This is a genomic window from Pantoea nemavictus (assembly GCF_037479095.1).
Taxonomy (GTDB): domain Bacteria; phylum Pseudomonadota; class Gammaproteobacteria; order Enterobacterales; family Enterobacteriaceae; genus Pantoea; species Pantoea nemavictus.
On sequence record NZ_JBBGZW010000001.1, the window covers coordinates 1 to 230,686 of the forward strand.

General features: G+C 53.6%; 215 protein-coding genes, 2 tRNA genes, 1 other RNA gene, 5 pseudogenes and 1 other annotated feature (1 of these 224 cut by a window edge). Of the genes and pseudogenes, 110 read left to right on the forward strand and 113 right to left on the reverse strand.

The window, feature by feature from the left end:
• The first annotated feature begins 55 nt into the window (after positions 1–55).
• Positions 56–1,404, forward strand: a protein-coding gene (locus WH298_RS00005) for an IS3 family transposase (protein WP_180821890.1) whose coding sequence is annotated in 2 segments (ribosomal slippage) — positions 56–512 and positions 512–1,404 — 1,350 coding nt in all. Because the reading frame shifts where the segments join, the coding sequence is not laid out codon by codon here.
• Positions 1,405–1,693: 289 nt separating this feature from the next.
• On the opposite strand, the gene WH298_RS00010 is transcribed toward WH298_RS00005, so the two are convergent.
• Together WH298_RS00010 and WH298_RS00015 are read right to left on the reverse strand one after the other, a co-directional pair.
• Positions 1,694–2,656: an IS110 family RNA-guided transposase gene (locus tag WH298_RS00010; RefSeq protein ID WP_180821891.1), complete on the reverse strand. Its 963-nt coding sequence runs from the start codon at positions 2,654–2,656 to the stop codon at positions 1,694–1,696.
• A 329-nt stretch (positions 2,657–2,985) separates the two neighbouring features.
• Complete coding sequence (locus tag WH298_RS00015; RefSeq protein WP_152929131.1) at positions 2,986–3,234, reverse strand: hypothetical protein; 249 nt, start codon at positions 3,232–3,234, stop codon at positions 2,986–2,988.
• A gap of 170 nt (positions 3,235–3,404) precedes the next feature.
• Between WH298_RS00015 and sapA the strand changes: the two genes are divergently transcribed.
• The 7 genes from sapA to WH298_RS00050 all read left to right on the forward strand — a co-directional run bounded on the left by sapA (position 3,405) and on the right by WH298_RS00050 (position 10,920).
• Complete coding sequence (gene sapA, locus WH298_RS00020; RefSeq protein ID WP_049852207.1) at positions 3,405–5,027, forward strand: ABC transporter substrate-binding protein SapA; 1,623 nt, start codon at positions 3,405–3,407, stop codon at positions 5,025–5,027.
• Between the two features lie 2 nt (positions 5,028–5,029).
• On the forward strand, positions 5,030–5,995 hold the full coding sequence (sapB, locus tag WH298_RS00025; protein ID WP_007888087.1) for a putrescine export ABC transporter permease SapB: 966 nt from the start codon (positions 5,030–5,032) through the stop codon (positions 5,993–5,995).
• Entirely contained in the window at positions 5,982–6,872 is an 891-nt protein-coding gene (gene sapC / locus WH298_RS00030; protein ID WP_007892460.1) for a putrescine export ABC transporter permease SapC, read from the forward strand. Before sapB ends, sapC begins: the two co-directional genes overlap by 14 nt.
• Entirely contained in the window at positions 6,872–7,867 is a 996-nt protein-coding gene (gene sapD, locus WH298_RS00035; RefSeq protein WP_007892458.1) for a putrescine export ABC transporter ATP-binding protein SapD, read from the forward strand. Before sapC ends, sapD begins: the two co-directional genes overlap by 1 nt.
• 2 nt (positions 7,868–7,869) lie before the next feature.
• Positions 7,870–8,673, forward strand: coding sequence for a putrescine export ABC transporter ATP-binding protein SapF (gene sapF / locus WH298_RS00040; RefSeq protein WP_007892457.1), 804 nt, complete (start codon positions 7,870–7,872; stop codon positions 8,671–8,673).
• A gap of 139 nt (positions 8,674–8,812) precedes the next feature.
• Positions 8,813–9,601 carry an enoyl-ACP reductase FabI gene (gene fabI / locus WH298_RS00045; RefSeq protein WP_007892455.1) on the forward strand — a complete coding sequence of 263 codons (789 nt, stop codon included), beginning with the start codon at positions 8,813–8,815 and terminating at the stop codon, positions 9,599–9,601.
• A 197-nt stretch (positions 9,602–9,798) separates the two neighbouring features.
• Positions 9,799–10,920 (forward strand): CMD domain-containing protein, encoded by a 1,122-nt coding sequence (locus tag WH298_RS00050; RefSeq protein ID WP_180821892.1) that lies wholly within the window; start codon positions 9,799–9,801, stop codon positions 10,918–10,920.
• Here WH298_RS00050 and WH298_RS00055 read toward each other — a convergent pair.
• Positions 10,917–11,813, reverse strand: coding sequence for a LysR family transcriptional regulator (locus WH298_RS00055; protein WP_007892450.1), 897 nt, complete (start codon positions 11,811–11,813; stop codon positions 10,917–10,919). The genes WH298_RS00050 and WH298_RS00055 overlap by 4 nt on opposite strands.
• A gap of 79 nt (positions 11,814–11,892) precedes the next feature.
• Entirely contained in the window at positions 11,893–13,482 is a 1,590-nt protein-coding gene (locus tag WH298_RS00060) for a PTS transporter subunit EIIC (RefSeq protein ID WP_180821893.1), read from the reverse strand.
• A 244-nt stretch (positions 13,483–13,726) separates the two neighbouring features.
• On the opposite strand from WH298_RS00060, the gene WH298_RS00065 reads away from it, so the two are divergent.
• The 5 genes from WH298_RS00065 (at position 13,727) to pdeR (ending at position 22,775) form a co-directional block, all read left to right on the forward strand.
• Positions 13,727–16,033: an FdhF/YdeP family oxidoreductase gene (locus WH298_RS00065; protein ID WP_180821894.1), complete on the forward strand. Its 2,307-nt coding sequence runs from the start codon at positions 13,727–13,729 to the stop codon at positions 16,031–16,033.
• A gap of 124 nt (positions 16,034–16,157) precedes the next feature.
• On the forward strand, positions 16,158–18,092 hold the full coding sequence (locus WH298_RS00070; RefSeq protein ID WP_049852203.1) for an exoribonuclease II: 1,935 nt from the start codon (positions 16,158–16,160) through the stop codon (positions 18,090–18,092).
• A gap of 184 nt (positions 18,093–18,276) precedes the next feature.
• Positions 18,277–20,343 carry a carbon starvation CstA family protein gene (locus tag WH298_RS00075; RefSeq protein ID WP_049852202.1) on the forward strand — a complete coding sequence of 689 codons (2,067 nt, stop codon included), beginning with the start codon at positions 18,277–18,279 and terminating at the stop codon, positions 20,341–20,343.
• Positions 20,336–20,632, forward strand: coding sequence for a YbdD/YjiX family protein (locus tag WH298_RS00080; protein WP_180821895.1), 297 nt, complete (start codon positions 20,336–20,338; stop codon positions 20,630–20,632). The genes WH298_RS00075 and WH298_RS00080 overlap by 8 nt, the downstream gene beginning before the upstream one ends.
• A gap of 157 nt (positions 20,633–20,789) precedes the next feature.
• Complete coding sequence (gene pdeR, locus WH298_RS00085) at positions 20,790–22,775, forward strand: cyclic di-GMP phosphodiesterase (protein ID WP_180821896.1); 1,986 nt, start codon at positions 20,790–20,792, stop codon at positions 22,773–22,775.
• 15 nt (positions 22,776–22,790) lie between these two features.
• Here the strand turns inward: pdeR and WH298_RS00090 are convergent, their stop codons facing one another.
• From WH298_RS00090 to araD, 3 genes are all read right to left on the reverse strand, one after another.
• Positions 22,791–23,657, reverse strand: coding sequence for a crotonase/enoyl-CoA hydratase family protein (locus WH298_RS00090; protein WP_007892438.1), 867 nt, complete (start codon positions 23,655–23,657; stop codon positions 22,791–22,793).
• A gap of 145 nt (positions 23,658–23,802) precedes the next feature.
• Positions 23,803–24,786 carry a 2-keto-3-deoxygluconate transporter gene (kdgT, locus tag WH298_RS00095; RefSeq protein ID WP_007892437.1) on the reverse strand — a complete coding sequence of 328 codons (984 nt, stop codon included), beginning with the start codon at positions 24,784–24,786 and terminating at the stop codon, positions 23,803–23,805.
• A gap of 230 nt (positions 24,787–25,016) precedes the next feature.
• Positions 25,017–25,715 carry an L-ribulose-5-phosphate 4-epimerase gene (araD, locus tag WH298_RS00100; RefSeq protein ID WP_049852201.1) on the reverse strand — a complete coding sequence of 233 codons (699 nt, stop codon included), beginning with the start codon at positions 25,713–25,715 and terminating at the stop codon, positions 25,017–25,019.
• 246 nt (positions 25,716–25,961) lie between these two features.
• On the opposite strand from araD, the gene osmB reads away from it, so the two are divergent.
• A complete protein-coding gene (gene osmB, locus WH298_RS00105) occupies positions 25,962–26,180 on the forward strand; it encodes an osmotically-inducible lipoprotein OsmB (protein ID WP_049852200.1) in 219 nt (72 codons plus the stop codon).
• Between the two features lie 69 nt (positions 26,181–26,249).
• Here osmB and yciH read toward each other — a convergent pair whose 3' ends face one another.
• From yciH to pgpB, 5 genes are all read right to left on the reverse strand, one after another.
• Positions 26,250–26,573, reverse strand: a complete 324-nt coding sequence (yciH, locus tag WH298_RS00110) for a stress response translation initiation inhibitor YciH (RefSeq protein WP_007892432.1) — start codon at positions 26,571–26,573, stop codon at positions 26,250–26,252.
• Positions 26,573–27,280: an orotidine-5'-phosphate decarboxylase gene (gene pyrF, locus WH298_RS00115; RefSeq protein ID WP_049852199.1), complete on the reverse strand. Its 708-nt coding sequence runs from the start codon at positions 27,278–27,280 to the stop codon at positions 26,573–26,575. The genes yciH and pyrF overlap by 1 nt, the downstream gene beginning before the upstream one ends.
• A gap of 207 nt (positions 27,281–27,487) precedes the next feature.
• Positions 27,488–28,657 (reverse strand): lipopolysaccharide assembly protein LapB, encoded by a 1,170-nt coding sequence (gene lapB, locus WH298_RS00120; protein WP_007892430.1) that lies wholly within the window; start codon positions 28,655–28,657, stop codon positions 27,488–27,490.
• 6 nt (positions 28,658–28,663) lie between these two features.
• Positions 28,664–28,969, reverse strand: coding sequence for a LapA family protein (locus tag WH298_RS00125; RefSeq protein WP_007892429.1), 306 nt, complete (start codon positions 28,967–28,969; stop codon positions 28,664–28,666).
• A 127-nt stretch (positions 28,970–29,096) separates the two neighbouring features.
• The gene (gene pgpB, locus WH298_RS00130; RefSeq protein WP_049852198.1) at positions 29,097–29,861 is read right to left on the reverse strand and encodes a phosphatidylglycerophosphatase B; all 765 of its coding nucleotides are present in this window, start codon (positions 29,859–29,861) and stop codon (positions 29,097–29,099) included.
• Between the two features lie 229 nt (positions 29,862–30,090).
• On the opposite strand from pgpB, the gene ribA reads away from it, so the two are divergent.
• On the forward strand, positions 30,091–30,684 hold the full coding sequence (ribA, locus tag WH298_RS00135) for a GTP cyclohydrolase II (RefSeq protein WP_180821897.1): 594 nt from the start codon (positions 30,091–30,093) through the stop codon (positions 30,682–30,684).
• Between the two features lie 45 nt (positions 30,685–30,729).
• Here ribA and acnA read toward each other — a convergent pair whose 3' ends face one another.
• The 4 genes from acnA to topA all read right to left on the reverse strand — a co-directional run bounded on the left by acnA (position 30,730) and on the right by topA (position 38,456).
• Positions 30,730–33,411: an aconitate hydratase AcnA gene (gene acnA, locus WH298_RS00140; RefSeq protein ID WP_180821898.1), complete on the reverse strand. Its 2,682-nt coding sequence runs from the start codon at positions 33,409–33,411 to the stop codon at positions 30,730–30,732.
• A gap of 628 nt (positions 33,412–34,039) precedes the next feature.
• A complete protein-coding gene (locus WH298_RS00145; protein ID WP_071531079.1) occupies positions 34,040–34,198 on the reverse strand; it encodes a YmiA family putative membrane protein in 159 nt (52 codons plus the stop codon).
• Positions 34,199–34,691: 493 nt separating this feature from the next.
• A complete protein-coding gene (gene cysB / locus WH298_RS00150) occupies positions 34,692–35,666 on the reverse strand; it encodes an HTH-type transcriptional regulator CysB (RefSeq protein ID WP_007892425.1) in 975 nt (324 codons plus the stop codon).
• Positions 35,667–35,858: 192 nt separating this feature from the next.
• Entirely contained in the window at positions 35,859–38,456 is a 2,598-nt protein-coding gene (topA, locus tag WH298_RS00155; protein ID WP_007892424.1) for a type I DNA topoisomerase, read from the reverse strand.
• 371 nt (positions 38,457–38,827) lie between these two features.
• Between topA and WH298_RS00160 the strand changes: the two genes are divergently transcribed.
• Positions 38,828–39,076 (forward strand): DUF2498 family protein, encoded by a 249-nt coding sequence (locus WH298_RS00160; protein WP_180821899.1) that lies wholly within the window; start codon positions 38,828–38,830, stop codon positions 39,074–39,076.
• Between the two features lie 28 nt (positions 39,077–39,104).
• On the opposite strand, the gene sohB is transcribed toward WH298_RS00160, so the two are convergent.
• Positions 39,105–40,151 (reverse strand): protease SohB, encoded by a 1,047-nt coding sequence (sohB, locus tag WH298_RS00165; protein WP_180821900.1) that lies wholly within the window; start codon positions 40,149–40,151, stop codon positions 39,105–39,107.
• 173 nt (positions 40,152–40,324) lie between these two features.
• Between sohB and WH298_RS00170 the strand changes: the two genes are divergently transcribed.
• Both WH298_RS00170 and cobO read left to right on the forward strand, forming a co-directional pair.
• Positions 40,325–41,089, forward strand: coding sequence for a YciK family oxidoreductase (locus tag WH298_RS00170; protein ID WP_180821901.1), 765 nt, complete (start codon positions 40,325–40,327; stop codon positions 41,087–41,089).
• A complete protein-coding gene (gene cobO / locus WH298_RS00175) occupies positions 41,086–41,673 on the forward strand; it encodes a cob(I)yrinic acid a,c-diamide adenosyltransferase (protein ID WP_180821902.1) in 588 nt (195 codons plus the stop codon). The genes WH298_RS00170 and cobO overlap by 4 nt, the downstream gene beginning before the upstream one ends.
• 37 nt (positions 41,674–41,710) lie before the next feature.
• On the opposite strand, the gene rluB is transcribed toward cobO, so the two are convergent.
• Positions 41,711–42,586, reverse strand: coding sequence for a 23S rRNA pseudouridine(2605) synthase RluB (rluB, locus tag WH298_RS00180; RefSeq protein WP_007892419.1), 876 nt, complete (start codon positions 42,584–42,586; stop codon positions 41,711–41,713).
• Between the two features lie 817 nt (positions 42,587–43,403).
• Between rluB and WH298_RS00185 the strand changes: the two genes are divergently transcribed.
• A complete protein-coding gene (locus WH298_RS00185) occupies positions 43,404–44,060 on the forward strand; it encodes a serine protease (protein ID WP_180821903.1) in 657 nt (218 codons plus the stop codon).
• Here the strand turns inward: WH298_RS00185 and WH298_RS00190 are convergent, their stop codons facing one another.
• Entirely contained in the window at positions 44,061–44,681 is a 621-nt protein-coding gene (locus WH298_RS00190) for an L-threonylcarbamoyladenylate synthase (protein WP_007892417.1), read from the reverse strand.
• Positions 44,682–44,693: 12 nt separating this feature from the next.
• A complete protein-coding gene (gene rnm / locus WH298_RS00195; protein ID WP_180821904.1) occupies positions 44,694–45,578 on the reverse strand; it encodes an RNase RNM in 885 nt (294 codons plus the stop codon).
• A 154-nt stretch (positions 45,579–45,732) separates the two neighbouring features.
• Positions 45,733–45,837, forward strand: a sequence feature (Trp leader region).
• 23 nt (positions 45,838–45,860) lie between these two features.
• On the opposite strand from rnm, the gene WH298_RS00200 reads away from it, so the two are divergent.
• The 6 genes and pseudogenes from WH298_RS00200 (at position 45,861) to WH298_RS00225 (ending at position 52,996) form a co-directional block, all read left to right on the forward strand.
• Positions 45,861–47,423 carry an anthranilate synthase component 1 gene (locus WH298_RS00200; RefSeq protein ID WP_007892415.1) on the forward strand — a complete coding sequence of 521 codons (1,563 nt, stop codon included), beginning with the start codon at positions 45,861–45,863 and terminating at the stop codon, positions 47,421–47,423.
• Positions 47,423–49,016, forward strand: a pseudogene (trpD, locus tag WH298_RS00205) (bifunctional anthranilate synthase glutamate amidotransferase component TrpG/anthranilate phosphoribosyltransferase TrpD). The gene WH298_RS00200 and the pseudogene trpD overlap by 1 nt, the downstream one beginning before the upstream one ends.
• Before the next feature lies 1 nt (position 49,017).
• Positions 49,018–50,385 carry a bifunctional indole-3-glycerol-phosphate synthase TrpC/phosphoribosylanthranilate isomerase TrpF gene (gene trpCF, locus WH298_RS00210; protein ID WP_191322130.1) on the forward strand — a complete coding sequence of 456 codons (1,368 nt, stop codon included), beginning with the start codon at positions 49,018–49,020 and terminating at the stop codon, positions 50,383–50,385.
• A 46-nt stretch (positions 50,386–50,431) separates the two neighbouring features.
• Complete coding sequence (gene trpB / locus WH298_RS00215; protein WP_007892408.1) at positions 50,432–51,625, forward strand: tryptophan synthase subunit beta; 1,194 nt, start codon at positions 50,432–50,434, stop codon at positions 51,623–51,625.
• Complete coding sequence (trpA, locus tag WH298_RS00220) at positions 51,625–52,428, forward strand: tryptophan synthase subunit alpha (protein WP_180821905.1); 804 nt, start codon at positions 51,625–51,627, stop codon at positions 52,426–52,428. Before trpB ends, trpA begins: the two co-directional genes overlap by 1 nt.
• Positions 52,429–52,681: 253 nt before the next feature.
• On the forward strand, positions 52,682–52,996 hold the full coding sequence (locus tag WH298_RS00225; protein ID WP_007892406.1) for a BON domain-containing protein: 315 nt from the start codon (positions 52,682–52,684) through the stop codon (positions 52,994–52,996).
• A gap of 46 nt (positions 52,997–53,042) precedes the next feature.
• On the opposite strand, the gene ompW is transcribed toward WH298_RS00225, so the two are convergent.
• Positions 53,043–53,678: an outer membrane protein OmpW gene (gene ompW / locus WH298_RS00230; protein ID WP_180821906.1), complete on the reverse strand. Its 636-nt coding sequence runs from the start codon at positions 53,676–53,678 to the stop codon at positions 53,043–53,045.
• A gap of 250 nt (positions 53,679–53,928) precedes the next feature.
• Here ompW and WH298_RS00235 point away from each other — a divergent pair.
• The 4 genes and pseudogenes from WH298_RS00235 to yciA form a co-directional block, all read left to right on the forward strand.
• A pseudogene (locus tag WH298_RS00235) lies at positions 53,929–54,021 on the forward strand (YkgJ family cysteine cluster protein); the annotation flags it as partial.
• Between the two features lie 27 nt (positions 54,022–54,048).
• Positions 54,049–54,783: a YciC family protein gene (locus WH298_RS00240; RefSeq protein ID WP_049852189.1), complete on the forward strand. Its 735-nt coding sequence runs from the start codon at positions 54,049–54,051 to the stop codon at positions 54,781–54,783.
• 59 nt (positions 54,784–54,842) lie between these two features.
• Entirely contained in the window at positions 54,843–55,382 is a 540-nt protein-coding gene (locus tag WH298_RS00245; protein WP_007892400.1) for a septation protein A, read from the forward strand.
• A 54-nt stretch (positions 55,383–55,436) separates the two neighbouring features.
• On the forward strand, positions 55,437–55,856 hold the full coding sequence (gene yciA, locus WH298_RS00250; protein WP_007892397.1) for an acyl-CoA thioester hydrolase YciA: 420 nt from the start codon (positions 55,437–55,439) through the stop codon (positions 55,854–55,856).
• A 53-nt stretch (positions 55,857–55,909) separates the two neighbouring features.
• Here the strand turns inward: yciA and tonB are convergent, their stop codons facing one another.
• Positions 55,910–56,638, reverse strand: coding sequence for a TonB system transport protein TonB (gene tonB, locus WH298_RS00255; RefSeq protein WP_180821907.1), 729 nt, complete (start codon positions 56,636–56,638; stop codon positions 55,910–55,912).
• 204 nt (positions 56,639–56,842) lie between these two features.
• Here tonB and WH298_RS00260 point away from each other — a divergent pair, with 204 nt between their 5' ends.
• The gene (locus tag WH298_RS00260; protein ID WP_007892393.1) at positions 56,843–57,139 is read left to right on the forward strand and encodes a YciI family protein; all 297 of its coding nucleotides are present in this window, start codon (positions 56,843–56,845) and stop codon (positions 57,137–57,139) included.
• A gap of 193 nt (positions 57,140–57,332) precedes the next feature.
• Here the strand turns inward: WH298_RS00260 and WH298_RS00265 are convergent, their stop codons facing one another.
• Positions 57,333–57,506 (reverse strand): YciY family protein, encoded by a 174-nt coding sequence (locus tag WH298_RS00265; protein WP_007892390.1) that lies wholly within the window; start codon positions 57,504–57,506, stop codon positions 57,333–57,335.
• A gap of 162 nt (positions 57,507–57,668) precedes the next feature.
• Here WH298_RS00265 and cls point away from each other — a divergent pair, with 162 nt between their 5' ends.
• Together cls and WH298_RS00275 are read left to right on the forward strand one after the other, a co-directional pair.
• The gene (cls, locus tag WH298_RS00270) at positions 57,669–59,129 is read left to right on the forward strand and encodes a cardiolipin synthase (RefSeq protein WP_007892388.1); all 1,461 of its coding nucleotides are present in this window, start codon (positions 57,669–57,671) and stop codon (positions 59,127–59,129) included.
• Between the two features lie 37 nt (positions 59,130–59,166).
• Entirely contained in the window at positions 59,167–59,496 is a 330-nt protein-coding gene (locus WH298_RS00275; RefSeq protein ID WP_196761379.1) for an HI1450 family dsDNA-mimic protein, read from the forward strand.
• A gap of 47 nt (positions 59,497–59,543) precedes the next feature.
• On the opposite strand, the gene oppF is transcribed toward WH298_RS00275, so the two are convergent.
• From oppF to WH298_RS00310, 7 genes are all read right to left on the reverse strand, one after another.
• The gene (gene oppF / locus WH298_RS00280; protein WP_007892384.1) at positions 59,544–60,548 is read right to left on the reverse strand and encodes a murein tripeptide/oligopeptide ABC transporter ATP binding protein OppF; all 1,005 of its coding nucleotides are present in this window, start codon (positions 60,546–60,548) and stop codon (positions 59,544–59,546) included.
• Positions 60,545–61,564, reverse strand: a complete 1,020-nt coding sequence (oppD, locus tag WH298_RS00285; RefSeq protein WP_007892382.1) for an ABC transporter ATP-binding protein — start codon at positions 61,562–61,564, stop codon at positions 60,545–60,547. Before oppD ends, oppF begins: the two co-directional genes overlap by 4 nt.
• Positions 61,565–61,575: 11 nt before the next feature.
• Positions 61,576–62,484 (reverse strand): oligopeptide ABC transporter permease OppC, encoded by a 909-nt coding sequence (gene oppC / locus WH298_RS00290; protein ID WP_007892380.1) that lies wholly within the window; start codon positions 62,482–62,484, stop codon positions 61,576–61,578.
• A gap of 15 nt (positions 62,485–62,499) precedes the next feature.
• Positions 62,500–63,420: an oligopeptide ABC transporter permease OppB gene (gene oppB, locus WH298_RS00295; protein WP_007892378.1), complete on the reverse strand. Its 921-nt coding sequence runs from the start codon at positions 63,418–63,420 to the stop codon at positions 62,500–62,502.
• An 80-nt stretch (positions 63,421–63,500) separates the two neighbouring features.
• A complete protein-coding gene (gene oppA, locus WH298_RS00300) occupies positions 63,501–65,141 on the reverse strand; it encodes an oligopeptide ABC transporter substrate-binding protein OppA (RefSeq protein ID WP_007892375.1) in 1,641 nt (546 codons plus the stop codon).
• Positions 65,142–65,300: 159 nt separating this feature from the next.
• Positions 65,301–66,935, reverse strand: coding sequence for an ABC transporter substrate-binding protein (locus tag WH298_RS00305; RefSeq protein WP_180821908.1), 1,635 nt, complete (start codon positions 66,933–66,935; stop codon positions 65,301–65,303).
• A gap of 571 nt (positions 66,936–67,506) precedes the next feature.
• Positions 67,507–68,154, reverse strand: coding sequence for a YchE family NAAT transporter (locus WH298_RS00310; protein ID WP_007892371.1), 648 nt, complete (start codon positions 68,152–68,154; stop codon positions 67,507–67,509).
• A 445-nt stretch (positions 68,155–68,599) separates the two neighbouring features.
• Between WH298_RS00310 and adhE the strand changes: the two genes are divergently transcribed.
• A complete protein-coding gene (adhE, locus tag WH298_RS00315) occupies positions 68,600–71,275 on the forward strand; it encodes a bifunctional acetaldehyde-CoA/alcohol dehydrogenase (RefSeq protein ID WP_180821909.1) in 2,676 nt (891 codons plus the stop codon).
• Between the two features lie 60 nt (positions 71,276–71,335).
• On the opposite strand, the gene tdk is transcribed toward adhE, so the two are convergent.
• Positions 71,336–71,956 carry a thymidine kinase gene (tdk, locus tag WH298_RS00320; protein WP_049852185.1) on the reverse strand — a complete coding sequence of 207 codons (621 nt, stop codon included), beginning with the start codon at positions 71,954–71,956 and terminating at the stop codon, positions 71,336–71,338.
• A gap of 414 nt (positions 71,957–72,370) precedes the next feature.
• Here tdk and hns point away from each other — a divergent pair, with 414 nt between their 5' ends.
• Entirely contained in the window at positions 72,371–72,778 is a 408-nt protein-coding gene (hns, locus tag WH298_RS00325; protein WP_007892366.1) for a histone-like nucleoid-structuring protein H-NS, read from the forward strand.
• 96 nt (positions 72,779–72,874) lie between these two features.
• Here the strand turns inward: hns and WH298_RS00330 are convergent, their stop codons facing one another.
• The 5 genes from WH298_RS00330 to rssA all read right to left on the reverse strand — a co-directional run bounded on the left by WH298_RS00330 (position 72,875) and on the right by rssA (position 78,386).
• Complete coding sequence (locus tag WH298_RS00330) at positions 72,875–73,882, reverse strand: NAD-dependent epimerase (protein ID WP_049852184.1); 1,008 nt, start codon at positions 73,880–73,882, stop codon at positions 72,875–72,877.
• A gap of 10 nt (positions 73,883–73,892) precedes the next feature.
• Positions 73,893–75,236 carry a UDP-glucose dehydrogenase family protein gene (locus tag WH298_RS00335; RefSeq protein ID WP_007892363.1) on the reverse strand — a complete coding sequence of 448 codons (1,344 nt, stop codon included), beginning with the start codon at positions 75,234–75,236 and terminating at the stop codon, positions 73,893–73,895.
• A gap of 23 nt (positions 75,237–75,259) precedes the next feature.
• Positions 75,260–76,168 carry a UTP--glucose-1-phosphate uridylyltransferase GalU gene (galU, locus tag WH298_RS00340; RefSeq protein ID WP_007892362.1) on the reverse strand — a complete coding sequence of 303 codons (909 nt, stop codon included), beginning with the start codon at positions 76,166–76,168 and terminating at the stop codon, positions 75,260–75,262.
• Positions 76,169–76,361: 193 nt separating this feature from the next.
• The gene (gene rssB, locus WH298_RS00345; RefSeq protein WP_007892361.1) at positions 76,362–77,378 is read right to left on the reverse strand and encodes a two-component system response regulator RssB; all 1,017 of its coding nucleotides are present in this window, start codon (positions 77,376–77,378) and stop codon (positions 76,362–76,364) included.
• Between the two features lie 102 nt (positions 77,379–77,480).
• A complete protein-coding gene (gene rssA, locus WH298_RS00350; RefSeq protein ID WP_007892360.1) occupies positions 77,481–78,386 on the reverse strand; it encodes a patatin-like phospholipase RssA in 906 nt (301 codons plus the stop codon).
• 96 nt (positions 78,387–78,482) lie between these two features.
• On the opposite strand from rssA, the gene WH298_RS00355 reads away from it, so the two are divergent.
• The 6 genes from WH298_RS00355 (at position 78,483) to xthA (ending at position 81,285) form a co-directional block, all read left to right on the forward strand.
• A complete protein-coding gene (locus WH298_RS00355) occupies positions 78,483–78,938 on the forward strand; it encodes a YchJ family protein (RefSeq protein ID WP_180821910.1) in 456 nt (151 codons plus the stop codon).
• Positions 78,939–78,995: 57 nt separating this feature from the next.
• A complete protein-coding gene (purU, locus tag WH298_RS00360; RefSeq protein ID WP_007892358.1) occupies positions 78,996–79,844 on the forward strand; it encodes a formyltetrahydrofolate deformylase in 849 nt (282 codons plus the stop codon).
• Between the two features lie 144 nt (positions 79,845–79,988).
• A tRNA-Tyr gene (locus WH298_RS00365) sits at positions 79,989–80,073 on the forward strand.
• Between the two features lie 40 nt (positions 80,074–80,113).
• Positions 80,114–80,198, forward strand: a tRNA-Tyr gene (locus tag WH298_RS00370).
• 37 nt (positions 80,199–80,235) lie between these two features.
• Positions 80,236–80,364, forward strand: a non-coding RNA gene (locus WH298_RS00375) — RtT sRNA.
• A 114-nt stretch (positions 80,365–80,478) separates the two neighbouring features.
• Positions 80,479–81,285, forward strand: a complete 807-nt coding sequence (gene xthA, locus WH298_RS00380; protein WP_180821911.1) for an exodeoxyribonuclease III — start codon at positions 80,479–80,481, stop codon at positions 81,283–81,285.
• Between the two features lie 34 nt (positions 81,286–81,319).
• Here the strand turns inward: xthA and WH298_RS00385 are convergent, their stop codons facing one another.
• From WH298_RS00385 to WH298_RS00400, 4 genes are all read right to left on the reverse strand, one after another.
• Complete coding sequence (locus tag WH298_RS00385) at positions 81,320–81,616, reverse strand: YnjH family protein (protein ID WP_007889714.1); 297 nt, start codon at positions 81,614–81,616, stop codon at positions 81,320–81,322.
• Positions 81,616–83,538 (reverse strand): DNA topoisomerase III, encoded by a 1,923-nt coding sequence (locus tag WH298_RS00390; protein WP_180821912.1) that lies wholly within the window; start codon positions 83,536–83,538, stop codon positions 81,616–81,618. The genes WH298_RS00385 and WH298_RS00390 overlap by 1 nt, the downstream gene beginning before the upstream one ends.
• Positions 83,539–83,559: 21 nt before the next feature.
• The gene (selD, locus tag WH298_RS00395; protein WP_180821913.1) at positions 83,560–84,603 is read right to left on the reverse strand and encodes a selenide, water dikinase SelD; all 1,044 of its coding nucleotides are present in this window, start codon (positions 84,601–84,603) and stop codon (positions 83,560–83,562) included.
• A 153-nt stretch (positions 84,604–84,756) separates the two neighbouring features.
• The gene (locus WH298_RS00400; RefSeq protein WP_007889707.1) at positions 84,757–85,308 is read right to left on the reverse strand and encodes an NAD(P)H nitroreductase; all 552 of its coding nucleotides are present in this window, start codon (positions 85,306–85,308) and stop codon (positions 84,757–84,759) included.
• 169 nt (positions 85,309–85,477) lie between these two features.
• Here WH298_RS00400 and sppA point away from each other — a divergent pair, with 169 nt between their 5' ends.
• The 3 genes from sppA to pncA all read left to right on the forward strand — a co-directional run bounded on the left by sppA (position 85,478) and on the right by pncA (position 89,060).
• Complete coding sequence (gene sppA / locus WH298_RS00405) at positions 85,478–87,337, forward strand: signal peptide peptidase SppA (RefSeq protein WP_007889705.1); 1,860 nt, start codon at positions 85,478–85,480, stop codon at positions 87,335–87,337.
• An 85-nt stretch (positions 87,338–87,422) separates the two neighbouring features.
• Positions 87,423–88,436, forward strand: a complete 1,014-nt coding sequence (ansA, locus tag WH298_RS00410) for an asparaginase (RefSeq protein WP_180821914.1) — start codon at positions 87,423–87,425, stop codon at positions 88,434–88,436.
• A gap of 15 nt (positions 88,437–88,451) precedes the next feature.
• Positions 88,452–89,060, forward strand: a complete 609-nt coding sequence (gene pncA / locus WH298_RS00415; RefSeq protein WP_180821915.1) for a bifunctional nicotinamidase/pyrazinamidase — start codon at positions 88,452–88,454, stop codon at positions 89,058–89,060.
• Positions 89,061–89,094: 34 nt separating this feature from the next.
• Here the strand turns inward: pncA and WH298_RS00420 are convergent, their stop codons facing one another.
• Together WH298_RS00420 and msrB are read right to left on the reverse strand one after the other, a co-directional pair.
• Positions 89,095–89,376: a YeaC family protein gene (locus WH298_RS00420; RefSeq protein ID WP_007889700.1), complete on the reverse strand. Its 282-nt coding sequence runs from the start codon at positions 89,374–89,376 to the stop codon at positions 89,095–89,097.
• A gap of 2 nt (positions 89,377–89,378) precedes the next feature.
• Positions 89,379–89,789, reverse strand: a complete 411-nt coding sequence (gene msrB, locus WH298_RS00425) for a peptide-methionine (R)-S-oxide reductase MsrB (RefSeq protein ID WP_007889699.1) — start codon at positions 89,787–89,789, stop codon at positions 89,379–89,381.
• Positions 89,790–90,127: 338 nt separating this feature from the next.
• On the opposite strand from msrB, the gene gapA reads away from it, so the two are divergent.
• Together gapA and WH298_RS00435 are read left to right on the forward strand one after the other, a co-directional pair.
• Complete coding sequence (gene gapA, locus WH298_RS00430) at positions 90,128–91,126, forward strand: glyceraldehyde-3-phosphate dehydrogenase (RefSeq protein WP_007889697.1); 999 nt, start codon at positions 90,128–90,130, stop codon at positions 91,124–91,126.
• 74 nt (positions 91,127–91,200) lie between these two features.
• Positions 91,201–92,073 carry a D-hexose-6-phosphate mutarotase gene (locus WH298_RS00435; RefSeq protein ID WP_180821916.1) on the forward strand — a complete coding sequence of 291 codons (873 nt, stop codon included), beginning with the start codon at positions 91,201–91,203 and terminating at the stop codon, positions 92,071–92,073.
• A gap of 23 nt (positions 92,074–92,096) precedes the next feature.
• On the opposite strand, the gene WH298_RS00440 is transcribed toward WH298_RS00435, so the two are convergent.
• Both WH298_RS00440 and WH298_RS00445 read right to left on the reverse strand, forming a co-directional pair.
• Positions 92,097–92,945: an aldo/keto reductase gene (locus WH298_RS00440; RefSeq protein WP_180821917.1), complete on the reverse strand. Its 849-nt coding sequence runs from the start codon at positions 92,943–92,945 to the stop codon at positions 92,097–92,099.
• Between the two features lie 84 nt (positions 92,946–93,029).
• Positions 93,030–93,779, reverse strand: a complete 750-nt coding sequence (locus WH298_RS00445; protein WP_007889686.1) for a MipA/OmpV family protein — start codon at positions 93,777–93,779, stop codon at positions 93,030–93,032.
• Between the two features lie 407 nt (positions 93,780–94,186).
• On the opposite strand from WH298_RS00445, the gene yeaG reads away from it, so the two are divergent.
• From yeaG to WH298_RS00475, 6 genes are all read left to right on the forward strand, one after another.
• On the forward strand, positions 94,187–96,121 hold the full coding sequence (gene yeaG, locus WH298_RS00450; protein WP_007889683.1) for a protein kinase YeaG: 1,935 nt from the start codon (positions 94,187–94,189) through the stop codon (positions 96,119–96,121).
• A 91-nt stretch (positions 96,122–96,212) separates the two neighbouring features.
• Positions 96,213–97,490 (forward strand): YeaH/YhbH family protein, encoded by a 1,278-nt coding sequence (locus tag WH298_RS00455; protein ID WP_180821918.1) that lies wholly within the window; start codon positions 96,213–96,215, stop codon positions 97,488–97,490.
• 231 nt (positions 97,491–97,721) lie between these two features.
• Positions 97,722–99,449 (forward strand): potassium/proton antiporter, encoded by a 1,728-nt coding sequence (locus tag WH298_RS00460; RefSeq protein WP_007889680.1) that lies wholly within the window; start codon positions 97,722–97,724, stop codon positions 99,447–99,449.
• 77 nt (positions 99,450–99,526) lie between these two features.
• A complete protein-coding gene (locus tag WH298_RS00465; protein ID WP_007889678.1) occupies positions 99,527–99,760 on the forward strand; it encodes a DUF1480 family protein in 234 nt (77 codons plus the stop codon).
• A gap of 376 nt (positions 99,761–100,136) precedes the next feature.
• Positions 100,137–101,603 carry an undecaprenyl-phosphate galactose phosphotransferase WbaP gene (wbaP, locus tag WH298_RS00470; RefSeq protein ID WP_049852172.1) on the forward strand — a complete coding sequence of 489 codons (1,467 nt, stop codon included), beginning with the start codon at positions 100,137–100,139 and terminating at the stop codon, positions 101,601–101,603.
• Positions 101,604–101,717: 114 nt separating this feature from the next.
• A complete protein-coding gene (locus WH298_RS00475) occupies positions 101,718–102,911 on the forward strand; it encodes a multidrug effflux MFS transporter (RefSeq protein WP_007889674.1) in 1,194 nt (397 codons plus the stop codon).
• Here the strand turns inward: WH298_RS00475 and dadX are convergent.
• Together dadX and WH298_RS00485 are read right to left on the reverse strand one after the other, a co-directional pair.
• Positions 102,904–103,974 carry a catabolic alanine racemase DadX gene (gene dadX, locus WH298_RS00480; protein WP_180821919.1) on the reverse strand — a complete coding sequence of 357 codons (1,071 nt, stop codon included), beginning with the start codon at positions 103,972–103,974 and terminating at the stop codon, positions 102,904–102,906. The two genes, WH298_RS00475 and dadX, sit on opposite strands and share 8 nt — an antisense overlap.
• Before the next feature lie 21 nt (positions 103,975–103,995).
• On the reverse strand, positions 103,996–105,297 hold the full coding sequence (locus WH298_RS00485; RefSeq protein ID WP_007889671.1) for a D-amino acid dehydrogenase: 1,302 nt from the start codon (positions 105,295–105,297) through the stop codon (positions 103,996–103,998).
• A 494-nt stretch (positions 105,298–105,791) separates the two neighbouring features.
• Here WH298_RS00485 and WH298_RS00490 point away from each other — a divergent pair, with 494 nt between their 5' ends.
• Positions 105,792–107,327 carry a SpoVR family protein gene (locus WH298_RS00490; protein ID WP_007889670.1) on the forward strand — a complete coding sequence of 512 codons (1,536 nt, stop codon included), beginning with the start codon at positions 105,792–105,794 and terminating at the stop codon, positions 107,325–107,327.
• Positions 107,328–107,373: 46 nt separating this feature from the next.
• Here WH298_RS00490 and fadR read toward each other — a convergent pair whose 3' ends face one another.
• The gene (fadR, locus tag WH298_RS00495; protein ID WP_007889669.1) at positions 107,374–108,093 is read right to left on the reverse strand and encodes a fatty acid metabolism transcriptional regulator FadR; all 720 of its coding nucleotides are present in this window, start codon (positions 108,091–108,093) and stop codon (positions 107,374–107,376) included.
• Positions 108,094–108,413: 320 nt separating this feature from the next.
• Here fadR and dsbB point away from each other — a divergent pair, with 320 nt between their 5' ends.
• Positions 108,414–108,944 carry a disulfide bond formation protein DsbB gene (dsbB, locus tag WH298_RS00500; RefSeq protein ID WP_180821920.1) on the forward strand — a complete coding sequence of 177 codons (531 nt, stop codon included), beginning with the start codon at positions 108,414–108,416 and terminating at the stop codon, positions 108,942–108,944.
• A 40-nt stretch (positions 108,945–108,984) separates the two neighbouring features.
• On the opposite strand, the gene WH298_RS00505 is transcribed toward dsbB, so the two are convergent.
• The 3 genes from WH298_RS00505 to WH298_RS00515 all read right to left on the reverse strand — a co-directional run bounded on the left by WH298_RS00505 (position 108,985) and on the right by WH298_RS00515 (position 110,698).
• On the reverse strand, positions 108,985–109,431 hold the full coding sequence (locus tag WH298_RS00505; protein ID WP_049852170.1) for a YcgN family cysteine cluster protein: 447 nt from the start codon (positions 109,429–109,431) through the stop codon (positions 108,985–108,987).
• Positions 109,432–109,495: 64 nt separating this feature from the next.
• Complete coding sequence (locus tag WH298_RS00510) at positions 109,496–110,155, reverse strand: fumarylacetoacetate hydrolase family protein (RefSeq protein WP_007889666.1); 660 nt, start codon at positions 110,153–110,155, stop codon at positions 109,496–109,498.
• Positions 110,156–110,422: 267 nt separating this feature from the next.
• On the reverse strand, positions 110,423–110,698 hold the full coding sequence (locus WH298_RS00515) for a YcgL domain-containing protein (RefSeq protein ID WP_007889664.1): 276 nt from the start codon (positions 110,696–110,698) through the stop codon (positions 110,423–110,425).
• A gap of 153 nt (positions 110,699–110,851) precedes the next feature.
• Between WH298_RS00515 and minC the strand changes: the two genes are divergently transcribed.
• From minC to minE, 3 genes are read left to right on the forward strand one after another with little or no spacing between them, the layout of a single operon-like run.
• Complete coding sequence (gene minC, locus WH298_RS00520; RefSeq protein WP_007889663.1) at positions 110,852–111,562, forward strand: septum site-determining protein MinC; 711 nt, start codon at positions 110,852–110,854, stop codon at positions 111,560–111,562.
• A 33-nt stretch (positions 111,563–111,595) separates the two neighbouring features.
• Positions 111,596–112,408 (forward strand): septum site-determining protein MinD, encoded by an 813-nt coding sequence (gene minD, locus WH298_RS00525; RefSeq protein WP_007889662.1) that lies wholly within the window; start codon positions 111,596–111,598, stop codon positions 112,406–112,408.
• Between the two features lie 3 nt (positions 112,409–112,411).
• Positions 112,412–112,681 (forward strand): cell division topological specificity factor MinE, encoded by a 270-nt coding sequence (gene minE / locus WH298_RS00530; RefSeq protein WP_007889661.1) that lies wholly within the window; start codon positions 112,412–112,414, stop codon positions 112,679–112,681.
• A 55-nt stretch (positions 112,682–112,736) separates the two neighbouring features.
• Here the strand turns inward: minE and rnd are convergent, their stop codons facing one another.
• The 5 genes from rnd to WH298_RS00555 form a co-directional block, all read right to left on the reverse strand.
• Positions 112,737–113,858, reverse strand: a complete 1,122-nt coding sequence (rnd, locus tag WH298_RS00535; RefSeq protein WP_049852169.1) for a ribonuclease D — start codon at positions 113,856–113,858, stop codon at positions 112,737–112,739.
• Positions 113,859–113,956: 98 nt separating this feature from the next.
• A complete protein-coding gene (fadD, locus tag WH298_RS00540) occupies positions 113,957–115,633 on the reverse strand; it encodes a long-chain-fatty-acid--CoA ligase FadD (RefSeq protein WP_152929130.1) in 1,677 nt (558 codons plus the stop codon).
• Positions 115,634–115,841: 208 nt separating this feature from the next.
• Complete coding sequence (locus WH298_RS00545; protein WP_180821921.1) at positions 115,842–116,435, reverse strand: Slp family lipoprotein; 594 nt, start codon at positions 116,433–116,435, stop codon at positions 115,842–115,844.
• Positions 116,436–116,495: 60 nt separating this feature from the next.
• The gene (gene tsaB / locus WH298_RS00550) at positions 116,496–117,194 is read right to left on the reverse strand and encodes a tRNA (adenosine(37)-N6)-threonylcarbamoyltransferase complex dimerization subunit type 1 TsaB (protein ID WP_180821922.1); all 699 of its coding nucleotides are present in this window, start codon (positions 117,192–117,194) and stop codon (positions 116,496–116,498) included.
• A gap of 52 nt (positions 117,195–117,246) precedes the next feature.
• Entirely contained in the window at positions 117,247–119,157 is a 1,911-nt protein-coding gene (locus tag WH298_RS00555; RefSeq protein WP_180821923.1) for a DNA repair helicase YoaA, read from the reverse strand.
• Positions 119,158–119,281: 124 nt separating this feature from the next.
• On the opposite strand from WH298_RS00555, the gene WH298_RS00560 reads away from it, so the two are divergent.
• Positions 119,282–119,626, forward strand: coding sequence for a RidA family protein (locus WH298_RS00560; RefSeq protein WP_180821924.1), 345 nt, complete (start codon positions 119,282–119,284; stop codon positions 119,624–119,626).
• 13 nt (positions 119,627–119,639) lie between these two features.
• Here WH298_RS00560 and WH298_RS00565 read toward each other — a convergent pair whose 3' ends face one another.
• Positions 119,640–119,840: a YoaH family protein gene (locus WH298_RS00565; protein ID WP_007889653.1), complete on the reverse strand. Its 201-nt coding sequence runs from the start codon at positions 119,838–119,840 to the stop codon at positions 119,640–119,642.
• A 110-nt stretch (positions 119,841–119,950) separates the two neighbouring features.
• On the opposite strand from WH298_RS00565, the gene pabB reads away from it, so the two are divergent.
• The 4 genes from pabB to WH298_RS00585 all read left to right on the forward strand — a co-directional run bounded on the left by pabB (position 119,951) and on the right by WH298_RS00585 (position 125,229).
• The gene (gene pabB / locus WH298_RS00570) at positions 119,951–121,309 is read left to right on the forward strand and encodes an aminodeoxychorismate synthase component 1 (protein ID WP_180821925.1); all 1,359 of its coding nucleotides are present in this window, start codon (positions 119,951–119,953) and stop codon (positions 121,307–121,309) included.
• A 1-nt stretch (position 121,310) separates the two neighbouring features.
• Complete coding sequence (locus WH298_RS00575) at positions 121,311–121,880, forward strand: CoA pyrophosphatase (RefSeq protein WP_180821926.1); 570 nt, start codon at positions 121,311–121,313, stop codon at positions 121,878–121,880.
• A 192-nt stretch (positions 121,881–122,072) separates the two neighbouring features.
• Complete coding sequence (locus tag WH298_RS00580; protein ID WP_180821927.1) at positions 122,073–123,437, forward strand: L-serine ammonia-lyase; 1,365 nt, start codon at positions 122,073–122,075, stop codon at positions 123,435–123,437.
• Positions 123,438–123,666: 229 nt separating this feature from the next.
• Positions 123,667–125,229 (forward strand): EAL domain-containing protein, encoded by a 1,563-nt coding sequence (locus WH298_RS00585; protein ID WP_007889649.1) that lies wholly within the window; start codon positions 123,667–123,669, stop codon positions 125,227–125,229.
• Positions 125,230–125,308: 79 nt separating this feature from the next.
• On the opposite strand, the gene WH298_RS00590 is transcribed toward WH298_RS00585, so the two are convergent.
• Positions 125,309–126,874, reverse strand: a complete 1,566-nt coding sequence (locus tag WH298_RS00590) for a TerC family protein (RefSeq protein WP_007889648.1) — start codon at positions 126,872–126,874, stop codon at positions 125,309–125,311.
• A 510-nt stretch (positions 126,875–127,384) separates the two neighbouring features.
• Here WH298_RS00590 and manX point away from each other — a divergent pair.
• From manX to WH298_RS00610, 4 genes are all read left to right on the forward strand, one after another.
• A complete protein-coding gene (manX, locus tag WH298_RS00595) occupies positions 127,385–128,356 on the forward strand; it encodes a PTS mannose transporter subunit IIAB (RefSeq protein ID WP_007889647.1) in 972 nt (323 codons plus the stop codon).
• Positions 128,357–128,414: 58 nt separating this feature from the next.
• Complete coding sequence (locus WH298_RS00600; RefSeq protein ID WP_007889646.1) at positions 128,415–129,215, forward strand: PTS mannose/fructose/sorbose transporter subunit IIC; 801 nt, start codon at positions 128,415–128,417, stop codon at positions 129,213–129,215.
• Positions 129,216–129,229: 14 nt separating this feature from the next.
• Positions 129,230–130,075: a PTS mannose transporter subunit IID gene (locus WH298_RS00605; RefSeq protein WP_007889639.1), complete on the forward strand. Its 846-nt coding sequence runs from the start codon at positions 129,230–129,232 to the stop codon at positions 130,073–130,075.
• Between the two features lie 92 nt (positions 130,076–130,167).
• The gene (locus WH298_RS00610) at positions 130,168–130,626 is read left to right on the forward strand and encodes a DUF986 family protein (RefSeq protein ID WP_180821928.1); all 459 of its coding nucleotides are present in this window, start codon (positions 130,168–130,170) and stop codon (positions 130,624–130,626) included.
• On the opposite strand, the gene rlmA is transcribed toward WH298_RS00610, so the two are convergent.
• The 4 genes from rlmA to WH298_RS00630 form a co-directional block, all read right to left on the reverse strand.
• On the reverse strand, positions 130,623–131,429 hold the full coding sequence (gene rlmA / locus WH298_RS00615) for a 23S rRNA (guanine(745)-N(1))-methyltransferase (protein ID WP_180821929.1): 807 nt from the start codon (positions 131,427–131,429) through the stop codon (positions 130,623–130,625). The genes WH298_RS00610 and rlmA overlap by 4 nt on opposite strands.
• A 140-nt stretch (positions 131,430–131,569) precedes the next feature.
• Complete coding sequence (cspE, locus tag WH298_RS00620) at positions 131,570–131,779, reverse strand: transcription antiterminator/RNA stability regulator CspE (RefSeq protein ID WP_007889622.1); 210 nt, start codon at positions 131,777–131,779, stop codon at positions 131,570–131,572.
• A gap of 83 nt (positions 131,780–131,862) precedes the next feature.
• Positions 131,863–131,937 carry a DUF2627 domain-containing protein gene (locus WH298_RS00625; protein WP_110866451.1) on the reverse strand — a complete coding sequence of 25 codons (75 nt, stop codon included), beginning with the start codon at positions 131,935–131,937 and terminating at the stop codon, positions 131,863–131,865.
• Between the two features lie 683 nt (positions 131,938–132,620).
• Positions 132,621–132,896 carry a YebO family protein gene (locus WH298_RS00630; protein WP_007889620.1) on the reverse strand — a complete coding sequence of 92 codons (276 nt, stop codon included), beginning with the start codon at positions 132,894–132,896 and terminating at the stop codon, positions 132,621–132,623.
• Between the two features lie 218 nt (positions 132,897–133,114).
• Here WH298_RS00630 and WH298_RS00635 point away from each other — a divergent pair, with 218 nt between their 5' ends.
• A complete protein-coding gene (locus WH298_RS00635; protein WP_007889616.1) occupies positions 133,115–133,351 on the forward strand; it encodes a YobH family protein in 237 nt (78 codons plus the stop codon).
• A 36-nt stretch (positions 133,352–133,387) separates the two neighbouring features.
• Here the strand turns inward: WH298_RS00635 and kdgR are convergent, their stop codons facing one another.
• Positions 133,388–134,179: a DNA-binding transcriptional regulator KdgR gene (kdgR, locus tag WH298_RS00640; RefSeq protein ID WP_049852160.1), complete on the reverse strand. Its 792-nt coding sequence runs from the start codon at positions 134,177–134,179 to the stop codon at positions 133,388–133,390.
• Positions 134,180–134,372: 193 nt separating this feature from the next.
• Here kdgR and WH298_RS00645 point away from each other — a divergent pair, with 193 nt between their 5' ends.
• Entirely contained in the window at positions 134,373–135,755 is a 1,383-nt protein-coding gene (locus WH298_RS00645) for an MFS transporter (protein ID WP_180821930.1), read from the forward strand.
• A 48-nt stretch (positions 135,756–135,803) separates the two neighbouring features.
• On the opposite strand, the gene htpX is transcribed toward WH298_RS00645, so the two are convergent.
• From htpX to WH298_RS00665, 4 genes are all read right to left on the reverse strand, one after another.
• On the reverse strand, positions 135,804–136,685 hold the full coding sequence (htpX, locus tag WH298_RS00650) for a protease HtpX (RefSeq protein WP_007889611.1): 882 nt from the start codon (positions 136,683–136,685) through the stop codon (positions 135,804–135,806).
• A gap of 219 nt (positions 136,686–136,904) precedes the next feature.
• Positions 136,905–138,944 carry a carboxy terminal-processing peptidase gene (gene prc, locus WH298_RS00655; RefSeq protein ID WP_180821931.1) on the reverse strand — a complete coding sequence of 680 codons (2,040 nt, stop codon included), beginning with the start codon at positions 138,942–138,944 and terminating at the stop codon, positions 136,905–136,907.
• A gap of 19 nt (positions 138,945–138,963) precedes the next feature.
• On the reverse strand, positions 138,964–139,641 hold the full coding sequence (proQ, locus tag WH298_RS00660; protein ID WP_007889609.1) for an RNA chaperone ProQ: 678 nt from the start codon (positions 139,639–139,641) through the stop codon (positions 138,964–138,966).
• A gap of 96 nt (positions 139,642–139,737) precedes the next feature.
• A complete protein-coding gene (locus WH298_RS00665; RefSeq protein ID WP_007889607.1) occupies positions 139,738–140,238 on the reverse strand; it encodes a GAF domain-containing protein in 501 nt (166 codons plus the stop codon).
• 217 nt (positions 140,239–140,455) lie between these two features.
• Between WH298_RS00665 and yebS the strand changes: the two genes are divergently transcribed.
• The 3 genes from yebS to rsmF all read left to right on the forward strand — a co-directional run bounded on the left by yebS (position 140,456) and on the right by rsmF (position 145,805).
• Complete coding sequence (gene yebS, locus WH298_RS00670) at positions 140,456–141,700, forward strand: membrane integrity lipid transport subunit YebS (protein WP_049852156.1); 1,245 nt, start codon at positions 140,456–140,458, stop codon at positions 141,698–141,700.
• Positions 141,669–144,308 (forward strand): PqiB family protein, encoded by a 2,640-nt coding sequence (locus WH298_RS00675; protein WP_180821932.1) that lies wholly within the window; start codon positions 141,669–141,671, stop codon positions 144,306–144,308. Before yebS ends, WH298_RS00675 begins: the two co-directional genes overlap by 32 nt.
• 72 nt (positions 144,309–144,380) lie before the next feature.
• Positions 144,381–145,805 carry a 16S rRNA (cytosine(1407)-C(5))-methyltransferase RsmF gene (rsmF, locus tag WH298_RS00680; RefSeq protein ID WP_180821933.1) on the forward strand — a complete coding sequence of 475 codons (1,425 nt, stop codon included), beginning with the start codon at positions 144,381–144,383 and terminating at the stop codon, positions 145,803–145,805.
• A 3-nt stretch (positions 145,806–145,808) separates the two neighbouring features.
• Here the strand turns inward: rsmF and WH298_RS00685 are convergent, their stop codons facing one another.
• Positions 145,809–146,456, reverse strand: coding sequence for a metallophosphoesterase (locus WH298_RS00685; RefSeq protein WP_007889600.1), 648 nt, complete (start codon positions 146,454–146,456; stop codon positions 145,809–145,811).
• A 256-nt stretch (positions 146,457–146,712) separates the two neighbouring features.
• Between WH298_RS00685 and WH298_RS00690 the strand changes: the two genes are divergently transcribed.
• From WH298_RS00690 to WH298_RS00700, 3 genes are all read left to right on the forward strand, one after another.
• Positions 146,713–147,444, forward strand: a complete 732-nt coding sequence (locus tag WH298_RS00690; protein WP_180821934.1) for a class I SAM-dependent methyltransferase — start codon at positions 146,713–146,715, stop codon at positions 147,442–147,444.
• A gap of 123 nt (positions 147,445–147,567) precedes the next feature.
• Positions 147,568–148,341, forward strand: coding sequence for a hypothetical protein (locus WH298_RS00695; RefSeq protein ID WP_180821935.1), 774 nt, complete (start codon positions 147,568–147,570; stop codon positions 148,339–148,341).
• A 62-nt stretch (positions 148,342–148,403) separates the two neighbouring features.
• A complete protein-coding gene (locus WH298_RS00700) occupies positions 148,404–148,682 on the forward strand; it encodes a hypothetical protein (RefSeq protein WP_180821936.1) in 279 nt (92 codons plus the stop codon).
• Between the two features lie 48 nt (positions 148,683–148,730).
• Here the strand turns inward: WH298_RS00700 and WH298_RS00705 are convergent, their stop codons facing one another.
• The 11 genes and pseudogenes from WH298_RS00705 to WH298_RS00760 all read right to left on the reverse strand — a co-directional run bounded on the left by WH298_RS00705 (position 148,731) and on the right by WH298_RS00760 (position 153,833).
• Complete coding sequence (locus WH298_RS00705; RefSeq protein WP_162838743.1) at positions 148,731–148,898, reverse strand: hypothetical protein; 168 nt, start codon at positions 148,896–148,898, stop codon at positions 148,731–148,733.
• A gap of 120 nt (positions 148,899–149,018) precedes the next feature.
• The gene (locus WH298_RS00710) at positions 149,019–149,342 is read right to left on the reverse strand and encodes a hypothetical protein (protein ID WP_180821937.1); all 324 of its coding nucleotides are present in this window, start codon (positions 149,340–149,342) and stop codon (positions 149,019–149,021) included.
• A gap of 203 nt (positions 149,343–149,545) precedes the next feature.
• A complete protein-coding gene (gene ymcF, locus WH298_RS00715; RefSeq protein WP_101764610.1) occupies positions 149,546–149,689 on the reverse strand; it encodes a cold shock small protein YmcF in 144 nt (47 codons plus the stop codon).
• A gap of 2 nt (positions 149,690–149,691) precedes the next feature.
• Positions 149,692–149,904: a transcription antiterminator/RNA stability regulator CspE gene (gene cspE, locus WH298_RS00720; protein WP_007889586.1), complete on the reverse strand. Its 213-nt coding sequence runs from the start codon at positions 149,902–149,904 to the stop codon at positions 149,692–149,694.
• A 779-nt stretch (positions 149,905–150,683) separates the two neighbouring features.
• Positions 150,684–151,040: a hypothetical protein gene (locus WH298_RS00730; RefSeq protein WP_180821938.1), complete on the reverse strand. Its 357-nt coding sequence runs from the start codon at positions 151,038–151,040 to the stop codon at positions 150,684–150,686.
• A gap of 74 nt (positions 151,041–151,114) precedes the next feature.
• Positions 151,115–151,402 (reverse strand): hypothetical protein, encoded by a 288-nt coding sequence (locus tag WH298_RS00735; RefSeq protein WP_180821939.1) that lies wholly within the window; start codon positions 151,400–151,402, stop codon positions 151,115–151,117.
• Between the two features lie 600 nt (positions 151,403–152,002).
• Entirely contained in the window at positions 152,003–152,245 is a 243-nt protein-coding gene (locus WH298_RS00740; protein WP_180821940.1) for a DUF4282 domain-containing protein, read from the reverse strand.
• 113 nt (positions 152,246–152,358) lie between these two features.
• On the reverse strand, positions 152,359–152,583 hold the full coding sequence (locus WH298_RS00745) for a hypothetical protein (RefSeq protein WP_180821941.1): 225 nt from the start codon (positions 152,581–152,583) through the stop codon (positions 152,359–152,361).
• 75 nt (positions 152,584–152,658) lie between these two features.
• Positions 152,659–153,123 (reverse strand): annotated as a pseudogene (locus tag WH298_RS23680) (lysis protein).
• Positions 153,113–153,586: pseudogene (locus WH298_RS00755) on the reverse strand (lysozyme). The pseudogenes WH298_RS23680 and WH298_RS00755 overlap by 11 nt, the downstream one beginning before the upstream one ends.
• Before the next feature lie 4 nt (positions 153,587–153,590).
• Positions 153,591–153,833 (reverse strand): phage holin, encoded by a 243-nt coding sequence (locus WH298_RS00760; protein ID WP_180821942.1) that lies wholly within the window; start codon positions 153,831–153,833, stop codon positions 153,591–153,593.
• Between the two features lie 477 nt (positions 153,834–154,310).
• On the opposite strand from WH298_RS00760, the gene WH298_RS00765 reads away from it, so the two are divergent.
• Entirely contained in the window at positions 154,311–154,502 is a 192-nt protein-coding gene (locus WH298_RS00765) for a hypothetical protein (protein WP_180821943.1), read from the forward strand.
• 208 nt (positions 154,503–154,710) lie between these two features.
• A complete protein-coding gene (locus WH298_RS00770; RefSeq protein WP_238344403.1) occupies positions 154,711–155,172 on the forward strand; it encodes a tyrosine-type recombinase/integrase in 462 nt (153 codons plus the stop codon).
• A 247-nt stretch (positions 155,173–155,419) separates the two neighbouring features.
• On the opposite strand, the gene WH298_RS00775 is transcribed toward WH298_RS00770, so the two are convergent.
• The 3 genes from WH298_RS00775 to copC are packed head-to-tail and all read right to left on the reverse strand — an operon-like array spanning position 155,420 to position 157,063.
• Complete coding sequence (locus WH298_RS00775) at positions 155,420–155,767, reverse strand: YebY family protein (RefSeq protein ID WP_036620970.1); 348 nt, start codon at positions 155,765–155,767, stop codon at positions 155,420–155,422.
• A 33-nt stretch (positions 155,768–155,800) separates the two neighbouring features.
• Complete coding sequence (gene copD / locus WH298_RS00780; protein WP_180821944.1) at positions 155,801–156,682, reverse strand: copper homeostasis membrane protein CopD; 882 nt, start codon at positions 156,680–156,682, stop codon at positions 155,801–155,803.
• A gap of 3 nt (positions 156,683–156,685) precedes the next feature.
• Positions 156,686–157,063 (reverse strand): copper homeostasis periplasmic binding protein CopC, encoded by a 378-nt coding sequence (copC, locus tag WH298_RS00785; protein WP_007889581.1) that lies wholly within the window; start codon positions 157,061–157,063, stop codon positions 156,686–156,688.
• Between the two features lie 153 nt (positions 157,064–157,216).
• On the opposite strand from copC, the gene WH298_RS00790 reads away from it, so the two are divergent.
• Both WH298_RS00790 and exoX read left to right on the forward strand, forming a co-directional pair.
• Positions 157,217–157,447: a DNA polymerase III subunit theta gene (locus WH298_RS00790; protein ID WP_007889579.1), complete on the forward strand. Its 231-nt coding sequence runs from the start codon at positions 157,217–157,219 to the stop codon at positions 157,445–157,447.
• 3 nt (positions 157,448–157,450) lie between these two features.
• Positions 157,451–158,119, forward strand: a complete 669-nt coding sequence (exoX, locus tag WH298_RS00795) for an exodeoxyribonuclease X (RefSeq protein WP_007889578.1) — start codon at positions 157,451–157,453, stop codon at positions 158,117–158,119.
• Here exoX and WH298_RS00800 read toward each other — a convergent pair.
• Positions 158,113–160,176: a prolyl oligopeptidase family serine peptidase gene (locus WH298_RS00800; protein WP_180821945.1), complete on the reverse strand. Its 2,064-nt coding sequence runs from the start codon at positions 160,174–160,176 to the stop codon at positions 158,113–158,115. The two genes, exoX and WH298_RS00800, sit on opposite strands and share 7 nt — an antisense overlap.
• 140 nt (positions 160,177–160,316) lie before the next feature.
• A complete protein-coding gene (locus WH298_RS00805) occupies positions 160,317–160,958 on the reverse strand; it encodes a tellurite resistance TerB family protein (protein WP_180821946.1) in 642 nt (213 codons plus the stop codon).
• 161 nt (positions 160,959–161,119) lie between these two features.
• Here WH298_RS00805 and purT point away from each other — a divergent pair, with 161 nt between their 5' ends.
• Complete coding sequence (purT, locus tag WH298_RS00810; RefSeq protein ID WP_180821947.1) at positions 161,120–162,298, forward strand: formate-dependent phosphoribosylglycinamide formyltransferase; 1,179 nt, start codon at positions 161,120–161,122, stop codon at positions 162,296–162,298.
• A 71-nt stretch (positions 162,299–162,369) separates the two neighbouring features.
• On the opposite strand, the gene WH298_RS00815 is transcribed toward purT, so the two are convergent.
• Together WH298_RS00815 and zwf are read right to left on the reverse strand one after the other, a co-directional pair.
• A complete protein-coding gene (locus tag WH298_RS00815; protein ID WP_007889572.1) occupies positions 162,370–163,011 on the reverse strand; it encodes a bifunctional 4-hydroxy-2-oxoglutarate aldolase/2-dehydro-3-deoxy-phosphogluconate aldolase in 642 nt (213 codons plus the stop codon).
• Between the two features lie 187 nt (positions 163,012–163,198).
• Positions 163,199–164,674, reverse strand: a complete 1,476-nt coding sequence (gene zwf, locus WH298_RS00820; protein WP_049852074.1) for a glucose-6-phosphate dehydrogenase — start codon at positions 164,672–164,674, stop codon at positions 163,199–163,201.
• Between the two features lie 372 nt (positions 164,675–165,046).
• On the opposite strand from zwf, the gene WH298_RS00825 reads away from it, so the two are divergent.
• The 3 genes from WH298_RS00825 to WH298_RS00835 all read left to right on the forward strand — a co-directional run bounded on the left by WH298_RS00825 (position 165,047) and on the right by WH298_RS00835 (position 168,773).
• Positions 165,047–165,901 carry a MurR/RpiR family transcriptional regulator gene (locus WH298_RS00825; protein WP_049852073.1) on the forward strand — a complete coding sequence of 285 codons (855 nt, stop codon included), beginning with the start codon at positions 165,047–165,049 and terminating at the stop codon, positions 165,899–165,901.
• A gap of 107 nt (positions 165,902–166,008) precedes the next feature.
• Positions 166,009–167,451, forward strand: coding sequence for a pyruvate kinase (pyk, locus tag WH298_RS00830; RefSeq protein ID WP_007889568.1), 1,443 nt, complete (start codon positions 166,009–166,011; stop codon positions 167,449–167,451).
• Positions 167,452–167,537: 86 nt separating this feature from the next.
• Positions 167,538–168,773 (forward strand): MFS transporter, encoded by a 1,236-nt coding sequence (locus WH298_RS00835; RefSeq protein ID WP_007889567.1) that lies wholly within the window; start codon positions 167,538–167,540, stop codon positions 168,771–168,773.
• Between the two features lie 25 nt (positions 168,774–168,798).
• Here WH298_RS00835 and lpxM read toward each other — a convergent pair whose 3' ends face one another.
• The 3 genes from lpxM to znuA all read right to left on the reverse strand — a co-directional run bounded on the left by lpxM (position 168,799) and on the right by znuA (position 172,216).
• The gene (gene lpxM, locus WH298_RS00840; protein ID WP_007889566.1) at positions 168,799–169,776 is read right to left on the reverse strand and encodes a lauroyl-Kdo(2)-lipid IV(A) myristoyltransferase; all 978 of its coding nucleotides are present in this window, start codon (positions 169,774–169,776) and stop codon (positions 168,799–168,801) included.
• A 126-nt stretch (positions 169,777–169,902) separates the two neighbouring features.
• Positions 169,903–171,231, reverse strand: a complete 1,329-nt coding sequence (gene mepM / locus WH298_RS00845; protein ID WP_180821948.1) for a murein DD-endopeptidase MepM — start codon at positions 171,229–171,231, stop codon at positions 169,903–169,905.
• 13 nt (positions 171,232–171,244) lie between these two features.
• Positions 171,245–172,216 carry a zinc ABC transporter substrate-binding protein ZnuA gene (gene znuA / locus WH298_RS00850; protein WP_180821949.1) on the reverse strand — a complete coding sequence of 324 codons (972 nt, stop codon included), beginning with the start codon at positions 172,214–172,216 and terminating at the stop codon, positions 171,245–171,247.
• 76 nt (positions 172,217–172,292) lie between these two features.
• On the opposite strand from znuA, the gene znuC reads away from it, so the two are divergent.
• Together znuC and znuB are read left to right on the forward strand one after the other, a co-directional pair.
• Positions 172,293–173,048: a zinc ABC transporter ATP-binding protein ZnuC gene (gene znuC / locus WH298_RS00855; RefSeq protein WP_180821950.1), complete on the forward strand. Its 756-nt coding sequence runs from the start codon at positions 172,293–172,295 to the stop codon at positions 173,046–173,048.
• Positions 173,045–173,830 carry a zinc ABC transporter permease subunit ZnuB gene (znuB, locus tag WH298_RS00860; RefSeq protein ID WP_180821951.1) on the forward strand — a complete coding sequence of 262 codons (786 nt, stop codon included), beginning with the start codon at positions 173,045–173,047 and terminating at the stop codon, positions 173,828–173,830. The genes znuC and znuB overlap by 4 nt, the downstream gene beginning before the upstream one ends.
• A gap of 7 nt (positions 173,831–173,837) precedes the next feature.
• On the opposite strand, the gene ruvB is transcribed toward znuB, so the two are convergent.
• From ruvB to aspS, 6 genes are all read right to left on the reverse strand, one after another.
• Complete coding sequence (gene ruvB, locus WH298_RS00865; RefSeq protein WP_007889560.1) at positions 173,838–174,842, reverse strand: Holliday junction branch migration DNA helicase RuvB; 1,005 nt, start codon at positions 174,840–174,842, stop codon at positions 173,838–173,840.
• An 8-nt stretch (positions 174,843–174,850) separates the two neighbouring features.
• Positions 174,851–175,465, reverse strand: a complete 615-nt coding sequence (gene ruvA, locus WH298_RS00870; RefSeq protein ID WP_007889559.1) for a Holliday junction branch migration protein RuvA — start codon at positions 175,463–175,465, stop codon at positions 174,851–174,853.
• Positions 175,466–175,557: 92 nt separating this feature from the next.
• The gene (gene ruvC, locus WH298_RS00875) at positions 175,558–176,085 is read right to left on the reverse strand and encodes a crossover junction endodeoxyribonuclease RuvC (protein WP_007889558.1); all 528 of its coding nucleotides are present in this window, start codon (positions 176,083–176,085) and stop codon (positions 175,558–175,560) included.
• A 37-nt stretch (positions 176,086–176,122) separates the two neighbouring features.
• On the reverse strand, positions 176,123–176,866 hold the full coding sequence (locus WH298_RS00880) for a YebC/PmpR family DNA-binding transcriptional regulator (protein ID WP_007889557.1): 744 nt from the start codon (positions 176,864–176,866) through the stop codon (positions 176,123–176,125).
• A 240-nt stretch (positions 176,867–177,106) separates the two neighbouring features.
• Entirely contained in the window at positions 177,107–177,538 is a 432-nt protein-coding gene (nudB, locus tag WH298_RS00885) for a dihydroneopterin triphosphate diphosphatase (RefSeq protein WP_180821952.1), read from the reverse strand.
• Positions 177,538–179,319: an aspartate--tRNA ligase gene (aspS, locus tag WH298_RS00890; protein WP_007889555.1), complete on the reverse strand. Its 1,782-nt coding sequence runs from the start codon at positions 179,317–179,319 to the stop codon at positions 177,538–177,540. Before aspS ends, nudB begins: the two co-directional genes overlap by 1 nt.
• 232 nt (positions 179,320–179,551) lie before the next feature.
• Here aspS and WH298_RS00895 point away from each other — a divergent pair, with 232 nt between their 5' ends.
• The 3 genes from WH298_RS00895 to cmoB all read left to right on the forward strand — a co-directional run bounded on the left by WH298_RS00895 (position 179,552) and on the right by cmoB (position 182,145).
• Entirely contained in the window at positions 179,552–180,373 is an 822-nt protein-coding gene (locus WH298_RS00895; protein WP_180821953.1) for a DUF72 domain-containing protein, read from the forward strand.
• A gap of 78 nt (positions 180,374–180,451) precedes the next feature.
• On the forward strand, positions 180,452–181,180 hold the full coding sequence (gene cmoA, locus WH298_RS00900) for a carboxy-S-adenosyl-L-methionine synthase CmoA (RefSeq protein WP_007889552.1): 729 nt from the start codon (positions 180,452–180,454) through the stop codon (positions 181,178–181,180).
• Complete coding sequence (gene cmoB / locus WH298_RS00905) at positions 181,177–182,145, forward strand: tRNA 5-methoxyuridine(34)/uridine 5-oxyacetic acid(34) synthase CmoB (RefSeq protein ID WP_180821954.1); 969 nt, start codon at positions 181,177–181,179, stop codon at positions 182,143–182,145. The genes cmoA and cmoB overlap by 4 nt, the downstream gene beginning before the upstream one ends.
• A 3-nt stretch (positions 182,146–182,148) precedes the next feature.
• On the opposite strand, the gene WH298_RS00910 is transcribed toward cmoB, so the two are convergent.
• From WH298_RS00910 to cutC, 3 genes are all read right to left on the reverse strand, one after another.
• Positions 182,149–182,769 carry a LysE family translocator gene (locus tag WH298_RS00910; protein WP_180821955.1) on the reverse strand — a complete coding sequence of 207 codons (621 nt, stop codon included), beginning with the start codon at positions 182,767–182,769 and terminating at the stop codon, positions 182,149–182,151.
• 33 nt (positions 182,770–182,802) lie between these two features.
• The gene (locus WH298_RS00915) at positions 182,803–183,660 is read right to left on the reverse strand and encodes a hypothetical protein (RefSeq protein ID WP_007889548.1); all 858 of its coding nucleotides are present in this window, start codon (positions 183,658–183,660) and stop codon (positions 182,803–182,805) included.
• Positions 183,661–183,953: 293 nt separating this feature from the next.
• Positions 183,954–184,706 (reverse strand): copper homeostasis protein CutC, encoded by a 753-nt coding sequence (gene cutC / locus WH298_RS00920; RefSeq protein WP_180821956.1) that lies wholly within the window; start codon positions 184,704–184,706, stop codon positions 183,954–183,956.
• 85 nt (positions 184,707–184,791) lie between these two features.
• Between cutC and WH298_RS00925 the strand changes: the two genes are divergently transcribed.
• Positions 184,792–185,931: a MalY/PatB family protein gene (locus WH298_RS00925; RefSeq protein WP_180821957.1), complete on the forward strand. Its 1,140-nt coding sequence runs from the start codon at positions 184,792–184,794 to the stop codon at positions 185,929–185,931.
• Here WH298_RS00925 and WH298_RS00930 read toward each other — a convergent pair.
• Entirely contained in the window at positions 185,928–186,470 is a 543-nt protein-coding gene (locus WH298_RS00930) for a VOC family protein (protein ID WP_036620951.1), read from the reverse strand. The two genes, WH298_RS00925 and WH298_RS00930, sit on opposite strands and share 4 nt — an antisense overlap.
• Before the next feature lie 330 nt (positions 186,471–186,800).
• Between WH298_RS00930 and WH298_RS00935 the strand changes: the two genes are divergently transcribed.
• The 6 genes from WH298_RS00935 (at position 186,801) to aroQ (ending at position 193,193) form a co-directional block, all read left to right on the forward strand.
• Positions 186,801–186,923 carry a hypothetical protein gene (locus WH298_RS00935; protein ID WP_007889544.1) on the forward strand — a complete coding sequence of 41 codons (123 nt, stop codon included), beginning with the start codon at positions 186,801–186,803 and terminating at the stop codon, positions 186,921–186,923.
• A 170-nt stretch (positions 186,924–187,093) separates the two neighbouring features.
• Positions 187,094–188,824: an arginine--tRNA ligase gene (gene argS, locus WH298_RS00940; RefSeq protein WP_180821958.1), complete on the forward strand. Its 1,731-nt coding sequence runs from the start codon at positions 187,094–187,096 to the stop codon at positions 188,822–188,824.
• A 445-nt stretch (positions 188,825–189,269) separates the two neighbouring features.
• Positions 189,270–190,649, forward strand: coding sequence for an MFS transporter (locus WH298_RS00945; protein WP_007892813.1), 1,380 nt, complete (start codon positions 189,270–189,272; stop codon positions 190,647–190,649).
• A 17-nt stretch (positions 190,650–190,666) separates the two neighbouring features.
• A complete protein-coding gene (locus WH298_RS00950; protein WP_049852064.1) occupies positions 190,667–191,926 on the forward strand; it encodes a gallate dioxygenase in 1,260 nt (419 codons plus the stop codon).
• Positions 191,926–192,765: an amidohydrolase family protein gene (locus WH298_RS00955; RefSeq protein WP_180821959.1), complete on the forward strand. Its 840-nt coding sequence runs from the start codon at positions 191,926–191,928 to the stop codon at positions 192,763–192,765. Before WH298_RS00950 ends, WH298_RS00955 begins: the two co-directional genes overlap by 1 nt.
• The gene (aroQ, locus tag WH298_RS00960) at positions 192,762–193,193 is read left to right on the forward strand and encodes a type II 3-dehydroquinate dehydratase (RefSeq protein ID WP_049852062.1); all 432 of its coding nucleotides are present in this window, start codon (positions 192,762–192,764) and stop codon (positions 193,191–193,193) included. The genes WH298_RS00955 and aroQ overlap by 4 nt, the downstream gene beginning before the upstream one ends.
• On the opposite strand, the gene WH298_RS00965 is transcribed toward aroQ, so the two are convergent.
• Positions 193,194–194,420, reverse strand: a complete 1,227-nt coding sequence (locus tag WH298_RS00965; RefSeq protein WP_180823669.1) for a LysR family transcriptional regulator — start codon at positions 194,418–194,420, stop codon at positions 193,194–193,196.
• Between the two features lie 129 nt (positions 194,421–194,549).
• On the opposite strand from WH298_RS00965, the gene galB reads away from it, so the two are divergent.
• The 8 genes from galB to WH298_RS01005 all read left to right on the forward strand — a co-directional run bounded on the left by galB (position 194,550) and on the right by WH298_RS01005 (position 202,013).
• Positions 194,550–195,290 (forward strand): 4-oxalmesaconate hydratase, encoded by a 741-nt coding sequence (gene galB, locus WH298_RS00970; protein ID WP_180821960.1) that lies wholly within the window; start codon positions 194,550–194,552, stop codon positions 195,288–195,290.
• A complete protein-coding gene (locus WH298_RS00975) occupies positions 195,287–196,000 on the forward strand; it encodes a 4-carboxy-4-hydroxy-2-oxoadipate aldolase/oxaloacetate decarboxylase (protein ID WP_180821961.1) in 714 nt (237 codons plus the stop codon). The genes galB and WH298_RS00975 overlap by 4 nt, the downstream gene beginning before the upstream one ends.
• A gap of 3 nt (positions 196,001–196,003) precedes the next feature.
• Entirely contained in the window at positions 196,004–197,092 is a 1,089-nt protein-coding gene (locus WH298_RS00980) for a 4-oxalomesaconate tautomerase (RefSeq protein WP_180821962.1), read from the forward strand.
• Positions 197,093–197,095: 3 nt separating this feature from the next.
• The gene (locus WH298_RS00985; RefSeq protein ID WP_180821963.1) at positions 197,096–197,980 is read left to right on the forward strand and encodes an NAD(P)-dependent oxidoreductase; all 885 of its coding nucleotides are present in this window, start codon (positions 197,096–197,098) and stop codon (positions 197,978–197,980) included.
• Between the two features lie 115 nt (positions 197,981–198,095).
• Positions 198,096–198,551: a GlcG/HbpS family heme-binding protein gene (locus WH298_RS00990; RefSeq protein ID WP_180821964.1), complete on the forward strand. Its 456-nt coding sequence runs from the start codon at positions 198,096–198,098 to the stop codon at positions 198,549–198,551.
• Between the two features lie 16 nt (positions 198,552–198,567).
• Positions 198,568–199,095, forward strand: coding sequence for a sugar dehydrogenase complex small subunit (locus tag WH298_RS00995; RefSeq protein WP_180823670.1), 528 nt, complete (start codon positions 198,568–198,570; stop codon positions 199,093–199,095).
• On the forward strand, positions 199,088–200,689 hold the full coding sequence (locus WH298_RS01000; protein WP_180821965.1) for a GMC family oxidoreductase: 1,602 nt from the start codon (positions 199,088–199,090) through the stop codon (positions 200,687–200,689). Before WH298_RS00995 ends, WH298_RS01000 begins: the two co-directional genes overlap by 8 nt.
• Before the next feature lie 10 nt (positions 200,690–200,699).
• Complete coding sequence (locus WH298_RS01005; protein WP_180821966.1) at positions 200,700–202,013, forward strand: c-type cytochrome; 1,314 nt, start codon at positions 200,700–200,702, stop codon at positions 202,011–202,013.
• Positions 202,014–202,058: 45 nt separating this feature from the next.
• Here WH298_RS01005 and flhE read toward each other — a convergent pair whose 3' ends face one another.
• The 10 genes from flhE to WH298_RS01055 all read right to left on the reverse strand — a co-directional run bounded on the left by flhE (position 202,059) and on the right by WH298_RS01055 (position 217,726).
• Positions 202,059–202,466, reverse strand: coding sequence for a flagellar protein FlhE (gene flhE, locus WH298_RS01010; RefSeq protein ID WP_180821967.1), 408 nt, complete (start codon positions 202,464–202,466; stop codon positions 202,059–202,061).
• Entirely contained in the window at positions 202,466–204,553 is a 2,088-nt protein-coding gene (gene flhA, locus WH298_RS01015; RefSeq protein WP_180821968.1) for a flagellar biosynthesis protein FlhA, read from the reverse strand. Before flhA ends, flhE begins: the two co-directional genes overlap by 1 nt.
• Positions 204,546–205,697: a flagellar biosynthesis protein FlhB gene (flhB, locus tag WH298_RS01020; protein ID WP_049852051.1), complete on the reverse strand. Its 1,152-nt coding sequence runs from the start codon at positions 205,695–205,697 to the stop codon at positions 204,546–204,548. Before flhB ends, flhA begins: the two co-directional genes overlap by 8 nt.
• A gap of 87 nt (positions 205,698–205,784) precedes the next feature.
• A complete protein-coding gene (cobA, locus tag WH298_RS01025) occupies positions 205,785–206,618 on the reverse strand; it encodes a uroporphyrinogen-III C-methyltransferase (protein WP_180821969.1) in 834 nt (277 codons plus the stop codon).
• A gap of 11 nt (positions 206,619–206,629) precedes the next feature.
• Complete coding sequence (locus tag WH298_RS01030; protein WP_180821970.1) at positions 206,630–209,233, reverse strand: nitrate reductase; 2,604 nt, start codon at positions 209,231–209,233, stop codon at positions 206,630–206,632.
• Positions 209,230–213,297 (reverse strand): nitrite reductase large subunit NirB, encoded by a 4,068-nt coding sequence (nirB, locus tag WH298_RS01035; protein WP_180821971.1) that lies wholly within the window; start codon positions 213,295–213,297, stop codon positions 209,230–209,232. The genes WH298_RS01030 and nirB overlap by 4 nt, the downstream gene beginning before the upstream one ends.
• Before the next feature lie 9 nt (positions 213,298–213,306).
• Positions 213,307–214,095: an ABC transporter ATP-binding protein gene (locus WH298_RS01040; protein WP_180821972.1), complete on the reverse strand. Its 789-nt coding sequence runs from the start codon at positions 214,093–214,095 to the stop codon at positions 213,307–213,309.
• Positions 214,096–214,105: 10 nt separating this feature from the next.
• Positions 214,106–214,978: a nitrate ABC transporter permease gene (gene ntrB / locus WH298_RS01045; RefSeq protein ID WP_180821973.1), complete on the reverse strand. Its 873-nt coding sequence runs from the start codon at positions 214,976–214,978 to the stop codon at positions 214,106–214,108.
• Between the two features lie 11 nt (positions 214,979–214,989).
• A complete protein-coding gene (locus WH298_RS01050) occupies positions 214,990–216,246 on the reverse strand; it encodes a CmpA/NrtA family ABC transporter substrate-binding protein (protein WP_422616019.1) in 1,257 nt (418 codons plus the stop codon).
• A 259-nt stretch (positions 216,247–216,505) separates the two neighbouring features.
• Positions 216,506–217,726: a nitrate regulatory protein gene (locus tag WH298_RS01055; RefSeq protein ID WP_180821975.1), complete on the reverse strand. Its 1,221-nt coding sequence runs from the start codon at positions 217,724–217,726 to the stop codon at positions 216,506–216,508.
• 484 nt (positions 217,727–218,210) lie between these two features.
• Here WH298_RS01055 and WH298_RS01060 point away from each other — a divergent pair, with 484 nt between their 5' ends.
• The 8 genes from WH298_RS01060 to WH298_RS01095 all read left to right on the forward strand — a co-directional run bounded on the left by WH298_RS01060 (position 218,211) and on the right by WH298_RS01095 (position 227,183).
• Positions 218,211–218,705, forward strand: coding sequence for an SH3 domain-containing protein (locus WH298_RS01060; RefSeq protein WP_180821976.1), 495 nt, complete (start codon positions 218,211–218,213; stop codon positions 218,703–218,705).
• 72 nt (positions 218,706–218,777) lie between these two features.
• On the forward strand, positions 218,778–219,992 hold the full coding sequence (icmH, locus tag WH298_RS01065; protein ID WP_007892855.1) for a type IVB secretion system protein IcmH/DotU: 1,215 nt from the start codon (positions 218,778–218,780) through the stop codon (positions 219,990–219,992).
• Positions 219,992–222,106, forward strand: coding sequence for a type VI secretion system membrane subunit TssM (tssM, locus tag WH298_RS01070; protein WP_007892857.1), 2,115 nt, complete (start codon positions 219,992–219,994; stop codon positions 222,104–222,106). The genes icmH and tssM overlap by 1 nt, the downstream gene beginning before the upstream one ends.
• Positions 222,107–222,119: 13 nt before the next feature.
• Positions 222,120–222,818 carry a type VI secretion system-associated protein TagF gene (gene tagF / locus WH298_RS01075; RefSeq protein ID WP_007892859.1) on the forward strand — a complete coding sequence of 233 codons (699 nt, stop codon included), beginning with the start codon at positions 222,120–222,122 and terminating at the stop codon, positions 222,816–222,818.
• A 33-nt stretch (positions 222,819–222,851) separates the two neighbouring features.
• The gene (gene tagH, locus WH298_RS01080) at positions 222,852–223,964 is read left to right on the forward strand and encodes a type VI secretion system-associated FHA domain protein TagH (RefSeq protein WP_180821977.1); all 1,113 of its coding nucleotides are present in this window, start codon (positions 222,852–222,854) and stop codon (positions 223,962–223,964) included.
• Positions 223,961–224,737, forward strand: coding sequence for a PP2C family protein-serine/threonine phosphatase (locus tag WH298_RS01085; RefSeq protein ID WP_049852050.1), 777 nt, complete (start codon positions 223,961–223,963; stop codon positions 224,735–224,737). Before tagH ends, WH298_RS01085 begins: the two co-directional genes overlap by 4 nt.
• Before the next feature lie 13 nt (positions 224,738–224,750).
• Positions 224,751–225,701 (forward strand): hypothetical protein, encoded by a 951-nt coding sequence (locus tag WH298_RS01090; protein ID WP_180821978.1) that lies wholly within the window; start codon positions 224,751–224,753, stop codon positions 225,699–225,701.
• Between the two features lie 66 nt (positions 225,702–225,767).
• The gene (locus WH298_RS01095) at positions 225,768–227,183 is read left to right on the forward strand and encodes a serine/threonine protein kinase (protein ID WP_180821979.1); all 1,416 of its coding nucleotides are present in this window, start codon (positions 225,768–225,770) and stop codon (positions 227,181–227,183) included.
• 6 nt (positions 227,184–227,189) lie between these two features.
• On the opposite strand, the gene WH298_RS01100 is transcribed toward WH298_RS01095, so the two are convergent.
• Positions 227,190–227,858 carry a gamma-glutamylcyclotransferase gene (locus WH298_RS01100; RefSeq protein WP_007892873.1) on the reverse strand — a complete coding sequence of 223 codons (669 nt, stop codon included), beginning with the start codon at positions 227,856–227,858 and terminating at the stop codon, positions 227,190–227,192.
• Between the two features lie 235 nt (positions 227,859–228,093).
• A pseudogene (locus WH298_RS01105) lies at positions 228,094–228,262 on the reverse strand (ChaB family protein).
• A 368-nt stretch (positions 228,263–228,630) separates the two neighbouring features.
• On the opposite strand from WH298_RS01105, the gene chaA reads away from it, so the two are divergent.
• Positions 228,631–229,716, forward strand: coding sequence for a sodium-potassium/proton antiporter ChaA (gene chaA, locus WH298_RS01110; RefSeq protein WP_007892878.1), 1,086 nt, complete (start codon positions 228,631–228,633; stop codon positions 229,714–229,716).
• A gap of 74 nt (positions 229,717–229,790) precedes the next feature.
• Here chaA and kdsA read toward each other — a convergent pair whose 3' ends face one another.
• Both kdsA and sirB1 read right to left on the reverse strand, forming a co-directional pair.
• Positions 229,791–230,645, reverse strand: a complete 855-nt coding sequence (gene kdsA / locus WH298_RS01115; RefSeq protein ID WP_180821980.1) for a 3-deoxy-8-phosphooctulonate synthase — start codon at positions 230,643–230,645, stop codon at positions 229,791–229,793.
• 25 nt (positions 230,646–230,670) lie between these two features.
• Positions 230,671–230,686, reverse strand: the 3' end of a protein-coding gene (gene sirB1 / locus WH298_RS01120) for an invasion regulator SirB1 (protein ID WP_180821981.1). It continues 794 nt past the right edge of the window; only the last 16 of its 810 coding nucleotides appear in the window; its start codon lies beyond the right edge, outside the window; it ends in the stop codon at positions 230,671–230,673.

Sequence of the window (230,686 nt, forward strand, 5' to 3'; positions counted from 1 at the left end):
GGCTGAACTGAACCCCGGATCCTGGACTTATTATCCAGAATCCGGAGATTTAAAAATGAAGCATCCTTTTTCTGTCAGGCTTGCAGCCGTCACAGAGTATCTGTCCGGTAAATCCACTCTTGCCGAAACAGCGCTTCAGTTCAATGTTGGGCAAACACCGCTAAGACGCTGGGTACGTGCTCTCAAGCATCAGGGAGAGGAAGGACTGGTCCCCCGGCGTCCGCGTATTTATCCTCCTGAATTCAGGTTAAGCGTTGTTCGTTATGTTCTTGATAATCGATGCAGCAGCGCGGATGCTGCAGCACACTTTGGTATTCCTAATGAGACAGTGATCCAGAACTGGTTGCGTAAATACCGGGCGGGAGGCAGTGTGGCACTTACTCCATCCAGAACCGGCCCTGCCATGATGAAAAAGAGTGCTCCTGACGACAAACCCCTTACCGAAATGACGCACAAAGAGCTGCTCAAAGAGCTTGAGTACCTGCGGGCAGAGAACGCTGTTCTAAAAAAGTTGAAAGCCCTGAGAGAAGAAAAGGCGCTCGGGGCTCAGCAGAAAAAACAAAAATAGTGTGCTCATTACTGCCTGAACATAGGCTTGCCAGCCTGCTACGGGCTATCGGTCTGCCCCGCAGCTCGTACTACTACCATGTCTCAAAAGACGCTACTGAAACCGACCGGTATGCCGCTGTCATACCGGTGATGACTGCACTTCACAGAAAGCATTCCGCCCGTTACGGCTATCGGCGTATGACGATAATGCTCAGACGAGAAGGCTTCACGCTGAATCACAAAACGGTACGAAAACTCATGAAGCAACATGGGCTGACATGCCAGATTCGCCGCAGAAAATACCGCTCGTGGATGAATGATGGCAACAAATCTTCAGCCAATCTGCTTTCCCGCCACTTTGAGGCAGAAAGAAGTGGTATGAAATGGTGTACTGATGTCACTGAGTTCAGGGCTGGAGGGGAAACGCTGTATCTTTCGGTCGTTCAGGATCTGTTCAACAGGGAAATAGTGGCCTGGGAAATGTCGACAAGGCCAGCCCTTAGTCTGACGTGTAAAATGCTGGAGAAAGCGTTGAAAACAGGCCTCCAGAAAGAGGGGATAATGCTGCACAGCGACCAGGGTTGGCAGTATCGAACGCCGATGTGGCGTTCCATGCTGGCAGAAGGTCAGGTATTGCAGAGCATGTCTCGCAAAGGCAACTGTCTGGATAATGCAGTGATGGAAAACTTCTTCAGCCACCTTAAAGTGGAAATGTACCATCGTAAAAAGTATGAGTCTGGTAATGCACTGAAGCGGGATATAGACAGGTATATCCGGTATTACAACTGTGAACGCATTAATCTTAGGATGGGAATGAGCCCGGCAGAATACCGGGCAATGAAAGAAAACCAGTAAAAGGTGTCCAGGTTTTGGGGTTCAGTTCATGGCCACGCCCTCTTCACTCCCGGGCCCTGCGCCAGCCCATCCCGCCGCTACGCGGTGCCTTCACTCAATCGCGATTCCTGACGGACCGGCGGCGATTCGCTCCTGCTCAGCGCCGCCTCTCGCCGCATCCCTGCGGCTCGCCCTGGAATCCCTCACTCGCTCAGCGGGTTGGGATGTCGCCTCAACCCCCACGCTGCAGCATCAAGGCGTTTTTCTAAATCACCATCGCTATCAACGCCTGTAGATACCGTCTTGCCAGTTACCTGGCAAGACATATTTTGGTATCGAACGGACGGCCTGATTTCAGCACACCATAAGCCAGCTGGAGCAGCTTCTTCATCGCCGCGCATACCACGACTTTTCCCGTTTTCCTGCCCGCATCCAGACGGTTCTTCAGCGAGATGACCGCCGGATTCCACTTCATTGCCACTATCGCTGGCATGTACAACGCCTTACGCATCGCGCTGTTCCCCATCTTCGATAACCGGCTTTTGCCTTTCCACTCGCCGGACTCCTGCCGCATCGGGTTCAGACCCACCCACGCCACAAGCGCCTTGCTGCTTCTGAACCTCGACATATCGCCCATATACGCCAGCATCGTGCTGCTCAGCACGCCCGCGATACCCGGGATAGATTCAAGCAGCTCTTTGTTCTTTTTAAGGTCCGGGTCATTATTGATATGGTCGTTTATTGCCCGCTTTGTTTCGTCTATCTGCGCATCCAGCGCCGCAATGACCACGCGGATTGAGGGCTGCACTACCGCATCCGATATCTCCAGACGGTTCTCTTCCATCTGCCGCATTTCCTGAAGGTTCGTCAGGCGCTTCACCAGCGCTTTCAGCCTGCGCTCATTGAGTGGTGCCGGCTGCCACAGCGAGGGGCCGTGCATTTTGCAGTAGCGCGCTATCATGCGCGCGTCGTCCTTATCCGTCTTATTACGGTTCAGTTCGGCCTGGCCAAAGCGCTTAATGCGCGCCGGATTTTCCACGCTGACGTCATAGCCCTCATCGTGCAGGAAGGTGGCCAGCGGCTCGCTGTACGCGCCGGTGGCCTCCATGCAGATATGGCAGCAGCCGAACGGCCCCAGCCATTTCTTCAGGGCGCTGAAGCCTTTAGGCGTGTTGGGGAAGACTTTGGTTTTGTAAGACGTCTCGCCTTTCCAGACGGCCACATCAAACTTTTTCGAAGCAATATCAATACCGACGGGCATACGTGTTTGCATAGATTCTCCTTAACAGCATCAGGGAAACCGCCATGACCATCCTTATGGATGCGTGCTCGAAGCACAGGATACCGTCCGGTCTTGAAGGCGGGAGTTAAGTTGCCGGGGATGAATCTACTAAGCAGGCTTTGTGCCCAGGGGTCGCCCCCATCTCACCAGCAACTTCCCGATGATCAGTCGGGGATCATAGCACCCGGAGGAGAATGATCGAGATATAAGGGTCGCCATTCATGGCGACCAGGTAACCCCCGCGGAGCCAGTGCGCTGCTTAACTGACGAGCATTACGTCATAAATGGCGCCCCTACGTATTAAGTTGGTTTTTATTTTTTTAGCGAACCGCACAGTGTTTTTTTCTAACTGTTTCGAGCGGAAGCAAGGCGGCAAGTGAGGACATCCCTGGGAACATACATAAGTATGTGACCAGGGTGGACGAGCGCAGCCAACGCAGCAGCCGCTTGAAACAGGACGAAAAAAAGCCCGCAACAGAGTGCGGGCAACTAATACTGGAAGCAATGTGAGCAATGTCGTGCTCTTCTTCGGTAGAGCCACCGTCGAAGCGCAGAAGAATAATAATCATTCTTATTATCATCTGTAAAGCCCTAATTGAGAATTTTTCTCATTTCCACACTAACAATGTGATTACCCCATCGCCACTTTGACGAAAAACACAGCAGAAGTGTCGCGAATTTGGGGAGTACGAGACCTTTGCGATACACTCTCGCTATTGCCTCAGAATCGTTGAGTTCTATGCCAAAATTATTCCCTTCTCTGCTGCTTGGTCTCAGCATGATGAGTGCGTCAGCGTGGGCCGCGCCAACCGATAACATCCGCAACAGCGGTTTTGTCTATTGTGTTAACGGCACGGTCAATACCTTTAATCCTCAAATGGTGAGTAGCGGCTTAGTGGTTGATACGCTGGCGGCGCAGCTCTATGACCGCCTGCTCGACGTGGATCCTTACACCTATCGGCTGATTCCTGACCTCGCCCAGAGCTGGGAAGTGCGCGATAACGGCGCCACCTACCGTTTTCACCTGCGCAAAGATGTCGCCTTCCAGCACACCAACTGGTTTAAACCGACGCGCAAAATGAACGCCGATGATGTGGTGTTCAGCTTTGCGCGCATGTTCGACCGCAAGCATCCGTGGCATAACGTTAACGGTGGTAGCTATCCTTATTTTGACAGCCTGCAGTTCGCCGATTCGGTGCAGAGCGTCAAGAAGCTCGACAGCGATACGGTTGAGATTCGCCTCAACAGCCCGGACGCCTCCTTCCTCTGGCATATCGCCACGCATTACGCGCCGATTCTGTCACAGGAATACGCCAACAATCTCAGCGCTAAGGGCCAGCAGGAGCAGCTGGATCGTGAACCGGTCGGCACCGGCCCGTTCCAGCTGAGTGAATACCGCACCGGACAATATCTGCGGCTGGCGCGTAACCCGCAGTACTGGAAAGGCGTTCCGCGCCTGCAGCAGGTGGTGATTGATCTCGGCGTCGGCGGTACCGGACGTTTATCCAAACTGCTGACCGGCGAATGCGATGTGCTGGCCTATCCTGCCGCCAGCCAGCTGAGCATCTTGCGCGATGACCCGCGTCTGCGCATGACGCTGCGCCCCGGCATGAACATCGCCTATCTGGCGTTTAATACGCGCAAGCCGCCGCTCGATCGCCCGGAAGTGCGTCACGCGCTGGCGCTGGCGATCAATAACGAACGCCTGATGGAGTCGATCTATTACGGTACCGCAGAGACCGCCGCCTCGATTTTGCCGCGTGCCTCCTGGGCTTACGACAGCGATGCGCGCGTCACCGAATACAACCCGGCTAAAGCGCGTGAAGCACTGAAAGCGCTCGGTCTGGAGAATCTGCATTTGCGCCTGGTGGTGCCCTCATCGTCGCAGTCATGGAATCCCAGCCCGCTAAAAACCGCTGAACTGTTACAAGCCGATTTGGCTCAGGTTGGCGTGCGCGTGACTATTGCACCGGTTGAAGGCCGCTTTCAGGAAGCGCAATTAATGGAGATGAATCACGATCTCACCCTAACCGGCTGGGCCACGGACAGTAACGATCCCGACAGTTTTTTCCGGCCCCTGTTGAGCTGCGCAGCCATCCGTTCACAGACCAACTATGCGCACTGGTGCTCGCCAGCTTTTGATGAATCCCTACAACATGCGCTGTTGTCGCAGCAGCTGTCGGCGCGCATTGATAGCTACGATAAAGCGCAGCAGATTTTAGCGCAGGAGCTACCGGTATTACCGCTGGCCTCTTCGCTGCGTTTGCAGGCCTATCGCCATGATATTAAAGGCTTAGTGCTGAGCCCGTTTGGTAACGCCTCATTTGCTGGCGTCTACCGCGATGAGAGCAGCGAGGAGTAAGCATGATCATCTATATTTTGCGTCGTCTGGTGCTGCTGCTGATCACCTTGTTTTTGCTGTCGCTGGTGAGCTTTAGCCTGAGCTACTTCACGCCGAACGCGCCGCTGGAAGGTGCTTCGCTGTTTGATGCCTGGTGGTTCTGGTTTAAAGGCCTGCTGCAGTTTGATTTTGGCGTCTCTAGCACTAACGGCCAATCGATCGATATCCAGCTGCGCGAAGTGTTTCCCGCCACGCTGGAGCTGTGCGTGCTGGCATTTATGCTGGCGCTGCTGGTCGGCATTCCGCTGGGGATCTGCGCCGGTGTAATGCGTAAAAAATGGCAGGATAAAGCCATCAGTGCGCTGGCGCTGCTGGGGTTCTCAATGCCAGTGTTCTGGCTGGCTCTGCTCTTCACCCTGTTCTTCTCATTAACGCTCGGCTGGCTGCCGGTTTCCGGGCGTTTCGATCTGCTCTATCCAGTGCAAAATGTTACCGGTTTCGCCTTGATTGATGCCTGGCTGAGCCATTCGCCGTGGCGCCACGAAATGATGGTGAGCGCCTTAACGCACATGATTTTGCCAGTGGTGGTGCTGGCGGTTGCGCCTACCACCGAAATGATCCGTTTACTGCGCAGCAGCACCAGCGAAGTGATGGACAAAAATTACGTTAAAGCCGCCGCCACGCGCGGATTATCGCGTCTCACCGTGATTCGTCGGCACGTGCTGCACAATGCGCTGCCGCCGGTGATTCCGCGTCTTGGCCTGCAGTTCTCTACCATGCTGACGTTAGCGATGATCACCGAAGTGGTGTTCAACTGGCCAGGCATTGGCCGCTGGCTGATCAATGCCATTCGCCAGCAGGATTACGCGGCAATCTCCGCCGGCGTAATGGTGGTTGGTGGGCTGGTTATTCTGGTTAGCGTGTTATCGGATATTCTCGGTGCGGCGCTTAATCCGCTGAAACATAAGGAATGGTATGCCCTTAGATAATGTCTACGACGAGAAGCGGCTGCCCAGCACGCTGCGTCGCAGCTGGCAGCGCCTGTACCGCGACACCAGCGGCATGGTCGGTTTGTACGGCTTTGGCATCCTGCTGTTCCTGTGCCTGTTCGGGGGATTACTGGCGCCGTATGGTATCGATCAGCAATTCCTCGGTTATCAGTTGCTGCCGCCGTCGTGGTCGCGCTATGGCGACGTCTCCTTCTTCCTCGGTACTGACGATCTCGGGCGTGATGTCTTAAGCCGCCTGTTGAGCGGCGTGGCGCCTACCGTCGGTTCCGCGATGGTGGTGACGCTGCTGGCGGCGGTCTGCGCGCTAGTGCTGGGCGTATTTGCCGGGATCACCCACGGCGTACGTTCAGCGGTGATGAATCACGTGCTGGATACGCTGCTGTCAATTCCTTCGCTATTGCTGGCGATTATCGTGGTGGCGTTTCTTGGTCCACGGCTGGAACACGCGATGCTGGCGGTGTTTCTGGCGCTGATCCCACGTTTGGTGCGCGAGATCTATACTGCTGTGCATGATGAGATGGAAAAAGAGTATGTGGTGGCATTGCGCCTCGATGGCGCGCGCAACCTGAATATTTTATGGAACGCGGTGCTGCCCAACGTGCTGCCGCTGCTGGTGAGTGAGTTTACCCGCTCGCTGTCAATGGCGATTCTGGATATCGCCGCGCTCGGTTTCCTCGATCTTGGTGCGCAGCTGCCCTCACCCGAATGGGGAGCGATGCTGGGTGACGCGCTGGAGTTGATCTACGTCGCGCCCTGGACGGTGATGCTGCCGGGCGTGGCGCTGATGGTCAGCGTATTGATCGTTAACCTGCTGGGCGACGGTATCCGTCGCGCGGTAGAAGCGGGAGTTGAATAATGCCGCTACTGGATATCCGTAATCTGACCATTGAATTTATGACCGCAGACGGTCCGGTCAAAGCGGTCGATCGTATCAATTTAACGCTCACTGAAGGGGAAGTGCGTGGGCTGGTAGGTGAATCGGGATCGGGCAAGAGCCTGATCGCTAAAGCTATCTGTGGCGTCACCAAAGATAACTGGCGCGTCACCGCCGATCGCATGGTGTTTGACGACATCGATCTCCTGCGCCTGTCGCCGCGAGAAAGGCGACGTATTGTCGGCCATAACGTATCGATGATTTTCCAGGAGCCGCAGTCCTGTCTCGATCCTTCGGAAAGTATTGGCCGCCAACTTATGCAGGCGATTCCGCGCTGGACCCACAAAGGCCGCTGGTATCAGCGTTTGTGGTTTTGGCGTAAAGTGCGCGCCATTGAGCTGTTGCACCGCGTCGGCATTAAAGATCACAAAGACATCATGCGCAGTTTTCCGTATGAATTGACCGACGGCGAATGCCAGAAAGTGATGATCGCAATCGCGCTGGCCAATCAGCCTCGCTTGCTGATTGCCGATGAACCGACCAATGCGATGGAGCCAACGACGCAGGCGCAGATTTTCCGCCTGCTGAGCCGCCTGAATCAAAACAACAACACCACGATATTGCTGATCAGCCATGACCTGCGCACCATGAGCCAATGGGCCGACCGCATTAACGTAATGTATTGCGGACAGACGGTTGAAACCGCCCAGAGCGAAGATTTAATGGATACGCCACATCATCCTTATACCCAGGCGTTGATCCGTGCGATGCCGGATTTTGGCAGCGCGCTGCCGCATAAAAGCCGGCTGAATACGCTCTCAGGTGCTATTCCGTCGCTGGAACATCTTCCGATTGGCTGCCGCCTTGGCCCGCGCTGCCCCTATGCGCAGCGCAAATGCATCGAAACACCGCGCCTGACCGGCAACAAAGCGCATCTGTTCGCCTGTCACTTCCCGTTGAATATGGAGAGCCAGTAGCGATGGAAACCTTGCTGGAAGTGCGCAATCTGAGCAAAACCTATCGCTATCGCACCGGTTTATTCCGTCGTCAGCACGTCGAAGCGGTGAAAGGCGTGAGTTTTACCCTACGCGAGAAGCAGACGCTGGCGGTGATTGGTGAAAATGGCTCCGGAAAATCGACGCTGGCGAAAATGCTGAGCGGCATGGTGGAACCCACCGCAGGGGACATGCTGATTGACGATCATCCTTTGGAGTACGGTGACTACGGTTACCGCAGCCAGCGCATCCGCATGATTTTTCAGGATCCCTCAACGTCGCTCAACCCGCGCCAGCGCATCAGTCAGATTCTTGATTTCCCGCTGCGCCTGAATACCGAACTGGATGATGAAGCGCGAGAAAAACGCATCATCGCCACGCTGCGTCAGGTGGGCTTGCTGCGCGATCACGCCGGTTACTATCCGCATATGCTGGCGCCCGGACAGAAGCAGCGTCTGGCGCTGGCGCGAGCACTGATTTTACAGCCGAAAGTGATCGTTGCCGATGAGGCGCTCGCCTCGCTGGATATGACCATGCGTTCACAGCTGGTGAACCTGATGCTGGAACTGCAGGAGAAGCATGGCATCGCCTATATTTATGTGACGCAGCATCTCGGCATGATGAAGCACATCAGCGATCAGGTGCTGGTGATGCATCAGGGCGAAGTGGTTGAACGCGGCGGTACCGCCGATGTACTGGCCTCGCCGCTGCACGATTTGACCAAACGTCTGATCACCAGCCATTTTGGCGAAGCTTTAACCGCAGAAGCCTGGCGACGCGAACGCTGATGGCGCAGGTTACCGCGGAAAACGCGGTGCGATTTACCGCATTTATAGAGACGTGCTAGACTTCGCACGTGATTAACGTCGGTCGCCTATTTTTTAATCATCGCGACCGCCAACAACAATGACCAAAAGGATTACAGCTATGGGTTTTCTTTCCGGTAAGCGCATTCTGATTACTGGCGTTGCCAGTAAACTCTCAATCGCCTACGGTATTGCGCAGGCGATGCACAAACAGGGCGCAGAACTGGCTTTCACCTACCAGAACGACAAACTGAAAAGTCGTGTGGAAGAGTTTGCTAAAGATCTGGGTTCAGACATTGTTCTGCCTTGCGATGTAGCCGAAGACGAGAGCATCACTGCGCTGTTCACCGAACTGGCAAAAACCTGGCCGAAATTTGACGGTTTCGTTCACTCCATCGGTTTCGCGCCTGGCGATCAGCTGGATGGTGACTATGTGAACGCAGTGACCCGTGAAGGCTTCAAAATCGCTCACGACATCAGCGCCTACAGCTTTGTCGCGATGGCTAAAGAGTGCCGTGCGATGCTGAACCCTAACTCTGCCCTGCTGACCCTGTCCTACCTGGGTGCAGAGCGCGCGATCCCTAACTACAACGTTATGGGTCTGGCGAAAGCGTCTCTGGAAGCCAACGTTCGTTACATGGCGAACGCGATGGGTCCAGAAGGCACGCGCGTTAACGCCGTGTCGGCCGGTCCAATCCGTACCCTGGCGGCGTCAGGCATCAAAGACTTCCGTAAGATGCTGGCACACTGCGAAGCGGTTACCCCGATTCGTCGTACCGTGACCATCGAAGACGTGGGTAACTCTGCGGCCTTCCTGTGTTCTGACCTCGCGGGTGGTATCACCGGTGAAGTGGTACACGTTGATGGCGGCTTCAGCATCGCCGCGATGAACGAGCTGGAACTGAAATAAGATTCATCCACAGGTCGCCCTTTCTGGCGACCTGTTTAAAAACCCCCCGCCCTTATACTCCTAAGCTATTAATTATTCCCCATCATTCTTTTGCCGTGGACAGCCGTTCAGCGACGATAAGCTAGCCCTTTGTTGCACGCCTGCTTTTCAGATTCGCACGCCCTGCAGCAAGTCCGTTTTTAGCGAAAGGAATGACCATGGAACAACGCCGTTCTCCCGGCCATGACCACTGGTTTTATGAAAGCCAGACTCGCCCGAATACTACCGCTACCGCACCGCTGGTGCCCGAAGCCGCCTATATCGAAGACCGTTTTCTGCTCGGTTTGCAACAGGAAGCCACGGCGTTACAACCGCTGCTGACACGTTTTCAGCCTGCACTGTTGGCTGCGCGCGATCTGAGTCAGATCCTGTTTCCCGATACGCTGTCGACCAGTTTGACGCACACGTTAACCCTGTACGATCGCCTCAGCACCGCGTTAACGGTGGCGCAGGTCGCTGGTGTGCAGCGCTTGTGCAATCACTACTCTGCCCGGCTAAATCCGTTGCCCGGCCCGGACTCTTCACGTGAAAGCAATAATCGCCTGACGCAAATTACTCAATATGCGCGCCAGCTAGCGATGCAGCCGGAGCTGATTACCCGCAACAGCATTAGCGCGTTGGATGCGGTGGGATTAACCGAGCCCGATATCGTTACGCTCAACCAACTGGTGGGCTATGTCAGTTATCAGTCGCGCGTAGTGGCGTCGCTGCAGGCGATGATGGGCTTGCCGGTGCGCTGGATTCCGGGTGTTTCTCCGCCGCCAGATGCCAACGCCGACCTGTTTGCCCACTCCGCCGACTGGCAACCAGCGTTAAAACCGGTTGAATTGCGCTATGCCAGCGCCGAACAGCTGGCAGCCGTGACGTTCTGTCAGGGCATTGAGGGTTTGGATGAAGCAACGTGGCTGCTGGTGCAGGATGCGCAAGCGTTGTACGGCTTCGCCACTTTGAAGCAGCGGCTTAGCGAACATTTTGCGCAGGATGAAGCGCTGGCGCAGGCAGTTAGCGCGCGCGTGCTGGGGTGTCGACGCCAGTTTGATCTGCTGGCAGGTGAATGGCGCACGGCGCTAGTGCAGGATATCGAGCGCGCCGCTAACACCTCGCCGGTGATTACCCTCAGCGCCCAGTTAACTCGCCTGCCCGACCGCTTTAGCGCTGCGCACCTGCAGCCGCTGTTAAATGCTGGCTGGGGCACCGAACGCATCTTCACGCTGTTACAAGCGGTAGCCTTTGCCAGCTGGCAGGATCGCGTGCTGATGGCGCTCGGCGAAACCCGTTAATCGGGTAGATGCCGGCGCGCTTCATCAAAGAAATGCTGAGCCAGCGGCGATGCTCTGCCCGGCTCGGCAATCACCAGCGCCGCCTGACGCCCCATCGGCGCGATATCAATTGGCCGCCGCGCCAGATTCTGCATCAGCTCCGGCAACAGATGGCCGCACGGCGAAACCATCACCCCCAATCCTACCTGCGCACTTTGCAACAGCTGCATAATTGAGGCGCTTTCGACGATAACGCGTGGGATCAGACCGGTTTCTCGCAGTTGCCCGTCGAGATAGCGCCGAAAATAGCGCGTCGGTTCGGCCAGGCACAGCGGCTGGCTGGCGAGCGTAGAGAGCGTGATGGTTTCCTGCTGCAGCAACGCCGGAAAATGCGCCGGATTAAACAGGGCTTCCACGCCGGGATCTTTCAGCAGTGCCGTCTGGAAGTGCAGCTCACGCAGTGACGTCAGTTCAAAGAACCCGATACCGCCGTCCACGGTATGGCTGTTGAGCGCTTCCAGCAGTTGGTCGGCGCTCATCGCCGAAACGCGATAGTCGAGCTGCGGGTAGCGTACCTCCACCGCCTTCAACAGCGCCGGCAGCGCCACGCTGCACTGCGGCATGACGCCCAGCCGCAACGTGCCGTTGACGCCATGCTTAAGCGATTCAACTTCCAGCTTCAAACCCTGATACACCGATACAATCTCCCGCGCCCACGTCAGCACGCGTTCGCCCTCTGGCGTGAAGCCATCGAAATTATTGCTGCGGTTAATCAGCGAAAGGCCTAATTCGCGCTCAAGGTTTTTCAGACGCATCGACAGCGTCGGCTGGCTGACAAAACTGGCTTCGGCTGCACGACCAAAGTGGCGCTCGCGCTCCAGATTAGTGAGGTAGATTAATTGTTTGATGTCCATGGAAAGCAGAATTGGCTGGAAAACAACAGTGTATCATGGCGAATGCCGCTGCGCTGAAGGCCCGCGCAGCGGCATGTTGTTACGCCACGCCGAGAGCAGTTTTGACGTCGTTGGCAATCTTCTCGACCTGCGGGCCATAAATCACCTGCACATCGTGTTCGCTGACGCGATTGATACCGTTGGCACCGGTGGTCAGCAAGGTTTGATCAACCACTTCATTCATCTGTTTCACCCGCACCCGCAGTCGCGTGAAGCAGCAATCGACATCCTCTATATTGGCCTCACCACCGAGTCCGCTGATGATGACCTTAGTGCGTTCATCGGCCGCTACCAATTCAGGTTTTTGCTCTTCATCAGATTCGCGTCCCGGCGTCTCCACGCGCATGCGGGTGATGACAAAACGGAAGCCGTAGTAATAAATCGGCACATAAATCACGCCGAGGACAATCGTCCACCACCAATGGGTTTTGCTGCCGCCGAGGATGCCGAACACCACCAAATCGATCGCGCCGCCCTGCACATTGCCAATCATCAGCTGCAGCATCGACATCAGCATAAACGACAGGCCAGTTAACAGTGCATGCAGGATATACAGCACCGGCGACACGAAGATGAAACAGAACTCCAGCGGCTCGGTGATGCCGGTGGTAAATGAAGTCAGCGCGGCGGCCAGCACCAGCGCTTTGACGCGCTGTTTATGCTCGGGCCGCGCGGTGTGGTAAATCGCCAGCGCGGCAGCGGGTAAACCAAACATCATGACCGGAATCTTGCCCTGGGCAAGGAACTGCGTGGCGCCGCGTACCGTCTCATCTGGAATGGCGCCGGGATGCGTTAGCGAGGTGTTGAAGATGTTCAACGCCCCGACAATGCTTTGCCCATCGACCGTTGCCATGCCGCCAATGGGGGTAAAGCGCACGGTTTCGTTGAGGATGTGATGCAAACCGGTGGGAATCAGTAAGCGCTCGCTGGTACCCAACAGGAACGCGCCATACTGACCGCTTTTACCGATCATCAGGCCCACCCACGCAATACCTTCCCCAATGGTCGGCCAAATCAGCGCCAGCAGCACGCCAATCAGCGGCAACACCACCACGGTAACGATCGGCACAAAGCGCCGTCCGCCAAAGAAGCTGATCGCCGTAGGCAGTTGCTGAGTATAGAAACGGTTATGCAGCAACACAGTAATCAAGCCAGCAATCACGCCGCCCAGCACGCTCATGTTGTAGGTAAAAATGCCAAGCATGTCGATGTATTCAGCCGAGGTCATCATCGCCGCGGTTTGGTCCATGCCCGCTTTCTGCAGCGCTTCTGGCGTGGTGGTCGCCGCCGTCAGCCCTTTCGACGCCAGCGTGGCGCTGATGCCGACGTTCATGGCGATATAGCCAATGACGGCGGCGAATGCGGCGGTGGGCTTCTCGGCTTTTGCCAGTCCGATAGCGCTGGCTACCGCAAAGAACAGCGGCAGATTGGCGAAAAGCGCGCCCGCCACTTTGCGGATAAAGCCAATGATCAGTTGCGGCACCTGCAGATTGGCGAAGGCATCCCCGGTGATGGCAGGGTTTTGCATCGCCGCGGCTAACCCAAGGAAGATCCCTGCGGCGGCGATCACCGAGATCGGCATCATTAAGGCTTTACCGAAGGCGTGAATTTGGCTGGCCAGACTCTTCATACTGCATGCCCTTTTCAGAATGGAAAGAGCAATTATTAGTCAGTTATCTCAGCAACACGTAACCGCCGGCCGTTATCAGCCGGGAAAGTTTGATTTAGATCACGCTTTACGCGCGTGTTGCGATAAACGCCGCCTATCGCACCATTAAACCAATCAATTAGACAACTTTTAAGGAGAGTCGCACACTTCCCGCTAACAGAAGACATATTCTGATAACAACTCATAAACAAATAAGCCTGCAACTATGAAATTTAAACGTAAGATTCAACCCTATCGCGCGGCGGCGGGCGGCTGGGGTTCTTTGGAAGCCACCACCCGTTTCGTCCTTGATAGCAAAGCGGCGCTGAAAAACATGCGTAATCTGATGCGTATGAACAAAGCGCGCGGTTTCGACTGCCCAGGTTGTGCATGGGGCGATGACAACAAAAGCACCTTCAGCTTCTGTGAAAACGGCGCCAAAGCGGTGACGTGGGAAGCGACACGTCGTGTAGTTGAGCCTGAATTCTTCGCCCAGCACAGCGTAAGCACCCTGTATCAGCAAAGTGACTATTTCCTCGAATATCAGGGACGCTTGACCCACCCAATGCGCTATAACAGCGCGACCGACCATTACGAGCCGATTAGCTGGGATGATGCCTTTGCGCTCATTGCACGCCATTTGCAGGCGATGGACCATCCGAATCAGATGGAGCTGTATACCTCCGGCCGCGCCAGCAATGAAGCCTCATGGCTTTATCAACTGTTTGGTCGCGTGATGGGCAGCAATAACTTCCCTGACTGCTCCAACATGTGCCACGAAGCCAGTGGTACTGGCCTAAAGCGCAGCATCGGCGTGGGCAAAGGCACCATTCGTCTGGATGATTTCGATCACGCAGACGCGATTTTCGTCCTTGGCCAGAATCCAGGCACCAACCATCCACGTATGCTGCACAGCCTGCGTCACGCTGCCGATCACGGCGCGAAAATCGTCACCTTTAATACCTTACGTGAGCGCGGACTTGAGCGTTTTGCCGATCCGCAGAAGCCGCTGGAGATCGTCACCTCGATGGCTGGCACGATTAGTTCTGCCTATTACCAGCCCAACCTTGGCGGCGATATGGCCGCGATTCGTGGCATGGTGAAAACGCTGCTGGAAGTGCAGCGTGCGCGTTTGGCCGCCGGTGAGAAAGGTATTTTCGATCAAGCCTTTATCGATGCCAACACGCAAGGCATCGAAGAGTATCTTGCCGCGGTGGATAACACCCGCTGGGATGATATTGTGCGCCAATCGGGCCTGAGCGAAACGCAGATTCGTGAAGCAGCCGCCATTTATCAAAGTGCCGAACGCGTCATCGTCACCTGGGCAATGGGCATCACCCAGCACAAACATTCGGTCGATACCGTTCGCGAAATCACCAACCTGCAGCTGCTGTTTGGTCAACTGGGCAAAAAAGGCGCTGGCCTGTGTCCGGTACGCGGCCACAGTAACGTGCAGGGCAACCGCACCATGGGGATTGATGAGAAGCCGAGCAAGGCGTTCCTCGATGCACTGGGCGCACATTTTGATTTCGAGCCGCCACGCGAGCATGGCCACAACACCGTTGAAGCGTTGAATGCGATGCTGCGTGACGAAGTGAAAGTGCTGATTGCGCTGGGCGGTAACCTCGCTGCGGCAGCACCGGATTCACCGGTCACCGAAGAGGCGTTGCAGCACTGCGGTTTGACGGTGCACATCAGCACCAAACTGAACCGCAGCCACCTGGTGCCGGGCCATGAAGGGTTGATTCTGCCGACATTGGGCCGCACCGAGCGCGATCGACAGGCAAGCGGCAATCAATATATTACCGTCGAAGACTCCTTCAGCATGGTGCACGCCTCTGAAGGCGTGGGCATTCCGCTGGCCGAGACGCAGCGTTCCGAAACCGCGATTGTTGCGGGCATTGCGCATGCAACCTTAGGCAGCGATAAAATCGACTGGCTGGCGATGGCGGGCAACTACGATCTGATTCGCGATCACATTGCGGCGACGATTCCGGGCTTTGCCGATTTCAATAACAAATGCGACATCCCAGGCGGATTCTATCTGGGCAGCGCCGCGGCCGAACTGCGCTTCAACACGCCGAGCAAATTAGCCGAGTTCAGCGCAGCGGCACTGCCAACCTCGCTGTTTCCACAGCTCGGTGATGTTGCCGTGCCGTTCACGCTGCAAACTCTGCGCTCCCACGATCAGTACAACACCACTATTTACGGCCTCGACGATCGCTATCGCGGCGTGTACGGTCAGCGCGAGGTGGTGTTTATTCATCCGGAGGATATGGCATCGCTGGGCTTCACCGAAGGCCAGTTGGTGGATATTGAAACGCTGTGGAATGACGGTTTGACGCGTCGCGTCAGTGGTTTCAAGCTGGTGCCTTACAATATTCCGCGCGGCAACCTCGCCGCTTATTATCCGGAAACTAACCCGCTGGTGCCGCTTTCCAGCTTCGGCGACGGCAGCGGCACGCCGACCTCAAAATCGGTGCCGGTTAAGCTGGCATTAACCGCCGCCGTACCCTCGCAACGTATCGCCTGACCAAAGCGTTATCAGAAGGTAAAAAGCCGCGTAAAGCGGCTTTTTAGCCTGTTTTGGCCTTGCCGCGCGCACCCGATTCGCGTAAAACTGTCAGCCGCTCTTAGGCCACGAAACTATATAAATTATGTTCCAGGATAATCCGCTGCTCGCGCAGCTTAAAGAGAAGCTTCACGCGCAGACTCCGCGCGTCGAAGGTGTTGTTAAAGGTACGGAAAAAGGCTTTGGCTTCCTTGAAGTTGATGCCCAAAAAAGCTACTTCATTCCGCCACCGCAGATGAAGAAAGTGATGCACGGCGACCGTATTTCAGCCGTGATCCACACCGATAAAGACCGCGAGAGTGCCGAGCCGGAAACCCTGGTTGAGCCGTTCCTGACCCGCTTTGTCGGCCGCGTACAAAAGAAGGACGATCGCCTGTCGATTGTACCGGATCATCCGCTGCTTAAAGATGCGATTCAGTGTCGCGCCGATCGTAGCGTGTCCCACGATTTCCAGAACGGCGATTGGGCGGTGGCGGAAATGCGCCGTCATCCGCTGAAGGGCGATCGCGGTTTTTATGCCGAACTGACCGAATTCATTGTCACTGCGGACGATCACCTCGCGCCATGGTGGGTGACGCTGTCGCGTCACAACCTCGAACGTCAGGCACCCGACGTCGGTTTTGGTGAGATGATTGATGAGAATCTGCAGCGTGAAGATCTGACTGCCCTGAACTTCGTCACCATCGACAGCGCCAGCACCCAAGATATGGATGATGCGCTGTACGTGGAAGAGACCGCCGACGGCAATCTTTCGCTGACCATCGCTATCGCCGATCCTACCGCTTACGTGCCGGAAGGCAGTGAGCTGGATAAGCTGGCGTCAAAACGCGCCTTCACCAACTATCTGCCGGGCTTCAACATTCCGATGCTGCCGCGCGAGCTTTCTGACAACGTCTGTTCACTGCGTCCGAACGAGCGTCGTCCGGCGCTGGCGTGCCGCGTAACGGTACTGAAAGATGGCAGCCTGGCTGACGATGTGCACTTCTTCGCCGCGTGGATCGAATCGAAAGCCAAACTGGTTTATGACGAGGTCTCCGATTGGCTGGAAAATAGCGGCAGCTGGCAGCCAGAGAACGAGGCGATTGCCCAGCAGATTCGCCTGCTGCATCAGGTTTGCCTGGCGCGCAGCGAGTGGCGTCAAACCCATGCGCTGGTGTTTAAAGATCGTCCGGACTACCGCTTCGTCCTGGGCGAGAAAGGCGAAGTGCTGGATATCATCTCTGAGCCACGTCGCATCGCTAACCGCATCGTAGAAGAGTCAATGATTCTGGCTAACGTCTGTGCCGCCAACGTGCTGCAGGAGAAGCTGGGCTTCGGTATCTACAACCTGCATACCGGCTTTGATCTGGCGAATGCTGAGCAGGCCGCTGGCGTGCTGGCGGGGCACGGTATCACCGTTGATCCGCAGGCAATTACCACGCTGGAAGGCTTCCGTCAGCTGCGCCGTGAACTCGATGCGCAGCCAACGCAGTATCTTGATAGCCGCATTCGTCGCTTCCAGTCCTTTGCGGAAGTCGGCACCGAACCTGGCCCGCACTTTGGTCTCGGCCTTGACGCCTACGCGACCTGGACTTCGCCAATTCGTAAGTTTGGCGACATGATCAACCATCGTCTGCTGAAAGCGATTGTGCGCGGCGACAGCATCGCCCGTCCGCAGGATGAGCTGACGACGATCATGAGCGAACGTCGTCGTCTGAACCGTATGGCTGAACGCGATGTGGGTGATTGGCTTTACGCACGTTTCCTGTCGCCGTTTGCTGGCACCGACCGCAAATTCAGCGCCGAAGTTATCGACGTGTCGCGTGGCGGTATGCGCGTTCGTTTGCAGGAAAATGGCGCGGTTGCCTTTATCCCTGCACCATTCATCCACGCGGTGCGTGATGAACTGGTGTGCTCGCAGGAGAGCGGCACCGTGCAGATTAAAGGTGAAGTGGCTTACCGCGTTACTGACATCATTGATGTGACCATCGCCGAAGTGCGCATGGAAACACGCAGCGTGGTGGCTCGTCCCGCCGCCTGAGCATGAAAACCTGCGGGATAACAGCCGTTATCCCGCATTTCTCTTCGCCCGCTTTAGCAAATGTTAAATTTGCATTCCGCTTCACATTTCTAACGCCTTCGCCTGTCGTTAACAATTCATTACATTACTTTTAACTTGTTGTATTCGATCGCCTCTTTTCCCGGTCCCTACAAGGAGTTAACTCATGAACAACGTCAAAACCAGATTGATCTGGTTAGCGGTGGCGTTAATTGGCGCGGGCGCGTTTGCCATGCTGGCGCTCAGCCGCGGCGAACATGTCAACGCTGTCTGGCTGGTCATTGCCTCCGTCGCCTGCTACAGCATTGCCTACCGCTTCTACAGCCTGTTTATTTCAAAGCGCATCTTTGAACTGGACGATCGTCGACTTACGCCGGCGGAGCGCCTCAGTGACGGTCTCGATTACGTTCCCACCAATAAATGGGTGTTGTTCGGCCACCACTTTGCGGCGATTGCCGGTGCGGGGCCGCTGGTTGGGCCGATTCTCGCGGCACAAATGGGTTTTCTGCCCGGCACCATCTGGATTCTGGTGGGCGTCATGTTTGCCGGCGCGGTGCAGGACTTCCTGATTCTGTTTATCTCTACGCGTCGTGATGGACGTTCACTGGGTGAGATGGCGCGCCAGGAGCTCGGATCCTTCGCCGGTGTGGTTACCATGCTTGGCGCGTTGGGCGTGATGATCATCATCCTCTCCGCACTGGCGCTGGTGGTGGTAAAAGCGTTAGCAAACAGTCCGTGGGGCTTGTTCACTATTGCCGCCACCATTCCCATTGCGCTGTTTATGGGCGTGTATATGCGCTTCCTGCGACCGGGGAAAATTGCGGAAGTGTCGATCATTGGCTTCGTTCTAATGATGGCGGCGATCATTTACGGCGGCAACGTGGCAGCCGACCCTTACTGGGGCCCGCTGTTTACCCTGAAAGGCACGGAGTTGACGTGGGTGCTGGTGATCTACGGTTTTATCGCCTCTTCGCTGCCGGTGTGGTTGCTGCTGGCGCCGCGCGATTATCTCTCTACCTTCCTGAAAATCGGCGTCATCATTGGTCTGGCGATTGGTATTCTGTTTGCCATGCCTGAAATGAAGATGCCCGCCGTCACCAAATTTATTGATGGCACCGGCCCGGTATTCTCCGGCGCACTGTTCCCGTTCCTGTTTATTACCATTGCCTGTGGCGCGATTTCCGGCTTCCACGCGTTGGTCTCGAGCGGAACCACGCCGAAACTGGTGGAGCGCGAAAGTCATATTCGCTTTATCGGCTATGGCGCGATGTTGATGGAGTCGTTCGTGGCGATCATGGCGCTGATTTGCGCCTCGGTGCTCGATCCGGGCGTCTATTTTGCTATGAACTCCCCTGCCGCGCTGATTGGCACCACGGTGGAAAGCGCCTCGCAGGCGATTAACGGCTGGGGCTTTGTGGTGACGCCAGAAATGCTAAGCGGCATCGCGCGCGACGTGGGTGAAAGCACCATTCTGTCACGTGCCGGTGGCGCGCCAACCTTCGCGGTGGGCATGGCGCATATTATTACCGAAGTGTTTAACAGCCGCGCCATGATGGCGTTCTGGTATCACTTCGCCATTCTGTTTGAAGCGCTGTTTATTCTTACTGCGGTTGATGCCGGTACGCGCGCCTGCCGGTTTATGGTGCAGGATCTGGTGGGCACCGTGGTGCCGTCCATGGCCAATAACCGTTCATGGCTGGGCAACATGGCTGGCACCACTGTCGCTGTCGCTGGCTGGGGCTTCTTTGTCTATCAAGGCGTGGTCGATCCGCTCGGCGGCATTAATACGCTGTGGCCGCTGTTTGGCATCGGCAACCAGATGCTGGCGTCAATGGCGTTGATTCTCGGCACCGTGGTGCTGTTCAAGATGAAAAAGCAGCGCTACGCATGGGTAACAATTTTACCCACCGCCTGGCTGTTTATTACCTCAATGACCGCTGGCTGGCAGAAGATCTTCCATGAGAAGCCTTCGATTGGCTTCCTCGCTCAGGCCAATAAATTCCGTAAAGGCATTGATGATGGGATTGTCATTGCCCCAGCGAAAACGGTCGCTGATATGCAAACCATCGTGTTTAGCAATCAAATTAACGCGGCCCTGTGCGCCTTCTTCATGCTGGTGGCGGTCACCATGCTGGTTGCCGCCTTCTTCGTGATTCGTCGGGCACTTAACAGCGCAGTACCGACTACCCATGAATCTGAGATCTCTCTGCGTAAAGAGGTGCGAAATGTCTGAGTCCATTTTCCATTGGAGAAAACCGCGCGGCGCGTGGCACATTCAGCAATGCTTACCGATAGCATGCGCCCCGGCTGGGCAAACTCTTACGCGCTGGCAGCGACTGTGGCAGGGTTTGCAGCAGAGCTTTCGCTTAATGGTCGGCGTTCATGACTATCAAACTTATCTGAAGCATATGCGTGAACATCATCCAGACATCGCACCGATGAATGAACGGGCTTTCCACCGACACTGCCTCGATGCGCGTTTTCCCAGCCAGCCAGGCAAACTCGGCAAGTGTCCTTGCTAACGCTTTTCAGCCCCGTTTATCGGGGCTTTTTCGTGCCATTCTTTAATAAAAACAAAAATATATTCAGATTGCATCTTGTGCTGGCTCAGGAGGTTGAATACTGTAGCTAAAATAATGAGATACCGCCCGCTGAGCATTCCCCCCGGAGGAAGTTTCCATGACCGATGAACAAGGGCAAACACTGTTGTACACCTTGTTTGGCACCACCAGCCCTCATTGGCGTTTAACCTCAGATAGTGATGCTTTGCATTTTGCCGAAGATGAGAACGCGAATACCAATATGGCGGTTCCACTTACTCCCGCACAAGCCAGTTTGTTGCGTGCGATGACCGTTATAACCTCCAGTATTAACCTCACGCTGTCGCTGCATGGCGAGCCGGTACCGATGCATTTTGTTGGCCGTAAAGTTAATCAATCCACCTGGGCTGGCACCTCGTCAGCCTGGGGCGATACCTCTGCTGTCGCGCGGGATTTGACGCTCGGTTTATCGTTCGCGGAACAGGTGGTTTCGGAAGCCAATTCCGTGATTGTGATACTCGATCAACGCGGCAATATTCAGCGATTCAATCGTTTAAGCGAAGAGTACACCGGACTTAAAGAGCAGGAAGTGATTGGCCGTAATGTGTTTCAACTGTTTATGACCAAGCAGGAAGCGCAGGCGTCACGGCGTAACATCGCCGGTTTCTTCAGTGAAGGCAGTTCTTACGAGGTTGAGCGCTGGATTAAAACCCGTAAAGGCCAGCGACTGTTTCTGTTTCGTAATAAGTTTGTTCACAGCGGTAGCGGAAAAAATGAAATTTTCCTCATCTGTTCAGGAACGGACATCACCGAAGAGCGCCGGGCGCAGGAACGGCTGCGCGTCTTAGCCAATACCGATACGGTGACGGGGTTGCCTAACCGCAACGCTATTCATCAGCAGATTAGTCTGGCACTGGAGCTGGCAAATGGCAGTCAAACCGGTGTGGTTTACCTCGATTTAGACAATTTTAAGAAGGTCAATGACGCGTACGGCCATATGTTCGGCGATCAGTTGCTGCAAGCAGTGTCTCTGGCGATCCTCAGCTGCCTGAGCAAAGACCAGACGCTGGCGCGCCTCGGCGGCGATGAATTTGTCGTACTGGCGGAACATACCAGCCAGGCGGCGCTGGAGGCGATGGCGTCGCGTATTCTTGAACGTCTGCGCCAGCCCTTCCGCATCGGCCTGATTGAGGTGTATAGCGGCTGCTCGATTGGTATCGCTCTGGCTCCGCTGCACGGCGAAGATCGTGAAAGCTTGATTCGCAACGCGGATACCGCGATGTACCACGCCAAGGAGAACGGTCGCGGCAAGTTCTGCGTATTCGCAAATGAGATGAACCAGCGGGTGTTTGAGTACCTTTGGCTCGACACCAATCTGCGCAAAGCGCTCGAACTCGACCATCTGGTGGTGCATTATCAGCCGAAACTGAATGCCGATGGCGAGGTGCTAAGCGCCGAAGCACTGGTGCGCTGGAATTCACCGGAGCGCGGGTTGGTGCCACCGGGCGACTTCATCTCCTATGCTGAAGAGTCTGGTTTGATTGTGCCATTGGGTCGCTGGGTGATGCTCAATGTGCTGCAGCAGATTATTAAGTGGCGTAGCGAAGGCATCTATCTGCGTGTCGCGGTAAATGTCTCCGCTAAGCAACTGATCGACCAGAGTATTTACACTGATTTGAAACATGCGCTGACCGAAGCTGGCCTGACGGATTGCCCGATCGATATCGAATTAACGGAAAGTTGTTTGATTGAGAATGAAGCTGGCGCGCTGATGCTGATGAAGCAGTTCCAGCAACTGGGTGCGCAAATTCATCTCGATGATTTTGGTACCGGTTACTCCTCGCTTTCCCAGCTGGCGCGCATCCCTATCGATGCCATAAAACTGGACCAGAGCTTTGTGCGTAATATCAATAAGCAACCTGTCGCGCAGTCGCTGGTCCGTGCGATTGTCGCGGTTGCCAAAGCCCTTAAGCTGCAGGTGATTGCCGAGGGCATTGAAACGAAAGCCGAAGAGAAGTTTGTGATGGCCAACGGTGTCGATGGGCGTCAAGGTTATTATTATGCAAAACCAATGCCCGCAGAACAGCTCGGGCATTGGCTGGCTAAGCATCCTGCCCGCGTCTAACGCTGGTTTGCGAGATTAGCCGGCTTTGCGCAAGGATGCGCTATGACGGTTCTGCAGTTGTACCAGACGTTCCATATAAGCAATGTCTTTCGGTTCCAGCGTGAAGGCATAATCAACCCAGTCCTCCGTGATATCCATTAACTCAGCACGTGATAACTGCAGCACGCGCTGACGCGCCTTCAGCATGGCACGCACGCCGTTGAGCTTTGGACGCAACGTATCGATAAAGGTCCGCGTGGTGCGATAGCCATCGCCCGGTTGGAACACTTTATCGACCAGACCACGCGTTTCATACCACTCCGCGCTGTGTGACTCTCCTTCCATAATCAGCTCTTCGGCCAGCTTCATGCCAGAGCGACGCGCCACTAATGAGTAGCCGCCCATGCCCGGGAACAGGTTAAACGCGATCTCCGGGAAACCCATGCGTGCGCTGTTCTGCGCCAGAATGAAGTGATGCGCCAGCGCCGCCTCAAAGCCACCGCCGAGCGCACTGCCCTCAATCATCGCCAGCGTTACCGCACCCGTATCAAAACCCCGTGCTGCGGAGTGGATGCAGTCCACACAGGCGCGCGCATAGGCACGCAGCGCTTCACGGCGGTTGTTACGAATGCACTCGACAAAGAAGCGCAAATCGCCACCGGCGTTAAACATCTGCGGTACCAACGAACCCGTCACCCAGAAGTCAATCGGCAGACCGGAACGCTGGGCTGAATAGCTCAGATTCATGATCTCCTCAATTAATTCGTGGTTGAAACTTGGTCGCGGTTGCGCACGCAGCATCATCCACATAGTACGGCGCCCCTCTTCATAGTAGGCGGCGAGCTGTGTGGTTTGTCCAACTTCGGTGAACAGTCTGCATGTCGGTTGGTTAATTACTGTCATTGTCTCATCCTCTGTTTATGTTTATGTAGTGCGTTAAACGCCACATCAGCGTAATCCAGAGTGAGGCCAGACCAAATGAGAGATTGATTTATAAAGCAAAATCCAGAGATATCCCCGACCATCGGCCGGGGAAGCATTAGCGGGCTTACTTGATGGCGGCACGCTGCCCTACGGCAACATGAGAACGCTTAACGCGTCGTGAATAAACAGCGGTGATGATTGGCACGATAACAGAAGTGACGATCACCGACGTCGCGACTAAAGCCGTGGCGGCGGGTGCGACCGGTTTAAACTGGGGCAGCATCTCGGCGATTAAGACCGGAGTCGCCACAGCAGCACCGGCGGTGCTTGAGGCTGCAATGCCTGCGGTGCCATCACCGCCACCAATCAGACGGTCGGCAATAATCAGTGGAATGCCGGTGACAATGATAACGGCGACGCCCAACATGATGCCCAACAAGCCGGTCTGAGCGATGACGGTTAAATCGATGGTGTTTCCCAACGCGAAGGCAAAGAACGGAATTAAGGTGTGTACCGCTTTGCCGAAGAATTCACGCAGTTCGGGATCGAGATTGCCCAACGCAAATCCTACGATAAACGGCAGTACCGCTCCGACAAATACATGCGGTTCAAACGACGCAATACCCGCGGTTCCAAGAATCACCATCGTCATCAACGGCCCCGACTCCAGTGACATCAGGACAAATGCGCCGGCTTCCTCTTTCGACCCGTATTGCTGCATGATTGAGGCGTACAAACCGCCGTTGGTCATGTCCATTGCCGCCACTAATGCCAGCGTCGAGAGCCCGGCAAACATTCCGACCTCCACACCATTCTCTGGCATTACGCGTGAAGCGATGGCCGCAACCACCCAGGCTACAGCGATTTTAGTCAGCACCAGCGTGCCCGATTTACGCAGCACCGTGCCCGTTGCGCTGAGTTTGATGGATGCGCCCATGCAGAAGAACCATACCGCAAGAATTGGTACGGTGCCGGTCATCAAGCCATTAGTAAACGAACCGAAGTATTTGCCCGCACCAGGGGAAAAGGTATGACAGAGCGCGCCCAGAAACAGCGGGATCAGCATCATACCGCCAGGAATTTTATCGATTGCACGTTTGATATGCATAGTTTTGTCACCTTAACTGAGCCAGAGGGAGGTGTTTTATGATTTGCCGGATGGCATGGCGAGCAAGATAACGGGCTACGGGAAGGAAAAAAGTGATCGCACATCTATTTATGAAACGTTGTTTTAATTTTATTGATTGATCATTTTGCATTTATGATGCGCATCGCCATACCAGATAAAGACAAGCTAAAAGAAAGGCGCCCATAGGCGCCTAAGTCTTTTAAATCCAATCAATTTTGTCCATACCAAGCGTTCTTTCCGTGCTTACGCAGATAATGCAGGTCCAATAAGGTTTGCGAGATGGGCGGCAACTCAGTACGCAGCTGTTCCGTATGCAGCGCCATATAGGCCACCTCTTCAAGGACTACCGCGCTGTGCACCGCAGCATGTGCATCTTTACCCCAGGCAAAAGGTCCATGCGAATTCACCAGCGCGGCGGGAATGGCGGATGGCTGAATGCCGCGCTGAGCAAAGGTTTCAATAATCACCTGACCGGTATTCCACTCATACTCCTGCTCAATCTCTTCACGCTTCATCGGTCGTGTGCAGGGAATCGTGCCGTAAAAGTCGTCGGCGTGCGTGGTGCCCAAGGCGATAATTTCGCGTCCAGCCTGTGCCCATATGGTGGCATGGCGTGAATGCGTATGTACGATGCCACCAATCTCTGGCCAGGCGAGATAGAGTGCGCGATGCGTCGCGGTGTCTGATGACGGGCGCATTTTACCCTCAACCACGTTACCGCTGGCTAGTTCAACGACCACCATATCGTCGCGCTGCATCTGTTCATACTTAACACCTGACGGTTTAATTACCAGCAGGCCTTGTTCGCGATCCACAGCGCTCACATTGCCCCAGGTAAAGGTGACAAGGTTGTAACGCGGTAGATCAAGATTGGCTTCCAGTACTTGCTGCTTTAACGCTTCCAGCATGTTTATTCTCCTGCAAACTGTGATAACTGAATTGTGCGGAGCTGGCGCTAAAAGCGTTATGGAAGGATTAGCTGTAAAAGCTGCGGAAAGTGACTGAGGCTGTAAATGTGTGGCGTGGGTTGGTTTTGAGCATTAAATAAAAAGTGGGTTACAAACTCGCAGTTTAGGACCGTTTTACCCTGCCGAGTGCAATGTAACATCTATACTTAAAGAGTTACCTCGGTGTTAACAATCAAGGAGAAGTTAATGACTACAACAATGAAACGTTTTACGGCTGTCGTATTGGCTACCACTTTAGTTGTCGCGCTGAGCGGCTGTTCAAACTGGTCGAAACGCGACCGCAACACTGCAATTGGTGCGGGTGCGGGTGCCATTGGCGGCTCAGTATTGACCAATGGTAGCGGGCTGGGCACGGTAGGCGGCGCGGCCGTCGGCGGTATCATCGGCCATCAGATTAGCAAGTAAATTATAATAATCAGGCTACGCAGCGCATCTACTTAACAACGGGCCACTCACAAGGTGGCCCGAACTTTGTCAACCGCCGGCCAGCTTCACCTTCATACCTTTGGCTTCCAGCAACGTTTTAATCAGATCGCGCTTGTCACCCTGAATCTCAATCACGCCCTCTTTCACTGCCCCGCCGCAGCCACATTTTTTCTTCAGTTCGGCAGCCAGTTTTTCCAGTGCAGCATCATCAAGGTCAACGCCGGTTATCAGGCATACGCCCTTTCCTTTGCGTCCGCTGGTCTGACGCTGAATGCGCACAATGCCATCACCTTTAGGACGGGCGACTTTTTCTTCTTCTGGCGCGATGCGTCCGGTTTCAGTGGAATAAACCAGTCGATTGTCGTGAGCCATTATGCCTCCTGTAAACTTTGCAGGATCTGCTGCAGCGTAGCGGCAGGATCGGCGGATTGGGTGATCGGACGTCCAATTACCATATAGTCTACGCCGGCGAATTTTGCCTGCTGCGGCGTCATAATACGGCGCTGGTCGCCGGCATCGCTGCCTGCCGGCCGAATGCCTGGCGTCACCAGCGCGAAATCCTGGCCGATTACCTGTTTGAAGTGTGCGGCTTCCTGTGCCGAACAAACAACGCCGTGCAGACCGCAATCACGCGTTAAACGCGCCAGGCGTTCAGCCTGCTGCGCTGGAGACAGCGTAATGCCTAAGCCTTTCAGATCGTCCTCATCCATGCTGGTCAGTACGGTAACCGCAATCAGCATTGGCGCATCTTTACCAAAAGGCAGCAACGCTTCACGCGCTGCATTCATCATGCGAGCCCCGCCGCTGGCATGCACATTTACCATCCATACACCGAGATCGGCCGCTGCCGCCACTGCATGCGCAGTGGTGTTCGGGATGTCATGAAACTTGAGGTCAAGAAACACCTCAAAACCGCGTTGCTGCAATGTTTTCACCAGAGATGGACCAAACAGCGTGAACATCTCTTTACCGACTTTCAGGCGGCACTGGCTCGGATCGATGCGGTCAATAAACTGCAGCGCGCTGTTGAGATCGTGATAGTCGAGTGCCACCAGAATTGGTGAAGTGGTTGCAGGCATAACGTTTCCTCAGTGACAGGCACCCGCAGGCGCGATGGACAAACGGCAAGCATTCTACCTGCCCAGGCCGGATACAACAATCGTGGTTCCGCATCAATCAGTCTGTTGAACGGCTAAATGCACGACAGTCGAAGGTTGCAATATTACTCACGCCATATGTATGTTGTAACTAATAAGGGCGATAAAATAAAAACAACACGGCCATTGTTATTGGCCGTCGAGTCCGCGGATGGGTTTAACGGAGGACCAAGCCCGGCATGATGGGCAATGCCAGTAAAGTGCATGAGCGGTAAAGCCACATTTCTGGCAGCGATAACGGGGTTTGGTGCGAATCTGTTCACCGACCATATCGCGTAACACCATCAAGCTCTCTTTCGCGCGTCCATCTTCTGCTTCGTGCAGGTGGAAATCCATCAAACGATGAAACACACGCATGGTTGGATGACGCTGGAGTTGACGATTGATATAGAGCTGCGCGGCTTCAGGGCCCTGCTGCTGTTCGAGGATATCGGAAAGATAAAGCTCGGCTGCGGCGCCGGTATTTTCATCAACGCAACGCTGTAGAAATTGTGCCCAATTCTCAGGCTGATTCAGGCGCTGATAGCAGGTTTCCAACATGGGCAACGTCTCGCTAACTAGCTCTTTGTCCTGCTCCAGCACGCGCTGCAATCGGCTTGCAGCCTTCGCGTACTCGCCCTGCTCCATTAGGATGCGCCCCATCATGATGGAGACACGGGCGCTTTGATGATCGGCTGATTCGCCCTTCTTCAATAAGCTCATGGCACGATCAAGATCGTCGCTGCTTAACGCCTGCAATGCGAGTTCGCAATAGAAATGGGCGATTTCACCCTTCTGCTTATCTTTGCCGAGCTTGACCAGTTTTTCCGCCACTTCGATGGCTTTTTGCCAGTCACTGGTCGCCTGATGAATCAGCAACAACTGCTGCAAGGCACCGATACGAAAATCGGTTTCCTCGACCAGTTGACCAAACATATCCTCTGCGCGGTCGTATAACCCGGCGGCCATGTAGTCGCGGCCAAGCTGCTGAATCGCTAGCAGGCGCTGCTCATAACTGAGCGAGGCGCTCTCCATTAGCGATTGGTGGATGCGAATGGCGCGATCGACTTCACCACGTGAACGGAACAGATTACCCAGAGTAAGATGCGCCTCGACCGTGCCGCTATCCTCTTTCAACATGTCGAGAAACAGATCTACCGCTTTGTCCTGTTGATTAGAAAGCAGGAAGTTAACCCCCGCAACGTATTCACGTGACAGGCGATTCGCTTCGTGTTGCTTATCCTGATGCGCACTACGTCGGCCCATGTACCAGCCATACGCCGCAGCAACGGGAAGAAGCAGAAACAGCAGTTCAAGCATCGAAAATTAATCCCGACGGCCAGCAGTGGACGTCGTAGTCACCGTCGTGGCTTGTTCGTTCTGCGCCTGCATCCGCTTGAGTTTCCGCTGCGCGTTAGCAAGTGATACGCGTAAACGTAACCAGAACAGGCCGCAAATCGCCCATCCCAGAATGAACCCAGCGCCAAACAGACTGGCCAGCAATGTTGAAATCCGGAATTCGCCCTGCGCAAGCAGATAGTTAAAGGTGATGATTTGGTCGTTATGCGCTCCGAGCGTCACGGAGATGATAAAAATGACCAAAACCACGAGAAAAATAAGCAAATATTTCACAATGCGTCCTGTCGAGAGGTTATCCAGTAGAAGTATGCCAAAAAAGCGCCGTTGATGCTGCTATACCCACATCAGTTAGCGCATTTTTCTGTAAGCGCAATCAATCATATGGGGGCAAGCAGCCAAATTACAATCCATCATCACGTTGTGCGATCTCCCGATGTTCTTCTGGCGGAATGGTTAAGGGTCCGCAGAAGCGCTGGGCTAACAAGGTTGCTACCGTCACCAGCAGCCAGGAAATCAGGGTTGCCATAACCAGATCCCGCGGCCAGTGCATACCTAACACTAAGCGGCTGCCCATCACCATGGTCGCCCAAACAAACAATACCGCTACCGTAGCGATATGGCGGCGCGGCCAAAGTAAACCGATTGCCAGTAGCGCCCAGCTGGCGGCAAACATAGTGTGTCCGGAAGGGAACGCATAACCGGTCTCAAACGCCCAATGATTTTTTAACCACTGTGGCAGTTGCGTATCGTTGGCCAGTAAAGTTGAAACCATTTCGCTACGCTGCTGGCGATGCAGTTGATAGAACTCATCGCCGGTAATGCCATGACTTTTTTCCAGCCAGATGACATAAGGACGCGGTTCCTGAACATGTTCTTTTATGGAGGATTTGGTGTACTGACCGGCCAGAATTGCGCCGTTCATAATAAGGATGAGCAAAATTGCCGGCTTAAGACGAAAGCGTAAACACCACAGCACCCACGCGCTGAGGATGATACTGGTGAGAATCCCCCACGGGCTGGTTACCGTTTCGGTCATCCAGAACAGCACACGCAACAGATCGCCACTTTTCCCCGGCTGCCATTGCCAGCCCGATAACCAGACACCCAGTGGCATCAGCAATAATAAAAACGCCCCGAAGGTGGTGCGCTGAATGATTTTTAACATTCGCTTCCTTTTAGATCCGCATTAACCCGCGCGACATGCATAACTTTAGCTGAAAAAAGAATAACATACCCATTGCGGCTTGGATAATTGTGCTTTATCACTACAATCACTCTGACCGATTAACGGCGAGAGTTCGGGTTGTGGCACAATAGCGTAAGTTTCATCGGGCCACGTGGGCCCGTGCGTTATCATGATGATAGCGCATCCTCTGAAGGTTCTGGAGAGTCACATGCAGCTTAAACGGGTAGCAGAAGCCAAACTGCCCACGCCATGGGGAGATTTCCTGATGGTTGGTTTTGAAGAACTGGCAACCGGCCACGACCATGTCGCGCTGGTTTTCGGAGATATTAGCGATCACAATCCGGTATTGGCGCGCGTCCATTCTGAATGCCTGACAGGCGATGCCCTGTTCAGCCTGCGCTGCGATTGTGGTTTTCAGCTGGAAGCCGCGCTAACGGCCATTGCGGAAGAGGGTCGTGGCATTCTGATGTATCACCGTCAGGAAGGTCGTAATATCGGTTTGTTAAATAAGATCCGCGCCTATGCTCTGCAGGATAAAGGTTACGATACCGTCGAAGCGAATCATCAGCTCGGCTTTGCCGCCGATGAGCGTGATTTCACCTTGTGCGCAGATATGTTCAAACTGTTGGGCGTCAATGAAGTGCGCTTGCTGACAAACAATCCACGTAAAGTTGAGATCCTGACAGAAGCCGGCATCAATATCGTAGAACGCGTGCCGCTGGTTGTCGGGCGTAACCCGAAAAATGCTCACTATCTCGATACTAAAGCCGAAAAAATGGGTCACTTATTACCCAATTCTTAAGCGGGTGCTAACAATTAAAAAAGCCGGGAAATCCCGGCTTTTCTTTTAGTTCAGCATGTTGCGTATCACGTAGTGCAAAATACCGTCGTTCTGGTAATAGGTCAATTCATTACCGGTGTCGATACGGCAGCGTGTTTCCAACGCCTCTTTACTGCCATCTGCACGCGTCAGCGTCACAGCAACCGTGCCACCTGGCTTGAGTTGCGAGAGGTTCGCAACATCAATGAACTCTTCCCCAGTAAGCTGCAACGTTTTGCGCGTTACGCCTTGCGGAAATTCCAGTGGCAGAATCCCCATACCAATCAGGTTAGAGCGGTGAATACGCTCAAAAGATTCTGAAATGACCACACGCACCCCTTGTAAGCGCGGTCCTTTTGCCGCCCAGTCGCGGCTGGAACCTGAGCCGTACTCTTTACCGGCAATCACTGCTAACGGCACGCCTTCTTGCTGATACTTCATCGCGGCGTCGTATATCGCCAGCTGTTCGTTGCTCGGGAAGTGTTTGGTATAACCGCCTTCTACGCCCGGTACCATTTCGTTGCGGATGCGAATATTGGCAAAGGTGCCGCGCATCATCACTTCATGGTTGCCGCGACGTGAACCGTACGAGTTGAAATCGGTACGCTCAACACCGTGCGAAAGTAAATAGCGCCCAGCTGGACTTTCAGCTTTGATACTTCCTGCCGGCGAAATGTGGTCGGTGGTGACCGAATCGCCCAACATGGCCAGAATTCGCGCACCTTTAATATCCTGTACCGGCTTCGGTGTTTTCTCCATGTCGTCAAAGAACGGCGACAAGCGAATGTAAGTCGAGTCGCCATCCCAATCATAGGTTGCCGCCTCACTCACCTTAATTTGCTGCCATTCCGGCGTGCCATCAAAGACTTCGGCATACTCTTTGTGGAACATATCGCTGGTTACTTTCTGCACCGCTTCCGCAATCTCTTCCGGCGATGGCCAGATATCTTTCAAAAACACATCATTACCCTGCCGATCCTGTCCAAGCGGATCGGACTGCAGGTTGATTTTCATATTGCCCGCCAGGGCATAAGCAACGACGAGCGGTGGTGATGCTAGCCAGTTAGTTTTGATTAATGGATGTATACGTCCTTCAAAGTTACGGTTACCAGAAAGCACCGCGGCGACCGTCAAATCGCCCTCTTTAATCGCGCTTTCTATAGCATCCGGCAGCGGACCCGAGTTACCAATACAGGTGGTACAACCGTACCCGACCAGATTGAAACCCAGCTCATCCAGATAAGGTGTTAATTGCGCAACGGCCAGATAATCAGAAACGACTTTCGATCCCGGCGCCAGCGAAGCTTTGACCCATGGTTTGCGCATCAAACCGCGTTCAACCGCTTTTTTGGCCAGCAAACCGGCAGCCATCAATACGCTTGGGTTTGAAGTATTGGTGCAAGAAGTGATCGCCGAGATCACCACCGCGCCATCATCCAGCTGATAGCTATCTCCGGTTTCACTGTCGCGGTAACTGACGGTTTTATGCGGTTTTTGAGCCTGATTGACTTCCAGCTCATTGCTGGCATCAAATGCAGTCGGAACATCGCCCAGTGAAACACGGTCCTGTGGTCGTTTGGGTCCCGCAAGGCTGGATTCGACAGTACCCATATCCAGTGCCAGGGAGCTGGTGAATACCGGCTCGTCGCCTGGGTTACGCCACATGCCCTGCTGTTTAGCGTAAGCTTCAACCAATTCCACCTGCTCTGCATCGCGGCCCGTGAGCGTCATATAACTTAATGTGACGTCATCAACAGGGAAGAAGCCACAGGTTGCTCCGTATTCAGGAGCCATGTTGGCGATAGTGGCACGATCGGCAAGCGGTAAGTCAGCTAAGCCATCACCGTAGAATTCAACGAATTTGCCGACCACGCCATGTTTACGCAGCATTTGCGTGACGGTTAATACCAGATCGGTTGCGGTAATACCGGGTCGTAGTTTCCCTGTGAGTTTAAAGCCCACTACATCAGGAATCAGCATAGAAACCGGTTGGCCTAACATGGCAGCCTCGGCTTCAATACCGCCAACGCCCCACCCTAACACGCCAAGCGCATTGATCATTGTGGTATGTGAATCGGTACCAACCAGCGTATCGGGGTAGGCAACGTCTTCCCCATTTAGGGTTTCATGCCAAACTGATTTACCCAAATACTCCAGGTTGACCTGATGGCAAATCCCGGTGCCCGGCGGCACAACGCGGAAGCGATTAAAGGCTTTTTGCCCCCAGCGCAGGAAGACGTAGCGTTCGTGATTACGCTCCATCTCTAAATGAACGTTCTCACCGAAAGCTTCATTGTCACCGAAATGGTCTACGGTGACCGAGTGGTCAATAACCAAATCAACCGGGGATAATGGATTGACTTTAGCAACGTCACCACCCAGTCGTTTTACCGCTTCACGCATGGCGGCTAAGTCCACCACTGCGGGCACACCGGTAAAATCCTGCATCAATACACGCGCGGGGCGGTAGGCAATTTCGCGATCGGCATGGGCATCTTTTTGCCATGCGACCAGCGCTTCAATATCTTCAAGCGTGACAGAGTCACCATCTTGCCAGCGCAACAGGTTTTCAAGCAGGACTTTCATTGACTTGGGCAAGCGATCAATATTGCCCAATTGCTGAGCGGCTTTAGGCAGGCTGTAGTAATGATATTTTTTTGCCCGAACATCCAGCGTGTCCTGACTCTGCTCACGTAACGTTAACGACATAGCGCCTCCATGTAAGTAAATCTCTTTTTAAACCTCAGTGACTGCAAGGTTTAACTTAAAGATAGACCACATTCCCGTTAACGTTTTGATAACAACACGAAATGACACATTAAAACACAATGAAAAATGCCCCGACGTTTGTCAGGGCATTTAAATAGAACAGTTTAATTTGAGTTATGGGTTTACATCATTGCCCAAAAGGCTGCTGCCCAAAAAGCAAACGAAAAGGTATATACGCTAAACCAGGATAACGTCGTTGTATTAATGTTCATCATTCACTCCCTCCCGGATTCCGGGCAAAAAAAGTCCACCGTCTTCAGCGTTGTACTGATGACACCGTTTTTTTAATGCTGAGTGTTAAAGGACGGGCTTTTAACTTGCCCACCGGATAATCCGGCAAAAAGAGGGACTAAATATATGTATATGGTACGCAACGCAGACTGCGTTATTTCGACTTCATATCCATGAAGGATTCAATAAAATTGCGCTGATTTTCACTGAGTTCCCACGAAGTAGGAATCGTTACTTGCTGTTCAGTGGAAACAACGTCTTTCACTTTGCACGCAGGCGTTTGCGGCTGACGCGCAGATACTGGATGTTTACGACTGAGTGTATTTGCCCACATGGCTTAACCCCACATACGCCAAATCATTAACGCCACCACTACCCAGAACAGTGCTGAAGCAGCGAAGACAGTCAACCAAGCTTTGCGACGAGTATTACCAGAACGCTCAACTTTGGTGCTTTTAGTCCGGAAGGCCGGCTGTACAGTTATTCTCGTGTTCATAGTTTTTGATAATCACTCTCAATAAAACGATTGATGACAACGATTAAGATTTAGGACGAATCCTAAACTTGTTAAGACCGAAAATCCAGTTATTTTTATTGAGCACAACGATTAACGCTATTTATCAAAACACAAAAAATTGATGAGATAAATTTAATTGCCACGATAACTATTAATTAAATAGTTACATTGTAAATTTGGGTTATCGACAAATTAGATCCAATCTAAATTTGAGTTTAATTTAGTAACCCAGTAAAAAAGCCCTTATCCATCAACTCTTAACTAGAGTATGGGAATATTCCTGGCGAGCTGCAAAGTAGCATCGTAAAAATTGTGTACTGATTCGCATTTAAGAACTAACAATAGAAAAACATGTGACCCATGTTTCATTTACATAAAAATAATGATTTTTTTTGAAGTACTACTGGCGCTAAGCGCTATGGGATTCCGAAGGTGCCCACTGGACACCTTGGCAAAAGAATGAGTTAGGAATTTACTTGAAGGGTAACTTGATGTCGCGGAACATGGCTTCAATGTCTTCATTGGAGCGCAATGCAACCGCTGCATCCACAACATCACGAGTCAGATGCGGCGCAAAACGTTGTATGAAATCATACATATAGCTGCGCAGGAAGGTGCTGCGTCTAAAGCCAATTTTGGTGGTGCTATTTGTAAAGATCTCTGATGCTTCAATACGAACCAAATCGGGATCGGCAATCGGATCTACAGCCATGCTGGCAATCACACCCACACCTAAGCCTAAACGCACGTACGTCTTAATCACGTCCGCATCGGTCGCTGTAAACACAATGCGCGGTGTTAATCCCGCGCGGTTGAACGCGGTATCAAGCTCTGAGCGCCCGGTAAAGCCAAAGGTGTAAGTCACTAAGGGGAAATCAGCGAGCTCTTCAATCGTCACATTCGATTTACCCGCCAAAGGATGGTCTGGCGTTACTACAATTGCACGGTTCCAGTGATAGCACGGCAGCATGATCAGGTCGTCATAGAGGTGCAGAGCTTCCGTGGCGATGGCGAAATCAGCATTGCCCTTGGATACCGCTTCAGCAATCTGCGTGGGCGATCCCTGGTGCATATGCAGTGAAACGCGCGGGTAGCGTTCGATAAAGCCTTTAATCACGCCAGGTAAAGCATATCGCGCTTGGGTGTGCGTGGTGGCCACATAAAGCGACCCTTTATCCGGCCAGGTATGCTCACCCGCTACAGATTTAATCGCATCCACTTTTGATAACACTTCACGTGCAATACGGATTATCTCTTCACCTGCAGGCGTTACCTGTGTCAGATGTTTACCACTGCGGGCAAAGATCTGCACGCCCAACTCATCTTCCAGCATACGGACCTGCTTACTAATGCCAGGCTGCGAGGTATATAAGCCTTCGGCGGTCGACGAGACATTAAGGTTGTGATTAACCACTTCGACGATGTAACGCAACTGCTGCAATTTCATAGTTATATCTTCCTGGTAGCGACAGAGGTGCATTCCCAGCAGGCGTATTGACACCTTAATGGTATTAAAGGAGGGAAAGCGAATCAGCGAGACGAAAAGAATCTATAACCACTATATCAGTTAAAGGAAGAATGTAGAACGTTTAGCTATAAGGATGGGAAAAAGGCCAGCTGTTGCTGGCCTTAGGGAGATTTACTTCTTCGCTTCCTGCCACTTGCCGTCAATGTAGAACATTGACCAACCCGTGGCTTTGCCGTCTTTTTCTGATGAAACGTACTGCTGCTTAGTCTTACGACTGAAACGCACCAGCGTTTTGTTCCCTTCTGGATCGGCAGCAGGCGCTTCCGACAGATATTTCAGTTTTTCAGGCAAACGATCGGCAAAGCGCTGCAGCTCTTCTACCAGCGGCGCGCGGGTTTCACGCGATTTAGGGAAGGTATTAGCCGCCAGGAACACACCCGCAGCGCCGTCACGCAGCACGAAGTATGCATCCGATTTTTCACATGCCAGTTCTGGCAGCGGCACCGGATCTTCTTTCGGCGGCGCGACATCACCATTGCGCAGAATTTTACGGGTGTTTTTACATTCGTCGTTGGTACAAGCCATGTATTTACCGAAACGGCCCATTTTCAGGTGCATTTCAGAACCACATTTTTCGCACTCAACAATTGGACCGTCATAACCCTTGATACGGAACTCGCCCTGCTCGATTTCGTAGCCATCGCACTCTGGGTTATTACCGCAAACGTGCAACTTACGCTGGTTATCGATCAGATAGCTGTCCATTGCCGTACCACACTTCTGGCAGCGGCGACGGGCGCGCAACGCGTTGGTTTCAGCATCATCGCCTTCCAGCACGTTAAGCACTTCGTTTTCCGGAATCAGGTTAATGGTCTGTTTGCAGCGCTCTTTCGGCGGCAAAGCATATCCTGAGCAGCCAAGGAATACGCCAGTACTGGCTGTACGAATCCCCATTGGTCGGCTACACGTCGGACAATCGATTGACGTGATAACCATTTGGTTCGGCTGCATGCCGCCCTCTTCTGGATCCTTTTCAGCGTGATCTAACTGCTGGCTGAAATCACTGAAGAAGGAGTCGAGCACGGCTTTCCACTCGGCTTCATTATTAGCCACCTGGTCGAGGCTGTTTTCCATGCGCGCGGTGAAGTCATAGTTCATCAGCTCGCGGAAATTCGCTTCCAGACGATCGGTAACGATTTCCCCCATTTTCTCAGCGTAGAAACGGCGGTTCTCGACGCGCACGTAACCACGATCCTGAATGGTGGAAATGATCGATGCATAGGTCGATGGACGACCAATACCGCGCTTTTCCAACTCACGTACGAGCGAGGCTTCACTGAAGCGCGCCGGCGGCTTGGTAAAGTGCTGGCTGGGCATCAGCTCTTTCAAATCCAGCATGTCGCCAACATCAACGGGCGGCAGCGTAAGATCTTCATCATTTTTACGTAGCGCTGGCATTACACGCGTCCAGCCATCAAACCGCAGCGTGCGCCCTTTCGCTTTCAATTTGAATTCAGCCGCGCCCACCGTCAGCGTGGTTGAGTCGTATTGCGCCGGTACCATCTGGCAGGCAACAAACTGACGCCAAATCAGCTGATACAGTTTTTGCGCGTCAGCTTCCATATCTTTCAGCTGTTCTGCCACGACATTCACATCTGAAGGACGAATCGCTTCGTGCGCTTCCTGCGAGTTTTCTTTGCTGGCATAGGTGTTCGGCGCATCTGGCAGATATTTCTTACCAAAGCTGCTTTCAACATAGCCACGCGCCATCGCCACCGCATCCTGGCTCAGGTTGGTGGAGTCGGTACGCATATAAGTAATGTGACCGGCTTCATACAGACGCTGCGCCATCATCATGGTCTTCTTCACACCAAAGCCGAGACGCGTGCTCGCCGCCTGTTGCAAGGTAGACGTAATGAACGGGGCAGAAGGTTTGCTGCTGGTCGGTTTGTCTTCACGATCCAGCACTTCATAACGCGCTTTTTGCAGAATGGCGACCGCGGCGTGAGTTTGCTCACGATTAACCGGGCGGAACGCTTTGTCATTCTGATGCGTAACCTGCATGGCAAGATCGGCGCCTTTCGGCGTGGCGAAATCAGCATCGATTTCCCAATACTCTTCCGGCACGAAGGCTTTGATTTCGTGCTCGCGCTCAACCACCAAACGCACAGCAACCGACTGTACGCGACCGGCCGACAGACCACGGGCAATTTTCTTCCACAGCAGCGGCGAGACCATGTAACCCACAACGCGGTCCATGAAACGGCGCGCTTGCTGCGCATTAACACGTTCAATATTAAGTTCGCCCGGCTTCTCAAACGCCTGACGAATCGCATTCTTGGTGATTTCGTTAAACACCACGCGGCTAAAGCGCTTATCGTCGCCACCGATCACTTCCCGCAGGTGCCAGGCAATGGCTTCCCCTTCGCGGTCAAGGTCCGTTGCGAGATAGATGTGGTCGGCATCGGCAGCCAGGTTTTTCAGCTCAGCGACGACTTTTTCTTTGCCAGGCAGAATTTGATAATCCGCTTCCCAACCATGCCAGGGATCGACACCCATGCGGTTGACCAATGCGGCTTTCTCATCTTTCTTTACCTTTTTGCCAGTTTTCGTCTTTTCCCCGTCGGCACTTTTACGGGCAGTCGAACCGCTGGTCGGCAAATCACGGATATGACCGACGCTGGATTTCACCACGTAGTCATTACCGAGGTATTTATTGATTGTTTTGGCCTTTGCCGGGGACTCAACGATGACGAGTGCTTTACCCATATGTACCTTTACCTAAATGAAACGTCCTGATAAACGGGAGAGAATTGGAGGCCCCAAAACCCAATGGGTTCAATATTGCTGCCAGCATTTGTCATTTCAAGGCAGCAGGGATAATCTCAGGTCAGATTGCGTCGACTTCTGCAACTTTATGATTAGGAGCGAGTTTTCCATCTGACAGAACCACACATCCGGGTGTGATCTCCCTGAAAGCTGAATCGCCCACACTCTACCTGATAAAATCCGTTACGCAACTTAATTAGCATTCTGCCTAATTTTGCGCCAGTTTTATGACGCAATGCTGATTTGCTGAACGCGATGGCTCGCAAGTAATATAGAAGGAGAAAATTGGCTGTCAAAAAATGAGGTAAACAATGTCAGTGCCAACGCAATCTATTTCACGCCAGGCGTTACTGGAAATAGCTAATCAGTTAATCACGCAGCACGACAATTATTTTGTCGGATTAGAAGCCAATGATGTGATTCAGCAAGGTGATGTGTTGGTGTTTCGTGGTCCCTATTTTCTTAATGATGAAGGCTTACCTACCGCCAAAACCACTACGGTGTTTAATGTCTTCAAATACCTTGCCGTGGAACTCTCCGCTCAATATCACCTGGCATAAAAAAGCCCGGCAATTGCCGGGCTCGCGTTTACAACAGCGGCTTCTCGCCACGCTGCCACATTTTCAGAATCAACCGCTCAGCAGCCAGACTGGCGCTGTGGGTGAAGCGATCCATCATTTTACGTTTGCGGGCATAGTGCACACCCAATACGGTAAAGCGCTCCATATGCTGGATAATCAATGCGTCGCTGGTACCAATTTCATCAACAAGGCCTAAATCCAGCGCCTGAGCCCCATACCAATGCTCACCTGTCGCCACCTTATTCAAATCAAGCGAGGGGCGCATCTGGTGCACGAAGTCTTTAAATAGCTGATGGGTTTCATTAAGGTCTTCCTGAAACTTTTCGCGCCCTTCTTCGGTGTTTTCGCCAAACAGTGTCAAGGTACGTTTGTATTGCCCAGCAGTATGCAGCTCGACATCAATATTATTACGCTTCAACAATCGGTTGAAGTTGGGGATCTGCGCAACGACGCCAATCGAACCAATAATGGAAAACGGCGCGGCAACAATGCGATCCGCTACGCAGGCCATCATGTAACCGCCGCTGGCAGCAACTTTATCCACCACCGCGGTCAGCTGCAGTCCGGCATCGCGCAGACGTTGCAACTGTGAAGCCGCCAGACCGTAGCCGTGCACCACGCCGCCAGGACTTTCCAGGCGGAGCAGCACTTCATCACCCGGCGTGGCGACGGCCAATACTGCAGAGATCTCTTCACGCAACGAGGTGACTTCACTTGCATCCATGCTGCCTTTGAACTCGAGCACATAGAGCGTTGGCTTCGGCGTCTCGCTCACGCCCGCTTTGGCGTTGCGCTTATCGATCTTAGCCTTCTGCTTCTCTTCTTTTTTATGCTGCTTGAGCCATACTTTTTGCGCCTGCGGTTTCATTTTGGCGAGCTGCAAATCTTCCTTCATCTCACGATAGTCATCGTCGAGATGCGTCAGGCGCAGTTGGCCGCCGCTGTGACGTTTGCGCAGCGCGGCGTTGAGCACAATCAGAACAATAGCTGCGATCGCCACCACCACGGTGACGGCTTTAGCCAGAAATAATCCGTAACTGGAGAAAAAATCCATTCTGCCGCCTTATTAAACAGTAAATTACAACAGATTTAAGTTTACCCGCTTTAAACGTTGTCGTCGCGTGAAATGCCCGCAGGCGGCACAGAATGCGAGCCTGAGCGATTGCACCGGGCGGCAATTTAAGGCATAAAGCCAAAAACCTTCTGACCTGAGCAAAGGACATCGCTGTGCATTATCAACCGAAAAGCGATCTGCTGGAAAATCGCATTATCCTCGTCACTGGCGCTTCCGACGGCATTGGCCGTGAAGCGGCGCTGACTTATGCGCGTTATGGCGCGCGCGTCATTCTGTTGGGACGCAATCCGCAGACGCTGCAGCAAACCGAACAGGCCATTAATCAATTGAATAAGCAGCCTGCTGCCTCACTGTTATTGGATTTTGCCGACGCCACGCCTGCAAGCTGTCAGCAGTTGGCCGAACAGGTCGCTGCGTTGGTACCGCGCCTGGATGGCGTGCTGCACAATGCCGGCATTCTCGGTGAGATTGTGCCGCTGGAGGAGCTTGATCCTCAAATCTGGCGTGATGTGATGCAGATTAACCTTGATGCCACCTTCTATTTAACCCAGGCGCTGCTGCCGCTGCTGTTGAAATCGGATGCAGGTTCGCTGGTCTTTACCACGTCAAGCGTGGGTCGCACTGGACGTGCTGGCTGGGGCGCTTATGCGGTTTCAAAATTTGCGACTGAAGGCATGATGCAGGTGTTGGCCGATGAATATAAAAATCGTCATCTGCGAGTCAACTGCATTAATCCTGGCGGCACACGCACCAAAATGCGCGCCAGTGCCTTCCCGGAAGAGGATGCGAACTTGCTTAAAACACCGGCTGATTTAATGCCGTTGTATCTCTATTTAATGGGCGGCGACAGTCGTCGTAAAACGGGCACCAGCTTTGATGCGCAGCCGGGACGCAAAGCGGGGCCGGCAACCGCATGAGCGATCGCCATCAGCAGCGCCAGCAACGCCTCAAAGAACAGGTGGATGCCCGTATCGCCGCCGCCACCGAGACGCGCGGCATATTGATGGTGTTCACCGGCAACGGTAAAGGTAAAACTACCGCCGCCTTTGGCACCGCACTGCGCGCCTGCGGGCACGGTAAAAAAGTGGCGGCGGTACAGTTTATTAAAGGCGAATGGCCAAATGGAGAACGCAACTTACTGGAGCAGCACGGCGTCGAGTTTCAGGTGATGTCCACCGGGTTTACCTGGGATACGCAAAACCGCGAGACCGACACTGCCGCTTGCCAGCTGGTGTGGCAGCAGGCGCGACGCATGTTAGCGGATGAAAGCATCGATCTGGTGATCCTCGATGAAATCACCTACATGGTGAGCATGGATTATCTGGATTTAGATGAATTGGTGCAGGCGCTAGCACAACGTCCCGCGCAGCAGAGCGTGATTGTAACTGGTCGTGGTTGCCATCGTAGATTGCTGGATCTGGCGGATACTGTGACGGAAATACGTCCGGTGAAACATGCGTTTGATGCGGGAATTCAGGCACAGCAAGGAATTGATTGGTAATAGGCTGACGCCGCAGAACGCGGCGTCAGTCATCGCATCAGGAACCGCGTTTAGTAGTATTGCGACGCGGATTGTTACTCACCACACCGTGACGTTTTACCGCACGACGAATCTGGTTAGCCTTGGTGCGACGACGATCTTTCTCAACCGCCACTTTGGTCACGGTCTCTTCCGGCATACTGACTAAAGTACGCAAATAGTTTACCGCCGGTAACTCCATCTCTATCCAGCCGCCGCGTGGCAGGCCTTTCGGCAATTGGATGTCACCGTAGCGCACACGCATCAGGCGGCTCACCTGCACGCCAACCGCTTCCCACAGACGACGCACTTCGCGGTTGCGTCCTTCCGTCAGCGTCACGTTATACCACTGGTTGATACCTTCACCGCCAGCAAACTTGATCGTTTTAAAGGAAGCTGGACCATCTTCCAACTGCACGCCTTTACTCAGCTGACGGATTTTGTCGTCATCCACTTCACCAAACACACGCACCGCATATTCACGCTCAACTTCGCGGCTTGGATGCATCAGGCGATTGGCCAGTTCACCATCGGTGGTGAACAGCATCAGGCCGCAGGTATTCACATCCAGACGACCAACGGCAATCCAGCGTGAACCACGCAGACGCGGCAGACGATCAAAGACGGTTGGACGCCCTTCTGGATCGTTGCGTGTGCAGAGTTCACCCTCCGGTTTGTAATACGCCAACACGCGGCACACTTCGGTCGCCGATTCAGCGATGGAAACCAGATGACCATCAATACGGATTTTCAGTGATTTATCACTTTCGATGCGATCGCCAAGCGTCGCCAGTTTGCCGTCAACGCTAACGCGCCCGGCTGAAATCATGGTTTCGATTTCGCGACGCGAACCGTGACCGGCGCGCGCTAAAACTTTCTGTAATTTTTCGCTCATGGAGCCTCGTTGTCGCCTTCCCAGGCGTCGTGGTAAGAAGAGGTGCGATACAGGGATTACCAATTCCCATATCAGAATCTGTTACCGCTGTGCATCGCTTATGCAATCTCAGGCGGCCCGCGATTTTACACTAACGCAAGTTTTGTTAACACCTTTTCCTTTGCTGCCGATAATAGTTGGCCTGACAAAAACGCCCCTTGCCGTGCCAGTGGATGAAACATTCAGCAGATTGATAGATCTCCTCCATTGCTATCCCGCGCATCGCCGCCAAGTGTCTGAATTATTTTCATTTGCTCCTAACCTTCTGTGCCCTATAAATGCATCAATATTAGCTGCATGATACATTAGCGTCATGCAAGACTAAGTGGATAGCAGAGCTCGCCACGCTTCTGGAATACTACAAACGTTAAATCCAGATAAAAACAACAAAACAGCACAAAACTCCAAATAACAGACTTAAATGGGTTTCAATCTAATATCAAATCTAAATTTATAGCGTATTGGCTCTAAAGGTTGGATTAAGTCTGTATTTTTGTATTTATTGATTAAGATTAAATTTGATGAATTGTTCTGATAAAAAAACTGTGTAAAATTTAAGCCTGAAATCCAGTGTGTCGCATTTATAAAAAATCTTACGCTTACGAATCACCTTCGTTTTGATAACAAGTCATTAACGAACACTGTGTAATTTCACTGATAATATAAACCGGCGCGTGCGGGAATTAACGCGTTTATTCATTTATGGAATGAATTTAATTCGCATGTCGAAAGTCTTCACCAGGGATTTTAGTGACATGCTTTAATGAAGATCACTGCCATGAAAACCTCTCTGCTTTGGCCTGCGCTTGCGGCGCTGGCACTGAGCGGTTGTTCTGTGGGCCATACTGAGTACAGCCGTACTGCGATGCAACACGTTGATATGAGCGTGACAGGCATCCCGACTGTATTAGGTTTGGGCATCCTCGGCACAACCATTCCTCTGACGCCAGAATATAGTCTGACAGCGGCTCACGTAGCGAAAACCGCCGTTCAACGCGTGAAGGCTTATCACCCTTATTGCGACGTCGCGATTATCTATCATAAAAACAGTCCGGAAACGCTGGCTAAATTCCGCAGCGGCGCTGTGGGCGAACCGATTAAGATGTACGGTTATAGCTTTATTTCCGCCATGCCGGTGGAATCGAGCGGCGTTAATTTGGCGCGCACGGCTATCACCAATAAGTGGAATAAAAAACCCTGCATGGCAATGGCATCCAATGCGGGCGTAGTGCAAGGTATGTCAGGTGGTGCGGTATATAATGCTGACCAAACTATTGGTGGTGTTATTGTCGGTTACAGTCACGAAATTTCAAATGTGCGCAGTAAGAAAGTCATCTTAAAAGATGTCTCTCTGTATATTCCGTACGGAGATTTCAAAACATGGCTGCAATCAAATATCGGTCAGACGCTGAACGCCACGCCTGACCATGCATGATTACTGGAACGGGCGCGTGTCACCGACGCCTTCACGCACTACTACCGGCGCATCGCTGGTGAGATCGATCACCGTAGTCGGCTGCTGTCCTAGCGTGCCACCATCGATGATCAGATCCACCAGCTTGCCAATGCTGTATTGAATCTCTTCGGGATCGGACTCCGTAAAGTCGTTGCCCGGCAACATCAGTGAAGTCGACATCATCGGCTCATTCAAACGCTCCAGCAGCGCTAGCGCGACAGGATTTGATGGCACGCGCAGCCCGATGGTTTTACGTTTGTCATTCATCAATCGACGCGGCACCTCTTTTGTCGCCTTCAAAATGAAGGTGTAGTTGCCTGGCGTATTGTTTTTCAGGATACGAAACGCAGAGTTATCCACCTGCGCATAAGTCGACAGTTCTGACAGATCGCGACACATCAACGTAAAGTTGTGATTACCATCCAGTTGGCGAATACGACAAATGCGCTCCATGGCATTTTTCTCTTCCAGCCGACAGCCCAGCGCGTAGCCAGAATCGGTTGGATACACAATCACGCTGCCTTTGTTCAGATAATCGACCGCCTGATTAACCAGGCGCGGCTGCGGATTGTCGGGATGAATGTGAAAGTATTGACTCATAAAAACCTCATATCACCTGTCTGCAACAGCAACGCTGGGCGCCAACTCCGGGAACCGTTCCCAAACCGGCTCTACGCCACCCGGTAGCCATAATTTACGTCCCAGCTCTATCCACGGACAAGGTTGGTGAAAATCTGATCCTTGCGACCCTGCTAACTGATTATCGCGCGCATAGGTTGCCAACTGCGTGCGCTCGTTCGGCGCTTGCTGGCACTGCGCGACTTCCATCGCATCACCGCCCACTTCAGCAAAATGCGCAATCAGCCGCTTTAACCATTTCGCCGACAAGCCATAACGACCAGGGTGCGCTAAAACGGCATAGCCGCCAGAATGATGAATGGCATCAATGGCTTGTTTAATTGTACACCATTGCGGAGGCACGTAGCCGGTTTTCCCGCGCGCCAGATAATTCTTGAAGACCTGCGCCATATTGTCGGCTTTGCCGATTTCTACCAGATAACGGGCAAAATGGCCGCGAGTAATCAGGCCACCCTGCGCCAAACGCTGCGCGCCAGTCAGCGCATCGGAAATACGCGCGCGCTCAAGGCGTTCGGCAATCTGCTGTGCACGGTCGAGGCGACACTGATGCTGATGCGCAAGAAATGCTGTCAGCGCGGGGTGCTGGCAATCCACATTCAGCCCCACAATATGGATTTCGTGATTTTCCCATAAGGTGGAGGCTTCTAAACCGGCCAGCACGCGGATTGGCAGATCCTGGGTCACTGCCGCTGCCTGCGCCTCTGCTACCCCCGCCACCGTGTCGTGATCGGTAATAGCCAGCACACCGACTTTCATTTCAACCGCACGTTGCACCAGCGCGGTAGGCGTCAATAGGCCGTCTGAAGCCAACGTGTGGCTATGTAAATCGTAAAGGGGAAAACGAGCAATGTCTGACAAGAGAACTCCAGCAACGGCATAAACTGGCAGGCATGATAACGATTTTGCCTTGGGCTGAAAAAGGGTATTGACTTTTTTCGCCCGAACCAGTTAACTAGTACACAAGTTCACACGTAACGGGTATTTAATCATGGCTATTTTGGGTACGCATTTAACTGGTTGGTGGCGCGATGATCCCTTTAACGGGCGACGTCGTCGTGCACAACTTGCGTAACCGCTGTGCAGATACCTGAGCCCGCCACCGAGCGGGCTTTTTTTTGAGCGAAATTCAGAGAATCCATTATGGCTATTGCGAAACCTACATTGAAGTTGATAACCGGTACCGCGCCCTACCGCGAAGATCCGGCCGCAGTGTTTCATCAGTTATGCGGCGCACGTCCAGCAACTCTGCTGCTTGAATCTGCGGATATCGACAGCAAACAAAACCTGAAAAGTCTGCTCATCGTCGATAGCGCGCTGCGCGTCAGTGCGCTGGGCAATGTCGTTACCCTCAAAGCGTTATCCGAAAATGGTCGCGCTATCTTGCCGCTGCTGGATGAAGCGCTGCCATCTGACGTACGTATTGAAGTACGTCCTGATGGCCGCGAGCTGCATTTCACTCAGCCACAGGGTCTACAAGATGAAGATTCACGCCTGAAAGCACTCTCAGTATTTGATGCCCTGCGCCTGATTCCGCAACTGGTTAACAGCCCAGAAGAAGAGCGCGAAGCGATGTTGCTGGGTGGCCTTTTTGCCTATGACTTAGTGGCGGGATTTGAAGATCTGCCAGAACTGCGCAACGAACAGCGCTGCCCGGATTACTGCTTCTATCTGGCTGAAACCTTATTGGTGATCGACCACCAGCAGCGCAGCGCGCGCCTGCAGGCCAGTTTGTTCACTCCATCTACCAGCGAGTTCCAGCGTCTGCAAGGCCGCATTGAACAACTGCGCGGTCAAATGACCCAGGCGGCGCCCGCACTGCCCGTTCAGCGCGTGGAGCAGATGGCGCTGAGCACCAGCCAGAGCGACGAAGAGTATTGCAGCGTAGTGCGTGAGATGCAGGAAGCGATTCGCATCGGTGAAATCTTCCAGGTGGTACCTTCACGTCGCTTCTCGCTGCCGTGCCCTTCACCATTGGCCGCATATGACACGCTGAAAAACAGCAACCCGAGTCCTTACATGTTCTTTATGCAGGACCAGGATTTCGCCCTGTTTGGCGCGTCGCCGGAAAGCTCGCTGAAATATGACGCTACCTCGCGTCAGATTGAGATCTACCCGATTGCCGGTACGCGCCCTCGCGGTCGCCATGCCGATGGATCGCTGGACCGCGATCTCGACAGCCGTATCGAACTTGAAATGCGTACTGACCATAAAGAGATGGCGGAGCACCTAATGCTGGTCGATTTAGCGCGCAACGATTTGGCACGCATCTGTGTACCCGGTAGCCGCTACGTTGCTGATCTGACGAAGGTTGACCGCTACTCGTTTGTGATGCATTTGGTGTCACGCGTGGTGGGCACGCTGCGTGAAGACCTCGATGTGCTGCATGCCTATCGCGCCTGCATGAACATGGGTACGCTGAGCGGCGCGCCGAAAGTGCGCGCAATGCAGCTAATCGCCGAGAAAGAAGGCACACGTCGCGGCAGCTACGGCGGCGCCGTGGGTTACTTCACGGCCAACGGCGACCTCGATACCTGCATCGTGATCCGTTCCGCCTGGGTCGAAGACGGCGTGGCTACCGTGCAAGCCGGTGCCGGTGTGGTACTCGATTCTCAGCCTCAGGCCGAAGCGGACGAGAGCCGCAACAAAGCGCGTGCGGTATTACGTGCCATCGCAACAGCCCATCACTGCAAGGAGATTTTCTGATGGCCGATATCCTGCTGCTCGATAACATCGACTCCTTTACTTATAACCTCGTTGATCAGCTGCGTACCTTCGGCCATAACGTGGTGATTTACCGCAACAATGTGCCCGCTGACGTACTGATCGAACGCCTGCAGCAGATGGAAAATCCGATTCTGATGCTGTCGCCAGGTCCGGGCGCCCCGAAAGATGCCGGTTGCATGCCCGACCTGCTGCAAGCGCTGCGCGGTCGTCTGCCGATTATCGGTATTTGTCTCGGTCATCAGGCAATCGTTGAAGCTTATGGCGGTCATGTTGGCCAGGCTGGCGAAATCCTGCACGGAAAAGCGTCTTCTATTACTCATGACGGCGAAGGCATGTTTGCCGGACTCAGCAATCCGCTGCCAGTGGCACGCTATCACTCGCTGGTAGGCAGTAATACGCCCGCAGAGTTAACCGTTAACGCCAGCTACAACGGCATGGTGATGGCCGTACGCCATGATGCCGACCGGGTATGTGGCTTCCAGTTCCACCCCGAATCCATTCTCACCACTCAGGGCGCGCGTTTATTAGAACAGACGTTGGCCTGGGCGCTGGCGAAATAATAGGGAGATTATGATGCAAACTATTCTGGAAAAACTTTATCAATCAGAAACCCTCAGCCAGGGAGAGAGCCACCAGCTGTTTAGCGCCATTATTAAAGGCCAGTTGGAGCCGACACAGCTCGCTGCCGCGTTGATTGCCATGAAAGTGCGTGGCGAGCGTCCGGAGGAAATTGCCGGTGCCGCTTCTGCACTGCTGGAAGACGCTAAGCCGTTTCCGCGCCCGGATTACACCTTTGCCGATATCGTCGGTACCGGCGGCGACGGCAGTAATAGCATTAATATTTCCACCGCCAGCGCTTTTGTCGCGGCGACCTGCGGCTTAAAAGTGGCGAAACACGGCAACCGCAGCGTCTCGAGTAAATCGGGATCTTCCGATCTGCTGGCGGCGTTTGGCATCAATCTGGATATGCCGGCAGAGCAAGCACGCAAGGCGCTGGACGATCTCAACGTCTGCTTCCTGTTTGCACCGCAGTATCACAGCGGTTTTCGTCACGCCATGCCGGTACGTCAACAGCTGAAGACGCGCACGCTGTTTAACGTACTGGGTCCACTGATTAATCCCGCGCGTCCACCGCTGGCAGTGATTGGCGTATACAGCCCGGAATTGGTTTTACCGATTGCACAAACGCTGAAAGTGTTGGGTTACCAACGCGCGGCGGTGGTACACGGTGGCGGAATGGATGAAGTTGCATTGCACAGCCCTACTCAAGTGGCAGAGCTGCGCGATGGTGAAATCACCGGATATCAGCTGACACCCGAAGACTTTGGTTTTGGTTTCCACGATAAAGAAGCGCTGGCGGGCGGCACCCCGGAAGAAAACCGTGACATTCTGACCCGTTTACTCCAGGGTAAAGGCCAGCCCGCCCATGAGCAGGCCGTTGCGGTGAACGTCGCAATGTTGCTGAAAGTATTCGGAAATGAAGATTTGCGCGACAACGCAGAGCGTGCCATCGCTGCCATTCGCAGCGGACAGGCTTATGAGCGCGTTGTTGCTCTGGCAGCGAGAGGATGAGATGAGCATTAAGGGCACTGTTTTAGAGAAAATCGTACAAGACAAAGCCGTTTGGGTTGAAGCGCGTCAGGCTCAGCAGCCGCTGGCAACCTTCCAGAACGATTTGCAACCTGCGGCACGCCATTTTTACGATGCGTTGCGTGGCTCGCGCACCGTATTCATCCTGGAATGCAAAAAAGCCTCACCCTCTAAAGGGCTAATTCGCGAGGATTTCGATCCCGCGACCATCGCTGGGGTTTATCGTCATTACGCTTCTGCGGTTTCGGTGTTAACCGATGAAAAATACTTTCAGGGCGATTTTGCGTTCCTGCCGATCGTCAGCGCCGCTATCACTCAACCGGTACTGTGCAAAGACTTTATCATCGATCCTTATCAGATTTACTTAGCACGCCATTACCAGGCGGATGCCATTCTGCTGATGTTATCGGTACTGGACGATGAACAGTATCGTCAACTCGCCGCCGTGGCACACAGCCTGAAAATGGGCGTGCTAACCGAAGTGAGTAATGAAGAAGAGCTGGAGCGCGCCATTGCGCTGGAAGCCAAAGTAGTTGGCATTAACAACCGCGACCTGCGAGACCTGTCTATCGACCTGAACCGCACACGTCAGCTGGCGCCGCGCCTCGGCCATGGCGTCACCGTGATCAGTGAATCGGGCATTCATAACTATGCGCAAGTGCGCGAATTAAGTCATTTTGCCAATGGTTTCCTGATTGGATCCGCATTGATGGAAGAAGCTGACCTGACCGCTGGCGTGCGTCGCGTGCTGCTGGGTGATAATAAGGTTTGCGGTTTAACCCGCGCCGAAGATGCGCTTGCTGCGCACGAAGCCGGCGCCATTTACGGTGGGCTGATCTTCGCCGAAGGCTCGCCGCGTAAAATCAGCAGTCAACAGGCACAAGAGGTGCAGGCTGCCGCTCCGCTGAAGTATGTGGGTGTTTTCCGCAATAGCAGCATAAGTGACGTTGTCACCAAAGCCACGACACTAACATTGGCGGCGGTTCAGCTGCACGGCGATGAAGACCAGGCGTTCGTCGCGGAACTGCGTCAGGCATTGCCAGCAGAAATAAAAATCTGGAAAGCGTTGAGCATCAAAGATCACTTACCTGCACGCGACTGGCCACATGTTGATCGCTACGTATTAGATAACGGTCAGGGCGGTACCGGCCAGCGTTTCGATTGGTCCCTGCTGCAAGGCCAGGATTTGAGCAACGTGCTGCTGGCCGGTGGCCTAAGCGCAGATAACTGTGTCGAAGCCGCGCAGCAAGGCTGTGCCGGCCTTGATTTCAACTCCGGCGTAGAGTCTGCGCCAGGCATTAAAGATGCCAGCAAAGTCGCGGCGGTATTCCGCACGCTGCGCGCCTATTAATTTCGCTTGCCCGCCAGCGTGCGGGCCGAATAAGGAAGATGAAGAAATGACCACGTTATTGAATCCCTATTTTGGCGAGTTTGGCGGCCAATATGTGCCGCAAATCCTGATGCCAGCCCTGCGCCAGCTGGAAAACGCCTTTGTTGAAGCACAGCGCGATCCTGAATTTCAGGCCGAGTTTACTGACCTGCTGAAGAACTACGCAGGACGCCCAACTGCGTTAACGCTGTGCAGCAACCTGACCAAAGGCACTAAAACCCGCCTGTATTTGAAGCGTGAAGATCTGCTGCACGGCGGCGCGCACAAAACCAACCAGGTGCTCGGTCAGGCGCTATTGGCCAAGCGTATGGGCAAAAATGAGATTATCGCCGAAACCGGCGCAGGTCAGCACGGCGTGGCCTCGGCGTTAGCCTGCGCACTGCTCGGTATGAAATGCCGCATCTATATGGGCGCGAAAGATGTCGAACGTCAGTCACCCAACGTATTCCGTATGCGTTTGATGGGCGCAGAAGTGATTCCGGTACATAGCGGCTCCGCTACGCTGAAAGATGCCTGTAATGAAGCGTTGCGCGACTGGTCTGGCAGCTATGAAACCGCGCACTATATGCTCGGCACTGCGGCTGGCCCGCATCCGTTCCCGACCATTGTGCGTGAATTCCAGCGCATGATTGGCGAAGAGACGAAAGCGCAGATTCTGGAGCGCGAAGGTCGTCTGCCAGATGCGGTGTTAGCCTGCGTAGGCGGCGGTTCGAACGCTATCGGCATGTTTGCTGATTTTATCGAAGAAGAGAGCGTGGGTCTGATCGGCGTAGAGCCTGCTGGTCACGGCATTGAAACCGGTGAACACGGTGCGCCACTGAAACATGGTCGCGTAGGCATCTACTTCGGGATGAAAGCACCGATGATGCAGACCGAAGAGGGCCAGATTGAAGAGTCTTACTCGATTTCTGCGGGTCTGGACTTCCCATCAGTCGGTCCACAGCACGCGCATCTGAACAGCATCGGCCGCGCTGAATATGTCTCAATTACTGATGACGAAGCGCTGAGCGCCTTTAAAGAGCTGTGTCGCGCGGAAGGGATTATCCCTGCGCTCGAATCCTCACACGCGCTAGCACACGCACTGAAAATGATTCGTGAGAATCCCGAAAAAGAGCAGCTACTGGTGGTTAACCTCTCCGGTCGCGGCGACAAAGACATCTTCACCGTTCACGATATTTTGAAAGCCAAGGGAGAGATCTGATGGAGCGTTATAACCAGCTGTTTCAACGTCTGTCGGCGCAGCAAGAAGGCGCGTTTGTCCCCTTCGTCACCCTCGGCGATCCTTCACCTGAACTGTCGCTGAAAATCATTGATACCTTAGTGGCAGGTGGTGCTGATGCGTTAGAGCTCGGCATCCCGTTCTCAGATCCGCTGGCCGATGGCCCTACCATTCAGGGTGCAACGCTACGCGCCTTTGCTTCGGGCACCACCGTGGCGCAGTGTTTTGAAATCCTCGCGACCGTTCGTCAGAAATACCCCGATCTGCCAATTGGCCTGCTGATGTATGCCAATCTGGTGTTCAGCAAAGGTATTGACAACTTTTATGCACAGTGTGAAGCGGTGGGTGTCGATTCGGTGCTGGTTGCTGATGTGCCGCTGGAAGAGTCCGCGCCGTTCCGTCAGGCCGCGATGCGCCATAATGTGGCACCGATCTTTATCTGTCCGCCAAATGCCGACGATGAGCTGCTGCGTGAGATCGCTGCAAAGGGTCGCGGTTATACCTATCTGCTGTCTCGGGCCGGTGTAACCGGTTCGGAGAATCGCGCCAGTCTGCCGCTGCATCACCTGATTGAAAAGTTACGTGAGTTCAATGCTGCGCCGCCGCTGCAGGGCTTTGGCATCTCTGAACCCGGCCAGGTAAAAGAGGCGATTGCTGCAGGCGCGACCGGTGCGATTTCGGGTTCTGCGATTGTGAAGATCATTGAGCGTAACCAGAATGATCCGACCACGCTGCTTAGCGAACTGAAAGCTTTTGTTAGCAACCTGAAAGCAGCCACCCGCTAAAAATCCTTCAAGGCCTTTTTCGCCGACGCGGATAAGGCCTTTTTTATCGCCACAAACCTTTCCCTCCTCATTTTCGCTGGCACTCTCAGCCTTCCCTGCGCCGCAATCACTACGATTGGATCAATAAGTGGCAAAAATCAGAAGTTTTTCATCTTTTTCACTCACGGCGATTTGCCGATTTCGCAACGCCAGACCACAATTAACTGCGCCGCCCCATTGCGGCGAAACATCATCTAAGACAGGGAGATAATCAATGAATTTTTTTAAAGTCGTTGCAGGAATTATGATGGCTGCAGTAATGGCGCTGACACTTAGCGCATGTGCTCCAACAGCAACCAAAGAAGGCACAGGCGGATACATCGACGATACCGTTGTAACCACCAAGGTTAAGGCTCAGCTTTTGAATGACGAAGCGCTGAAATCCACCGAGATCAACGTGGAAACCTTTAAGGGTAAAGTGCAGCTGAGTGGTTTTGTAAGTTCACCGCAGATGGCTAATCGCGCAGTTTCTGTAACGCGTAGCGTGGCTGGCGTGAAATCTGTGGTCAACAACATGCAGATTAAATAACACAACGGGCGACCTTTTGGTCGCCCGCATCCTTTCTAAACGTAAGTTAGAAACGATATCCCGCGCCGAAGAAGAACACCCACGGATCGATACGTGTGTTGATGTTCTGCTGCTCACCGTTCGCTTTGAATTTCACTTCTGTATCAATGTCCATGTACCACAGCGATGCATTCAGCATCCAGTCGCGGTTGATTTGATAATCCAGCCCCACCTGTCCCGCCATGCCCCATGAATCTTTGACGCTCAGATCGCTTAAACCGGCATCCTCGCCCGTCTGATTGAATTTGGCATCATAGAAAGTGGTGTAGTTAATACCGACGCCCACATATGGACGCGCTTTGCTTTTACTGTCGAGGAAATAATACTGCGCCATTAGTGTTGGTGGCAGCTGGCGCACGGTGGCCAGATTACCGGTTGCACCGAGGCCGACTTTATGACGGAACGGCGTGGCTGCCAGCAGCTCAACGCCGATGTTGTCCGTCGCCATATAAGTAAAGGTCAACCCCAGCTGCGTATCGTTGCTGACGTTAAAGCCGCCCATACCCAGCACATTATCAGAGCCTTCGGTCGGACGTACGGTGGCGCTACCCGCGCGCATAAAAAAATCACCCGCTTCATGAGCCAGTGCCAGTTGTGGGATTGCCAGGGATATCAGCAGTGCACATTTTGCCAGTTTCATCATCACTCCTTTGCGAAAAAGTAGGGTCTCAATATTATTTGCGGCCCAAGATCTACCTCTTTTTAGCTAAAAGATCATCTGCATCATTTCAAATTAACTACTTAAAAAACAATGGATTGATTCAGATCAATTTTGGCCCTGCGCGGTGAATTTGTAATCTTGCTGTGAAGGTTTCAAACTGAAATGAGTTTGCATTTTCAGCATAGGATGAGCGCGGCATCCGTTAGCAACCCCAACATGCTGCGCATTTACTGCGTTTTTTCACCCTTCTTTACCAGAGATGACAGAAAGTTATCGCAATGCGGGTGCCAGCACGCCAGTAGAACATGTACAATCGCCGGGTTAATTAATCCGGTTCTTTCAAGGAGTTTACATGTCTATCACGGCAAGCTCGTTATACCGTGACACAGGAAATTTTTTGCGCCATCAGTTGGTTACTATTTTACTGCTGGCGCTGCTGACGTCGTTCATTACTGTGATCGTCGGCCACGCGTTAACGCCAGGTGAAGACCAGTTATCATTGTTGAGCCAGTCCGATGACAGCGCATCATCGCTGTTTGAGCTGGTACAAAATATGTCGCCGGATCAGCAACGTATTCTGCTGCGCGCTTCTGCTGCAGGCACATTTGCCGCGTTGATTGGTAACACGCTGCTGCTGGGCGGCATGCTAATGCTGATCCCGATGGTGTCAGGCGGACAACGCGTCAGCGCGCTGCGCGCTATCGGTGCTTCAGCACCCATGCTGCCAAAGCTGCTGCTGCAAACTTTCCTGATCACCCTGCTGGTGCAACTGGGCTTTATGGTGCTGATGGTGCCAGGCGTAATTCTGGCGATTCTGTTTTCGCTGGCGCCAGTGATTCTTGCTAATGAGAAGCTCGGTGTAATAGGTGCCATGCGCGCTAGCATGCGCCTCGCCTGGAAGAATATTAAGGTGATTGCGCCTGCGATTGTGTTATGGCTGCTGGCGAAGATTGTGTTGATGTTCTTCTTTTCATCGCTGACGGTACTGCCCGCTAACATCGCCTCCGTGGTATTGAATGCACTGGGTAATCTGGTCTCTGCTGTGCTGATTATTTATCTGTACCGGCTGTATATGCTGTTACGTTAATCGTTATGGCGCTCATCTGAGCGCCATAACTGTACGCTCCTGCCCTAATTGGAAACGCTATGAAGCAGTTACTCGATTTTCTTCCCCTGGTGGTTTTCTTCATCTTCTACAAGCTGTACGACATCTTTGTGGCATCCGGCGCGCTAATTGTCGCCACCGGCCTGGCGCTGGTCGTCAGTTGGGTGCTTTACCGCAAGCTGGAAAAGATGACCATTTTCACCTTTGTGCTGGTTGCGGTATTTGGCACGCTGACGTTGGTGTTCCATAACGATGAGTTCATCAAATGGAAAGTGACGGTAATTTATTCTCTGTTCGCGGTGGCGCTGCTATATAGCCAGTGGTTTATGAAGCAGCCGCTGATTCAAACCATGTTGGGTAAAGAGCTGCAGCTGCCATCAGGCGTTTGGCGTAACCTCAACGTTGCCTGGGCCATCTTCTTCCTCGCCTGCGGCCTGGCAAATATTTATGTTGCATTTTGGTTATCGCAAGAGTTTTGGGTTAACTTTAAGGTGTTCGGTCTGACCGGCCTGACTCTACTCTTCACCCTGTTAAGCGGCGTTTATATCTGGCGACAGATGCCGCAACAAGAACAAAAATAATAACACTCCGCCCGACATCGTCGGGCTTCTCTTCACCTGCAGAAGAACTGAGCAATGGACGAAAAACATAAGTCGCCGCAAGGCGAAATGGTGCTGCGTACCCTGGCAATGCCGGCGGATACCAATGCTAACGGTGACATCTTTGGTGGTTGGCTGATGTCGCAGATGGACATGGGTGGCGCGATTAAGGCCAAAGAAATTGCCGAAGGTCGGGTAGTCACCGTGCGCGTGGATGGAATGACCTTCCTGAAGCCGGTGGCGGTTGGTGATGTAGTGAGCTGTTACGCCCGCTGCATTCGCACTGGCAACAGCTCAATGACCATAAATGTAGAAGTGTGGATTAAGAAAGTCTCGTCCGAACCCATCGGTCAAACGTACTGCGCAACTGAAGCCGTGTTTGTTTACGTGGCGGTCGACAATACCGGTCAATCGCGCCCGTTGCCGCCCGGCAGAAGTAATTTGAGTGATCTATAACGCAGAAAAAGCGGTCAGTTGACCGCTTTTTTTTGCCCATTCTCTGCCTACGCTTATTCGATATTGGCGCCGCCATTGATGCGGAACACGATATTCATCGTTAAATTCTTGCCAGGACGCCCCGGTTGATAGCGCCATTTCTTCATCGCCTGCTTAACCTCCCGCTCGAACATATTGCGCGGTTCGGCAGAGAGGATCTCGACGTTATCAACACGTCCATCGCTATCCACATCAAACTGTACACGCACACGCCCTTCAACCCGGAGCGCAAACGCACGCGCTGGGTACGCAGGCTTGCTGACGTTCATTGCCTTCGGCCCATCGGAAACGCTGGGGGTAGCGGTCGGATTGGCTTTTGGCGCGGTAGTTGGGCGCGTTTGCGTGGTTGGCGCTTCCTGTTTCACCGGATTTTCCTGCGGCTTCACTTCCTGACGCGGTTTTGGCTCCGGCTTCTTCTCAACCTTTGGCTTCGGTTTAGGCTTAGGCTTCGGCTTGGGTTCCGGTTTAGGAATCGGCACCGGCTCAACCTTAGGTGGCTCAGGCGCAACTTCTGGCTCCGGCTCAGGTTCTGGCGGCGGTGGCGTCACCTCCGCTGGAGCGGGCTCGGGTTGCACTTCAGGCGCCACCAGCGAAACGCTGATGGGCTGCGATGCTTTTGGAACTTCAATTACCTGATGAAACGATGCATAGAGAATGCCAGCAATCAACGAACCGTGAAGTACCACGGATAAAATTACAGCGATGGGGGTACGTGTAGGCAAAGGCGTAGTCAACGTGGTCATATCATTCATGTTCATTGAGTGAAGCGCAGATTTTAAATGCAAATAGCAATCAGTTTCAATAAGCGATGTGCAAGCGCCGTCAGAAAGGGCTTTTTTAACGCTGATTGCGCTGAATGACAGCGTATTTATCTTTCGTTTGCACTCTGATTAACGATCACTTAACGTGTCACGCAATTTCGGCAAGTCTAACGGGAGTATCCCATCGTGCTTTACGTCATTTATGCGGAAGATACCGCTGATTCACTGGAAAAACGCAATTCGGTACGTCCCGCACATCTTGCTCGTTTAAAGCTGTTGCAAGATGAAGGTCGACTGATTGCTGCGGGCCCGCTGCCAGCGGTTGACAGTAACGATCCTGGCCCGGCGGGTTTCACCGGTTCGGTGATCATTGCCGAATTCTCGTCACTGGAAGTGGCGGAATCATGGGCCAAGGATGATCCTTATATTGCCGCAGGTGTGTATGAGAAAGTCGCGGTTAAGCCGTTCAAACGCGTCTTCTGATCTATGTGGCAGTCCGTTTTACTGCTGGTGCTTGCTTTAGCACTCATCGGCAGAGCACTTGTTGTATGGCGCCGGCATAGCTGGCGCCACGCTCGGCAGCAAATTGTCATGATGATTGTGCTGGCAGCAGCGGTACAGATGGTCAACGTCCTGCTGGTGCTACGCGCCGGCGCTTGATGGCCGCGCAGGTTAATCACACCATTTGTGAGATAAACAGGATGGAGCGGCGATGCTGCTGCGCCACCTGATGACGAATAGTATGGATGCGTTTATAACGACGCGATTGCCCTTCCAGCCAGCGAGAACGACGACGGTGTACCTGACGTAACATTCTCCAGCGCGCCACTTCATTTTTGCTGCGTCTCATCACACCCTCTCAGACCGGCTAAACTCGGCAGGCATTATAAAGATCTGTTAGCAAATGCCAAATCGAAAGCTTCATCGAAACGTCATTCACGATTAAAGGTTTCACTACCTGTGATCAGCACGTAAACTTTGCACAACAAAGCGCGAACAGGACGTCCACTTAATGACCACATTTTATACCCTTATCAGTTGGTTGCTGCTGTTTGGTTACTGGCTGCTGATTGCGGGTGTCACGCTACGAATTCTGATGAAACGTCGTGCGGTCACCTCAGCAATGGCCTGGTTGCTGATCATCTACATACTGCCGCTGGTGGGTATAATCGCGTATCTCTCATTTGGAGAGCTGCATTTGGGCAAACGACGCGCCGAACGCGCGCGAACCATGTGGCCTTCCACCGCTAAATGGCTGAACGATCTTAAACAGTGCCGCCATATTTTCGCTACTGAACACAGTGATGTCGCGCGTTCGTTATTTGATTTGTGTCGTCATCGTCAGGGCATCGCGGGTGTTAAAGGTAACCAGCTACAGCTACTGACCAACGCCGACGACGTCATGCACGCATTAATTCGTGATATCCAACTGGCTCGCCACAATATTGAGATGGTGTTCTATATCTGGCATCCCGGTGGATTAGCCGATGAGGTTGCGGAATCGCTGATGGCAGCCTCGCGCCGTGGCGTGCATTGCCGCTTAATGCTGGACTCAGCAGGCAGCGTCACCTTCTTCCGCAGTCCGTGGGTCAATATGATGCGTAATGCGGGCATTGATGTGGTTGAAGCGCTACAGGTCAGCTTGCTGCGTGTGTTCCTGCGCCGCATGGATTTACGGCAGCACCGTAAAGTGGTGTTAATTGATAATTACATCGCCTACACCGGCAGTATGAACCTGGTCGATCCGCGCTTTTTCAAACAGGAAGCGGGCGTTGGCCAATGGATTGACTTGATGGCACGCATGGAAGGTCCGGTCGCGACCACAATGGGCATTGTGTATGCCTGTGACTGGGAGATTGAAACCGGTAAACGCATTCTGCCGCCAGCACCAGATGGCAATGTGATGCCGTTCGAGCAGGAGAGCGGCCATACCATTCAGGTGATCGCATCCGGCCCCGGCTTCCCGGAAGATATGATTCATCAGGCATTGCTCACGGCGGTTTATTCGGCGCGTGAGCAGCTGATCATGACGACGCCCTACTTTGTACCGAGTGATGACCTGCTGCATGCTATCTGTACCGCTGCCTTGCGCGGGGTGGAAGTTAGCATCATTGTGCCACGCCACAATGATTCGCTGCTGGTGGGCTGGGCAAGCCGTGCCTTCTTTACCGAACTACTGGAAGCCGGCGTAAAAATCTATCAATTTGAAGATGGCTTGCTGCATACCAAGAGCGTGCTGGTTGATGGGCAACTGAGTTTGGTCGGCACCGTCAACCTGGATATGCGCAGCCTGTGGCTTAATTTTGAGATCACACTGGTGGTTGATGATGACGGCTTCGGCAGCGATCTCGCCACCGTACAAGATGATTATATCGCTCGCTCACGCTTGCTGGATGGTGCGCGCTGGGCGAAACGTGCCTGGTGGCAACGCATAGTTGAACGACTGTTTTACTTCTTTAGTCCTTTACTGTAAAACGAGCGAAAATATTACCGCCTCACGGCAAGCAGGAATGACCATGGATTTAAATAATCGCCTTACTGAAGATGAAACGCTGGAGCAGGCTTACGATATTTTTCTTGAGCTGGCTGGCGACAACCTCGATCCCGCTGACATTATTCTCTTTAATTTGCAGTTTGAAGAGCGCGGTGGCGCAGAACTGTTCGATCCTGCAGAAGACTGGCAGGAACATGTCGATTTTGATCTTAACCCTGACTTCTTCGCTGAAGTGGTGATTGGATTAGGTGAAGCTGACGGCGAGCCGATTACCGATGTGTTTGCGCGTGTTCTGCTGTGCCGTGAAAAAGATCATAAACTCTGCCATATCCTTTGGCGCGAGTAAGCGACGACTGAGAGAAAAAACGCCGGGCATTTGCCCGGCGTTTTGTTTTAGAGTGGATCGACTTTTAAGCACGATACCGCGTGGCGGAAGCTGCCTTCCAGCAGCGGTCGCGTTTTGGCGCACTCTGGTCCGGCAATCGGACAACGCGTACGGAACACACATCCCGATGGCGGATTAATCGGCGACGGCAACTCCCCTTCCAGCAGCTGAATCTGCTTGTTCTTCTCCAGATCCGGGTCGGGAATGGGCACGGCTGACATCAGCGCACGAGTATAGGGATGCTGCGGATTGTTATACACCGCATCGTAAGTACCCAGCTCAACCGCATGACCGAGATACATAACCAGCACGCGATCGGAGATGTGTTTCACCACCGCCAGGTCGTGCGCGATAAAGATCAACGACAGCCCCATTTCGCGCTGTAACTTCTGCAGCAGGTTAACCACCTGCGCCTGAATCGACACGTCCAGCGCTGATACCGGCTCATCACAGATTATTAACTTCGGTTCGAGAATCAGTGCACGCGCAATACCAATACGCTGACACTGACCGCCAGAGAACTCATGCGGATAACGGTTGATGAGGTTTGGCAGCAGCCCAACCTTCATCATCATGGTTTTCACCTTATCCTTCACGTCCTGGCGCGGCATCTTCGGATAATAGGTGCGCAGCGGTTCAGCGATGATATCGCCGATGGTCATACGCGGATTCAGCGACGCCAGCGGATCCTGGAAGATCATCTGGATGTCGCTGCGTGCCTGGCGCCACTCTTCCTGGCTTTGTCCCAGCAGATCGCGTCCTAACCAGGCAACGCGTCCTTCAGTGGCTTTCACCAGCCCAATGATAGCGCGCGCCAGCGTCGATTTACCGCAGCCCGATTCACCGACGACACCGAGCGTTTCACCTTCGTACAGACGCAGGCTGACACCATCCACCGCTTTCAGGGTGTGTGGCGGTTGCCAGAACCACTGTTTGCCATCTTTAATCTCGAAATGCACTTTGAGATCGGCGATCTCCAGCAGAACTTTTTTCTCTTCAACTACGGTGCTCATACTAATTCCTCCACCGGCTTGAAGCAGGCACGCAGACGACCTTCAGCAAAAGGCTCCAGCGGCGGTGCCTTGGAACAGATGTCCATGGCGTAGGCGCAACGAGGCTGGAACGGACAGCCTTGCGGTAAGCGCAGCAAGTTTGGCGGGTTACCTGGAATGGTGGTCAGTGACTCACCTTCTTCGGCATCCAGACGCGGTACCGCGCTTAACAGCCCAATGGAATAAGGATGCGCAGGCTGATAGAACACATCGCGTGCGCGACCGTACTCCATGGTACGACCGGCGTACATCACCAGAACTTTGTCACAGATACCCGCAACCACCCCAAGATCGTGGGTAATCATCACAATCGCAGTATTGAACTCACGCTTCAGTTCATTTAACAACGTCATGATCTGCGCCTGCACGGTGACGTCGAGCGCCGTGGTGGGTTCATCGGCAATCAACAGTTTCGGGCGACACAGCAGCGCCATGGCGATCATCACACGCTGGCGCATACCGCCGGAGAACTCGTGCGGGAACATCTTCATGCGCTTACGCGCTTCCGGCATTTTTACGGCATCCAGCATACGCACCGATTCTTCAAACGCCTGTGCGCTGTTCATCCCTTTATGCAGCTTCAGCACTTCCATTAACTGCTCGCCGACACGCATGTAAGGATTGAGCGAGGTCATCGGGTCCTGGAAAATCATCGCAATTTGCTCGGCACGCAGTTTGTTCAGCTTGCTCTCCGGCAGATTAAGGATCTCCGCGCCGTTGAACTTAGCTGAACCACCAATGCGACCATTTTTTGCCAGCAGGCCCATCAAGGCAAACGCGGTTTGTGATTTACCCGATCCGGACTCACCGACTATGCCCAGTGTTTCACCCGCATGCAGTGAAAAATTGAGGTCGTTCACAGCAGTGACATCACCGTCGTGGGTACTAAAGGTGACGCGCAGATCTTTCACATCAAGCAGCAGGTTACTGTTTCCCGCACGCGCAGCCATTGCTGGCTGAAATTCATGAATGGTCATCGGGAAACTCCTTAACGATCTTTCGGGTCGAGGGCATCACGCAGGCCATCGCCGATAAAGTTAAAACAGAACAGCGTGACCACCAGGAAACCTGCCGGGAACATCAGTAACCACGGCGACACTTCCATTGAGTTGGCGCCGTCGCTGAGCAGTGCGCCCCAGCTGCTGAGCGGTTCCTGCGTACCAAGGCCAAGGAAGCTGAGGAAGGATTCGAACAGAATCATGCTCGGCACCAGCAACGAGGCATACACCACCACCACGCCCAGCACATTAGGCACGATGTGACGCAACACGATATTGAAGGTGCTCACCCCGCCCACCTGCGCCGCTTCGATAAACTCTTTACGCTTCAGGCCTAATGTCTGACCGCGCACAATACGCGCCATATCCAGCCACGACACCATGCCAATCGCGACAAAGATCAGCAGAATGTTGCGACCGAAAAAGGTTACCAGCAGGATGACGAAGAACATGAACGGGAAGGAGTTGAGGATCTCGAGGATACGCATCATGACTGAGTCAATTTTACCGCCCAGATAACCGGCTAATGAGCCATAGAGCGTGCCCACCAGTACCGCGATCAAGGCGGAAGCGATGCCGACCATCAGTGAGATACGACCACCAATCGCGACGCGCACCAGCAGATCGCGTCCCGATGAGTCGGTACCAAACCAATGGCCAGAAACGGTATCCGGCGCGGCAGACATCATCGCCCAGTCGGTATCGTCATATTTGAACTGCGACAACATCGGTGCAAACACCACGAACAGCGTGATCACCAGTAACACCAACAGACTGATGAACGCAGCACGGTTGTGAATAAAGCGGCGACGCGCATCCTGCCATAGGCTGCGCCCTTCGACTTCCAGTTTTTCACTGAAGGCATCCAGAGCTTCGCTGTTTTTCTTACTTAACATCATGGGCGAGCTCCACAATCAGTAACGGATTTTCGGATCGATCACGGCGTACAGCACATCAACGATCGCGTTAAACAGAATGGTCAGCACGCCAACCAGAATGGTCAGACTCATCACCAGCGAATAGTCACGGTTCAGTGCCCCGTTAACGAACAGCTGGCCAATGCCCGGCAAACCATAGATGGATTCAATGACCATAGAACCGGTGATGATGCCGACAAACGCAGGTCCCATATAGGAAAGAACCGGTAGCATGGCGGGCTTGAGCGCATGACGCAGTACGATACGACGCAACGGTAAACCCTTGGCGCGTGCCGTGCGGATAAAGTTTGAGTGCATGACTTCAATCATCGAGCCGCGGGTAATACGCGCAATACTAGCGATGTAGGCCAGCGAGAGCGCGACCATCGGTAGCAGCATGTAGTTCCATTGGCCGCCGTTCCAGCCACCGCCGGGCAGCCAGCGTAAAGTGATCGCGAAGACCAGCACCAGTAAAGGTGCAACGACAAAGCTGGGGATCACCACGCCGGTCATCGCGACCCCCATCACGGCATAATCCCACAAACTGTTTTGCTTTAAGGCAGCGATGACGCCCGCCGTCACGCCCAGCACCACGGCAAGGAAGAATGCCGCCAGGCCGAGTTTGGCTGAAACCGGGAAGGCATGGCCTACCAGGTAGTTCACTGAATAATCTTTATATTTAAACGATGGACCAAAATCGCCATGCGCCAGCTGGACCAGATAGCTGAGATACTGTTTCCCAATCGGGTCATTGAGATGGTATTTCGCTTCGATATTGGCCATTACTTCAGGCGAAAGCACACGTTCGCCGGTAAATGGACTGCCGGGTGCCAGTCGCATCATAAAGAATGAGATGGTGATGAGGATAAACAGCGTCGGGATGGCTTCCAGGAGCCGACGCAGGATGAATTTTAACATTGCCGTACCTACCAGGCTGTTGCTTCACAAAGTAAAAAGGCGGTGCCGCAGCACCGCCACTATCGATAGCCTGAGTGCTATTAATGTTTAATGATATACAGATTTTTATCGACGGTTTTATCCAGCGGATCGTTACCGGTATAACCACCCACGTAAGGTTTCACCAGACGTGCGTTGACGTAGTAGTAAACTGGCACAATGGTGCTGTCTTTATCCAGAATCTGCTCAGCTTTCTGGTAATCCGCTACGCGCGCTTTGTCGTCGGCAGCTTTAACTGCATCGTGAATAACTTTATCGAAGTCAGCGCTCTTATAGTGTGAGGTGTTACTGCTGCTATCAGACAACATGATATTCAGGAACGACGTAGGTTCGTTGTAATCCGCACACCATGCTGCACGAGACACATCAAAGTTGCCCTGATGACGCGTATCCAGGAAGGTTTTCCACTCCTGGTTCTCTAGCTTGATGTTCACACCGATATTTTTCTTCCAGATGGAAGACGCGGCGATCGCAAGTTTCTTATGCAGATCGGAGGTGTTGTAGAGCAGGTTAAAGGTCAGCGGTTTATCCGCAGTATAACCCGCTTCGGCCAGCAGCTTTTTCGCCTCTTCGTTACGCTTGTTCTGATCCCACTTGAACCAATCCGGCGGCAGCAGTTCCATACCATCGGTAGCCGGCGGCGTGAAGCTGTAAGCCGGTTGCTGGCCCTGTGCCAGAACCTTGTTCACCATGATGTCGCGATCCAGACCCAGTTTCAGTGCGGTACGTACGCGTGGATCGGTGAACGGCGCTTTTTGGTTGTTGATTTCGTAGTAATAGGTGCACAGGTACGGCTTCACCATCAACTCTTTACCGTTGTCACGCTGCAGTTTTTTAAACAGCTCGATTGGCATGTTGTTGTAGGTAATATCGCTGCCATTTTCAGAGAAGTAACGGTTAACGTCGCTGACTTCAGAGTTAATTGGCAGGAAGGTGACTTTGTTTAGTACGGTATGTTCGTTATCCCAATACTGGGTGTTACGCACCAGCACAACGCGTTCGTTGATGACGTGTGATTCAAGTTTGAAGGCGCCGTTGCCCACCCAGTTCTGCGGCTGGGTCCACTGGTCGCCAAATTTATCGATTGCTGGTTTGTAAACCGGCGACATAACGGAGTTGATCAGCAGCTTATAGAAGTACGGTACCGGCTCGCTCAGCGTCACTTCCAGCGTGTGATCGTCGATGGCTTTTACACCCAGCTCGGACGTCGGTTTTTTACCGGCGATGATGTCATCGACATTCACAATGTGACCATATTGCGGATAGCTGGCATAAGGCGATGCGGTTTTCGGATCGACCAGACGCTGCCAGCTGTATACGAAATCTTGTGCCGTAACCGGCTCGCCGTTGGACCATTTGGCATTCTTACGCAGGTGGAAAGTCCAGACTTTGAAATCTTTGTTTTCCCAGCTTTCCGCCACGCCCGGTACCGGTTTACCATCGCTGTCGCTGGTGATCAGACCTTCATACAGATCACGCGCGATGTTATCTTCTGGCACACCTTCAATCTTATGTGGATCAAGCGACTGTACTTCATCGCCGTTGCCGCGAACCAGTTCCTGTTTTGCTGCCAATTCAACGCCTGCTGGCACTGTTGCTGCCAGCGCGGCATTCCCTGCCAGCGCGCCGATTGCTGCCAATACGCCTGCAGCAATCAGGCTTTTTTTCGTGATGTTGTTCATTATTACGCTCCAGTTTTATTATCTTCACCAGGTCGATTAAACGCCCGGCGTACCCCGTTTCCAGGTGAACTCCGCCTGTCTGTGCGAAGACCCTAATCACCCTTCAGGGTTTACCACGGTAAAGTGCCGCCCGACTGTAGCGCCGGATCGCCACATTACTCAATGTTTCTTTATGTAATAGTATTTCAACGCCAGCATGTCCTGCGGATCCTTACCGGTGAATCCACCCACCCAAGGTTTCACCAGCCGCACGCTTACGCGGTAGTAGACCGGCACTATCGGCGAGTCTTTATCCAGTTGAGCTTCAGCCTGTTGATAAAGCGAGGCGCGTTTAGCTTCATCCGTAGTAGAGAGCGTTTGCTTCATGAGCTGGTCAAAAGCAGAGCTTTGGTAAAATGCGGTATTAATCGATGAGCCGCTCAGCAACATGTTGAGGAAAGTTGAGGGCTCGTTGTAATCCGCGCACCAGGTGGCACGAACCACGTCGTATTGCGCCTGATGTCGCGTTTCCAGCAACGTTTTCCACTCCTGGTTCTGCAACGTCACCACCGCGCCAAGGTTTTTCTGCCACATAGATGCCGCCGCAATCGCCTGCCTTTTATTCTGTTCTGAGGTGTTATACAGCAGCGTGAATCGCAGGGGATGTTGCGCATTGAAACCGGCTTCAGCCAACAATTGTTTGGCGGCGGCATTGCGTGCTGTCTGGGTTTGTTGCGCCCAGGCGGGAGGAGAAAGTGTAATGCCCTGGGTAAATGGCGGCGTCAAACCATAGGCAGGAATCTGCCCTTGTCCCATGATCTTTTTGGCAATAATGTCGCGGTCGAGCGTTAATTTTAATGCGGTGCGCACCCGCGCATCATTGAACGGTGCTTTTTTATTATTGATTTCGTAATAGAAGGTACACAGCAGCGGGCTGATTTTGACTTCATCCCCAAGATCCTGCTGTAATTTATTAAACATTTCAGGCGGCACCGCGCTATTAGTCATATCAGTGCCGCCGCTGCGATAGCGGTTAATATCACTGTTTTCCGAAGAGATCGGTAAAAACACCCCTTCTTCAATTACTGTGTGGGCATTATCCCAATAGAATGGGTTGCGCTTAACCGTGATTTTTTCATTCACTACCCATTCATTCAGCGTAAAAGCACCATTGCCAATATAATGCTGCGGTTGCGTCCACTGCTCACCCCATTGCTCAATCGCCGGACGATAGACCGGTTTCATCGCGCTGTGCGCCAGCATGGCAACAAAATAGGGAACGGGTTCGGATAACGTGACTTGCAGATGATGATCGTCTAAGGCTTTAACGCCAAGATCAGTGGGAGCCGCTTTGCCCGATAAAATGGCATCAATATTCGCCACATGCGCCGCCTGCAAATAGCTGGCATAAGGTGAGGCTGTTTTTGCATCAGCCAGACGCTGCCAGCTATAAACGAAATCTTGTGCTGTAACAGGCTGGCCGTTACTCCAACGCGCATCGTCACGCAGCGTAAAAGTCCAGATGCGCCCTTCATCACTTTGCCATTGCTTAGCCACACCCGGCACGAGTTGTCCGTTATTATCGGTTTCAACCAACCCTTCCAGCAGATTACGCATCACATTGGACTCAGGTACACCTTCCGCTTTTTGCGGGTCCAGCGTTGCAACTTCGCTACCGTTATTGATCACCATTCGTTGTGAATCTGATAACTGCGTACCCGCTGGTACCTGTGCTGCCTGACTTTGTACCAAAACTCCCGTTAGGCACAACGCAATAAATGAACGTGCGGCCGTTTGCGCTACCATGCATTTCATCAACAAATATCAACCTTAATCATAAGCCCGATAGCCTTTAAGCAAAAAGCGTACACATTTGTCGCTATCAGATAAAAAATTTGTGATGTGCCGAAAATTATCAGAACTGATGCCCGCACGCCAAAGCTAAACTGCAAAAATGTTAGCAGATTCTCTTTTATCACGTTCAGTAGGTAAGGAGAAGTGTTAATTTTCAAGTCAAAAAATTATGCAACCTATTGATTAAAAATCACTAAATGATTTTAATGCTGCAAGTTTATTCATTATTATCTTTAGCTTATAGTTTTTACCCATTTAACTGCGAAATGAACAAAAACACGCATAAATTGCCTTTAATTAAGTAATTCGCTTTTCATGAGTTCTAATTCAACGTGATTATTCAGAGTATTAAACTGTGACAATAATCACAATAAGATGTGAGTTTTGAGATGCACAGAGGGGTGTAAGTAGTAAAAGTGATGTTATACGGAATGAGTTAAGAAACATGAATAAAATTACCAAAATGGTGCAATGAAATGTCAGAGCGCACCATTTTGGTTCAATCGCCATTTAAAATCTGAAAATAACCTGATTAATTGAGTAATCCGGGGAAGATCGATTTCATGCCGGTGACAATAAATTCAATTCCCAACGCCATCAGTAATAATCCCATGATTCGGGTAATGACGTTAATCCCAGTTTGACCCAGTACACGTACCATTAAGGGTGCTGCACGAAACAGCAGCCAGCAGCAGAAGGCGAAAATCGCAATCGCAATAGTGAAGCCAATTAAGTTCTGCCAACTGTGATAACGCGTGCTCCAAACGATCGTTGAGCTGATGGCACCTGGGCCTGCCATTAAGGGCAAGGCAAGTGGCACCACGCCAATGCTTTCGCGAATGGCGCTTTCTGACTTTTCCTGCTTATTCTGTTTATCTTCGCCCAGTTTTCCACTAATCATCGACATCGCGATGGTAACAACCAAAATACCGCCTGCGATGCGGAAAGAATCAATCGAGATGCCAAATAGATGCAGGATGCCATCCCCGAGAAACAGTGACGTCCAGAGAATAATGGCCACGGCAAGGTTGGCCGTGAGATTGGTTTTATTGCGCTCTGCTACAGCCTGATAGCTGGTCATGCTGATAAAGACCGGGATGATGCCTACCGGATTCACCAAGGCAAACAAGCCGACAAAAAATTTAATGTAGCCGGAAAGGTCGAGTAGCACGGGGTTCAAAGGAAGCTCCGGTAAGGTGTGAGAAGAAAATCGCGCTTAATGTAGAGCAAAAGCCGGGCAGAAAACCAGTGCCAGGAGCAGAAATTTATGCTGCTTTTTTCGCTATATATCAGTTTATTCAACTACGGTTAATGTCAGGTTATGTGGATGAAGCTTACGGATTCAGAATGTGTGGCACATCGCGCTAACTTTACTTGCGAAAGTTCGTGCTGAAAGGTGTCAGCGTGGGTCTGGATTGATCTATATCAAAATTTACCTACCCCATCAGGGGTAATCTTACCGCATCGAAAGCATTTCCTGATTTACAAGCATCTTGACCAGGAAACCCTTTTAATAAGCAAAGGCAAATTGTCGCCAACCTGACCAATAGTTAAGCATCGCGAGACTATACTTCTGGATTCAGGCTTGTTTACTAAAAGAGTTTAACTTCCTTCAGGAGAGCACTATGGCCGTTACTAATGTTGCCGAACTTAATGCACTGGTTGAGCGTGTAAAAAAGGCACAGCGTGAGTACGCTAATTTTAGTCAGGAACAAGTTGATGCAATTTTCCGCGCTGCAGCCCTCGCCGCTGCAGATGCTCGAATCCCGCTGGCCAAACTGGCCGTCGCTGAATCTGGTATGGGTATTGTTGAAGATAAAGTCATCAAAAATCACTTTGCATCTGAATACATTTACAACGCCTATAAAGATGAGAAAACCTGCGGCATTCTCGCCACCGATGATACCTTCGGCACAATTACCATTGCTGAACCGATTGGCTTGATCTGCGGCATAGTGCCAACCACCAACCCGACCTCAACCGCCATCTTTAAAGCGTTGATCAGCCTTAAAACCCGCAACGGTATTATCTTCTCCCCGCATCCACGTGCAAAAGACGCGACCAATAAAGCCGCAGACATCGTGCTACAAGCGGCGATTGCAGCAGGCGCGCCAAAGGATATTATCGGCTGGATCGATGCGCCTTCGGTTGAGCTTTCGAATCAATTAATGCATCACCCGGATATTAACTTAATCCTTGCAACCGGTGGTCCGGGCATGGTTAAAGCGGCTTACAGCTCAGGTAAACCTGCAATTGGTGTGGGGGCGGGTAATACGCCTGTCGTTATTGATGAAACGGCCGACATCAAGCGTGCTGTCGCATCTATCCTGATGTCAAAAACCTTCGATAACGGCGTCATTTGTGCATCTGAACAGTCCGTCATTGTGGTTGATTCCGCTTACGACGCCGTGCGTGAACGTTTTGCCAGCCATGGCGGCTACCTATTGCAAGGTAAAGAGCTGAAAGCGATTCAGGACATTATCCTGAAAAATGGTGCCCTGAACGCTGCAATAGTTGGACAGCCTGCGGCGAAGATTGCCGAATTGGCAGGCATTAGCGTTCCGGCTAATACCAAAATTCTGATTGGTGAAGTGAAGCTGGTTGATGAATCTGAGCCATTTGCCCATGAAAAACTGTCACCGACATTAGCGATGTATCGCGCGAAGGATTACTACGACGCTGTCGATAAAGCAGAAAAACTGGTGACCATGGGCGGTATCGGCCATACATCCTGTCTGTATACCGATCAGGATAACCAGATTGAACGCGTGCACTATTTCGGCGACAAAATGAAGACCGCACGTATTCTGATCAACACACCGGCCTCACAAGGCGGTATCGGAGACCTGTACAACTTTAAACTGGCTCCGTCACTGACGCTCGGCTGTGGTTCATGGGGTGGTAACTCCATTTCTGAAAACGTGGGACCAAAACATCTCATTAACAAGAAAACCGTGGCCAAGCGAGCTGAGAATATGTTGTGGCATAAACTTCCAAAGTCTATCTACTTCCGTCGCGGTTCACTGCCAATTGCCCTTGAAGAAGTCGCAACTGATGGTGCTAAACGCGCCTTTATCGTCACCGACCGCTTCCTGTTTAATAATGGCTATGCCGATCAAGTCACCCGTGTACTGAAGTCACACGGCATCGAAACAGAAGTTTTCTTTGAAGTAGAAGCAGATCCAACGCTCAGTATCGTTCGTAAAGGTGCTGAGCAAATGAACAGCTTTAAACCGGACGTAATTATTGCGCTTGGCGGTGGTTCACCGATGGATGCAGCAAAAATCATGTGGGTTATGTACGAACATCCAGAGACCCATTTCGAAGAGCTGGCGCTGCGCTTTATGGACATCCGTAAACGTATCTATAAGTTCCCGAAAATGGGTGTCAAAGCACGCATGATTGCTATTACCACCACGTCTGGTACCGGTTCTGAAGTAACGCCGTTTGCCGTGGTAACCGATGATGCTACTGGTCAAAAATATCCATTGGCGGACTATGCCCTCACCCCGGATATGGCGATTGTTGATGCCAACCTGGTCATGGACATGCCGCGCTCACTTTGCGCCTTCGGCGGTCTGGATGCAGTTACGCACTCGCTTGAAGCTTACGTGTCGGTATTAGCGAATGAATACTCTGACGGACAGGCGCTGCAAGCGCTGAAACTGCTGAAAGAAAATCTGCCCGCCAGCTATCGCGATGGCGCTAAAAATCCTGTGGCACGTGAACGTGTACATAATGCGGCAACTATCGCGGGTATCGCATTCGCTAACGCCTTCTTAGGTGTATGTCACTCAATGGCGCATAAACTGGGTTCTGAGTTCCATATCCCACACGGACTGGCTAATGCCCTGCTGATTTCAAACGTAATTCGTTATAACGCGAATGACAATCCGACTAAGCAGACAGCATTCAGTCAGTACGATCGCCCACAAGCGCGCCGTCGTTATGCGGAAATTGCCGATCATCTGGGACTTTCAGCGGCTGGAGATCGTACCGCGCAGAAAATTGAGAAACTGCTGGCCTGGATTGAAGAGATGAAAACCCAATTGGGCATTCCAACGTCTATCCGCGAAGCCGGTGTACAGGAAGCTGATTTCCTCGCGAAAGTCGATAAACTTGCTGAAGACGCATTTGATGATCAATGTACTGGCGCTAACCCACGTTATCCGCTGATTGCTGAACTTAAACAAATCATGCTGGATACTTTCTACGGACGTGAGTTTTCAGAATCTTACAGCGATAGAGTTGAAGAGATTAAAGTAGAAGTAAAGATCGAGAAAAAAGCTAAGAAAGTTTAAATTGTTTTAACTAAAAAACCCGCTCCGGCGGGTTTTTTAGTTTCTTATCCAGCATGATGGCTATGCATGCGGCTGTTGTGCCCCATATATCGCGTTTAACGAACCTTCATCAATCGCTTGCTTATAATGCTTGCGACACACCGAAATATAGCGCTCATTACCACCGATAACGACCTGTTCGCCTTCACTGAAAGGTTTGCCGTTTGCATCGAGACGTAAAACCATGCTGGCTTTACGGCCACAATGACAAATGGTTTTTAACTCAACCAGTTTATCCGCCCACGCAAGTAAGTATTGGCTACCAACAAACAACTCGCCGCGAAAATCGGTACGTAATCCGTAACACAGTACCGGAATATCTAGGTTATCTACCACATCAGACAACGCTTTAACCTGCTCTCGCGTGAGGAATTGACTTTCATCGACCAACACACAGTGCACCGCTTGTTTAGCATGCTCGGCGGCAATATCCTGATCCAGCTTCGTCTCTGCGTTATATAAAAACGCAGGAGACGAGAGGCCGATGCGTGAACTGACTTTGCCCGCGCCAAAGCGATCGTCAATTTCAGCGGTATAAACCAGCGAACGCATACCGCGTTCGTGATAATTATAGGAAGACTGAAGCAAAGCCGTTGATTTGCCCGCATTCATCGCAGAGTAATAAAAATAAAGTTGAGCCATAAGCAAAATCTCATCGCAGCCTGAATCTGTTGCGCCGCAGTCTAGCATAAAGTTGTATAGCTGTAGCGATGCATTCTTTTTATCATCTGCTCAAATTAACATCGTTAGTAAGCGCCGTTTCGCTGCAACAATACTAAGAAAGCACGTTTTGGCAAAGTACAACTTATGCCGATATTTTATTCATTACTATTACTGGTGAAGTGTTAGGAATAGCTGATGGTAATGCATGCGGTACAAAGGCTCAGCTTAAAAAGATTACTAAACGCGTAAATATATTTTGTATATCGTTCTAAAATCACCCTTTATTTTTTAATTTACGTTTTGCTTTTAAATCTGGCTATTGCAGTTATTTTTTCGCACCACTATTATGAGACGGCAGAACCACTCCCATTTAATATATTTTGGATTAGGACAATGAGCGAAGCACTTAGAATTCTTAATAATATCCGTACATTGCGCGCACAAGCTCGGGAATGCTCTCTGGAAACGCTGGAAGAGATGCTGGAAAAACTCGAAGTTGTAGTCAATGAGCGTCGCGAAGAAGATTCGCATCTACAAACGGAAAATGCCGAACGTAACCGCAAGCTTGAACAGTATCGTGAGATGTTAATTGCAGACGGTATCGATCCGAATGAATTGTTGCAGGCATTATCTGAGACCAAAACATCCAGTAAAGCCAAGCGTGCTGCTCGTCCTGCTAAATATTCATATGTCGACGAAAACGGTGAAAACCGCACCTGGACTGGTCAAGGTCGGACGCCTGCAGTAATTAAAAAAGCAATTGAAGAACAAGGAAAACAACTGGACGATTTCCTACTGTAATCATTTCAGTGCTTCGAATTGTGAATAGCAAATAGTGCATTCACTTTCCACCAGGTAAGAAAAAGGAAGCCATAGGCTTCCTTTTTTTATGCTCAATTATTGTTGATAGAAGTGGCGATACCATTCAACAAAATGCTTCACACCCTCTTCCACACCCGTTTGTGGGCGGAAGTTAATTGCTTCATACAGCGGCTGGGTATCAGCACTGGTGCTCAGCACATCGCCCGGTTGCATTGGCAGCATATTTTTCTTTGCCTCAATTCCCAGCGCCTTTTCCAGCGACTCAATGTAAGTCATCAAACTTACAGGTTGGCTATTACCGATGTTGAAAACACGATAGGGAGCTGAACTGCTTGCTGGAGAACCCGCTTCAACTGTCCATTTATCATCTGATGTCGGAATGACATCCTGCAAACGCACGATCGCTTCTGCAATATCATCAATATAGGTGAAGTCGCGCGTCATTTGCCCGTTGTTATACACATCAATTTGCTCACCCGCTAACATCGCACGGGTAAATTTGAACAGAGCCATATCCGGACGGCCCCAGGGTCCATAAACGGTGAAGAAGCGTAATCCAGTTGTGGGTAATTGATAAAGATGAGAATAGGTATGCGACATCAATTCGTTGGCTTTTTTAGTGGCCGCATAAAGTGAAACAGGATGGTCAACGGAGTCGTCCGTTGAAAAAGGCATTTTACGGTTGAGCCCGTATACTGAACTGGATGATGCATATAAAAGATGGCCGATCTTATGATGGCGGCAACCTTCAAGAATATTGAGGTGACCGATTAAGTTAGCATCAGCATAGGCATGTGGATTTTCAATCGAATAACGTACGCCGGCCTGAGCGCCCAAATGGATTACGCGTTCAAACGCATGCTCAGCGAATAAAGAAGAAATGGCCTGGCGATCCGCCAGGTCCATTTTTACGAAAATAAAATCAGGGTGTTGAGTGTTCTGATCCAATCGGGCCTGTTTCAGGCTAACATCATAGTAGTCATTCAGGTTATCGATACCGACAACCTGGTGACCAGCGGCCAGCAAGCGCTGACTAACGTGAAATCCAATAAAACCTGCCGCGCCGGTGACCAGAAACTTCATACATCCCTCATTATTCTACGGTTTTAATTGACGCTCCGCGGCCGATTGCATAGTACGTGAAGCCGCGTTTGCTAATACGCTCTGGATCATACAGGTTACGACCATCAAAAATCACGGGTTGTTTTAACGCATTTTTGATGACATCGAAATCTGGCGCACGGAAGTTTTGCCATTCAGTACAGATAACTAAGCCATCCGCACCCTGCAGCGCGGCTTCCTTAGTACCCATCAGCTTAAGATCATCACGATGACCGTAAACGCGCTGGGCTTCATCCATCGCTTCCGGGTCAAACGCCTGAACCGTTGCACCCGCTTCCCACAGCGTTTCCATCAGCACACGGCTAGAAGCTTCACGCATGTCGTCAGTGTTGGGTTTGAATGCCAGTCCCCACAGAGCGAAGGTCTTGCCGCGCAAATCGTCACCGAAATGGCGCTTGATGAAGTTCGGCAGCTTGCTCTTCTGAGAATCGTTAACGTCTTCTACCGCCTGCAGCAGGCGCGGTGTGTAACCGATAGACTCAGCAGTGCGAATCAGCGCCTGCACGTCTTTCGGGAAACAAGAACCGCCGTAACCACAACCCGGATAGATGAAGTGGTAACCGATACGCGAGTCGGAACCAATACCCTGACGGACTTTCTCGACGTCGGCTCCCAGACGTTCTGCCAGGTTGGAAATCTCATTCATGAAGCTGATTTTGGTTGCCAACATGCAGTTTGCCGCGTATTTCGTCAGCTCTGCACTGCGGATATCCATTAAAATCATACGATCATGATTACGGTTGAACGGTTCGTACAGTTCACGTAACAGCTCAACCACTTCATCGTTATCCGTACCGACAACGATACGCTCCGGACGCATGCAGTCATTAACTGCGGCGCCTTCCTTGAGGAATTCCGGATTTGAAACCACGTCAAAAGCGATATTCACATCGCGCTTTTGCAACGTTTCCGTCATTACCGCACGAACACGATCCGCTGTACCCACTGGCACAGTAGATTTGTCGATAACAACTTTATGATCGTTCATGTGCTGTGCAATGGTGCGCGCAACTGCAGTCACATATTTCAGATCGGCAGAACCGTCTTCATCGGGTGGAGTACCCACAGCGATGAACTGCATCACACCATGATTAACGCCTTCTTCCGCATTGGTGCTGAACTTAAGGCGACCCGACTCATAATTAGACATTACGAGTGGTGTCAGGCCTGGTTCAAAAATCGGAATATGGCCTTTCTTTAAATTTTCGACTTTCTTTTCGTCGACATCAATACAGAGAACGTCATGTCCGACTTCGGCTAACACCGCAGCCTGAACCAGACCGACATAGCCGATACCAAATACAGTGACTTTCATTGAATTATCCTGTGTTTATTGAGTTACTTTTTGTTGCCTACAGCGCCTTCAAGCCACTGGGTAAAATCTTTACCCAATACTGGATGGCGAACGCCGTACTCAACAAAGGCTTGCATGTAACCCAGTTTGTTACCGCAGTCATGGCTTACGCCGTTCAGGTGATAAGCCTCAACGGTCTCTTTTTCCATCAACATTGCAATGGAGTCAGTCAGCTGAACTTCGCCACCTGCGCCTGGAGGAGTTTTAGCCAGCAGCGGCCAGATATCAGCAGACAGCACGTAACGACCCACTACTGCCAGGTTAGATGGAGCTTCTGAAGCTTTAGGCTTCTCAACTACGCCCACCATTGGCGCGCTCTGGCCTGGTGCAAGATCAGCCCCCTGGCAGTCAACCACGCCATAAGCGGTAACATCAGCTACAGGTTCAACCATGATCTGGCTACGACCGCTCTCTTCATAGCGAGTCAGCATCTCTGCCAGGTTATCTTTGGTTGGGTCAGATTCGTATTCATCAATGATGACGTCTGGCAGGATAACGGCGAAAGGCTCATCGCCAATCAGTGGATGTGCACACATCACCGCATGGCCCAGACCTTTGGCAATACCCTGACGAACCTGCATGATGGTTACGTGTGGTGGGCAGATTGACTGAATTTCATCCAGCAGCTGACGTTTAACACGTTTTTCCAGCATGGATTCCAGTTCAAAACTGGTATCAAAGTGGTTTTCGATGGCGTTTTTAGAAGAGTGTGTAACCAGCACAATCTCGTTAATGCCTGCTGCAATGCACTCATTCACGACATACTGGATCAACGGCTTATCGACCAGCGGTAACATCTCTTTTGGAATAGCTTTAGTAGCAGGCAGCATACGCGTACCGAGACCTGCAACAGGGATTACCGCTTTTTTTACTTTAGTCTTATAGGCAGACATCTAAATACCTCTCTTAATAGGCCGTTCAAGTTATTACTTGATATGTCGGTTTAAAAACGAAATGAGTATATCAGTTACTATCAGGCGGATTTATCCTGGATGGAGCTAATCCGCGGAAATTAAGACTATTACCCAAGTGTAAAGCTTGCCCCTGGTCCTGTCTTTAACCCGCGGAAAATTTAAATCCGGTTGATTATTCTTCAGCTGATAGCATCAAACGTAGCCTGCCGCCGGCACCCCAAATATGACACTGCCATGCATCTGCGCGCTGGCTGATTTGGTTGAGATGGGTACTGCCCATTGTACCGAGTGGCACGCCGTTACTGAGTTGAATTTGGTGGGTATTAATATGCAGCGTGGCATTCAAACCGGCCGAAACCAGTATCAGATTTTTCAATTGTCGATGGTAATAACCCACCAGCAAAGGGAACTGACCGCTGAGATTGGCCTGCCGCAATAGCATATTGACCTGACGCAGCAGACCATTTAACTCTGGTAATCGCTGCTTTTGTCCAGAGAGTTGTTCCTGCAATAAACCGTTAAATAATGCACGCAGTAACAGCGCGGCTAACACACCGTTATCTCCAGCGCGCGTCACATCAAGACAGTAGAATGCAAGATCGTTATCAGATAATGCCGCAATATCCAGCACTAACCCCGGCTGTTCAGCCATGGTGAGCTGACGATAATTAATACGGCAATTGGCGATAGTTTGCTGAACCGGCGGCTGTAATTGTTTGAGTAATTTCGACGCGGCCAATGGATCGCTTACCAGAGCATCCCAATCCTGAAAAAGCTGCTCATCTTCCTCCACCTTTGAAGTGAACATCGATGGATAAAGACACTCGAATACGGCCTCTCTGAAGCGTTCAAGGTTTTTAAGCGGTTTCAACAACACATCCTGAACGCCCAATCGCAATACATGCGCAATATCCGCCATATTTTGTGTGGCAGAGATAATCAAAATGGGCACATTGTTGCCGCGCGTACGAATGCGTTCAACAAACGGAATGCCCCCCATGCGCGGCATTTCAAGATCGCAAATAACCAAATCCACTGACTGTGCGGACAGTAAGGTCAAACCATCAAGGCCATCACCAGCTTCAAGCGTGCTTGCGCCCAAACTTGTCAGTAAATTGTCTATCAATGAACGGAAAACGACCTCATCTTCGACAATGAGAATCTTTTTGCCGATTAGCGGTTTTTCCATTCTCTCCCCCTGCGTACCAGATAATTCAATAGTGGTTCATAAAATGCAGTTGCGCCTTTCAGAATCGACTGAAGTAGCAACACTTGTGAATGAACAACCTGACTATCTGCCACGGACCAGCGGTAATAGTTCATCCATTTTCTTCTCAACGGCGGCCTTGCCTGCCGCGATGGCTTCTTCTGCACGATGGAAGTCCAGTGTGGAAATTTGTGGACAAAACGGCTGAATCAGCACATCCGGCGGGTCGCCCGCCATGCGGTTACGTTTCAGACGATTTTCCAGTACCTGAATGGATGTAGACATAATCTCCATCGCACCCGGCGTTTGATTAGCTCGGCGATGCGTCAAACCCACAATGCGTTGACGCAATTTTTTACCCCAACTCAGCGCTTCAACTGCCGCCGCTTCTTCACCGCTTTGCGGCGTTACTGATAGTAGATCCTGCTGCATCAGGTGCGCGTCGTGCTGTAAATCAACAGCAATAACAATATCGGCACCCAACGCACGGGTTAGTGAGATTGGCACAGGATTAACCACTGCTCCATCTACTAACCAATACCCATTGTAAGCGATAGGTGGTAATAAGCCTGGCATACTACAGGACGCGCGCACAGCTTGATGCAAATCGCCCTCGGTCAACCACACTTCTCGTCCGGTACTCAAATTGGTAGCCACTACGCCAAAAGGTTTACCGCAGTCATCAATAAGTTCATTTGGAATGAGCTGTCGAATATGGCTGAACACCCTATCGCCGCGCAGCAACCCGCCGCGCTGCCAGGAGAGATCCATCAAGCGGATAACGTCCCAGTAACGAAATGCGCTCACCCATTTTTCCATCACGCCCAGCCGACCATTTACGTAGGCCGAGCCAACTAGCGCACCCACTGAACAACCCGCCACCACATCGATTTCAATCCCCGCGCGCTCGAGCGCAGTAATTACGCCGATGTGTGACCATCCTTTAGCGGCACCTGAACCTAGTGCCAGCCCAATCCTGACTTTTCTCATCTCACCTCGTGATTAGCCTGGTACGTAGCATCACGCCTGACAGTCGGCTACCATAGCGCACGCTTTAATTTACTTTAATCACTTCCAGGAGATGACGTGTCTGAAAAGTGCCCTTGCTGCAGCGGAAAGGAGTATAGCTTATGTTGCCAACCCTATCTGAATGGCCAAGCGAACCCGTCCAGCGCGGAACAGTTGATGCGCTCACGTTACAGTGCCTATGTCGTTAAAAATGCTGCGTGGTTGGCTGCGACTTGGCACTCCAGTAAACGCGTGGCCGACCTCGAAACGTTATTATCTGAAAGTTTTTCCGGTACTGAATGGCTGGGTTTGAATGTAACTCGTTGTAATGATGGAAGCCATGAGAATGAAGCCTTTATAACGTTTTTTGCGCGTTACCTCGAAAAAGGCCGCACTTCAGCGATCTATGAATGTTCGCGCTTTCTTCGCGAGGATCAACGCTGGTACTATGTTGACGGAACAACGCCTGAGTTAGGACGTAACGATCGCTGTCCTTGTGGCTCCGATAAAAAATACAAAAAATGTTGTGGCTAATCTGGACAGATACACAACGGCTTTACCATTCATCGCTTTGACAGGACTCTGATCGAGATGCAAGCGCAAACCATCCAACGAAAAGTTTTACGAACCATTTGCCCTGATGCGAAAGGTCTGATCGCCAAGATCACCAACATTTGCTACAAGCACGAACTTAACATTGTGCAGAACAATGAGTTTGTCGATCACCGTACCGGGCGCTTTTTCATGCGCACAGAGCTGGAAGGGATTTTCAACGACAACACCTTGTTGGCCGATCTCGATAGCGCGCTGCCAACCGGTTCAGTCCGTGAGTTGCAAAGTGCCGGACGCCGCCGTGTGGTGATTCTGGTAACCAAAGAGGCACACTGCCTTGGCGACCTGCTGATGAAAAGTGCGTTTGGCGGTCTCGATATGGAGATTGCAGCGGTCATCGGTAACCACGAAACCCTGCGCTCGCTGGTTGAACGTTTCGACATTCCGTTTGTGTTGGTGAGCCACGAAGGTCACACGCGTGAAGAGCACGATAACCGTATGGCGGACGAAATTGACCGCTATCAGCCTGATTACGTGGTACTGGCCAAATACATGCGTGTATTAACGCCAGCCTTCGTTCAGCGCTATCCAAACCAGATCATCAATATTCACCACTCTTTCTTGCCAGCGTTTATCGGTGCGCGTCCGTATCATCAGGCGTACGAGCGTGGTGTGAAAATCATTGGCGCAACCGCGCACTATGTAAATGATAATCTTGATGAAGGTCCGATCATCATGCAGGACGTAATTAACGTCGATCACAGCTATACCGCAGAAGAGATGATGCGTGCTGGACGTGACGTTGAGAAAAATGTGTTGAGCCGCGCACTGTATAAAGTTCTGGGCCAACGCGTATTCGTTTACGGCAATCGCACGATCATTCTTTAACCACTTTGGCGCTGAGCTGTTCAACTCTTCAGCGCCACGCGTAAAAAGTGGACAAACGATTTTTATTTTATGTGACGGCGCTTTACAGGCTGAGTGCATTTGGTATGATGCGCCCCGCTTTAAGACGCAATGATTCAGGCCAGTGGTGGGATTCCCGAGCGGCCAAAGGGAGCAGACTGTAAATCTGCCGTCACAGACTTCGAAGGTTCGAATCCTTCTCCCACCACCATCTGAATCGTCTCTCTGAAGCCACAACAAGCAACATCCCTGGTGGGATTCCCGAGCGGCCAAAGGGAGCAGACTGTAAATCTGCCGTCACAGACTTCGAAGGTTCGAATCCTTCTCCCACCACCACCGAATATTCTCCCTCTTCAATTAAATCCCCAAACTTATATCTTGCTTCACGAGAAGGATGAGAAGCTTCGACTGAAGGTTCGAGTCGAACAACGTGAGACAACGCGCTTCAGCGCGGCCTGAAGGGTGAGACGCATCGCGTCGAATAATCCTTCTCCCACCACTATCCTGTATTTCCCCTTTCGCTTTAATCGCTGTTTTATCCCGCTTCTCATCATGACATTTACCTAAAAACTCGTTACCATCCCGCCATACTTTTGCGGATAGAAATGGCAGCGAAATGAAATTTGTCTCTTTCAACATCAACGGCTTGCGTGCACGTCCTCATCAATTAGAAGCGCTGGTTGAACAGCATCAACCCGATGTTATTGGTTTGCAGGAAACCAAAGTGCATGACGATATGTTCCCGCTCGAGGACGTCAGCAAACTGGGCTATCACGTATTTTATCACGGGCAAAAAGGTCATTATGGTGTCGCACTGCTGACGAAAGCGGAGCCGATAAGCGTGAGCCGTGGTTTCCCCGGCGATGAAGAAGATGCGCAGCGTCGTTTGATCATGGCGGAAATCCCCAGCCCGATCGGCGATATCACCGTAATTAACGGCTATTTCCCACAAGGAGAAAGCCGCGACCACCCCACCAAATTCCCCGCCAAAGAGAAGTTTTATCGCGATCTGCAAAGCTATCTTGAGCAGCAATTAGCCGTCGATAAACCGGTGTTGATCATGGGTGATATGAACATCAGCAGCACCGATTTTGATATCGGCATTGGTGAAGAGAATCGTAAGCGTTGGCTGCGCACCGGTAAATGTTCGTTCCTGCCTGAAGAGCGTGAATGGATGGATCGCTTACTGCAGTGGGGATTGGTTGATACCTGGCGCGATAAATTCCCGGCAACCAACGACCGCTTCTCGTGGTTTGACTACCGCTCAAAAGGCTTTGATGATAATCGTGGGTTACGCATCGATCTGTTGCTAGCGAGCCAGCCACTGGCGTCGCGTTGTATTGAGAGCGGTATCGATTACGACATCCGTAGTATGGAAAAACCGTCTGATCACGCGCCCGTTTGGTCGACGTTTAAGCTGTGAGGAAACAGCGTGGCGGTAAATCGCCACGCTGTTTTTATTTGATGATCTTCCAGATGAGTGGATTTGTGCCCAAGACTTTTTCGTCCCGTCCACATTGCAACAGCACACCTTCCGCCTTCACCACCGCACCTTCAGAATAGCTACGATTCTCATAGGTACAGCACTGCATGCAGTCGCTTTGGCGACTGTTTTTGCCCTGCGTCCACACTTCGTCAGGCATATCCACCACCACATCCGTATTGCCCATACGATTACTCTCCGGCTGGCGGTTGGCCAGCGCAGAGGTACTGCATAACAACAGTCCGCTCAGCAGCAACATTGCATAACGCATCACTCTGTCTCCTTGGTTTTGCGACGAGCCGTTTTCGGTTTAGCTCTCTTTTTTAGCCCAGGCGCAGTCAATCCGCGAAAGGCCTGTAGCGACGGACGCTGGCGTGCTTCACCAATCAACCCGATTAAGGTGCTGACCAGCGGTTGCATAAACTCATCGTAGCGGCAGGCTTTTTCACTGATGCGCGTCAGCGTCGATTCCCACTGCGCCGTCATATCCGGCCGCGCAGCCATTTCAGGCAACGCATGAATCAGCGCCCTGCCCGCCTCTGTCGAGTGAATATAGCGACCTTTTTTCACCAGGAAAGTGCGGCGAAACAGTAATTCAATAATACCTGCTCTCGTCGCCTCCGTACCTAAACCATCGGTTGCGCGCAGGACTTTCTTTAATTCTTTATCCTGCACGAAGCGAGCAATGCCGGTCATAGCTGATAATAAGGTGGCATCAGTGAACGGGCGTGGCGGTTGCGTTTGTTTGGCCAGCACTTCGCCGCGCTCACAGAGCAACTCATCACCTTTACTTACCACCGGCAATGGCGTGCCATCATTCTCCTCATCGCGCTCTTTGCTGCCTAATAATGCGCGCCAGCCGGCTTCCGCCAGAAAACGTGCTTTGGCAATAAACTTGCCGCCGCCAATATCGAGGTCAATAACGCACTTACGGAACACCGCATCGGGACAAAACTGCATGAGATATTGGCGCGCTATCAAGCCGTAAATATTGGCTTCATTTTCGGTCAGATTAACCTTACTGGCGCGCGCGGTTGGGATAATGGCGTGGTGCGCATCGACTTTTTTATCATCCCAACAGCGGTTCTTCTGATCGGGGTTAAAGTCCGTTGGCGGTGTCAGATTGGGCTGATGGGCCTTAATCGCGTTCAATACTGCCTGGCGCCCGGCAAAATGCTCATCGGGCAGATAACGGCTATCGGAACGTGGGTAAGTAATCAGTTTATGGGTTTCGTACAGGCGCTGGCAGCAATCCAGCACATTCTGCGCACTGAGGCCATAACGCTTACCCGCCTCAATCTGCAGGCCAGACAGAGAGTAAGGCAGCGGCGCGGTATCGGATTCACGTTTATCGTTGTATCCGGTGACTAGCGCAGGTTTGCCATTGATGCGCTCCAGCACATGATCTGCCAGCGGACGGTGCAGCAGCCGCCCCTCTTCATCCTGCCAGGGTTCACAGGCATCGCTCGGCACCCAGCTAGCAACAAAACGTTCTTCTTTTGGCGTAACGATGTGCGCTTTGACTTCGAAGTAATCCTTCGGGATAAAGTTCTCAATCTCTTCATCACGCCGCACCACCAAACCCAGTACCGGCGTTTGTACACGGCCGACCGACAGCACGCCATCGTAACCGGCATTACGCCCCAGCAAGGTCCATGCGCGGGTCATATTGATGCCATACAGCCAGTCAGCACGCGACCGCGCTAGCGCAGACACACAGAGTGGAATGAATTCACGGTTCTCACGTAAGCGTCCGACGGCACGCTCCACTGCCGAAGGATTGAGATCGTTAATCAGGCAACGCTGTACCGTTTGGCGTTTTTCTGGCGCGAGTTGCAGATAATCCAGCACCTCATCCACCAGTAGTTGCCCTTCACGGTCGGGGTCACCCGCATGCACTACCATGCTGGCTTGCTGCAACAATCCTTCAATCACTTTCAGCTGCTTCGCCACCGAGGGACGCGGCTGCAAGCGCCACTTTTCCGGAATGATCGGCAAATCGGCCAGATTCCAGCGCGCATAGCGGCTGTCATAACTGTCGGGCTGCGCCTGCTCCAGCAGGTGCCCGACACACCAGGTCACAACCTGGTCATTCCCACAGGCAATATAGCCGTCGCCGCGTCGATGCGGCTTCGGCAACACGTCGGCAATCGCACGCGCTAAGCTGGGTTTTTCGGCAATAAACAAACGCATGAATGGCGTCGTTCCTTAACGTCAGGTAACTACGGTAATCAAAGGACGATCAGATTCGGCGGCAAATAGCTCACCAATCGACGCAATTTGCACGCCTGCTTCAGCAGCACAGCGCGTGAACGCCTCGATAGCGCTGGGTTGAACCGCCACCAGCAGGCCGCCGGACGTTTGCGGATCGCACAGCAGCGCACGGGTGGCATCATCGACTGGTGAAACATGCGCACCGTAACTGGCGAAATTACGGCTGGTGCCGCCCGGCACTGCTCCAGCGGCAATATAATCATCAACACCCGCTAAACGCGGTACATTTGCCGCGTTCACCTCGGCTCGCAATCCAGAACCGTGACAGATTTCGCTGAGGTGACCCAGTAAGCCAAAACCGGTCACATCAGTCATGGCGCTAACGCCCGCGAGTTTGGCAAACTCCGCCCCGGCGCTATTTAGCTGACACATCACATCTGCAGCCAGCGCCTGATGTTCAGGCCGCAGCAGGCCTTTTTTCTCAGCGGTAGTGAGGATACCGATGCCCAGCGGTTTGGTGAGAAACAGCTGACATCCGGCCTGCGCCGCGCTGTTCTTTTTCACGCGCGCCACATCAACAATGCCGGTCACGGCCAGACCGAAAATTGGCTCAGGCGCATCAATCGAATGGCCGCCAGCCAGCGCAATACCCGCAGCCTGACAGGCTGCCCGCCCACCGTCGACCACTTGCTGCGCCACTTCCGGACTCAGCACATTCACCGGCCAGCCTAAAATGGCGATCGCCATGATCGGTTTTCCGCCCATTGCGTAGATATCGCTAATGGCGTTAGTGGCGGCGATACGGCCAAAGGTAAAAGGATCGTCGACGATCGGCATAAAGAAATCGGTGGTGCTAACCACTGCCGTACCGTTACCTAGATCGTATACCGCAGCATCATCGCGCGTTTCATTCCCCACCAGCAGTTGCGGATCGTGGAACGGAGCCAACTCACTGCGGAGAATGGTTTCCAATATCTGCGGCGAAATTTTGCAGCCGCATCCAGCACCATGGCTGTATTGCGTTAAACGAAGAGGTTCACTCATGGCGACGTCCTTATGCGCTGATCAGAAGGCGCTATGTTAGCCTGGCTGTTCGCGGGTGGTAAGTGCTGCACGACCTAACCTCGATCTTTCGCACAGGCTTTGTGCAATCTCTGCAACAGCGCTTAACGTGCCGCAAAAGCCTGCTGCTGTCTGTCAGAAATAACTGACAAACTGCGCCGTGTCAGGCGCCACCACGGTAGTGTTGGCTTTCAACTGCGGCGTGCCCAGATAGAGGAAGCCGACAATGGCATCCTGTTCACGGCAGCCGAAGGCTTGGCGTACTGATGGATGATCGGTCCAGGGGCCGCTGCGCCAGATGCCGTTGAAGCCTTGTGCCACGGCGGCCATTTGCATTGCCATCACCGCGCAACTGGCAGAAGCCAACTGTTCCCAATGCGGTACTTTGGCGTTCTCTTCACAATGCGCCACCACGGTGATAATCATCGGCGCGCGAAATGGCGCAGCCGCCGCTTTGTCGATGGCTTTCTGCTCAAGATCGCTGTCACGTGCGGCTTGTTCCAGTAATTTGCCAAAGCGGTCGCGCCCTTCATTTTCGATAATGATGAAGCGCCACGGCTGCAGCGTGCCATGATCCGGCGCGCGTAACGCTGCGTGCAGAATATTTTGCAGCGCTTCGCCCGCTGGGGCCGGTTCTGCCAGACGCGATGCCGAGCGGCGATTAACTAATAAGTCCAGTGCATCCATTATTCTTCTCCCATGAATAAAAAGCGTGGGCTAATCCTGGCACAGCACGATCTTTTGTAACAGTCTGGCGCGATTTCCTGCTGACATTTCGCACGCCGCTCTTTAGGATGAACCCGACATCGGGGCAGACCGCGTGCTGGCTGCCCTGTTACGTGAATATGGAGAGTTTATGCGCACATTGTGGCGAATTATTTCCGGTCTGTTCCGCTGGACGTGGCGGGTGCTGAATTTTATTCGGGAATTTATTCTTAATTTATTTCTTATTGTATTGATCCTGGCGGGCGTTGGGATTTGGATGCAAGTTTCCAGTTCCAGCAACAGTGAACCCGTTCAGCAAGGCGCGCTGAAAATCGATCTGAGCGGCGTGCTGGTCGATAAACCTTCGGTCAGCAATCGTCTGAGTCGTATTAGCCGTCAATTGTTAGGCGCAAATGGCGATCGCCTGCAGGAGAACTCACTGTTTGATGTGGTGGATGCGATTCGCCAGGCGAAAACCGATAAAAACATTACCGGTATTGTGCTGGAGTTACGTGACTTCGCTGGTGGCGATCAACCTTCGCTGCAATATGTCGGTAAAGCGCTGCGTGAATTCCGTGATGCCGGAAAACCGATTTATGCGGTCGGCGACAGCTACAGCCAGGCGCAATACTACATCGCCAGCTATGCCAACAAAGTTTACCTGTCGCCACAAGGCACGGTGGATTTACACGGTTTCGCGACTAACGGCCTGTATTACAAAAGCCTGCTGGATAAGCTGAAAGTCAGCTCGCACGTGTTCCGCGTGGGTACTTATAAATCTGCGGTTGAGCCGTTCCTGCGTGACGATATGTCACCTGAAGCGCGTGATGCCGACGGCCGTTGGGTGGGTCAGCTGTGGCAGAACTACCTGAACACCGTTGCAGCCAATCGCCAGATTACCGCCGATCAGCTCTTCCCTGGTGCTGCTGGCATTATTAGTGGCCTGCAAGCTGTTCAGGGCGATACGGCAAAATACGCGCTGAACAATAAATTAGTCGATGTGCTTGATACGCGCGCAGCCGCCGATCAGGAGCTGGTCAAAACGTTCGGCTGGGACAAAGCGAATAACGATTATCGTAGCGTAAGTATCTACGACTATAACGTTAAACAACCGCCGCAAAGTCAGGATGGGAACATCGCGGTAATCCTCGCTAGCGGTGCCATCATGGACGGTGAAGAGAGCGCGGGGAATGTCGGTGGTGATACCACCGCATCGCAGATTCGCGATGCGCGTCTTGACCCGAAAATTAAAGCGATTGTACTGCGTGTTAATAGCCCTGGCGGCAGCGTAACGGCATCAGAAGCGATTCGTGAAGAGCTAGCGGCAGCACACGATGCCGGCAAACCGGTAGTGGTTTCCATGGGTGGTATGGCGGCTTCAGGAGGTTACTGGATTTCCACACCTGCCGATTACATCGTGGCGGCACCGAGCACGCTTACCGGTTCGATCGGTATCTTTGGCGTGATTAATACCGTGGAAAACAGCCTGAGCTCGGTTGGCGTGCACACTGACGGTGTCGCGACTTCACCACTGGCGGATGTCGCGACCACCAAAGCTCTGCCGCCTGAAGTACAACAGCTGATGCAGCTCACCATCGAGAATGGTTATCGCAACTTTGTTGGTTTGGTCGCCACTTCACGCCATAAAACGCCTGAGCAAATTAATGCTATTGCACAAGGCCACGTCTGGACCGGCAGCGATGCCAAAGCTAATGGTTTAGTTGATGCGCTGGGAGACTTTGACGACGCCGTGGCAAAAGCCGCCGAGTTGGCGAAAGTCGCGAAACCGGAACTAAGTTGGTATCAGGATGAACCGGGCATGCTCGATTTATTGCTGAATCAGATGAACGCTTCGGTGCAGGCGGTATTGCCCGCAGCGTTGAAAGTCTGGCTACCTGCTCCGATGCTTGATGTGATGAGCGCGGTTAAACAGCAGCCTGGCCTGCTTAATAATCTCAACGATCCGCAAAATCGCTACGCTTTCTGCCTCAACTGCGGCAACGTACGCTAATCTTTACAGCCCGGCCGCTGGTCGGGCTGCTTTTCGTTCGCAATCCCCTTATACTGCGCGCTTTACGGCAAGTCTGAGTTTCATCATGCAAAAGAAAAATATCTATGTAGCCTACACAGGCGGCACCATCGGGATGCAGCGCTCTGCGCAGGGCTACATTCCGGTCTCCGGTCATTTACAGCAGCAGCTGGCAAACATGCCCGAATTCCACCGGCCTGAAATGCCCGATTTTACTATCCATGAATATCAGCCGCTGATGGACTCCTCGGACATGACGCCGCAGGATTGGCAATCGATTGCTAATGATATTCAGCAAAACTACGACCTTTATGACGGTTTTGTCATTTTGCATGGCACCGATACCATGGCGTTCACCGCTTCGGCGCTCTCATTTATGCTGGAAAACCTCGCTAAGCCGGTCATCGTTACCGGTTCGCAAATTCCACTGGCGGAGCTGCGTTCCGATGGACAGCAAAATCTGCTGAACTCGCTGTACGTCGCAGCGAATTATCCAATCAGTGAAGTCGCCCTGTTCTTCAACAACACGCTGTTCCGTGGCAATCGTACCACCAAGGCACACGCTGATGGCTTTAATGCCTTCGCTTCCCCGAATCTATCACCGCTACTCGAAGCTGGAATTCACATTCGTCTGCTGAATACTCCGCCGGCACCACAAGGTAAAGGCGCGCTGATTGTGCATCCGATTACGCCGCAGCCCATTGGTGTTGTGACGATCTATCCGGGTATTTCCGCTGACGTAGTGCGTAACTTCCTGCGTCAACCGGTAAAGGCATTGATTCTGCGATCTTATGGCGTGGGTAATGCGCCGCAGAATGCCGAGTTCCTCTCTGAGCTACAGCAAGCCAGCGATCGCGGCATTGTGGTGGTTAATCTAACGCAGTGTATGTCCGGCAAGGTGAATATGGGCGGCTACGCTACGGGAAATGCCCTGGAACACGCTGGGGTGATCAGCGGTTTTGATCTTACCGTTGAGGCAACATTAACAAAACTGCACTTTTTATTGAGTCAGGACCTTACCAGCGCGGAAATTCGTGCCAAAATGCAGCAAAATTTACGCGGCGAACTGACCGAAGATTGATACGGAGCGAAAGTAATGAAGCGGGCATTGATAATTATCGATATTCAGAACGACTTTTGCCCCGGCGGCCCAATGGCGGTTCGTGATGGCGACCAAACGGTGGCCGTGGCCAACCGTTTCGCGCGTGAGTTTCACGAGCGCGGCGAGTGCGTGGTGGCTTTGCAGGACTGGCATCCCGCCAATCACGGCAGCTTCGCCTCAATCTCCGGCGAACCGGTTTATACCTTGGGTGAATTAAACGGTTTAGCGCAGATTTGGTGGCCCGATCATGGTATTGAAAACTCTGTCGGTGCGGATTTCCACCCTGACCTCGATCGATCTTTGATCGATGCCGTGTTCCATAAGGGCGGCGATGTCGAGGTGGATAGCTACAGTGCCTTCTTTGATAATGGCCACCGCCGTAAAACTGAACTCGATAGCTGGCTGCGCGAGCGTGGTATCAGCGATTTAGTGATGTTGGGCATTGCGACCGATTACTGCGTCAAGTACAGCGTGCTGGATGCGTTAGAACTGGGCTATAACGTTGAGGTCGTCAAAGAGGGCTGCCGCGGCGTGAACCTGAATCCGGATGATAGCGACATTGCGTTCGCACAGATGGCAGCGCAAGGCGCGGTATTAATCTGAAAATGAGGGCTGGCAGCAACCAGCCCTTTTGCTTTTAGTGCAGGTTGATGCGCGTGACATCGGGCTCGATACCGAACTCTTCTTTCAGCTGTTTTTTCGACTTCATCACCATATCCCCACCTTTGCTGATGGTCATATGCTGTGGATCGTCATTGTGGCGCGCCTGCCACAACATGACCAGCTGCAGGCAATTATCCTTCTGCTCTTGCGTCAGGGCGACGCCATCCGGCCATTTACCGGTTTCAACTGCCGTAGACAATCGCTCATACACTTCCGGCGTCATTGCCGCCAGCATCGCTTCCAGTTCCTGTTTCATACTTAGCCCTCTTGCTGATTGCCCTGCTCATCAGTGAAGTTCAGCGAAGCGGAGTTCACGCAGTAACGCTCACCGCTCGGTTGTGGGCCGTCCGGGAAAACATGGCCAAGATGGGCATCACAGTTGCCACAACGAATTTCCACCCGATGCATACCGTGTGAATCATCCTCCAGATAACGGATCGCGTCGTCATTGAAGGGTTGATAGAAGCTTGGCCAGCCGCAACCTGAATCATATTTCGTTTCAGACAGAAACAGGGGTGAGTTACAGACTAAGCAGTGGTAGATACCGTCCTGTTTGTTGTGCAGCAAGGCGCCCGAGAAAGGGGGCTCCGTTCCACGATGCTGAGTGACATAGCGCTGCATTTCTGAAAGCTGTGCGATTTTTGCGTCGGGTGCGGTGTCTTTAGCCATTTTGAGTTCCGGAGTGTCATTCTGAAAAAATCGACTAGTATTCTAACAAACGTACAACATCTATCGGGTCTTATTTCGTGCTAACGCATCCGACCCTTCTGCCATAGCTCGATTTTGTGATGGTGATCACCCTTTGCAAAAGTCATCCCTTTTCAGCCCGCATTCGGCGTAACATAGGCGCGCAATAAGGGTGCTGCGTAAGCGATTGCGCAACGAATTATTCCTGGCGTTGGAATTGACCTGTCGCAACAATTGACACGATTCCGCTTGACGCCTGGTAAGGTTTTTGTAATTTTACAGCCAACCTTTTATTCACTAACAAATAGCTGGTGGAATATATGACTATCAAAGTAGGTATCAACGGTTTTGGCCGTATCGGTCGCATCGTTTTCCGTGCTGCGCAGCAGCGTTCTGACATTGAAATCGTCGCGATCAACGATCTGTTGGACGCCGATTACATGGCTTACATGCTGAAGTATGACTCTACTCACGGTCGTTTTGACGGCACTGTAGAAGTGAAAGACGGTGCACTGATTGTTAACGGTAAGAAAATCCGTGTTACCGCTGAGAAAGACCCGGCTAACCTGAAATGGGACGAAGTGGGTGTTGACGTTGTTGCTGAAGCGACCGGTATCTTCCTGACCGACGAAACTGCACGTAAACACATCACGGCTGGCGCGAAGAAAGTGGTTCTGACTGGTCCATCTAAAGACAGCACCCCAATGTTTGTTCGTGGCGCTAACTTTGACAAGTATGCTGGCCAGGACATCGTTTCTAACGCGTCTTGCACCACTAACTGCCTGGCACCACTGGCTAAAGTCATCAACGACAACTTCGGTATTGTTGAAGGCCTGATGACCACTGTGCACGCTACCACCGCAACTCAGAAAACCGTTGATGGCCCGTCTCACAAAGACTGGCGCGGCGGCCGCGGCGCAGCTCAGAACATCATCCCATCTTCTACCGGTGCAGCTAAAGCAGTTGGCGTTGTTCTGCCAGAACTGAATGGCAAACTGACTGGTATGGCGTTCCGCGTTCCTACTCCGAACGTTTCTGTTGTTGACCTGACTGTTCGCCTGGAAAAACCAGCCACTTACAAAGAAATTTGTGCAGTGATCAAAGCTGAGTCAGAAGGCAAAATGAAAGGCGTGCTGGGCTATATCGAAGACGACGTCGTTTCTACCGACTTCAACGGCGAAACCCTGACTTCAGTATTCGATGCTAAAGCAGGTATCGCTCTGAACGACAACTTCGTGAAATTGGTTTCCTGGTACGATAACGAAACCGGTTACTCACACAAAGTTCTGGACCTGATTGCACTGGTAGCTTCTAAGTAAGCTAATCTGTGAAACAGATAAGGGGTGACTTCGGTCGCCCCTTTTTTTCGACTGAATAATGAGAAGGTCTGACCATGCAAGATACGCTTTATACCCTGCCGGTAGTCAATCAAATCACCCCTTATCTGTCACAACGGCAGCAAGGTGATTTACCGATTGTGGTGATCGGCCATCCTAAAGTACGCGCCGCGATTGCGTTACAGGGCGCCCACCTTCTGTCATGGCAGCCCAGCGGACAACAGCCGGTGATATGGCTCAGTGAAAAGACATCATTTACTAGCGGTAAAGCCATTCGCGGTGGCGTGCCAATTTGCTGGCCATGGTTTGGCCCAGCGGGCGAACCAGCGCACGGTTTTGCACGCAATATGCCGTGGACGCTAACTGCTCATGATGAAAACGAAGATGCGGTATTGCTCACCTTTACACTGGAAAGCAATGCACAAACTAAAAAGCTGTGGCCGCATGATTTCACCTTACTTGCCCGTTTCCGTATCGCTGAGCATTGTGAAATCGAGCTTGAAGCCTACGGCGATTATGAATCCACGGCAGCCCTCCACAGCTATTTCCATATTGCCGATATCGCACAAGTTGAAGTCAGTGGTTTAGGCAATAGCTATATCGATAAGGTTAACGATAACGCCATTGGCGCATCGGAGGGTAAACAGACTTACCCGAACCGTGTGGATCGTATCCACACCGCTGCTGATGATTGTAGCGTCATTCATGACAGAGGCGGCAGACGCCAGATCGAAGTCTACCATCACTATCAAAGTGACGTTGTCACGTGGAACCCAGGGCCTGAATTGTCTTGCAGCATGGGCGATATGCCCAATGAAGGCTATAAGACCATGGTTTGCGTCGAAACCGCGCGTATTAATAAGCCGCTTAAGAGCGCTGGCGAATCACCTGCTCGCCTCGGCACCACGATTCGCGTCGTTAACAAATAAGATGATGCGGCGCGTTAGCGCCGCTAAACCACATCCAGTGCGGTTTTATGCTGCGGCGCAGGGAATGCGCGATCAATTATGGCGAGCTCTTCGAGAGTTAAATCGATGGTTAACGCCGCGGCATTCTGCTGTACGTGGGCTACGCTGCTGGCTTTAGGAATGGCTAAAACCCCTTTCTGTCGAATCACCCAGGCCAGCATAACTTGCGCTACGCTGATGCCCTTCTGTTGTGCAATCTGCTGCAATTGCACATCTTCAAATAATGCCTGCCGCAGTCGGCCGGCTTGCGCCAGAGGGCAATAAGCCATGACTGGCACCTCGCGTTGCTGACACAGCGGCAACAAATCATACTCAATGCCACGTGAGGCCAAATGGTAGAGCACTTGATTGGTTACACAAGCATTGCCGCCCGGTTCATTCCACAGTTCAAGCATATCGTCATGGTCAAAATTCGATACGCCCCAGTGGCGGATTTTGCCCTGCTGCTGTAAAGACTGCATCGCGCGAATGGTCTCTTCTAAAGGCACATTGCCGCGCCAGTGGAGAAGATACAGATCCAGATAATCGGTTTGCAGGCGGCGCAAACTGCGCTCACAGGCCTCAAACGCGTCAACTTCACCGGCGTTCCAGGGATAGACTTTGGACACTAGCCAGGCTTGATCGCGACGTCCACGCAGCGCTTCTCCTACAACGTCTTCCGCGCCACCTTCGGCATACATTTCGGCGGTATCAATGACTTTTAAGCCGTGGTCGAGCCCGGCCTGTAATGCCGCCACTTCCTGACCGCGCTGCGCGGCGTTTTCGCCCATATACCAGGTGCCCTGGCCGATAGCGGGTAAGGCAGATTCACCGTAAAATTTAATGGTCTTCATTACTCCTCCGGCTGCGCTAAATTGGGGCTCGCTAAACGTGCAATGTAAAAAAAACGCCTCAATACGAGGCGTTAATTTTAGTTTTTAGAAGCTATAACTTACGCCAGTCCAGAGTGTGAACTGGCCATCTTTATCGACCATTGGACTGTCTTTAATTTCGCTGTCGAAACGCGTATAGCGTCCTGACAAACTGGCGTTCCAGCTGTCGCTGATTTTATAGCTGGCATTCATCTCGACATACGGCGACCAGCTATCATCTGGGTGGTATTCAGAAATACCGGTACGCGCGCTTTCATGTGAAGAAACACCATAATAGTAGCGGTTCTGATTGGCACTGTTCCACAGCGCGCCAATACCCGGTGTCAGGCTGAACGCACCGAAATCAAAGCGATATAAATAAGTGATATCCCAGAGCATGCCATTGCTGTTATTAAGCACATCGCCAAGCAATGAGGTGCGCACAATGCCCCAGTCGGCGACATGACGATAGCTGGCACCCGCCATCAGCGTCATACGGCGCTTATCCAGCCCCTTCATATCACCCAAATCGTTATCTTTAGGATCGTACTTTTGTGGCGATCCCAGCACAGTCAGCGACAGCTGATTCTGTGGGTCTTTCCACAGGTAATAGCCACCCTGCAGGCTGCGGAACCAGAAATTTTCACCTTCGTAATTAATCACTGGGATCGGCAGGTAACGGTCTTGGCCACCACGATAAGGTGACTGTGCATAAATGACCGAAGCACCGAGAGATAAGGGTTCTGCATGAGTGCCGAACGCCGCAAAATAACAAGGAATAGCAACAGCAAGCGCTTTAAGTTTGAATTGGTTCACAATTTGTTCAGTCCATTAATATAACAATCACACGCAGAGTCTAACCAAATTTTTGCCATCGGTTAACGTTTAATGATGCTCTAGCAACCGCGCAACAGAATTATCTGAGGCGCCTGGTTGCCCTACCTGCTTAGGCTGAAAGCCTCAGTGCTTATGAGACTTTGTTATTGATATATCGCTGAATAAGGAGAAAAGTGGCAGCAGGTTTTCTGAATGCCTTCTACAGTTAAATGTAAGACGAGACTTTTTGTACGAGCAGAGTAACCAAAAGAATTGTGTATCCCGATAAAAAAACGTCAGGTTGGCATAAGGGTTGCTGTACTCATTAAAGAATATCTTCCGGGAGCAGCTAGACAATTTTATTACGCTCCTTTACCTGTGCTAAAAACGAAAGGACGGGCATCGCTATGAATATATTCGATCACTATCGTCAGCGTTATGAAGCTGCCAAGGACGAAGAGTTCACATTGCAGGAATTCCTCGCCATCTGTAAACAGGATCGCAGTGCATACGCCAACGCTGCCGAGCGACTATTAATGGCCATCGGTGAGCCGGTGATGGTTGACACTGCGCAAGAGCCACGCCTTTCCAGAATTTTCTCCAACCGCGTCATGGGACGCTACCCTGCCTTTGAAGAGTTTTACGGTATGGAGGAGGCGATTGAGCAAATCGTCTCTTACCTGAAACATGCCGCGCAGGGTTTAGAAGAGAAGAAACAAATTCTCTATTTACTGGGTCCAGTGGGCGGCGGTAAATCTTCGCTGGCTGAACGCCTGAAAGCACTGATGCAGCGCGTTCCTATTTATGTGCTGAGCGCCGACGGCGAGCGCAGCCCGGTAAACGATCATCCACTCTGCCTGTTTAACCCGCAGGAAGACGCCAATATTCTGGAAAAAGAGTATGGCGTTCCGCGGCGTTATCTCGGCACTATCATGTCGCCGTGGGCGGCAAAACGCCTGCATGAGTTTGGCGGCGATATTACCCGCTTCAAAGTCGTTAAAGTGTGGCCATCGATTCTTGAACAGGTTGCCATTGCCAAAACTGAACCAGGTGATGAGAACAACCAGGATATCTCCGCGCTGGTCGGTAAAGTGGATATCCGTAAACTGGAAAACCATGCGCAAAATGATCCTGATGCTTATGGCTACTCCGGTGCATTGTGCCGTGCTAACCAGGGTGTGATGGAGTTCGTTGAGATGTTCAAAGCACCTATTAAAGTGCTTCATCCCCTGTTGACCGCGACACAGGAAGGTAACTACAACGGTACTGAAGGCATCTCTGCCCTGCCGTTTAACGGTATCATTCTGGCGCACTCCAATGAATCAGAATGGGTCACCTTCCGGAACAACAAAAATAATGAGGCGTTCCTTGACCGTGTCTACATCGTCAAAGTGCCCTATTGCTTACGCGTTTCCGAAGAGATCAAGATTTACAACAAACTGTTGGATCACAGTGAATTGACCACCGCGCCATGTGCACCGGGTACGTTGGAAACATTGGCCAGGTTCTCCATTCTGTCACGCCTGAAAGAGCCGGAAAACTCCAGCATTTACTCGAAAATGCGCGTCTATGATGGTGAGAGCCTGAAAGATACCGATCCAAAAGCGAAATCCTGGCAGGAGTATCACGATTACGCCGGCGTTGATGAAGGCATGAACGGCCTCTCCACTCGCTTCGCCTTCAAAATTCTGTCGCGCGTGTTTAACTTTGATCATGCTGAAGTGGCGGCCAACCCGGTACATCTGTTTTACGTGCTGGAGCAGCAAATCGAACGTGAGCAGTTCCCACAGGATCAAGCCGAGAAGTATCTGGAGCATCTTAAAGGCTATCTGATTCCGAAATACGCAGAGTTCATCGGTAAAGAGATTCAAACCGCGTATCTGGAGTCATACTCTGAATACGGGCAGAACATCTTTGATCGCTACGTCACCTATGCCGATTTCTGGATTCAGGATCAGGAATATCGTGATCCCGACACCGGACAACTGTTTGACCGTGAATCGCTGAACGCCGAACTGGAAAAGATCGAGAAACCTGCCGGGATCAGTAACCCAAAAGATTTCCGCAACGAGATTGTGAACTTTGTGCTGCGTGCCCGTGCGCAAAATAGTGGTCGCAACCCGAACTGGACCAGCTACGAAAAACTGCGCACGGTCATCGAGAAGAAAATGTTCTCCAACACCGAAGAGTTGCTGCCAGTCATTTCGTTCAATACCAAAACCTCAACGGACGAGCAGAAAAAACACGACGATTTTGTCGATCGCATGATGGAAAAAGGCTATACCCGCAAGCAAGTACGCCTGCTGTGTGAGTGGTATCTGCGCGTGCGTAAGTCGTCATAATCGTTACCTGTAAGCGACGCAGCGCTTGAGTGCTGCAACAGGAGGCCGGGTGATCCCGGCCTAAGCTTACAATGCAGCTTGGGGGAGTTTTATGGCCTATTTTATCGATCGGCGTCTCAACGGTAAGAATAAAAGCGCCGTCAATCGGCAGCGCTTTCTGCGCCGTTATAAGTCGCAAATCAAGCAGTCGATCTCCGAGGCCATCAATAAGCGTTCGGTGACCGATGTCGAGAGCGGCGAATCGGTCTCGATTCCAATTGACGATATCAATGAGCCGAGTTTCCACCAGGGCCGCGGCGGCAATCGCCATCGCGTTCACCCCGGGAACGATCACTTCGTACAAAACGACCGCATTGAGCGCCCACAAGGTGGCGGTAGCGGCGGTGGCAGCGGCCAGGGGAATGCGAGCCAGGACGGTGATGGTCAGGATGAATTCGTCTTTCAGATCTCAAAAGATGAATATCTCGATCTGCTGTTCGAAGATTTGGCGTTGCCGAACCTGCGTAAGAATCAGCATCGTCAGTTAAACGAGTACAAAACCCATCGCGCTGGCTACACCTCAAACGGTACGCCGGCTAACATCAGCGTGGTGCGTTCGCTACAGAACTCGCTGGCGCGGCGTACAGCGATGACGGCGGGTAAACGCCGTATGTTAAGCGAGCTGGAAGCGACGCTGACGGAAGTAGAAAACAGTGAACCAGCTCAGTTGCTGGAAGAAGAACGCCTACGTAAAGAGATCGCTGAGTTGCGCGCGCGCATTGAGCGTGTGCCGTTTATCGATACTTTTGATCTGCGCTACAAAAACTTCGAGAAGCGGCCAGAACCGTCCAGCCAGGCCGTGATGTTCTGTTTGATGGACGTGTCAGGTTCGATGGATCAAGCCACTAAAGATATGGCGAAGCGCTTCTATATCCTGCTGTATCTGTTCCTGAGCCGCACCTATAAGAACGTTGATGTGGTTTACATTCGCCATCACACCCAGGCGAAAGAAGTGGATGAACAGGAGTTCTTCTACTCGCAGGAAACGGGTGGCACTATTGTATCCAGTGCCCTCAAGCTGATGGATGAAGTGGTAAAAGAGCGATATGACCCGGCGCAGTGGAACATTTATGCGGCGCAAGCCTCAGACGGTGACAACTGGGCCGATGATTCCCCACTCTGTCACGAGATTTTAGCCAAGCATATTCTGCCGGTTGTGCGTTATTACAGCTACATTGAAATTACGCGCCGCGCCCATCAGACCTTGTGGCGCGAGTATGAACACCTGCAGGCGATGTTTGATAACTTTGCAATCCAGCATATTCGTGAGCCAGAAGATATCTATCCGGTATTTAGAGAGCTTTTCCACAAACAGGCGGCTGAAGCCTGAATGTATAAGCCGGTCACTGACCGGCTTTTTCTTACCAGCAGCAAACCTCAATCCTTGCCAATTCCTGTTGAATTTTCATACAAATGTAGCCTTATATGGGATACGGCCCCACAGAATGAAAAAATGTGCAATTAAGCGCTGACAAGCTATTGATAAGGCATTATCTTTTCACCTTGTCTGTGTGAATCCCCCGCAGTTTGTCTTTTTTGTTCCCGCCGCAGGAGAATGCCGTTGAATGCCAGCATGATTTACAGTTTGTTCATTATTGGGTCCGTGCTGGTAGCAGCAAGTATTTTGCTCAGTTCCTTTTCATCCCGCCTTGGCATTCCTATTCTGGTGATCTTCCTTGCTCTCGGCATGTTGGCCGGCATTGACGGCATTGGTGGCATCGCGTTCGATAACTATCCGGTTGCCTATCTGGTCTCTAACCTCGCGTTAGCCATTATCCTGCTGGATGGCGGCATGCGGACTAAAGCGTCCTCACTGAAAGTGGCGCTCGGTCCAGCGCTATCGCTGGCGACAGTCGGCGTAATGATCACCGCCGGATTAACCGGCGTCGCTGCAGCCTGGTTATTCAAACTCGACCTGATGCAGGGCTTTCTGATTGGCGCGATTATCGGTTCCACCGATGCCGCGGCGGTGTTTTCACTGCTGGGCGATAAAGGCCTGAATGAACGTGTTAGCTCAACGCTGGAGATCGAATCCGGCAGTAACGATCCCATGGCGGTGTTTCTTACCATCACGCTGATCGACATGATTCAGCAAGGCCAGTCTGGATTAAGCTGGATGTTCGTGGTTCATCTGGTTCAGCAGTTTGGTCTGGGCATTGTGTTAGGCCTCGGCGGCGGCTGGGCGCTACAGCAGCTGATTAACCGCATTAACCTTGCGCAGGGTTTGTATCCGCTGCTGGCAGTAAGCGGCGGCATCATCGTATTTGCCCTCACCACAGTAATGGAAGGCAGCGGCATCCTGGCGGTCTATCTCTGCGGTTTCCTGTTGGGTAATAGCCCCATTCGTAACCGCCACGGCATCCTGCAAACCTTTGACGGCATGGCCTGGCTGAGCCAAATCGGCATGTTCATCGTGTTGGGGTTGCTGGTAACGCCGTCCGATCTCTGGCACATCGCGGTGCCAGCGATGATTCTGTCACTATGGTTGATTTTGGTGGCTCGCCCGCTTTCCATCCTCGTTGGCCTGTTACCTTTTAAAGGCTTCACCGGGCGCGAACGCATCTTTATTAGTTGGGTCGGCCTGCGTGGCGCGGTGCCGATCATCCTCGCCGTTTTCCCGATGATGGCTGGGCTGGAAAACGCCAAGCTCTACTTTAATATCGCGTTCTTTGTGGTATTAGTCTCGCTGATGCTGCAGGGCACCTCGCTCGGTTATGCCGCCAAACGCGCCAAAGTGGTGGTGCCGCCGACCGCCTCGCCAATCAGTCGCGTTGGGCTGGATATCCATCCGGAAAATCCGTGGGAGCAGTTCATCTATCAACTGAGCGCTGATAAGTGGTGCGTCGGCGCCGCGCTGCGCGATTTACAGATGCCGCGTGAAACCCGCATCGCCGCGCTGTTCCGCGATAACGCGTTGATGCATCCGAACGGCAATACGCGTCTTAAAGAAGGCGATGTACTGTGCGTCATCGGGCGCGAGCGCGATTTGCCGGCGTTAGGCAAGATGTTCAGCCAGTCGCCTCCGGTATCGCTTGATCAGCGCTTCTTCGGCGACTTTATTCTTGATGCCGAGGCGCGCCTGCGCGATGTCGCCCAAATTTACGGGCTGGAACTGGATGAGCAGACCAACGATCAGCAATCGCTGGGTCAGCTGGTGATGAGCCTGTTAGGCAGCACGCCGGTGGTCGGCGATCAGGTGGAATGGAATCAACTCACCTGGACAGTAGCCGAAAAAGAGGACAATCAAATCGTGAAAATTGGCGTGCGCGTGAGTGAAGACAAGGAATAATCCGAGTCTTTACCGCTCGTAAAAGGCGTGTGAACGACTATGCTCACTACTCAGCCCAGCAAATACGGGAGAATGTTATGGGACACGTGGTGAAGATTGGTCGTTATGAAATTGTTGATGCAGAGTTCAATACTGACAATGTCGATACTGTGAGTATTCCCTGCCACACCAATCCCGGCCTGAGTGACCAACTCGACGGCTGGGATGTGGAAACCAGTGTACCGGCGTGGATTGATGGCGAGGCGGTCGATCTGCAAATCGGACATTATGATAAACAGCAGGACCTGTGGGTCCTAAAAAAACCTGCCTGATCGTTTCTCACCGCCATTGAGCCAATGGCGGTCATTCCGAAAAGTTGTCTTAAAATGAAGCGCCATATTGCAGTTTATTTTACTTTTAACCTTATATTTCAAACGATTATCCAATTATTTCTTTAGTCATTTATTTCCTTTTCAGACTATTTCCATATTAACTCTGTCAAATAACTCCTGCATACTCTTAAACGTTGCTGCAGCTTTTCGTGACGTGCATCACGTCTCAAACGGCCCTTTCCTTGCAGCGCTTATGGCAGCACTGACTTATATCTCGCTGAAAATATTATTTTTTCTGCTTTTCAGCGGACCACTCCTGAGCGCGTACTTGATTCTGGTCAGGCCATCTTTTACTTAAGAAAAGAGAGCAGGTTTTATGGCAAGTACTTTGATAATGAATAGCGCAACCCGCTCGTGGAGCGGACTGCGCAAAAATCTCATCGCAAAAGTCGCACTTAGCTTATCGGATTTAATTGCGTTAAATCTGGCATTGTTTTTATCTGCCGCTACCGTTCAAGGTATTTGGGGCGAACTGGATACCTTTATTCCGCCACAGCAGATTGAATACCGGTTTATTGCCCAATTAGGCCTTTCGGTGCTTTGTACCGCCTGGTTCTGGGTACGCATGCGTCACTACACTTACCGCAAGCCGTTTTGGTTTGAATTGAAAGAAGTCATCAAGACGCTGTTCGTCTTCTCTCTGCTCGATCTGGCGCTGATTGCCTTCTCGAAATGGGACTTCTCGCGCATGGTTTGGGTATTTAGCTGGACCTACGCCCTGCTGCTGCTGCCGCTGATGCGCGCGGTAGTGAAACGCGCAATCAACCGCGCGGGCCAATGGCAGAAGGAAACCATCATCATTGGTTCCGGCAAAAATGCGATGGAAGCTTATGCGGCGCTGCAAAGTGAAGAGATCCTGGGTTATAACGTGCAGGCCTTTATCTCGCTGGATGATGACCAACAGCATGAAAAAGTGAACGGCGTGCCGGTAATTACCTGGAAAGATATTAACTGGCAGACCATGGACCGTGACAACACGCAATTTATCGTCGCCACCGAGTTTGAGCAGCAAGTGGTGCGCGATAAATGGCTGAAGTTTCTGTCCAAAATGAAGTGCCGTTCGATTTCCGTGATCCCTACGCTGCGTGGTGTGCCGCTGTATGGCACCGACATGTCATTTATCTTCAGTCATGAAGTGATGATCTTGCGCGTGAGCAATAACCTGGCGAAACGCTCTTCCCGCTTCCTGAAACGTACTTTCGACATCGTGGTGGCCTCGCTACTGCTGCTGTTCCTTGGACCGGTGTTTGGTCTGCTGTGTGCGATGGTGAAACGCGATGGTGGCAATGCGATTTATGGCCATGAACGCGTGGGACAAGATGGCGTGAAGTTCAAGTGCCTGAAGTTCCGTTCAATGGTCACTAACTCGCAGGAAGTGCTGCAAAACCTGCTGGCGACCAGCGAGGAGGCACGTGCCGAGTGGGATCGTGATTTCAAACTGAAAAACGACCCGCGCGTCACCAAAATTGGTAACTTCCTGCGTAAAACCAGCCTTGATGAGTTGCCACAGCTGTGGAACGTGATTCGCGGCGAAATGAGCCTGGTGGGTCCACGTCCGGTGATTGAAGCGGAACTGGAGCGCTATGCCGGCGATGTTGATTACTACCTGATGGCCAAGCCGGGCATGACCGGTCTGTGGCAGGTTAGTGGCCGTAACGACATCGACTACGATACGCGCGTTTACTTCGACTCCTGGTACGTGAAGAACTGGGCGCTGTGGACGGACATCGCCATTCTGTTTAAAACCGCAGGTGTCGTGGTACGTCGCGACGGCGCTTACTAATACCCTCGACGCGGTGCCTGTGCACGTTGGCAGGCATCGCATTTTTTTATCCCTTTCTTTTTCCCCGCAGAGTCATTACCCTTCCCGCTTGTTTAACAGGTCGTTCGGTTCGTAATGCAAAAATTCACCTTAATTCTGCTAAGCCTGGTGCTGCTGGCGCCGCTTGGTATTGATCTTTACCTCCCTACTCTGCCGCAAATCGCCGATGGACTGAACAGCCCGGTGAGTCTTATCCAGATCACCATTCCGCTGTTTTTGTTAGTGATGGGCATTGGTCAGCTGGTCACCGGACCGTTGGTGGATAACTTTGGCCGTAAACCGATCGCGCTGATCGGCCTGGGGCTTTATATCATCGGCAGCGCGATTGCTGCCACTGCGACGCTTTGGCCGGTGTTCTTCCTCGCACGGATCATTCAGGGCTGTGCCGTATGCTGCACCGCGGTGGTGGCATTCAGCGGCGTGCGCGATCGCCTCAGTGGCGAAGATGCCGCGCGCGCCTATGGCTTTCTCAACGGCGCACTGAATATCGTGCCAGCGCTGGCACCGCTACTGGGCGGGATTCTGGCTGAAGCCTACGGCTGGCGTATGCCGTTCTGGTTCCTGTGCGGTTATGCGCTGGTTATCGGTTTGATCGTACTGCTGTGGCTGCCGGAAACGCGTCCTGCGGACACGCTGCGCGTCAAAGGTCTACCGCTAGCGCAGTATGCTGCGATCGCGCGTGAACCGCGCTTCCTCGCCTTCGCTTTTGCCAATGCGGGCGCGCTGGGCATGGTGCTGACGTATGTTTCGCTAGCGCCGCACGTGCTGATGACCGAAGGTGGCCTCACGCCGCTGCAGTTCTCCTTCGCATTTGGTGCCAACGGCTTCTGGATCATGCTGGTGAGCGCCTTCGTGAATAAAACGATTCGCAAAGCGGGACGTCCGTTCTGCCTGGCGATGGGTTTTGCCACGATGCTGATTGGCGCGATTCTGCTGATGATGGGCACCACGCTGCTACCCGCGGCATGGCAAAATCATTGGGCGCTATACATGATTCCGGTAGCGGTTTCGGTAGCAGGATTGGCGTTCACGGTGGGGCCGGCCACCAGCTACGCGCTGGAGCCCTATCAGCAGCAAGCGGGTGTTGCCGCGGCCCTCCAAGGTTTTATTCAGATGGCGTGTGGCGCAGGTGGCAGCATGGCAATCGTGGCACTGCCCGTTGCAGAGAAATCATCGCTGGCGTTAATGATGTTGACAGGTGCAGCGCTGGCTCTGATCGCCTGGCGCTGCAGCAAGAAGATGCACGGCAGCGTGACCGCGCTTAAATAACCTCAACCGGAACGCGTGGCGCAAGCGCACACATCAGCTCGTAGCCCACCGTTCCGGCAGCTTTTGCCACTTCATCAATCTTCACCTGATTCCCCCATAGCTCAACCTTCGAACCAATTCCGGCCTGCGGGCAGGGTTCCAGATCGATCATCATCATATCCATGGATATCGCGCCCAGCGTTTGTGTGCGCACGCCATCAACGCTGACCGGCGTTCCGGTGGGTGCATGACGTGGATAGCCGTCGGCGTAACCACAGGCAACGATACCAATACGCTGCGCTGCACCAGCATGATAGCGATAGCCGTAACCGACACCATCACCGGCATTCAATTGCTGTACACCAATGATCTCGCTGTGGAGTGTCATCACCGGCTGCAATCCGGTGCTGGCGATATCCTGCCAGTCACCGCTCGGCGATGCGCCATACAGGATGATGCCAGGACGCACCCAGTCAAAATGCGCTTGCGGATGCCACAGCGTGGCAGCAGAATTCGACAAGGAGCGTGGACAACCGAGTCCTTCCGCTGCCTGCTCAACGCGCTTCATCGGCTCAATGATGCCTTGCGGATTTTCGGCATCGGCAAAGTGCGCCATCAGCGTCATTTCACCGACGTTAGGCAATGCACGCAGTTTTTGCCACGCCGCCTGCGCCAGTTCAGGCCGAAAACCTAACCGATTCATGCCGCTGTTGATTTTCAGGTAGACATCGATCGGTGCCGACAGATGTGCCTTGGCGAGCGCCTGAATCTGCCAGTTACTGTGTACGCTGGTGGTGAGACGATAGCGATCGATCAGCACCAAATCGTCGGCATGGAAGAAGCCTTCCAGCAGCAAGATCGGTTTTTTCCATCCCTGCTCACGCAGCAAAATCGCCTCTTCCATATTCAGCAGCGCAAAACCATCAGTTTCGGCGAGGCTTTGCCACACGCGGGCCACGCCGTGGCCATACGCATTGGCTTTCACCACTGACCAGACGTGCGAGTGAGGAGCCGCCTGACGCACAGTGGCCAGATTATGGCGCAGTGCCTGGCGACTGATGGTGGCACCGGTTGGACGTGACATGCTTGTACTCTCCCTGAGGTTTCAACGCGCCGCGTTGGCGTTACGCAGTGGCGACGCATGTGGCTCAAAACCCGGCAGGTAGCGCAGCACTGACAAATCATCTGCGGCAATCGCCGGTTTCTGACCGGAAATTAAATCGGCCAACAGCTGACCGGAACCACAAGCCATCGTCCATCCCAGCGTACCGTGACCGGTATTGAGATAGAGATTTGAGAGCGGCGTGCGCCCCACAATCGGCGTACCGTCTGGCGTCATCGGACGCAAGCCGGTCCAGAACGTGGCCTGTTCGACATATCCGCCTTCAGGATAAAGATCGCGGACGACCATCTCCAGCGTTTCGCGTCGTGCCGGCAACAGTTTGGTGTTAAAACCAACAATTTCTGCCATGCCGCCCACGCGGATGCGATCGTCAAAGCGCGTCACCGCCACTTTGTAGGTTTCATCAAGAATGGTGGAAACCGGTGCAGCATCAGCATTTTTAATCGGAATGGTTAACGAATAGCCTTTCAGCGGGTACACCGGGATCGCCAGGATATCTTTCAGTAACGCCGTGGAATAGGAACCAAACGCCACTACGTAAGCATCGGCTTTAATCACTTCCTCGCCACACTTCACGCCGTAAATGCGGTTGCCCTCGCGCAGCAGTTGGTCGACCGATGTGTTGTAGCGGAAAGTGACGCCCGCCGCCGCTGCCATCTCTGCCAGTCGTTGGGTGAACAGCTGGCAATCGCCGGTTTCATCGTTGGGCAAGCGTAAACCGCCGGTAAGCTTGTGGGCGGTCGCCGCTAATGCTGGTTCGACATTTTTCAGTTGATGTGCCTCGAGTAACTCATAAGGCACGCCAGCATCACGCAGCACCGCAATATCTTTGCTGGCACTGGCAAACTGCTGCTGAGTACGAAAAAGTTGCAGCGTTCCGCCCTGGCGACCTTCGTAAGCAATACCGGTGCTGGCACGCAGCGTTTTCAGGCAGTCGCGGCTGTACTCCGCAATGCGTACCATGCGGCTTTTATTCTCTTGATAGTGCTGCATGTCGCAGTTACGCAACATATTCCACATCCATTCCAGCTGGAACTTGCTGCCGTCCAAACGTACCGCCAGCGGCGCGTGACGCTGAAACATCCATTTGACAGCTTTGAGCGGAACGCCCGGCGCCGCCCAGGGCGCAGCGTAGCCCGGCGAGATCTGTCCGGCATTACCGGCGCTGGTTTCCAGCGCCGCTGCGGGTTGACGATCGATGACCGTCACCTCGTGCCCAGCCTGTGCCAGATACCATGCGCTTGCTACCCCAACCACACCACTACCAAGAATTACTACGCGCATAAGCCCCTCGTCGCAGCAAAAGAATAATTAACTATTAACCAAGCCCAGGGCAGAATAATTTCACCGCCCATCAAATCTTACATTTGACCGCCATATTTCACATGTTTTTCACCTAACTGCACACTGAAATCATGCATCACATCAAAAATCAGGATTTTTTATGCCTTTAATCGCTTAATCAGCCATTTATTATGCGTCAGGTAGGGGTTTTACCTTTTTTCAGGAGAAAGCGCCGCAGTCATACAATGCACTTATAAACAGAATATTATCCTGACAATTGAAATAAAACCAACACTTACCATAAGCATCCGCTTAACTGACGCTTTTTGAATGATTTTCTGCCAAAAGAATTCAATTGAGATTCAGTTTCGGATAGGCGACAGTGGACTATCATTGAAGTGTTCGCTCAGTTTTATTGGGCCATCTTTACTCAGGATGAGGCCTTAAACGATCGTGACAGGTGATCCCTGCCGCTTGCAAAACAGAGGTGCGCTATGACGACAATCTTTGACGAGCCAACCCGCAACAGTAAACGACTCAGTGATGGCCCAGACTGGACCTTCGAACTGCTGGATGATTATCTGGCGGAAATTGACCGCGTAGCGAAAAGCTACGGACTGGAAACCTATCCGCACCAAATCGAAGTGATCACCTCCGAACAGATGATGGATGCGTACTCCAGCGTGGGTATGCCGATCAACTATGCACACTGGTCGTTTGGCAAGAAATTCATCGAAACCGAACAACGCTATAAGCACGGTCAGCAAGGCCTGGCTTATGAGATCGTCATTAATTCCAATCCGTGTATCGCCTATTTGATGGAAGAGAACACCATGACCATGCAGGCGCTGGTGATGGCGCACGCCTGTTATGGCCACAACTCTTTCTTTAAAAATAACTATCTGTTTCGCAGTTGGACCGATGCCAGTTCGATTGTTGATTACCTGTTATTCGCCAGAAATTACATCACCGATTGCGAAGAGCGCTATGGTGTCGAGGAAGTTGAGCGCCTGCTCGATTCCTGCCACGCGTTGATGAATTACGGCGTTGATCGCTATAAACGTCCGCAAAAAATTTCGCTGCAGGAAGAGAAGGCCCGTCAGCAGAGCCGCGAAGAGTATCTGCAGAGTCAGGTAAATACACTTTGGCGCACGCTACCGCGTAAAGAGAAGGAATCGGTGCACATCCAGGCATCGCGCTATCCCTCTGAGCCACAGGAGAACCTGCTCTATTTCATGGAGAAAAATGCGCCGCTGCTGGAGTCGTGGCAACGTGAAGTGCTGCGTATTGTGCGTAAGGTCAGCCAGTATTTTTATCCGCAAAAACAGACGCAGGTGATGAACGAAGGCTGGGCGACATTCTGGCACTACACCATCCTTAATCATCTGTATGACGAGGGCAAAGTGTCGGAACGCTTTATGATGGAGTTCCTGCATAGCCACACTAACGTGGTGTATCAGCCGCCCTATAACAGTCAGTGGTATAACGGCATCAACCCGTATGCGCTGGGCTTTGCGATGTTCCAGGACATCAAGCGCATCTGTCAAACACCTACCGAAGAAGACCGCTACTGGTTCCCTGACATTGCCGGTTCCGACTGGCTGAAAACCATGCATTTTGCCATGCGTGAATTCAAGGACGAAAGCTTCATCAGCCAGTTCCTGTCGCCAAAAGTGATGCGTGATTTCCGGTTATTTACGGTGATGGACGATGACCGCAACAATTTCCTCGAAATTGCGGCCATTCATGACGAAGCGGGTTATCGCGCCATTCGGCAGCAGCTGTCGGCACAATATAATCTGAGCAATCTGGAACCTAACATTCAGGTTTATAATGTCGACTTACGTGGCGATCGCTCATTGACGCTGCGTTATGTGCCGCAACAGCGGGCGCCGCTCGATAAGAGCCGCAAAGAGGTCCTGAAGCATGTGCATCGTTTGTGGGGCTTTGACGTGATTCTGGAACAGCAGAATGAAGACGGCAGTGTAGAGTTGCTGGATCGATCGCCCACGCGCGGTCCAACGCTATAAAACAAAAAACCGGACTGTTAACGTCCGGTTTTCCTTTTATTGCTGGTTATCGCTTGCTGGCCAAATCATCCGGCATGCTTTTCTGCATCTTGTGCCAAATCTCACCGCTGCGTCGACCGTATTCACGTACGCTATCGACAATCTGCTCCTGCGAAGGATTTGCCACGCACAGATCGGCCAGTTGGCGATAGAAGTTACGCGCCAGTTCACGGGCTTCCAGACTGGAGAAGTAGTGACGACCCACACGGGTATACAACCCTTTCAGGCCATTCAAAATCAAACCATAAATCGGGTTACCGGAAGCAAACGCCAAACCGCGAAACACACGATAATCGAGCTCGGTGTAAGCCTCTGCTTTATCCTCCTCACTCAGCGCATTTTCCAACACTTCACGCGCTTTTTCTGGATGATGGCGCAGTGCACGGCTGATAAAAATGGAAGAGATGTTGGTACGCACCGATAGCAAATTATCAATCAGTTGCGGCACGCTATCGTGGTCGAGTCGGGCCAGCGTTTCGAGGATGTTTAAACCAGAGGTTTCCCAGAAATCATTTACGCGTGTCGGCTTGCCATGTTGGATGGTCAACCAGCCATCACGTGCCAGGCGCTGCAACACTTCACGCAGCGTGGTGCGAGTCACGCCAATCAGTTCAGAAAGCTCACGTTCGGCAGGTAGAATGGATCCCGGCGGAAAACGACTGTTCCAGATGCTTTCAATAATATACTCTTCAGCAAATCCCGCAGGGCTCTGCGCCTTAATCACCATAGCATTTATTTCTCGTTGCTTTCTTTATCGTAATGCGACTCATCATACCAGAGCGGCTATAGCGGAAATAGCCTGCCAAACGATTAAAAGCGCGCGCTGGCGCAAAATTCAGCTGTGTTTTCAGACACGCTAGTGCGACAAAGCATACGTTTGCGCTGCGCTTGTTGCCGACAGATTTTCTCTCGCCTTTTGAGTCCACTCTTTTTTCACTTCAACCAGACTTAAGTCATTTTTGTACATGATTTTTTCCCGCTGCCTGGCTGGCACGGGTGCGCTTTTGGTTTACACTGCGAAACATTAACGGTTACAGGAAAAGCAATATGTTGCGATATTTGAATCAATGCTCGCGTGGACGAGGTGCCTGGCTTTTGCTGGCCCTAACGGCTCTGGCTTTTGAATTGACGGCTTTGTATTTTCAACACGTGATGGGATTGCAACCCTGCGTGATGTGTATTTATGAGCGTTGCGCACTGTTTGGTGTGATGGGTGCAGGCATCGTGGGTGCCATCGCGCCAAAAACGCCGCTGCGCTGGGCGGCGATCCTGATCTGGATTTATAGCGCCATTGAAGGGGTTCGCCTCTCCTACGACCACACCATGATTCAGCTGCACCCCAATCCATTTGTCACCTGCGATTTTGCGGCGCGTTTCCCCACCTGGCTGCCGCTGGATAAATGGCTGCCCTCGGTGTTTGTCGCCAGCGGCGACTGCGCCGAACGTGGCTGGACTTTCCTGACCTGGAGCATGCCGCAGTGGATGATCGTGATTTTCGCGGCGTATCTGTTGGTCGCGCTGCTGGTGTTCATTGCCCAACCGTTTAAACCTAAACGCCGCGATCTGTTCGGACGATAAGCACAAACAAAACAGGCAGCCGTAGCTGCCTGTTTTATGTTTAACCGTTACGGTCTGGTCGATCAATTATATGCTCTTCCCAATCGCGCACTTCACTCTCACGCACCGCAATAAAACGCACGGAAATGCGCTGGGCATGCATCGCTTTTTTAGAGCCGGCGATCAGCGGATGCCAGGCCGGCAAGGCTTTCCCTTCCCCTAATACGCGATACGCACAGGTACGCGGCAGCCATTCAAAACTGGTGAGATTTTCGCGCGTCAGCTTGATGCAGTTCTCTTCTAACTCAAAACGACGCTCGTAGCTGCGACATTGGCAGGTTTTGATGTTCAGCTGATTACAGGCGACGTTGGTGAAGTAGATCTCATCGGTGTCCGCATCCTGCAACTTATTCAGGCAACATTGGCCGCAGCCGTCGCACAGGGATTCCCACTCTGCGTCGTTCATTTGGTCAAGGCGTTTAGTCTGCCAGAAAGGTTGTTCAGTCATGATGGCGGTCCGGGTTGATAATAAGACCGCACCTTATAAAGCTTCAGGTGCGGTGATGCAAGTTTTACAGTACGCGCGTGGAAATACCGTGACCGGCAAGTGATACTTCCAGTTTATCGCCAGAGCGCATCGGGCCAACGCCTTCAGGCGTTCCGGTCAGGATCACGTCACCTGCACGCAGCGTGAAATACTGGCTCATGTAGGCAATCAGCGGCAAAATTTTGTGGATCATATCGGCAGTCGTACCGTGCTGACGCACCTCGCCATTCACGATCAGCTTCAGCTCGGTATTCTGTGGATCGCCGCCGAATTCTGCCGCCGGAATAAATCCTGACAGCGGGCATGAATTATCAAAGCCTTTCGATTTTTCCCACGGTTGACCCGCTTTCTTCAAACCCGCCTGCACATCGCGTAGAGTCAAATCCAGCGCAACGCCGTAACCGGCAATTGCTTTAGCGACATGTTCTTCGCTCGCCTGCTTCAGCGTCGAGCCAATCAGCACCGCCAGCTCCACTTCATGATGCACTTCACCAAAGGTTGCCGGAATCGACAGCGGCTGGCGCAGATCGCAGACCGCGGTTTCCGGTTTGATAAACACCACAGGCTCGGTTGGCGTGGCACTTCCCATTTCCTTTATGTGTTTAGCATAGTTGCTGCCGACGCAAACCACTTTGCTGACCGGATAATCCAACAGAGCGCCCTGCCAGTTACGATGCTGATACATGCTATTCCCCTGCTTGAGTTGTGTTTGCCGCCAGTGCGACTGGCGAGTAAGTCGAATTCAGTGCCGGAACGCGGCAGGCTGAGAGGGAATATATTAGCGGGTTTGCGGCGGCAGGCGTGGTGGAAATTGTCAAAAGTCGTTAATCGTATACAACAAAATCTGCAAACGCCTGGATAATTGCCCGCAATAAAGGGTTAACGCGGGCAGTTAATTAACGCAAATAGCACTGATTATTTCTACAGGATATATTTTACAGATGAATCTGAATTAATCTTTTTTACCCTGATCGAGATGAATGTTGAGCAGACTTTCAACCGGTGGTGGAATTTGTAAATAATAGCCGTGTTCGCTTAAACCTTGCTTAACTTTATTGATATCCGCGTTAGCCAGCTTGTCACGCTTATCCAGCGACAGCACCATGGCCAGCTGGGGTTTGCCGAAGCCACGCAGCAGTTCTTCTGGTACGCGGGAGAAATCGTCTTTTTTTTCAACATACAGATAAGTCTGTTCACGTTGCGGGCTTCTGTAGATCACACAAAACATATTTTTTACTCGAATTAACCGATGGCGTCACTTGCCTGAATATAGCAGTAACTATAACATGCTTGCAGAACTTCGAATATTGACCGTTTGATGTTATTGCCGATTTTATCGACGTACATTTAAAGGTCGTAAAACAGGACTGAGTCAGCAAAGATGTCGCAAACGCCAATCGAATTCAAGGGAAGCAGTTTTACCCTGTCAGTCGTTCATCTGCATCATTCGCAACCCGAGGTGATTCGTCAGGCGCTCCAGGAAAAAATCGATCAGGCACCGGCCTTTTTACTGAATGCGCCCGTGGTGCTCAATGTATCAGCGTTGACAGGCGACATTAACTGGAAGCAGATGCAACAAGCGGTGATGGCGACGGGTTTACGTATCGTTGGCGTCAGCGGTTGCAAAGATGAAGCCCTGAAAAAAATGATTGCCCGCGCAGGTTTGCCGGTACTCTCTGAAGGTAAAGAGAGTCGCAAACAGGCGAGTGCTCCGGTTGTCGAAGCCGCCCCCGTGCTTCCCGCGGTAACGGCAGAAGCCGTCAGTAAAACGCGCATCATTAATACGCCAGTGCGTTCGGGCCAACAGATTTATGCGCGTAATGCCGATCTCATCGTCACCAACAGCGTCAGCGCCGGTGCCGAGCTGGTAGCCGACGGGAATATCCATATCTATGGCATGATGCGTGGCCGTGCGTTGGCCGGCGTGGGTGGCCAAAGCGATAGCCAGATTTTTTGTACCAACCTCGCCGCAGAGTTGGTCTCAATTGCCGGGGAATATTGGATGATCGATCAGATCCCGGCGGAATTCTTTGGTAAAGCGGCACGCCTAAGCCTGATAGAGGGCGCGCTTACCATTCAGACACTTAATTAAGCCCCTTTTCTTTCGTTAAGGAAATCAACATTTATGGCACGCATTATTGTAGTTACATCGGGTAAAGGGGGCGTTGGCAAGACCACGTCAAGCGCGGCCATCGCCACCGGGTTAGCGCAGAAAGGCAAAAAAACGGTCGTCATCGATTTCGATATCGGCCTGCGTAACCTGGATTTAATCATGGGCTGTGAACGCCGCGTGGTGTACGACTTTGTTAACGTTATTCAGGGTGATGCCACACTGAACCAGGCACTGATCCGTGACAAGCGTACTGAGCAACTCTACATTTTGCCGGCTTCGCAAACGCGCGATAAAGATGCGCTGACCCGTGAAGGCGTTGAGAAAGTGCTGAATGATTTGGCGGCGATGGAGTTCGACTTCATTGTGTGTGACTCACCGGCGGGCATTGAAACCGGTGCGCTGATGGCGTTGTATTTCGCCGATGAAGCCATCATCACCACCAACCCGGAAGTCTCTTCAGTTCGTGACTCGGACCGTATTCTTGGCATCATCTCGTCTAAATCACGTCGTGCCGAGAACAGCCAGGATCCGGTGAAAGAGCATCTGCTGCTGACCCGTTACAATCCAGGCCGCGTCACCCGCGGTGATATGTTGAGCATGGAAGATGTGCTGGAAATTCTGCGCATTCCACTGGTTGGTGTGATTCCGGAAGATCAATCTGTGCTGCGTGCTTCTAACCAGGGTGAGCCGGTGATCCTCGACGCAAACGCTGACGCCGGTAAAGCCTATGCTGATACCGTAGATCGCCTGCTTGGCGAAGAACGCCCCTTCCGCTTTATTGAAGAAGAGAAGAAGGGTTTCCTTAAACGCCTGTTCGGGGGATAACCAATGGCATTACTTGATTTCTTTTTATCCCGTAAGAAGAACACAGCCAATATAGCCAAGGAAAGGCTGCAGATTATCGTAGCCGAACGCAGAAGGGGCGACAGTGAGCCCCATTACCTGCCGCAGCTGAAGCGCGATATTTTGGAAGTGATCTGTAAATACGTAAAAATTGACCCGGATATGGTGACCGTTCAGCTGGATCAGAAAGGGGATGATATCTCCATCCTTGAGCTCAACGTAACGCTGCCGGAGCCGGAAGACGTTCCTAAATGATTAAAGCGGTTTCCTGATTTTCCCCTGCGGTATTGCGCAGGGGAAAATGCTGCACTTACAGCGCCTGCAGGATCTCGTCGATACCCGCCTTCAGCAAATCACCTCGCCAGCCTGTTAGCAGCTCAGGTGTGCGCGAAGCGTTCTTCAATCCCCAATAAACACTCAGCACCTGATTGATCTGGCGGCGTGATGCCAGCAACTCCTGACTAAATCCACTCTCCTCGCTCACCTGCTGCACCAGCGCTTTAATGGCTTTGAAGGCCTGCTTATAGTGCGGATGATCGATAAGATTCGGCAGCGGCTGCGGCAAGGTAGCTTCATCCTGTGCCTGTGCTTCAGCCACCAGCGCCACCATCGCTTTACCGTGGAAACGGATCTCATGGCCGTTCAGCCCTAAATGATCCAGCTCGCCAAGGCTGCCCGGCATAAAGCGCGCCACTTTCCACAGATTCTCTTCGCGCACCACAAAGTTCACCGCCATATCTTTTTGGCGCGCAATGTTCAGACGCCACGCAGCCAGACGCTGCAAGGCTGCCAGCTGGCGTGGGCGCAACTGCCACGCATTGGTGATGTCACGCCAGGCTTCTTCGGGTTGCAGCACGTCAAGACGGCGCTGACACAGCGTGTCGCATTCGCTCAGCGCCGCCGCCATATTGCCGGCCGCTTCTGTCTGCGCAACCAGCTGATGGGCAATCGGCAGCAGATAAGCGACATCGGCAGCGGCATATTCACACTGACGCTCGGTCAGCGGACGCGCCAGCCAATCGGTGCGCGATTCGCTTTTATCCAACTCGATTTGGTTAAAGTGCATCACCATCGAGGCAAAGCCCCATGACAGCGCCTGACCACTGAAGGCTGCCAGTATTTGCGTATCGATCATCGGATCGGGCAAGCACTTGAAGCGATGCAGGAACACCTCAAGATCTTCTCCACCGGCGTGGAGGAATTTGGTGACCTGCTTATCCTGCAGCAACGCCACGAACGGCGTCCAGTCACTGATATTAAGCGGATCGATCAGGATCAGCTGGTCGCCATCAAACAGCTGAATCAGGCCGAGCTGCGGATAGTAGGTGCGGGTGCGCACAAATTCGGTATCCAGCGCCACGGCAGCATGTTGGCGTGCTTTCTCGCACACGGCGGCCAGTTGGTCATTTTGGTCGATCAGGGTGTAATTCACGTTGTCTTTCTCGCTGCGGCAAACTACGCGCAGCGCTCCATGTTAAAAGCAATAAAAACGCCGGACTGTGCCGGCGTTAACCTGAGGAGAATGGCGCGTTACTGCCCTTCTCGCTTCGCCTCATCACGCAATTCGCGGCGCAATATTTTGCCCACGTTGGTCTTCGGCAACTCGTCACGAAACTCGATAATCTTCGGCACTTTGTAGCCGGTGAGCTGGCGACGGCAATGATCCAGCACTTCCTCTTTCGTCAATGACGGATCTTTCTTCACGATGCACACTTTTACTGCTTCGCCTGACAGATCGCTCGGTACGCCAATCGCCGCGGCTTCACGCACTTTCTCGTGCTGCATCAGCACATCTTCAATCTCGTTAGGATACACGTTAAAGCCCGACACCAGAATCATGTCTTTTTTACGATCGACGATGCGAATAAAGCCTTCGCTATCAACGGTAACAATATCACCGGTATGCAGCCAGCCATTTTTCAGCACTTCATCGGTGGCATCGGCGCGCTGCCAGTAGCCGGTCATTACCTGCGGACCACGAATGCACAGCTCGCCCGGCTCACCCGGCGGCACCTCTTTATCTTCATCATCCGCAATGCGCACGTCGGTGGAAGGCACCGGTAAACCAATGCTGCCGGTGTGACAGGTAATATCATACGGATTCACCGACACCAGTGGCGAACACTCGGTCAGGCCGTAACCTTCCAGCAGATAATGACCGGTGAGTTTTTCCCAACGCTCAGCAACGGCTTTTTGCACCGCCATGCCACCGCCAGCGGACAGGCGCAACGTAGAGAAATCGAGTTTATTGAAGTTGGCATCATTCAGCAGCGCATTGAACAAGGTATTCACGCCGGTGATGGCAGTAAACGGAAACTTGCTCAGCTCTTTAACGAAGCCCGGAATATCGCGCGGATTAGTAATCAAAAGGTTCGTGCCGCCGAGGTCGAGGAACAGCAGTCCGTTCACCGTCAACGCAAAAATGTGATAGAGCGGCAGCGCAGTCACCACCTGCTCTTTACCCGGGCGCAACAGTTTGCCGTAGGTAGCTTTCGTCTGTTCCAGGTTGGCCTGCATATTGCGGTGCGTCAACATCGCGCCTTTGGCAACGCCAGTGGTCCCACCGGTATATTGCAGGAAGGCCAAATCGTCATTGGTGACGGTAGGACGCTGATAGGTCATCTGCTCGCCCTGCTGTAGCGCGCTGCGGAACGGTACAGCACCCGGCAGGTGATATTTTGGCACCAGCTTTTTCACATACTTAACCACGAAGTTAACCAGCGTGGCTTTCACCGGTGCCAGCTGATCGCCCATACGCGTCAGCATGACATGCTTGATTGGCGTCTCGGCCACCACTTTTTCCAGCGTATGGGCAAAGTTCGACACGATAACAATAGCGCTGGCCCCGCTATCAATCAGTTGGTGTTTGAGTTCGCGCGGCGTGTAGAGCGGATTGACATTGACGACCACCATGCCGGCACGCAGGACGCCAAACAGGGCAACCGGATATTGCAGCAGATTGGGCATCATTAACGCCACACGATCGCCCTGCTTCAAGCCTAAACCCTGCTGCAGCCAGGCCGCAAAGGCGCGGCTCTGCTTTTCCAGCTGCCGATAGGTCATCGGCTGGCCCATATTGATAAATGCCACCTGATCGGCATATTGCTGAGTAGCATGTTCGAAAAGATCGACCAGAGAAGTATAACGATCGGCACTAATTTCCGCTGGGACATCTGGCGGATAGCGTTTGAGCCAAACCTTGTTCAAAGAATCACCCCGATATTCTTGTTGTGTAGCCATCGCCGCCTCGACAATCAGTGTTGTTAACAATATTTTAACTGATTGTACCAGTTTGCCTGTTTCGGCATTTTCAGGTTGCGAAGCGCATCACTAAATTTCGCGCATCGGTTGCGCGCCCAATAAAAAGGCCCGCTCGCAAGCACCGCGACCGGGCCGTAAATTAAATGATAAAGCGTTATTCGGTGAGGATAGTTTGCACCTGCGCCGGCTGGCCGAGGTTCATGCCCCAATAAGGATTAGGCCCCCAATACCCCGCACGATGGCGCGTTGGACCATACCAAATATAGGGATCGATCGGTTGTGGCGGTGTCATCACCTGCTGCGTCAAATGCCAGCGCTGATAACCGCGTACATCGATCACCACAAAGTTGTAGCTGGCCTTCCCGATATCCCCTTTTTCAATGCCTTTGATGTTACCCAGCACCGTAATGTATTGATTGTTCAGATCGACCGGATCCACGAAGCCGCGAATATCGGCAAAAATGCGGCCAACCGAAGCGGCACCTAAGCGCGGACGCGCGCTATCATCCAGCGGTTGGGTGGCAATCTCTACCCGGGTTAAGCCGTTAAGATTGGTGACCTTCACCACTTTGCCGCCGAAACGCGATTCCTGACCGAAATACAGCTGTGGCGCGTTCATCACGCGCAGTAAATCTTGCTGTGGCAGCTCAGAACTTCCTTTAATAGAATCTGGCACCGAAACACAGCCGCTGAGCAGCAGCGCGCAGGCTAACAGAGCGCCAGACATCCCTTTACGACTTATTGGCATAGCACTTCTCCTGTTATTTCTCTGATTAGACTGAACCGGTGCAGATAAGTTGCGCGCCGCTTAGCGTCCCGGCAACTTTTTCCATGCCACTTCATTCCGCAGATAAACCGGCTCGGCATGCTCTACCGCCACCGCTTCGTCACGCTGCCAGGCGCTGAGCGCCAGCGGCAGCATGTCTTCAGCTGCAGGCAGTAAAACCTCTGAGGCGATAAGCTGTGCGCCCGGCGCGGTCATAAGATGCGGGTAAGCCTGCCAGCCGGTGCCGACGGTCATCCAGTCACCGCTCAACGCGGCAATACGCTCCATCGCCACTTCCGGTTTGATCACCGCTTCGGTTTCCACGCCCTGCCAATCGCCATGTTCGTCGCGCTGATACTCGGCCCAATAGAGCTCGCCCATCCGCGCATCAATTGCCGCCAACACGCGTGTCGCACCGGTTAAGCGCCAGGCGCCCTGTGCCATGGTCGCTAACGAGGAAACACCAATCATGGGCAGATTCGCCCCCAGCGCCAGTCCTTGCGCAATACCAATGCCGATACGCACACCGGTAAAGCTGCCCGGGCCGCGGCCAAATGCCAGTACGTCAAGCGCGGTCAGCTCCAGCTGCTGCGCCTGCAACAGCTCCTGAACCAGCGGCAGAATACGTTGGGTGTGATCGCGCGGGGCGATTTCAAAGCGGGCATCAATCTGCTGCAGATTTTGCAGCGCGGCAGAACAGGCTTCTGTCGCCGTGTCCAGGGCTAAAATTCGGACGGACATAACAACCTCAGAGAGTCAAAATGGCGCGCATCTTATCACAGCCTGGCACAAATTAGTGATCCACTGGCTGGCGGACAAACTCGATGGCGCGCGCGATATCGCGTGTGCGCGGCGTCGGCGGCAAACTGTTGAGGAACAGGCCGCCGTAAGGGCGAGAAACCAGACGCTGATCGCAAATCACCAGCACACCGCGGTCGTCGGTATCGCGAATCAAGCGGCCAACACCCTGCTTCAGGGTGATCACCGCATCGGGCAGCTGCACATCATTAAAGGGATCGCCACCGCGTAAGCGACAATCTTCCATGCGCGCTTTCAGCAACGGATCTTCAGGTGAGGTAAAAGGCAGCTTATCGATAATCACCAGCGACAACGCATCGCCGCGCACGTCAACACCTTCCCAGAAGCTGCTGGTCGCCACCAGCAACGCGTTACCGGCTTCGAGAAATTGCTTGAGTAACTGTCCTTTACTGGTTTCACCCTGCAGCAGCACCGGTAGTGTCATTGAAGCACGAAACTCTATCGCTAACTCACGCATCATCTTGTGCGAGGTGCAAAGGAAGAAGCAGCGGCCTTTGTTGGCATCAATCAGCGGCTTCATCATGCGTGCGAGCTGACGCGCACCACCGGGATGATTAGGTTCTGGCATGTTGCGCGGCACGCATAACAACGCTTGTTGGGTGTAGTCAAACGGGCTGTCGAGAATCAAGGTGGTGGCGTTATCCACGCCCAGCCGGCTTGAGAAGTGGCTCATCTGCTCATTCACCGCCAGCGTTGCCGAGGTGAAGATCCACGCAGCTTTGCGGTTATCCATAACTTCCCGGAAGCGTTCCGCCACCGACAGCGGCGTAAGCGCCAGCGTGAAATGGCGGCTGTTACACTCATACCAGTAGCTGAAGCCCGGTTCATTAATGGCGCGTAAACGCTTCAAACGTGTGCGATACAGCGCCGCGCGCTCAAACGCGGCATCCAGCAGCGCTGAACGGCCGAGCGACAGCTTGATAACGTCGTAACAGAGCTCGAGCGCATCATCCAGCAGAGTGAACATACGCATAATGTTGTTATCGCTTAACAGATCTCGCAGGTTACCGCGAAAACCGGGCTCGCCTAGCGTCAACCGGAAATCCTGCGCGCACTGCGCCAGACGATCGGCGGATTTCTGCAACTGCTGCACATCGCGCACTTCGGTGCGATAGGCAATGATGATGTCTTTGGCGAGATCCTGCAGTTGCCGGCTCGATAACTGCTGGCCGAAATATTGGCTGGCGATATCCGGTAATTGATGCGCTTCATCGAAGATCATCACATCGGCTTCCGGGATCAGTTCGCCAAAGCCGCCCTCTTTCACCACCAGATCGGCGAGAAACAGGTGATGGTTCACCACCACCACATCAGCGTCCATGGCTTTTTTTCGCGCTTTCACTACGAAGCAATCTTTATACAACGGGCAATCGCTGCCGAGGCAGTTGTCATTGGTGCTGGTGACAAAAGGCCAGATTGGGCTGTCTTCTGCCACGCCGCTGCAGTTGCTGACATCGCCATCACTGGTTTCTGACGACCAGCCGCGCACGCTGATCAAATCACCCAGCGCCTGCACGCTAAGGTCGCCACCGGTTTGATTTTGTTGTTCCAGACGTTCAAGACAGAGATAGTTGGAGCGCCCTTTCAGCAGCGCAGTTTTACCGCTGAACTTCAAGGCTCGCGCAATGGTGGGCAAATCACGGTTGTACAGCTGGTCCTGCAACGCTTTAGAACCGGTTGAGACGATGACTTTTTTCCTCGCGCGCAGCGCCGGGGCCAGATAGGCATAGGTTTTACCGGTTCCGGTGCCAGCTTCAACCACCAGCTCGCCACCTTTTTTAACCGCATCGGTGACCGCTTGTGCCATTTGGCGCTGTGCTTCACGCGGTTTAAAGCCCGGAATCGCCTGCGCTAGCGCGCCATCAGCTGCAAAATCGTCTGCCACACTTCCTCACATCATCGTTAAAAACCACTGTAATTATGTCAGGATTCCCGCCTGCCAACCACAACAGATGACATTCGCCCCTGGGATATGGCAGGCTAGCGCAGCAAAACTAAAGGAGAACAGCATGACCATTACGCGTATCGATGCGGAGCACCGCATGTCGGAAGCGGTAGTACATAACCAAACCGTGTATTACACCAGCGTACCGGAAAATCTGGATGAAGATGCAGAAGCGCAAACCGCCAACGCGCTGGCGGTGATTGACGCCATTTTGGCGCGGGTGGGATCGGATAAAAGTAAAATTCTCGACGCGACGATTTTCCTGGTGGAGAAAACTGACTTCCCGGCAATGAACCGCGCCTGGGATGCGTGGGTTTCCCCGGGCAATGCGCCGGTGCGTTGCACCGTGCAGGCCGGTTTGATGAATCCGAAGTATAAAGTCGAAATTAAAATTATCGCCGCGCTATAAATCTGTTTGGGCGTTATTCGTTGTCGTCGTCTTCTTCATCCTCATCGTCTTCGAACATCGCCCGAATGCCTTCCCCTTTATAGGTTTGGCGGATCTCCTGCGCCACTTGCGCAATCGCCTGACCGCTCGACATACCACCCGCCATCAATTCCTGGATGCGCTCAACCGCTTGTTGTTGTTGTTCGTGAGATAACGCTGGAAGACCTGTAAACATAATTCACTCCTGATGCTAGGGGGACGCATTATTACCACGTGGAACAAACGGGTGCCAGCAACAAAAAAATATGCCAGGCTAGCGACCTGCTTGCTGAAGTGATTTGTCCCATGATGGTAAAAAGCCTCGTTCTGAAGTATACGCCCGAAACGCTGTTACACCTTTTCGCTCCGCTTGCTCAGCAGTGCTGGGCGATGTTGCTGACCTCTGGCCAGGCCGATCATGCGGATAACCGCTTTGATATCCTGACTGCCGATCCGCGCGTTACCCTAACCACACGTGGCGCAAGCACCGAAATTGTCTGTGGCGATAAGGTGATGCTCTCTGGGGCCGATCCGCTCCTGCTGGTACAGCAGCAATGTGCTGAGCTCGGTGCCACGCCAGATTTTGATGCTGATTTACCTTTTCAGGGCGGAGCCATCGGACTTTTTGGCTACGATCTGGGGCGTCGCTTTGAAACCCTGCCGCAGCGCGCGCAGCAGGATCTCACTACGCCGGATATGGCGGTGGGGATTTATGACTGGGCGTTGATCGCCGATCACCATCAGCAAACACTGACGCTGGTCTCGCTCACCGATGCGGAACAGCGCTGGCAATGGCTACAAACACAAACCGCGCCGCAAACGGAGCCTTTCGCCCTGACCAGCGAGTGGCAATCCAATCTCAGTTTTGAGCAGTATGCGCAGCGATTTCATGCGGTGCAGGAGTATATTCAAGCCGGTGATTGCTATCAGGTGAACCTGGCACAGCGTTTTCAGGCTGGCTATCGCGGCGATGAATGGCAGGCATTTTTGCGCCTGAACCAGGCCAATCGCGCTCCGTTTAGCGCTTTCTTGCGTTTGCCAAACAGCGTACTGCTGAGTTTGTCGCCAGAGCGCTTCCTCTCTTTACAGCAGCAGGAGATTGAAACGCGTCCGATTAAGGGCACGCTGCCGCGCCTCGCTGACGCGGCAGCCGATCGCCTGCAGGCGGAAAAGCTCGCCAACTCGGAAAAAGATCGCGCCGAGAACCTGATGATTGTTGATTTGTTGCGCAATGATATTGGTCGCGTTGCCGAGCCCGGCAGCGTCAGCGTTCCACAACTGTTTGTGGTGGAGCCTTTCCCGGCAGTACATCATCTGGTTAGCACCATTCGCGCGCGTTTACCTGCCACACTCACCGCCACCGATCTGCTGCGCGCCTGCTTCCCCGGTGGTTCCATTACTGGCGCGCCAAAAATCCGCGCGATGGAGATTATCGAAGAGTTAGAGCCGCATCGCCGAAATGCGTGGTGCGGCAGCATCGGTTACATCAGCCTGTGCGGTCGCATGGACACCAGCATCACCATTCGTACCTTGATTGCTGAAAACCACCAACTTTACTGCGCCGCTGGCGGCGGATTAGTGGCGGACAGCGAACTCAACGCCGAATATCAGGAAACCTTCCACAAGGTGAACCGCATTCTGCCTAGCCTGCGCGATGAGAATTGAGATGAATTTAACGCTGGACCAATTTCTTAGCCGCTTTGTCTTACAGCCGCCGCTGCAGACCGCCAAAAGCGCCATCAGTGGACGACGTGCAGCAGTGCTGGTTCCGGTGATTAACGGTGCTGAACCTGGCTTACTGTTAACACGTCGATCTTCTCATCTGCGGAAGCACGCTGGCCAGGTTGCTTTCCCCGGCGGCATGCAGGATGCCACCGATCATTCGCTGATCCACACCGCGCTGCGCGAGGCGCAGGAGGAAGTGGGGATTCAGCCGGAGCAGGTACAGATTATTGGCGTTCTGCCACCGGTGACCAGTAGCACTGGTTTTGCCGTTACTCCGGTGGTGGGAATCATTCCCGCCGATCTTGCTTTGTCTCTTAACCCCGACGAAGTCGAAAGTGCCTTTGCCATGCCGCTGGCTGAAGCGCTACGTCTCAGCCGTTATAGTGACCTCACGCTACGCCGTGGCCATCGCCAACATCAGGTGTGGTTGTCATGGTATGAGGATTACTTTATCTGGGGCATGACGGCCGGCATCATCCGCGCGCTGGGTCAGCAAATCGCGCTGCCGTAATCCCCCCGTTTCGTTAGCCTTTCATCACGAAAATCGATCCGCTTCACAACTGTACAGCCGGATAACAATTTCTGTGGTTTATAATTAGTTTATTTCATGCGAAAAGCTGCTCGTAATAGGGCACAGGCGATTACTATTAGCCGCATAAACGGCTTGTGCCGTGCAGAATAAGATTTGTGAGGAGTGTCACCTGTGATTAGTGTTTTTGACATGTTTAAAGTGGGCATCGGTCCCTCCAGTTCGCATACCGTTGGCCCGATGAAAGCGGGTAAGCAGTTTGTTGACCTGCTGGCCGAACAAGGCAAGTTGCAAGACGTAACGCGCGTGGCGGTCGACGTCTATGGTTCTCTGTCGCTCACCGGCAAAGGTCACCACACCGATATCGCCATTATCATGGGTCTGGCGGGTTTCGAACCGGCCACCGTTGATATCGACGGCATTCCTGCGTTTATCAAAGATGTTGAGCAGCGCGAACGCTTGCTGATAGCCAACGGCGCACGTGAAGTTGATTTCCCGCGCGAAGGCGGCATGGTATTTCGTAGCGAAAACTTGTCGCTGCACGAAAACGGCATGACGGTGTTCGCCTTCGCGGGTGATTTACTGATCCTGAGCAAAACGTACTACTCCATTGGCGGCGGATTTATCGTCGATGAAGAGCATTTCGGTCAGCCGGTGCTGGATGAAGTGACTGTTCCCTGGCCGTTTAATTCCGCCAAAGAGCTGCTTAGCCACTGTCGTGAAAGCGGTTTGTCGCTGTCGGGTTTGGTGATGAAAAACGAGCTGGCGCTGCATAGTCGTGATGAGATTTACGCCTATTTTGGCCACGTCTGGCAAACCATGCAGGCATGCATCGATCGCGGCCTCAACACTGAAGGCGTGCTGCCAGGTCCATTGCGTGTACCGCGTCGAGCAGCCTCACTGCGTCGTCTGCTGGTGTCATCAAATAAACACTCGAACGATCCCATGGACGTGATCGACTGGGTGAATATGTTCGCACTGGCAGTGAACGAGGAGAATGCTGCGGGTGGACGCGTGGTAACTGCACCGACTAACGGAGCCTGCGGTATCGTCCCGGCGGTGCTGGCCTATTACGATCACTTTATCGAACCCGTTACCCCCGACATTTTTATCCGTTACTTCCTCGCCTCTGGCGCGATTGGCGTGCTGTATAAAATGAACGCCTCCATTTCTGGTGCTGAAGTGGGTTGTCAGGGCGAAGTCGGCGTCGCCTGCTCAATGGCCGCGGCGGGTCTGGCGGAACTGCTGGGCGGCAGCCCGGAACAAGTGTGTGTCGCGGCGGAAATTGGTATGGAACACAATCTGGGACTGACCTGCGATCCCGTCGCGGGCCAGGTTCAGGTGCCATGCATTGAACGTAACGCTATTGCTTCCGTCAAGGCGATTAACTCGGCGCGCATGGCGCTGCGCCGCACCAGTGAACCGCGCGTCTCGCTGGATAAAGTGATTGAGACCATGTACGAAACCGGCAAAGACATGAATGCCAAATACCGTGAAACCTCGCGCGGCGGCCTGGCGATTAAGGTCCAGTGCGACTAGGCATTGCTCATCGCTTCATTGATGATTAAAGCAACAGTTGAAATTTTTTCTTCATCCGTTGCTACCTCCAACTGAGTAAACCAGATACATTGATTTCGAGCGCGGCCCTGAGTGGCCGCGCTTTTTTTAGTGCCGATTTTTTATTCTGCCGCACTAAACCTGGCCGCCTCAATGCCGATAACCTTCACGTTAATTTGGCTTCAATCTTTGTCTTGCAAGGTGGTTACTGATGCTCATTCCCCAGCAATTTGTGGGTCAATTTCGCCGTAAGCGACTGCTTATTGCGTTAGTGATCGCCTCGCTGGTTCTGGTTCTGACGCTGACTTTTCGCTACATCGAAGAGAAATCACGTATTGAGCAGCAGTCATTAAATTTCGCCAGCCGCGCGATTGAACGTTTCGATCGCATGTTCTCGCCACTGGATGTTTCGGCCAATAACACCCTCGGTTTGGTCGGTGTGCCCTGCGCACAAGTGCGCTATCCGCTGATTGAGAAAATCGCCGCACTGCAAACCGTGCGCACCGTGCTGCTGGTGCAAGACGATACGCTGTATTGCTCAAGCATTTTTGGTCCACTGAATCTCTCCTTCAGCCAAACCTATCCTGAGCTGGCGCTCAACAACCAGCGCATGATGCTGGCAACCGACAACGATCTGTTAAAAGGATCGCCGGTGCTGCTGCTCTGGACGCCAAAATCGCTGAATAATCATGATGGATTGCTGCAGGTCATCAATATTGAATTGATGACCGATTACCTACTGGAGCCGCAGCTGCCATGGGTTGAGCGAGCCATATTCAATGTCGGCGGACAAAGCCTTGAGTATGGTAATCCGCTGATTGAGCAGACCGAGCCTTCTGAAGACGAAGTGGCTTACGATCAGGCATCACTACGTTACCCCTTCAGCATCACCTTATACGGCCCTTCTCCGGCGCGCCTGGCACTGAATACCTTACCGTCGCAGCTGCCTTTGGCGCTAATGCTCAGCCTGTTAATCGGCTACATCGTCTGGCTGGCGACGGCCAACCGCATGAGTCTTAGCTGGCAGATAAGCTATGGCATCACGGCCAACGAATTTATGGTCTACTGCCAGCCGTTAATAAACGCTAAAAGCGGTGAGTGCGATGGCATGGAGTTGCTGTTACGTTGGCATAACCAGCGTCAGGGTTGGGTTGCGCCGGACGTGTTTATTCCGCTGGCCGAGCGACAAAACCTGATTGCCCCGTTAACGCGCTTTGTGTTGGCGAAAGTGGTTAATGAGCTGCCGAATCTGCCGCAATGTCCGTCGTTCCACATTGCGATTAACGTTGCCGCCAGCCACTTCCGCGACCGTGCGATAGTTGAGGATCTGCAGAGTATCTGGTGGCCTGCCAATCCAATGCCCAAGCTGGTGGTCGAACTGACCGAACGCGATGCCTTGCCGGTGATCGACCAATCGGTGGTAGCGCAGCTACATGATATTGGCGTGCGCCTGGCGATTGATGATTTCGGTACCGGTCACAGCTCGCTGGCTTATCTGAAAGATCTCAAGCCGGATGTCTTGAAGATCGACAAAATTTTTACCGCCGCGATTGGTACTGATGCGATTAACGCCACCGTCACCGATATGGTGATTTCACTGGCGCAACGCCTGAATATTTCGCTGGTTGCCGAAGGTGTAGAAACGGCCGAGCAGGCGCATTATCTGCGTGAGCGCGGCGTCGATCATTTACAAGGCTATTTCTACGCGCGTCCAATGCCGATTGAAGATTTTCCGCTGTGGCTGGCGCAACATCAGGCACAGCTGAGCGCCTAAACTTTTCCACATATTTCACCCATAAAAAAACGGCCACTCCTTGCGGAATGGCCGTTTTTGTTCATATCAAGCGCGTTACTTACTCTTCATGCTCTTCATGATCGAAGGGCTTATCTTTGGTCACGCGCACCAGATCGATGCGGTAATCGGTCGCCTCAATCACCTGGAAATGCAGCGGCGGCAGATCGATCACCTCACCTGGCAGCGGCAGCTGGCCTTTTTGCGCTATCAGCAAACCGGCTAACGACGCGTGATCTTCATCGGCTTTCACCAATTCATGGTGATCCAGTAACTGCTGCAGCGAGTGCAGATCGGTCCCGCCCTTCACTAACCAACCGTCGCCATCGGCGATAATATCTGGCGTTTCATCTTCGTCAGGGAACTCACCGGCAATCGCTTCCAGTACGTCCAGCGGCGTGATCAAGCCCTGCACCACACCAAACTCGTTGGTGACGATCACGAAGCTACCTTTAGCACGGCGCAGCACGCCCAGCAGATTGATCGGGTCTAACGTCTCAGGTACCACGATCGCCGGCGTGTTAGCAGCAAAGGTTGCGACATCCATACCGTGTTCCAACGCAACCAGCAGCTCTTTCGCACGCACCACACCGATAATTTCATCCAGCTCACCGCGACATACCGGGAACAAGCTGTGCGGCGTATCCAGCAGTTGAATACGGATTTCATCCAGCGGACGCGATACATCCACCCACGAAATATTACCGCGCGGCGTCATGATGCTGCGGATGGAACGCTGCGATAACGTCAACACGCCGTTAATCATGTAGCGCTCTTCATCTTTAAACGCTTCCTGCGGCATCGCTTCGGTCAACGCATTTTCTTCTGTCGTGGCTGACTGCTTACGCTGGCGTCCACCCATCAGACGTAGAATCGCTTCGGCGGTGCGTTCACGCATCGGGCGATGTTCCTGGTGGCGAATAAAGTTGCGGCGCGCAATCTGGTTAAACAGCTCGATAATAATTGAGAAGCCAATCGCAGCGTACAGATAACCTTTCGGAATGTGGAAACCAAAACCTTCGGCCACCAGCGACAAACCGATCATCAACAGGAAGCTCAGACACAGCACCACCACCGTTGGGTGTTCGTTGACAAAGCGCGTTAGCGGCTTTGAGGCCAGCAACATCACGCCCATCGCAATCACCACCGCGGTCATCATTACCGGCAAATGGTTCACCATCCCGACGGCGGTAATCACCGCATCGAGTGAGAACACCGCATCGAGCACCACGATTTGAATCACCACCGCCCAGAAGCTGGCATAGCTCTTATTGCCTTGATGTTCATGCCCGCGGCTCTCAAGTCGCTCATGCAGTTCCATGGTTCCCTTGAATAACAGGAACAAACCACCGAACAACAGAATTAAATCTCGTCCAGAAAAGCTGAAATCGCCTACGCTGAATAGGGGCCGCGTCAGCGTAACAATCCATGAGATGAGCGACAGCAGACCCAGACGCATCACCAGTGCAAGCGACAGGCCGATAAGACGGGCTTTATCACGCTGCTTCGGCGGCAATTTGTCTGCGAGAATGGCGATGAACACCAGGTTATCAATGCCGAGAACAATCTCCAGCACGATCAGCGTGAGCAAACCCGCCCAGATTGAGGGGTCGAAGAGAAATTCCATCAATGACTCCTTGCCGAACTAACGGGCGCACGAAATTGAGTCTGCGCCAAATGGCGAGACGAGGGATCGTTGCAGGCGGTGATAACGCTGGAGAGCGTGGAAACGTGCGCAGGAACGCGCAGAGAACATGTTGAGCGACGTCGGTGACGGTCCATAAAGGTGAGCTGAAGCCCGGTACTCCTGAGTAATAAACAGATGGCTAATGTATCAGTTACATCAACGACGTCAAAAAAATTTATTACATTTACAAATATCTACGCAATCGCATGAATAACGAACAAAAGTGCATATTAGCGCCGTTACGCTCTCAATAGCTGACAAACATCACATAATTTATTTTTTCGATCACTAAAATAAATCGCGACCTTATCGCTGTGCAGCGGATAGTTTCGTTTTATTTATTGATGCTTTTCTTCATCTTAGAACTAACGATCCACCTGAAACACTAACGGTAATTTTCAATGATTCCCGGCAATGCCAGAGAATCTCTCACGCGAACGGAGGTAGCAAGTGACCATTGCTATTGTAATTGGTACACATGGCTGGGCGGCAGAACAGTTGCTTAAAACAGCAGAAATGCTGTTGGGTGAGCAGGAAAATGTCGGATGGATTGATTTCGTTCCCGGCGAAAATGCAGAAACGCTAATCGAAAAGTATCAGGCGCGGCTGGCAGATCTCGATACGTCAAAGGGCGTGTTGTTCCTGGTCGATACCTGGGGTGGTAGTCCGTTTAATGCGGCAAGCCGTATTGTGGTGGATAAGCCTGGCTACGACGTTATCGCTGGCGTCAACATCCCGATGCTGGTGGAAACGCTGATGGGACGCGATGACAACCCATCGCTGGAAGAACTGATTCACATCGCGGTAGAAGCCGGTCGTGAAGGCGTTAAAGCCCTTAAAACCGAAACGCCTGCTCCAGCAGCTGCGGCTGCGGCACCGGTGGTGGCGAAAGCCCCTGCTCAGCCGCAACAGCCTATGGCTCCGGGCGATCATATGAAAATCGGCCTTGCGCGTATCGATGACCGCTTGATCCACGGACAAGTGGCAACGCGCTGGACGAAAGAGACCAACGTAACCCGCATCATTGTCGTCAGTGATGAAGTGGCTAACGATCATGTGCGTAAAACGTTGCTCACCCAAGTCGCACCGCCGGGCGTTACCGCGCACGTGGTGGATGTCGACAAAATGGTGCGTGTCTGGAATAACCCGAAATATGGTCATGACAAAGTGATGCTGTTGTTCACCAATCCGACCGATGTAGTGAGGATTGTTGAGCAAGGCGTGGACATCAAGTCAGTCAATATTGGCGGCATGGCGTTCCGCCAGGGCAAAACCCAGGTGAACAACGCGGTATCGGTTGATGAAAAAGATATCGCCGCGTTCCGCAAACTTAACGAGCGCGGTATCGAACTGGAAGTGCGTAAAGTGTCCAGCGATCAGCGACTGAAAATGATGGACCTGATCGCCAAGGTCAATCCGTAGTTCGCCCTTTGCCTGCATACGTGGGCGAATTTTACAGACCTTGCAGAGGAGAAATGCAATGGAGATAACCACGCTACAAATCATTTTGATATTTATTGTGGCCTGTATCGCCGGGATGGGATCGATTCTTGATGAGTTCCAGTTCCACCGTCCGCTGGTGGCTTGTACCTTAATTGGTGCGGTTCTTGGCGACATGAAAACCGGCATTATCATCGGTGGTACGCTGGAGATGATCGCACTGGGCTGGATGAACATCGGTGCAGCAGTTGCACCCGATGCGGCGCTGGCTTCTATCATCTCGACCATTCTGGTCATTGCCGGCGGTCAAAGCGTCGGTGCCGGTATCGCGTTGGCCATTCCGCTGGCAGCCGCGGGACAGGTGCTGACCATCATCGTGCGTACCATCACCGTCGCCTTCCAGCACGCCGCTGACAAAGCTGCGGAGAAAGGCAATCTGAGCGCAATTAGCTGGATCCACGTTTCGGCGCTGGTGTTGCAGGCGATGCGTATTGCCATTCCAGCGTTGATTGTGGCGATTTCCGTCGGCACCAGCATCGTACAGGAGTTGCTGAACTCCATCCCAGAAGTGGTCACCAATGGCTTGAATATCGCTGGCGGCATGATCGTGGTAGTCGGTTACGCGATGGTCATCAATATGATGCGCGCAGGCTACCTGATGCCGTTCTTCTACCTTGGCTTCGTTACTGCAGCCTTCACCAACTTCAACCTGGTCGCGCTCGGCGTGATTGGCGTGGTGATGGCGGTGCTGTATATACAGCTGGCACCGAAATATAACCGCGTTGCAGGCGCTGCAAACGCCGGTCCTGCTAACAATGACCTCGATAACGAACTCGACTAGGAACAGGTGAAATCATGGTTGATACAACGAATACTCCTAAGAAGCTCACCCCTGGCGATGTCCGCGGTGTGTTCCTGCGCTCTAACCTGTTTCAGGGTTCGTGGAACTTTGAACGCATGCAGGCGCTGGGTTTCTGCTACTCAATGGTGCCGGTGATTCGCCGTCTTTATCCGGAAAACAACGACGCGCGTAAACAGGCGATTAAACGTCACCTCGAGTTCTTCAACACGCATCCGTATGTGGCGGCGCCGGTACTTGGCGTGACCATGGCGATGGAAGAACAGCGTGCTAACGGTGCGCCAATTGACGATGCCGCAATTAACGGTATTAAAGTGGGTCTGATGGGCCCACTGGCGGGTGTGGGTGATCCGATCTTCTGGGGTACGGTTCGTCCGGTATTTGCCGCACTCGGTGCAGGTATCGCAATGAGTGGCAGCCTGCTGGGTCCGCTGCTGTTCTTCATCCTGTTTAACGCGGTACGTCTGTTGACGCGTTATTACGGCGTGGCGTACGGCTACCGTAAAGGCGTCGATATCGTTAGCGATATGGGCGGTGGTTTCCTACAGAAACTGACGGAGGGCGCGTCGATTCTCGGCCTCTTTGTCATGGGGGCGCTGGTCAACAAGTGGACGCATGTGAATGTGCCGCTGGTGGTCTCGCGGATTACCGATCAGACCGGTAAAACAACCGTCACCACGGTACAATCCATTCTCGATCAGCTGATGCCGGGACTGATTCCGCTGCTGCTAACCTTTGGTTGTATGTGGCTGCTGCGTCGTAAGGTTAACGCGTTGTGGATTATCGTTGGCTTCTTCGCCATCGGGATCTTCGGTTACTGGATCGGCCTGCTCGGTCTGTAATCATCAAGCCGGGAGCGTGTCTCCCGGCTATTTTCGAACGGCATTACCTGAGCGCCCACGTTGAGGTAATTTCGGTTGAGGAAGAACACCTAATGTCACTGACTGACGCCCTTATTGCCGTGCTGATTGCCGGCCTGGTACTTTTCGCTATTTATGATGAAGCGATTCTGCCACGCCGCAATGGCCCAACCAAACTTCGCGTGGCGTTGCGTCGCCGACATAAGATCGATAGCGCCATTTTCGTGGTCCTGCTGCTTATACTGCTGTGGAACAACATCGATAACCATGGCACGCAGCTCACCACCAATTTGCTGATGGTGCTGTGCTTTATGTCGATCTGGTTATTCTGGATTCGCAGTCCAAAACTGCTGATGAAGGATGAGGGGCTATTTTTTGGCTGCGTGTGGATCGATTATCGCCGTATTCAGAGTATGAATCTTTCGGAGGACGGCATTCTGGTGATGCAGCTCGAAAAACGCCGCCTGCTGATTGCCGTCAAACAACTGGATGATCTGGAGAAAATTTACCACACGCTGGTGGAAGCGCGTTAATCACGCTGCCACAAGGTCAGTGTAAAATCGGCATCGCAGTTAAACGCGCTGGATGCCGCGAGGTTTTGCCACACCTCTTCACGCGCACGCCAGGCAAACGGCGTCATCTGCAATAAGCTCACTGCCGCTGTCCCACTCAATGTCATAGCGTAATGCAGGTTTTGTTGATCGACCTGCTTAAAGCCAGGGTACACTTTCTCTTCCGCCGCATGCAGCTGTACCTCGCGATAAATCAGCGCCTTAAACTGCTGCAAATGCTGCGGACCAGGCGTAACGGTTATCAGCAATCCGCCAGGCTTAATCACACGCCGCAATTCATCTTCATTACAGGGCGCATAGATGCGTACAATGCCATTTAAAGACGCATCCGCAAAGGGTAAGCGCTGGCTGGACGCCACGCAAAATTTCACCTCGCGATAGCGCCTGGATGCCATGCGAATCGCCGCCTTCGCCACATCAAGACCCCATAATTGTGCCTGAGGCAGTGCTTCCGCCATCGCTGCAGTGTAATAGCCTTCACCGCAACCGATATCTAATACCTGCGCGTCTTGCTCGCTGAGATGCTGAGTAAGTATTCCCGCGACGGCAGCGCGCAGAGGCTGATAGTGTCCGGCATCAAGGAATGCGCGACGAGCCTGCAGCATCTCTGCACTATCACCCGGTTCACGCGAACCTTTATGCTGCACCGGCAGCAGATTGACGTACCCTTCTTTGGCCTGATCAAATTGGTGGCCGGCATCGCAGCGGAAACTGTTGGCCTGCTGTAATAGTGGCTGCTGACAAAGTGGGCAAATCAAAGACATAGACAACTCCGGGTTAGCTTTACGCGGCGCAGTTTACCTTGATCGTTTGACGACAGAAAGCCTAAAGAAAAAGCCCTGTTCATTGAACAGGGCTTTAAGATTCGTTTCAGTGGTGCATGGCACCGAGCCTGAGGGCGAAATCAGATTGGGGTAACGTTGACCGCAGCAGGACCTTTCTGACCATCCTGGATTTCGAACTCAACATTTTGGCCTTCGGCCAGCGTTTTAAAACCATTGCCCTGGATTGCAGAGAAGTGAACGAACACATCTTTGCTGCCGTCAGCAGGAGTAATAAAACCAAAACCTTTAGACTCGTTGAACCACTTAACCTGACCTTTAATCTTTGCCATTTCGCAAATTTCCTTTCAATGATTATATTGCCCGCAGGCAGACTTACAGATAAACCAGAGACATTACTGAATGAGGCACTAATTTAAGGTTCGGCAAGGAAGCGGTATTCAACGTCAACGTCTTTACTCGTAACTTCTTTACTGAAGATGCCATACATAAACAGAACTGTACCTCGTTTGACCCACGATTTGTTATCACATATCCACAAATTAATGGCAAGCCATTTTTAAACAGTGATCGACGTAACGCACATAATTAGTTAATACATCGATCGACTTACTCACGTAGATAATGCCGCAACCTGCACTAACCGCCAAAAAAAGGGTTATCAGTCAGTACACTTAGCGTCAGAATGTTGCTTCGTCAAGCGCAGCGGTAACCGTTAATTCGGTACAATTTAAGCGGTTAACATTACGCTAAAAATATTGCACTAATATGGCATCAATAAAATATTCCACTAAAAATTCACCCTGCTGCACAACAACCCCGCCCTGTACAAATCTTGTACAAATAGATTTGACCGGTATAAGTTATTAATTGTTTTGCACCAAAATCAGGAGGCCGGAATAATATACGCCCCATTTAAACGCATTAACATTACATGGCATTTATCTCAATTTTAACTATGCAGCCAACAATTAAATGTTAAAAAAAACATCATTGAGCTTGATTTAACAAAATCACCTTAGGATTAATCCTGGTTGATATTCACCAGCCAGGCTAAACCGCAACGCTTCGCTGTTAGAACACCCTGCTCAATTACTTTAACTCAGGTTGCTGCGCACCATTTCAGTGCGCAAGCGGTCGCCGTTATCACGGCTGAAGCGTATTACTTAATGCTTAACGTTCCGGTATCATCCGAATAAAATCGTGTTTTTCATCCGCGTCTTCATCCGCGTTGGGTTTTGCTGTAGATGGCTGAGCCTCTACCAAACGTCGCAGCAGCGCGTTCTGCTTCTTTTGCTCTTCTATTAACGCTTCCAGCAGGCTGATCTGCTCACTGGCGCGCACGCTAGCCCGATTGACGAAAAACCAGGCAATAAAGGCCACAATAATGATGATGGCCAGGACGCCATAGGTGAACAGCGGACTGGTGTTTGCGGCTAATTCGTTCATAACTGCCTCTATAGTCAAAAATCAAACATCTACTCCGCCGCTGATTCTACTCGTTGCTAGCGCAAAAGATAATGGGTAGCCGCTGAAAGCAGAATATCCCGCCCTGCTCGCTCTTTCAGTTATCTCTGATCGATTCGATGGATAAAGCGAGGCATGCTGCTACAGTAGGTCTGGCAGCAACTACGGGAGAGCTGCGTTACGTATTACAAGGAGAAAAGATGAAACTACTCATTCGGACAATTATGCTGGTTGCGTTGGTTTGGTTAGCCATGCTGCTGACAGGCTATGGCGTGCTTACCGGCAGCAATAAGAATGCGGCGGGATTGGGGCTGCAGTGCAGCTATCTGACCGCGCGCGGCATGATTACGGCGCAGTATCTGCACACAGACAGCGGCATCGTTGGCGTAACGGATTGTCCGTTACTGAAGAAAAGTGGTGAAGTGGTCGACAATTAAGTGTTTAAGCGGGCTGGCAACAGCCCGTTATTCCTGTCAAAAAGGGTAGTCGTGATAGCCCATTTGCTCTGACAGATTGCGTGCAGCACGATGCAACATCGCAACGTATTCATTTTTCCCTTCTTCTGAAAAGCGGATGGTTGGAAACGAGATGCTCAACCCCGCAATGACCACACCAAAGCGATCAAAAACCGGTACTGCAATGCAGCGTAAGCCCTCTTCCTGCTCTTCATTATCTTCGCCAAATCCCTGCACTTTGACCTGATCTAACACTGCCAGCAACGCATCGGCGGTTACGATGGTCTTCGCCGTGCTACGACGAAATTCAACCTCGCTCAGGATTTCCTGCACTTCACTTCGATCGCGCCACGCCAGTAACACTTTACCAATGGCGGTGGTGTGCAGCGGATTACGGCGTCCAATGCGTGAATACATACGCAGGTTATAGAGCGAATCAATTTTATGGATGTAAACGATACTGTCTTCTTCCAGCGCTCCGAGGTGAATGGTCTCTTTGGTCAGGCGCGAAAGTTCTCGCATTTCGATATCGGCACTGCGAATCAAATCAACGTTCTGCAGGGCCTTGGCACCGAGCTCGAATAGCTTCAGCGTCAGCGAATATTTCTCACTTTCCCCTTCCTGCGCCACGTAGCCAAGCGATTTCATGGTCTGGAGGAAGCGATAAACCGTGCTTTTCGACATCATTACCCGTTGGGATAATTCGGTTATACCGTGATCGCGCTCTTCACCCAGCGCCTGCAAAATGCCAAACACTTTCATCACCGATGAAACGGAGTCTGGTTGTTTATCATTATCATTGTTCGCCATGATGCATATCCTTTTTCAACGGTGTTTCAAAAAAAACGGAACAGAAATGGCAGTATATGCGTTTCAGCAGGTTTGCAGCAACGACTCAGGTTAAGTGACACATCCACACGTAATTTTATGTCAATGAATGCGGTGCTTTTCCGCAGCGAATTGATTAGCATGATGATATTCACTTCCTTCACTTATCCTATTTATGTCTGCTACCGTTTCTCAGGATGGATTACCTATTCCGCAGCGTTATGGCGCGATTATCACCATCGCTTTGGGCATCATGATGGCGGTGCTGGACGGCGCTATCGCTAACGTTGCCTTGCCGACCATTGCACGCGAACTTAACGCCAGTCCGGCCGAATCGATTTGGATCGTTAACGCTTATCAAATTGCTATCGTGATTTCGCTGCTGTCGCTGTCATTTCTCGGTGATATGCTCGGCTATCGCCGCATCTATCAGGTCGGATTGGCGCTGTTCATCGCCACATCCCTGTTTTGCGCCCTCTCCTCGTCACTGAATATGCTGACGGTGGCGCGTGTACTGCAAGGTTTTGGTGGTGCTGCACTCATGAGCGTCAACACCGCGCTGATACGCATCATCTTTCCGCAGCGCTTTCTCGGGCGCGGTATGGCGATCAACTCATTGATTGTTGCCGTTTCCAGCGCTGCAGGACCAACCGTGGCGGCGGCGATTCTCTCTGTCGCCAGCTGGAAATGGCTATTCCTCATCAACATCCCCCTGGGTATCTTGGCATTGTGGCTGGCGCTGCGATTCCTGCCAGATAATACGCAGAAAGCTAAACAGCAAAAATTTGATATGCCGAGTGCCATCATGAATGCGCTGTTCTTTGGTCTGTTGATTTCTGCACTCAGTGGTTTCTCTCAGGGCCAAAATGGCTGGTTGATCGTGGCGGAACTGGTGGCGTTAGTGTTGGTTGGTGTGGTGTTTGTTCGTCGTCAGTTATCGATGCCGGTGCCGCTGCTGCCGGTCGATTTACTGCGCATCCCAATTTTCTCTCTCTCAATTGGTACCTCAATCTGCTCGTTTTGCGCACAAATGCTGGCGATGGTCGCACTGCCATTCTTCCTGCAGAATGTATTGGGTCGTGATGAAGTGGCAACTGGCTTGCTTCTCACACCGTGGCCGTTAGCGACAATGGTAATGGCGCCGATTGCCGGTCGACTGATCGAAAAATTCCATGCCGGGCTTTTGGGCGGATTGGGATTAGCCATGTTCGCTGCCGGTCTGTTCCTGCTGGCGTTGCTGCCCACTCAGCCAACCGATGCCGATATTATCTGGCGCATGATGCTATGTGGTGCCGGTTTTGGCTTGTTCCAGTCACCGAATAATCACACCATTATCTCCGCTGCACCGCGTAATCGCAGCGGTGGCGCCAGCGGTATGTTAGGCACTGCGCGATTGGTCGGACAAAGTAGCGGCGCAGCTCTGGTGGCGCTGATGTTCAATTTGTTCAACGACAGCGGTACGCATGCATCGCTGGTGTTAGCCGGTAGCTTTGCCACCGTCGCTGCCGTGGTAAGTCTTGCGCGCATGACGCAATCCCGTCAGCCAGCTGAATCGTAGAAATAACAAGGGCGCCATCAGGCGCCCTTGTTATGCTGTGTCTCACGACTATTTCAGGTATTCACCGCTGCGCAGCGCTTCGATACGTTTATCGAGCGGCGGGTGCGACATAAACAGCTCGCTCAACGATTTGTTTTTACCGTTGATGCAGAACGCCATCATACTGCTTGGTTCCTGCGGCTCGTAGCTGGTTTTCAGACGCTGCAGTGCAGCGATCATCTTCTCGCGTCCTACCAGCTTGGCTGAACCTGCATCGGCGTGGAATTCACGATGGCGCGAGAACCACATGGTGATGATGCTGGCGAGGAAACCAAACAGCAACTCCAGCACCATCGACACCGCAAAGTAAACCATTGGATTACCGTTGCTGCTCTCTTCACCGTCGCGATTGCCGGAGAGGAAGCCCGAGGCGATCTGCGCCAGAATACGTGAGATGAAGATCACAAAGGTGTTCACCACACCCTGAATCAGCGTCATGGTGATCATGTCGCCATTAGCAATATGGGCGATTTCGTGCGCCAGCACCGCTTCCGCCTCATCACGGCTCATGTTTTGCAACAGTCCGGTTGAAACGGCAACCAGCGACGCATCGCGGCGCGCGCCAGTCGCAAAAGCGTTAATATCGGGCGCGTGATAAATCGCCACCTGCGGCATCGCAATGCCAGCCTGTTGTGCTTGGCGGCCGACGGTTTCCATCAGCCAGCGTTCCGTCTCATTACGGGGTTGTTGAATCACTTCACCACCGACAGAGCGCAACGCCATCCATTTGGACATCAGCAGTGAAACAAACGCACCGCCAAAGCCAAACAGACCTGCCATAATCATCAGACCCTGAACACTGCTTGACTGGATTCCTGTCAGACTCAAGATCAGTCCGAAAACCAACATCACCGCTAAGTTGGTGAGCAGGAAAAGAGCAATACGCATCATAAACGTTAATCTTCCTCAGTTGTGCACGCGCTTATGCGCGGATATCTATCCTATGGTCATTGCCGCGCTTTTCAAGCAACCTTAATCTTTAAGTGCCTAAAAAGACATAACTTTACATTGAGTCGTAAAGAGCGCGATACCGTGCGTTAGCAGGTCTTAACAACAAGTTGAGTGTAAAAAAAGCACCGCCGAAGCGGTGCTGTTTCAGATGCCGAGGAGCTATTTCGCGGCCTGAGCAGCTGGCTGAGATTTCTCCAGCTGCGCCATGTCATTAGCGATTTTCACCGTTTCATCCAGATAAGGATCCGGCTCTTTGTAGTCTTTTGGCAGATCTTCGATGCTCTTCAGCGGTGCTTTGCCTTCCGCCTGATAGCGCGCATTAATGCGCTCCAGACGCAGTGCATCATCTTCATGATTCTCTTTCTCACGCTGCGCGAGATTGAGTGACACGATATTGCGCTTGTCCTTCATTGCGTCGAAACGCGCAATATCTTTCATGATGTACTGGAACTCGCGATCTTTAGCGATGCGATCGGCATGCTCTTTAGTCAGCTGCGGTACCAGCGGGGCAATATCGCCCGTTTTGGTATAGCTTGCCGCATTCACGCTGTCCCAAGGTAACGCGTTATCCTCGAACTTCTCGCCGGTTTCTGCCGCTTCAACACCGGTAGGCATCAGCAGATCCGGCGTTACGCCTTTACGCTGGGTGCTGCCACCGTTGATGCGATAGAACTTCTGAATGGTGTACTGCACCGAGCCTAACGCTGGCCATTCCGGACGCAGCATCTGATCGTAGATGCGGTTTAGAGAACGATACTGCTGCACGGTACCTTTACCGAAGGTGGGTTCACCGACGATCAGCGCACGGCCGTAATCCTGCATCGCGGCGGCGAAGATTTCCGATGCCGAAGCACTGAAGCGATCAACCAGCACTACCAGCGGACCTTTGTAGTAAACAATGCCATCGTTATCGCTGTCTTCACGCACACGACCGTTGTTATCACGAACCTGCACCACTGGACCGCTCGGAATGAACAGACCGGACAGTGAAACCGCTTCGGTCAATGCACCGCCGCCATTGGTACGCAGATCGATAACTACGCTGTCGACGTTCTGCTTCTGCAGTTTTTGCAGTTGTACTTTCACATCGTCAGTCAGACCAACGTAGAAGCCAGGAATGTCGAGCACGCCGACTTTCTCTTTGCCCACATTATGTACGGTGCCTTTAACGGCACGGTCTTCCAGGCGGATCTTCTCACGCGTCAGCGTTACAGTACGGGTTTTGGTACCCTTACCGGCTGGCAGGATCTCCAGGCGTACTTTGCTGCCTTTCGGTCCTTTGATTTTTGAAACCACATCGTCCAAACGCCAGCCGATAACGTCTTCCATCGGCTTGCCTGGCTGGCCAACGCCAACAATGCGATCGCCCACGCTGATCGATTTGCTCTTCGCAGCCGGACCACCCGCCACCATTGAGTTGATCACCGTGTAATCATCGTCCATCTGCAGCACGGCGCCGATACCTTCCAGCGACAGGCTCATTTCGGTATTGAACTGTTCTGTGTTGCGCGGTGAAAGATAGTTAGTGTGCGGATCGATTTCATGCGCGAACGCGGTCATCGCCAGCTGGAACACATCTTCACTGTTGCTTTGCGCCAGACGACGAATGGCAAAGTTGTAACGCTTGGTCAGCGTTTCACGAATCTCTTTCTCATCTTTGCCGGCCAACTTCAGGCTCAGTTCGTCATATTTAACTTTGGCATCCCAAAGCGCGTTAAGCTCATCCACGCTTTTCGGCCAGGGCGCTTTTGCCCGATCAATGTCAATGGTGTCATTGCCGGTGAAATTCATTGGGCGGCTCAGCACGCTCAGCGCATATTGATAGCGCTCAAAGCGGCGTTTCTGCGCCAGATTGTAGAGATCGTAAAACACATCCAGCTTACCGCTGCGGAACTCATCACCAACGGTGGTTTTTTTATCGGTGTATTGCGCGATATCCGATGCCAGCAGCACGTTGTGGCTGTAGTCCAGCAGATTCAGGTAGCGATCAAAGATTTTCGCAGAAAAGTCCTGATTCAAATCGAACTGGCGATAGTGAGAGCGGGTGAAACGTGACGTAACGCGTTCGCTAACGGTGGGATGCTGTGGATCTTCATGCAATTGGGGAATCTGGTCGGCGCGGGTAATGTTGTCTGCGCCAAAGGTGGGGCCTGCTAATAGCAGGCCCGCGATCATACCGATCTTTAAAAAATTGTTCATGCCAGGGTCAGCCTCCGTTTCAGAACTGCAAATGTTCTGCGCGCACAATCATTGCCATGCCGGAAGCGAGCTGAACCCGAACGCCATCTTTGGTGATCTCAAGAATGGTAGCGTCCATTGCACCTTTGCCTGCAGTCACTTTAATGTTCTGGCCAGGCTGCAGCGTTGAGGTATCAGTGACAGGTTTGGCTCGCGGTGGCTGCGGAGCACTACGTTCAGCAGATGCCGCACGCGGAGCCTGTGGACGCGGCTTACGCGGTGCATCACCTTCGGCAGCTTTACGCGGAGCAGGCTTGCGCGGACGACGTTCAGCAGTCTCTTCACCGGCTTCACGCTTCTTCGCTTTCTGCTGATCGCGCTGCGCCTGAACGCGAGCTTTGGCTTCTTCCAGTTGCTTGCGCGCATGTTCTACGTGTTGCTCATCCAGCACGCCACAGGCGTTACCGTCGAGATCAACACGAATGGCACCTGCTTTGATGCCATAAAGATAACGCCAGCTAGAGGTATATAGACGTAAGGCAGAACGCAGTTGCGTCTTGCTCAGGCTCAGTTCGCCTTGAACACGCTCGACCAGATCTTGAAAAATGCCGATTTTGAGCGGACGCGCCTCGCCTTCGGCGCTAAAGCATTGCGGAAAACGCTCCGCCAAAAAGGCGATGACTTCTTTACTGCTATTCAACTTAGGTTGATTTTCCATGAAATTTCCTGATTACAACGGATTTGCCGACCAGAGCAGGCATGAACAGGCGACATTATAATGACAACATCGCCAAATGCTATGTGATCCAGTCGATTAGCTGTGCGTCAGCTGAATAAATTTTACGATGTCGCTGCCCGCCAGCACTTCACAAAGCCCGTCGGTAAGGGCCACCAGCCCCGCTTCATCCTCGCTATCGAAGCGAGAATAAACCGTACTATCAATGTCTAAAACACCCACCAGAGTGCCATTCACTTTCAGAGGAATCACGATTTCGGCGTTGCTTGCTGCATCACAGGCGATATGGCCCGGGAACGCATGCACGTCTTCCACCAGCTGCACTTTGTCCTCAGCCACTGCGGTACCGCACACGCCTTTACCCACCGGAATGCGTACGCAAGCAATTTTGCCCTGGAAAGGACCCAGCACCAGCGTATTTGGCTCAGTTAGCAAATAGAATCCAGCCCAGTTCACGCCTTCCAGGCGTTCAAATAACAGCGCACTGCAATTGCCGAGCGCTGCGAGGAACGAGGTTTCACCCGCCAACAGGGCGCGGACATCACGATTCAAATCCTCGTAAAAAGCTTTTTTGTTCATTGTTCAACCATAACTCGTCACTGTGGTGACCTTGTTGTCACTCAGTTGTTAAAATAAGCACTAATAATCCAGGCGCATAAGGTGAATCATTGAGTTAGTTACTATACCCTTAGCAGTCGGTGATGAAGGATATTCTTGTACCACCGATTATTGCAGGCAGAATGGCTCTACTCAGCATGCCGGTAAACGTAACGAACGATGGGCACTCGCGTCACCTATGAAAATTCACGCTATCAGCCAGACGTTGCCCCACGCACGTTATCAGCGTTGTCCGCAATGCGATACCCTTTTTTCCTTACCGGATGTGAAATCGCATCAGACGGCCTATTGCCCACGCTGTCATGCACAAATACAGAGCGGACGTGACTGGTCAATGACCCGCCTCACCGCCATGGCGGTGGTGATGATCGTGTTGATGCCGTTCGCCTTCAGCTTGCCGCTGGTCGATATTCGCCTGCTCGGAATGCGTATTAACGCGAGCCTGCTGGAAGGTGTGATTCAGATGGCACAGCAGGGCAACACGCTGACCGCTTCGATGGTCGCGTTCTGTACCATCGGCGCGCCGGTCACGCTGGTGGCGGGCATTCTCTATCTGTGGGTGGGTAACGCGCTCGGTATGAACCTGCGTCCGGTCCTGCTGATGCTCGATAAGCTGAAAGAGTGGGTAATGCTGGATATCTATCTGGTCGGCGTGGCAGTGGCATCGATAAAGGTGCAGGATTACGCCGCGCTGGAAGTGGGTTATGGCTTAGTGGCCTATATAGCGCTTACGGTGCTCAGCCTGCTGACGCTGATTCACCTTAACGTCGAGCAGCTGTGGGAACACTATTATCCGCAAGCCATGCCCACTTCGCCGCCGGAAGAGTGGCAAGTGTGCCTCAACTGCCATCAAACTGGCGTGCCCGATGCGCGTGGGCGCTGTACGCGTTGTCATACACCACTCGACTATCGCCGTCGCCACAGTTTGCAGAAGTCCTGGGCGGCGCTGATCGCCTCAATTGTGCTGCTGATTCCCGCCAATCTACTGCCTATTTCGGTGGTTTACGTTAACGGTGCACGACGCGAAGACACCATTTTCTCCGGCATTCTTGGCCTGGCATCCGGCAATGTGCCGGTCGCTGCGGTGGTCTTTATTGCCAGTATTCTGGTGCCGTTTACCAAAGTATTAGTGATGCTGACGTTACTGATCAGTATTCATTTTAAATGCGAACAGGGCTTAAAAACCCGCATTCGTCTGCTGCGCGCCGTTACCTGGGTGGGCCGCTGGTCAATGCTGGATCTGTTCGTGATTGCGTTAACCATGTCACTGGTCAATCGTGATCAGTTACTGGCTTTTACCATGGGACCGGCCGCCTTCTATTTTGGCGCTGCCGTTGTCCTGACCATTATGGCTGTAGAGTGGCTTGATAGCCGCCTGATCTGGGATGCACATGCAACAGGAAACGCCGACTACACCGACTAGCGCCAATCTGCGCAATAAGCGCAAGATTTCGCCGTTCTGGTTATTGCCCATTATCGCTTTGCTGATCGCAGGCTGGCTGTTATGGACCAACTATGAAGAGCGCGGTACGACGATCACCATTAACTTCCAGACCGCCGACGGCATCGTGCCCGGCCGCACGCCGATTCGATATCAGGGCGTGGAAGTGGGCACGGTGCAAGGCATCGTGCTGAGCGATGATTATCGCAGCATCCAGATCAAAGCCAGTATCAAGAGCGATATGCGCGATGCGCTGCGTGAAGACACGCAGTTCTGGCTGGTGACGCCAAAAGCCTCACTGGCCGGCGTGTCCGGACTTGATGCATTAGTCGGCGGTAACTATATCGGCATGATGCCGGGCAAAGGCAAAGAGAGCGAACGCTTTACCGCGTTAGATACCCAACCGAAATATCGTGTTAATACCGGTGAACTGCTGATTCATCTGCGCGCGCCGGACCTTGGCTCACTCAATACCGGTTCACTGGTCTATTACCGCAAAATTCCGGTCGGTCGTGTTTACGATTACAGCCTGAATAACAGCACCGATGGCGTGACCATCGACGTGCTGATTGAGCGTCGCTTCATCAATCTGGTGAAAAAGCAGAGCCGCTTCTGGAACGTTTCCGGCGTTGATGCGGATGTCAGCCTGAGCGGTGCCAAGGTAAAACTGGAAAGCCTTGCCGCCCTGGTTAACGGCGCGATTGCCTTCGATTCCCCCAATGACGGTCAGCAGGCAAATGTCGATGCCACCTATCAACTCTACCCGGATTTAGCGCGCAGTCAGCGCGGGGTTCAGGTCAAACTTGATTTACCGAGCGGCGACAATCTGAAAGCCGACAGCACGCCGCTGATGTATCAGGGCCTGGAAGTCGGCACCTTGACCAAACTTAACCTGCAGGATGGCGGTAAAGTCACTGGCGAACTCACGGTTGACCCTTCGGTAACCAGTTTGATGCGCAGCGGCACGCGCATTGAAATGCGCACACCGAAAATTAGCCTGACTGATACCAACCTTAGCAGCCTGTTGACCGGCAACACCCTTGAATTGGTACCCGGCGAAGGCGAGCCGCAGGATCAATTCACTGTGCTGCCCGCCAGCGAAACGCTATTGCAAAAACCCGATGTGTTGACGGTAAAACTCAGCGCGCCGGAAACCTATGGCATTGATGCGGGCCAGCCGGTGATGCTGTATGGCATGAAAATTGGTCAGGTGATTTCACGTACGCTGGATGAGAATGGCATCAGCTTCGTCGCCGCCATTAATCCCGAACACCGCAAGCTGGTGCACGCCGACAGTAAATTTGTGGTGAATAGCCGCCTCGACGTGAAGTTTGGCCTTGATGGTATGAAGGTGCTGGGTGCCAGCGCACGCGAATGGGTCGATGGTGGCATTCGCCTGATTCCAGGCGCGAAAGGCAATCCGTCCAGTCGTTATCCTTTATATGCCGATGCGGAACGTGCGGAGGAAGGTATTGTTGGCGAACAGCCACCGACCACACTGAAGCTGACCGCCAACAGCTTGCCAGATGTGCAGGCCGGTTCGGTGCTGCTGTATCGCAAATTCCAGGTGGGTGAAGTGGTTGATGTCGTGCCGCGCGCGGATGCCTTTGAAATCTCGATTCACATTCAGCCGCAGTATCGCAAGTTACTTACCAGCGAGAGCGTATTCTGGGCCGAAGGTGGTGCCAAAGTGCAGCTCAACGGCAGCGGTTTGACGGTGCAGGCATCTCCGCTCAACCGCGCCCTTAAAGGTGCAATCAGTTTTGATAATCTGACCGGAGCGCAGGCGGTGAAAGGCGTGAAGCGCGTGCTGTACTCTTCAGAAACCGTGGCGCGTGCCGTCGGCAGTCAGATTACGCTGCACACCTTCGATGCCAGCAAACTGGCTGCGGGTATGCCGATCCGCTATCTCGGCATCAACATCGGCCAGGTTGAATCGCTGGCGCTGAGTTCTGATAACAATCAGGTGGTAGCAAAAGCGGTGCTCTATCCGGAATACGTGCAGGACTTCGCGCGCATCGGCAGCCGCTTCTCGGTGGTGTCGCCGGAGATTTCTGCGGCAGGGGTTAATCATATCGAAACGCTGCTGCAGCCTTACCTCAACGTCGATCCGGGCAAAGGTTCTCCGGCGCGCACCTTCGAACTGCAGGAAAGCACTATCACCGATTCTCGTTACCTTAACGGCTTAACGATTTATGTCGATGCCGCTGACGCGGGATCGCTGTCGGTGGGAACGCCGGTGCTGTTCCGTGGTGTTGAAGTCGGTACCGTTACCGGCACGTCGTTGGGTAACATGGCCGATCGCGTACAGATCGCGCTGCGTATCAGCAAGAAATACCAGCATCTGGTACGTAACAACTCGGTGTTCTGGCTGGCTTCCGGTTATAACTTCGATTTCGGCCTGATCGGCGGCGTGTTGAAAACCGGTACCTTCCAGCAATTCATTCGCGGCGGCGTGCAGTTTGCAACGCCGCCAACGGTACCGCTAGCACCACAGGCCGGCGCCAATAAACACTTCCTGCTGCAGGATGAAGCGCCAAAAGAGTGGCGTAATTGGGGTACGGCGATTCCGGATCCTAATCAACCTTAAGCAAATCGGGCAGCCTGGCTGCCCGATTCTTTTTCGCATGTTACACTTCGCGCTCATTTTGTTTCCCGGTAGATGCCCGTGTCCGATCGCTTTCCCGAAGATTTCCTCGCGCTAATGCGCGCCAGCCTCGCTGATGACGCTGAATTGCAACGCTTTCTCGCCATTAGCCAGCAACCGCTGCGCCGCAGCATACGCGTTAATACCTTAAAAATTAGCGTGGATGATTTCCTCGTCCGCACCGCTGATTATGGCTGGCGGCTGTCACCCATTCCGTGGTGCACCGAAGGGTTCTGGATTGAGCGTGACGATGAGTCGCTGCCGCTAGGTAGCGTTGCGGAGCACCTTAGCGGGCTGTTTTATATTCAGGAAGCCAGCTCGATGCTGCCGGTTACCGCACTGTTCGACGCCGCACCCGATGCGCGTCAGGTGATGGATGTGGCTGCAGCACCAGGCTCCAAAACCACGCAGATGGCCGCGCTGATGCGCAATGAAGGCGCCATCCTTGCCAACGAATATTCCGCCAGTCGCGTCAAAGTGCTGCATGCCAATATCAGCCGCTGCGGCGTGAGCAATGTGGCGCTCACCCATTTTGATGGTCGGGTGTTTGGCGCGGCGCTGCCGGAACGTTTCGATGCCATTCTGCTGGACGCGCCCTGCTCTGGCGAAGGCGTGGTCCGTAAGGACGCCGATGCGCTGCGTAACTGGACGTTGGCCAGCACCGAAGCAATCGCTGAAACCCAGCGCGATCTCATTGACAGCGCTTTCCATGCATTACAACCCGGCGGCACGCTGATCTACTCGACCTGCACGCTCAATCAGATTGAAAACCAGCAGGTGATTCACTGGTTGCAACAGCGTTATCCCGATGCGGTAGAAATTGTGCCGTTGAATGGTCTATTTGCTGGCGCCGATCAGGCTTTAACACCGGAAGGTTTCCTGCACGTGTTCCCGCAAATTTTCGATAGCGAAGGCTTCTTTGTCGCGCGCCTGCGTAAAACCGCCAGCATTCCCGTGTTGCCCGCACCGACCTACAAAGTGGGCAAACTGCCCTTCTCACCGGCCAGCCGTAAGCTCAGCGCCGAGGTACAGCAGGCAGCAGCAAAAGTAGGCTTGCAATGGGATGACAATCACACGCTGTGGCAGCGCGATAAAGAGCTGTGGCTCTTCCCGGCAGCGCTGGAAAGTTGGCTGGGTAAAGTGCGCTTCTCGCGTATCGGCCTTAAGCTGGCAGAAACCTTCCCGAAAGGTTATCGCTGGCAGCATGAAGCCGTTGTCGCGTTGAGTAAGCCAGGCAGCGCGCTGGATTTTGCCCTTACCGATGCGGAGGCAGAAACCTGGTATCGCGGTCAGGATATTCATCCTGAGTCGTTACCGAATCGCGATGAGGTGATTGTGACCTATCAGTCACAACCTTTAGGATTGGCCAAAAAAGTCGGCAATCGGATTAAAAACAGTTATCCGCGTGAGCTGGTGCGCGACGGGCGTCTGTTCCGCTAAGCATTACTGCAATTTTACCAGCGTGAGACAGTTGCCGAAAACCGCGCCGGTATCAATATAATGCTGATTCGCCACATGCAGCGGTTGCTCCAACGGCGTGTGGCCGAAGTAAAAATCGCTGGCGCCCGCAATGTTTGCTGAAGCGCCACGTTGATGGCGTCCCAGCCGATCGCGACTCCACACCACCTGTTGCCAATCGACATCCTGCCCCAGTGCATAATAGCTGGCAGGATAATCAGCGTGAGCAATCACCACCACGCGGTCGCCGAATTCCAGATGCAGAACCAACGGTAAATCGGCGCAGCGTTTCAACGCATGGCGCGCAGCGATTAACTTTGCGCCCTTCAACTGCCAAAACCATTCGCCGCCGTTCATCATCCACAAGGTCTGATCGCGCCCATCCAGCGCGGCGAGCGCCATCTGTTCGTGATTGCCGCGCACACAGCGAAACCAGGGTTCTTGCAATAGCGCTAAACAGCCGGGACTGTCTGGCCCGCGATCAATCAAATCGCCCACCGACAGCAATAAATCCTGCTGCTTGTCAAAATCCCGCTTGAGGAGCTGCGCATCAAGCTGGGCGCGGCAGCCGTGTAAATCGCCCACCACCCAAATGTTTCGCCACATTTGCGCACTTACCCGTTGGTAAAGCATGTAATCTTCCCCGGTTGACTGGAAGTTTAGTGAGCCCGGCTTAAAGTATAGTCCGGTGAGGTTTAGCCAGCGGAGGGAACAGCATGAGCGGCCGTAAACAATTTATTGGTGTCTTGATCGTTATCTTCATCGGCAGCTTGCTGCTGCTCGAAACGCTGGCTCGCCTGGTGCATCTGTTATTTGTGGGATAATTACGCAGCTTTACTTTCCTCGCTAAACGCCTAAACTCCTTTGCGCATCATATAAAGGAGCCTGTATGAGCCAGAATATTTACGACGACCCGCATTTTTTTGCCGGCTATGCCACGCTGCCACGTTCAGTGCAGGGATTGGACGGCGCACCGGAATGGCCCGCACTGCGCGCATTACTGCCCGATCTGGATGACAAACGCATTCTCGATCTCGGCTGCGGCTATGGCTGGTTTTGCCGTTACGCACAACAGCAAGGCGCGCGTGAGGTACTGGGCCTCGATGTCTCAGAGAAGATGCTGGCGCAAGCCGCGACCATGACTCAAGGAACGGGCATTCGCTATCAGCGTGCCGATTTAGAAACGCTGCAACTCAGCGAAACCTTTGATCTCGCCTACAGCTCGCTGGCGCTGCATTATCTCAGCAACATTGATACGCTCTTCGCCACCCTGTTCAATGCCTTAACGCCAGGTGGTGCGCTGGTGTTCTCTTGCGAGCATCCGATTTACACCGCGCCAACGGCGCAGCAGTGGATAATTGATGATCAACAGCAGCGTAGTTGGCCGGTGAATCACTATCAGCAGGAGGGTGAGCGCATCAGCAACTGGTTTGCCGATGGCGTAAAAAAACAGCATCGCAAACTGGCTACCTGGATTAATGCACTGATTGCCGCAGGATTTGAGATCGTCCATCTTGATGAATGGGGACCCGATGAAGCACAGTTAGCACAGAATCCCGCCCTGGCAGAAGAGCGCGATCGCCCAATGATGTTTCTACTGGCTGCGCGTAAACCTCATTAGATTCCAAAAGTGGCTGCGCTTTGCAGCCCCAATTAAAGCTTTTCTGCCGCTCACCCAAGTCATTTAATTATCCAGCAAAAGTGTCGTCTTTAATCGGTGAACTCCTTTTCTGAGCCGCTGATCTTGACTGACTACATCTTTAACTTTCGTCCCGCTCTCGATATCCATTATCGCTATAAACCGGCAGCCGATGATAATCGGCATTTATTGATCGTCATGTCGGGTTTTAACCTGCCAGATCCCACCATCTACGACTTTACGCTGTTGCAACATACACGATCGGCGGTGTTGTGGATCAAAGATGATTTCCATGGGCTGCCCGCTTACTACCTGTGCAACAATATGAACTTCGATATTGAGCATGGCGTGAGCCAACTAATTCGTTCGGTAATAGAACTGACCACACCGGCAAATGTTTCGATACTCGGCGCCTCTAAAGGCGGCAGTGCGGCACTCTACTTTGGCGTCCGGCATAACATTAAAAACATCATTACTGCCGTGCCACAATTTTATCTAGGTGATTATGCGGAGACTATGTGGCCAAAAGTAGGCGAAGCCATGATGGGCACCATTACCCCCGCAGCAGTGACGTTATTAAATAAGCTCTTGCCAAATACCCTGCGACGCGATCGCCAGACAGATAAAAATATCTATCTTTTCACTGCCCTTGCCGACTACCAACGTGAACAGGAAATTTTACCCAACCTGGCGCTGCTGCAGAAATACCGTAACTTCAATTTGATCGAGTCCGCATCGCCGTGCATCACACAACATAACGAAGTAACCCGCTATAACCTGAATTTGATATTGGCTCTGATTTATCAGTTAGAACAGGACATTACTCCTTGCTGGGGCCACATTCGCAATGGCAGCGGCTGGGATGTTGCGCATGGATAGTCACAATCGATGATAATGCTCTGCTAAGGTTAGATATTGATGATGTCTACAGGAGCGAGCCAATGAAAGACTATTATAAAATTGATCTGGAAGTGTTTATGCAAAATAACGTGGAATTAATTCGCGCAATTAAAAGCAAAGCGCCGGCCTATGCCGATGAGTTAGGTTTAGAGGTGATTCAATATATCAACCGGGAAATAAAACAGGCTCATCTCGATTATATTGAAAGTTTGGGCGTGAAAGATCCGTATGAGCATTACATTTCACAACATGAAGAAGATCGCTCTCTGGCGGAACAACTCATTGCTCAACACCGCGCTGCTCTGCATCCTGCCCCGTAACGCCAAACCATTGCCACAACTGACGTGTGGCATTTATCTGTTTTAGCTCTAACGCGTGATCAGGAAAATTGCCAGCAAGAAAAAGGCTAATAAACCGGCGAAGGTTATTGTGCCGATGCGCGGGGTTTTTGCCCGACCCACTACCACACCAATAAAGATACTCAGCAGCGTTAATGTGCCAATCATTACCCAGAGAAGATATTGTGTATTTGCCATGAAGGGTCCTTATTAGCCGGCAATAAAACAGATGCGCTAACGTTATACCATTTTTTACGCATGCTGACTGCAGCTTTTTGGCCTCACATTTCTACGGGCTATCTGTCTGGTTGGTGATAATTAGGCACCAATAGACGGGCAACGCACCGATTTCAGCGCCTGTAACTGTGATAATCGCGCCGCGGCGTTATGCTTAGCACTGGCTTTGGCAATGCCATTACCGATGCCAAAATCACCCACGAAACCGAGCACCGTCAGCGCATCAAATTCGCCTGTTTTATCAATCTGCTGCTGCACGCTAAGAGATTTATCTATCTCCTGGTTCAATGTTGCGCAGTCATAAGTTTGCGCTTCTGCATCGCTCACCTTGGCAGATTGCGGATACTGTTTTAGTGCACAACCGCTGAGCAGCAGCATGGCTACTATAGCCATAGGCTTGAGCATCTTCTTAATTCTCATTGATTTGAGGTGAAGTAACTTGATGGCAAGGAATGTATCACGTGAAGGCGAGAGCGATCAGAGGAATAAGTGTGCTAAAGCGCGGTATTTAGCGCAAAAAAAAGCACTGCCGAAGCAGTGCTAGTGATACTTATATCAGGCAATCGCCTGACAACTCCCAATATAAAATCAGGAGAGATAATCCGTTATTATGCAGTTTTCAACACAATCATTGATGATTTGCAGAAAATACATTTAGCGCCATGGGGGTTCATTTTAGTAATATCGAACGCGGAGGTGCGATATTGTGAACTCTGGCAGTGCGGACATCTTAAACGATTATAAATGCGAATAATTACAGACCTAATACATTTGTTGCTGACGGACCTTTTGGACCATCTTCAACTGAAAACTCAACACGCTGACCTTCATCAAGTGAGCGATAATCTGTGCCCTGAATGGCTGAGAAGTGGACGAAAACGTCCTTGCTGCCATTTTCAGGAGAAATAAAGCCGAAGCCTTTTTCTGAGTTGAACCATTTTACCGTTCCAAGAATTTTGTTAGACATAATTTTTACCTTTTAAATGAGCCTATTGGCGTAAGGGCCGAGTTGCAGATACGAATCAGAACTTAGGATAAGACTCAAAGAGAAAGGGCTTGAAGCGGCACTAACTGGGATGAGAAATACAATGGGAACTAACCTTCTAACTGTCTGCTATTCAGACCGACGGAGCATTAACGCATTTATCTACGACACAAGCAAGCGATAATATTTTTTAATTTAATGAATGATAAATTGCGTGGGATCGTAATTTTAGCCTGACCGGCCAGAAAGCTTCCTGATGTAACGCTGTTAGTGGTCGCCGTCTACGCCGGGAAATCATCACTCTCGTTTGGGCAGGGCAGCTCCTGCCCATCAATGTCATCGAAAGTGAACCCCTCATTTATGAGCGTTATCACTTGCCCAGGCTGATCCACTACATACAAAGCGCCTGCCAGAGCACCAAGGTTAGATTCTGAATATCGCACTGATCTGACATCATATTTGCCCAGACCGAAGTTCATCCACTCTGTTAACTTTGTGTCGTTGCTGATGTATTCGAAAATGGACTGCTGAATCAGGTCAGGGTTCCATTCATACCACTTAGGCGGCGTCTACTTCTCGGCGTGCTTCAAGCAGGCGAGCGGTATCCATATCCACTTCATAGATGATGCTGCCTGCGTTTAAAGTGCCTGCCATTCGCTACTCTCCTGGCATAAAAAACCCCGCCGAAGCGAGGTTTTTTTGTCATATCTTTATTTGAATATGAATATCATGGCCACCAAGAAAATTATCAAAGCAACTATTCATTGGGCAGCCATTGAATTGGATTCTTCTTTTTTAGCAATCTCAGCATTAATTTTATTCGTGCTGTCTAAGGATGCTGACGTTGCAGCATCAACTTCCTGCGTATAGACCTCATAAAAAGCTATTCGGGCCTCCGCTGGTTCTTGTGCAAAGAAATCTTTAATGATGTCAGAGACATCTAATGATGCAGTATGAGGGTTTCCACCTTTATCACTAACTCCTTGTATGTATAAGACATAGTTCTCAACTAATTGCCTTACCTTGCCTCTCAGCGCACTGTATTCGACTACTCCGAGTTCGTTGGTGATACCGACATAATAGTCTTTAGGCTCCCCGGGTATTATAAAGTCATTCACATCCCTATCCCCACAAGTAATTGATGGGATAAATCCTAGCATGGGTGGGCGAAAGGTGGCGCAAAAGGAAGAGATCAAAACGTTAGAGAATTTCTGATTGATACATACCAATCATTAACTTTCGGGTCATATTGCATGAGCCAGAATCCAAGGCAAATAGCTGATGAACCTGCAAATAAGTGCAAAATTACGTACAACCAGTAAACATCTCTCCGCTCGTCTTTCTTAATATACTCACGTCGAGTTGTGCCTTTGAAGGTTTTTGTGTAAACACCGCGCCTTATATAAAGCACTGATTCAACGAGGAAGACGCCTCCGCAGGCAAACACGGCAATTACAACTAACCCTTCTTTCCAGTCCATGTTTATTCCTTTAGCTAAAGCTTGCCAATATTTCACCGCAATAGCATAGGAACCATAAGCACTGATCATCTGTCAGGATGTGCTACTGTACAACGCTAGGATATTCTCCACGAACTAAAAGCAAAGGATGCTCAAATAGAAATCTCAAAACATAACGATCACTTCGTTAAATTCCCATATAGACGTGAGACGCGGAATAACAGCGATAGATCGCATGCGCTGAACGGTTTACAGACACGACGCGCACCACACGCGGATTCGTTAATTCCCAGCTGACTCCCGGACCAAGACGCTCACCGCAGCTGTCAGTGTCTGCATACCAGATGAAAGCGCCCATGTACTGAGCGTTCTTCGGCGCGGTAGCGTTCAGCATCGTATAATGTGTGCTGTCTACCTGAGTGTTGTACTAGGGTGATGATGGCTGTGTTGCTTGTCGTTTTGAAGGAAGATAGTGTCAGCGGGTGACGGTGTGTGGTTTGGGTTGCCAATAACCGTAGCGCCAGGCACTGATATGCCGCGATGATCTAATCTACTGATAATTTTGGCATTCGGTGTCTCAATCATGAATTTATTCCAAAAAAACGTCCGGAGGCGGTTCAATTAGTGTGATTGCTTTTCTAGCGATTCAGCTATGCGGCGGAGATATTCATTACTCTTAAATGAAACCATGATGCACTCAAAAAATATCCTTGCGAAAACTGCCATAACCAGCAGTTGCACACCGGCAGTATTAACCCCCCAAGTAAAGAAGGTAAAAACAGCGGCAACCACTAATAGAGCCACGGTAATGATATAAAGTGTGCTGATGATTCGTGGGGTTATTAATTTATCGAATCCAAACATTAGACAATCTTCCTGATTGAAAAGAGGAATGATCTTAATATTTAGGATTTAATTCATTAAGTAACATCATCAGGCGCACTCGCGAATGCGCCTTGTGATGAAAGCCTCGACATCTAAGCAGAGTTTTCGGCTAACCAATCGGCAGCAGCTCGCATTTGCTTGATGGCCTCGCTTCTGGCTAACTTTTCCAACTCAGCTAACGTTGTTTCCACCTGATAAGGCAACTTCAGATACAGAGATACGTTTTCACCACCGGAATTCGGATCGGTATATATCGTTACTTCTGCATAGACAGTATTTCCCTCAACGCGCGTAAAACTTCCAATGTCTATTTCCATAGATCGCTCACCTAAGATGCATCGAGCTAAGATTATGCATCACTGTCATCTTTGCTTAAATATCAAAAAACGACGTTATTTAAGGCATTGCTCGTTGATGTAATCCTGCAATCCGGATATTTGCTTACCGGCGATTTCGATTCGCTCTCTGAGAGTGAAATAATCCCGTTAAGCGGCGTCAGTAAGTCTGAGGCTGGCTGGATCATCCATGCCGGCGGCGCCGATGGTGTTTGTCGTTGGGCAGTTTACGTTGAGCTGCCACCGACGCTTGCCAGTAGCGACATCATCATGCAGAAGGTTGATAGTCGCCAGAGCATCAGATAACTCCTTCGTGTATTTGGCATCAAGAGCCGCAACGGTGCGCTGGCGCACCTGCATGTCATCAATGGTGGCGTTAGCGAGTTGCAATGCATCCGTTGCTTTATCGCGCTGAGATTTGTAGTCGATGGCGTTGCCGCGATAAATGGCAGTCTGCACACCCAGCACAGCAACGAGCCCTAGCAAAATTGCGATGATTATGGCTTCAGCTTTAAAGATCATTTGAGCTTTCCGCCAGGCAAAGAGAACGCTCCATGTCGCGGCGATTCATCAGGCCTTTCCACTTCATGCCGCCGGCATATACCCAGCGGCGCAGCTCTTCACATGCACCATCCTAATCCCCTGCATTGAGCTTTTTCAGCAGTGTAGATTTGGAGAAGGCCGACGTGCCGACGTTATAGGTGAAGCTGTAGAGCGCGGCGCGGGGATATTTACCCAGCGGCACCTTGACCATGGAATCGACAGCCCTCTTAACTGGCTGCAGGTCATTCCACATCAGGCGATCACATTCGCGGTCGGTGTACTTCTTGCCCTTCACGATGTCGGCGCCGATATGACCATCACAGACAGTCCAAACCCCAGCCACATCTTTGTAGGGTTCGTACACTCGGCCCTCTACACCATCCTTTCCGCCAAGGAATACCGTATCAATAAGCCTGTTGCGCAGTGTGTTTGACATTGCCATCGTGTTAATCCTCGGTGAGGTCGGGCGCGGTGGGCCAGCGTTGCAGAGCTTTAATCTGCGCCAGCGTGGCCTTGCGTTTGTAATACCAGTTGATGCCGAGCGTAAATAGCGCGACCAGAATACCGGCCAGCACGCCAATAGCACTCCATTCATCGGGACTTAACCTGGTCAGCAGACCATTGGCAATCGTCCCGGCAGAAGCGCCGTATGCCGCGCCTGATGCCAGTTTGCTCATATCGATACTCATGTACACCTCGCTGTTCGCTTGGTGCCGCCTGTAGTCGTAAGAAAAGAGCGCTCATCCCCACACAGCAATGAGGGTCTGAATAAGTTTTGGGATGGCGCTAAAACGGAAAAAGGCCGCCAATTGGCGACCTCTTAAATTTGATGTACCCCACCCGGCGCTTATCTCCGGCACTCGTAATGGCTTAGCTCTTGAAGGGGCGAGACAATCTTCTCAGAAAGATTAAATCTCGATTTAACAATAGTTGCTAACATTACTATTAGCTAGCTAACTTAATTGGATTTAAGCACATTCCGTCAAATACCGGGCTTTAAATAATCTCAGGCAATCGCAAAGGTGCCTGATTTTGAGATTTGGTTTCTTGCCGATAACCACTACTCGTTACCAGCAGCGCGAGGCAAATCACAGCCTTGAAATTAACCCCAGCAACTTGCCGCTGATTGCCTAAAATTTAATCTCCTAACCAACTGGAGAGTTTCTATGGCACTTACGCGCGAGCAGATGAAGGCGCTCATCGACGAGCTACCAGATGAGCAAATCAATGAGCTATCTGGCTCTTTTGTCGAAACGGTTAAAAGTGGACCAGAGCCTAGCGATGATGATGGCGGGGTTTGGAAAGAGATTAAATTCGAATTCCCTGATCAGGATGGCACTCCTCAGGATAAGTGGTGATTCTAGATATGCAGATACAAAAACGCCCACCGGCTGGTAAGGCCATGGGGCGTTTTAATCACTCACTATGTTTGCAACTGACCGACTAAGCTGCGATCTGTTCGCTTCACTCCCCGATCATGCCCATTCCATTCTGTTTCGCGCTTCCTTCTGGCTGATGCCGGTGAAGTAAATCAGCGATGAACCGATATTTTGCACGGTCTTGCGCTTGCAGTATCGTAATCTGGCTACGTTGCGAACCGGGTTAGCCGTTCCGCTGGCCCTTACCCTGCATGCAGCTGAAATTAACCTGGAAGGCGTAATAGATAAATGTCGAGCAGGAAATCCGTCCGACCACATCATTTACTCTTCAGTGAGAAAGGGAGGCAGAAAGCCGGGACCAGTCATGCCGGATGCCATTACAAGTGCTTTTTCGGAGGCGAGGGAATTATGCGGGATTGAGTTCGGTTCAAGCCCGCCCTCTTTCCATGAAATCAGAAGTCTTGCAAGCCGGCTTTACGCTGCAGAAAATGGAGAGAATTTTGCTCAGCGGCTACTCGGACATAAAAACATGTCGATGACCAAAAAGTATTTAGATTCTCGTGGTCAGGAATATGTAATGGTATGGGCCGGATATCAGATATTCGGACAAATTTCGGACACTTCGTTTTTTCTTGTTATATATCAATGAAATAAAAAAAGACCGAATACGATTCCTATATTCGGTCCAGGGAAATGGCTCTTTAGGAGCCGTGCGCTAAAAGTTGGCATTTTTGCAGGCGAGGACGCCTTGCCATTTAATGGTAGACCAGGATTGGTGGTTTTCCAGCCAACTGCGCTGTTCGGTAAGCAAAGGTGTCAACTCTGTGATCGCGTTGACATAACCTGAGAACAAGCGTAGCGGCAGAAATGTGCGCCACGCCTGATTTATACCGAGATTACTTGCCGCACAGTTGCTGTGCGCGATCGACGATCGGCTGCAGACTCATTTTCTGACCTGGATGCGCTTTGTCTTCGGCCACGATGGTGTCGATGGATTGCAGCGTGCCCTGCCCGGCAGTCTTACGCGCGTAAGCTTTATCGTTGAGCGGATACTGCAATAACGTGCCGGGATTGATAGCAAACAGCGCTCCGTCTTTTTCGCAGGTCAGCATCACCTCTTCACGGGTGAAGGGCCATTTGTCCTTGCCAATCTCAAAACGGCTGACGGTAATAATCTGTGCGGCCATCGCCTGGCTGCACAGCGCCATCAATACGCAAGCTGGAATCAGTTTCTTCAGCAAAATATCGACCTCATTTCATCTTCTTTAATGACACATTCAGGCCGGTGAGAGTGTGGCAAACACGCTCACTAACCCAATAACAATAATGGCCAGCAGCAGCTCTAGCTGCGTCAGGCGAATAAACAGATGCGATGCATGACTGGCCGCCCGGCGGAAACGCGGAACCAGCAGATAGCGGTTGGTCAGCGCGATAGCGATCATCAACAATACCAGCAGCACTTTCACCACCAGCAGCTCGCTCCACGGTGTAACTTGCCAATCGCGCGGTGAACCGGCTATTAGCAGACTGTTAACGATTCCAGTGAACAACGCCAGCGCAACGGCTAAATGTCCGTAGCGGGAAAATCGCATCATGCAGCGAATAGCATCGGCACGGAATTCGATCTGTCTTGCTTCACGCATCAGTAACAGCAGCGGCAGTAAACCGCCCGCCCAGAACGCGGCGGCAAGCAGATGTAGCGCATGGTTTGCTTGCTGCAGCATGCCGGCCCAGCCATCACGCATTGCTGCATGTCCTACGCCTGCCAGAGCGATCAGTTGCAATACACCGCTAATAAGCAGCAATTGCTGACGCAGGCTGCCACGCAGTAATAGTGTCAGCGTGCAAAGCAGTGCGAAGACAATTTCCCAGCGCCAGACCATGCCAAAACGCGTATTCAGCACGGCGCGCCACGTCTCGCTATCGCTAACGTTTCGCCAGTCACCGCTCATCAAACCGGTTTGTGTCGCTAACATCAGCACGGCGCTGAGCAAACTCACTAGCGCGCTGGTACGCAAAATAAAATCTAAACGCTGCGCCAGCACCAGGCGATAGCGACGCGGTGCCAGCAGCGCGGTGTAGCAGGCGCTGCCAGCGAGCAGTAACACCGACAAGAAATGCAGCGCCCGCAGGCCAATCCACAGCGTGCTCAAACTCATTGATCACTTCACGCTAAATGCGTAGCTGCCTTTGGTTTTGTGGCCATCAACTGACAGCACATGCCAGTTCACTTGATAATTACCCGACGGCAACGGTTGGCTGATCGGTACAATCAGCTGATCGTGCTGTTTGTTGTTAAGCCTGGCCTTCCCCACCGGCATGGGTTGATGTTGCGCGTTGAGCACTTCTACGCCACTAAACGCGGCTTCAACGTCTTCAGTAAAGGTCAGCGTTAAATTCTGCGGGGAATGCTCCACCACGGCTTTATCCGCCGGAACCGGCGTTTTCAGGTGAGCATGAGCCAGCGCAAACTGGCTGAAGGCCAGCGTTGATGACGCCAGCAACAGCGCCACAACTCGGGTAAACGCAGTTTTCTTCATCACTTCTTCCCTTTTAACTGCGGCAGTGCACCGCAAACGTGGCAGCAGGATACGCCGCCGATCCGCAGGTGTCGAGACTTGCGGTGCGATCCAATTTCCTTGATCCCTCGGTCCGAAACCATTACTTTTGCCCCTGATTATCAGGAGGAAAGTATGAGTCAAAACCTTGCCTTGCTGTCGCAGGAAGAGAAAGACAAAGTGAATGTCGATCTGGCCGCCGCGGGCGTGGCTTTTAAAGAGCGCTACAATATGCCCGTGATTGCCGAAATGGTGGAGCGCGAGCAACCAGAGGCGCTGCGTGAATGGTTTCGTCAACGTCTGATGAACTACCGCCAGGCATCGCTCAGCCTGTCACGCCTGCCCTACGAACCTAAGCAGAAGTAATCTATGTTACGTGTTATCGATACCGAAACCTGTGGCCTGCAAGGCGGCGTGGTTGAAGTGGCGTCAGTGGATGTCATTGACGGTCAAATCGTCAATCCCATGAGTGATTTGATCTGCCCGGACCGCCCGATCAGCCGCCAGGCGATGGCGGTGCATCGCATTACTGAAGCGATGGTGGTTGGCAAACCGACTATCGAAGAAGCGATTGGCCGCTATCACGGCAGCCCGCATTATGTCGCGCACAACGCCAGTTTTGATCGCCGTATGCTGCCAACCATGCCGGGCGAATGGATCTGCACCATGACGCTGGCGCGTCAGTTGTGGCCAGGCATCAAATACGGCAATCAGGCATTGCGTCATAGCCTGAAGCTGGACGTCACACCTCCAGCCGAGCTGCATGCACACCGCGCGTTGTATGACTGCTACGTCACCGCCGCGCTACTGATCCGCATTATGGAAACGTCGGGCTGGAATGCCGAGCAGATGGCGAATTTGTGCCAACCGGCAGCCGTGAGTGGTGATGTGTTCCCGTTCGGGAAGTATCGCGGTCAAAGCATTGGCAGCATTGCGCGTAAAGATCCCGGCTATCTGCGCTGGGTGCTGGAAAATGTGCGCGATTTGCGCCCACCGTTGCGGCAGGCGCTTCGCAAGTACGTTAAAAGCGATCAGTAATCGGTACGGTCTGGCAAGCTCCCCTGCGCCAGACCTATCAGGAAAGTAAACTCCTGCGCCACGCCTTCATAGGCTTTGAAACGGCCCGATTTACCGCCGTGGCCGGAATCCATCTCGGTGCACAGTAATAGCAACGAATCGTTAGTTTTTAACTCGCGTAGTTTCGCCACCCATTTGGCCGGTTCCCAATACTGCACCTGAGAATCGTGCAGCCCGGTGGTAACCAGCAAGTGTGGATAGGCTTTTGCTTCGATGTTGTCATACGGGCTGTACTGGCGGATGCTGTGGTAAAACTCTTCCTGCTCGGGATTGCCCCACTCATCGTATTCGCCGGTCGTAAGCGGAATCGATGGATCGAGCATGGTGGTCACAACATCCACAAAAGGTACCTGTGCCACCACACCGTGGAACAGATTCGGTGCCATGTTCACGACACCACCCATAAGTAACCCTCCAGCGCTGCCGCCCATGGCGTACAGCCGCTGTGGATTTCCGTAACCTTTTGCCACCAGCGCTTCGGTGACATCGATAAAGTCGGTGAAGCTGTTGATTTTGTTCTTCAGGCGGCCACCGTCATACCACTGCTGACCGAGTTCACCGCCGCCGCGCACATGAATAATCGCGTAGACGAAACCACGCTCGAGCAAACTGATACGGCTGGTGCCAAAGCTAGCATCCATGCTGCTGCCGTAGGCGCCGTAACCATAAACCAGCAGCGGATTGTTGCCACGCTGGAAGTGCTTGCGGTGGTACACCAGCGAAACCGGGACTTCCGTACCATCACGCACCGTGATCCACAGATGCTCGCTTTTGAAATCCTCTGATTTAAAGCCCGGCACCGACGTGCGTTTCAGCACGCGACGTTCGCCCGTTTCCATATTCAACTCAAACAGCGTCGTCGGCGTGGTCATCGATGAATAGCCGTAGCGCAGCGTGTCGCTCTCCGGCGAAGGGTTATACGCCAGCCAGGTCACGTACGCCGGATCGTCAAAGGCGATGCCAAAGCTCTCCCCGCTCTCCCAGTTAATCTGACGCAAGGTATTAACGCCGTGCTGGCGCTCTTCCACCACCAGCCAATGACGGAACAGCTGGAAATCTTCCAGCACTACGTTGTCCCGCGCTGGAATTAACGCTTGCCAGCGCGCTTCGGCCAGCCACGCACTGCGGTACAGGCCGAAGTTTTTGCCATCCCGATTCGAGCGGATATAAAACTGGTGGTTGTAGTGGTCAATGCTGTATTCGTGATCGCGACGCCGCGGACAAAACGTTTGCGGCTGTGCATCGGGATATTCCGCATCGATCAGCAGGATTTCACTGGTGGTGGTGCTGTACAACGCCACCAGAATAAAGTGCTCTGACGTGGTTTTGTGCACGCTAAGATGGAAAGTATCGTCTTGTTCCTCGTACACCAGCTGATCGTCAGATTGCGGATGCCCCAATTCGTGACGCCATACCTGATAAGCCAGCAGGGTTTTCGGGTGTTTACGCACGTAATAGAGCGTGCGCGAATCGTTGGCCCAGGCCACGCTGGAGGAAGCATTCGTCAGCACTTCCGGATACCAACTGCCGCTTTGCAGATTACGGAAACGAATGCCGTATTGACGGCGCGAAAGGAAATCTTCCGCCAGCGCCATCACCTGGTTATCCGGCGTAATTGCCAACGCCCCCATGGTGTAAAAGTCGCTGTGGGACGCACGTTGGTTGCCATCTAGCAGCAGTTGCCACGGCTCATCAAGCGGTGCCTCAATCGGTTGACGGAAATAGGCGGGATATTCGTTACCCACTTCATAGCGGCTTTGATAGCGATAACCGTTCTTCACATACGGCACCGAGTGATCCTGCGGGGGAATACGATCGACAATCTCTTTTAGCACCCGATCCTGTAGCGAATTTTGCGAGGCCATCATCGCGCGGCCATAATCATTTTCAGCGTGCAGGTGGGCAAGCACTTCAGGATTTTCGCGATCGTCATCGCGCAACCAGTGATAATTGTCGGTGCGCGTTTCACCGTGCAGGCTCATCACATGGGGGATTTTTTTCGCGTTGGGCTGATTCATTTAGGCTCTTCTCCCTGAAAGACAATATTCAGCAAGCGTGGCACTAATCGCGCGTGATGCCAAGCTGCAAGCATCATCACCCAGCGCAGGATAAACCAACCAGCAAAAATAAAGGCTGCGAACGCAGCCTTTGCAACGGCTTACGCGGCTTTTTCCGCGTCGATATCGCGCTGGATACCATCGCGTACATCTTGCGGAATTTTTAGCGCATCACCTAACGCGGAGAGATAGCTGCGCTCCATAAAGTGGTCGACATCAATGGCTGCACAGCTTAGGAAATAGAGTTCCAGCGCCTCTTCTTCGTTCTTAACATCTGCCGCCAGCCAGTGAGGATCCAGCGGACGGTTCATCGCCTGCTGAATCAAAGCTTCGGCTTGTGTTCCATAACCGGCTTGTTGAATGTTTTGTTCTATCGCCGCGCGCTCGGCATCGTCAATATGACCGTCGCTCTTTGCCGCGAAAACCAGCGCCGTCACTAAGCGTTCAGCGCGTTGATCCAGCGGCGTTTGCAGTTGGCCGAAACCGGCCTCATCCTGATGAGTTTCCCGGATACGCTGCTTATATTTATTCCACAGCAGCGCACCAGCCGCCGCTCCGCCGCCTAGCAGCAAGGCTTTGCCGCCGTATTTGGTCAGCAGCTTACGCGTGGATTTACTGCCGACCAGCAAGCCCGCCAGACCGCCTAACGCGCCAGGTGCCAACATATCGCTCAATCCACCGGATTTTCCTTCACCACTCTTTTTCGCCAGCACCGATTGAATTTGCTGCAGCCAATTGCTCATTGTTTAACTCCCGTTTAAATTTCCGCTCACCATGCTGCCGCAGGCTGTGTCAGTTAACGTCAGAGCGAGAAAAGTATGGCAAACCTGATGAAGCTGAAAGCGTGAGTACGCAAACGTTTTCGTTTATACTGCGCGCGCATTTTGACTGCTAAGGTGAAATTATGACGACTCTCGGAACCGCGCTGCGCCCTGCCGCTACGCGTGTCATGCTGTTAGGTTCAGGCGAATTAGGCAAAGAAGTGGCGCTGGAGTGCCAACGTCTTGGTGTGGAAGTGATCGCGGTGGATCGTTATGCCGATGCGCCCGCCATGCACGTTGCGCATCGTAGCCACGTAATCAATATGCTGGACGGTGATGCGCTGGCCGCGCTGATTGCGCAGGAACAGCCGCACTTTGTGGTGCCCGAAATTGAAGCTATCGCCACCGAAAAACTGCTGGAACTGGAAGCTCAAGGCCAGAAAGTGGTGCCCACCGCGCGCGCTGCACGGCTGACCATGAACCGCGAAGGCATTCGTCGTCTGGCGGCGGAAGAGTTGTCCCTACCGACCTCGACCTACCAGTTTGCCGATAGCAAAGCGAACTTTGTCGCTGCGGCGAATGCCATTGGATTCCCGTGCATCGTCAAACCCGTGATGAGCTCATCCGGGAAAGGCCAAAGCTTTATCCGCGAAGCCAGCCAGCTGGATAAAGCCTGGGATTATGCCCAGCAAGGCGGACGTGCCGGCGCGGGCCGCGTCATCGTCGAAGGCGTGGTGAAGTTTGATTTCGAAATCACCCTGCTGACCATCAGCGCGGTAGATGGTATCCACTTCTGTGCACCGATTGGTCATCGTCAGGAAGATGGCGATTATCGTGAATCGTGGCAGCCGCAGCAGATGAGTGAACTGGCGCTGCAACGCGCACAGGATATCGCCGCTAAGGTGGTGAAAGCACTCGGCGGTTACGGTCTGTTTGGCGTGGAGCTGTTCGTATGCGGTGATGAGGTTATCTTCAGCGAAGTGTCACCGCGTCCGCATGATACCGGTATGGTAACGCTGATTTCGCAGGATCTTTCGGAGTTCGCGCTGCATATACGCGCCTTCCTCGGCCTGCCGATTGGCGGCATTCGTCAATATGGCCCGGCGGCTTCGGCCGTTATCCTGCCGGAGTTGAACAGCCAGAACGTGCAGTTTGTTAATATCGAAGCCGCGCTGGGTGCAGGTTTGCAGCTGCGCCTGTTTGGTAAGCCGGAAATCGCCGGTCAGCGTCGCTTGGGTGTCGCATTAGCGACCGGTGAAAGCACCGATGACGCTATCGCGCGCGCTGTTGCCAGTGCGGCAGCGGTGAGAGTGGAAGGTTAGGTTAACAGGTCGCCATGCGTGGCGACCCGAAGCCGTAAGGTGCGCATACCCTGCGCACCTGTTAAATGACGCTACGCTCTTGCTCCTTCAACCGCCTCACGCGCCAGGCGCGTAATCCGATCCCAGTCACCGGTTTCCAGCGCATCATTCGGCACCAGCCACGAACCGCCAATGCACAGCACGCTTTTCAGCGCCAAGTAATCACGATAATTGGCTGGCGAGATGCCGCCGGTTGGGCAGAAACGCACCTGCGGGAACGGGCCACCAATTGCCGACAGCGCCTTTACGCCGCCATTCGCTTCCGCCGGGAAGAACTTGAACTCACGCAATCCATAATCCATACCGGTCATCAATTCTGACACCGTGCTGATACCTGGAATTAAGGGTACCGGACCTTCCACCGCTGCCTTGAGCAGCGACTCAGTCAAACCTGGGCTGATAACAAACTGCGCGCCCGCATCCGTGACTTCTTTGAGCTGCTGCGTGTTAATCACCGTACCAGCGCCTACTATCGCTTCTGGCACTTCTTTAATCATCGCACGCAGCGCATCCATCGCTACCGGCGTACGCAGTGTCACTTCCAGCACACGCACGCCGCCAGCCACCAGCGCTTTTGCCATCGGCACCGCGTGTTCCAGCTTATTAACCACGATGACCGGCACGACCGGGCCCGTTTTCAGGATCTGTTCAGCACTTGTTTTCCAGTTCTTCATCACGTTTCCTTAGTTGCATCAGCCCGGCGCACGGCCACGCTGTCAATAATTGGGCTCTACCATACAAGATTGGCTGGAGCGGCGTCCATCGGATATCAAAATTTTTTGAAACCCGGGTTCACTTTTCAGAAAAATGAATTTTGGACGAAAAAAAGCCCGCACATTCGGCGGGCTTGGTTTGGTGCGCTTATTCGAACTCGTTCCAGGAACGGCCATCGCGCGTAATCATCGCGACAGAGGCAACCGGCCCCCAGGTGCCGGCCTGATATGGCTTCGGCGCCTCGGCATCGGCGTTCCAGGCGTCAATGATGGAATCGACCCAGCCCCACGCCGCTTCAACTTCGTCACGGCGGACAAACAGCGCCTGAATACCGCGCATGGTTTCCAGCAGTAGACGCTCGTAAGCATCGGCCAGATGCGACTGGTTAAAGGTTTCGGAGTAGCTCAAATCCAGCTTGGTGGTCTGCAGTTTATGCTTGTGATCGAGTCCCGGCACTTTGTTCAGGATTTCGATATCCACGCCTTCGTCCGGCTGCAGACGAATGGTCAGCTTGTTCTGTGGCAGCTCAGCGTACGAATCCTTGAACAGGTTCATCTCTGGATTCTTAAAGTAAACCACCACTTCAGAGCATTTCGTCGGCAAGCGTTTGCCGGTGCGCAGATAGAACGGCACGCCAGCCCAACGCCAGTTGTCGATATCCACGCGGATAGCAACGAAGCTTTCGGTCGCGCTCTGCTTGTTCGCGCCCTCTTCTTCCAGATAGCCCGGCACTTTTTTCCCCTGCACAAAGCCTGCGGTGTATTGGCCGCGCACGGTTTTATCACGCACGTTGGTCTGATCAATACGGCGCAGTGAACGCAGCACTTTTACTTTCTCATCACGAATCGCATCGGCGCTCAGATCGGACGGCGGCGACATGGCAATCATGGTGAGGATCTGTAACAGGTGGTTCTGGATCATGTCACGCATCTGGCCGGCTTTGTCGAAGTAACCCCAACGGCCTTCGATGCCGACCTCTTCTGCCACGGTGATTTGCACGTGGTCGATGGTGCGATTATCCCAGTTATTCACGAAGATAGAGTTGGCGAAACGCAGCGCCAGCAGGTTGAGCACCGTCTCTTTACCAAGATAGTGGTCAATACGGAATACCTGGCTCTCTTCGAAGTATTTGCCCACGCTGTCATTGATCTCTTGCGAGGTTTCTAATGACGTCCCGAGCGGCTTTTCCATCACCACGCGCGCCGGTTTGGCGTTCAGCTTAGCCGCGCCCAGTCCGTCGCAAATCGCCCCAAAGGTGCTGGGTGGCATAGCGAAGTAGTTAATGGTGACGCGATTTTTCTGGTCAAGCATTTTGCCCAGTTTGGTGAAATGCGAGGTGTCATTAACGTCGAGGTTACAAAAATCGAGACGGCTGCTGAGCGTATCCCACAGCGCTTCATCGATCTTCTCTTTCATGAAGGTTTCCAGCGCTTCACGCACCACTTTGGTATACGCGTCTTTGTCCCAGTCCGCGCGTCCCACGCCAATAATGCGAGTGGTTTCATGAATCTGACCGGCTTTTTCCAGCTGATACAGTGATGGCAACAGTTTACGGCGTGCAAGATCGCCTTTGGCACCGAAAATCACCAGATCGCATGCCTGGGCTGTTTGTGTAACCGCCATTTTCCTCTCCTCGTTGCAGGATATACCCGGCTTGAGCGTTCTCATCACGCCGGGTCCTTATTGTAATTTTCTTACAGCACAATGTACGTTTTTCGCCGCGCCAGGACAACCCGAACACGGCGCTTTGCTGGCGTTAACTGTGAACGTAATAAAGATGTTAAGTGTGGTGTCGCGTGCCATTTGGCCACATTTTCTGTTTCGATATTTGTCGAGGCAAAACACGTCAGCGATCAAAGTATCGCAAAAAATTCGCGTTTACATTTGTCCTCCGCTGCGTGCGAGGTGCTATTACACGGTATATTCTTGTCAATTGGCAGCGATTTCATTGATTGATAAACGCTGAAAAGTGATTGACGCTCATTAGGTTAAACCATGCTGGAACAGATTCAGGCGCAATTAGACGCGCTGAGTAAATCAGAACGCAAAGTGGCAGAGCAAATTCTTGCCGCGCCTCAACAGGCGATGCACTCCAGCATCGCCACGCTGGCGCGTGCTGCCGAGGTGAGCGAACCCACGGTAAACCGCTTCTGTCACCGCATGGGAACGCGCGGCTTTCCTGATTTCAAACTGCAGCTCGCGCAGAGCCTGGTCAAAAGCCCGAACTGGGTCAGCCGCGATGTGGAAGAAAATGACAGTGTCGAAAGTTACAGCCATAAAATATTTGATTCCGCGCTGGCGGGTTTGAGTCGCGTCCGCCAGCAACTCGATTCACAGGTCATTCGTCAGGCCGTTCAGGCCCTGACGCAGGCACATAAAATTGCCTTCTTCGGCCTTGGTGCGTCAGCCGTGGTGGCACACGACGCCACCAACAAATTTCTGCGCTTTAATCTGCCGGTCATCTGGTCAGAGGATATTGTGATCCAGCGCATGAGTTGCATAAATAGTGGACCAAATGATGTATTTGTTCTCATCTCGCATACTGGCCGCACCAAAAATATGATAGAACTGGCTCGCCTGGCGCGTGTAAACGCTTCCACTGTGCTGGCTATCACTTCTCCAGGTTCCCCGCTGGCGGCGGAAGCCACATTGGCATTGACGCTGGATGTGCCTGAAGATACCGATATCTACCTGCCGATGGTTTCCCGCCTGGCACAATTAACCGTGGTGGATGTTCTGGCGACAGGGTTTACCCTTGAGCGCGGCGCCTCTTTCCGTGAGAATTTGAAACGGGTCAAAGAAGCGCTAAAAGATTCGCGCCTGGAAAAGCAGGTGCAGGAAAATAATTAACATCACATTCACAATGTGAGTCGAATCACAGCCCATCGATCATATAGAATAGATGAACACTACGTGTCACTTGAGAGCGACACGATACTTTGCTAACGGAGTCCTTCATGTCCAGACGTCTCAGAAGAACCAAGATCGTTACAACCCTCGGCCCAGCTACCGATCGCGACAACAACCTCGAAAAAATCATCGCGGCAGGTGCAAACGTTGTACGACTCAACTTCTCCCACGGCACCCCAGAAGATCATCAGCAGCGTGCCAATAAAGTGCGTGAAATTGCCGCAAAACTTGGCCGCCACGTGGCGATTCTGGGTGACCTGCAGGGTCCTAAAATCCGCGTGTCGACCTTCAAAGAAGGTAAAGTGTTCCTCAACGTCGGCGATCGTTTCCTGTTAGATGCCGATTTGAGCAAAGGCGAAGGCGATAAAGAGAAAGTCGGTATCGACTATAAAGGCCTGCCAGAAGACGTGGTACCGGGCGATATCCTGCTGCTGGATGATGGTCGTGTTCAGTTGAAAGTATTGGAAGTTCAGGGCGTAAAAGTGTTCACCGAAGTCACCGTCGGCGGCCCGCTTTCCAACAATAAAGGCATCAACAAACTCGGCGGCGGTCTTTCAGCAGATGCGCTGACGGAGAAAGACAAAGTCGATATTATTACCGCCGCCAAAATCGGCGTTGATTATCTGGCCGTCTCTTTCCCGCGCAATGGCGAAGATATGAATTATGCGCGTCGTCTGGCGCGTGATGCAGGCTGTGACGCTAAGCTGGTGGCTAAAGTTGAACGTGCTGAAGCGGTTGCCTCGCAGGAAGCGATGGATGACATCATCCTGGCTTCTGACGTGGTGATGGTAGCGCGTGGTGACCTGGGCGTGGAGATTGGCGATCCTGAACTGGTCGGTATTCAGAAAGCTTTGATTCGTCGCGCGCGCCAGCTGAACCGCACCATCATTACCGCGACGCAGATGATGGAATCGATGATCACCAATCCGATGCCTACGCGTGCAGAAGTCATGGACGTGGCAAACGCCGTGCTGGATGGTACGGATGCGGTGATGCTGTCAGCAGAAACCGCAGCGGGTCAATATCCGGCAGAAACCGTGTCAGCGATGGCAAAAGTGTGCCTTGGTGCAGAAAAAATCCCGAGCGTTAACGTTTCTAAGCACCGCCTTGAGGTGCAGTTCGATAACGTTGAAGAGGCGATTGCCATGTCGGCGATGTATGCAGCCAACCACCTGCAAGGGGTTTCTGCCATCATCACCATGACCGAATCGGGCCGCACTGCGCTGATGACTTCACGTATCACCTCGGGTTTGCCGATCTTCGCTATGTCACGCCACGAACGTACGCTGAATCTAACCGCGCTGTACCGTGGCGTTACGCCAGTATTTTTCGACAGCAATAATGATGGTGTTGCCGCCGCGCACGATGCAGTGAACCTGCTGCGCGAAAAAGGTTTCCTCGTTTCAGGCGACCTGGTGATTGTCACCCAAGGCGACGTGATGTCGACCACCGGCACCACCAATACCAGCCGTGTGCTGCGCGTAGATTAATACGCACGTCTGACAGCGGCTGTAACAACATGGACAAACGCGACTGCCTGGCAGTCGCGTTTTTATTTTTTTGACAAGGAGGCCAAATGGCCCGCTATCAACCTATAACCCAACTTACCGGGCGCGTGCTGCTGTTTCCACTCGCCCTGGTGTTGTTTGAATTTGCGACCTATATCGCGCATGACATGATTCAGCCCGGCATGCTGCTGGTTACCTCTGAATTCAGCGTCGGCCCCGAATGGGTATCCACTTCGTTGACCGCCTATCTCATGGGCGGCGTGGTGCTGCAATGGCTGCTGGGCCCGCTTTCTGACAAATATGGCCGCCGCCCGGTATTACTGTTTGGCATTCTGTTCTTTGCAGCCGCCTGCATTCTGACCACCTGGGTTAGCAGCATTGAAGAGTTCGTCGCGCTACGCTTCATTCAGGGCATTAGCCTGTGCTTCATTGGCGCAGTCAGCTACGCGGCAGTGCAGGAAGCTTTTGCGGAAGCCCTGGCGGTACGCATGATGGCGCTGATGGCTAACGTTGCGCTGCTGGCACCTTTAGCGGGACCACTGGCCGGTGCGGCGTGGCTTACCGTTGGTGAGTGGCGCAGCATGTTTTGGCTGTTTGCCATTTGCAGCGTGGTTGCTTTTGCCCTGTTGTGGCGCGTAATGCCCGAAACCGCTGGCGACCGCAGCCACTCTATCGCCCTGCCGACGCTGGCGCGCGGCTATGCCCGCTTAGCACGCGATCGCCAGGTGATGTACGGATCGTTCGCGATTGGTCTGGTGTTTATCCCGATCCTCACGTGGGTGGCGCTTTCGCCGGTAATTTTAATGCACGATGAGGGATTATCGCGGATGCAGTACGCGCTGCTACAGCTGCCGGTATTTCTGGCAATGATTGCCGGCAATATCACGCTGGGTAAATTGGCGGGGCGTGTACCCATTGAGCAACCGGTGAAATTTGCCGCCTGGCCAATTCTGATTGGTCTAAGCATTTCACTGCTGGCCAACCTGCTCGACAGCCATACTTATTTGCTGCTCACCGCCGGTTTAAGCCTGTACGCATTTGGCGCAGGCATGGTAAACGCCGGTCTGTATCGCCTGACGCTCTACTCCAGTAATGAAGGCAAAGGCAGCGTTGCGGCGATGCTTGGCATGATCAGTATTCTGACGTTAGCGATCGGCATTGAACTGGCAAAAAGTGGCTACTTCAGCGGCGGAACACCCTGGTTTAGCGGCATTAACTTTGCGGCTGGCGTGCTGTGGTTTGCGCTGGTGACGCTGTTCCTGCGGGAACGTAAACGTCGCAGTCATGTCGCAGAGGTAGAATGAGAAAGGGGCCAAACGGCCCCTTTTCTTATTTCTTGCGTGGATAAAGATCGTTACGCGCATAAGGTTCGATATCTCCCTCCTTGCGCGTTTTTAGCAGCTTCAAAATCCACGTGTACTGCTCAGGATGTGGACGCACGAAGACTTCCACTTCTTCATTCATTCGGCGTGCCAATGTGTGGTCATCGGCATCCAGCAGATCGTCCATAGGTGGACGCACATAGATTTCCAGACGATGAGTTTTGCTGTTATACACCGGGAATAACGGCACCACGCGCGCGCGGCACACTTTCATCAGGCGCCCAACGGCAGGCAATGTGGCTTTGTAAGTAGCAAAGAAATCGACAAACTCACTATGTTCTGCGCCGTGATCCTGGTCGGGCAGATAATAGCCGTAATATCCCTGACGTACGGACGCGATAAACGGCTTGATGCCATCATTGCGTGCATGCATGCGACCGCCAAAGCGACGCCGCACCGTGTTCCATAGGTAATCCATTAACGGATCGCTTTGGTTATGGAACATTGCCGCCATCATTTGGCCTTCAGACGCCAGCAGCATAGCCGGAATATCCACGCCCCAACCGTGCGGCACTAAGAAAATGACGTTTTCTTTATTTGCCTGCAGTTGCTCGATAATTTCCCTACCGTGCCACTCAACACGCTTACGCACATGCTCAGGATTGCGCAGGCCCAGCTCGGCCATCATGGCCATCGCCTGCGGTGCAGTAGCAAACATACGATCAGCAATCTCTTCGCGCTGCGCCTCACTCAGTTCCGGCAGGCAATAGTAGAGATTGATCAGCGCACGACGCCGCGCACTTTTCGCCAGCTTACCGGCGAACTTGCCCAATCCGCCCAGAATCGGATCGCGCACGCTGGCGGGAAGTAATGCCATACCAGCCAGCGCGCCAACCGCTAACCAGCTGCCCCAGTATTTCGGCTTTAAAAATGAACGTTGAAAAACGGGAATAAACTCACTGTTATTTTTCTTTCGGGTTTCCATGCACTCGCCTCTGTCAATGACCGGTCAATAATAGTGACGATGATTAAATTTGCAATCTTCATGCGCCAGATAGCAAAAAACCGACGAAGAATCCGTCGGTTTTTCCCGTCTGCGCACAATGATGCGTTATTTCAACGTTAACTGCGGCAACCAGGTTTTGACTTGCGCCATATACGTGCTGCGATCTTTACCTGTCAGGCCTTCCATGCGCGGCAACTTCGCCGTCAGTGGATTCACCGCCTGGTTATTGATCCACACTTCGTAGTGCAGATGTGGACCGGTCGAACGTCCGGTGTTACCTGAAAGCGCAATGCGATCGCCACGCTTCACTTTTTGCCCCGGTTTAACTAGCGCTTTGCTCAGATGCATGTAACGCGTCATATACTGACGACCATGACGAATCGCTACATAGTTACCGGCAGCGCCGCCGTTCTTCGCCATCACCACTTCACCATCGCCAACGGCCAACACTGGCGTACCAATCGGCAGCGCAAAATCGACACCTTTATGGGGTGCGATACGGCCCGTCACCGGATTGAGGCGGCGTGGATTGAAGTTTGAGGAAACGCGATACTGCTTAACCGTAGGGAAGCGCATAAAGCCGCGTGCCAGACCCGATGCATTACGATCGTAGAACTTGCCATCTTCGGCGCGGAAAGCGTAATAATCTTTGCCACCGGAGCGTAAACGTACGCCCAGCAGTTGACTTTGCGCACTTTTTCCACCGAGCATTTCACGCGACATCAGCACACTAAAATCGTCGCCGGCGCGCAGTTTACGGAAATCCATCTGCCACTGCATCGCTTTGATCACGTTACTGGTCTCAGCGCTGCTCAAGCCTGCACGTTGAGCGCTGGCAGCAAAGCTACCGCGCACTTCACCTTTCAGCACGCTGTTCAGCCATTCACCCTTTTGCAGCTCTTGCTGCATCTTAAAGCTGCCGTTATCTGCACGCTGATAAGTACGGGTTTCACGACGATCGATTTCCCAGCTGAAGGTTTGCAGTTGGCCATCCGCATCCAACGTCCAGCTCAGCTGCTGACCGACGCGCATATTACGCAGATCTTTATCACTGCTTACCAACGCGTTGATATCACCCAGCTCAATGCCGTACTGATTCAGGGCGCTGCTTAACGTATCACCCGAAGAGATGGTGTAATCGTGGATGTTAGGATTGTCCGGGACATCTTTATCAATGTCGTCAGCAGGAATATCTTCTTCCGGCTCTTCCGTGGTTTGATCGATCGGTTCACTGGCTTCCGGCAACAGTGTACGTAGTTCGTCTTTGTCCAGCGCGATGGTTTTCACGATGGGCGCAACATCACGAGGATGATAAACGTAAGGCCGCCATACAGCGACGGCCAAAGTGACTACGGTTAATGAACCCAGCATAACGCGGTGGGGGCGCGGCAAATTATTAAATGCGAGGGCGACAGAGCGGGCTATCTGCTGCACTTTTACTTATTCCTCATGCTCCATTCAGGCAGCTCGCATACTGGCTCGACAACTCTATGAGAAACTTCACGTAGCTGTCTTTGGATAAGCTGATGTCTGTTCCCAGCGGATCTAACGTACCTTTACGCACGCTAGTGCCACGGGACACGGCATCGATGACGGCCGGTCTGAATTGTGGCTCAGCAAAAACGCATACTGCTTTCTGCTCAACCAACTGTGTTCGTATTTGATGTAAACGCTGAGCGCCCGGCTGAATCTCAGGATTAACGGTAAAATGCCCTAAAGGCGACAAACCGTAATGTTTTTCAAAGTAGCTGTAAGCGTCGTGAAAAACGAAATAACCCTTGTTCCGCACAGGCACGAGTTGCGCGCCGATGTGTTTGTCTGCATCGGCTAATTCTGCCTTAAATTCCTGCAGATTAGCGTCAAGTTTGGCTTTGCTTTGCGGCATAAGTTCCAATAATTTTCCATGGATTGCAACCGCAGATTGTATGGCCATGTCAGGTGACATCCACAGGTGCATATTAAACTGTCCGTGGTGGTGATGTGCATGAGACGCGTCCTGGTCTTCAGAATTTTCTGAGTCATGGTTATGATCGTGATCGTGCTCATGTTCATCATCATCTTCATCGCCGCTGATCAACAGAGGTTTTATGCCTGGCAAAGCAGCAATTTCGAGGTTTTTATTGGCGGGTAATTCTGCCGCTGACTTGGTCAAAAAGGCTTCCATTTCTGGTCCTACCCAAACGACTAAGTCTGCGTTTTTTATACGTTTTACATCGGAAGGACGTAAGGCATAATCATGTTCTGATGCGCCGTCAGGCAGCAATACTTCAACAGGCGTAATGCCATCAGCGATGGCGGCTGCGATAAATCCGATTGGCTTGATTGATGCCACTACCGCTGAACGCGCGGGCAGTGCGCTTGAGGCTACGATTGCCGCAGCAGTAAGGGTGAAAACAAGGCGCTTTTTAATGTGTAACATAATACGTCATTCCATCGTGACCCGGTGATGGAATGTGATATTATAACATTCGAAATTCAATGCAACCGTAAATATCATGTCGCCACTTGTAACCCTTGAAAACATTTCCGTGAAGTTCTCCCAGCGTCCAGTGCTTGCAGGCGTTAGCCTGACACTCGAACCGGGAAAAATTCTCACGCTGCTTGGCCCAAATGGCGCCGGCAAATCTACGCTAGTGCGTGCGGTGCTCGGGTTGCTTAAACCTACCAGCGGTAGCGTCAAGCGAGCCGCTGATTTGCGCATCGGTTATGTGCCGCAAAAACTGCATATCGATCCCACTCTCCCCATCACCGTTGAGCGCTTTATGCATCTTTCGCGCGGTACCAAGCGCGATGCCATTTTACCCGCACTAAAACGCGTGCAGGCCGGGCATCTGCTCAATGCGCCGCTGCAAAAACTTTCGGGCGGTGAAACCCAGCGCGTTTTACTGGCGCGTGCCCTGCTTAATGCACCTCAGTTGCTGGTGCTGGATGAGCCGACGCAGGGCGTTGACGTCAATGGCCAGGTTGCGCTGTACGATTTGATCGACCAGCTGCGTCGCGAGCTGAACTGTGCCGTGCTGATGGTTTCACACGACCTGCATCTGGTGATGGCGAAAACCGACGAGGTATTGTGCCTCAATCATCACATCTGCTGTTCCGGCACGCCGGAAGCGGTGTCACAGCATCCGGAATTCATCGCGATGTTTGGCCCACGCGGCGCGCAGCAGTTGGCGATCTATCGCCATCACCATAATCATCGTCACGATTTACAGGGACGTATTGTTCTGCGCAAAGGAAATGGCCCGTCATGATTGAACTGTTATTACCTGGCTGGCTGGGCGGCGTCTTGCTGGCGCTGGCGGCCGGTCCGCTCGGCTCGTTTGTCGTCTGGCGCCGCATGTCCTACTTCGGCGATACCCTCGCCCACGCATCGCTGCTTGGCGTGGCGTTTGGTTTGCTGCTCAACGTTAATCCCTATTACGCGGTAATTATGGTTACCGTGTGTCTGGCGTTAGGATTGGTGTGGCTGGAACGTCGTCCGCATTTGGCTATTGATACGCTGCTCGGCATTATGGCGCACAGTGCGCTTTCGCTGGGTTTAGTGGTGGTCAGCCTGATGCAAGGGGTGCGTGTGGATTTGATGGCCTATCTGTTTGGTGACCTGCTGTCGGTAACCCCAGATGATCTTTGGATGATGGGCGGCGGCGTGGCGATTGTGCTGGTAGTAATGGCGTGGCAATGGCGCTCCCTGCTGTCAATGACGATCAGTCCGGAACTGGCGCAGGTTGATGGCGTTAATATTCAACGCACACGCTTAATGCTGATGTTAGTGACGGCGTTAACCATCGGTGTAGCCATGAAGTTTGTTGGTGCGTTGATCATTACTTCGTTGCTGATTATTCCGGCAGCCACGGCACGGCGCTTCTCGCGCTCGCCGGAACAGATGGCGGGTTACGCAGTAATTATCGGTATTATCGCCGTCACCGGAGGACTGACCTTCTCCGCTAATTACGATACGCCAGCCGGACCTTCAGTGGTGTTATGCGCTGCGGTGCTGTTCATCTTTAGCATGGCAAAAAAACCGGCGGCCTAGCGCCGGTTTACTCTTCGCGACTGATACCGAAATGTTTATAGGCATGCTGCGTTGCCATTCGGCCGCGCGGCGTGCGCTGAATGAACCCTTGCTGGATGAGGAAGGGTTCAATCACATCTTCGATGGTTTCCCGCTCTTCTCCAATCGCCGCCGCCAGGTTATCAAGCCCAACCGGACCACCCGAGAACTTGTCGATAATCGCCAGCAGCAGCTTGCGGTCCATATAATCGAAGCCCTGGCTATCGACGTTAAGCATATCCAGCGCGCTGGCTGACACTTCACCGCTCAGGTTGCCGTTGGCGCGAACTTCAGCGAAATCACGTACACGGCGTAACAGGCGATTGGCGATACGCGGCGTACCGCGCGCGCGACGCGCAATTTCTAACGCACCCTCTTCGCTCAGCGCGAGTCCCAGACAAGCTGCACTACGACCGACGATGTGTTGCAAATCGGGCACGTTATAGAACTCAAGGCGCTGGACGATGCCGAAACGATCGCGCAGGGGTGAGGTTAATGAACCGGCGCGCGTTGTGGCGCCAATCAGGGTAAACGGCGGAAGGTCGAGCTTGATCGAACGCGCAGCCGGACCTTCACCGATCATGATATCCAGCTGATAATCTTCCATCGCCGGATACAACACCTCTTCCACCACCGGCGACAGGCGATGGATTTCATCGATAAACAGCACATCGTGGGGTTCAAGATTGGTGAGCATCGCCGCAAGATCGCCGGCTTTCTCCAGCACCGGCCCTGAAGTGGTGCGCAGGTTAACGCCCATTTCGTTGGCAACAATGTTGGCCAGCGTGGTTTTACCTAATCCCGGTGGGCCGAAAATCAGCAGATGATCGAGTGCATCGCCACGCAATTTCGCGGCCTGGATGAAAATCTCCATTTGCTCACGCACCTGCGGCTGGCCAACATATTCCGTCAGTAGCTTAGGGCGAATGGCGCGGTCGAGCGTTTCTTCTTCATTAAAGGAACTGCCCGAGACCAGGCGATCGGCTTCAATCATGCTTTACCTCAAATAGCTGCGCGCAGGGCTTCACGAATCAGGGTTTCGCAATCCGCATCCGGTTTACCCACTTTACTGATCATTCGGCTGGCTTCCTGTGGTTTATAACCAAGGGCAACCAACGCCGAAACCGCTTCCGCTTCAGCATCATTGTTATCCTGCGCAGCAGATGGCGTCGTTAACGTAAAGGTTGAATCACCACCAAACAGATCACCATGCATACCGATGAAGCGATCCTTCATTTCCACGATCAAACGTTCGGCGGTTTTTTTGCCCACGCCCGGCAGTTTAATCAGTGATGCAATCTCTTGTCGCTCAACCGCAGTAACGAATTGCTGTGCCGACATGCCAGACAGAATCGCCAGCGCCAGTTTTGGTCCTACGCCATTTACTTTCACTAACTCGCGGAACAGCGTGCGTTCCTGCTTGTTATTGAAACCGAACAGTAGCTGCGCATCTTCACGCACCACAAACTGGGTAAAGATGATCGCTTCCTGATTAATTTCCGGCAGCTCGTAAAAGCAGGTCATTGGCATGTGCACTTCATAGCCGACACCGTGCGCCTCAATTAACACCAGCGGCGGCTGTTTTTCCAGAATATTGCCTCGTAAACGACCAATCACCTGAGCAGTTCCTTAATCTGATAAGTAAGCCTGTGTATATACCATAAAAAAAGCTGGATGAATATCCAGCTTCGCTGTGTATTGGGTTTCCGCTAACCCGACCGCATACGACCACGCGTCATCACCAATTTGCTATCGCTGATACGTGCAGCGTTTTGACTCATATGGCAATGCGTAATGGCAATGGCCAGTGCATCAGCGGCATCGGCTTGCGGATTGGCCGGCAGTTTCAGCAAGGTGCGCACCATATGCTGCACCTGGCTTTTCTCTGCGCCACCGGTTCCGGTCACGGTTTGCTTCACTTGACGCGCCGCATATTCAAACACCGGCAAATCATGATTCACCGCGGCGACAATTGCCGCGCCGCGCGCCTGGCCCAGCTTAAGCGCTGAGTCGGCATTCTTCGCCATAAATACCTGCTCAATAGCGAAGTAGTCGGGTGAGAATTGCGTGATAATTTCGCTGACGCCTGCATAGATAAGTTTGAGACGTGACGGCAGATCGGTGACGTTAGTGCGGATACAGCCGCTGCCTAAATAGGTAAGCTGGCGGCCGGTTTGGCGGATGACACCGTAACCGGTGACGCGCGAGCCGGGATCGATCCCGAGAATTATCGCCACAGCGCGTCTCCGGTGATGGGGGTTTTAAGCAACGCCATTACAGCGTTTCTGCGATCTCATCAGAGATTTCACCGTTATGGTAAACTTCCTGCACATCATCACAGTCTTCCAGCATGTCGATCAGACGCAGCAGTTTCGGCGCAGTTTCAGCATCCATTTCGGCTTTGGTTGAAGGGATCATTGAAACTTCAGCGCTATCCGCTTTCAGGCCGCCCGCTTCCAGCGCATCACGCACCGCACCCATCTCTTCCCACGCGGTGAACACATCGATCGCGCCGTCGTCATAGGCAACGACATCTTCTGCGCCGGCTTCCAGCGCCGCTTCCATTACCGCATCTTCGTCCTGGCCAGGCGCGAAGGAGATAACGCCCTTCTTGCTGAACAGGTAAGAAACTGAACCGTCAGTTCCGAGGTTGCCACCGGTTTTGGTGAAGGCATGACGTACTTCGCCCACGGTACGGTTGCGGTTGTCGCTCAGGCACTCAATCATCACCGCTGAGCCGCCCGGACCGTAACCTTCATAAATGATGGTTTCCATGTTGGAATCATCTTCACCGCCCACGCCGCGTGCAATCGCACGGTTCATGGTGTCACGCGTCATGTTGTTAGACAGCGCTTTGTCCATTGCGGCGCGCAGACGCGGGTTGGAGCCGGCATCGCCGCCACCCAGTTTCGCGGCGGTCACCAGCTCGCGAATGATTTTGGTGAAGATTTTACCGCGCTTAGCGTCCTGAGCAGCTTTACGATGCTTAGTATTCGCCCATTTACTGTGTCCAGCCATCTTGCGTATTCTCCGATCTTTTACAGGGTGCAGGCTATCTTGCTTGCGATCTTGTCCCCCGGCAGTGCTCGCAATCCTCACGTACATAAGTACGCTCCGGTTGCTGTGCGCTGGCGGTGAACAACCTCGCAGCGCCGATGACGCCTGACTGTTCAATACTTTGGTGCAGTCCTGTTAAGACTCACCCGATTCATAGAATTTAAATCATTCGCCGCTGGAATAACGCGCGGCGGCGAGCATTCAGATAAATTCTTCAATTGCCTGGCGGTTACTCCAGGACTTGGTGAGGGCTGCGGCAGCGACGGGATCGAGCCAGCGCGCGGCGAGATGCTCAGTGAGCAGCAGGTCGCGCTCTGCAGGTAACGCCAATCTGAACCAGTGTTCGCGATTGTGCGTGGTGCCCGGTGCGTAGCGATGACGGTAGTGCGGGAAGATTTCAAACTCAATTTGTTTGTGGCAATCGTCCAGCACTAACTTTTCATCGGCAATGTCGATGGCGAGCTCTTCTAACACTTCACGCAGCGCCGCCTGGCGCGGGGTTTCTCCCGCTTCCAGGCTGCCGGTTACGGATTGCCAGAAGCTATCGTCATCACGTCGCTGCAGCATTAACACCCGGCCGGAATCTCGCGCAAAAATCACCACCAGCACCGATACCGGATGTTTAAAGCCCATTACTTGTTCTCTGACTTTTCTTTCTTCGGTGCCACCAGAATGCCTAAATCCAGCAGCGCCGCTGGATTAGCTTCGCTTGGGGCTTCGGTCATCATGCACGCCGCGGCGGTGGTTTTCGGGAACGCGATCACATCACGGATGTTATCGGTGCCGGTCAGCAGCATGGTCAGACGATCCAGACCAAACGCCAGGCCCGCGTGTGGCGGCGTGCCGTATTTCAGCGCATCAAGCAGGAAGCCAAACTTCTCACGCTGCTCTTCTTCGGTAATGCCGAGAATGCTGAATACCGTCTGCTGCATTTTGCCGCTGTGGATACGTACCGAACCGCCGCCCACTTCGTAACCGTTAATCACCATATCGTAAGCGTTGGCTACCGCTTGTACCGGATCGGTCGCCAGCGCTTCAGCGCTCATCTCTTTCGGCGAAGTGAACGGATGGTGCATCGCTGCCAAACCGCCCTCTTCATCTTCTTCAAACATTGGGAAGTCGATCACCCACAGCGGCGCCCAGGCTTTGTCATCCGTGATCTGCAGATCACGGCCAACCTTCAGACGCAGTGCGCCCAGCGCATCAGCGACCACTTTAGCGCGGTCGGCGCCGAAGAAGATCAGGTCGCCATCTTGTGCGGATGTGCGGTTCAGGATCGCTTCAACGATCTCTGCAGTAAGGAATTTCGCTACCGGACTCTGTACGCCTTCGAAACCTTTCGCGCGCTCGTTGATCTTCATCCACGCCAAACCTTTGGCGCCGTAGATTTCAACGAACTTGCCGTATTCATCAATCTGCTTACGCGTCAGCGCAGCGCCGCCCGGAACGCGCAGCGCAGCAACGCGACCTTTCGCATCGTTGGCTGGACCCGCAAACACCTGGAACTCAACGTTTTTCAGCAGATCAGCAACGTCCACCAGCTCCATAGGATTACGCAGGTCTGGCTTATCGGAGCCGTAACGGTTCATCGCTTCGGCAAAGGTCATCTGCGGGAAGTCACCGAGATCGACGCCCTTGATGTCAATCCACAATTCACGAATCAGACGTTCCATCTTTTCACGGACCTGCTCGGCAGTCATGAAAGAGGTTTCAACGTCGATCTGGGTAAATTCAGGCTGACGGTCAGCACGCAAATCTTCGTCGCGGAAACACTTAACGATTTGATAATAGCGGTCAAAACCCGACATCATCAGCAGCTGTTTGAACAGCTGTGGCGACTGCGGCAGCGCGTAGAATTTACCTTTATGCACGCGGCTCGGCACCAGATAGTCACGCGCACCTTCTGGCGTGGCTTTGGTCAGCATCGGGGTTTCGATATCAAGGAATCCCTGGTCGTCCATAAAGCGACGCACGAAGCTGGTAATTTTAGCGCGGGTTTTTAAACGCTGTGCCATTTCCGGACGACGCAGGTCCAGATAGCGATACGTCAGACGCGCTTCTTCGCTGTTGGTCTGGTTTGAGTCCAGCGGCAGCGGTTCTGCACGGTTGATGATGTTCAGCTCATGGGCAAACACTTCCACTTCGCCGGTCGCCATGTCGCTATTTTTGTTCTTTTCGTCACGTGCACGAACGGTGCCGGTGATCTGGATACAGAATTCGTTACGCAGCTCAGATGCCAGCTGGAAAGCGTCCTGACGGTCGGAATCGAAGAACACCTGTGCGATACCTTCACGGTCGCGCATATCGATAAAAATCAGGCTACCCAGATCGCGACGGCGATTTACCCAGCCGCAGAGAGTGACTTGCTGACCCACATGAGACAGATTGAGCTGTCCGCAATATTCTGTACGCATAACGTATCCTTTTAACTTCGCCGCTGCTGCCAGACAGCATCAGGCCGCGTAACCTTCTGAGATGCTGTCGCAAAAAAGACGGCTATTATAATGGAAAAACCCAGGCAGGATAAGTGGAGCCAGATCAAAGCGGACAAAACATTATGTTTTATCGCGCTGTTTTTCCTGCCGACATGAAAACAGGTTACATTAAGCCGCCCTTTCCCGCCCAAAAGGATTCAGGAGTTCGCGTTTGACACTTCGCATTGGATTACCGCAATGGCAGCATGCGCACTGGAAACAGTTCGGCTTAGCGACGTTAGCCGATTACGCACAGCTGTTTGGCTGCGTTGAAGGCAACACCACGTTGTATGCGCTGCCGAAGCCGGAAGTGGTGCTGCGCTGGCGCGATATGACTCATGACGATTTCCGCTTCTGCTTTAAGTTTCCCGATAGCATCAGCCACAAAGCCGCGCTGCGAAACTGCGATGAGCTGCTGACGGAGTTTTTCCGCCTGCTCGATCCACTCAGCAACCGCATCGGACAATATTGGTTACAGCTGCCCGCCGCATTCTCACCGGCGCAGCTCAGCGATTTATGGGCATTTCTTGATAGTTTGCCGCGTATCTTTCAGTACGGCGTTGAAGTGCGCCATCCGGCGTTTTTTGCCAAAGGTGAAGCCGAGCGCGCGCTGAATCGCGGTTTGCTGCAGCGCGGGGTGAATCGGGTGATTCTGGATAGCCGCCCGGCTCATGCCTCGACTTCACAAACCGCCGCCGCCGTTGAGGCCAGAGCGAAGAAGCCGCGCGTGCCGCCACACGCGGTGCAAACCGGCTCGCAACCCATGGTGCGTTTTATCGGCAGCGATAGCGTGGCGGAGAGCGTGCCGCTGTTTCAGCCGTGGCACAGCAAAATTGCCGCGTGGCAGGCTGAATGTGATCCGATGCTGTTTATTCACACGCCAGATATGGGCGAGGTGTTTCCCCTGATTCAGGCGCTGTGGCCGCAGTTGCAGCAGTTGGAACCCGCATTAGGCGATCTGCCCGATTGGCCGCAGCAGTCGAGCCTGTTCTAGACGTAACGCAAAGGGTGCAGCCTGCCCGCGTTTCTGCCAAAATAGCGCCCTTTCCGTTTTCTCTCCGGACCTTTCATTATGTCTGATCGCGATACGCTATTTTCCGCGCCCATCGATAAGCTGGGCGACTGGACCTTTGACGAGCGCGTGGCTGAAGTCTTTCCCGATATGATTCAGCGCTCGGTGCCGGGTTACTCCAACATCATTTCGATGATTGGCATGCTGGCAGAACGCTTCGTTCAACCGAATAGCCAGGTTTACGATCTCGGCTGCTCGCTGGGTGCCGCCACGCTGTCGGTTCGCCGCAATATTCATGTGCCGGGCTGCCAGATTATTGCCGTCGATAATTCGCCGGCGATGGTTGAGCGCTGCCGTCGTCACATCGACGCCTTCCGCGCGGATACGCCGGTGCAGGTGATTGAAGCCGATATTCAGGACATCCACATTGAGAACGCCTCGCTGGTGGTGCTGAACTTTACCCTGCAATTCCTTGAACCGCCGGCACGTCTCGCGCTGCTGAAGAAGATTGTGCAAGGGCTGAACCCAGGCGGTGCGCTAGTGCTGTCAGAGAAGTTCAGCTTTGAGGATGCCGAGGTCGGCGAGCTGCTGTTCAATATGCATCACGATTTTAAACGCGCGAACGGTTACAGCGAGCTGGAGATCAGCCAGAAACGTAGCATGCTGGAGAATGTGATGCTGACTGATAGCGTAGAAGCGCATAAAGCGCGGCTGAAAACCGCCGGTTTCAAACATGCGGAGCTGTGGTTCCAGTGCTTTAATTTTGGTTCGTTGGTGGCGTTGAAATGATTGAGTTTGGCCGTTTTTATCAGCAGATTGCCACCGGCCCGCTCGCCAGTTGGCTGGAAGTATTACCTGCCCAGGTCGCCGCGTGGCAGCGTGAAAACCTGCACGGCAAGTTTCGCGATTGGGAGAAGTCGGTCGATTATCTGCCGCTGCTGACTCCACAGAAGCTGGATTTATTGCACAGCGTGAGCGCTGATGTTGACGATCTGACCGATCGTCAACGCCTTGGCATTGAGAATCTGCTGCGCAATTTGATGCCGTGGCGTAAAGGCCCTTATTCGCTGTACGGTACCGAGATCGACACCGAATGGCGTTCCGACTGGAAATGGGATCGCGTGTTACCGCACATTTCTCCTTTGCAGCATCGCACGGTGCTGGATGTCGGTTGCGGCAGCGGTTATCACATGTGGCGTATGATCGGCGCGGGCGCCAAGCTGGTGGTCGGCATCGATCCCATGCAGCTATTTTTGTGCCAGTTTGAAGCGGTGCGTAAGTTGCTGGGCGACGATCGTCGGGCGCATTTGCTGCCGCTGGGTATTGAGCAGTTACCGGCGTTGCAGGCGTTTGATACCGTGTTTTCCATGGGCGTGCTTTATCACCGTCGTTCGCCACTCGATCACCTGATGCAGCTGAAAAATCAGTTAGTCAGTGAAGGCGAGCTGGTGCTGGAGACGCTAGTGATTGAAGGCGACGAGAACGCGGTGTTGGTGCCGGGTGAACGTTATGCGCAGATGCGAAATGTGTACTTTATTCCCTCTGCGGCGGCGCTGAAAAGCTGGCTGGAGAAGTGTGGATTTATCGATGTGCGCATTGTCGATTATGCGGTGACCTCGGTGGAAGAGCAGCGACGTACCAGCTGGATGACCAGCGAATCGCTGGCCGAGTTCCTTGATCCTAATGACAGCAGCAAAACCATCGAAGGTTATCCCGCGCCGCTGCGCGCGGTGCTCGTCGCCCGCAAGCCGTAACGCTTAACGCCGCGACAGCGCCAGCTTCGCGGCAAAACCAATAAAGACGCAGCCGGTTAGGCGATCCATCACTTTCAGCACCGCCGGGCGACGCAGATGCGTGGCAAAGTACTGGCTGCTACCAATCAGCACCGCATTCCACACCAAACCAATCAGCATATGCGTGAGCGCCATTAGCGTGCACCACAGCGGCACCGAAGCGCCCGCTGGAATGAACTGCGGCAGGAAGGTGACATAGAACACGCCGACTTTGGGATTTAACAGGTTGCCAAATAAACCGCGCGTGAAGCAGGCGAAATAACGTTGTTCTTTGCTCTGGGTGCGCTGGCCTTGTTCCGCCTGTGTGCGCGGATGGATTAACAGTTTGACGCCGAGATAGAGCAGATAAGCCGCGCCGACCCATTTGAGCAAGTTATAAGCCATTTCCGAGGCCAGCAGCAGCGCGCCCAAACCCAGTCCCACCGCAACACCCCATACCAGACAACCCAGCGTGACGCCCAGCGCCGTTACCGAGGCGCGTCTCCAGCCTTGCGCGGCGGCGGAACGAAGCACTAATGCAGTATCAAAGCCGGGTGTAAGCGTAAGAATGGTGATGGCGAAGAGGAATGAAAGGATAAGTGTCATGCGATGTTCTCTCTTACTCCGGTGCGTTTGGCGTTAATCCTGGGTGGCTGATTCGTCTGGCGAATTCCAGTATTGGTATTTATAAGCTGAGCTGAGATGGCGTTCAATGGTGCCTTTAGCAAACACTTCAGTTTCATGCAGATAACTCAATGTGCAGTTGCCCACTTCATCCCACAGTTGACACTCATCGACCGAGCGCAACGTGCTAACCGGCGTGGTCGACGTGCCATTCAGGCGCAGTTCCCGCCACTGGTTATCGTAGCTGTAAGTATCTTTACTGCGCGCGCTGCTGGATGAGGTGACCAATCCTTGCGGATTCCAGCGCCAGCTGTTTTCACCGTTGGTCATGGTATCGCTGCCGCGAGCCACGCTTTTTTCCACTCGGAACTGCTTGTCGTAGCGATAAGTGGTATCGGTAAAGCCGTCTTTGCCCATGCTGGTGAATTTATCGGACGAGCTAACAATGTTGCCATGCTGTCCGATTTGCCAGCTAATGGTGCCCTGCCGGTTGTCGACCACTTCCTCTTGCCCTGCCTTGATGACTTTGACCATATAAGCATACTCCGCCACCCAACCGCGCTGTACGCGAGCAATATGCTGCTCCATGGTCAGCATGACGTTGCCTTCATTTTTGTCATAGGAGATATCGGCCACCATCAAATCGCCGCATTGATCAAACTGGCCGAGCACGCGCTTTTGCGAGTTCACATCTTTGCCGAATTCGCCCGCCACCACCTGACGTACCGCGCCTTTGGCATCACCACCCAGCATGATCCAGTTATTGCTGCTGGTAATGTTTTTGCTCATCGGTGGACACGCAGTGCTGACCGCCAGCGCGACGCCGCAGTAAGGCAGAAGCAGCACTAAAACGGCACAAGGGAAGGATTTCATGAAGGTTATCCGTACGAAGCCATAAGTAATCAAAGCATCGTTTGCTGGAATACGCTATGCCGACGTGAACTCTTTCGCCAAAATAATGCGAACGACAGCAAGGCGGCAAGTACGCGAATCCCCAGGTGATTACACCCGTAAGTGACTGGAGCGAACGCACGCAGCCAACGCATCTGTAACTTGAAGTATAAAGATGCCAGGCAAAAAGAACCCCAGTTAGAATAACTGGGGTTGGTACTTGCAAACATCACGTCATTAGAACTGGCGTGCTGCGCGGCAAAATCGGCGTGAAATCAGGCTACCCGGACGGTGGTCAACTGCGTCATGCTTTTCATGGCTTCAACGACATCACCATCAACACAGTAGCGACTGAATTCATCGGTTTCCGCTTCGGAGCACATAGAAACACCGGCTTTACGGTAGCGCATCGGCGAAGCGACTAATCGGCTGGCGGAGCTGTGAACTTCCTGCAATCCACTGTCAATGAACTTCTGGATATTGCTCAAACGTACGCCCGCACCCGCCATAATAATCGGACCCGTGCTGTGTTCATTTAGTTCCCGTAATAATGCAATTCCTGCTTCGGCACTCTGTTGCTGTCCGGAAGTGAGAATACGCGCGATGCCTAAATCAGCCAGCACCTCTAACGAACGTTTGGGGCTGTGGCACAAATCAAAGGCGCGATGGAAAGTGACGGCCATGCCATCACACAGCTTCATAATTTGCTGCATGCGGGCGATATCAACATGCGCATCTTCATCCAGCATGCCGATGACCAGCCCAGGAAAACCCAGTTCACGCATCAGCGCAACGTCGGATTTCATCGATTCAAATTCATGGTGGGTGTAACAAAAATCCCCGCCGCGCGGACGGACGATAGGATGTACCGGGATCGAAATTTCACGTCGTGCGGCTTCCAGCACGCCAGCTGAAGGCGTCAACCCACCTTCGCGCGGTGCGCTGCACAGCTCCACGCGATCGGCACCGGACAGCTGCGCAGTCATTGCACAGTCGATGCCGTAGCAACAAATTTCCAGTTTCGTCATACCCTGCTCCTTTTCATGACTTCTGGCTCGGGAGGAATGCTTCAGTTAGTCTGCTCAATTGGATAGTTTACGTGGAACTCGCACAATGGCATTCGATTTTAATCAATGGATAGACCGTCGTCACAGCGATAGTTTGAAATGGCACAAATATGGCGATCGTGATGTGCTGCCGCTCTGGGTGGCGGACAGCGATTTCCGTTCACCGCCGTGCGTGATTGAGGCCATAAAAAAGCGCGCCGAACACGGTGTTTTTGGCTATGGTGCAACACCAACCGGCTTGATTGATATCACCCTTTCCCGATTAGCGCAGCGCTACAACTGGCATATTCAGCCGGAATGGATTGTGTTATTGCCTGGCGTAGTGTGCGGTTTGAATCTTTCGGTCCGCGCATTCACAGAGTCAGGCGAAGCGACGGTGGCACCAACGCCAATCTATCCACCGTTTCGCGGCGCGGCAAAATTAGCCGATCGCGCGCAGGTGAACCTGCCGCTGCGTTTACAGGACGGCCGCTGGGTAATGGATCTCAACGCTCCGGAGATGCAGGGCAATGAGCGCCTGCTGATGTTGTGTAATCCGCAAAATCCCGGTGGTACGGTTTATCGCCGTGAGGAGCTGGAAGCCCAGCTGGCCTTTGCGCAGCAACATGATTTGATCGTCTGCTCTGATGAGATCCATTGCGATCTGCTGTTATCCCCGGAAGTGCAGCACATTCCCTTTGCCACCTTGAGTGAAGATGCCGCGCAGCGCAGCATTACGCTGCTATCTCCTTCGAAAACCTTCAATATTGCTGGATTAGGCGCCTCGATGGCGATTATACCCAATGCGGAATTACGCCAGCGCTTCAAACGCGTACGTGAAGGTATCGTGCCAGGCGTTGATATCCTGGCGTTAGTGGCGGCGGAAGCGGCGTGGCGTGATGGCGAAGCCTGGCTAACGGCGCAGCTGGATTATCTGCGCGCCAACCGTGACTTTCTGGTCGCGCAGGTAAATGCCCTGCCGGAGCTGCGAATGGCAGCGCCTGAAGCGACTTATCTTGGCTGGATAGATGCCAGCCAGTTAGCGGTCGCCAGCCCCGCGCTCTACTTTGAACAGCACGGACTCGGCTTTTCGCCTGGCCATGATTTTGGTGACGATCATTTCGTACGCTTCAACTTTGGCTGTACGCGCGACACGCTAGAGCAAGCGGTCACACGCTTGCAGCGCGCGGTCACCGCGCAGCGTTAGGCCTGTTCGCTGGCGACGATCTCTTCCAGTCGCCACGGATGAAATTTTATCGTGGTTTGCCCATCCGTCACCGCCAGCGTCGGATTGGGCAACCGCTCATTCTCCCCTTTTGGCGCACTGGTTTTGAAAGAGATACCAGGCTGTGTCAAAGCGTCATCTGACAGCAGTGCCATCGCGCGCATGCCAAGCGTTTCCGGTTCGCCGCGCAACACAAGCTCCACATGCTCCCAACCTTCGTGGCGATAACGTTTCTCCCCCGGCCACGGCAGCTCAATCACATCGACTTGCCATCCCGCCAGTTGCAATGGCTGATGCAGTTTAAACAGGCAGATTGGGCGTCCATTGATGATCGCTTCAGAGAATTGGCTCCCAATTTGCAAAAATCCCGCTTTCCAGCGCTCCGCCGTGGCGATTTGATGGCAGCGCACCGCAACGTGATCGGCCTCATGTTCAGCCAACCGAATACCTAAGCGTTCTGCAAAATCTTGCAAAGAGTGCTCAAAATGAGTCAAGTCTTGTTTTAAATCATCCAGTTCCATAGGAAAGTTGGTCTGCGTCACGCTTTTACCTCTACATCTGTTCAGGTTTATTAATCGTTTTGAAAATTGATAAGTATTGATTCCGCTTGACAAAATTGTCGGATTCATCCGATTTCCGCATCAAAAAGGCTCAAAACCGCATAAATTGCCCATTCATTTCGGATTTATCGTCAAATCAGGTCCAGCAATTACTTTATGAAAGTGACTTAAACTACTGTTATTATTGAAAATAGTTAATACAATGAGATAACTCTTATTTAAGTTGCAAACAATTGCAGCCAGAAACCCTTTCTTATAAATTTGGGTTTCACAACTACAAGGAACGGCCTTATGTCTATGCTCATTGTTGTCGCGGTCCTGATTGCATTAATGGGATTTGCAATTTCCCGCCATTGGAAGGTGCGTGAAGACAAAAGCGTTAAAAATCCTCGTCGTCACCCACGGCGCCGTTAATCGGCGCTGAGGGCCCGATGTTGCGCCTTACAGCATACCGAAAAGCTGACTCACTTTAACATTTCACGTATACTTCCCCTCCTATTTTTCCGTCCCGCCGCGCAGTTGCGGGATGACGACATCGGCTCGCCGCCAATAGGCGGGCCTTTTCAGCATATGAAGGTAACGCGGTGAATATTCAGGCTCTTCTTTCCGACAAAGTCAGTCAGGCAATGGTAGCGGCGGGTGCGCCTGCCGATTGCGAACCTCAGGTTCGTCAGTCTGCGAAAGTGCAGTTCGGTGACTACCAGGCCAACGGTATCATGGCCGTGGCGAAAAAACTGGGTCAGGCACCGCGCCAACTGGCTGAGCAAGTGATTCAGCACCTGGACCTCAACGGCATCGCCAGCAAGGTCGAAATTGCCGGTCCCGGCTTTATCAACATCTTTCTGGACCGTGCATGGCTGGCGGCGCAAACCGCCCAGGCCCTGCAGCTGCCGCGCCTGGGCGTAAGCACCGTTGCGCCGCAAACTATCGTGGTGGATTACTCCGCGCCGAACGTGGCGAAGCAGATGCACGTCGGTCACGTGCGCTCCACCATCATCGGTGATGCTGCCGTGCGTACGCTGGAGTTTCTCGGTCACAAGGTGATTCGCGCCAACCACGTCGGTGACTGGGGCACGCAGTTCGGCATGCTGATTGCCTATCTGGAAAAGCAGCAGAATGAAAATCACGAAGCGATCGCGCTGGCCGATTTAGAAGCCTTCTACCGCGAAGCTAAAATCACCTATGACGCCGACGAAGCCTTTGCGGAACGCGCGCGTAGCTACGTGGTGAAACTGCAAGGTGGCGATGAGTATTGCCGCAGCATGTGGAAGAAGCTGGTCGATATCACCATGAGTCAGAACCAGCTGGTTTACGACCGCCTGAACGTGACGTTGACGCGCAAAGACGTGATGGGCGAAAGCCTGTACAACGACATGCTGCCGGGCATCGTCGCTGATTTGCGTGAAAAAGGTCTGGCGGTTACCAGCGAAGGCGCCACCGTGGTTTTCCTTGATGAGTTTAAAAACAAGGAAGGCGAACCGATGGGCGTGATCATTCAGAAGAAAGATGGCGGCTATCTCTACACCACCACCGACATCGCCTGCGCCAAATACCGCTTCGAAACCCTGCATGCCGATCGCGTGCTGTACTACATCGATTCGCGTCAGCATCAGCATCTGCAGCAGGCGTGGACCATCGTGCGCAAAGCCGGTTATGTGCCAGAATCGGTTCCGCTGGAACACCATGCGTTTGGCATGATGCTGGGCAAGGATGGCCGTCCGTTCAAAACCCGCAGCGGCGGCACCATTCGCCTCGCGGACTTGCTGGATGAAGCCGTTGAACGTGCGCATGCGTTGGTAAGCGAGAAGAATCCAGAGATGTCGGCGCAAGAGCTGAGAGATCTGTCAGAAGTGGTCGGTATCGGCGCGGTCAAATACGCTGACCTGTCAAAAAGCCGCACCACCGATTACATCTTCGACTGGGACAACATGCTGGCATTTGAAGGCAATACCGCGCCTTACATGCAGTATGCCTACACGCGTGTGTTATCGGTGTTCCGCAAAGCCGGCATTGATGCCGATAGCCTGAGCGGCGACATGGTACTGACTGAAGAGCGCGAAGCGCAGCTGGCCACCCGCTTGCTGCAGTTCGAAGAGGTGATTACTCAGGTCGCACGCGACGGCACGCCACACGTGATGTGTGCTTACCTGTATGAGCTGGCCGGTCAGTTCTCTGGCTTCTATGAGCACTGCCCAATTCTCTCCGCCGAAGATGAGACTATTCGTAACAGCCGCCTGCAGCTGGCCGCCTTAACCGCGAAGACGCTGAAGCAAGGTCTGGATACGCTGGGCATTAAAACCGTCGAGCGCATGTAATACCTTTTTAGCGGAGCGTGTCTAAGGACATTCTCCGCTAACCTTTTGTTTCCCACCCGCTCAAACTCACCGCCAACGCCTTACGCTTTATCCTCACTTTCCCAGCCGATAGTTCACTTTCCTCAATACCCTTTTTGACCCGCTTTTATCCGCCCGTCATTGGCAATTTCCCCATAAATTTGCCAATGCCAAAATTTACGACACAGCTCACCAAATAAACAAAACTCATACCTTGATAACCATTTTATGGCAGACAAACCTACGCTGCCCCCCTAATTTGGTAATCGAAGTCGAAACAAAAATACCTTTAACAAGCTGTTTTAACAGCAAAAAATAATAATAACTCTCCCTACCGTCGGGTTAAAGTGATGCCGTTAATGTCCATTAGCGCAGAGAAAAGTCTTAACCCGGCGACGTAATTAATAAAAAAATCAGAGCGTACCCTATGAGCAATCACGACATTATCGATGTAAAAGGCTGGATCGACGCCCGCCCGATCACCGGATACCAGTGGCTGACCCTCGCCCTGTGTTTCATCATCATCATGTTTGATGGCTACGACGCGGCAGCAATGGGTTTCATTGCACCGGCCCTGATTGAAGATTGGGGCATTAGTCATGCGGAAATGGGACCTATTCTTGGTGCCGCCATGTTTGGCGTGGCGATTGGCGCGCTGATCGCTGGCCCGTGGTCGGACAAATTGGGGCGCAAGCGCGTGCTGCTGCTGTCGATTGCCGTGTTTGCCTGCTTCAGCCTGCTGAGCGCCTTCGCCCGCACGCCGCTGGAAATGGGTGTGTTACGTTTTCTCACCGGTCTGGGTCTGGGTGCGGTGATGCCAAACTGCGTGACGCTGGTGTCGGAATATATGCCAGAGCGCCGCCGCAGCCTGATGATCACCGTGATGTACAGCGGCTTTAATATCGGATCCGGGCTGGGCGGATTCATTGCTGCTGGCATGCTGCCGCACTATGGCTGGCAAGCGGTATTGGGCTTTGGCGGCCTGCTGCCACTGCTGATGTTGCCCCTCCTGCTGTGGCTGTTACCCGAATCGGCCATGTATATGGTGGTACGTAAGGTCAGTCGCGACAAAATTGCCGCCGTGCTTAAGCGCCTTGGCGGTGAGTTTGCCGCAGGGACTGCCTTTGTGCTTAATGCACCGGTGATCCCGAAGAAAGCCCAGGTGCTGCAACTGTTCAGCCGTGGTTATGCGGGCGGTACGCTGGTGCTGTGGCTGACCTACTTTATGGGACTGTTTGTCATCTACCTGCTCAACGGCTGGTTGCCGACCATTATGCGTTCCGGCGGTGTGACGCTGGAACGCGCAGCGATTGTTGCCGGCTTATTCCAGCTGGGTGGAACGGTTGGCGGCCTGCTGGTCGGTGGGCTGATGGACCGGTTTAAAGCTAAATACGTTATTGCCCTGTTCTATCTACTCGGCAGCTTCTGCCTGGTATCACAGGGAATCTGGGGCTTTGGCCCTAATCTGCTGGCACTGCTGGTCTTCATGGCAGGTATCTGCATCAACGGGGCGCAAACCGGCTTACAGGCATTTTCTCCGGCTTTCTACCCCACCGAAATGCGCGCCACTGGCGTGTGCTGGATGCACGGTATTGGCCGTAGCGGTGCCATTATCAGCTCCTCTCTGGGCGGCGTGCTGCTCGGCGTATTTCCTGGGCAAACCGCTATTTTTATCGTTTTGTCGCTCCCGGCAGTTTTGGCGGCACTCTCCATCACCCGACATCACCCTGCGCAGGTGGCCCGTCAGGTCAAAGGCATCGACCTTAATGACCTGCCGTCCCTGTCGCGTACCCTGAATAATCGATGAAATAGAGGTCACAACTCATGGCTAAAATCATAGGCGGTCTGGCAGTTTCTCATACACCTACCATTGGCTTTGCGGTCGATCACAACAAGCAGCAGGAAGGTGCCTGGGCACCGATATTCGATGGCTTTGCGCCGATGCAGCGTTGGCTGGAGGAGAAGAAACCGGACGTGCTGCTGTATGTGTTTAACGATCACGTCACCTCGTTCTTTTTCGATCACTACTCAGCCTTTGTACTGGGCATTGATGACGACTATGCCGTCGCCGATGAGGGGGGTGGCGCGCGCGATCTGCCGCCGGTAAAAGGCCATGCGGCGCTGTCGCAACATATTGGTGCCAGCCTGATGGCCGATGAGTTCGATATGTCATTCTTCCAGGACAAAGCGCTGGATCACGGCCTGTTCTCTCCGCTGTCGGCGCTGGCGCCGTGGCAAGGCGGCTGGCCAATGCAGGTAGTTCCGCTGGCGGTGGGCGTTTTACAGTTCCCGATTCCAACGGCGCGACGTTGCTATAAATTGGGCCAGGCGCTGAAACGCGCGGTGGAGAGTTTCCCCGAAGACCTGAAGGTTGCCGTGGTGGCGACCGGTGGCGTCTCACATCAGGTACACGGCGAGCGCTGCGGCTTCAACAATCCAGAATGGGATGCCCAGTTTATCGATCTGCTGATCAACGACCCTGAGCGTCTGACCGAAATCACTCTGGCGGAATACGCCACGCTCGGTGGTCTGGAAGGCGCCGAAGTGATCATGTGGCTGATCATGCGCGGTGCGCTGTCGGCTAACGTTGAGAAACTGCATCAGGACTACTATCTGCCGTCAATGACCGGCATCGCCACGCTGATCCTCGAAAACCAATCGCGCGAGGCACCGGTAGATGTGCATCAGCGCCAGCGCGATAAGATCAACCTGCAGCTCAGCGGGGTGGAAAAACTGCCAGGCACCTATCCCTTTACTCAGGCGCGCAGCCTGAAAGCGCTGCGAATCAACCGCTTCCTGCACCGCATGATTCAGCCGGAATGGCGTAAGCGTTTCCGCGCGGAGCCGCAGGCGCTGTATCAGGAAGCCGGACTGACCGCTGAAGAGCAGGCGCTCATCACCCAGCTCGACTGGCGTGGCATGATCCACTACGGCGTCAGCTTCTTCCTGCTGGAAAAACTGGGTGCAGTGGTCGGCGTGTCTAACCTGCATATCTACTCGGCGATGCGTGGCGAAACGCTGGAGCAGTTCCAGCAGACGCGCAATCAACAGGTGCTCTACTCTGTGGCGGGGAAAGCAGACTGATGTTTACGCAACCGGTCATTGACTGCCATCACCACGTTTTTGATCCCAAAAACTTTCCCTGGGCGCCCGAAAGCGCTTATAACCCGGACGGGCACGAGCTGGCGACGCCAGATTACTATCGCGCCGTGATGCAGGTCTACAACATCCGCCATTCGCTGATTGTCGGTCCGACCTCGGGTTACAACACCGACAACCGCTGCCTGCTGAATACCATCAAGCGCGGTGAAGGCCGTTTCAAGGGGATTGCGGTCACGCCGCGTGATGTCGATAGCGATACGCTCGCCAGCCTGAAAGCGCAGGGCATTGTCGGGATCGCGCTTAACGTGGCGATGCTGGGCACCGAACCGTTTATCCAGCTGGATGGCCTGATGGGCAGGCTGGCGGAGCTGGATCTGTTTGCCCAAATCCAGGTGCAGAACGACCAGTTGCTGGCACTGATGCCGCTGCTGTCACGCACCCGCGCGCGCCTGCTGATTGATCACTCAGGTCGACCGGACGTCAGCGCAGGCCTGAAGCAACCGGCGTTTCAGGCGCTGCTGTCGCTGGCCGATCAGCAGCGCACCAGCGTGAAACTGTCCGGGCTGGCGAAATTTTCCCGCCAGCCTTATCCCTTCAGCGATGGTCATCCCTATCTGCTGGCACTGCTGCAGGCGTTCGGTGCCGAAAACTGCATGTGGGGATCCGACTGGCCCTTCCTGCGCGCCAGCGAACGCATGGATATGGGCACGCAACTGCTGCTCATAGAACAGCTGATCCCAGACGAAAAGAGCCGCCGCCAGGTGCTGTGGCACACGCCAAAGCGGCTGTTTGGTTTTACTGAACTACAGGAGTCACGATGAGAACCATCTACGTTTTGAACGGCCCGAACCTCAATTTGCTGGGTACCCGTGAGCCGGAAACTTACGGTGCCGATACGCTCGAGAGCGTGGAAGCGCTGTGCCGGGCGACGGCCGAAGAGTTGGGCGTTGCCATTGAGTTTCGTCAGACTAACCACGAAGGTGAAATGATCGAGTGGATCCAGCAGGCACGCCTGCAGGCGCAGGCGCTGGTGATCAATCCAGCGGCATGGACGCACACTTCGGTGGCGATCCGTGATGCGGTCACTGGCGTGGCGCTGCCGCTATGGGAAGTGCACATCACGAACGTGCATAAACGTGAGCCCTTCCGTCACCACTCCTATCTTTCGGACGTCGCGCAGGGTGTCATCTGCGGCTACGGCATTCGCGGCTATCGCTATGCGTTGATGGAAGCAGCACGCGCAGGCTAATTATTCGCCCTGCCCGCACACTTCACGCAGGCAGCGGATCAACGCATCCGCTGTCGGAGAGTGCAGGCAGCCCGCGCGCACCGTCAGCCCGATGGCGCGTTCGGTATCCGGTAAAGGCACCGGCAACGCCACCAGCGCGCCGGATGCCAGCTCAACTTCCAGCTGATGAGCGGAGACCGCCGCCAGCATATCCGACTGCACTAGCAAGCCTCGCACCAGTGCCAGATCGCCGGTTTCCACCAGCGGATCGGGCGCCGGAATGCCCATCGCCTGGAAACTGTTATTCAGCAGATAGCGCGCTGGCGTTGCCGAACGCGGCAGAACCCAACGCGCAGCGCGCAGATCGTCGGTAGCAATCTCGCGTCCCACCAGCGGATGATCGTGGCGCGCCAGCAACACCATACGCTCGGAGAACAGCGTTTCGCGCGTGACGTCCAGCGCGTCTTCATCACGGCGCAGCGCACCAAAGATAAAATCAATATCGCCAGAGCGCATTTCTGCGGCCAGTACGCCAAAGGCACTTTCACTGGTCACCACACGCACGCCCGGATAACGCGCCGTCAGCATCACGATCGCCTGCGGCAGAATGCGCGTACGTCCCAGCGGCAGCGCACCGACGCGTACGGTCCCCTCCAGAATCCCGCTACGCGCGGCAATATCGGCCGGAATATGGCGCAGTTCATTCAGAGCCCGCCGTACGTAAGGCTCGATTTCACGTCCGGCCAGCGAGGGCATCATGCCATGTGGCGTACGCTCCAGCAGCGCGAGGCCGGCGCCATTCTCCAGCACGCGCAGCGCGGCGCTCACCGCCGGTTGACTGAGTCCGAGACGCGCCGCCACCGTCTGCATATGCCGCGTTTGACACAAGGTGATAAAAATTTGCAGGCGACGCACGTTAAACAGCCACAGCGGTTCCGCATCGTTACGTTGTGCGCCGCGCCCCTGTAGTTTTGCCAGGCGCTGCGGTACCTGATGCAACTCCTCAATCGCGCGTAAGGCGCGCGGCAGCACACATTTGCCAAAGTCAGTTAGCATCATGCCGCCAGCGTGGCGCTCAAACAGCGTGACGCCTAACGTGAGTTCCAGGTCGCGAATGGCACGCGTAATCGCCGACTGGGTGCGAAATAATTCATCTGCCGCACGAGAAACACTGCCCTGGGCTACCACCTGACTAAAGGCTCTGATTTGCATCAGGTTTGTCAGTTCCTGACTCGCATTTTCCGCCATTTTTCCCTGCCCACTTTCTCCACCGATCGATGTCGCAATATAAATAAAACGCATACCCGCTGCAATCAAATGAATTATCCGCACCGCGCCGGCAGTGACAGCATGGAAAAAACAGCGGAGGAGTATGCCATGACTGATAACACCCCAAAAAAAACCGCGCTGGTGGTCAGCGCTCACTCAGCGGATTTCGTCTGGCGCGCGGGTGGCGCCATCGCGCTTCATCATGCGCAGGGCTATGAGGTTCACGTTGTCTGTCTCTCATTTGGCGAGCGCGGTGAATCGGCCAAGCTGTGGCGTAAAGGGGAGATGAGTGAGGCGAAAGTGAAAGCGGCCCGGCGCAGCGAGGCGCAGGCGGCGGCCGACATTCTGGGTGCCAGCATCGAATTTTTTGACCTCGGCGATTATCCGCTGCGTGCCGACAAAGAAACCCTGTTCCGTCTGGCCGACGTTTACCGCCGGGTGCAGCCGCACTTTGTCCTGACGCACTCTTTGCAGGATCCCTACAACTACGATCATCCGATGGCCACGCATCTGGCGCAGGAAGCACGCATTATTGCCCAGGCTGAAGGCTATCGTCCGGGCGAAAAAATCGTCGGTGCACCGCCGGTCTACTGCTTCGAACCGCACCAGCCAGAGCAGTGCAGCTGGAAACCGGATGTGCTGCTGGATATCACCTCGGTGTGGGATAAAAAATATCAGGCGATTCAGTGCATGGCCGGGCAGGAACATCTGTGGGAATACTACACGCGTGTGGCACAGCAGCGTGGCGTGCAGGCCAAGCGTAACGTCGGGATCACCAGTCAGCGCGATATCGTTTATGGCGAAGGCTATCAAAGCATCTTCCCGCGCGTAACGGAGGATCTGGCATGAGCCTCATCGGTAAAAAAGGCGTGGCGGTACGCCATATTCAACGTGCTGCTGCGGTGGATATTGATGCCCTGGCCCGTTCAGGTGTCGCCACCGTGCATGAAGCGCAGGGGCGCACAGGCTTGCTGGATCCCGCCATTCGCCCCATTCAGCAGGATTGTGGCATTGCTGGCAGTGCGATCACCGTGCTGGTGGCACCAGGCGATAACTGGATGTTCCACGTGGCAGTGGAATTGTGTCAGCCGGGCGATGTGCTGGTGGTAGCGCCCACCTCACCGTGCAGCGACGGCTTTTTTGGCGATCTGCTGGCAACCTCGCTTCAGTCGCGCGGTGTACGCGGACTGGTGGCGGATGTTGGGGTGCGTGATAGCCGCACCTTGCGCGCAATGGGGTTCGCGGTCTGGTCGCGTGCGGTATATGCGCAAGGCACCGTGAAAGAGACGCTCGGTTCGGTCAATGTCCCGCTCGTGTGCGCCGGACAGCTGGTCTGGCCCGGTGACGTGATCGTGGCCGATGACGATGGCGTGGTAGTGGTGCCGCGCAGTGACGCCGCCAGCGTGGCAGAAAACGCGCGTCAGCGTGAAGCGCTAGAGGAGAGTAAACGCGCCCGCCTGGCAGACGGTGAACTGGGGCTGGATATTTACCAGATGCGCCCGCGCCTGGCGGAAAAAGGCCTGCGCTATCTCGACACGCTTGAGCAACTGGAGGAGTAAACCATGCGCCAGCGTCGCATTCCCTGCTTGTTGATGCGCGGCGGCACCTCAAAAGCCGCCTGCTTTCTGGCCCAGGATCTGCCAGCCGATCCCACAGCGCGTGACCGGGTGCTGCTGGCGGTGATGGGATCGCCCGATACCCGTCAGATAGATGGCCTGGGGGGCGCCGATCCGCTGACCAGCAAAGTGGCGATCGTCAGCGCGTCCAGCCGCGACGATGCCGATGTCGATTATCTGTTTGCCCAGGTCAATGTCGATCGCCCCAGCGTCGATTACGGACAAAACTGCGGCAATATTCTCGCTGCCGTCGGCCCCTTCGCCGTCGAGCGCGGGCTGGTTGCGGCGGGCCGTGAATGCACCACGGTGCGCATTTTTATGCACAACAGCGGGCAAATTGCCGAAGCAACGTTCGCCACGCCCGGCGGGGAAGTCGACTATGACGGCGAACTGCGCATTGACGGCGTACCGGGCACGGCGGGCGAGATCGCCCTCACCTTCAACGATATTGCGGGATCGAGCTGTGGCGCCCTGCTGCCGACCGGTCAACCGCGCGATCGCTTTGACGGCATCGACGTCACCTGCATCGACAACGGTATGCCGGTGATCCTGGTGCGAGCTGCGGATGTTAATCGCAGCGGCTATGAAAGCCGCGACGAATTAGACAACGACAGCGAGCTGAAACAGCGGCTGGAGTCGATTCGCCTGCAGGCTGGGCCACGCATGAATCTGGGTGATGTCAGCCAGCGCACGGTGCCGAAAGTGACCCTGCTGGCCGAGGCACGTTACGGCGGTGCGATCAGCTCACGCACCTTTATTCCCCACCGCTGCCACGCCTCGATTGGCGTGCTCGGCGCGGTGAGCGTCGCCAGCGCCTGTTTGATTCCGGGTAGCGTCGCCGACGGTCTGGCGCGTACCAGCGATGCGCCTCAGCAGCGTCTGAGCGTGGAACATCCGAGCGGTGAGTTCAGCGTGCTGCTGCAGCGCAGCGGCGATAACCCGCTGGCGGGCTGCGGTCTGCTGCGTACCGCACGTGCCATTTTTGCCGGTGAGGTGTTGATTCCGGCGGCGATTTGGCCATTCAGCAAGGAGTAATGGATGAACATCACGTTTATCGGTTTTGGTGAAGCGGGCGGCATTCTGGCCCATGACTTACAGGCGCAGGGCAATGCGGTGACGGTATGGGATCGCAAAGCCCTTGAGGCGGAGAACCTGCCCGCGTTGCGGCAAAAAGCGCAGCACAGCGGCGTGCGGTTGGCCGACTCGCTGGCTGAAGCGCTGCAGGATGCCGTACTGGTGTTCTCCACGGTCACCGCATCGCAGGCACTGAACGTGGCGCAGCAGGCCGCAGCGCTATTACACAATGGCCAGCATTTTCTCGATCTCAATTCCGTGGCACCGCATACCAAACGCGCCGCGGCGGAGGTGATTAGCGCCAGCGGTGCCAGCTATGTCGACGTGGCGGTGATGGCGCCGGTGCCGCCAAAGCGCCTGGCCACGCCGCTGCTGATTGGCGGCGTTCAGGCTGCTCAAGTGCAGCCGCTGCTGCAACAGCTCGGTTGCAACAGCCGCCTGCTGGGTTGCGAAGTGGGTGAAGCCTCGGCGATTAAGATGTGCCGCAGCGTCATGATTAAAGGACTGGAAGCGCTGACCACCGAATGTCTGAGTGCGGCGCGGCAGTACGGCGTTGAAGAAGCGGTGCTCGACTCGCTGCACGCCAGTTTTCCTTCGCTTGGCTGGAACGATCAGCTGCCGCACTACCTGATCAGCCGCGTGGCGGAACACGGCCAGCGCCGCGCTGAAGAGATGCAGGAAGTGGTGAAAATGCTGCAAGACGTCAACGTACCGGCCGCGATGAGCGCAGCAATTGTTGCGACACAGCAAGGGCTGATTGATGCGTTAAACGCACATTCCCTGCGCTATCAACAACTGACACCGTTCATTTGGCAAGAGACGCTGGATAAGATCTATCCACCTCAATGAGTTATACGGATAGAGGTATGCGTTTTGTTTATCGGCAATTGTTTACATTTTTGCAACAGCGTAGCGTAAGCGAGACGAGAAGCACGTTTAAAACAATAAATATCGGAAGCAAAAAATGAAGAGTAGAGCATCTGTCGCCCTTTCCCTGCTGCTGGCAGCGGGTATCGGCCAGGCCAGCGCCGCCGCGCTGGACGCCAGCCACACCAACCAGGTCATGACCAGTGTGAAAAATAGCATCAGCGCGCAACACAGTACCGGCTGCGTGGCGGTGGTCGATGCCAGCGGCACGCTGCTGGCCTTCCAGCGCCTTGACGGCGCGTCGCCGGGTTGTGTGGATGCCGCAATAGGTAAAGCCCGCACCTCGGCGCTGTATCACGCCCCCTCACTGAAATTTATGCAGCGTTTGCAGAGCGGTGAAACCACCGTTCTCGCCATCCCGCATGCCGTCGCACTCGGCGGGGGCTTCCCGCTCCAGCTGCAGAGTGAAGTGGTCGGCGCCGTCGGCGTCAGCACCCCCAAACAGGAACTGGATAATCAGGCTTCAGAGGCTGCCGCTCAGGCGCTGAAGTAACTTCAAGGAATCTTTTCTGATGACTCTTTCACGCCGCCGGCTATTGACCGGCACGGCGGGCCTGCTGGTGGCTGGCGTCCTGACGCAGGTGCTGCCCGGCAACCTCGCTTTCGCGGCCCCCCCGCTGGCCGCCGCGGTTGCGCCCTCCGCGAGTTTTCGCGCAATCTCCATCACTCTCACCGGGCTGGAACAGCCGGATACTCTACTGGCCCAGCGCCTGTACAGCTGGCTGCACGAGCATGTCCCGCAGCTTGATAGCCAACTCGATACGCTCAGCACGCTATTGCAGCAGCAGCCCGCCGCCAACGGCAGCACGCTATTGACGCTGTTGAGCTCCCAGCCCAAGGCATTGAACGACCTTTATCAGGCGCTGGTTTCCGGTTGGTATCTGGGCGTCGTCGGCCCGCTGCCACGGCCGCAATGCATCGCCTTCGAAAATATTGTCAGCTATCAGCGGGTACGCGATTGGCTGTTACCACCGAGCTACGCGCCGGGGCAACCTAACTTCTGGACGCAACCGCCAGCAAGGAGAGCACATGTCTGATTCATTAAGCGCCGATGTGGTGGTGATTGGCGCCGGTATTGCCGGTTCACTGGCGGCACTGAAGATGGCCAACGCTGGCGCGTCGGTGCTGATGCTGGAGTCCGGGCCGGAGATCAAACGCGACCGCGCGGTGGAATATTTCCGCAACTCGCCGTTTAAAGGCGACTTCACTGAACCCTATCCACCGCAGCCGTGGGCACCGCAGCCGAAATTTATTCCCAGCGATAATAACTATCTGATCCAGAAAGGCCCCGATCCCTATCGCGCCCAGTATTTGCGCGGTACCGGCGGCACCACATGGCACTGGGCTGGCCAGGCGTTCCGCCTGTTACCCAACGATATGCGTATTCAGTCGCTATACGGCGTTGGTCGTGACTGGCCGATCAGCTATGCCGAGCTGGAGCCTTATTACTGTGACGCCGAGTATCAGATGGGCGTATCCGGCGACAGCGATCTGGCTTCTCCACGCTCACGTCCTTACCCACTGCCAGGCATTCCGCTGCCGTACGGTTTTGATCGCCTGAAGCAGCGTCTCGGTCCGCTGGGTTATGAGGTTGGCATTGGTCCACAGGCGCGCAACAGCATCGCCTATGACGGTCGTCCAGCCTGCTGCGGCAATAATAACTGCATGCCAGTGTGCCCGATTGATGCGCAGTATCACGGCGGCATAGCGGCACGCAAGGCGCTGGATGCCGGGGTGAAAATTGTCACCAACGCGGTGGTGTTTCGCATTGAAGCCGACGATAAAGGCACCATTCAGGCGGTGCATTACCTCGATCAAAACAAAGTGCGCCATCGCGTCACCGGCAAACAGTTTGTCCTGACGGCGAACGGCATTGAGAGCCCGAAAATCCTGCTGCTCTCCACCAGCGAACGCTATCCGGACGGCATCGCAAATCGTTCCGGTATGGTGGGGCGTAATCTGATGGATCATCCAGGATCGTCGGTAGAGTTTTACGCCGATGAGCCGGTGTGGTTTGGTCGTGGCCCAATGCGTCCCGGCAGTATCAATAATCTGCGTGACGGTGATTTCCGCGCTGAACGTTCGGCGCTGCGTATCGACCTCTCCAACACCTCGCCGGTGCGCTATCTCACCGAACGCCTGGTGCGTCAGGGTTATTACGGCCAGGCGCTCAATGACAAGCTGGCTTTCCAGGCCGAGCGTTTTGTCCAGCTGAAGTGCCTGCTGGAGATGCTGCCGGAACCGCAGAACCGCGTCACCCTAAGCAAAACGGAAAAGGATGCCTGGGGCATTCCTCGTCTCGAGGTTCATTACAGCTTCCCGGAATACGTGCATCGCGGCTATGACCAGTCAATGGTCGACTTCCAACGCATGGTTAAACAGATGGGCGGAACGGAGGCGATTTACAGCCCACGCGGGGTTTACGACAACAATCAGCACATCACCGGCACCATGATCATGGGCAGCAATCCGCAGGATTCGGTGGTGGATGGCCACTGCCGAACTCACGACCACCCGAACCTGTTTATCGCCGGCACCGGCATTATGCCCTCAGCGTCGACGGTGAACTCCACCCTGACCGGCACCGCGCTGGCGCTACGCATGGCCGACAGCGTGCTGGCAAGCTTATAAGGACTACCCGATGAAACCTGTATTTCTTCAGGCCGCTATCGCGCTGGTCCTGATGCAGTGTGCCGTGGCTCAGGCGGCAGACAACGCCGCGCAGATTAAACGCGGTGAATATCTGGCACGCGCCAGCGACTGTACCGCTTGCCATACCGCCACCAACGGTCCGCTGTTTGGCGGCGGCTTTGCCGTCAGTACGCCTTTCGGTCAGATCTGGGGCAGCAATATCTCCGCCGATAAGCAGTTCGGAATTGGTAGCTGGAGTGACGATCAGTTTGTTGCCGCGGTACGCGACGGCATTGGCAAAAACGGTGAGCAGCTCTATCCGGCAATGCCGTATGACTCCTTCACCAAAATGAAGCGCGACGATGTGCTGGCGATTAAAGCCTATTTACTGTCGATGCCGCCGGTACATCAGGCCTCACCCCAAACCGACCTGCCGTTCCCATTCAACCAGCGTTGGGGCATGCGCTTCTGGAAGTGGTTTAACTTTGATAAGGGCGAATTACAGAACGATGCGCAGCAGAGCGCGCAGTGGAATAACGGTCGCTATCTGGTCGAAGCGCTGGCGCACTGCGGCACCTGTCATACGCCGCGTAATTTGACCATGGGCATGGACAGCGATCACGCGCTGGCCGGTGGCGATCTCGGTGGCTGGACGGCGTACAACATTACACCGGACAAGCAGGCGGGCATTGGCAACTGGAGCCAGCAGCAGCTGGTGACCTACCTGAAAACCGGGTTTGTCGCTAACAAAGCCAGCGCCTCCGGCCCGATGGCCGAAGCGATTGAGCACAGCCTGCAATATCTGCCGGACAGTGACTTGCAAGATATCGCTACCTATCTACGCAGCGTCAAGCCACAGGCGGATAAGCAGCAAACCAAGCCGCGTGATAGCTGGGGACAAGCGTCAACCGCGTTGATTGCACTGCGCGGCGCAGATGACGCAACGCGCAACGCGCAACCCGGCGCGGTGCTGTTTGCCGGTAACTGCGCCAGCTGTCACGGTGCGGAAGGTGCGGGATCGGGCACGGGCTTCCATGCTTATCCATCGCTGTTCCACCACACCAGCACCGGTGCGACAGATGCACCCAACGTGGTGTCAGTGATCCTCAACGGTGTGCATCGTCACATGACGGAAGGCGACGTGTTTATGCCCGCCTTTGCGCCGGAGCTGAGCGATCAGCAAGTGGCTGACGTCAGTAACTTTGTCAGTCAGCAGTTTGGTAATCCGGCAGCAGCTAAGGTGAGTGCGAAGCAGGTTAAGGAATTAAGGCAGGATGCAAAGCTGGCTTATCCACCCCTCTTCAGTCAGGGGGATAAGCCTTAATTGAGACTATCGGCGGCGCCATAAGCGTCGCCGATAGTTTAGTGGTTACTGATAATTCACCGTCACTTCACTGCTCACCACGCGCAAGCCCGGCGGCAATGCGCCCTTGCCCTGAAAACCAAAGGCCAGATGCAGCGTCTCTTCTGCGGCGACGTTGGCTAAACCCCGCGTACTGCCGCTGGCCCCTTCGATTTCGACACAGCGATCGGCGGCACATAAGCGCACCAGCAAACCCGACGGCGCAGGACGGCTAAGCTGATAGCGCCAGTTCACCACAGAAATAGTGCCCGGTGCGGATGACGGCGCACGCAGCGCCGGCGTCTTCAGCCAGTTACCGCGCACGCCGAGGCTGGGGCCGCTGGCGTTGGCGGTCCAGGCACCGCTGGCCGCGTTGGCCGCGAGCGGCAACGCCATTATCGGCAACATCATTAATGCCCAGCACCAGCGGCGCATTACTTGCCTCCAATGGTGGCGGTCATGCGGATCTGACGGTTGTCGGTCAGTTCCATATTCGACAGCACGATCAGCTGCGGCAGATTGCGGCGCAGGAAGCGCGCCAGCAGCGCACGCAGCGGATGATTCACCAGCAACACCGGCGGCGCGCCCGCCATCTCTTGCTGCTGCAGCGCACCTTGCGCCTGCACCAGTAAGCGATCGGCCAGACCCGGCTCGAGTCCACCGCCGCCCTGCAATGCCTGCAGCAGCAGACGCTCCAGCGTGGCATCGAGGCCAATCACCTGCACTTCGCCGTTACCCGGGAACCATTGCTGGGTGATGGCACGTCCCAGCGCCACGCGGACCACGCTGGTCAACTCTTGAGGATCGTTCTGCACTGGCGCATGTTCCGCCAGCGTCTCAATAATGGTGCGCATGTCGCGAATCGATACGCGTTCGGTCAGCAGGTTTTGCAGCACTTTGTGCAGTGTGGTCAGGGTGATGACGCCCGGCACCAGATCCTCGGTCAGCTTCGGCATCTCCTGGGTGACGCGATCCAACAGCTGCTGCGCTTCCTGACGACCAAACAGCTCGCTGGCGTATTGGCCAATCAGATGATTAAGGTGGGTTGCTACCACAGTGCTGGCTTCAACCACGGTAAAGCCCTGAATCTGCGCCTGCTCTTTCAATGCGCTATCGATCCAGATCGCCGCCAGACCAAAGGCCGGATCGACGGTCGGCTCACCCGGCAACGAACCGGCGGCGGTGCCTGGATTGATCGCCATCCAGCGGCCCGGATAGGCATCACCGCTGCCAATCTCCACCCCTTTCATCAGGATGCGATAACGCGCGGGCGGTAGCTCCATGTTGTCACGGATATGCACCACCGGCGGCAGGAAACCGACCTCCTGCGCCACCTTCTTACGAATACTGCGGATGCGGCCCAGCAGTTCGCCGTTTTGCAGGTGATCGACCATCGGAATCAGACGATAGCCCACTTCCATCCCCAGCGAATCTTCCAGCTGCACATCGGTCCATGACGCCTCCACGGTGGCTGGCGTCTCCTGAGGTTTCACCAAACCTGAGGATTCTGCGGGTTTCTTCGGCTGCATTTCACGACCGCGCAGCCACCAAGCCAGGCCCAACAGCGCAGCGGTGAACAGCAGGAACACCAGGTTCGGCATGCCCGGCACCAGACCGAGCAAACCAATCACGCCGCCGCTCAACATCAGCACACGCGGATTTTTAAACAGCTGGGTCACCATCTGCTCGCCGACATCCTGATCGGTGCCCACGCGCGTCACGATGACACCTGCCGCGGTGGAAATCACCAGCGCGGGGATCTGCGCTACCAGGCCGTCACCGATGGTTAACAGCGTGTAGGTTTCACCGGCGTGACCGAGATCCATACCGTGCTGCACCACGCCGACCAGCAGGCCGCCGATGATGTTAATCACCATGATCAGGATGCCGGCGATGGCATCACCGCGCACGAACTTACTCGCACCGTCCATCGAGCCGTAGAAATCGGCTTCCTGCGTCACTTCGGTACGGCGTTGTTTGGCTTCTTGTTCACCAATCAAACCGGCATTGAGGTCGGCATCGATCGCCATCTGCTTACCTGGCATACCATCCAGCACGAAACGCGCGCCGACTTCGGCGATACGTCCAGCACCTTTGGTGATGACCATGAAGTTGATGATAACGAGGATGATGAACACCACGATACCGATAGCGAAGTTGCCGCCGACGAGGAAGTGACCAAAGGCTTCCACCACGCGTCCGGCGGCATCGGCGCCGGTGTGACCTTCCAGCAGGATGATACGCGTGGAAGCGACGTTCAGTGCCAGACGCAGCAGCGTCGAGAACAGTAGAATGGTCGGGAATGCGGCGAACTCCAGCGTGCGCTGGGTAAACATCGCCACCAGCAGCACCATGATCGACAGCGCAATGTTAAAGGTGAACAGCAGGTCAAGAATGAATGCGGGTAACGGCAGCACCATCATCGACAGGATCAACATGATCAGTACCGGCCCCGCCAGCACCTGCCATTGCGTGTCTTTAAAGTTGCCCGGTAAACGCAGCTTCTCGGCTAAATTAGCCATCGTTTCTGTTCTCTCCTGCAAAGTCCATGTCTGCCGGAACCGGCAGGTTTTTTGGTTTGTTTGGAATCAGGCCGCCTTCACGCTTCCAGCGTCGTAGCTGCCAAACCCAGGCCAGCACTTCTGCCACCGCGCCATACAGCGCGCCGGGAATAAACTGGCCTATTTCCGTGTGTCGATACAGCGCACGCGCCAGCGGCGGCGCTTCCAGAATCGGGATGCGGTGCTCTTTGGCTAATTCACGAATTTTCAGTGCGATATCACCCGCGCCTTTCGCTACCACTTTTGGCGCGTTCATCTTGCCTTCCTGATATTTTAGCGCCACCGAGTAGTGCGTCGGGTTAGTGACGATGACATCCGCTGTGGGCACATCGGCCATCATGCGGCGACGTGCGGCGGCCCGCATCGCCTGACGAATACGCCCTTTGACGTGCGGATCGCCCTCGTTTTGCTTGTGTTCGTCGCGGATTTCCTGACGCGTCATCTTCAGTTTTTTGAAGTAGCTGTAGAGCTGCCAGAACACGTCAAAACCGACCATCGGGAACAATCCCAGCATGATCAGCCCGCAGCAGGCGGCCATCAGCGTTAGACCGTGGTGCAGCGCGTTGACCGGCGATTCGCTCATCAGGCGCAGCATCTCTTCCCAATGGCTCCAGATGTACCAACCGGCGACCACGCCAACCAGTACCGCTTTCATGATCGACTTCACCAACTCGGCCGCGGTTTGTCCGGAGAACATGCGGCCGATGCCGGTTAACGGATTGAGCTTCTTGAGATCGAACTTGATGGATTTACCGCTGAAGTTGAGACCACCCAACGCCATCGGTCCGGCAAGGGCCACCACCACTAAACCGCCCATCAGCGGCAGCAGCGCAATCACCGCTTGTTTAATCAGGCTGCCGATGTGGCCAATAATCACCTTGTCATCGCTTACCATGCCGTGATCAAAACGAAAACCGGTGGCCACCATGCTCGCCAGGCGCTCCGCCATGCTGTTACCGCCGACCCACAAAATCAGTAGCCCAATCAACAGCATCATCACTGAAGTCAGCTCGCGCGAACGCGGAATCTGCCCCTCCTCACGCGCTTTTTCAAGTCGGTGGGGTGTGGGCGATTCTGTTTTGTCCTCGTTACTCTCTTCAGCCACAACGCACCTCAGCTGGCAGGAATTCTGAGCATAGAATGCCAAAACCCGCTCAGGCTAAAGCGCGGATTAAAGGGGAGAAATGTGAGTTTATTTAGCCATAAGTGAAATTGCGCTCTGCTGCGCGTGAGTTTGCAGGGTGGCGGGCGGGCGATAGAAGCGCACTACGTCGCCCACCAGCAACAGCGCAGGTGAACGCGCTTGTTCGCGTAGCACCGTCTGCGGTAGCTCGGCAAGCGTGGTGATGAGCACGCGCTGATCGGCCCGTGTGCCATTCTCAATGATTGCCACCGGCGTCTGCGCGCTGCGCCCGTGCGCCTGAAGTTGTGCGCTGATGCTGGCACTCCACTTCAGCCCCATGTAAAACACCAGCGTCTGATTTTCTGCGGCCAAACTGGCATCCGCCAGCTGCGGTTCGCCGCTTTTACCGTGACCGGTAATCAACCGCAGCGACTGCGCACAATCACGATGCGTTAAGGGAATGCCGCTACTCGCCGCACATCCCGCTGCCGCAGTGATGCCAGGCACTATCTGGCAACCTATCCCGGCTTGTTGCAGGCACAGCATCTCTTCGCCGCCGCGTCCAAAGATAAAGGGATCACCGCCTTTTAGTCGCACCACTTGCCGACCGCTTCGGGCTAAATCCACCAGCAGTTGATTAATCTGCTCCTGCTTTAAGCCGTGGCTACCGGGCTGTTTACCCACATCAATCGCCAGCGTGCTCGCCGGCACTTCCGCCATGATCGCCTCACTCACTAAGCGGTCATACACCACCGCATCAGCGTGCTTGATCAATCGCCAGGCTTTAAGCGTCAGTAGCTCGACGTCTCCCGGTCCGGCACCGACCAACCAGACGCAGCCTTGCGGTTGCTCACTGCCTGAGGGATTAAACAACTGTTCAAGGGATTCACTGGCTTGCGTCATGGTGTTTTCCGTTACTGCGCCACGCGCAGGGATGAGATCAGTTGTTTCAGCTCCGGAAGGCAGGAGCCACAGTTAGTGCCGCACTTCAGCGCCGCCCCGAGCGCTGCCGGAGAGTCGCAGCCCTGTGCGATTGCCTGGCGGATCGCCACTTCCCCCACGCCAAAGCAGCTACAGAGTGTGCGCCCTTGGCGAGTGCCCTGAGCGGGCCGTCCACCCAAAAGCGCATGCCGCTGCTGCGGCGAATCCGGCGCATGGCTGAAGGCCTGCGCGACAAATTGATGGTCGATCTCCGGCAACCACGGCGCGACATAGAATGCGCACGCCAGCTCGCCTTCACGCCAGCCCAGCATATGCAGCTGCTGCCCCGCCTGCGCCTGCTGCCATTGCAGCTGTGACAAACCCGGCAGCTGCATCAGCCATTCGCCGGCATTTGTGCAGCCCGCCAGGACATAGCGCTGCACCGCGGACTGCGGCGCACGCGACCAATAGAGCAGCTGCGGCGGCGTGATGATGTGCGGCAGCCAGAGCCAACCTTGCCATTGAGGACGTAGCGGCTGTAAACGCACCGCGGTCTGTTTTAATGCCGGTTGACCCGAATCAGGGCAGCAGCTGGCCGCCACTAATCCGTCGACATTAGCCTGGCCGCTGAACTGTCGAGTCCAGTGCATCGGCACAAAGAGCTGCCCGCGCCTGAGTCCGTTATCGATGGTCACGCGCCCACTCCACCACCCTAGCGCCGACTGCACGCGCGTGACGTCGCCATGACTCAAACCGTGTGCCGCCGCATCGAGTGGATGCAGGGCCACAAACGGCTCATCGAAATGCTGCATCAGACGCGGCACATTGCCGGTACGCGTCATGGTGTGCCACTGATCGCGGATGCGACCGGTGTTCATCAACAACGGATAGTGCTGATTGGTGAGGTTTTTGACGGGCATTGCCGGTGGCAGTAGACGTGCTTTACCGTCGGCATGAAAAAAGTGGCGCTCGGCAAACAGTCGCGCAGTGCCGCTGGGGGCATTGCCATTGATTGGCCACTGCACTGGCTCAAGTTGGTCATACTGCTCGCGCGTAATTGGCGCTAATGCACTGATATCAAATGCGCGCGTACCCTGATTCTCAAAGCCCGAAAGCGCGGCGTGTTCGGCAAAAATCTCGCTCGGATGCTGCCAGGCAAACGCCGCAGCAAAACCGAGGCGCTGCGCCACCTGTGCCAGCAGCCACCAATCAGCCTTTGCTTCGCCTGCAGGCGCGCTAAAACTGCGCTGACGAGAAATACGCCGTTCGGAGTTGGTCACCGTGCCATTTTTCTCACCCCACGCCTGGGCCGGTAACAGCACGTCGGCAAACCGCGCGGTATCGCTTTGTGCACTGACTTCCGATACCACCACCAACTCGCAGTTCGCCAGCGCCTGGGCCACGCGATTGCCTTCCGGCATAGAAACCGCCGGATTGGTGCCCATAATCCACACGGCTTTCACGTCACCCCGTTCAATGGCGTTAAACAGATTTAGCGCCGTCAGTCCGGGCTGGCGCGCAATGCGTTCGCTACCCCAGAAACGCGCTAGCCTATCAACCTCTTGCGCACTAAAACCCATATGCGCCGCCAGCTGATTGGCTAAACCGCCCACTTCACGTCCGCCCATGGCGTTCGGCTGTCCGGTCAGCGAAAACGGGCCGCAGCCGGCACGGCCGATCTTGCCGGTGAGCAGATGGGCATTGAGGATGGCGTTATTGTTATCGCTACCGGTTTGCGATTGATTGATGCCCATGCACCACAACGTCAGCACCCGCGACTGCGCATTAAACTGCTGCCAAAAAGCGAGGATGTCGCGCTCGTTCAGCTGGCAAGCCTGTGCTACCGCCACCACATCCCACGCTTCACAGGCGGCTAAGGTGCTTTCCACATTCGTCAGATGCGGCAACATGCTGGCATCCACGCCGTCATGATGTACCAGCCAGTTCAGCAGACCGGCAAACAGTGCACTATCCGACCCCGGCTGCAGCGCCAAATGCAGGTCGGCAATGTCACAACTGGCGGTGCGACGTGGATCGATCACGATCAGCTGCATCTCCGGGCGATTGGCTTTAGCCTGCACCAGGCGCTGCCACGCCACCGGATGCGCCCACGCTGCGTTAGATCCCACCAGTACCACCAGATCTGCCTGTTCGAAATCGTCATAGCAGCACGGCACGGCGTCGGCGCCAAAGGCACGCTTGTAACCGATTACCGCTGAGGCCATACATAAACGCGAATTGGTATCGATATTGGCTGCACCAATAAAGCCCTTCATCAGCTTATTGGCGGTGTAATAATCCTCTGTTAACAGCTGCCCCGAGCCGTAAAAGGCCACCGCCTGCGGGCCATGCCGATCGATAATGCGACGAAATTCGCTTGCCACATGATCCAGCGCAGCATCCATGCTGACACGCTGACCGTTAATCTGCGGCCACAGCAAACGCCCCTCGTGCGTCAGTGTGTCGCCTAACGTCGAACCTTTCACACACAGCCGACCCAAATTAGCCGGATGCTGGCGATCGCCACTGACCGGCGCATCCAACGCGTTCACCTCCACGCCGCAGCCTACGCCGCAGTACGGACAGGTGGTTTTCATGATGCCGCCGCCAGCGTGAGAATCGGCTGATGACCGAGCCACACTTTGCCGCCCTCCACGCGCACCGGCCAGCAGCGCAGCTGATGCTCAGCGTTATCGAGACTTTGCCCGTCGCGTAGCCGCACACGCTGTTTATAGAGCGGTGAAATCACCACTGGCTCACCCGCTACATCGCCGAGAATACCGCGTGAAAGCACGCTGGCTGAGGTGCCGGGTTCAATATCTTCCAGCGCATAAATTGCGTCGCCGAAGCGGAACAAGGCCACGCGCTGACCGCCGAGGCGTGCGCCAATCCCGGCAGAAGGTGGAATGGCATCGGCATCACAAATTGCGCTCCAGGGTTCAGCGGGCAAGGTGGTGGCGGGGATGATCTCCAGCGCCGCAGGCTGACGCTGGCCGCGTACCTGCACATAGTTGAGGGTTTCGTCAGGCTGCTGGCTGTTGATGGTGGCGGTAAACAGCGCACGACGCGAAGGATCCTGCAGCGTGCTGTGCCATTCGCACTGATAACGATCCACCACCTGCTGCATCTCCTGTTCCAGCAGCGCGGCAATGCCGAGTGAATCATCGATCACCACCTGACGCAGATAAGCCAGCCCGCCTTCCATGTTATCCATCCACACGCTGGTGCGTTGCAGACGATCGGCGGTACGCACGTAGAACATCAGAATGCGATCGACATAGCGCAGTAAGGTTTCATCATCGAGATCGCTGGCGAACAGATCGGCATGGCGCGGCTTCATGCCGCCGTTACCGCAGACATAAAGGTTCCAGCCCTTATCGGTGGCAATCACGCCAATGTCTTTGCTTTGCGCTTCAGCACACTCACGCGTGCAGCCAGAGACCGCCATTTTAATTTTGTGGGGTGCGCGCAGCCCTTTGTAGCGATTCTCCAGCGCAATGGCGAAGGCGGTGGAGTCCTGCACGCCATAACGACACCAGGTGGATCCAACGCAGGATTTTACCGTGCGCAGCGATTTGCCGTAGGCGTGACCGGTTTCGAAGCCCGCCGCAATCAGCCGCTCCCAGATATCCGGCAGCTGATCGAGGCGCGCACCGAACAGGTCGATGCGCTGACCGCCGGTGATTTTGGTGTAGAGATCGTAGCGAGCTGCCACTTCGCCAATTGCCATCAACCCCTGCGGCGTGATCTCACCGGCCGGCACGCGCGGTACCACCGAATAGGTGCCGTCTTTCTGAATATTGGCAAAGTAGCGATCGTTGGTGTCCTGCAGCGGCAGATGTTGCGGTTTAAGCAGATAGTCATTCCAGCACGACGCCAGCAGCGAACCCACCAGCGGCTTGCACACTTCACAGCCGTAACCGCGTCCGTGGAGCTGTAACAGCTGTTCAAAGCGGGTGATGTTACCAACGCGAATCAAGTGATACAGCTCCTGGCGTGACCAGGCAAAGTGCTCACAGATATCCTTCTTCACTTCCACGCCCTGACTGGCGAGCTGGAACTCCATCACCTGTTTGACCAATGCCGTACAGCCGCCGCAGCCAGTGGCGGCTTTCGTGCAGCTTTTTATCGCCGCCATATCGCCACAGCCGCTCTGCACCGCGCTGCAAATGTCCGCCTTGCTGACGTTATGGCATGAACAGATTTGTGCGCTAGCGAGCAATGCCGCCACGCCAGGCGCTTTCGCTGGCGCGCCAGCCAGCTGTGGCAGAATCAGGCTTTCGGGCGCTTCCGGTAGCGGTAGCTGATTGAGCATCATCTGCAGCAGGCTCGCATAATCACTGCTGTCGCCCACCAGCACGCCGCCAAGCAGGGTTTTACCCTCTTTGCACACCACCAGTTTTTTGTAAATGCCTTTGGGATTGTCGATCCACTGATAGCTTTGGCTGTCGGCGGTGCGGCCATGTGCATCGCCAAACGACGCCACTTCTACGCCGAGCAGCTTGAGCTTGGTGCTCATATCGGCGCCTCTGAATGCCAGTTGTTCCTGTGCCAGCTGCGCCGCCAGCACGCGCGCCATTTGATAGCCCGGGGCAACCAGACCAAAAATCTGTCCTTGCCACAGTGCGCACTCGCCAATTGCGTACACCTCTGCGGCGCTGGTGGCACAAGCGTCATCGATCATGATGCCGCCACGTTCGCCCAACTGGATGCCTGCCGCCCGTGCTAGCGCATCACGCGGACGGATACCGGCGGAAAACACCAGCAGATCGGTTTCGAGCAGGCTGCCGTCGGCAAAGCGCAGCTGCAAGCTACCCTCGGGTAAACGCACGATCGCTTCTGTTTGCTTGCTGGTGTGCACCTGCACGCCGAGCGCACTGATCTTGCCGCGCAGCATCTGCGCCCCCCCCTCATCCAACTGGACCGCCATCAGACGTGGCGCGAACTCCACCACATGCGTCTCCAGCCCCAGCTGCTTCAGCGCATTGGCGGCCTCCAGACCGAGCAGCCCGCCGCCGATCACCACGCCGCGCGTAGCTTGTTTGGCACAATCGGCAATGGCGTCCAGATCGGCCAATGTGCGATAAACAAAGCAATTCGCATCATCGTGGCCAGGCACCGGCGGTACAAACGGTACCGAGCCGGTTGCCAGCACCAGCTTATCCCATGCCAGTTCCGCGCCGCTGGCATCACGTAGGCTGCGCTTATCGGTATCAATCGCCACCACTTCACAGCCGCAGCGCAGTTCGATGCCGTATTGCTGAAAGAAGTTATTACTCACCAGCGACAGGTCTTCGGCGCTTTTGCCATTGAAGTAGTCGGTAAGATGCACACGATCGTAAGCCATCTGTGGCTCATCGCCGTAGACCACAATGTGATAGTGCTGATGCAGTTCGCGACTGACCAGCTGCTCGAGAAAATGGTGGCTGACCATGCCGTGACCAATCACGGCGAGAAGAGGTTTGCTCATCATCGGGCTTCCTGCAGCGCTCGGCTGCGTTGTGTTGTCGTCAAGACCGAACAGCGCGTTGATTCCCACGCGGGCGGCCTGTTGAAGGGGCAGCAGCAGCGCGCCAGCCGCCTGGCTGTCGCCAAACAGCAGCACGCCGCGCAATATGCCATCGCGCAAAAACAGGCGGCGATAGTGCTGATGAACAGGATCAAAACTGATGATGGATGGGCCTTCGCTGATGTCACCTGCACTGAACATCTCAATGCCGCTGACTTTAAGCCGCGTACCGTGCTCCTGATAATGAAAATCAGCCAGCGGTTCGCCGGCGAGTTGCGCCGCCAGAACCGCTGCCTGCGCCAGGCAGGGAGCGATCAAGCCGAAGGTTTCACCGTTGATTTCGCAGCACTCACCGAGGGCATAAACATCTGGCACTGCGCTTTGCAGTTGACGGTTGACGAGAATACCGCGCTGGCATGGCACGCCCGCCGCCTGTGCCAGCGCCACCTCGGGCACCACACCGATAGCGATCACCACCTGTTCTGCCGCGATGACTGCGCCATTGCTGAGCGTGACGCTATCAGCCTCAATTGATTGCAATGACGTGCTCAACCGACATGCAATGCCGCGCTGCGTTAGATGCTGCTGAAGTAGCGCACCCGCCTGGGCATCCAGCTGGCGATCAAGCAGCCACGGACGATGATGTAACAGCGTGACGTCGCGCCCACGCTGGCGCAGTGCCGCCGCCGCCTCCACGCCGATAAATCCGCCACCCACCACGACAACAGGGCCACGCTTCGCCAGCATAATATTCACGTCACGCACGGTGCGGAAACCCTGCACCTGTGGGCGATCAATGCCCGGCAGATCCGGCATGCGCGGCTGCGAACCGCAGGCGAACACCAGCTTGTCCCAGTGCAGCGTGCGACGATGGGTAAGCACCGTGCGGGCATCAATATCCACCTCCAGCGCCTCTTCCCCCATCAGCAGCTGCACTTGGTGTGCGGCGTACCATTCGGGTGAGTGAATCAGCGTGTCAGTAAAGGCTTTTTCACCCGCCAACACCGGCGATAACATGACGCGGTTGTAATTACCGTGCGGCTCACGGCCGATGACCGTGACAGTGTAACGACTTGCTGAACATTGTTGCAGTTCCTCTACCATGCGCATTGCTGCCATGCCGTTACCAATCACTACCAGTCGCTGCGCCATGTTTGCTCCTTACGCCACTGCCGTTTGCTTTTCATACAGGAAGTGCAGAATTAGCTGGCGCAGTTGGTGATAGCGCGGCTCATCGGCCATCGCCACACGTGAACGCGGACGCAGCAAATCGATGTTGAGAATGTCACCGACCTGTGCGGCGGGTCCGTTGGTCATCATTAACACGCGATCGGACAGCAGCACTGCTTCATCCACATCGTGCGTGATTAGCACAATGGTGGTGTTGAGCTCCTGCTGGATGCGCATCACGCTGTCCTGCAAATGGGCTCGCGTTAACGCATCCAGCGCGCCGAACGGCTCATCCAGCAGCAGCACGCGCGGCTTCATCGCCAGCGCTCGCGCAATGCCGACGCGTTGCTTCATGCCGCCGGAGATCTCCGATGGACGCTTATGCATCGCATGCCCCATCTGCACCCGGTTGAGGTTGTGCTCTATCCACTCACGCATCTCGCCTTTGTTCATCTGGCCTTTGAACACTTGCTGCACCGCCAGCTCAACGTTTTGATACGCCGTGAGCCACGGCAGCAGCGAATGGTTTTGAAACACCACGGCGCGCTCTGGACCAGGACCGCTAATCTCACGGTTTTCACACAGCAGCACGCCGCTGCTCGGCTGCGTCAACCCGGCGACCAGGTTCAATAGCGTGGATTTGCCACAGCCGGAGTGACCAATCAGGCTGAGCGTTTCCCCTTCATGGATATCAAAACTGACATTATCGAGAGCGAGGAACTCGCCGCCGCCGGTAGTAAAGCGCTGGCTAACCTGCTGTAAGCGAATGATTGGATTCATTAGGGTTTCCTTATTTATCCCAGCTAAAACGGCGCGCCAGCAGGATCAGCGCTTGCTCAAGTAGCAGCCCGACGACACCAATCACCATGATGGCGATCAGGATGTTTTCTACGTTGAGGTTGTTCCACTCGTTCCAGATCCAGAAACCGATGCCGAGGCCACCGGTCAGCATTTCAGCGGCAACGATCACCAGCCATGCGATGCCCATCGACAAACGCATGCCGGTTAATACCGCAGGCAGCACCGCCGGGAACAGAATGCGGCGCATCACCGTCCACTCATTGAGCCGTAGCACGCGCGCAACGTTGAGGTAATCTTGCGGAATACGCTGCACCCCTTCGGCGGTATTGATCACCATCGGCCAGATTGAGCAGATGAAGATGGTCCAGCTTGAGGCCGGTTCGGCACGTTGAAACAGCAACAGGCCAATCGGCAACCAGGCAAGCGGACTGACCGGACGTAGCAGCGCAATGATCGGATTGAGCATGTGCGCGACAAAACTGAAGCGGCCAATCAGGAAGCCTGCGGGAATGCCCACCAGCGCTGCCAGGGCAAAGCCAATCGCCACACGTTGCAACGACGCCACCACGTTCCAGCCAATGCCCTGATCGTTGGGGCCGTTGTTGTAGAACGGATCGGCAAACAGCGTGACGGCAGCCTGCCAGGTGGCATACGGCGTGGGAAAGCCTTTGCTCGACATTGATGCCAGTTGCCAGACAAACAGCAGCAGAATGATGCCGCAGCTGGCGGGGATCAGCCGTTGCAGCAGTGGACGTAACCGACGTTGACGCCGACGCGGTGCGGGTGCCACCTTGAGCGCAATCACCTGTGCAGGTTGCGCGGCAATTGGCGCAGAGTGGAGCGTGCGTGCTTCAGATTTCATCATGACCTCGCTTAACTGCGTTTAATGGCAAAACTGTCGGCATAGGCTGCGGGATCGCTGCCGTCCCACACTTTGCCGTCGAACAGCCTACTGCTGCGCATGTCGCTGCCTGGCACGGCGATGCCGCCTACCGCGCTGGCAGCCTGTTTGTAGATATCGATGCGGTTAATCTGACGCGCCACCGCGGCATAATCTGGCTCGGCTTTCACCATCCCCCAGCGCTTCATCTGCGTCAGGAACCACATACCGTCGGAAATCCACGGGAAACTCACTTCGCCGTCGTGGAAGAAGCGCATGCCGTGCGCGTCCTGCCAGCGCTGACCGAGGCCGTTTTCATAGTGACCCAGCATGCGGCCCTCCAACGTTTCCACTTTGGTATTGATCCACGCGCGGCCAGCGAGAACCTGCGCGGTCTCTTTGCGGTTATCGTCAGAAGCGTCGATCCAGCGTGCGGCTTCCAGCACGGCGGCGGTTAGCGCACGCGCGGTGTTCGGGTTCTGTTGCACCCATGCCGCGCGTGTGGCGAGAATTTTTTCTGGATGATCCGGCCAGATTTGCTGAGTGGTGGTCGCGGTAAAGCCGATGTTGTCGCTGATGGCACGTTGATTCCACGGCTCACCAACGCAGAAGCCGCTCATGTTGCCCATCTTCATGTTCATCACCATTTGCGGCGGCGGGACTACCACGGTGCGGACATCCTCAAAGGGATCGATACCGGCGTTGGCCAGCCAGTAGTAGAGCCACATAGCGTGGGTGCTGGTGGGAAAAGTATGCGCAAAGGTGAACGTCCCTTTCGCCTGGCTGGCGATCAGCTTTTGCAGACTGCCTGCATCGGTGACTTTCTGATCTTTCAGCTGATTAGCCAGCGTGATGGCTTGGCCGTTGTTGTTGAGCGTCATCAGATTGGCCATATCATGCTGCGGCCCGGCGATGCCCAACTGCAGGCCATAAATCATGCCATACAGCGCGTGTGCTGCATCCAGCTCGCCCGCAGTAAGTTTGTCACGTACCGCCGCCCAGCTGGCCTCCTTACTCGGTTGCAGCGTCAGACCATATTTTTTATCGAAACCTTTTACAGCCGCCATCACCACCGGTGCGCAATCTGTGAGCGGAATAAACCCGATGCGAACACTGCTTTTTTCAGGCGCATCGGAACCGGCGGCCCACACCGCATTGCGTAAACCCGGCAGTAAATAACTCCCGCCAACCACTGCACTTCCTACCAGAAACTGACGCCGTGACACCGTAAACCGCGTTTTGCTCATCATGCGCATCCTGAAAAAAAGGAATAAAAAAAGGCGTCCTTCCACCTATAAAACAGGGGGCCGGACGCCTTTATCCAAAGCACTCGCTTCACCGCCGTTGGCAAAACAAATGCGCAATGTCTGTAGGGTATTGCAAAGCCTGTGCCAAAAAATTTTTCAATGATTTATTAGGCGCAGAGGCAATAAACTGCGCGTTGAGCGCCGGATTTGCACTGTGCTGACGCACCCTACGCACAGGGTTTGTGCAGCTACCTCGTTCGGGTTATGCCTTCAACGTCGCAGCAACCGCCAGCACTGCCTGGGCAATTTCCAGCACGCGTTTGTTCTGATTCATGGCGCTTTTACGCAGCGCTTGCCACGCATCCTGCTCGCTGAAATGATGCTGCTGCATTAGCCAGCTTTTGGCTTGATCGATGATCTTACGTTCATCCAGTGAGGTGCGCATCATGGCCAGCTCATCGGCCTGCACCTGTAAGCGGTGTGCCTGTTCGCGGATCAGGGTTAACACCGATCGACCCAGTTGTGGCGCAAGGCCATTGCTGTCGAGTGTGGTTTCGCTGCCGGAGAGCCAGCTGGCCCCAGCGACATATAACGAGAAACTGGCATCTTCCGTCGGTGCGAGAGCCGGATGGTCTGCCTGTTGCGCGGCAGCAATCGCGCGCTGGCAGCTGCGCATCAAGGTGGCACACAGCGTATTTTCGATCTGCTTCATCTGATCAAGCCGCGTGCTAAGCAGCGTAAACCACAGCAGTACGCCATTTTCGCCACACTGCGCACCGGTACAAGCGATGCGTCGCAACCGCTCAATCTGGCTGCCTGCATCGGCTATCACGCGCCAGCGCTGCAGGTTCTCGGCATCAGCAAACTGACTGAAAGTGGCAAAACTCTGTTCCTGGGCATCAATCAACGCCTGAATGCACTGCCGCTGTGCCTCGCTAAATTCACCCGCAGCAAATCCTGCAGAACCGGTGGCGCGTTCTTGTCCCGCTAGCTCTTTACCCTGCATAAAGCTGAATAGCGCGATGAGCGCACGTGAGATATCCGGCTCACTGGCGGTGTCCGCCGCTTCAAACACCAGATTAAGCAGAGTGCAGATAATGTGATTAAAGGCGTCCATCGCCTGGGCTTGCGTTACGCTGCGGTTGTGCACCTGCTGACGTAGCGCCGTTAAGCCGTCTAGCGCCTGCAGCGCAGTGGCGATCAACATGCAAAAACGGCTATAGCCGGGCTGTGCCTCTGCCTCCGGCAGTACCGCCATCGCACTTCGCTCGCGCTGCTCTACCTCCGCCACACGCTGCTTGAGCTCCGCACCAAACAGCCGGCCTGCCGAGCAAAGCCAGATATTGCTGGCACCTCGCTCACGCTGCAGCACGTGAACAAGCTCGCTGATGGCGGTGATTTGCTCACCGGTACGCAGCAAACGTTGCAAGCTGGCAATTTCACTGGCGCGACTGGCACGCAGGTACTCTAAAGCCCGATTCATTGCTATCTCCTGCCCATTACCGGTTAAAGCAGTTAATTAAGCAAAACCCGTGCCGGACCAGGATAAAAAACGGCAGAATCGGGCGCGGAAATTCCGAAATTAAGAAAATTGTTTCCCTGGGCAATCTTTTTTATTTTACATAAATAGATTAATCTTATTTACCATTTATGATTGGCACTAGCAGCCACCAAAAGCCGTTACGCCAACGTGTATCGCTTACCGCACCGAATAAATTAACTGAGCTTATCTATCACCGTGACTATGTGTTTTATATCATCGGCCTGCGCTGCTTTTTCACCCGCTAGCACGGGATTTCTCGTGGTGCAATGGTTTGAATTCTCAAAAGTCTTAGGTAGACTTAGTTCAGCACTATCTTTCTGTAATCTGTCTGTTTTTTTGATGGCTTTCTTGCTGCCTAATCTGCCTGCCTAACCGGCCCGTGCCGCAGATTACTCTGCAGCTAATCTGATGAAATTTGAGGATCATGGTGAATAAGAGTCTCGTGCTTGTCTTACTCGCGGTGTTAAGTCTGGCTGCTTGTAAAGCGCCACCGCCGCCCGTTACTGATGACACACTGGTAACCAGCGAAGTAAATGGCGTGCAACTGGTCCATCGTCATGCGGTGGCAGCACCTGCTGAGTTCACGCCGGTTAATGAGAGCTATCGCGCACTGTATGCGGCTTCCGTGATGACCACGCCTGATTTTGGTGGCAAGGTGGTGCGCTATCTCGATAACGCCAAACCGTTTGAAGTTCTGGGTCGTGTTGAACACAGCTGGCTTGCGGTGGCTGATGAACCGAATGGTCAGCTGATCGGCTATATTCCGCCAAAAGCCGGCGTGGAGAGCAGCCGTTATGACGCGACCATCCGTAGCGATCGTCCACGTCCTCGCCGTAACAGCAAACAGGTCTGTGTGGCCGTTGGAGGCGCCAGTAAAGCTTGTCGCACTAACGATACCGCGACCTGGATCTTAGACTGATAATGCAATCCGGCGCACAGTGCTTGTCGATATGGCTGTGATTTTCGCCCTTGCCTGGATAACCAAGATTTAATGACTCAGGATTCCCTTGCTCGCGATGGCATTGTCGCGGGCAATGATAACCTTTTGCTTAATGCCGCAGCACCGATTCTGAATGCCGTCGTCCGCATACGGCAGGCCGCCACGCATGACGATCCTGCCGGTTTGCGTCAGTTACTGATCGAAGAGATCCGTCAGTTTGAGCAGCGCTGTAAACAAGCGGGGCTGCCGTTTGAGATGATCATCGGCGCGCGCTACTGCCTGTGCAGCGTGCTGGATGAAGCCGCGGCGCAAACGCCGTGGGGCACGCGCGGCGTGTGGTCTGGTAACGGCATGTTAGTGACTTTTCATAATGAAAGCTGGGGCGGCGAGAAATTTTTCCAGCTGCTTTCGCGCGTGTCACAAAGTCCACAGCAGCATCTTTGGCTGCTGGAACTGATCCACTATTGCCTGCTGCTCGGCTATGAAGGGCGCTATCGCGGCAGTGAGAATGGCCGCGTGCAGTGCGAAGCCATCCGAAAACGTCTGGCGCAACTGATCGCTGAAAACCGCCCGTCGAGCGCGAATGCCGCAGTACCGCTGGTGGAAGTGCATCCGCTGGTGAGCACCTTAACGCGTCCGATGGTGCCGCTATGGGCCTGCGTGACCTTAGCGACCCTGGTGGCCAGCCTGATTTATAGCGGGCTGAACTGGCGACTGGGCAACGCGGCTGAACCGCTGTTACGTACTATCTATCAAACTCCCTTGCCCCAAATCACGCCCGGCCGTCGCCCTACTTCGCCGCAGGCGCTGCTCGATCTCCATCAACGCCTTAATGATGTGATTGCCGCTGGTCAGCTGGAAGTGAGCGACGGCGCATTCGGCAGCAAAGTGATAATTCCCGCCGATAAACTGTTTTCCAGTGATGGCACCGTGGTGAATCAGGTGGGTCGCGCGCTTTTGGCCCACGTTGCCAGCGCGATGAAGACGGTGAAAGGCACGGTGCTGGTTTCGGTCTACACCGATAATAGCCCGGTCGACGGCCGTTTCGCCTCAAGCTATGAATTCTCTTTTGCCCGCGCACGCGCGGTGACGCAGCTGCTTAATCCGCAGTTAGCTGAAGGCCACAGCGTGAAAGCGGAAGGTCGCGGCGACAGTAATCCGCTGCTGCCGAATGACAGCAATGAAAACCGCGCGCGCAATCGCCGGGTGGAAATCACCCTGTTTGCGACACCGGAAACCCTCGGCAATCATCAGGGAGGCCAATGATGCGCGCATCACTGCAACATCTCTTAACCCATCGATTACTGTGGAGCCTGATTGGCGTCACCGCGCTCAGCTGCGTGCTGTGGATGCTCGGCCCGCTGTGGAGCTGGGGCGATACGCGGCCGCTCGAGCCGGTATTGCCGCGTCAGCTGGTGGTGGGTCTGCTGTTCTTGCTGTGGCTGCTGTTCCAGTTTATTCCGGCGCTGTGGCGCGGCTGGTTCAACAGCAAACTGCTTAATCGCTTGCAGCAGATGAGCCAGGAAGAGTTATCCGATCGTCAGGCTACCGAAACGCTGCTGGCGCAGCGCTTCAGCGAAGCAGCACTGCGCCTCAAGCGCACGCAATTTGGTCGTCGTCATCAGAAGAGCTGGCTGGCACGCTTTCAGAGTCACTACCTTTATCAGTTGCCGTGGTACGTGATGATTGGCGCACCGGGTGCCGGTAAAACCACGGCGCTGCTCAACGCCGGATTAGAGTTCCCGCTGACTGACAGCCTCGGCAAAGCGGCCATCCGCGGCGTCGGCGGTACGCGACATTGCGACTGGTGGTTTACCGACAGCGCGGTGCTGATCGACACCGCTGGCCGTTACGCCTTGCAGGAGAGTCAGCGCGCGCGCGACGGCGCTGAATGGCAAAGCTTTATCAACCTGCTGAAACGCTATCGCACTCGCCAGCCAATCAACGGTGTGATCATGACTATCAGCGTCTCCGATCTGCTCACAGATTCGGCGGAGGCGCGCCATGCGCAGGCCAGCGCGCTGCGTGAGCGCATGGCGGAACTGCATCAGCACACCGGCATCCATTTCCCGGTTTACGTGATGGTAACCAAAACCGATCTGCTGAAAGGTTTTATGAGCTTTTACGGCAGCCAGAGCAAGCCGCAGCGCGATGCCATCTGGGGCTTTACCTTTCCGTGGGAACCGGGCAAACCGCATAAAGATGATTGGCACCGCAGCTTTAGCCAGCAATATCAGCACTTAGAGCAGCGTTTGCAGCAGCAGTTGGCCAACGTGATGGCCAGCGAACGCGATTTGACGCAGCGCGCCGACAGCTTCCTGTTCCCGCAGGAGTTCAGCTCGCTGCGTCCGCTGCTGAATGAGTATCTCGACGTGGTGTTCTCCAGCCATCAGGAGCCAATTGCCTGGTCGGCGCGCGGTCTGTTCTTTACCAGCGGCACCCAGGAAGGTTTGCCGTTTGACCGCATCATGGGTGAGCTGAACCGCAAATTGCAGCTGCCGCATACTGGTGAAAGCAGCCTGGCAGCCTGGGATAGCGTCAATCGCAGCAGCCCGATTCCCGGCAATAAAGGCCAGAGTTTCTTTATCCGTGATTTGCTGAGTGACCTGGTGTTTCGCGAAAGCGGTTTAGCAGGCAGCAATCGCCACTGGGAATACCGTAACCGCCTGTTCCACTGGATTGGCTATGGCGTGCTCACCGGCGCCCTGCTGCTACTCTCCTGTTTGTGGCTCACCAGCTACGTACAGAATCAGCGTTATCTGGATCAGGTAGCTGAGCGCATTGCGCCGATCACCGTGCAAAGTCAGCAGGTGATTCATCAGCCCGCCGATAATATTTTTGATCTGCTACCCTTCTTAAATAACCTGGTAAAACTGCCGTTGTCTGAGCGTTTTTCCCTCGACAATCCACCGCTTACCATGCGCGTGGGTTTGTATCGTGGTACCCAGGTAAGCGATGCGGCGTGGGCGCTTTATCAAAATGCGCTTAAGTCTCTCCTGTTGCCACGCGTGGCCCAGCAGATCACTAATTTGCTGCGTGACGATCCGGGCAACGATAACGAATATAGTCGCAATGCGCTGCGTGCCTATCAGATGCTGTATCAGCCGCGCAATTATGACGGCGAGTTTCTGCGTGGCTGGCTGATGCAAAACCTGCAGCGTACGCTGCCCAGTGATGTCAGCGCGCGTGATTTGCAGCAGCTCGACTGGCATCTTAGCCAGCTGCTGGATCAGCAGATTCAATCTTCGCCGTATGCACGTGATAATGCATTAATGATGCGCAAGCTTGCGGAGAATCTGAAAAATGCCGGTGAAAGTAGCAATACGCTGGCGATTGCGCCGCATGCCGCTGCGCAGCGATTGACCAGACACAGTGAGTAATGGTGAGGTAACGATGCCGACACACACTGCGCCGGGCTGGTACGGTAAGTTACCGGCTACCGGCGATTTTTTGCGCCAGCGTCTGAGCGAACATACCGTGACGCCGTGGAGCCACTGGTTTCAACAAGGATTGATGCACTGGCATCAGCAGCCGGGTGCCAGCACCGCGCAGTTTTTGCAGGCGCCGGTGTGGAATTTTGTGTTACCGCTTTCGCCGTTGCGCCAGCAGGTGCAGATGGGCTGTCTGCTGCCCTCGAGCGATCGCGTGGGCCGTGCCTGGCCGCTGCTGGCGCTGCGTAGTTTTCCACTGAGCCACTGGCACAGTGCGCAGCTGGCGATGTCCGGCGACTGGTTTCAGGAGCTTGGCGCGCTGCTGCTGCACGCGGTACGCGATCGGCTCAACCCCGATGCGCTGGAGCAGCAAATGCAGCATTTGTCGCCGCTGATGGTGCCGGATACCCAGCGCAGCGACATTATGGACGTGATTGGTTTTGAGGATTTGCCCTGCACGCTAAGCTGGCGTGAAGTGGCCGACAGGTTCGATCCGCAGCAGCACATCAGCTACTGGTGGAGTAATCGCAGTGACGGTTTTAGCCATGCCACGCATAAGCACAGTGGCCCGCTTACTGCGCAACTGTTTACGTTATTGTTTAACCCGGCGTCTGGTGCACAGCCGGGCCGCAACGGCCTCTATCCACCGATGTTTGAATAGGCCGCAGCGTTTGCCTTGTTAACGGGAAGACTCATGCAATTTACCATTGTGCAGTGCAATACGGATGTGCCGGCAAAAACGGTTGATTTTAAACCGCCCGGCGGCACCATCGGCCGCAGTCAGGATAACGATCTGGTACTGCCCGACGAATCGCGTGCGATATCGCGTCTGCAGGCGCTGGTACACCTTTCGCCGGAAGGCGAGTGCCGTTTAACCAATCAAGGCAGCGTCACCTCGGTGGTGCTGAATGGCGTCGCGCTGCAACGCGGCTCGCAAGTGGCGTTGCAAGATGGTGATACGCTACAAATTGGTGAGTACGGGCTTGAGGTGCGCGATCCCAATAACCTCAACGCGAGTCGGGGCGATCCGCTGGCTTTTTTTGCCGACAACACTGACGATCCGCTTGGCATGTTGCAGCAGCCGGAGGCCATCCCCGAACCTGTCGCCCGCGCTGAGCGCCGCAACGATCCGCGTCTGGCTATCGACCCGCAAAGCGATGCGCCGACGTTACCGAACGTGTTACCTGGTGCCAGCCAGGACAAGCTGATCGCCGCGCTGCTGGAAGGCATGGGGCTGAACAACGGCCAGCAAACCGCCATCACCGAAGAGCAGATGCGCGTGACCGGCCGCATGCTAAGTCTGTTCTCGCAAGGCACCGTCGCCCTGCTCTCCTCGCGCTCGATTCTGAAGCGCGGCGTGAAAGCCGACATGACGATGATCCTTAATGAAGCCAATAACCCGTTTAAAATTCTGCCATCGGGCAAAACCGTGCTGATGCAGATGTATCAAAGCCAGATGCCCGGCTTTATGCCGCCGGAACCGGCGGTGCGTGATGCGCTGGTGGATTTACAGGCGCATCAGCTTGGCATGATTGCCGGTATCCGCGCCATTATCGCCGCGATGTTGCAATCGTTTAGCCCGCAGCGCCTTGAAGAGGAGGCGCGTAAAGATGGCGTGTTGCCAAAGCTTGGGTTCAGCAGCGGTCGCAAAGCGGCAATGTGGGATTATTTCTCGCGCCACTATCAGCGCACCGCCGGTGAAATTGAAGATGACTTTCACACGCTGTTCGGCGAAGCCTTCCTGCATGCCTATGATATGGAAGTGAATCAATACAAAGATTCTCAGACGCGGACCGAAGACGCATGAAGATGATGTTTGCCAGCCGCTGCCAGCAAGGTATGCGCGACGAAAATCAGGACCGCACCGGCGCCGAACTGGACGATCACAAAGCCTGTTTCCTGGTGTGTGATGGCGTTGCCGGTCTGCCTGGCGGTGATATCGCCGCTCAGCTGGTGCGCGATACCTTACTGACGCAGTTACAGCACAGCGAGACCTTTACCCCGGAAAGCACGCGCGCCGCCATCGAACACTGCCAGCAGGTGCTGATTGAGGCACAGGGAAAAAATCCGAATTTTTCACGCATGAGCACCACCCTCGCCGCGCTGTTTATCGACCGCGAAAAACAGCGCGCATGGTGGGCGCACGCCGGGGATAGCCGGGTTTATCACTTCCGTCATGGGGTGCTGAATCAGGTGACGCGTGACCACAGTCTGGCCCAGCAGTTACGTGAGGCGGGCTATGAAAATACCGGCATTAACAGTAATTTACTCTATAATGCGCTCGGTGTTGAGCCTGCACGCCCCGCCACGTTTAGTGAGGTTATTTCACTCACCGATGGCGACGCGTTTCTCGTCTGCAGCGACGGATTCTGGCTCAATCTCACCACCCACGAAATGGAACTGGCACTGCGCATGGTAAATGCCTGCGAAGAGTGGCTGACTTTGATGGAACAAGCCGTTAACCGCAGTGTGAAAAGCGACAATCTCAGCGCTCTGGCAGTCTGGATTGGCGAACCGCAGGAAGCGACGCTGCTTTACTCCCAGGCTGATGCGGCACGTTTTCTGCCGTCACGTTATTGATCCAAGGATTCTTATGAAAGTGTGGTTGACGGGCTTCGCAACCCTGTTGCTGGCCTTAAATGCGCAGGCAGAAGATTATCGCGTGGTGTATTCCCCGAGCCTGTCATTGGAAGTCTATATCGATGACGTGGCCAGTAAGGCGCCCAATGACTGGTGTAAAGAGACGCTGCCGCTGCGCATCGTTTCCGGCAAAAGTACCGACTCCAGCATTTTAACCAGCTTCCTGCCGCGCGTCGGTACGCTGCTGGCAAATCAGTGCGGTTTGCTGGATGAGCTGCCGTGGCAGATGACCAACAAAGAGGGCAGCGTGCTGGCAAACGGCAGCGCGGCCAAACTGCAGAACTGGCGGCCGATCGTGTTAAACGATGCCACCGTCAGCGCCACCAGTACTAATGCGGCGCCACTCGATTTGTCTCGCCCGGCGGATAGCACACCGCTGCAGCATTTTGCGCTGCCCGGCGGCTGCCACTTCCGTACCTGGTGGGACGATAAAGGCGAATCGCTATTTATTCCGGATAATCCACAACAGCACTGCTCTACGGAAGGCTGGCTGGAAGGCCCAAGCGACATGACGCTGATGAGCGCAGGCAAAGCGCACAAAGTGGCGCTCAACTTCTATCAGGGCTATCCCATTGCTGACCTGAAAATGAGCGGTCCGCCGCTGGAAGTGGTTTCGATCAATAACCAGCGCATGATTGTTACGCGTCCGGATGCCGATGATAGCTGGCTGGTGCTGCCCTTTGATGCCCAACAACATGTGTGGCGCTTTAGCGGCACGCTATTAGTGAAGATGGACAAAACCGCTGACCAGGATAACGATGTTCTGAAGAAGCGGGTTGAAACATTACGCGGCGTTTGGTCGCCGCAGTTTATGCCACAGCAAAAAGTGACTGTGTTACTGATTGACACCCTGCATGCGGATCTCGCCGATCCGGCGATTGGTGCCTGGCGTAACATTAATTAATTAGCGGTCGTTGCCTGCCGTCAATCGTATGACGGGGCGCTTCAGGACGTGTTCAGAGAGTTCACTATGTCGGCAAACGAAAACCATACACCTAACGCCCTTCCTGCGGGCTACCGGTTTAATGAATTTGAAATCAAGGAAGTGATTGGCGGCGGCGGCTTTGGCATTGTTTACCGTGCCTGGGATCATCAGCTGGAGCGCACTATCGCCATCAAAGAGTACATGCCGGTGTCGCTGGCGGTACGCGCGGCGGATATGTCGCTGGAACTGCGCGGTGAGCGTTTCCATAAGTTATTTACCGCAGGACGCAACAGCTTTATTCAGGAGGCGCGCCTGCTGGCGCGCTTCAATCATCCCGGCTTGCTGCACGTATTGCGCTTCTGGGAAGAGAACGGTACCGCTTATATGGGCACCCTCTATTACAGCGGCATGACGTTGAAAGAGTGGCAGATCACCAGTCCGGACAGCATTGATGAAAGCTGGATCCGTCGTCTGCTGCCGCCGCTGTTTGGGGCGATTGATACCATCCATACCGCCGGTTATCTGCACCGTGATATCTCGCTGGATAACATCCAGATTCAGGAAAACCAGCTGCCGGTGCTGCTCGACTTCGGTTCGGCGCGCAAAGAGATTGGCAACCTTTCCGACGAAACTGAGATCATGCTGAAGCCCGGCTTTGCCCCGATTGAACAATACAGTGAAGAAGGCGAAATCGAGCAAGGTCCGTGGACCGATATTTATGCCCTCGGTGCGGTGCTGCACAATCTGATCACCGGTCATGCGCCGCCGGTCAGCGTGGTGCGCTGTATCGAAGATAACTATCAACCGCTGGTAGAGCGCCAGCCGGAAGGCTATTCGCTGCCGTTGCTGCACGCCATTGACTGCGCGTTAGCGATGAAACCCGAGGATCGTCCGCAAAGCATTGATGCCTTTGCCAGTTTGATCGACCTGCCGGTCAGCGATGTCGAAGCGCTCTCGACGACTTTACCGACGGTGGCTGAGCCTCCTGCGCCAGCAGAGCCGGTCATGGTCACAACGGAACCGCAGGTTTTGGCGGTGAATCACGCTGCAGCAGCCGTTGAGCCCTTAACCCCGCGCAACGTGCGCCGCTTATCGCCTGGATTAGTGGCAGCCGCCGCGATTGCCATTCTGGCGGTGGTGGTGGTGGTATGGAAAGCGAATCGTCACAGCGAAGCGCCGCCCGTCGCGGCTACCACCGCTCCGGCAGCGCCTGCTGCGCAAGTCAGTAGTGCGGTGAGCAGTTCGCCCACGGTGGCAACGGTTTATCTGCGCTTGCAGGCGGGCGAGAATGTGATGCTGAATGGGGAAGCCAAAGATGTGAAACCCTCGAGCAGCGGATTTGCCTCGCTGAATCTGGCTGCCGGTAACTATCGCATCGAAGTGCGTAACGGCAACCAGGTTTATAGCCAATCACTGACCATCGATCAGCCTGGAACCTGGCTGATCAACCCCGCACAGTAATAAGCCTTAGCGCGCTGCGGAACTCTGCAGCGCTCTGACTTCTGCCGCCAGGCGCGTCAGCGCCTCTTCCTGCATACCGCGATTACCCAGCTCCTGCTCCAGCGCATACAGATACTGTGCGTTGGTGCCCAGCGGGCCACTGGCTTGCGCGATAAGCGGTGCGATGGTGCGGCGGCAGGAGTCGGTTTCATACAGCGGATGACGCGGGTCCATGATGAACACCAGCGCGGTAACGTTGCGACCATCCTCCAGCTGCAGTTCGCACCAGGTGGGCAGATAGCAGCCGGTGATCATCTCACGCTTCCACAGCAACTCCAGTTCATCGTGCAGACGCGATTCCGGCAAACGGAACGCCAGCCCGCTGGTTGAGCCGCCCTCTTTCAACGCCAGCATGCGGCCAGGTGCGGTAACGGTGCCGCGTCCGGCAATCAGACGCAGACAAAAGGCGCGATGCCAGCCTTCTAAACGGCCCGGTGCGACTTCGGCCGCTTCAAAAATCGGATTCCACATCAGCGAACCGTAGCCAAAAATCCACACCGGACTTTGGTCAGGGCGACAGGCAAGCGTGGCAGAGAGCGATGCCGCACGCTTTTCGCAACTCCAGAACAGTGCTTCATCAATATCGCCAAATGATGTTTTACAATCTGCTTTTAATAAAAATTCCCGCGTTAACACTGTACCTCCTCTGCTGCACTGACATCTTGCCGGTGTGTTTGCTGAAAACTGATGTCTACAGGCGACGCGCGTTGCATCGACTTAAGAGAAGACATTAATTCATTTTTAACAAAAATTTCAAGATTGACCCCGATCACAAAAGGGAAATTCTGTGTAAATAGCATCGGCTGCCTGGCGAGGAACTTGAATGATGAGGGGAAATGGCGCGGCGGGCCGCATTAGCCCGCAGGGGAAATTAATGTTTAGGGTGCCACTTGTCGTCTTCACCTTTAGCGTACTCTTGCTTGACCGCTGACCAGGCGACTTTATGGGCAACCTCTTCTTTATGGGCAACCTCTTCGCGCATGGCTCGGCAAGACATGACGCACGCTGTCCGGCAGCTCACGGTTTGCTGAATAAGGCATAGTTCCTCCTGTTTCAACCCTAAGCGTTAAGCCTGGAACATATGCGCTAAAACGCAAACCCACACTTTTACTGGCAACAACGATAAAATAGGGTTAAACCACTATAAAACAGAGTATGAAGGAGAATTAACGGGATGAATATCGTTAATAAGTGAGTTTGTCACTATCGCAACATAATGAATATGTGACGTAATCCTGCAATAACTCACTCTTTTGTCGTGTTATGTTTGATAACCGCTTTTAGTAAAATCGCGTAAAGTCACAGCAGCACAGCTGATGAAAAGTTACACTGCGTTGCGTCAGAAAACTCATTATATTTATCAGGCAATGATTGCCTGCTTGGTTCTTTTTTCCGGAGAGGATGGTAAATGCCTGCACATGAGAAAACCCGTCACACAGAGTACTCACTGATTTTCCCCGTTGCTGCGCTGGCGGTGCTGAGCTTCTTCGGCAACCAGACAGCGCTTCTGCCGGTGATCGGCATCAACCTGCTGGCGCTGGTCGCCATCCTCTTTAGCGCTTTTAGCGTTGTACGTCATGCCGACGTACTGGCGCACCGTTTAGGTGAACCCTACGGCTCGCTGATTCTCAGCCTTTCGGTCGTGATTCTTGAAGTTAGCCTTATCTCCGCGCTAATGGCCACCGGCGATGCCGCGCCTGCGCTGATGCGCGATACGCTCTACTCCATCATCATGATAGTGACCGCCGGTTTAGTCGGCTTCGCCCTGCTGCTGGGAGGCCGCAAGTTTGCTACCCAGTACGTCAACCTGGCGGGCGTTAAGCAGTACATGATCGCCATTTTCCCGCTGGCAATTCTGGTGCTGGTGTTTCCCAATGCGTTACCGGGCGGTAATTTCACCACCACGCAGGCGCTGATTATTGCGGCCATCTCTGCGGCGATGTATGGCGTGTTCCTGCTGATTCAAACCAAAACCCACCAAAGTCTGTTTGTATATGAGCACGAAGATGATGGTGACGATCCACACCACGGCAAGCCGTCAGCGCACAGCTCGCTGTGGCATACCGCGTGGCTGATTGTGCATCTGATTGCGGTAATCACCGTCACCAAGATGAACGCTAACCCGCTGGAAAGCCTGCTGACCGAGTTGAACGCACCGGCGCAGTTTACCGGGTTCCTGGTGGCGCTGCTGATACTGTCGCCGGAAGGTTTGGGCGCGATTAGAGCCGTGCTGATGAACCAGGTGCAGCGCGCGATGAATCTGTTCTTCGGTTCGGTGCTGGCGACCATTTCTCTTACCGTTCCGGCGGTTACCATTATTGCCACCCTTACCGACCAGCAATTGGTGTTCGGCCTTGAGCCGCCACAAATGGTGATCATGAGCGCCGTACTGATTCTGTGCCATATTTCGTTCTCCACCGGACGCACCAACGTGCTGAACGGGGCCGCGCATCTGGCGCTGTTTGCCGGGTATTTGTTGACGATTATGCTGTAAGTGACCGATCGCCCTTGCTGGCGACCAGGCAATAAAAAAGGCGCCATCGGCGCCTTTTTCACATCTGATAACAATCAGTTGCTGGTATCCAGCTCTGGGAAACGCTTCACCAGATCGTCAATCGCTTTCATCTGCGCCAGGAACGGCTCCAGTTTGTCCAGCGGCAGCGCGGATGGGCCATCACACTTGGCGCTGTTTGGCTCTGGGTGCGCTTCAATGAACAGACCCGCGATGCCAACCGCCATACCGGCACGCGCCAGCTCAGCAACCTGTGCACGACGTCCACCGGACGCTGCACCGAACGGGTCACGGGTCTGCAGCGCATGGGTAACGTCGAAGATCACCGGGCTGTTGTGGGTGACATTTTTCATTACGTTGAAGCCGAGCATGTCGACCACCAGGTTGTCGTAACCAAAGTTGCTGCCACGGTCGCACAGAATAACCTGATCGTTGCCGCCTTCGACAAATTTGTCATAGATGTTGCCCATCTGGCCAGGGCTGACAAACTGTGGCTTCTTCACATTGATAACTGCGCCGGTTTTCGCCATCGCTTCCACCAGATCGGTTTGGCGTGCGAGGAAAGCGGGCAGCTGGATGACATCAACCACGTCAGCCACCGGCTGCGCCTGGGAAGCTTCGTGCACATCGGTGATGATTTTCACGCCGAAAGCCTGCTTCAGCTCCTGGAAAATCTTCATGCCCTCTTCCAGGCCTGGACCGCGATAAGACTTGATGGAAGAGCGATTTGCTTTATCAAAAGAGGCTTTGAACACGTAAGGGATACCGAGTTTATCGGTGACCTTAACGTAATGTTCGCAGATGCGCATGGCGAGATCGCGCGATTCCAGCACGTTCATGCCGCCGAAGAGAACGAATGGCAGATCGTTTGCGACCTTGATATCGCCAATATTCACTACTTTCTGTGTCATGATCTTTCCTTATATCTTGTGACGCTTAGTGAAGCGTCACC

What these genes read in the sequence shown, in the direction of transcription:
- sapC (WP_007892460.1), top strand. Translation starts at nt 5,982, where the DNA reads ATGCCCTTAGATAATGTCTACGACGAGAAGCGGCTGCCCAGCACGCTG.
- cutC (WP_180821956.1), bottom strand. Translation starts at nt 184,706, where the DNA reads ATGACGAAACTGGAAATTTGTTGCTACGGCATCGACTGTGCAATGACT.
- WH298_RS00560 (WP_180821924.1), top strand. Translation starts at nt 119,282, where the DNA reads ATGACCATTACGCGTATCGATGCGGAGCACCGCATGTCGGAAGCGGTA.
- WH298_RS00090 (WP_007892438.1), bottom strand. Translation starts at nt 23,657, where the DNA reads ATGACAGTAATTAACCAACCGACATGCAGACTGTTCACCGAAGTTGGA.
- fadR (WP_007889669.1), bottom strand. Translation starts at nt 108,093, where the DNA reads ATGGTGATTAAGGCGCAGAGCCCTGCGGGATTTGCTGAAGAGTATATT.
- selD (WP_180821913.1), bottom strand. Translation starts at nt 84,603, where the DNA reads ATGAGTGAACCTCTTCGTTTAACGCAATACAGCCATGGTGCTGGATGC.
- WH298_RS00545 (WP_180821921.1), bottom strand. Translation starts at nt 116,435, where the DNA reads ATGCCAATAAGTCGTAAAGGGATGTCTGGCGCTCTGTTAGCCTGCGCG.
- ribA (WP_180821897.1), top strand. Translation starts at nt 30,091, where the DNA reads ATGCAGCTTAAACGGGTAGCAGAAGCCAAACTGCCCACGCCATGGGGA.
- hns (WP_007892366.1), top strand. Translation starts at nt 72,371, where the DNA reads ATGAGCGAAGCACTTAGAATTCTTAATAATATCCGTACATTGCGCGCA.
- cobA (WP_180821969.1), bottom strand. Translation starts at nt 206,618, where the DNA reads ATGACGCAAGCCAGTGAATCCCTTGAACAGTTGTTTAATCCCTCAGGC.
- ruvB (WP_007889560.1), bottom strand. Translation starts at nt 174,842, where the DNA reads ATGATTGAAGCCGATCGCCTGGTCTCGGGCAGTTCCTTTAATGAAGAA.
- WH298_RS00685 (WP_007889600.1), bottom strand. Translation starts at nt 146,456, where the DNA reads ATGCTTTACCAACGGGTAAGTGCGCAAATGTGGCGAAACATTTGGGTG.
- WH298_RS01095 (WP_180821979.1), top strand. Translation starts at nt 225,768, where the DNA reads ATGTCGGCAAACGAAAACCATACACCTAACGCCCTTCCTGCGGGCTAC.
- WH298_RS00055 (WP_007892450.1), bottom strand. Translation starts at nt 11,813, where the DNA reads ATGGACATCAAACAATTAATCTACCTCACTAATCTGGAGCGCGAGCGC.
- purU (WP_007892358.1), top strand. Translation starts at nt 78,996, where the DNA reads ATGCAAGCGCAAACCATCCAACGAAAAGTTTTACGAACCATTTGCCCT.
- WH298_RS00225 (WP_007892406.1), top strand. Translation starts at nt 52,682, where the DNA reads ATGAATTTTTTTAAAGTCGTTGCAGGAATTATGATGGCTGCAGTAATG.
- WH298_RS00790 (WP_007889579.1), top strand. Translation starts at nt 157,217, where the DNA reads ATGAGTCAAAACCTTGCCTTGCTGTCGCAGGAAGAGAAAGACAAAGTG.
- WH298_RS00635 (WP_007889616.1), top strand. Translation starts at nt 133,115, where the DNA reads ATGAAACTACTCATTCGGACAATTATGCTGGTTGCGTTGGTTTGGTTA.
- WH298_RS00070 (WP_049852203.1), top strand. Translation starts at nt 16,158, where the DNA reads ATGTTCCAGGATAATCCGCTGCTCGCGCAGCTTAAAGAGAAGCTTCAC.
- rssA (WP_007892360.1), bottom strand. Translation starts at nt 78,386, where the DNA reads ATGAGAAAAGTCAGGATTGGGCTGGCACTAGGTTCAGGTGCCGCTAAA.
- WH298_RS00485 (WP_007889671.1), bottom strand. Translation starts at nt 105,297, where the DNA reads ATGCGCGTAGTAATTCTTGGTAGTGGTGTGGTTGGGGTAGCAAGCGCA.
- WH298_RS00760 (WP_180821942.1), bottom strand. Translation starts at nt 153,833, where the DNA reads ATGAGTATCGATATGAGCAAACTGGCATCAGGCGCGGCATACGGCGCT.
- msrB (WP_007889699.1), bottom strand. Translation starts at nt 89,789, where the DNA reads ATGGCTAAAGACACCGCACCCGACGCAAAAATCGCACAGCTTTCAGAA.
- sapB (WP_007888087.1), top strand. Translation starts at nt 5,030, where the DNA reads ATGATCATCTATATTTTGCGTCGTCTGGTGCTGCTGCTGATCACCTTG.
- ompW (WP_180821906.1), bottom strand. Translation starts at nt 53,678, where the DNA reads ATGATGAAACTGGCAAAATGTGCACTGCTGATATCCCTGGCAATCCCA.
- oppF (WP_007892384.1), bottom strand. Translation starts at nt 60,548, where the DNA reads ATGAGCACCGTAGTTGAAGAGAAAAAAGTTCTGCTGGAGATCGCCGAT.
- tagF (WP_007892859.1), top strand. Translation starts at nt 222,120, where the DNA reads ATGCCGACACACACTGCGCCGGGCTGGTACGGTAAGTTACCGGCTACC.
- WH298_RS00510 (WP_007889666.1), bottom strand. Translation starts at nt 110,155, where the DNA reads ATGTATCAGCATCGTAACTGGCAGGGCGCTCTGTTGGATTATCCGGTC.
- WH298_RS01050 (WP_422616019.1), bottom strand. Translation starts at nt 216,246, where the DNA reads ATGATGAGCAAAACGCGGTTTACGGTGTCACGGCGTCAGTTTCTGGTA.
- nirB (WP_180821971.1), bottom strand. Translation starts at nt 213,297, where the DNA reads ATGGCGCAGCGACTGGTAGTGATTGGTAACGGCATGGCAGCAATGCGC.
- icmH (WP_007892855.1), top strand. Translation starts at nt 218,778, where the DNA reads ATGACTCAGGATTCCCTTGCTCGCGATGGCATTGTCGCGGGCAATGAT.
- WH298_RS00815 (WP_007889572.1), bottom strand. Translation starts at nt 163,011, where the DNA reads ATGAAGAACTGGAAAACAAGTGCTGAACAGATCCTGAAAACGGGCCCG.
- topA (WP_007892424.1), bottom strand. Translation starts at nt 38,456, where the DNA reads ATGGGTAAAGCACTCGTCATCGTTGAGTCCCCGGCAAAGGCCAAAACA.
- WH298_RS00575 (WP_180821926.1), top strand. Translation starts at nt 121,311, where the DNA reads ATGAATTTAACGCTGGACCAATTTCTTAGCCGCTTTGTCTTACAGCCG.
- WH298_RS01005 (WP_180821966.1), top strand. Translation starts at nt 200,700, where the DNA reads ATGAAACCTGTATTTCTTCAGGCCGCTATCGCGCTGGTCCTGATGCAG.
- sapA (WP_049852207.1), top strand. Translation starts at nt 3,405, where the DNA reads ATGCCAAAATTATTCCCTTCTCTGCTGCTTGGTCTCAGCATGATGAGT.
- chaA (WP_007892878.1), top strand. Translation starts at nt 228,631, where the DNA reads ATGCCTGCACATGAGAAAACCCGTCACACAGAGTACTCACTGATTTTC.
- WH298_RS00440 (WP_180821917.1), bottom strand. Translation starts at nt 92,945, where the DNA reads ATGAAGACCATTAAATTTTACGGTGAATCTGCCTTACCCGCTATCGGC.
- WH298_RS00080 (WP_180821895.1), top strand. Translation starts at nt 20,336, where the DNA reads ATGTCTGAGTCCATTTTCCATTGGAGAAAACCGCGCGGCGCGTGGCAC.
- WH298_RS00275 (WP_196761379.1), top strand. Translation starts at nt 59,167, where the DNA reads ATGACCATGGATTTAAATAATCGCCTTACTGAAGATGAAACGCTGGAG.
- pdeR (WP_180821896.1), top strand. Translation starts at nt 20,790, where the DNA reads ATGACCGATGAACAAGGGCAAACACTGTTGTACACCTTGTTTGGCACC.
- trpB (WP_007892408.1), top strand. Translation starts at nt 50,432, where the DNA reads ATGACCACGTTATTGAATCCCTATTTTGGCGAGTTTGGCGGCCAATAT.
- WH298_RS00610 (WP_180821928.1), top strand. Translation starts at nt 130,168, where the DNA reads ATGTCACTGACTGACGCCCTTATTGCCGTGCTGATTGCCGGCCTGGTA.
- WH298_RS00980 (WP_180821962.1), top strand. Translation starts at nt 196,004, where the DNA reads ATGCGCCAGCGTCGCATTCCCTGCTTGTTGATGCGCGGCGGCACCTCA.
- copC (WP_007889581.1), bottom strand. Translation starts at nt 157,063, where the DNA reads ATGAAGAAAACTGCGTTTACCCGAGTTGTGGCGCTGTTGCTGGCGTCA.
- WH298_RS00675 (WP_180821932.1), top strand. Translation starts at nt 141,669, where the DNA reads ATGCAACAGGAAACGCCGACTACACCGACTAGCGCCAATCTGCGCAAT.
- WH298_RS00915 (WP_007889548.1), bottom strand. Translation starts at nt 183,660, where the DNA reads ATGAAATCCTTCCCTTGTGCCGTTTTAGTGCTGCTTCTGCCTTACTGC.
- WH298_RS00600 (WP_007889646.1), top strand. Translation starts at nt 128,415, where the DNA reads ATGGAGATAACCACGCTACAAATCATTTTGATATTTATTGTGGCCTGT.
- sapD (WP_007892458.1), top strand. Translation starts at nt 6,872, where the DNA reads ATGCCGCTACTGGATATCCGTAATCTGACCATTGAATTTATGACCGCA.
- WH298_RS00880 (WP_007889557.1), bottom strand. Translation starts at nt 176,866, where the DNA reads ATGGCTGGACACAGTAAATGGGCGAATACTAAGCATCGTAAAGCTGCT.
- WH298_RS00015 (WP_152929131.1), bottom strand. Translation starts at nt 3,234, where the DNA reads ATGATTATTATTCTTCTGCGCTTCGACGGTGGCTCTACCGAAGAAGAG.
- kdsA (WP_180821980.1), bottom strand. Translation starts at nt 230,645, where the DNA reads ATGACACAGAAAGTAGTGAATATTGGCGATATCAAGGTCGCAAACGAT.
- WH298_RS01000 (WP_180821965.1), top strand. Translation starts at nt 199,088, where the DNA reads ATGTCTGATTCATTAAGCGCCGATGTGGTGGTGATTGGCGCCGGTATT.
- pyk (WP_007889568.1), top strand. Translation starts at nt 166,009, where the DNA reads ATGTCCAGACGTCTCAGAAGAACCAAGATCGTTACAACCCTCGGCCCA.
- znuB (WP_180821951.1), top strand. Translation starts at nt 173,045, where the DNA reads ATGATTGAACTGTTATTACCTGGCTGGCTGGGCGGCGTCTTGCTGGCG.
- trpA (WP_180821905.1), top strand. Translation starts at nt 51,625, where the DNA reads ATGGAGCGTTATAACCAGCTGTTTCAACGTCTGTCGGCGCAGCAAGAA.
- WH298_RS00930 (WP_036620951.1), bottom strand. Translation starts at nt 186,470, where the DNA reads ATGGAACTGGATGATTTAAAACAAGACTTGACTCATTTTGAGCACTCT.
- rlmA (WP_180821929.1), bottom strand. Translation starts at nt 131,429, where the DNA reads ATGTCTTTGATTTGCCCACTTTGTCAGCAGCCACTATTACAGCAGGCC.
- WH298_RS00965 (WP_180823669.1), bottom strand. Translation starts at nt 194,420, where the DNA reads ATGGCGGAAAATGCGAGTCAGGAACTGACAAACCTGATGCAAATCAGA.
- wbaP (WP_049852172.1), top strand. Translation starts at nt 100,137, where the DNA reads ATGGCAAGTACTTTGATAATGAATAGCGCAACCCGCTCGTGGAGCGGA.
- trpCF (WP_191322130.1), top strand. Translation starts at nt 49,018, where the DNA reads ATGAGCATTAAGGGCACTGTTTTAGAGAAAATCGTACAAGACAAAGCC.
- WH298_RS00245 (WP_007892400.1), top strand. Translation starts at nt 54,843, where the DNA reads ATGAAGCAGTTACTCGATTTTCTTCCCCTGGTGGTTTTCTTCATCTTC.
- WH298_RS00200 (WP_007892415.1), top strand. Translation starts at nt 45,861, where the DNA reads ATGGCTATTGCGAAACCTACATTGAAGTTGATAACCGGTACCGCGCCC.
- oppA (WP_007892375.1), bottom strand. Translation starts at nt 65,141, where the DNA reads ATGAACAACATCACGAAAAAAAGCCTGATTGCTGCAGGCGTATTGGCA.
- WH298_RS00010 (WP_180821891.1), bottom strand. Translation starts at nt 2,656, where the DNA reads ATGCAAACACGTATGCCCGTCGGTATTGATATTGCTTCGAAAAAGTTT.
- WH298_RS00190 (WP_007892417.1), bottom strand. Translation starts at nt 44,681, where the DNA reads ATGAGTCAATACTTTCACATTCATCCCGACAATCCGCAGCCGCGCCTG.
- WH298_RS00665 (WP_007889607.1), bottom strand. Translation starts at nt 140,238, where the DNA reads ATGAACAAAAAAGCTTTTTACGAGGATTTGAATCGTGATGTCCGCGCC.
- pncA (WP_180821915.1), top strand. Translation starts at nt 88,452, where the DNA reads ATGAAGCGGGCATTGATAATTATCGATATTCAGAACGACTTTTGCCCC.
- galU (WP_007892362.1), bottom strand. Translation starts at nt 76,168, where the DNA reads ATGTCTGCCTATAAGACTAAAGTAAAAAAAGCGGTAATCCCTGTTGCA.
- exoX (WP_007889578.1), top strand. Translation starts at nt 157,451, where the DNA reads ATGTTACGTGTTATCGATACCGAAACCTGTGGCCTGCAAGGCGGCGTG.
- WH298_RS00985 (WP_180821963.1), top strand. Translation starts at nt 197,096, where the DNA reads ATGAACATCACGTTTATCGGTTTTGGTGAAGCGGGCGGCATTCTGGCC.
- WH298_RS00265 (WP_007892390.1), bottom strand. Translation starts at nt 57,506, where the DNA reads ATGAGACGCAGCAAAAATGAAGTGGCGCGCTGGAGAATGTTACGTCAG.
- WH298_RS00330 (WP_049852184.1), bottom strand. Translation starts at nt 73,882, where the DNA reads ATGAAGTTTCTGGTCACCGGCGCGGCAGGTTTTATTGGATTTCACGTT.
- yeaG (WP_007889683.1), top strand. Translation starts at nt 94,187, where the DNA reads ATGAATATATTCGATCACTATCGTCAGCGTTATGAAGCTGCCAAGGAC.
- WH298_RS00565 (WP_007889653.1), bottom strand. Translation starts at nt 119,840, where the DNA reads ATGTTTACAGGTCTTCCAGCGTTATCTCACGAACAACAACAACAAGCG.
- WH298_RS00505 (WP_049852170.1), bottom strand. Translation starts at nt 109,431, where the DNA reads ATGACTGAACAACCTTTCTGGCAGACTAAACGCCTTGACCAAATGAAC.
- copD (WP_180821944.1), bottom strand. Translation starts at nt 156,682, where the DNA reads ATGAGTTTGAGCACGCTGTGGATTGGCCTGCGGGCGCTGCATTTCTTG.
- lapB (WP_007892430.1), bottom strand. Translation starts at nt 28,657, where the DNA reads ATGCTTGAACTGCTGTTTCTGCTTCTTCCCGTTGCTGCGGCGTATGGC.
- WH298_RS00240 (WP_049852189.1), top strand. Translation starts at nt 54,049, where the DNA reads ATGTCTATCACGGCAAGCTCGTTATACCGTGACACAGGAAATTTTTTG.
- WH298_RS00925 (WP_180821957.1), top strand. Translation starts at nt 184,792, where the DNA reads ATGGCATTCGATTTTAATCAATGGATAGACCGTCGTCACAGCGATAGT.
- WH298_RS00060 (WP_180821893.1), bottom strand. Translation starts at nt 13,482, where the DNA reads ATGAAGAGTCTGGCCAGCCAAATTCACGCCTTCGGTAAAGCCTTAATG.
- oppB (WP_007892378.1), bottom strand. Translation starts at nt 63,420, where the DNA reads ATGTTAAAATTCATCCTGCGTCGGCTCCTGGAAGCCATCCCGACGCTG.
- WH298_RS01030 (WP_180821970.1), bottom strand. Translation starts at nt 209,233, where the DNA reads ATGAAAACCACCTGTCCGTACTGCGGCGTAGGCTGCGGCGTGGAGGTG.
- flhA (WP_180821968.1), bottom strand. Translation starts at nt 204,553, where the DNA reads ATGGCTAATTTAGCCGAGAAGCTGCGTTTACCGGGCAACTTTAAAGAC.
- rluB (WP_007892419.1), bottom strand. Translation starts at nt 42,586, where the DNA reads ATGAGCGAAAAATTACAGAAAGTTTTAGCGCGCGCCGGTCACGGTTCG.
- WH298_RS00735 (WP_180821939.1), bottom strand. Translation starts at nt 151,402, where the DNA reads ATGGACTGGAAAGAAGGGTTAGTTGTAATTGCCGTGTTTGCCTGCGGA.
- WH298_RS00420 (WP_007889700.1), bottom strand. Translation starts at nt 89,376, where the DNA reads ATGAAACAGGAACTGGAAGCGATGCTGGCGGCAATGACGCCGGAAGTG.
- adhE (WP_180821909.1), top strand. Translation starts at nt 68,600, where the DNA reads ATGGCCGTTACTAATGTTGCCGAACTTAATGCACTGGTTGAGCGTGTA.
- WH298_RS00455 (WP_180821918.1), top strand. Translation starts at nt 96,213, where the DNA reads ATGGCCTATTTTATCGATCGGCGTCTCAACGGTAAGAATAAAAGCGCC.
- tssM (WP_007892857.1), top strand. Translation starts at nt 219,992, where the DNA reads ATGCGCGCATCACTGCAACATCTCTTAACCCATCGATTACTGTGGAGC.
- galB (WP_180821960.1), top strand. Translation starts at nt 194,550, where the DNA reads ATGACTGATAACACCCCAAAAAAAACCGCGCTGGTGGTCAGCGCTCAC.
- WH298_RS00400 (WP_007889707.1), bottom strand. Translation starts at nt 85,308, where the DNA reads ATGGATGCACTGGACTTATTAGTTAATCGCCGCTCGGCATCGCGTCTG.
- sppA (WP_007889705.1), top strand. Translation starts at nt 85,478, where the DNA reads ATGCGCACATTGTGGCGAATTATTTCCGGTCTGTTCCGCTGGACGTGG.
- oppD (WP_007892382.1), bottom strand. Translation starts at nt 61,564, where the DNA reads ATGACCATTCATGAATTTCAGCCAGCAATGGCTGCGCGTGCGGGAAAC.
- WH298_RS00490 (WP_007889670.1), top strand. Translation starts at nt 105,792, where the DNA reads ATGACGACAATCTTTGACGAGCCAACCCGCAACAGTAAACGACTCAGT.
- ansA (WP_180821914.1), top strand. Translation starts at nt 87,423, where the DNA reads ATGCAAAAGAAAAATATCTATGTAGCCTACACAGGCGGCACCATCGGG.
- WH298_RS00955 (WP_180821959.1), top strand. Translation starts at nt 191,926, where the DNA reads ATGTTTACGCAACCGGTCATTGACTGCCATCACCACGTTTTTGATCCC.
- WH298_RS00910 (WP_180821955.1), bottom strand. Translation starts at nt 182,769, where the DNA reads ATGACACTTATCCTTTCATTCCTCTTCGCCATCACCATTCTTACGCTT.
- WH298_RS00800 (WP_180821945.1), bottom strand. Translation starts at nt 160,176, where the DNA reads ATGAATCAGCCCAACGCGAAAAAAATCCCCCATGTGATGAGCCTGCAC.
- cspE (WP_007889622.1), bottom strand. Translation starts at nt 131,779, where the DNA reads ATGGCAAAGATTAAAGGTCAGGTTAAGTGGTTCAACGAGTCTAAAGGT.
- aspS (WP_007889555.1), bottom strand. Translation starts at nt 179,319, where the DNA reads ATGCGTACAGAATATTGCGGACAGCTCAATCTGTCTCATGTGGGTCAG.
- prc (WP_180821931.1), bottom strand. Translation starts at nt 138,944, where the DNA reads ATGAACAATTTTTTAAAGATCGGTATGATCGCGGGCCTGCTATTAGCA.
- WH298_RS00385 (WP_007889714.1), bottom strand. Translation starts at nt 81,616, where the DNA reads ATGCGTTATGCAATGTTGCTGCTGAGCGGACTGTTGTTATGCAGTACC.
- rsmF (WP_180821933.1), top strand. Translation starts at nt 144,381, where the DNA reads ATGCCCGTGTCCGATCGCTTTCCCGAAGATTTCCTCGCGCTAATGCGC.
- pyrF (WP_049852199.1), bottom strand. Translation starts at nt 27,280, where the DNA reads ATGCCTGCAACCACTTCACCAATTCTGGTGGCACTCGACTATCACGAT.
- WH298_RS01085 (WP_049852050.1), top strand. Translation starts at nt 223,961, where the DNA reads ATGAAGATGATGTTTGCCAGCCGCTGCCAGCAAGGTATGCGCGACGAA.
- minD (WP_007889662.1), top strand. Translation starts at nt 111,596, where the DNA reads ATGGCACGCATTATTGTAGTTACATCGGGTAAAGGGGGCGTTGGCAAG.
- tagH (WP_180821977.1), top strand. Translation starts at nt 222,852, where the DNA reads ATGCAATTTACCATTGTGCAGTGCAATACGGATGTGCCGGCAAAAACG.
- WH298_RS00590 (WP_007889648.1), bottom strand. Translation starts at nt 126,874, where the DNA reads ATGGAATTTCTCTTCGACCCCTCAATCTGGGCGGGTTTGCTCACGCTG.
- zwf (WP_049852074.1), bottom strand. Translation starts at nt 164,674, where the DNA reads ATGGCGGTTACACAAACAGCCCAGGCATGCGATCTGGTGATTTTCGGT.
- znuA (WP_180821949.1), bottom strand. Translation starts at nt 172,216, where the DNA reads ATGTTACACATTAAAAAGCGCCTTGTTTTCACCCTTACTGCTGCGGCA.
- dadX (WP_180821919.1), bottom strand. Translation starts at nt 103,974, where the DNA reads ATGTCACGTCCAACCGGTGCCACCATCAGTCGCCAGGCACTGCGCCAT.
- fabI (WP_007892455.1), top strand. Translation starts at nt 8,813, where the DNA reads ATGGGTTTTCTTTCCGGTAAGCGCATTCTGATTACTGGCGTTGCCAGT.
- WH298_RS00935 (WP_007889544.1), top strand. Translation starts at nt 186,801, where the DNA reads ATGTCTATGCTCATTGTTGTCGCGGTCCTGATTGCATTAATGGGATTT.
- tsaB (WP_180821922.1), bottom strand. Translation starts at nt 117,194, where the DNA reads ATGTCCGTCCGAATTTTAGCCCTGGACACGGCGACAGAAGCCTGTTCT.
- WH298_RS00645 (WP_180821930.1), top strand. Translation starts at nt 134,373, where the DNA reads ATGTCTGCTACCGTTTCTCAGGATGGATTACCTATTCCGCAGCGTTAT.
- WH298_RS00065 (WP_180821894.1), top strand. Translation starts at nt 13,727, where the DNA reads ATGAAATTTAAACGTAAGATTCAACCCTATCGCGCGGCGGCGGGCGGC.
- WH298_RS00585 (WP_007889649.1), top strand. Translation starts at nt 123,667, where the DNA reads ATGCTCATTCCCCAGCAATTTGTGGGTCAATTTCGCCGTAAGCGACTG.
- WH298_RS00145 (WP_071531079.1), bottom strand. Translation starts at nt 34,198, where the DNA reads ATGAACACGAGAATAACTGTACAGCCGGCCTTCCGGACTAAAAGCACC.
- cspE (WP_007889586.1), bottom strand. Translation starts at nt 149,904, where the DNA reads ATGTCTAACAAAATTCTTGGAACGGTAAAATGGTTCAACTCAGAAAAA.
- WH298_RS00305 (WP_180821908.1), bottom strand. Translation starts at nt 66,935, where the DNA reads ATGAAATGCATGGTAGCGCAAACGGCCGCACGTTCATTTATTGCGTTG.
- WH298_RS00710 (WP_180821937.1), bottom strand. Translation starts at nt 149,342, where the DNA reads ATGCTCAAGCCTATGGCTATAGTAGCCATGCTGCTGCTCAGCGGTTGT.
- osmB (WP_049852200.1), top strand. Translation starts at nt 25,962, where the DNA reads ATGACTACAACAATGAAACGTTTTACGGCTGTCGTATTGGCTACCACT.
- nudB (WP_180821952.1), bottom strand. Translation starts at nt 177,538, where the DNA reads ATGGGCTTTAAACATCCGGTATCGGTGCTGGTGGTGATTTTTGCGCGA.
- znuC (WP_180821950.1), top strand. Translation starts at nt 172,293, where the DNA reads ATGTCGCCACTTGTAACCCTTGAAAACATTTCCGTGAAGTTCTCCCAG.
- gapA (WP_007889697.1), top strand. Translation starts at nt 90,128, where the DNA reads ATGACTATCAAAGTAGGTATCAACGGTTTTGGCCGTATCGGTCGCATC.
- aroQ (WP_049852062.1), top strand. Translation starts at nt 192,762, where the DNA reads ATGAGAACCATCTACGTTTTGAACGGCCCGAACCTCAATTTGCTGGGT.
- cobO (WP_180821902.1), top strand. Translation starts at nt 41,086, where the DNA reads ATGAGCGATCGCCATCAGCAGCGCCAGCAACGCCTCAAAGAACAGGTG.
- htpX (WP_007889611.1), bottom strand. Translation starts at nt 136,685, where the DNA reads ATGATGCGTATTGCTCTTTTCCTGCTCACCAACTTAGCGGTGATGTTG.
- WH298_RS00475 (WP_007889674.1), top strand. Translation starts at nt 101,718, where the DNA reads ATGCAAAAATTCACCTTAATTCTGCTAAGCCTGGTGCTGCTGGCGCCG.
- cysB (WP_007892425.1), bottom strand. Translation starts at nt 35,666, where the DNA reads ATGAAATTGCAGCAGTTGCGTTACATCGTCGAAGTGGTTAATCACAAC.
- WH298_RS00700 (WP_180821936.1), top strand. Translation starts at nt 148,404, where the DNA reads ATGAAAGACTATTATAAAATTGATCTGGAAGTGTTTATGCAAAATAAC.
- cmoB (WP_180821954.1), top strand. Translation starts at nt 181,177, where the DNA reads ATGATTGAGTTTGGCCGTTTTTATCAGCAGATTGCCACCGGCCCGCTC.
- ntrB (WP_180821973.1), bottom strand. Translation starts at nt 214,978, where the DNA reads ATGAAATCTGAAGCACGCACGCTCCACTCTGCGCCAATTGCCGCGCAA.
- sohB (WP_180821900.1), bottom strand. Translation starts at nt 40,151, where the DNA reads ATGGATTTTTTCTCCAGTTACGGATTATTTCTGGCTAAAGCCGTCACC.
- WH298_RS00435 (WP_180821916.1), top strand. Translation starts at nt 91,201, where the DNA reads ATGCAAGATACGCTTTATACCCTGCCGGTAGTCAATCAAATCACCCCT.
- sapF (WP_007892457.1), top strand. Translation starts at nt 7,870, where the DNA reads ATGGAAACCTTGCTGGAAGTGCGCAATCTGAGCAAAACCTATCGCTAT.
- rssB (WP_007892361.1), bottom strand. Translation starts at nt 77,378, where the DNA reads ATGGAAAAACCGCTAATCGGCAAAAAGATTCTCATTGTCGAAGATGAG.
- WH298_RS00605 (WP_007889639.1), top strand. Translation starts at nt 129,230, where the DNA reads ATGGTTGATACAACGAATACTCCTAAGAAGCTCACCCCTGGCGATGTC.
- WH298_RS00740 (WP_180821940.1), bottom strand. Translation starts at nt 152,245, where the DNA reads ATGTTTGGATTCGATAAATTAATAACCCCACGAATCATCAGCACACTT.
- cmoA (WP_007889552.1), top strand. Translation starts at nt 180,452, where the DNA reads ATGTCTGATCGCGATACGCTATTTTCCGCGCCCATCGATAAGCTGGGC.
- WH298_RS01055 (WP_180821975.1), bottom strand. Translation starts at nt 217,726, where the DNA reads ATGAATCGGGCTTTAGAGTACCTGCGTGCCAGTCGCGCCAGTGAAATT.
- yebS (WP_049852156.1), top strand. Translation starts at nt 140,456, where the DNA reads ATGAAAATTCACGCTATCAGCCAGACGTTGCCCCACGCACGTTATCAG.
- WH298_RS00745 (WP_180821941.1), bottom strand. Translation starts at nt 152,583, where the DNA reads ATGGAAATAGACATTGGAAGTTTTACGCGCGTTGAGGGAAATACTGTC.
- WH298_RS01090 (WP_180821978.1), top strand. Translation starts at nt 224,751, where the DNA reads ATGAAAGTGTGGTTGACGGGCTTCGCAACCCTGTTGCTGGCCTTAAAT.
- tdk (WP_049852185.1), bottom strand. Translation starts at nt 71,956, where the DNA reads ATGGCTCAACTTTATTTTTATTACTCTGCGATGAATGCGGGCAAATCA.
- pabB (WP_180821925.1), top strand. Translation starts at nt 119,951, where the DNA reads ATGATGGTAAAAAGCCTCGTTCTGAAGTATACGCCCGAAACGCTGTTA.
- proQ (WP_007889609.1), bottom strand. Translation starts at nt 139,641, where the DNA reads ATGGAAAATCAACCTAAGTTGAATAGCAGTAAAGAAGTCATCGCCTTT.
- WH298_RS00185 (WP_180821903.1), top strand. Translation starts at nt 43,404, where the DNA reads ATGAAAACCTCTCTGCTTTGGCCTGCGCTTGCGGCGCTGGCACTGAGC.
- lpxM (WP_007889566.1), bottom strand. Translation starts at nt 169,776, where the DNA reads ATGGAAACCCGAAAGAAAAATAACAGTGAGTTTATTCCCGTTTTTCAA.
- WH298_RS00945 (WP_007892813.1), top strand. Translation starts at nt 189,270, where the DNA reads ATGAGCAATCACGACATTATCGATGTAAAAGGCTGGATCGACGCCCGC.
- WH298_RS00160 (WP_180821899.1), top strand. Translation starts at nt 38,828, where the DNA reads ATGTCAGTGCCAACGCAATCTATTTCACGCCAGGCGTTACTGGAAATA.
- WH298_RS00990 (WP_180821964.1), top strand. Translation starts at nt 198,096, where the DNA reads ATGAAGAGTAGAGCATCTGTCGCCCTTTCCCTGCTGCTGGCAGCGGGT.
- oppC (WP_007892380.1), bottom strand. Translation starts at nt 62,484, where the DNA reads ATGATGTTAAGTAAGAAAAACAGCGAAGCTCTGGATGCCTTCAGTGAA.
- kdgR (WP_049852160.1), bottom strand. Translation starts at nt 134,179, where the DNA reads ATGGCGAACAATGATAATGATAAACAACCAGACTCCGTTTCATCGGTG.
- tonB (WP_180821907.1), bottom strand. Translation starts at nt 56,638, where the DNA reads ATGACCACGTTGACTACGCCTTTGCCTACACGTACCCCCATCGCTGTA.
- WH298_RS01060 (WP_180821976.1), top strand. Translation starts at nt 218,211, where the DNA reads ATGGTGAATAAGAGTCTCGTGCTTGTCTTACTCGCGGTGTTAAGTCTG.
- WH298_RS01040 (WP_180821972.1), bottom strand. Translation starts at nt 214,095, where the DNA reads ATGAATCCAATCATTCGCTTACAGCAGGTTAGCCAGCGCTTTACTACC.
- WH298_RS00390 (WP_180821912.1), bottom strand. Translation starts at nt 83,538, where the DNA reads ATGCGTTTGTTTATTGCCGAAAAACCCAGCTTAGCGCGTGCGATTGCC.
- WH298_RS00075 (WP_049852202.1), top strand. Translation starts at nt 18,277, where the DNA reads ATGAACAACGTCAAAACCAGATTGATCTGGTTAGCGGTGGCGTTAATT.
- yciA (WP_007892397.1), top strand. Translation starts at nt 55,437, where the DNA reads ATGGACGAAAAACATAAGTCGCCGCAAGGCGAAATGGTGCTGCGTACC.
- WH298_RS00765 (WP_180821943.1), top strand. Translation starts at nt 154,311, where the DNA reads ATGGCACTTACGCGCGAGCAGATGAAGGCGCTCATCGACGAGCTACCA.
- WH298_RS00690 (WP_180821934.1), top strand. Translation starts at nt 146,713, where the DNA reads ATGAGCCAGAATATTTACGACGACCCGCATTTTTTTGCCGGCTATGCC.
- WH298_RS00630 (WP_007889620.1), bottom strand. Translation starts at nt 132,896, where the DNA reads ATGAACGAATTAGCCGCAAACACCAGTCCGCTGTTCACCTATGGCGTC.
- dsbB (WP_180821920.1), top strand. Translation starts at nt 108,414, where the DNA reads ATGTTGCGATATTTGAATCAATGCTCGCGTGGACGAGGTGCCTGGCTT.
- purT (WP_180821947.1), top strand. Translation starts at nt 161,120, where the DNA reads ATGACGACTCTCGGAACCGCGCTGCGCCCTGCCGCTACGCGTGTCATG.
- WH298_RS00825 (WP_049852073.1), top strand. Translation starts at nt 165,047, where the DNA reads ATGCTGGAACAGATTCAGGCGCAATTAGACGCGCTGAGTAAATCAGAA.
- minC (WP_007889663.1), top strand. Translation starts at nt 110,852, where the DNA reads ATGTCGCAAACGCCAATCGAATTCAAGGGAAGCAGTTTTACCCTGTCA.
- WH298_RS00335 (WP_007892363.1), bottom strand. Translation starts at nt 75,236, where the DNA reads ATGAAAGTCACTGTATTTGGTATCGGCTATGTCGGTCTGGTTCAGGCT.
- WH298_RS00835 (WP_007889567.1), top strand. Translation starts at nt 167,538, where the DNA reads ATGGCCCGCTATCAACCTATAACCCAACTTACCGGGCGCGTGCTGCTG.
- cls (WP_007892388.1), top strand. Translation starts at nt 57,669, where the DNA reads ATGACCACATTTTATACCCTTATCAGTTGGTTGCTGCTGTTTGGTTAC.
- WH298_RS00465 (WP_007889678.1), top strand. Translation starts at nt 99,527, where the DNA reads ATGGGACACGTGGTGAAGATTGGTCGTTATGAAATTGTTGATGCAGAG.
- WH298_RS00705 (WP_162838743.1), bottom strand. Translation starts at nt 148,898, where the DNA reads ATGGCAAATACACAATATCTTCTCTGGGTAATGATTGGCACATTAACG.
- acnA (WP_180821898.1), bottom strand. Translation starts at nt 33,411, where the DNA reads ATGTCGTTAACGTTACGTGAGCAGAGTCAGGACACGCTGGATGTTCGG.
- flhE (WP_180821967.1), bottom strand. Translation starts at nt 202,466, where the DNA reads ATGCGCCGCTGGTGCTGGGCATTAATGATGTTGCCGATAATGGCGTTG.
- WH298_RS00050 (WP_180821892.1), top strand. Translation starts at nt 9,799, where the DNA reads ATGGAACAACGCCGTTCTCCCGGCCATGACCACTGGTTTTATGAAAGC.
- yciH (WP_007892432.1), bottom strand. Translation starts at nt 26,573, where the DNA reads ATGGCTCACGACAATCGACTGGTTTATTCCACTGAAACCGGACGCATC.
- WH298_RS00805 (WP_180821946.1), bottom strand. Translation starts at nt 160,958, where the DNA reads ATGAGCAATTGGCTGCAGCAAATTCAATCGGTGCTGGCGAAAAAGAGT.
- kdgT (WP_007892437.1), bottom strand. Translation starts at nt 24,786, where the DNA reads ATGCATATCAAACGTGCAATCGATAAAATTCCTGGCGGTATGATGCTG.
- minE (WP_007889661.1), top strand. Translation starts at nt 112,412, where the DNA reads ATGGCATTACTTGATTTCTTTTTATCCCGTAAGAAGAACACAGCCAAT.
- WH298_RS00515 (WP_007889664.1), bottom strand. Translation starts at nt 110,698, where the DNA reads ATGTTTTGTGTGATCTACAGAAGCCCGCAACGTGAACAGACTTATCTG.
- xthA (WP_180821911.1), top strand. Translation starts at nt 80,479, where the DNA reads ATGAAATTTGTCTCTTTCAACATCAACGGCTTGCGTGCACGTCCTCAT.
- WH298_RS00975 (WP_180821961.1), top strand. Translation starts at nt 195,287, where the DNA reads ATGAGCCTCATCGGTAAAAAAGGCGTGGCGGTACGCCATATTCAACGT.
- WH298_RS00950 (WP_049852064.1), top strand. Translation starts at nt 190,667, where the DNA reads ATGGCTAAAATCATAGGCGGTCTGGCAGTTTCTCATACACCTACCATT.
- araD (WP_049852201.1), bottom strand. Translation starts at nt 25,715, where the DNA reads ATGCTGGAAGCGTTAAAGCAGCAAGTACTGGAAGCCAATCTTGATCTA.
- pgpB (WP_049852198.1), bottom strand. Translation starts at nt 29,861, where the DNA reads ATGTTAAAAATCATTCAGCGCACCACCTTCGGGGCGTTTTTATTATTG.